Annotated in this window: 213 protein-coding genes, 7 tRNA genes, 1 other RNA gene and 1 pseudogene (2 of these 222 running past the window's edge); 142 read left to right on the forward strand and 80 right to left on the reverse strand. The window is 55.9% G+C overall.

The window, feature by feature from the left end; translation table 11 throughout:
• Positions 1-1,025, forward strand: the 3' portion of a protein-coding gene (locus tag QMG90_RS06330; protein ID WP_283283034.1) for a tRNA/rRNA methyltransferase. 46 nt of this gene lie to the left of the window's left edge; only the last 1,025 of its 1,071 coding nucleotides appear in the window; its start codon lies off the left edge, out of view; the stop codon is at positions 1,023-1,025.
• Between the two features lie 34 nt (positions 1,026-1,059).
• On the opposite strand, the gene ung is transcribed toward QMG90_RS06330, so the two are convergent.
• The gene (gene ung / locus QMG90_RS06335) at positions 1,060-1,749 is read right to left on the reverse strand and encodes a uracil-DNA glycosylase (protein ID WP_283283035.1); all 690 of its coding nucleotides are present in this window, start codon (positions 1,747-1,749) and stop codon (positions 1,060-1,062) included.
• Positions 1,750-2,066: 317 nt separating this feature from the next.
• Here ung and grcA point away from each other — a divergent pair, with 317 nt between their 5' ends.
• Positions 2,067-2,450, forward strand: coding sequence for an autonomous glycyl radical cofactor GrcA (gene grcA / locus QMG90_RS06340; protein WP_283283036.1), 384 nt, complete (start codon positions 2,067-2,069; stop codon positions 2,448-2,450).
• 53 nt (positions 2,451-2,503) lie between these two features.
• On the opposite strand, the gene srmB is transcribed toward grcA, so the two are convergent.
• The gene (gene srmB / locus QMG90_RS06345; RefSeq protein WP_283283037.1) at positions 2,504-3,838 is read right to left on the reverse strand and encodes an ATP-dependent RNA helicase SrmB; all 1,335 of its coding nucleotides are present in this window, start codon (positions 3,836-3,838) and stop codon (positions 2,504-2,506) included.
• A gap of 132 nt (positions 3,839-3,970) precedes the next feature.
• Here srmB and trmN point away from each other — a divergent pair, with 132 nt between their 5' ends.
• A complete protein-coding gene (gene trmN / locus QMG90_RS06350; protein WP_283283038.1) occupies positions 3,971-4,708 on the forward strand; it encodes a tRNA(1)(Val) (adenine(37)-N(6))-methyltransferase TrmN in 738 nt (245 codons plus the stop codon).
• Here trmN and nadB read toward each other — a convergent pair.
• Entirely contained in the window at positions 4,693-6,312 is a 1,620-nt protein-coding gene (gene nadB, locus QMG90_RS06355; protein WP_283283039.1) for an L-aspartate oxidase, read from the reverse strand. The two genes, trmN and nadB, sit on opposite strands and share 16 nt — an antisense overlap.
• A 365-nt stretch (positions 6,313-6,677) precedes the next feature.
• Between nadB and rseD the strand changes: the two genes are divergently transcribed.
• The 12 genes from rseD (at position 6,678) to acpS (ending at position 16,076) form a co-directional block, all read left to right on the forward strand.
• On the forward strand, positions 6,678-6,737 hold the full coding sequence (gene rseD / locus QMG90_RS06360) for a rpoE leader peptide RseD (RefSeq protein WP_235501711.1): 60 nt from the start codon (positions 6,678-6,680) through the stop codon (positions 6,735-6,737).
• Positions 6,734-7,309 (forward strand): RNA polymerase sigma factor RpoE, encoded by a 576-nt coding sequence (gene rpoE, locus QMG90_RS06365; RefSeq protein ID WP_283283040.1) that lies wholly within the window; start codon positions 6,734-6,736, stop codon positions 7,307-7,309. Before rseD ends, rpoE begins: the two co-directional genes overlap by 4 nt.
• A 32-nt stretch (positions 7,310-7,341) precedes the next feature.
• A complete protein-coding gene (gene rseA / locus QMG90_RS06370; protein WP_054179378.1) occupies positions 7,342-7,992 on the forward strand; it encodes an anti-sigma-E factor RseA in 651 nt (216 codons plus the stop codon).
• Positions 7,992-8,945 carry a sigma-E factor regulatory protein RseB gene (rseB, locus tag QMG90_RS06375; protein WP_283283041.1) on the forward strand — a complete coding sequence of 318 codons (954 nt, stop codon included), beginning with the start codon at positions 7,992-7,994 and terminating at the stop codon, positions 8,943-8,945. Before rseA ends, rseB begins: the two co-directional genes overlap by 1 nt.
• Positions 8,942-9,421 carry a SoxR-reducing system protein RseC gene (gene rseC, locus QMG90_RS06380; protein ID WP_283283042.1) on the forward strand — a complete coding sequence of 160 codons (480 nt, stop codon included), beginning with the start codon at positions 8,942-8,944 and terminating at the stop codon, positions 9,419-9,421. The genes rseB and rseC overlap by 4 nt, the downstream gene beginning before the upstream one ends.
• A gap of 172 nt (positions 9,422-9,593) precedes the next feature.
• On the forward strand, positions 9,594-11,393 hold the full coding sequence (gene lepA, locus QMG90_RS06385) for a translation elongation factor 4 (RefSeq protein ID WP_283283043.1): 1,800 nt from the start codon (positions 9,594-9,596) through the stop codon (positions 11,391-11,393).
• Positions 11,394-11,409: 16 nt separating this feature from the next.
• Positions 11,410-12,384, forward strand: coding sequence for a signal peptidase I (lepB, locus tag QMG90_RS06390; RefSeq protein WP_283283044.1), 975 nt, complete (start codon positions 11,410-11,412; stop codon positions 12,382-12,384).
• Positions 12,385-12,620: 236 nt separating this feature from the next.
• A complete protein-coding gene (gene rnc / locus QMG90_RS06395) occupies positions 12,621-13,301 on the forward strand; it encodes a ribonuclease III (protein WP_038157166.1) in 681 nt (226 codons plus the stop codon).
• Positions 13,298-14,203, forward strand: coding sequence for a GTPase Era (gene era / locus QMG90_RS06400; protein WP_283283045.1), 906 nt, complete (start codon positions 13,298-13,300; stop codon positions 14,201-14,203). Before rnc ends, era begins: the two co-directional genes overlap by 4 nt.
• Before the next feature lie 20 nt (positions 14,204-14,223).
• Complete coding sequence (gene recO, locus QMG90_RS06405; protein ID WP_038157248.1) at positions 14,224-14,931, forward strand: DNA repair protein RecO; 708 nt, start codon at positions 14,224-14,226, stop codon at positions 14,929-14,931.
• 33 nt (positions 14,932-14,964) lie between these two features.
• Positions 14,965-15,696: a pyridoxine 5'-phosphate synthase gene (gene pdxJ, locus QMG90_RS06410; RefSeq protein WP_283283046.1), complete on the forward strand. Its 732-nt coding sequence runs from the start codon at positions 14,965-14,967 to the stop codon at positions 15,694-15,696.
• Positions 15,696-16,076, forward strand: coding sequence for a holo-ACP synthase (gene acpS / locus QMG90_RS06415; protein ID WP_283283047.1), 381 nt, complete (start codon positions 15,696-15,698; stop codon positions 16,074-16,076). The genes pdxJ and acpS overlap by 1 nt, the downstream gene beginning before the upstream one ends.
• Positions 16,077-16,078: 2 nt before the next feature.
• On the opposite strand, the gene QMG90_RS06420 is transcribed toward acpS, so the two are convergent.
• Together QMG90_RS06420 and QMG90_RS06425 are read right to left on the reverse strand one after the other, a co-directional pair.
• Positions 16,079-16,339, reverse strand: coding sequence for a YfhL family 4Fe-4S dicluster ferredoxin (locus tag QMG90_RS06420; RefSeq protein ID WP_283283048.1), 261 nt, complete (start codon positions 16,337-16,339; stop codon positions 16,079-16,081).
• A 56-nt stretch (positions 16,340-16,395) separates the two neighbouring features.
• A complete protein-coding gene (locus tag QMG90_RS06425) occupies positions 16,396-17,244 on the reverse strand; it encodes a MurR/RpiR family transcriptional regulator (protein ID WP_283283049.1) in 849 nt (282 codons plus the stop codon).
• 232 nt (positions 17,245-17,476) lie between these two features.
• Between QMG90_RS06425 and yfhb the strand changes: the two genes are divergently transcribed.
• The gene (gene yfhb, locus QMG90_RS06430) at positions 17,477-18,112 is read left to right on the forward strand and encodes a phosphatidylglycerophosphatase C (protein ID WP_283283050.1); all 636 of its coding nucleotides are present in this window, start codon (positions 17,477-17,479) and stop codon (positions 18,110-18,112) included.
• Between the two features lie 27 nt (positions 18,113-18,139).
• Complete coding sequence (gene tadA / locus QMG90_RS06435) at positions 18,140-18,682, forward strand: tRNA adenosine(34) deaminase TadA (RefSeq protein ID WP_283283051.1); 543 nt, start codon at positions 18,140-18,142, stop codon at positions 18,680-18,682.
• Here the strand turns inward: tadA and mltF are convergent.
• A complete protein-coding gene (gene mltF, locus QMG90_RS06440; protein WP_283283052.1) occupies positions 18,679-20,229 on the reverse strand; it encodes a membrane-bound lytic murein transglycosylase MltF in 1,551 nt (516 codons plus the stop codon). The genes tadA and mltF overlap by 4 nt on opposite strands.
• A gap of 255 nt (positions 20,230-20,484) precedes the next feature.
• On the opposite strand from mltF, the gene purL reads away from it, so the two are divergent.
• The 5 genes from purL (at position 20,485) to glnB (ending at position 28,880) form a co-directional block, all read left to right on the forward strand.
• Complete coding sequence (purL, locus tag QMG90_RS06445) at positions 20,485-24,372, forward strand: phosphoribosylformylglycinamidine synthase (protein WP_283283053.1); 3,888 nt, start codon at positions 20,485-20,487, stop codon at positions 24,370-24,372.
• Between the two features lie 570 nt (positions 24,373-24,942).
• A complete protein-coding gene (gene qseE / locus QMG90_RS06450; protein WP_283283054.1) occupies positions 24,943-26,379 on the forward strand; it encodes a two component system sensor histidine kinase QseE/GlrK in 1,437 nt (478 codons plus the stop codon).
• 17 nt (positions 26,380-26,396) lie between these two features.
• On the forward strand, positions 26,397-27,128 hold the full coding sequence (qseG, locus tag QMG90_RS06455; protein WP_283283055.1) for a two-component system QseEF-associated lipoprotein QseG: 732 nt from the start codon (positions 26,397-26,399) through the stop codon (positions 27,126-27,128).
• Positions 27,125-28,462: a two-component system response regulator GlrR gene (gene glrR, locus QMG90_RS06460; RefSeq protein WP_283283056.1), complete on the forward strand. Its 1,338-nt coding sequence runs from the start codon at positions 27,125-27,127 to the stop codon at positions 28,460-28,462. The genes qseG and glrR overlap by 4 nt, the downstream gene beginning before the upstream one ends.
• A 79-nt stretch (positions 28,463-28,541) precedes the next feature.
• Positions 28,542-28,880 carry a nitrogen regulatory protein P-II gene (gene glnB, locus QMG90_RS06465; RefSeq protein ID WP_002438074.1) on the forward strand — a complete coding sequence of 113 codons (339 nt, stop codon included), beginning with the start codon at positions 28,542-28,544 and terminating at the stop codon, positions 28,878-28,880.
• Between the two features lie 48 nt (positions 28,881-28,928).
• Here the strand turns inward: glnB and hmpA are convergent, their stop codons facing one another.
• On the reverse strand, positions 28,929-30,107 hold the full coding sequence (gene hmpA, locus QMG90_RS06470) for an NO-inducible flavohemoprotein (RefSeq protein WP_283283057.1): 1,179 nt from the start codon (positions 30,105-30,107) through the stop codon (positions 28,929-28,931).
• Between the two features lie 305 nt (positions 30,108-30,412).
• Here hmpA and glyA point away from each other — a divergent pair, with 305 nt between their 5' ends.
• A complete protein-coding gene (gene glyA / locus QMG90_RS06475; RefSeq protein ID WP_283283058.1) occupies positions 30,413-31,666 on the forward strand; it encodes a serine hydroxymethyltransferase in 1,254 nt (417 codons plus the stop codon).
• Between the two features lie 44 nt (positions 31,667-31,710).
• Here the strand turns inward: glyA and QMG90_RS06480 are convergent, their stop codons facing one another.
• From QMG90_RS06480 to QMG90_RS06515, 8 genes are all read right to left on the reverse strand, one after another.
• A complete protein-coding gene (locus QMG90_RS06480; protein ID WP_283283059.1) occupies positions 31,711-32,133 on the reverse strand; it encodes a DoxX family protein in 423 nt (140 codons plus the stop codon).
• 77 nt (positions 32,134-32,210) lie between these two features.
• Complete coding sequence (locus tag QMG90_RS06485) at positions 32,211-32,810, reverse strand: KpsF/GutQ family sugar-phosphate isomerase (RefSeq protein WP_283283060.1); 600 nt, start codon at positions 32,808-32,810, stop codon at positions 32,211-32,213.
• Positions 32,807-34,444, reverse strand: a complete 1,638-nt coding sequence (locus tag QMG90_RS06490; protein ID WP_283283061.1) for an FGGY-family carbohydrate kinase — start codon at positions 34,442-34,444, stop codon at positions 32,807-32,809. Before QMG90_RS06490 ends, QMG90_RS06485 begins: the two co-directional genes overlap by 4 nt.
• Positions 34,445-34,460: 16 nt before the next feature.
• Positions 34,461-35,414, reverse strand: a complete 954-nt coding sequence (locus QMG90_RS06495; protein ID WP_283283062.1) for an ABC transporter permease — start codon at positions 35,412-35,414, stop codon at positions 34,461-34,463.
• 1 nt (position 35,415) lies between these two features.
• Positions 35,416-36,405, reverse strand: a complete 990-nt coding sequence (locus QMG90_RS06500) for an ABC transporter permease (protein WP_283283063.1) — start codon at positions 36,403-36,405, stop codon at positions 35,416-35,418.
• Positions 36,398-37,897 carry a sugar ABC transporter ATP-binding protein gene (locus QMG90_RS06505; RefSeq protein ID WP_283283064.1) on the reverse strand — a complete coding sequence of 500 codons (1,500 nt, stop codon included), beginning with the start codon at positions 37,895-37,897 and terminating at the stop codon, positions 36,398-36,400. Before QMG90_RS06505 ends, QMG90_RS06500 begins: the two co-directional genes overlap by 8 nt.
• 103 nt (positions 37,898-38,000) lie before the next feature.
• The gene (locus QMG90_RS06510; RefSeq protein ID WP_283283065.1) at positions 38,001-38,984 is read right to left on the reverse strand and encodes an autoinducer 2 ABC transporter substrate-binding protein; all 984 of its coding nucleotides are present in this window, start codon (positions 38,982-38,984) and stop codon (positions 38,001-38,003) included.
• Between the two features lie 342 nt (positions 38,985-39,326).
• Positions 39,327-40,523, reverse strand: coding sequence for an ROK family transcriptional regulator (locus tag QMG90_RS06515; protein WP_283283066.1), 1,197 nt, complete (start codon positions 40,521-40,523; stop codon positions 39,327-39,329).
• 114 nt (positions 40,524-40,637) lie between these two features.
• Between QMG90_RS06515 and QMG90_RS06520 the strand changes: the two genes are divergently transcribed.
• From QMG90_RS06520 to QMG90_RS06535, 4 genes are all read left to right on the forward strand, one after another.
• Positions 40,638-43,937 carry a DUF5107 domain-containing protein gene (locus QMG90_RS06520; RefSeq protein ID WP_283283067.1) on the forward strand — a complete coding sequence of 1,100 codons (3,300 nt, stop codon included), beginning with the start codon at positions 40,638-40,640 and terminating at the stop codon, positions 43,935-43,937.
• Positions 43,934-45,373, forward strand: a complete 1,440-nt coding sequence (locus QMG90_RS06525) for a sugar porter family MFS transporter (protein WP_283283068.1) — start codon at positions 43,934-43,936, stop codon at positions 45,371-45,373. Before QMG90_RS06520 ends, QMG90_RS06525 begins: the two co-directional genes overlap by 4 nt.
• The gene (locus tag QMG90_RS06530; protein WP_283283069.1) at positions 45,373-46,221 is read left to right on the forward strand and encodes an aldose 1-epimerase; all 849 of its coding nucleotides are present in this window, start codon (positions 45,373-45,375) and stop codon (positions 46,219-46,221) included. The genes QMG90_RS06525 and QMG90_RS06530 overlap by 1 nt, the downstream gene beginning before the upstream one ends.
• Positions 46,222-46,293: 72 nt before the next feature.
• On the forward strand, positions 46,294-47,427 hold the full coding sequence (locus tag QMG90_RS06535; protein WP_283283070.1) for a 3-phenylpropionate MFS transporter: 1,134 nt from the start codon (positions 46,294-46,296) through the stop codon (positions 47,425-47,427).
• Here QMG90_RS06535 and csiE read toward each other — a convergent pair.
• Entirely contained in the window at positions 47,424-48,701 is a 1,278-nt protein-coding gene (csiE, locus tag QMG90_RS06540; RefSeq protein WP_283283071.1) for a stationary phase inducible protein CsiE, read from the reverse strand. The two genes, QMG90_RS06535 and csiE, sit on opposite strands and share 4 nt — an antisense overlap.
• 160 nt (positions 48,702-48,861) lie before the next feature.
• Positions 48,862-49,665 (reverse strand): inositol-1-monophosphatase, encoded by an 804-nt coding sequence (gene suhB / locus QMG90_RS06545; RefSeq protein WP_283283072.1) that lies wholly within the window; start codon positions 49,663-49,665, stop codon positions 48,862-48,864.
• Between the two features lie 118 nt (positions 49,666-49,783).
• On the opposite strand from suhB, the gene trmJ reads away from it, so the two are divergent.
• From trmJ to sseB, 11 genes are all read left to right on the forward strand, one after another.
• Positions 49,784-50,518, forward strand: a complete 735-nt coding sequence (gene trmJ / locus QMG90_RS06550) for a tRNA (cytosine(32)/uridine(32)-2'-O)-methyltransferase TrmJ (RefSeq protein WP_283283073.1) — start codon at positions 49,784-49,786, stop codon at positions 50,516-50,518.
• Between the two features lie 192 nt (positions 50,519-50,710).
• Entirely contained in the window at positions 50,711-51,202 is a 492-nt protein-coding gene (iscR, locus tag QMG90_RS06555) for a Fe-S cluster assembly transcriptional regulator IscR (RefSeq protein WP_283283074.1), read from the forward strand.
• A 118-nt stretch (positions 51,203-51,320) separates the two neighbouring features.
• The gene (gene iscS, locus QMG90_RS06560; RefSeq protein WP_038157086.1) at positions 51,321-52,535 is read left to right on the forward strand and encodes a cysteine desulfurase; all 1,215 of its coding nucleotides are present in this window, start codon (positions 51,321-51,323) and stop codon (positions 52,533-52,535) included.
• A gap of 26 nt (positions 52,536-52,561) precedes the next feature.
• Entirely contained in the window at positions 52,562-52,948 is a 387-nt protein-coding gene (gene iscU, locus QMG90_RS06565) for a Fe-S cluster assembly scaffold IscU (protein WP_002913991.1), read from the forward strand.
• Positions 52,949-52,965: 17 nt separating this feature from the next.
• Entirely contained in the window at positions 52,966-53,289 is a 324-nt protein-coding gene (gene iscA, locus QMG90_RS06570; RefSeq protein ID WP_038157083.1) for an iron-sulfur cluster assembly protein IscA, read from the forward strand.
• A 72-nt stretch (positions 53,290-53,361) separates the two neighbouring features.
• Positions 53,362-53,877 carry a co-chaperone HscB gene (gene hscB, locus QMG90_RS06575; protein ID WP_283283075.1) on the forward strand — a complete coding sequence of 172 codons (516 nt, stop codon included), beginning with the start codon at positions 53,362-53,364 and terminating at the stop codon, positions 53,875-53,877.
• 14 nt (positions 53,878-53,891) lie between these two features.
• Positions 53,892-55,742, forward strand: coding sequence for a Fe-S protein assembly chaperone HscA (gene hscA, locus QMG90_RS06580; protein WP_283283076.1), 1,851 nt, complete (start codon positions 53,892-53,894; stop codon positions 55,740-55,742).
• A gap of 1 nt (position 55,743) precedes the next feature.
• On the forward strand, positions 55,744-56,079 hold the full coding sequence (gene fdx / locus QMG90_RS06585) for an ISC system 2Fe-2S type ferredoxin (protein ID WP_283283077.1): 336 nt from the start codon (positions 55,744-55,746) through the stop codon (positions 56,077-56,079).
• A 2-nt stretch (positions 56,080-56,081) separates the two neighbouring features.
• Positions 56,082-56,282 carry a Fe-S cluster assembly protein IscX gene (iscX, locus tag QMG90_RS06590; protein WP_003860650.1) on the forward strand — a complete coding sequence of 67 codons (201 nt, stop codon included), beginning with the start codon at positions 56,082-56,084 and terminating at the stop codon, positions 56,280-56,282.
• Between the two features lie 51 nt (positions 56,283-56,333).
• Positions 56,334-57,620 carry an aminopeptidase PepB gene (gene pepB / locus QMG90_RS06595; protein ID WP_283283078.1) on the forward strand — a complete coding sequence of 429 codons (1,287 nt, stop codon included), beginning with the start codon at positions 56,334-56,336 and terminating at the stop codon, positions 57,618-57,620.
• A 90-nt stretch (positions 57,621-57,710) separates the two neighbouring features.
• Positions 57,711-58,487: an enhanced serine sensitivity protein SseB gene (sseB, locus tag QMG90_RS06600; protein WP_283283079.1), complete on the forward strand. Its 777-nt coding sequence runs from the start codon at positions 57,711-57,713 to the stop codon at positions 58,485-58,487.
• 56 nt (positions 58,488-58,543) lie between these two features.
• Here sseB and sseA read toward each other — a convergent pair whose 3' ends face one another.
• Positions 58,544-59,389, reverse strand: coding sequence for a 3-mercaptopyruvate sulfurtransferase (gene sseA / locus QMG90_RS06605; RefSeq protein ID WP_283283080.1), 846 nt, complete (start codon positions 59,387-59,389; stop codon positions 58,544-58,546).
• A 215-nt stretch (positions 59,390-59,604) separates the two neighbouring features.
• Between sseA and QMG90_RS06610 the strand changes: the two genes are divergently transcribed.
• From QMG90_RS06610 to QMG90_RS06660, 11 genes are all read left to right on the forward strand, one after another.
• Complete coding sequence (locus QMG90_RS06610) at positions 59,605-64,584, forward strand: alpha-2-macroglobulin family protein (RefSeq protein WP_283283081.1); 4,980 nt, start codon at positions 59,605-59,607, stop codon at positions 64,582-64,584.
• Position 64,585: 1 nt separating this feature from the next.
• Complete coding sequence (pbpC, locus tag QMG90_RS06615) at positions 64,586-66,910, forward strand: peptidoglycan glycosyltransferase PbpC (protein WP_283283082.1); 2,325 nt, start codon at positions 64,586-64,588, stop codon at positions 66,908-66,910.
• A 161-nt stretch (positions 66,911-67,071) separates the two neighbouring features.
• Entirely contained in the window at positions 67,072-67,503 is a 432-nt protein-coding gene (ndk, locus tag QMG90_RS06620) for a nucleoside-diphosphate kinase (protein WP_038157060.1), read from the forward strand.
• Between the two features lie 136 nt (positions 67,504-67,639).
• Positions 67,640-68,806 (forward strand): dual-specificity RNA methyltransferase RlmN, encoded by a 1,167-nt coding sequence (gene rlmN / locus QMG90_RS06625; RefSeq protein WP_283283083.1) that lies wholly within the window; start codon positions 67,640-67,642, stop codon positions 68,804-68,806.
• A gap of 228 nt (positions 68,807-69,034) precedes the next feature.
• Entirely contained in the window at positions 69,035-70,042 is a 1,008-nt protein-coding gene (gene rodZ / locus QMG90_RS06630; RefSeq protein WP_283283084.1) for a cytoskeleton protein RodZ, read from the forward strand.
• Positions 70,043-70,068: 26 nt separating this feature from the next.
• Positions 70,069-71,190, forward strand: a complete 1,122-nt coding sequence (ispG, locus tag QMG90_RS06635) for a flavodoxin-dependent (E)-4-hydroxy-3-methylbut-2-enyl-diphosphate synthase (RefSeq protein ID WP_283283085.1) — start codon at positions 70,069-70,071, stop codon at positions 71,188-71,190.
• A gap of 96 nt (positions 71,191-71,286) precedes the next feature.
• A complete protein-coding gene (hisS, locus tag QMG90_RS06640; protein ID WP_283283086.1) occupies positions 71,287-72,561 on the forward strand; it encodes a histidine--tRNA ligase in 1,275 nt (424 codons plus the stop codon).
• A gap of 34 nt (positions 72,562-72,595) precedes the next feature.
• Entirely contained in the window at positions 72,596-73,219 is a 624-nt protein-coding gene (locus QMG90_RS06645) for a YfgM family protein (RefSeq protein ID WP_283283087.1), read from the forward strand.
• 10 nt (positions 73,220-73,229) lie between these two features.
• A complete protein-coding gene (gene bamB, locus QMG90_RS06650; protein WP_283283088.1) occupies positions 73,230-74,408 on the forward strand; it encodes an outer membrane protein assembly factor BamB in 1,179 nt (392 codons plus the stop codon).
• Between the two features lie 83 nt (positions 74,409-74,491).
• Positions 74,492-75,970 (forward strand): ribosome biogenesis GTPase Der, encoded by a 1,479-nt coding sequence (der, locus tag QMG90_RS06655; protein ID WP_283283089.1) that lies wholly within the window; start codon positions 74,492-74,494, stop codon positions 75,968-75,970.
• A gap of 65 nt (positions 75,971-76,035) precedes the next feature.
• The gene (locus QMG90_RS06660; RefSeq protein ID WP_283283090.1) at positions 76,036-76,257 is read left to right on the forward strand and encodes a zinc ribbon domain-containing protein; all 222 of its coding nucleotides are present in this window, start codon (positions 76,036-76,038) and stop codon (positions 76,255-76,257) included.
• Here the strand turns inward: QMG90_RS06660 and QMG90_RS06665 are convergent.
• From QMG90_RS06665 to xseA, 3 genes are all read right to left on the reverse strand, one after another.
• On the reverse strand, positions 76,254-76,604 hold the full coding sequence (locus QMG90_RS06665; protein WP_283283091.1) for a protealysin inhibitor emfourin: 351 nt from the start codon (positions 76,602-76,604) through the stop codon (positions 76,254-76,256). The two genes, QMG90_RS06660 and QMG90_RS06665, sit on opposite strands and share 4 nt — an antisense overlap.
• Entirely contained in the window at positions 76,605-77,630 is a 1,026-nt protein-coding gene (locus tag QMG90_RS06670; RefSeq protein ID WP_283283092.1) for a M4 family metallopeptidase, read from the reverse strand.
• Between the two features lie 64 nt (positions 77,631-77,694).
• On the reverse strand, positions 77,695-79,068 hold the full coding sequence (xseA, locus tag QMG90_RS06675) for an exodeoxyribonuclease VII large subunit (protein ID WP_283283093.1): 1,374 nt from the start codon (positions 79,066-79,068) through the stop codon (positions 77,695-77,697).
• Positions 79,069-79,228: 160 nt separating this feature from the next.
• Between xseA and guaB the strand changes: the two genes are divergently transcribed.
• Both guaB and guaA read left to right on the forward strand, forming a co-directional pair.
• Positions 79,229-80,695, forward strand: coding sequence for an IMP dehydrogenase (guaB, locus tag QMG90_RS06680; protein WP_054179430.1), 1,467 nt, complete (start codon positions 79,229-79,231; stop codon positions 80,693-80,695).
• A 71-nt stretch (positions 80,696-80,766) separates the two neighbouring features.
• The gene (gene guaA, locus QMG90_RS06685; RefSeq protein ID WP_283283094.1) at positions 80,767-82,344 is read left to right on the forward strand and encodes a glutamine-hydrolyzing GMP synthase; all 1,578 of its coding nucleotides are present in this window, start codon (positions 80,767-80,769) and stop codon (positions 82,342-82,344) included.
• Between the two features lie 55 nt (positions 82,345-82,399).
• On the opposite strand, the gene QMG90_RS06690 is transcribed toward guaA, so the two are convergent.
• From QMG90_RS06690 to QMG90_RS06700, 3 genes are all read right to left on the reverse strand, one after another.
• Positions 82,400-82,753, reverse strand: a complete 354-nt coding sequence (locus QMG90_RS06690; RefSeq protein WP_283283095.1) for a VOC family protein — start codon at positions 82,751-82,753, stop codon at positions 82,400-82,402.
• A gap of 418 nt (positions 82,754-83,171) precedes the next feature.
• On the reverse strand, positions 83,172-83,966 hold the full coding sequence (locus QMG90_RS06695; protein ID WP_283283096.1) for a hypothetical protein: 795 nt from the start codon (positions 83,964-83,966) through the stop codon (positions 83,172-83,174).
• 273 nt (positions 83,967-84,239) lie between these two features.
• Positions 84,240-84,419 (reverse strand): YfgG family protein, encoded by a 180-nt coding sequence (locus tag QMG90_RS06700; protein ID WP_283283097.1) that lies wholly within the window; start codon positions 84,417-84,419, stop codon positions 84,240-84,242.
• A 373-nt stretch (positions 84,420-84,792) separates the two neighbouring features.
• On the opposite strand from QMG90_RS06700, the gene QMG90_RS06705 reads away from it, so the two are divergent.
• Entirely contained in the window at positions 84,793-87,036 is a 2,244-nt protein-coding gene (locus QMG90_RS06705; protein ID WP_283283098.1) for an EAL domain-containing protein, read from the forward strand.
• Here QMG90_RS06705 and ppx read toward each other — a convergent pair.
• The 4 genes from ppx to purM all read right to left on the reverse strand — a co-directional run bounded on the left by ppx (position 87,033) and on the right by purM (position 92,526).
• On the reverse strand, positions 87,033-88,574 hold the full coding sequence (gene ppx, locus QMG90_RS06710; protein ID WP_283283099.1) for an exopolyphosphatase: 1,542 nt from the start codon (positions 88,572-88,574) through the stop codon (positions 87,033-87,035). The two genes, QMG90_RS06705 and ppx, sit on opposite strands and share 4 nt — an antisense overlap.
• A gap of 3 nt (positions 88,575-88,577) precedes the next feature.
• Positions 88,578-90,638, reverse strand: a complete 2,061-nt coding sequence (ppk1, locus tag QMG90_RS06715) for a polyphosphate kinase 1 (protein WP_283283100.1) — start codon at positions 90,636-90,638, stop codon at positions 88,578-88,580.
• Positions 90,639-90,847: 209 nt separating this feature from the next.
• The gene (purN, locus tag QMG90_RS06720; protein WP_283283101.1) at positions 90,848-91,489 is read right to left on the reverse strand and encodes a phosphoribosylglycinamide formyltransferase; all 642 of its coding nucleotides are present in this window, start codon (positions 91,487-91,489) and stop codon (positions 90,848-90,850) included.
• Positions 91,489-92,526 carry a phosphoribosylformylglycinamidine cyclo-ligase gene (purM, locus tag QMG90_RS06725; protein WP_283283102.1) on the reverse strand — a complete coding sequence of 346 codons (1,038 nt, stop codon included), beginning with the start codon at positions 92,524-92,526 and terminating at the stop codon, positions 91,489-91,491. Before purM ends, purN begins: the two co-directional genes overlap by 1 nt.
• A gap of 248 nt (positions 92,527-92,774) precedes the next feature.
• On the opposite strand from purM, the gene QMG90_RS06730 reads away from it, so the two are divergent.
• The 4 genes from QMG90_RS06730 to QMG90_RS06745 all read left to right on the forward strand — a co-directional run bounded on the left by QMG90_RS06730 (position 92,775) and on the right by QMG90_RS06745 (position 97,222).
• The gene (locus QMG90_RS06730; RefSeq protein ID WP_283283103.1) at positions 92,775-94,205 is read left to right on the forward strand and encodes a 6-phospho-beta-glucosidase; all 1,431 of its coding nucleotides are present in this window, start codon (positions 92,775-92,777) and stop codon (positions 94,203-94,205) included.
• Positions 94,206-94,417: 212 nt separating this feature from the next.
• Positions 94,418-95,044, forward strand: coding sequence for a uracil phosphoribosyltransferase (gene upp / locus QMG90_RS06735; RefSeq protein ID WP_054179438.1), 627 nt, complete (start codon positions 94,418-94,420; stop codon positions 95,042-95,044).
• Between the two features lie 90 nt (positions 95,045-95,134).
• Complete coding sequence (uraA, locus tag QMG90_RS06740; RefSeq protein ID WP_283283104.1) at positions 95,135-96,424, forward strand: uracil permease; 1,290 nt, start codon at positions 95,135-95,137, stop codon at positions 96,422-96,424.
• A gap of 96 nt (positions 96,425-96,520) precedes the next feature.
• A complete protein-coding gene (locus QMG90_RS06745) occupies positions 96,521-97,222 on the forward strand; it encodes a DnaA inactivator Hda (RefSeq protein WP_072011962.1) in 702 nt (233 codons plus the stop codon).
• Between the two features lie 68 nt (positions 97,223-97,290).
• Here the strand turns inward: QMG90_RS06745 and QMG90_RS06750 are convergent, their stop codons facing one another.
• The 3 genes from QMG90_RS06750 to QMG90_RS06760 are packed head-to-tail and all read right to left on the reverse strand — an operon-like array spanning position 97,291 to position 101,015.
• Entirely contained in the window at positions 97,291-98,736 is a 1,446-nt protein-coding gene (locus QMG90_RS06750) for a leucyl aminopeptidase family protein (protein WP_283283105.1), read from the reverse strand.
• Between the two features lie 2 nt (positions 98,737-98,738).
• A complete protein-coding gene (locus QMG90_RS06755; protein WP_283283106.1) occupies positions 98,739-99,692 on the reverse strand; it encodes a glycosylasparaginase in 954 nt (317 codons plus the stop codon).
• A 3-nt stretch (positions 99,693-99,695) separates the two neighbouring features.
• Positions 99,696-101,015, reverse strand: coding sequence for a PTS sugar transporter subunit IIC (locus QMG90_RS06760; protein WP_283283107.1), 1,320 nt, complete (start codon positions 101,013-101,015; stop codon positions 99,696-99,698).
• 154 nt (positions 101,016-101,169) lie between these two features.
• Here QMG90_RS06760 and QMG90_RS06765 point away from each other — a divergent pair, with 154 nt between their 5' ends.
• Positions 101,170-101,994 (forward strand): helix-turn-helix domain-containing protein, encoded by an 825-nt coding sequence (locus tag QMG90_RS06765; protein WP_283283108.1) that lies wholly within the window; start codon positions 101,170-101,172, stop codon positions 101,992-101,994.
• On the opposite strand, the gene arsC is transcribed toward QMG90_RS06765, so the two are convergent.
• Together arsC and bepA are read right to left on the reverse strand one after the other, a co-directional pair.
• Positions 101,991-102,350: an arsenate reductase (glutaredoxin) gene (gene arsC / locus QMG90_RS06770; protein WP_283283109.1), complete on the reverse strand. Its 360-nt coding sequence runs from the start codon at positions 102,348-102,350 to the stop codon at positions 101,991-101,993. The genes QMG90_RS06765 and arsC overlap by 4 nt on opposite strands.
• A 9-nt stretch (positions 102,351-102,359) precedes the next feature.
• On the reverse strand, positions 102,360-103,823 hold the full coding sequence (gene bepA, locus QMG90_RS06775; RefSeq protein WP_283283110.1) for a beta-barrel assembly-enhancing protease: 1,464 nt from the start codon (positions 103,821-103,823) through the stop codon (positions 102,360-102,362).
• Between the two features lie 224 nt (positions 103,824-104,047).
• On the opposite strand from bepA, the gene QMG90_RS06780 reads away from it, so the two are divergent.
• Positions 104,048-105,109, forward strand: a complete 1,062-nt coding sequence (locus QMG90_RS06780; RefSeq protein ID WP_283283111.1) for an AI-2E family transporter — start codon at positions 104,048-104,050, stop codon at positions 105,107-105,109.
• 34 nt (positions 105,110-105,143) lie between these two features.
• Here the strand turns inward: QMG90_RS06780 and bcp are convergent, their stop codons facing one another.
• The gene (gene bcp / locus QMG90_RS06785) at positions 105,144-105,614 is read right to left on the reverse strand and encodes a thioredoxin-dependent thiol peroxidase (protein WP_283283112.1); all 471 of its coding nucleotides are present in this window, start codon (positions 105,612-105,614) and stop codon (positions 105,144-105,146) included.
• Complete coding sequence (locus tag QMG90_RS06790; RefSeq protein WP_054179447.1) at positions 105,614-106,186, reverse strand: glycine cleavage system transcriptional repressor; 573 nt, start codon at positions 106,184-106,186, stop codon at positions 105,614-105,616. Before QMG90_RS06790 ends, bcp begins: the two co-directional genes overlap by 1 nt.
• A 153-nt stretch (positions 106,187-106,339) precedes the next feature.
• On the opposite strand from QMG90_RS06790, the gene dapA reads away from it, so the two are divergent.
• The 6 genes from dapA (at position 106,340) to ypfH (ending at position 112,863) form a co-directional block, all read left to right on the forward strand.
• Positions 106,340-107,218: a 4-hydroxy-tetrahydrodipicolinate synthase gene (dapA, locus tag QMG90_RS06795; protein WP_283283113.1), complete on the forward strand. Its 879-nt coding sequence runs from the start codon at positions 106,340-106,342 to the stop codon at positions 107,216-107,218.
• Between the two features lie 16 nt (positions 107,219-107,234).
• Complete coding sequence (gene bamC, locus QMG90_RS06800) at positions 107,235-108,269, forward strand: outer membrane protein assembly factor BamC (RefSeq protein WP_283283114.1); 1,035 nt, start codon at positions 107,235-107,237, stop codon at positions 108,267-108,269.
• 108 nt (positions 108,270-108,377) lie between these two features.
• The gene (gene purC, locus QMG90_RS06805; RefSeq protein ID WP_283283115.1) at positions 108,378-109,091 is read left to right on the forward strand and encodes a phosphoribosylaminoimidazolesuccinocarboxamide synthase; all 714 of its coding nucleotides are present in this window, start codon (positions 108,378-108,380) and stop codon (positions 109,089-109,091) included.
• Positions 109,092-109,218: 127 nt separating this feature from the next.
• Positions 109,219-110,082: a KPN_02809 family neutral zinc metallopeptidase gene (gene ypfJ / locus QMG90_RS06810; RefSeq protein ID WP_283283116.1), complete on the forward strand. Its 864-nt coding sequence runs from the start codon at positions 109,219-109,221 to the stop codon at positions 110,080-110,082.
• An 8-nt stretch (positions 110,083-110,090) separates the two neighbouring features.
• A complete protein-coding gene (locus QMG90_RS06815) occupies positions 110,091-112,091 on the forward strand; it encodes a tRNA(Met) cytidine acetyltransferase TmcA (RefSeq protein WP_283283117.1) in 2,001 nt (666 codons plus the stop codon).
• A gap of 73 nt (positions 112,092-112,164) precedes the next feature.
• On the forward strand, positions 112,165-112,863 hold the full coding sequence (ypfH, locus tag QMG90_RS06820) for an esterase (protein WP_283283118.1): 699 nt from the start codon (positions 112,165-112,167) through the stop codon (positions 112,861-112,863).
• 38 nt (positions 112,864-112,901) lie between these two features.
• On the opposite strand, the gene QMG90_RS06825 is transcribed toward ypfH, so the two are convergent.
• From QMG90_RS06825 to QMG90_RS06835, 3 genes are read right to left on the reverse strand one after another with little or no spacing between them, the layout of a single operon-like run.
• Positions 112,902-113,102, reverse strand: a complete 201-nt coding sequence (locus QMG90_RS06825; protein ID WP_054179453.1) for a YpfN family protein — start codon at positions 113,100-113,102, stop codon at positions 112,902-112,904.
• A 26-nt stretch (positions 113,103-113,128) separates the two neighbouring features.
• Entirely contained in the window at positions 113,129-114,256 is a 1,128-nt protein-coding gene (dapE, locus tag QMG90_RS06830; protein WP_283283119.1) for a succinyl-diaminopimelate desuccinylase, read from the reverse strand.
• Positions 114,257-114,289: 33 nt separating this feature from the next.
• Positions 114,290-114,649 (reverse strand): ArsC family reductase, encoded by a 360-nt coding sequence (locus QMG90_RS06835; RefSeq protein ID WP_283283120.1) that lies wholly within the window; start codon positions 114,647-114,649, stop codon positions 114,290-114,292.
• 349 nt (positions 114,650-114,998) lie between these two features.
• Between QMG90_RS06835 and ypfM the strand changes: the two genes are divergently transcribed.
• A complete protein-coding gene (ypfM, locus tag QMG90_RS06840; RefSeq protein ID WP_001386977.1) occupies positions 114,999-115,058 on the forward strand; it encodes a protein YpfM in 60 nt (19 codons plus the stop codon).
• A 142-nt stretch (positions 115,059-115,200) separates the two neighbouring features.
• Here the strand turns inward: ypfM and acrD are convergent, their stop codons facing one another.
• Positions 115,201-118,314, reverse strand: coding sequence for a multidrug efflux RND transporter permease AcrD (acrD, locus tag QMG90_RS06845; protein WP_283283121.1), 3,114 nt, complete (start codon positions 118,312-118,314; stop codon positions 115,201-115,203).
• Positions 118,315-118,644: 330 nt separating this feature from the next.
• On the opposite strand from acrD, the gene aegA reads away from it, so the two are divergent.
• The 3 genes from aegA to QMG90_RS06860 all read left to right on the forward strand — a co-directional run bounded on the left by aegA (position 118,645) and on the right by QMG90_RS06860 (position 122,434).
• Positions 118,645-120,627 (forward strand): formate-dependent uric acid utilization protein AegA, encoded by a 1,983-nt coding sequence (aegA, locus tag QMG90_RS06850; protein WP_283283122.1) that lies wholly within the window; start codon positions 118,645-118,647, stop codon positions 120,625-120,627.
• Positions 120,628-120,685: 58 nt separating this feature from the next.
• Positions 120,686-121,261 (forward strand): GDP-mannose pyrophosphatase NudK, encoded by a 576-nt coding sequence (nudK, locus tag QMG90_RS06855; RefSeq protein ID WP_283283123.1) that lies wholly within the window; start codon positions 120,686-120,688, stop codon positions 121,259-121,261.
• A gap of 129 nt (positions 121,262-121,390) precedes the next feature.
• Positions 121,391-122,434: a DUF1176 domain-containing protein gene (locus tag QMG90_RS06860; RefSeq protein ID WP_283283124.1), complete on the forward strand. Its 1,044-nt coding sequence runs from the start codon at positions 121,391-121,393 to the stop codon at positions 122,432-122,434.
• Here the strand turns inward: QMG90_RS06860 and tkt are convergent.
• Complete coding sequence (gene tkt, locus QMG90_RS06865; protein ID WP_283283125.1) at positions 122,424-124,418, reverse strand: transketolase; 1,995 nt, start codon at positions 124,416-124,418, stop codon at positions 122,424-122,426. The genes QMG90_RS06860 and tkt overlap by 11 nt on opposite strands.
• 247 nt (positions 124,419-124,665) lie before the next feature.
• Between tkt and maeB the strand changes: the two genes are divergently transcribed.
• Complete coding sequence (gene maeB / locus QMG90_RS06870) at positions 124,666-126,945, forward strand: NADP-dependent oxaloacetate-decarboxylating malate dehydrogenase (protein ID WP_283283126.1); 2,280 nt, start codon at positions 124,666-124,668, stop codon at positions 126,943-126,945.
• 9 nt (positions 126,946-126,954) lie between these two features.
• Here maeB and hemF read toward each other — a convergent pair whose 3' ends face one another.
• Positions 126,955-127,854, reverse strand: coding sequence for an oxygen-dependent coproporphyrinogen oxidase (gene hemF / locus QMG90_RS06875; RefSeq protein WP_283283127.1), 900 nt, complete (start codon positions 127,852-127,854; stop codon positions 126,955-126,957).
• Complete coding sequence (amiA, locus tag QMG90_RS06880; protein WP_283283128.1) at positions 127,854-128,726, reverse strand: N-acetylmuramoyl-L-alanine amidase AmiA; 873 nt, start codon at positions 128,724-128,726, stop codon at positions 127,854-127,856. Before amiA ends, hemF begins: the two co-directional genes overlap by 1 nt.
• Positions 128,727-128,940: 214 nt before the next feature.
• Here amiA and QMG90_RS06885 point away from each other — a divergent pair, with 214 nt between their 5' ends.
• The 4 genes from QMG90_RS06885 (at position 128,941) to QMG90_RS06900 (ending at position 131,422) form a co-directional block, all read left to right on the forward strand.
• Complete coding sequence (locus QMG90_RS06885) at positions 128,941-129,366, forward strand: GNAT family acetyltransferase (protein ID WP_049849540.1); 426 nt, start codon at positions 128,941-128,943, stop codon at positions 129,364-129,366.
• Positions 129,353-129,805 carry a DUF2919 domain-containing protein gene (locus tag QMG90_RS06890; protein WP_283283129.1) on the forward strand — a complete coding sequence of 151 codons (453 nt, stop codon included), beginning with the start codon at positions 129,353-129,355 and terminating at the stop codon, positions 129,803-129,805. The genes QMG90_RS06885 and QMG90_RS06890 overlap by 14 nt, the downstream gene beginning before the upstream one ends.
• Before the next feature lie 48 nt (positions 129,806-129,853).
• Entirely contained in the window at positions 129,854-130,429 is a 576-nt protein-coding gene (locus tag QMG90_RS06895) for an RpoE-regulated lipoprotein (protein ID WP_283283130.1), read from the forward strand.
• Between the two features lie 93 nt (positions 130,430-130,522).
• Positions 130,523-131,422, forward strand: coding sequence for a Dyp-type peroxidase (locus QMG90_RS06900; RefSeq protein WP_283283131.1), 900 nt, complete (start codon positions 130,523-130,525; stop codon positions 131,420-131,422).
• Between the two features lie 38 nt (positions 131,423-131,460).
• Here the strand turns inward: QMG90_RS06900 and nudI are convergent, their stop codons facing one another.
• Entirely contained in the window at positions 131,461-131,886 is a 426-nt protein-coding gene (gene nudI / locus QMG90_RS06905) for a nucleoside triphosphatase NudI (RefSeq protein ID WP_283283132.1), read from the reverse strand.
• Between the two features lie 62 nt (positions 131,887-131,948).
• Here nudI and QMG90_RS06910 point away from each other — a divergent pair, with 62 nt between their 5' ends.
• The 7 genes from QMG90_RS06910 to pdxK all read left to right on the forward strand — a co-directional run bounded on the left by QMG90_RS06910 (position 131,949) and on the right by pdxK (position 138,501).
• A complete protein-coding gene (locus tag QMG90_RS06910) occupies positions 131,949-132,695 on the forward strand; it encodes an alpha/beta fold hydrolase (RefSeq protein WP_283283133.1) in 747 nt (248 codons plus the stop codon).
• 125 nt (positions 132,696-132,820) lie between these two features.
• The gene (locus QMG90_RS06915; protein WP_283283134.1) at positions 132,821-133,840 is read left to right on the forward strand and encodes a sulfate ABC transporter substrate-binding protein; all 1,020 of its coding nucleotides are present in this window, start codon (positions 132,821-132,823) and stop codon (positions 133,838-133,840) included.
• Positions 133,840-134,673 (forward strand): sulfate/thiosulfate ABC transporter permease CysT, encoded by an 834-nt coding sequence (gene cysT / locus QMG90_RS06920; RefSeq protein ID WP_283283135.1) that lies wholly within the window; start codon positions 133,840-133,842, stop codon positions 134,671-134,673. Before QMG90_RS06915 ends, cysT begins: the two co-directional genes overlap by 1 nt.
• The gene (gene cysW, locus QMG90_RS06925) at positions 134,673-135,548 is read left to right on the forward strand and encodes a sulfate/thiosulfate ABC transporter permease CysW (protein WP_283283136.1); all 876 of its coding nucleotides are present in this window, start codon (positions 134,673-134,675) and stop codon (positions 135,546-135,548) included. The genes cysT and cysW overlap by 1 nt, the downstream gene beginning before the upstream one ends.
• A complete protein-coding gene (gene cysA / locus QMG90_RS06930) occupies positions 135,538-136,632 on the forward strand; it encodes a sulfate/thiosulfate ABC transporter ATP-binding protein CysA (protein ID WP_283283137.1) in 1,095 nt (364 codons plus the stop codon). Before cysW ends, cysA begins: the two co-directional genes overlap by 11 nt.
• A 113-nt stretch (positions 136,633-136,745) precedes the next feature.
• The gene (cysM, locus tag QMG90_RS06935; protein WP_283283138.1) at positions 136,746-137,657 is read left to right on the forward strand and encodes a cysteine synthase CysM; all 912 of its coding nucleotides are present in this window, start codon (positions 136,746-136,748) and stop codon (positions 137,655-137,657) included.
• A gap of 4 nt (positions 137,658-137,661) precedes the next feature.
• On the forward strand, positions 137,662-138,501 hold the full coding sequence (gene pdxK, locus QMG90_RS06940) for a pyridoxine/pyridoxal/pyridoxamine kinase (protein WP_283283139.1): 840 nt from the start codon (positions 137,662-137,664) through the stop codon (positions 138,499-138,501).
• 57 nt (positions 138,502-138,558) lie between these two features.
• Here the strand turns inward: pdxK and crr are convergent, their stop codons facing one another.
• The 5 genes from crr to cysZ form a co-directional block, all read right to left on the reverse strand.
• The gene (crr, locus tag QMG90_RS06945) at positions 138,559-139,068 is read right to left on the reverse strand and encodes a PTS glucose transporter subunit IIA (RefSeq protein WP_000522253.1); all 510 of its coding nucleotides are present in this window, start codon (positions 139,066-139,068) and stop codon (positions 138,559-138,561) included.
• A 40-nt stretch (positions 139,069-139,108) separates the two neighbouring features.
• Positions 139,109-140,836 (reverse strand): phosphoenolpyruvate-protein phosphotransferase PtsI, encoded by a 1,728-nt coding sequence (ptsI, locus tag QMG90_RS06950; protein ID WP_283283140.1) that lies wholly within the window; start codon positions 140,834-140,836, stop codon positions 139,109-139,111.
• 45 nt (positions 140,837-140,881) lie between these two features.
• On the reverse strand, positions 140,882-141,139 hold the full coding sequence (gene ptsH, locus QMG90_RS06955; RefSeq protein ID WP_038156906.1) for a phosphocarrier protein Hpr: 258 nt from the start codon (positions 141,137-141,139) through the stop codon (positions 140,882-140,884).
• Between the two features lie 378 nt (positions 141,140-141,517).
• A complete protein-coding gene (cysK, locus tag QMG90_RS06960) occupies positions 141,518-142,489 on the reverse strand; it encodes a cysteine synthase A (RefSeq protein WP_283283141.1) in 972 nt (323 codons plus the stop codon).
• Positions 142,490-142,642: 153 nt separating this feature from the next.
• Entirely contained in the window at positions 142,643-143,404 is a 762-nt protein-coding gene (gene cysZ / locus QMG90_RS06965) for a sulfate transporter CysZ (RefSeq protein WP_283283142.1), read from the reverse strand.
• A gap of 230 nt (positions 143,405-143,634) precedes the next feature.
• Between cysZ and zipA the strand changes: the two genes are divergently transcribed.
• From zipA to QMG90_RS06980, 3 genes are all read left to right on the forward strand, one after another.
• Positions 143,635-144,651 (forward strand): cell division protein ZipA, encoded by a 1,017-nt coding sequence (gene zipA / locus QMG90_RS06970; protein ID WP_283283143.1) that lies wholly within the window; start codon positions 143,635-143,637, stop codon positions 144,649-144,651.
• Between the two features lie 68 nt (positions 144,652-144,719).
• Positions 144,720-146,735: an NAD-dependent DNA ligase LigA gene (gene ligA, locus QMG90_RS06975; protein ID WP_283283144.1), complete on the forward strand. Its 2,016-nt coding sequence runs from the start codon at positions 144,720-144,722 to the stop codon at positions 146,733-146,735.
• Between the two features lies 1 nt (position 146,736).
• Complete coding sequence (locus QMG90_RS06980) at positions 146,737-146,955, forward strand: DUF3820 family protein (protein ID WP_054179481.1); 219 nt, start codon at positions 146,737-146,739, stop codon at positions 146,953-146,955.
• Here QMG90_RS06980 and QMG90_RS06985 read toward each other — a convergent pair.
• The 7 genes from QMG90_RS06985 to QMG90_RS07015 all read right to left on the reverse strand — a co-directional run bounded on the left by QMG90_RS06985 (position 146,952) and on the right by QMG90_RS07015 (position 149,082).
• Positions 146,952-147,938 (reverse strand): bile acid:sodium symporter family protein, encoded by a 987-nt coding sequence (locus QMG90_RS06985; protein WP_283283145.1) that lies wholly within the window; start codon positions 147,936-147,938, stop codon positions 146,952-146,954. The genes QMG90_RS06980 and QMG90_RS06985 overlap by 4 nt on opposite strands.
• Before the next feature lie 149 nt (positions 147,939-148,087).
• On the reverse strand, positions 148,088-148,423 hold the full coding sequence (locus QMG90_RS06990; protein ID WP_283283146.1) for a FlxA-like family protein: 336 nt from the start codon (positions 148,421-148,423) through the stop codon (positions 148,088-148,090).
• Between the two features lie 114 nt (positions 148,424-148,537).
• Positions 148,538-148,663: non-coding RNA, RtT sRNA (locus tag QMG90_RS06995), on the reverse strand.
• Positions 148,664-148,692: 29 nt separating this feature from the next.
• Positions 148,693-148,768, reverse strand: a tRNA-Lys gene (locus QMG90_RS07000).
• 4 nt (positions 148,769-148,772) lie between these two features.
• Positions 148,773-148,848 (reverse strand) — tRNA-Val (locus QMG90_RS07005).
• 40 nt (positions 148,849-148,888) lie between these two features.
• A tRNA-Val gene (locus tag QMG90_RS07010) sits at positions 148,889-148,964 on the reverse strand.
• A gap of 42 nt (positions 148,965-149,006) precedes the next feature.
• Positions 149,007-149,082: transfer RNA gene (locus QMG90_RS07015), tRNA-Val, on the reverse strand.
• 259 nt (positions 149,083-149,341) lie between these two features.
• Between QMG90_RS07015 and gltX the strand changes: the two genes are divergently transcribed.
• Positions 149,342-150,757: a glutamate--tRNA ligase gene (gltX, locus tag QMG90_RS07020; RefSeq protein ID WP_283283147.1), complete on the forward strand. Its 1,416-nt coding sequence runs from the start codon at positions 149,342-149,344 to the stop codon at positions 150,755-150,757.
• A 36-nt stretch (positions 150,758-150,793) separates the two neighbouring features.
• On the opposite strand, the gene QMG90_RS07025 is transcribed toward gltX, so the two are convergent.
• Positions 150,794-151,192 carry a YfeC-like transcriptional regulator gene (locus QMG90_RS07025; protein WP_283283148.1) on the reverse strand — a complete coding sequence of 133 codons (399 nt, stop codon included), beginning with the start codon at positions 151,190-151,192 and terminating at the stop codon, positions 150,794-150,796.
• A gap of 8 nt (positions 151,193-151,200) precedes the next feature.
• Positions 151,201-151,551 (reverse strand): YfeC-like transcriptional regulator, encoded by a 351-nt coding sequence (locus QMG90_RS07030; RefSeq protein ID WP_283283149.1) that lies wholly within the window; start codon positions 151,549-151,551, stop codon positions 151,201-151,203.
• A 218-nt stretch (positions 151,552-151,769) separates the two neighbouring features.
• Between QMG90_RS07030 and QMG90_RS07035 the strand changes: the two genes are divergently transcribed.
• The 3 genes from QMG90_RS07035 to QMG90_RS07045 all read left to right on the forward strand — a co-directional run bounded on the left by QMG90_RS07035 (position 151,770) and on the right by QMG90_RS07045 (position 154,343).
• Positions 151,770-151,845 (forward strand) — tRNA-Ala (locus QMG90_RS07035).
• Positions 151,846-151,884: 39 nt separating this feature from the next.
• Positions 151,885-151,960 (forward strand) — tRNA-Ala (locus QMG90_RS07040).
• Positions 151,961-152,162: 202 nt separating this feature from the next.
• Positions 152,163-154,343, forward strand: a complete 2,181-nt coding sequence (locus QMG90_RS07045; protein ID WP_283283902.1) for an EAL domain-containing protein — start codon at positions 152,163-152,165, stop codon at positions 154,341-154,343.
• A gap of 40 nt (positions 154,344-154,383) precedes the next feature.
• Here QMG90_RS07045 and QMG90_RS07050 read toward each other — a convergent pair whose 3' ends face one another.
• On the reverse strand, positions 154,384-155,571 hold the full coding sequence (locus tag QMG90_RS07050; protein ID WP_283283150.1) for a NupC/NupG family nucleoside CNT transporter: 1,188 nt from the start codon (positions 155,569-155,571) through the stop codon (positions 154,384-154,386).
• A 318-nt stretch (positions 155,572-155,889) separates the two neighbouring features.
• On the opposite strand from QMG90_RS07050, the gene QMG90_RS22525 reads away from it, so the two are divergent.
• From QMG90_RS22525 to QMG90_RS07060, 3 genes are all read left to right on the forward strand, one after another.
• Complete coding sequence (locus QMG90_RS22525) at positions 155,890-155,946, forward strand: hypothetical protein (RefSeq protein WP_430381686.1); 57 nt, start codon at positions 155,890-155,892, stop codon at positions 155,944-155,946.
• Entirely contained in the window at positions 155,927-157,165 is a 1,239-nt protein-coding gene (locus QMG90_RS07055; protein WP_283283151.1) for an Nramp family divalent metal transporter, read from the forward strand. Before QMG90_RS22525 ends, QMG90_RS07055 begins: the two co-directional genes overlap by 20 nt.
• 209 nt (positions 157,166-157,374) lie before the next feature.
• On the forward strand, positions 157,375-157,932 hold the full coding sequence (locus QMG90_RS07060) for a helix-turn-helix domain-containing protein (RefSeq protein ID WP_283283152.1): 558 nt from the start codon (positions 157,375-157,377) through the stop codon (positions 157,930-157,932).
• Positions 157,933-158,001: 69 nt separating this feature from the next.
• On the opposite strand, the gene ypeC is transcribed toward QMG90_RS07060, so the two are convergent.
• Both ypeC and mgrA read right to left on the reverse strand, forming a co-directional pair.
• Positions 158,002-158,331, reverse strand: coding sequence for a DUF2502 domain-containing protein YpeC (ypeC, locus tag QMG90_RS07065; protein ID WP_054179491.1), 330 nt, complete (start codon positions 158,329-158,331; stop codon positions 158,002-158,004).
• A 125-nt stretch (positions 158,332-158,456) separates the two neighbouring features.
• Positions 158,457-159,455, reverse strand: a complete 999-nt coding sequence (gene mgrA, locus QMG90_RS07070; protein WP_283283153.1) for an L-glyceraldehyde 3-phosphate reductase — start codon at positions 159,453-159,455, stop codon at positions 158,457-158,459.
• A 177-nt stretch (positions 159,456-159,632) separates the two neighbouring features.
• On the opposite strand from mgrA, the gene QMG90_RS07075 reads away from it, so the two are divergent.
• On the forward strand, positions 159,633-161,294 hold the full coding sequence (locus QMG90_RS07075) for an alpha-keto acid decarboxylase family protein (protein ID WP_283283154.1): 1,662 nt from the start codon (positions 159,633-159,635) through the stop codon (positions 161,292-161,294).
• On the opposite strand, the gene QMG90_RS07080 is transcribed toward QMG90_RS07075, so the two are convergent.
• A complete protein-coding gene (locus tag QMG90_RS07080) occupies positions 161,295-162,527 on the reverse strand; it encodes an ion channel protein (protein WP_283283155.1) in 1,233 nt (410 codons plus the stop codon).
• A 204-nt stretch (positions 162,528-162,731) separates the two neighbouring features.
• Here QMG90_RS07080 and glk point away from each other — a divergent pair, with 204 nt between their 5' ends.
• Positions 162,732-163,697, forward strand: a complete 966-nt coding sequence (gene glk / locus QMG90_RS07085; RefSeq protein ID WP_283283156.1) for a glucokinase — start codon at positions 162,732-162,734, stop codon at positions 163,695-163,697.
• A gap of 37 nt (positions 163,698-163,734) precedes the next feature.
• Here glk and QMG90_RS07090 read toward each other — a convergent pair whose 3' ends face one another.
• Positions 163,735-164,463: a LytR/AlgR family response regulator transcription factor gene (locus QMG90_RS07090; protein WP_283283157.1), complete on the reverse strand. Its 729-nt coding sequence runs from the start codon at positions 164,461-164,463 to the stop codon at positions 163,735-163,737.
• Positions 164,464-164,475: 12 nt separating this feature from the next.
• Positions 164,476-166,173 carry a sensor histidine kinase gene (locus QMG90_RS07095; protein ID WP_283283158.1) on the reverse strand — a complete coding sequence of 566 codons (1,698 nt, stop codon included), beginning with the start codon at positions 166,171-166,173 and terminating at the stop codon, positions 164,476-164,478.
• Positions 166,174-166,565: 392 nt separating this feature from the next.
• Here QMG90_RS07095 and alaC point away from each other — a divergent pair, with 392 nt between their 5' ends.
• The gene (gene alaC, locus QMG90_RS07100; RefSeq protein WP_283283159.1) at positions 166,566-167,804 is read left to right on the forward strand and encodes an alanine transaminase; all 1,239 of its coding nucleotides are present in this window, start codon (positions 166,566-166,568) and stop codon (positions 167,802-167,804) included.
• A 52-nt stretch (positions 167,805-167,856) separates the two neighbouring features.
• On the opposite strand, the gene ypdK is transcribed toward alaC, so the two are convergent.
• From ypdK to QMG90_RS07115, 3 genes are all read right to left on the reverse strand, one after another.
• On the reverse strand, positions 167,857-167,928 hold the full coding sequence (gene ypdK / locus QMG90_RS07105; RefSeq protein ID WP_010723117.1) for a membrane protein YpdK: 72 nt from the start codon (positions 167,926-167,928) through the stop codon (positions 167,857-167,859).
• 331 nt (positions 167,929-168,259) lie between these two features.
• Entirely contained in the window at positions 168,260-169,414 is a 1,155-nt protein-coding gene (locus QMG90_RS07110) for a cyanate transporter (protein ID WP_283283903.1), read from the reverse strand.
• 23 nt (positions 169,415-169,437) lie between these two features.
• Positions 169,438-169,896 (reverse strand): nucleoside deaminase, encoded by a 459-nt coding sequence (locus QMG90_RS07115; protein WP_283283160.1) that lies wholly within the window; start codon positions 169,894-169,896, stop codon positions 169,438-169,440.
• 131 nt (positions 169,897-170,027) lie between these two features.
• Between QMG90_RS07115 and cynR the strand changes: the two genes are divergently transcribed.
• Positions 170,028-170,930: a transcriptional regulator CynR gene (gene cynR, locus QMG90_RS07120; protein WP_283283904.1), complete on the forward strand. Its 903-nt coding sequence runs from the start codon at positions 170,028-170,030 to the stop codon at positions 170,928-170,930.
• 10 nt (positions 170,931-170,940) lie between these two features.
• Here cynR and QMG90_RS07125 read toward each other — a convergent pair whose 3' ends face one another.
• Complete coding sequence (locus tag QMG90_RS07125) at positions 170,941-171,480, reverse strand: hypothetical protein (RefSeq protein WP_283283161.1); 540 nt, start codon at positions 171,478-171,480, stop codon at positions 170,941-170,943.
• Positions 171,481-171,807: 327 nt separating this feature from the next.
• On the opposite strand from QMG90_RS07125, the gene napF reads away from it, so the two are divergent.
• The 15 genes from napF to QMG90_RS07200 are packed head-to-tail and all read left to right on the forward strand — an operon-like array spanning position 171,808 to position 183,869.
• Complete coding sequence (gene napF / locus QMG90_RS07130; RefSeq protein WP_283283162.1) at positions 171,808-172,284, forward strand: ferredoxin-type protein NapF; 477 nt, start codon at positions 171,808-171,810, stop codon at positions 172,282-172,284.
• Between the two features lie 4 nt (positions 172,285-172,288).
• Positions 172,289-172,552 carry a chaperone NapD gene (napD, locus tag QMG90_RS07135; RefSeq protein WP_038156834.1) on the forward strand — a complete coding sequence of 88 codons (264 nt, stop codon included), beginning with the start codon at positions 172,289-172,291 and terminating at the stop codon, positions 172,550-172,552.
• Positions 172,549-175,035 carry a nitrate reductase catalytic subunit NapA gene (gene napA / locus QMG90_RS07140; RefSeq protein WP_283283163.1) on the forward strand — a complete coding sequence of 829 codons (2,487 nt, stop codon included), beginning with the start codon at positions 172,549-172,551 and terminating at the stop codon, positions 175,033-175,035. The genes napD and napA overlap by 4 nt, the downstream gene beginning before the upstream one ends.
• Positions 175,036-175,041: 6 nt before the next feature.
• The gene (gene napG / locus QMG90_RS07145) at positions 175,042-175,734 is read left to right on the forward strand and encodes a ferredoxin-type protein NapG (RefSeq protein ID WP_283283164.1); all 693 of its coding nucleotides are present in this window, start codon (positions 175,042-175,044) and stop codon (positions 175,732-175,734) included.
• Positions 175,721-176,584: a quinol dehydrogenase ferredoxin subunit NapH gene (gene napH / locus QMG90_RS07150; RefSeq protein ID WP_283283165.1), complete on the forward strand. Its 864-nt coding sequence runs from the start codon at positions 175,721-175,723 to the stop codon at positions 176,582-176,584. Before napG ends, napH begins: the two co-directional genes overlap by 14 nt.
• Complete coding sequence (gene napB, locus QMG90_RS07155) at positions 176,581-177,030, forward strand: nitrate reductase cytochrome c-type subunit (protein ID WP_049849580.1); 450 nt, start codon at positions 176,581-176,583, stop codon at positions 177,028-177,030. Before napH ends, napB begins: the two co-directional genes overlap by 4 nt.
• Before the next feature lie 9 nt (positions 177,031-177,039).
• A complete protein-coding gene (napC, locus tag QMG90_RS07160; protein ID WP_038156818.1) occupies positions 177,040-177,642 on the forward strand; it encodes a cytochrome c-type protein NapC in 603 nt (200 codons plus the stop codon).
• A gap of 3 nt (positions 177,643-177,645) precedes the next feature.
• Positions 177,646-178,260 carry a cytochrome c biogenesis heme-transporting ATPase CcmA gene (gene ccmA / locus QMG90_RS07165; RefSeq protein WP_283283166.1) on the forward strand — a complete coding sequence of 205 codons (615 nt, stop codon included), beginning with the start codon at positions 177,646-177,648 and terminating at the stop codon, positions 178,258-178,260.
• Positions 178,257-178,916 carry a heme exporter protein CcmB gene (gene ccmB / locus QMG90_RS07170; protein WP_038156813.1) on the forward strand — a complete coding sequence of 220 codons (660 nt, stop codon included), beginning with the start codon at positions 178,257-178,259 and terminating at the stop codon, positions 178,914-178,916. The genes ccmA and ccmB overlap by 4 nt, the downstream gene beginning before the upstream one ends.
• 27 nt (positions 178,917-178,943) lie before the next feature.
• Entirely contained in the window at positions 178,944-179,681 is a 738-nt protein-coding gene (locus QMG90_RS07175; protein WP_283283167.1) for a heme ABC transporter permease, read from the forward strand.
• On the forward strand, positions 179,678-179,890 hold the full coding sequence (gene ccmD / locus QMG90_RS07180; RefSeq protein ID WP_152958562.1) for a heme exporter protein CcmD: 213 nt from the start codon (positions 179,678-179,680) through the stop codon (positions 179,888-179,890). Before QMG90_RS07175 ends, ccmD begins: the two co-directional genes overlap by 4 nt.
• Positions 179,887-180,366 (forward strand): cytochrome c maturation protein CcmE, encoded by a 480-nt coding sequence (gene ccmE, locus QMG90_RS07185; RefSeq protein ID WP_283283168.1) that lies wholly within the window; start codon positions 179,887-179,889, stop codon positions 180,364-180,366. The genes ccmD and ccmE overlap by 4 nt, the downstream gene beginning before the upstream one ends.
• Positions 180,363-182,285: a heme lyase CcmF/NrfE family subunit gene (locus QMG90_RS07190; protein WP_283283169.1), complete on the forward strand. Its 1,923-nt coding sequence runs from the start codon at positions 180,363-180,365 to the stop codon at positions 182,283-182,285. The genes ccmE and QMG90_RS07190 overlap by 4 nt, the downstream gene beginning before the upstream one ends.
• Entirely contained in the window at positions 182,275-182,832 is a 558-nt protein-coding gene (gene dsbE, locus QMG90_RS07195) for a thiol:disulfide interchange protein DsbE (protein WP_283283170.1), read from the forward strand. The genes QMG90_RS07190 and dsbE overlap by 11 nt, the downstream gene beginning before the upstream one ends.
• Positions 182,829-183,869, forward strand: coding sequence for a cytochrome c-type biogenesis protein CcmH (locus tag QMG90_RS07200; protein ID WP_283283171.1), 1,041 nt, complete (start codon positions 182,829-182,831; stop codon positions 183,867-183,869). Before dsbE ends, QMG90_RS07200 begins: the two co-directional genes overlap by 4 nt.
• A 17-nt stretch (positions 183,870-183,886) precedes the next feature.
• Here QMG90_RS07200 and narP read toward each other — a convergent pair whose 3' ends face one another.
• Entirely contained in the window at positions 183,887-184,534 is a 648-nt protein-coding gene (gene narP, locus QMG90_RS07205) for a nitrate/nitrite response regulator protein NarP (protein ID WP_283283172.1), read from the reverse strand.
• Positions 184,535-185,045: 511 nt separating this feature from the next.
• Between narP and nrfA the strand changes: the two genes are divergently transcribed.
• From nrfA to QMG90_RS07250, 10 genes and pseudogenes are all read left to right on the forward strand, one after another.
• Positions 185,046-186,482: an ammonia-forming nitrite reductase cytochrome c552 subunit gene (gene nrfA, locus QMG90_RS07210; RefSeq protein WP_283283173.1), complete on the forward strand. Its 1,437-nt coding sequence runs from the start codon at positions 185,046-185,048 to the stop codon at positions 186,480-186,482.
• A gap of 46 nt (positions 186,483-186,528) precedes the next feature.
• Entirely contained in the window at positions 186,529-187,095 is a 567-nt protein-coding gene (nrfB, locus tag QMG90_RS07215; protein ID WP_283283174.1) for a cytochrome c nitrite reductase pentaheme subunit, read from the forward strand.
• Positions 187,092-187,763: a cytochrome c nitrite reductase Fe-S protein gene (gene nrfC / locus QMG90_RS07220; RefSeq protein ID WP_283283175.1), complete on the forward strand. Its 672-nt coding sequence runs from the start codon at positions 187,092-187,094 to the stop codon at positions 187,761-187,763. The genes nrfB and nrfC overlap by 4 nt, the downstream gene beginning before the upstream one ends.
• The gene (gene nrfD / locus QMG90_RS07225) at positions 187,760-188,716 is read left to right on the forward strand and encodes a cytochrome c nitrite reductase subunit NrfD (protein ID WP_283283176.1); all 957 of its coding nucleotides are present in this window, start codon (positions 187,760-187,762) and stop codon (positions 188,714-188,716) included. Before nrfC ends, nrfD begins: the two co-directional genes overlap by 4 nt.
• A gap of 17 nt (positions 188,717-188,733) precedes the next feature.
• Positions 188,734-190,611, forward strand: coding sequence for a heme lyase CcmF/NrfE family subunit (locus QMG90_RS07230; RefSeq protein ID WP_283283905.1), 1,878 nt, complete (start codon positions 188,734-188,736; stop codon positions 190,609-190,611).
• A gap of 28 nt (positions 190,612-190,639) precedes the next feature.
• Positions 190,640-190,963 (forward strand): annotated as a pseudogene (nrfF, locus tag QMG90_RS22440) (heme lyase NrfEFG subunit NrfF); the annotation flags it as partial.
• Between the two features lie 69 nt (positions 190,964-191,032).
• Complete coding sequence (gene nrfG / locus QMG90_RS22445) at positions 191,033-191,653, forward strand: heme lyase NrfEFG subunit NrfG (RefSeq protein WP_346733145.1); 621 nt, start codon at positions 191,033-191,035, stop codon at positions 191,651-191,653.
• A gap of 117 nt (positions 191,654-191,770) precedes the next feature.
• Complete coding sequence (locus QMG90_RS07240; RefSeq protein ID WP_283283178.1) at positions 191,771-192,481, forward strand: ABC transporter ATP-binding protein; 711 nt, start codon at positions 191,771-191,773, stop codon at positions 192,479-192,481.
• The gene (locus QMG90_RS07245; protein WP_283283179.1) at positions 192,478-193,446 is read left to right on the forward strand and encodes an ABC transporter substrate-binding protein; all 969 of its coding nucleotides are present in this window, start codon (positions 192,478-192,480) and stop codon (positions 193,444-193,446) included. Before QMG90_RS07240 ends, QMG90_RS07245 begins: the two co-directional genes overlap by 4 nt.
• 36 nt (positions 193,447-193,482) lie before the next feature.
• A complete protein-coding gene (locus QMG90_RS07250; RefSeq protein ID WP_283283180.1) occupies positions 193,483-195,144 on the forward strand; it encodes an ABC transporter permease in 1,662 nt (553 codons plus the stop codon).
• Positions 195,145-195,637: 493 nt separating this feature from the next.
• On the opposite strand, the gene QMG90_RS07255 is transcribed toward QMG90_RS07250, so the two are convergent.
• Both QMG90_RS07255 and QMG90_RS07260 read right to left on the reverse strand, forming a co-directional pair.
• Positions 195,638-195,712: transfer RNA gene (locus tag QMG90_RS07255), tRNA-Arg, on the reverse strand.
• Between the two features lie 78 nt (positions 195,713-195,790).
• Complete coding sequence (locus tag QMG90_RS07260) at positions 195,791-196,711, reverse strand: formate/nitrite transporter family protein (RefSeq protein WP_283283181.1); 921 nt, start codon at positions 196,709-196,711, stop codon at positions 195,791-195,793.
• Positions 196,712-197,018: 307 nt separating this feature from the next.
• On the opposite strand from QMG90_RS07260, the gene mlaA reads away from it, so the two are divergent.
• Positions 197,019-197,774 (forward strand): phospholipid-binding lipoprotein MlaA, encoded by a 756-nt coding sequence (mlaA, locus tag QMG90_RS07265; RefSeq protein ID WP_283283182.1) that lies wholly within the window; start codon positions 197,019-197,021, stop codon positions 197,772-197,774.
• A 61-nt stretch (positions 197,775-197,835) separates the two neighbouring features.
• On the opposite strand, the gene fadL is transcribed toward mlaA, so the two are convergent.
• Positions 197,836-199,122 carry a long-chain fatty acid transporter FadL gene (fadL, locus tag QMG90_RS07270; protein WP_283283183.1) on the reverse strand — a complete coding sequence of 429 codons (1,287 nt, stop codon included), beginning with the start codon at positions 199,120-199,122 and terminating at the stop codon, positions 197,836-197,838.
• Positions 199,123-199,493: 371 nt separating this feature from the next.
• On the opposite strand from fadL, the gene QMG90_RS07275 reads away from it, so the two are divergent.
• The 4 genes from QMG90_RS07275 (at position 199,494) to sixA (ending at position 204,109) form a co-directional block, all read left to right on the forward strand.
• Positions 199,494-199,778 carry a YfcZ/YiiS family protein gene (locus QMG90_RS07275; RefSeq protein ID WP_054179335.1) on the forward strand — a complete coding sequence of 95 codons (285 nt, stop codon included), beginning with the start codon at positions 199,494-199,496 and terminating at the stop codon, positions 199,776-199,778.
• A gap of 172 nt (positions 199,779-199,950) precedes the next feature.
• A complete protein-coding gene (fadI, locus tag QMG90_RS07280; RefSeq protein WP_283283184.1) occupies positions 199,951-201,261 on the forward strand; it encodes an acetyl-CoA C-acyltransferase FadI in 1,311 nt (436 codons plus the stop codon).
• Positions 201,261-203,411, forward strand: coding sequence for a fatty acid oxidation complex subunit alpha FadJ (gene fadJ, locus QMG90_RS07285; RefSeq protein WP_283283185.1), 2,151 nt, complete (start codon positions 201,261-201,263; stop codon positions 203,409-203,411). Before fadI ends, fadJ begins: the two co-directional genes overlap by 1 nt.
• Positions 203,412-203,623: 212 nt before the next feature.
• Positions 203,624-204,109 (forward strand): phosphohistidine phosphatase SixA, encoded by a 486-nt coding sequence (gene sixA, locus QMG90_RS07290; RefSeq protein ID WP_283283186.1) that lies wholly within the window; start codon positions 203,624-203,626, stop codon positions 204,107-204,109.
• 59 nt (positions 204,110-204,168) lie between these two features.
• On the opposite strand, the gene smrB is transcribed toward sixA, so the two are convergent.
• Positions 204,169-204,723 carry an endonuclease SmrB gene (gene smrB / locus QMG90_RS07295; RefSeq protein WP_283283187.1) on the reverse strand — a complete coding sequence of 185 codons (555 nt, stop codon included), beginning with the start codon at positions 204,721-204,723 and terminating at the stop codon, positions 204,169-204,171.
• A 166-nt stretch (positions 204,724-204,889) separates the two neighbouring features.
• On the opposite strand from smrB, the gene prmB reads away from it, so the two are divergent.
• Genes prmB through QMG90_RS07325 form a run of 6 tightly spaced genes read left to right on the forward strand, consistent with a single transcriptional unit; the run spans position 204,890 to position 209,402 of the window.
• Complete coding sequence (gene prmB, locus QMG90_RS07300) at positions 204,890-205,822, forward strand: 50S ribosomal protein L3 N(5)-glutamine methyltransferase (RefSeq protein ID WP_283283188.1); 933 nt, start codon at positions 204,890-204,892, stop codon at positions 205,820-205,822.
• Between the two features lie 21 nt (positions 205,823-205,843).
• Entirely contained in the window at positions 205,844-206,929 is a 1,086-nt protein-coding gene (gene aroC, locus QMG90_RS07305; RefSeq protein WP_283283189.1) for a chorismate synthase, read from the forward strand.
• Positions 206,930-206,931: 2 nt separating this feature from the next.
• Positions 206,932-207,756 (forward strand): penicillin-insensitive murein endopeptidase, encoded by an 825-nt coding sequence (gene mepA, locus QMG90_RS07310; RefSeq protein WP_283283190.1) that lies wholly within the window; start codon positions 206,932-206,934, stop codon positions 207,754-207,756.
• Positions 207,757-208,566, forward strand: coding sequence for a sulfite exporter TauE/SafE family protein (locus QMG90_RS07315; protein ID WP_283283191.1), 810 nt, complete (start codon positions 207,757-207,759; stop codon positions 208,564-208,566). It abuts the gene before it with no gap.
• The gene (locus tag QMG90_RS07320) at positions 208,566-209,114 is read left to right on the forward strand and encodes an elongation factor P hydroxylase (protein WP_283283192.1); all 549 of its coding nucleotides are present in this window, start codon (positions 208,566-208,568) and stop codon (positions 209,112-209,114) included. Before QMG90_RS07315 ends, QMG90_RS07320 begins: the two co-directional genes overlap by 1 nt.
• A gap of 9 nt (positions 209,115-209,123) precedes the next feature.
• On the forward strand, positions 209,124-209,402 hold the full coding sequence (locus QMG90_RS07325; RefSeq protein WP_054179327.1) for a YfcL family protein: 279 nt from the start codon (positions 209,124-209,126) through the stop codon (positions 209,400-209,402).
• Here the strand turns inward: QMG90_RS07325 and QMG90_RS07330 are convergent.
• From QMG90_RS07330 to QMG90_RS07345, 4 genes are read right to left on the reverse strand one after another with little or no spacing between them, the layout of a single operon-like run.
• Entirely contained in the window at positions 209,395-209,958 is a 564-nt protein-coding gene (locus QMG90_RS07330; RefSeq protein WP_283283193.1) for a DJ-1 family glyoxalase III, read from the reverse strand. The genes QMG90_RS07325 and QMG90_RS07330 overlap by 8 nt on opposite strands.
• Before the next feature lie 9 nt (positions 209,959-209,967).
• A complete protein-coding gene (locus QMG90_RS07335) occupies positions 209,968-211,158 on the reverse strand; it encodes a glycoside hydrolase family 88 protein (protein WP_283283194.1) in 1,191 nt (396 codons plus the stop codon).
• Between the two features lie 13 nt (positions 211,159-211,171).
• Entirely contained in the window at positions 211,172-212,449 is a 1,278-nt protein-coding gene (locus tag QMG90_RS07340) for an oligosaccharide MFS transporter (RefSeq protein WP_283283195.1), read from the reverse strand.
• 16 nt (positions 212,450-212,465) lie between these two features.
• Entirely contained in the window at positions 212,466-214,298 is a 1,833-nt protein-coding gene (locus QMG90_RS07345; protein ID WP_283283196.1) for a DUF2264 domain-containing protein, read from the reverse strand.
• Between the two features lie 227 nt (positions 214,299-214,525).
• On the opposite strand from QMG90_RS07345, the gene QMG90_RS07350 reads away from it, so the two are divergent.
• Positions 214,526-215,371, forward strand: a complete 846-nt coding sequence (locus tag QMG90_RS07350) for an AraC family transcriptional regulator (protein ID WP_283283197.1) — start codon at positions 214,526-214,528, stop codon at positions 215,369-215,371.
• 5 nt (positions 215,372-215,376) lie between these two features.
• Here QMG90_RS07350 and mnmC read toward each other — a convergent pair whose 3' ends face one another.
• Positions 215,377-217,377, reverse strand: a complete 2,001-nt coding sequence (gene mnmC, locus QMG90_RS07355) for a bifunctional tRNA (5-methylaminomethyl-2-thiouridine)(34)-methyltransferase MnmC2/FAD-dependent 5-carboxymethylaminomethyl-2-thiouridine(34) oxidoreductase MnmC1 (RefSeq protein WP_283283198.1) — start codon at positions 217,375-217,377, stop codon at positions 215,377-215,379.
• Positions 217,378-217,535: 158 nt separating this feature from the next.
• On the opposite strand from mnmC, the gene fabB reads away from it, so the two are divergent.
• Entirely contained in the window at positions 217,536-218,753 is a 1,218-nt protein-coding gene (fabB, locus tag QMG90_RS07360; protein WP_283283199.1) for a beta-ketoacyl-ACP synthase I, read from the forward strand.
• A 47-nt stretch (positions 218,754-218,800) separates the two neighbouring features.
• Here fabB and QMG90_RS07365 read toward each other — a convergent pair whose 3' ends face one another.
• The 3 genes from QMG90_RS07365 to flk all read right to left on the reverse strand — a co-directional run bounded on the left by QMG90_RS07365 (position 218,801) and on the right by flk (position 221,048).
• Positions 218,801-219,328, reverse strand: a complete 528-nt coding sequence (locus QMG90_RS07365; RefSeq protein ID WP_283283200.1) for a DUF3828 domain-containing protein — start codon at positions 219,326-219,328, stop codon at positions 218,801-218,803.
• A complete protein-coding gene (locus tag QMG90_RS07370) occupies positions 219,328-219,696 on the reverse strand; it encodes a hypothetical protein (protein WP_283283201.1) in 369 nt (122 codons plus the stop codon). The genes QMG90_RS07365 and QMG90_RS07370 overlap by 1 nt, the downstream gene beginning before the upstream one ends.
• Before the next feature lie 347 nt (positions 219,697-220,043).
• Entirely contained in the window at positions 220,044-221,048 is a 1,005-nt protein-coding gene (gene flk / locus QMG90_RS07380; RefSeq protein ID WP_283283202.1) for a flagella biosynthesis regulator Flk, read from the reverse strand.
• Positions 221,049-221,156: 108 nt separating this feature from the next.
• On the opposite strand from flk, the gene pdxB reads away from it, so the two are divergent.
• The 10 genes from pdxB to QMG90_RS07430 all read left to right on the forward strand — a co-directional run.
• Positions 221,157-222,293: a 4-phosphoerythronate dehydrogenase PdxB gene (gene pdxB / locus QMG90_RS07385; RefSeq protein ID WP_283283203.1), complete on the forward strand. Its 1,137-nt coding sequence runs from the start codon at positions 221,157-221,159 to the stop codon at positions 222,291-222,293.
• Positions 222,294-222,357: 64 nt separating this feature from the next.
• Complete coding sequence (locus QMG90_RS07390; RefSeq protein WP_283283204.1) at positions 222,358-223,371, forward strand: aspartate-semialdehyde dehydrogenase; 1,014 nt, start codon at positions 222,358-222,360, stop codon at positions 223,369-223,371.
• Positions 223,371-224,183, forward strand: coding sequence for a tRNA pseudouridine(38-40) synthase TruA (gene truA, locus QMG90_RS07395; RefSeq protein ID WP_283283205.1), 813 nt, complete (start codon positions 223,371-223,373; stop codon positions 224,181-224,183). Before QMG90_RS07390 ends, truA begins: the two co-directional genes overlap by 1 nt.
• A gap of 34 nt (positions 224,184-224,217) precedes the next feature.
• Positions 224,218-224,886, forward strand: a complete 669-nt coding sequence (locus QMG90_RS07400; RefSeq protein ID WP_283283206.1) for a DedA family protein — start codon at positions 224,218-224,220, stop codon at positions 224,884-224,886.
• A 144-nt stretch (positions 224,887-225,030) separates the two neighbouring features.
• Positions 225,031-225,945, forward strand: a complete 915-nt coding sequence (gene accD, locus QMG90_RS07405; protein ID WP_038156687.1) for an acetyl-CoA carboxylase, carboxyltransferase subunit beta — start codon at positions 225,031-225,033, stop codon at positions 225,943-225,945.
• A 62-nt stretch (positions 225,946-226,007) separates the two neighbouring features.
• Positions 226,008-227,276 carry a bifunctional tetrahydrofolate synthase/dihydrofolate synthase gene (gene folC / locus QMG90_RS07410; RefSeq protein ID WP_283283207.1) on the forward strand — a complete coding sequence of 423 codons (1,269 nt, stop codon included), beginning with the start codon at positions 226,008-226,010 and terminating at the stop codon, positions 227,274-227,276.
• On the forward strand, positions 227,266-227,958 hold the full coding sequence (dedD, locus tag QMG90_RS07415) for a cell division protein DedD (protein WP_283283208.1): 693 nt from the start codon (positions 227,266-227,268) through the stop codon (positions 227,956-227,958). Before folC ends, dedD begins: the two co-directional genes overlap by 11 nt.
• A 153-nt stretch (positions 227,959-228,111) precedes the next feature.
• Positions 228,112-228,600 carry a colicin V production protein gene (cvpA, locus tag QMG90_RS07420; RefSeq protein WP_038156685.1) on the forward strand — a complete coding sequence of 163 codons (489 nt, stop codon included), beginning with the start codon at positions 228,112-228,114 and terminating at the stop codon, positions 228,598-228,600.
• 33 nt (positions 228,601-228,633) lie between these two features.
• Positions 228,634-230,151: an amidophosphoribosyltransferase gene (gene purF / locus QMG90_RS07425; RefSeq protein WP_054179310.1), complete on the forward strand. Its 1,518-nt coding sequence runs from the start codon at positions 228,634-228,636 to the stop codon at positions 230,149-230,151.
• Positions 230,152-230,251: 100 nt separating this feature from the next.
• Positions 230,252-230,686: the 5' portion of a UbiX family flavin prenyltransferase gene (locus tag QMG90_RS07430; protein WP_283283209.1), read on the forward strand. 135 nt of this gene lie beyond the right edge of the window; the window shows 435 of its 570 coding nt (coding positions 1-435); its start codon is at positions 230,252-230,254; its stop codon lies beyond the right edge, outside the window.

The raw sequence follows: 230,686 nt of genomic DNA on the forward strand, positions 1-230,686 counted from the left end.
ATGTCCGCAGTGATGATGACTCGGATAAACGCACCCAGAATCCGCGTACCGGAAAGGGTGGAGGGCGCTCTGGCGCTTCCCGTACTGAAGGTGGTCGTCGTCCGACGCGTGAGGGTAAATCCACGCAACCTGCGCGTGAGCGCAACCGCGATCGCAATGATCGTAGCGACCGCGATCGTGATGCCTCCCCGTGGCGTACCGTTTCCCGTGCGCCGGGGGATGACACTCCAGCGAAACCAGATCACGGCGGTATCAGCGGTAAAAGTTTTATCGATCCGGAAGTGCTGCGCCGTCAGCGGGCCGAAGAGACGCGTGTGTATGGCGAAAATGCCTGCCAGGCGCTGTTTCAGAGTCGCCCGGATTCTATCGTTCGCGCCTGGTTTATCCAGAGCGTCACGCCGCGTTTTAAAGAAGCGCTGCGCTGGATGGCGGCGAACCGCAAAGCGTATCACGTGGTGGATGATGCGGAGCTGACCAAAGCATCCGGCACTGAACACCACGGCGGCGTCTGTTTCCTGATTAAAAAACGTAACGGCACCACGGTGAAACAGTGGGTGAGCCAGGCGGCAGAAGATGATTGCGTACTGGCGCTGGAAGATGTCGGCAACCCGCACAACCTTGGCGCGATGATGCGCAGTTGTGCCCACTTCGGCGTAAAAGGCGTAGTGGTACAGGATGCGGCGCTGCTGGAATCCGGTGCGGCGATCCGTACCGCAGAAGGGGGGGCCGAGCACGTCGAGCCGATCACCGGCGACAGCTTCATCGAGACGCTGGATCAGTTCCGCAACGCGGGTTACACCATCGTCTCCACCTCCAGCCACAAAGGCACGCCGCTGTTTAACGCCACACTGCCGAAGAAAATGGTGCTGGTGTTGGGTCAGGAACGTGATGGCTTGTCTGACGCGGCACTGGACAACGCCGATCTGAACGTTTCAATTAATGGCACTGGCCATGTTGAGAGCCTGAACGTCTCCGTCGCGACTGGCGTGTTGCTTGCCGAATGGTGGCGACAGAACAAAGCCTGATGTAAAAAAGCCAGCGTCTTCGCTGGCTTTTTTATTACTCGCTTTCCGCCGGTAGTACGGGCATCCAGTCAATCGGTGTTTCGCCATGCTGTGACAGCCACTCATTGGCCAGTACAAAATGGTTGCAACCGAAGAAGCCGCGATGCGCCGACAGCGGCGACGGGTGAGGGGCTCTCAGTACGTAATGGCGCTGCTTGTCGATAATCGCCCCTTTCTTCTGCGCGTGCGATCCCCACAGCAAAAACACCACCCCTTCGCGATGCTCATTGATAAGGCTGATGACCTTATCGGTGAAGGTTTCCCACCCCAGACTGGCGTGTGAGTGCGCCTGCCCAGCGCGTACCGTTAAAACGGTATTGAGCAGCAGCACGCCCTGCCGTGCCCAGCTTTCCAGATAACCGTGATCCGGGCGGGTGAAGCCGGGAATGGATTGCTCCAGTTCTTTATACATATTGAGCAGCGAAGGCGGTGTGGCGATGCCGGGGCGCACGGAAAATGCCAGACCATGCGCCTGCCCTGGACCGTGATAGGGATCCTGACCAAGAATGACCACTTTCACATCGCCCAGTTCGGTAAAACGGAAGGCGTTAAACACATCTTTCTGTGGTGGATAAATCGTCATACCGGACTGCCGCTCGCTGGCGACGGTCTTCAGCGTATTCAAAAAATAGGGCTGTTGTTTTTCGTCAGCCAGTACGTCGTGCCAGGTTAATTCGGTTGTCATTTCGCTCTCCTGCGAATCTGTATGCAGATAGCTTAACGGCTTCTTTCTGCATAACAAAATCTGTAAATCACAAACGCCGTCGTTCCTACAAAAAAAGTTGAAAATTTACAAAAATAATTTGGCGTTGCGGGGTGTGTAACTTGATATAAAACAAGTATTTTCCGGTATACCCATCTTCACGGTGAGGTTTTTATTGATATAAATCAAAGAATCAAGGATGTGCCACTGTTATACATACACTCAAGCAACAATGGTTTTACCAATTGGCCGGAAACCGGCCGGTTAAAATGAATATGCAGAGCCTGAGGAGGCGCCAAATGATTACAGGTATTCAGATTACTAAAGCCGCAAATGACAATCTGCTGAACTCTTTCTGGTTGCTGGACAGCGAGAAGGGTGAAGCTCGTTGCCTGTGCGCCAAAGGTGATTTCAAGGAAGATCAGGTTGTTGCTGTCAGCAATCTGGGTGATATCGAATACCGCGAAATCCCGGTAGATGTAAAACCGGAAGTGCGTGTTGAAGGTGGTCAGCATCTGAACGTGAACGTGCTGCGTCGTGAAACGCTGGAAGATGCCGTTAAGCATCCGGAAAAATATCCGCAACTGACCATTCGTGTTTCGGGTTATGCCGTCCGTTTCAACTCACTGACCCCTGAACAGCAGCGCGACGTTATCGCTCGTACCTTTACCGAAAGCCTGTAATTCTTACGGGCGCGGAAATAAAAAAGCCGGGAATTTCATTTCCCGGCTTTTGTTTATTCTTCTGTTGACGGCGTTGAGTCTGCGCTGCCGCTCGGCTTACGACGCTTACCAATGTTTTTGGTATCGCGATGGCGTTTCTTGACGCGCGGTTTTTCTTTCTCTTTCTCTTTTTTCTTCTCTTCGCGTTTCGCCAGCGCTTTCTTCGACGGTTTCCCGGTCATCTTCTCGCTTGGCGCACGCGTGGTCGGGCGAAGCTCATCAATAACACGCGGTTTCAGCGGTTCTTCGATATAGCGGCCGATTTTCTGCAGCAGCAGGTGATCGTGGGCTTCAACCAGCGAGATTGCAGTACCTTTGCGGCCCGCACGACCCGTACGACCGATGCGGTGAAGGTAGGTGTCGCCACTGCGCGGCATGTCGAAGTTAATAACGTGACTCACATCAGGAATATCAATCCCGCGGGCCGCAACGTCGGTGGCAACCAGCACGTTAACGCGACCGTCGGTAAGACGTTTAATGCCTTCGTTACGCTTAATCTGCGCCATCTCGCCTTCGAGGTAGCAGTTATTGATGCCAGACGAACGCAGCATTTCTGCCAGTTCATGTACACGCTCGCGCTTACGCACAAACACGATAGAGCGGGTAGCGTCTTCCTGTTTCAGCAGGTGCTTCAACAGGGCAACTTTATGTTCGAAGTTGTCGGCACGGTAATACCACTGGTGAATTTTTTTGCGCTCACGGGTGGATGGCGTTGCGGATACTTCCACTGGATCTTCCAGCAGACGCTCAGCAAAATCTTTAATGGCGTCGCCTTCCAGGGTGGCGGAAAACAGCATGGTTTGTTTGCGCCAGCGGGTTTCACCGGAAATATGCTCGATGTCCTGGGCGAAGCCCATATCAAGCATACGATCCGCTTCGTCAAGAATTAGCGTTTCTACCGCGCGGCAATCGAAATTTTCTTCTTTAATATATTGCAGCAGACGACCTGTCGTCGCGACAACGATATCCTGGTTTTCGCTGAACACTTCCGCGTGGTTCATGTAGGCCACACCGCCGGTGATCGTTGCGATATCGAGATGCGTATGCGCCGCCAGTTCGCGGGCGTGGTCGGCAACCTGCATAGCCAGTTCACGGGTTGGTGTGAGGATCAGAATGCGCGGCGGCCCGGATTTTTTGCGCGGGAAGTCGAGCAGGTGCTGCAACGCAGGCAGCAAATATGCCGCTGTTTTACCGGTACCGGTCGGCGCGGAACCAAGGACATCACGGCCATCGAGCGCAGGCGGAATAGCGGCAGCCTGAATGGCGGTCGGGCGAGTGAAACCTTTATCCTGGAGGGCATCCAGAAGGTTTTCGTCGAGTTCGAGTTCGGAAAAAGTCGTTACAGTCATGATCTACCTCTGTGTGGGGCGCTGATTATAGACGTTACGGCTGTAATGTTCATCTGTTTGTGTGGCTATCTGTTCTCAGGTATTGTGCTTAACCTAAAACAAATCCCGCTTTTACTTGCCAGGATGCATGATATGTTTGACCCAAAATCCGTGCTGCGTCGTAATGGATTTACCTTCAAGCAGTTCTTTGTTGCGCACGATCGTTGCGCCATGAAAGTGGGGACCGATGGCATTCTGTTGGGTGCCTGGGCACCGATTGCCCGCGTCAATCGTATTCTCGATATTGGTACGGGAAGCGGTCTGCTGGCGCTGATGCTGGCGCAAAGAACCGACGACCACGTCGCCATTGATGCCGTTGAACTCGATGATGACGCTGCCACGCAGGCGCAGGAAAACGTCGCGGAATCGCCATGGTCTGCGCGCGTGCAGGTGCATCACGCGGATATTCAGCAGTGGCTTCATCAGCAAACTCGCCGTTATGACCTGATTGTCAGCAATCCGCCCTATTATGAGCAGGGCGTAGAGTGTGCGACGCCGCAGCGCGAGCAGGCCCGTTATACCACGTCGCTCGATCATACCGCACTGCTGAATTGTGCCGCAGAAGCGATCACCGAAGAAGGATTTTTCTGCCTGGTGCTGCCGGAAAGCATTGGCACGGCGTTTACCGAGAAAGCGCTTTCGCTCGGCTGGAATCTGCGTTTGCGCACGGACATCGCTGAAACCGAACTGCGTCCGCCGCATCGCGTGCTGTTAGCGTTTTCGCCAAAAGCAGGGGAGTATTTTTGCGATCGGCTGGTGATCCGTGGGCCAGAGCAGCAATACTCAGAAGGGTATACTGCGCTGACCCAGGCCTTCTATTTATTCATGTAAGCCAGCGGGGAAAGCACTGACGGACCGGATTCCGCCAGCGGTTGCGGATAATCCAGCGTGTAGTGCAGACCCCGACTTTCTTTGCGTAGCATCGCACAGCGAACGATCAGTTCAGCGACCTGAACCAGGTTGCGCAGCTCCAGTAAATTATTGGAGACGCGGAATTTCGCGTAATACTCATCCAGCTCCTGTTGCAACAGGGTGATGCGACGCAGTGCGCGTTCAAGCCGCTTTGTGGTCCGCACAATGCCAACGTAGTCCCACATAAAAAGGCGTAACTCGTGCCAGTTATGCTGGATGACCACCAGTTCGTCCGGGTTCTCAACGCGGCTTTCATCCCACGCGGGGAGCGACGATGTCGCTCGCGCATATGGCATGCGCTTTTTAATGTCTTCGGCCGCTGACCAGCCGTAGACAAGGCACTCCAGTAGCGAGTTGGACGCCATCCGGTTTGCGCCATGCAGTCCGGTGTAGCTCACCTCGCCAATCGCATACAGGCCGTCAACGTCGGTACGGCCGTAATCATCCACCATCACGCCGCCGCAGGTGTAATGCGCCGCGGGCACAATCGGCACAGGTTGCCTGGTGAGATCAATGCCCAGACCGAGCAGCTTGTCGTAAATCATTGGGAAGTGCTGGCGGATAAAGTCGTCTGGCTTATGGCTGATGTCGAGATACATGCAATCCGCGCCAAGGCGTTTCATCTCATGGTCGATGGCGCGGGCGACAATATCGCGAGGCGCCAGCTCGCCGCGCGAATCAAAATCAGGCATAAAACGTGTGCCGTCAGGGCGTTTCAGTAACGCGCCTTCACCGCGAAGCGCTTCCGTCAGCAGGAAATTTCTTGCCTGCGGATGATAAAGTGCGGTCGGGTGAAACTGATTAAACTCCAGATTCGCCACGCGGCAACCTGCGCGCCATGCCATGGCAATGCCATCGCCCGACGAAATATCCGGGTTAGTGGTGTACTGATACACTTTTGATGCACCGCCCGTCGCCAGCACCACCGATTTTGCCTGACAGGTTTCCACGCGCTCCTGATTGCGGTTCCAGATCCACGCCCCGACGACACGCCGCGTGCCAGGCAGACCGATTTTATCGGAGATGATCAGATCGACGGCGTTATGGCGTTCGAGTATCTGAATGTTGGGATGATTCAGCGCCTTGCTGACCAGCGTGGTTTCCACGGCTTTACCGGTAGCATCGGCGGAATGAAGAATGCGGCGATGGCTGTGTCCACCTTCCCGTGTCAGGTGGTAGCTCTCTTCGCCGTTGGCCTGCGTTTGCGTATCGAACAACACGCCCTGATCGATGAGCCATTGCACACAGGATTTCGCATTACTGGCAACAAACGAGACCGCATGGCGGTCGCAGATCCCTGCGCCAGCAATTAAGGTATCTTCGATGTGTGATTCGATGCTGTCCGTTTCATCAAACACAGCGGCGATACCGCCTTGCGCGTAAAAGGTGGAGCCTTCGCTGGCCGGACCTTTACTTAAAACAATCACCGAGCTGTGTTCCGCCAGGCGTAATGCCAGCGATAAACCTGCAGCACCGCTGCCGATAATAAGGACATCACAAGCGTGGTTAGGCGTCGTATTCATCTTTTTTGTTTAATGTACTAAACATGGTTTCGCGAGCATATCACTCAGATAGGCTTTTTAGCACTTTTTTTTACGATGAAGTTGTAATGACTAAACAGAAAGCCGGTGAAAGAAGGTGTCTGAAAGCGAGGAAATATTTTGCGAAGCAGATCGTTAGCTTCAGATTTTATGATGAAATAAACCCTGTGTTAAGCTACCCTGCTGGCGTGCTGAACGCTTTAATTACACACAATCGCGTTGTTAAGCATCGGTAGACTTATAATGAATGATAATGAACAGTCTCAATGATTAACAAAAAAACAATGGCGTAACGGAACTTTATGATTATCAGAAACTCTAACCGAGTGCTTGCTCATAGTGCATTGATGGAGTGGCGTTCTGATTACGCATGGGAATTAGGTTTGGGGAGACATTACCTCGGATGAGCGAGCAGTTAACGGATCAGGTCCTCGTTGAACGGGTCCAGAAGGGAGATCAGAAAGCGTTTAACCTGCTGGTAGTGCGCTATCAGCATAAGGTGGCGAGTCTGGTTGCCCGCTATGTACCATCAGGTGACGTGCCTGATGTCGTACAAGAGTCTTTTATTAAAGCCTATCGTGCGCTGGATTCTTTCCGGGGGGATAGTGCTTTTTATACCTGGTTGTATCGCATCGCGGTAAACACCGCCAAGAACTACCTGGTTGCTCAGGGGCGCCGTCCGCCATCAAGTGATGTAGACGCTATTGAAGCAGAAAACTACGAAAGTGGCGGTGCGCTGAAAGAAATTTCGAACCCTGAGAACTTAATGTTGTCAGAAGAACTGAGACAAATTGTTTTTCGTACCATTGAGTCGCTTCCGGAGGATTTACGCATGGCAATTACCCTGCGGGAGCTGGATGGCCTGAGCTATGAAGAGATAGCCGCTATCATGGATTGTCCGGTCGGTACCGTTCGTTCGCGTATCTTCCGGGCGCGAGAAGCTATTGATAATAAAGTTCAACCGCTTATCAGGCGTTGACGATAGCGGGATACTGGAAAAGGTATTTAGGCATGCAGAAAGAACAACTTTCCGCTTTAATGGATGGCGAAACGCTGGATAACGAGCTTCTCAATACGTTGAGTGGTTCTCCTGAACTGCAAAAAACCTGGGAAAGCTACCACCTCATCCGCGATTCACTCCGTGGCGATACAGGCGAGATGCTGCATTTTGATATCTCCGCCCGCGTCATGGCCGCCATTGAAAATGAGCCTGTGCGCCAGGCAACGCCGTTGATTCCTGAAGCCCAACCGGCACCGCACCAGTGGCAGAAAATGCCGTTCTGGCAGAAAGTGCGCCCGTGGGCCAGCTCACTTACACAAATGGGTGTCGCCGCCTGTGTATCGCTTGCAGTCATCGTCGGCGTGCAGCAGTATAATGGGCAATCTGAATCATCCCAGCAGCCTGAAGCACCTGTCTTCAACACCCTGCCAATGATGGGTAAAGCCAGCCCGGTTAGCCTGGGCGTACCTACTGATGCCACTGCCGGTACCGGCCAGCAACAGCAGGTGCAGGAGCAGCGCCGTCGCATCAATGCAATGTTGCAGGATTATGAGTTGCAGCGCCGTTTGCACTCCGAACAGCTTCAGTTTGAACAGGCACAAACCCAGCAAGCCGCTGTTCAGGTGCCGGGGTATCAAACTTTAGGAACGCAATCGCAGTAATGAAGCAACTTTGGTGTGCCATACCGCTTGTGGTTGGTAGCCTGTTCTTCTCTGTCAACGCCTCGGCTGATGTTTCGTCCGGGGCGTTGTTGCAGCAAATGAACCTGGCGAGCCAGTCACTCAATTACGAGCTGTCATTTGTCAGCATCAGCAAGCAAGGCGTCGAATCACTGCGTTATCGCCACGCTCGTCTTAACAATCAACCGTTATCTCAGCTTCTGCAGATGGATGGCCCGCGTCGTGAAGTCGTCCAGCGCGGCAATGAGATCAGCTATTTTGAGCCAGGGCTCGAACCCTTCACGCTCAATGGCGACTACATCGTTGATTCCTTACCTTCGCTGGTCTATACCGATTTTAAACGCCTGTCGCCTTATTACGACTTTATCTCCGTCGGGCGAACCCGTATTGCCGATCACCTCTGCGAAGTGATTCGCGTGGTGGCAAAAGACGGCACGCGTTACAGCTATATCGTCTGGCTGGATTCCGAAACCAAACTGCCGCTGCGCGTCGACCTGCTCGATCGTGACGGCGAAACGCTGGAACAGTTCCGGGTGATCGCTTTCACTGTGAACAACAGCGTGAGCGATAGCATGGAAAATCTGGCCAAAGCCAGCCTGCCGCCGCTGCTTTCGGTTCCGGCGGGAGATAAATCCAGCTTTAACTGGACGACCTCGTGGGTGCCGCAGGGCTTCAGCGAAGTCTCCAGTAGCCGCCGTACTTTGCCTACGCTTAATGTGGCGGTGGAATCGCGTCTTTACTCCGACGGCCTGTTTAGCTTCTCCGTGAACGTCAGCCGGGCAACGCCGACCAGCAGCGAACAAATGCTGCGTACGGGACGTCGCACGGTGACCACGTCGGTTCGCGACAACGCGGAAATCACTATCGTCGGCGAGCTGCCGCCGCCCACCGCGAAGCGTATCGCGGAAAGCGTTAAATTCGGGGCAGTACAATGATTAAAGATTGGGCAACCGTCGTCTCCTGGCAAAGCGGGCTGGCGAAGGTCAGTTGTGATGTCAAAGCGTCGTGCAGCAGTTGTGCATCGCGCGCGGGCTGCGGCTCTCGCATACTGAATAAGCTCGGGCCGCAAACGCAGCACACAATCGTCGTCCCGAGCGAGCAGCCGCTCGTCGCCGGGCAAAAAGTGGAACTGGGTATTGCGGAAGGCAGCCTGCTGAGTTCTGCGCTGCTGGTTTACATGTCGCCGTTGGTGGGGTTGTTTGTGGTAGGCGGCCTCTTTCAGATACTGTTCGGTGGCGATCTCGCGGCACTTTGCGGCGCGCTGCTCGGTGGCGTCGGCGGTTTTTTGCTTGCCCGCGGCCTGTCGCCAACGCTGGCGGCACGAGCCGAATGGCAGCCGGTCATCCTGAGCGTTGGCCTTCCTCCTGACATGCTGCGCGTTGACGCATCCCCCTCCGAAACAGGCCAGTGATCGCGCTGGCTTTTGTTTTACTTACATCTCGCATCAGATCTCCCGCTAAGCTTACCGGAAGAGCATTTCCTGGTTGTGGCGATGTAGTGTAGAATGCGGCGTTTTCGAACGACACAACGTCAGGCACAGAACAGCGGCCTCAAGGTATTCGTAAGGCATAATTAATTAATATATGAAGAACATACGTAACTTTTCGATCATTGCTCATATCGACCACGGTAAGTCGACGCTGTCTGACCGTATCATCCAGATTTGCGGTGGCCTTTCTGATCGTGAAATGGAAGCGCAGGTTCTCGACTCCATGGATCTGGAGCGCGAGCGCGGCATTACGATTAAAGCGCAAAGCGTGACGCTCGATTATAAAGCCTCCGATGGCGAAACTTATCAGCTGAACTTTATCGATACCCCGGGCCACGTTGACTTTTCCTATGAAGTCTCTCGTTCGCTGGCGGCGTGCGAAGGCGCGTTGCTGGTGGTTGATGCCGGGCAGGGTGTTGAAGCCCAGACGCTGGCGAACTGCTATACCGCCATTGAAATGGATCTGGAAGTGGTTCCGGTCCTGAACAAAATCGATCTGCCTGCCGCCGACCCTGAGCGCGTGGCAGAAGAGATTGAAGACATTGTCGGCATTGACGCCACCGATGCGGTGCGCTGCTCGGCGAAAACCGGCGTTGGTGTTCAGGATGTGCTGGAACGCCTGGTGCGTGATATCCCGGCGCCGGAAGGGGATGAAAACGCGCCGCTGCAGGCCCTGATTATTGACTCCTGGTTTGATAACTACCTGGGGGTCGTGTCTCTGGTGCGCGTTAAAAACGGCACTCTGCGCAAAGGCGACAAAATCAAGGTGATGAGCACTGGTCAGGTGTATAACGCTGATCGTCTTGGCATCTTTACGCCGAAACAGGTTGACAGGACCGAACTGAAGTGCGGCGAAGTGGGCTGGCTGGTCTGCGCGATTAAAGACATTCTCGGTGCGCCGGTGGGCGATACCCTAACGCAAGCGCGTAATCCTGCCGATAAAGCCTTACCGGGCTTTAAAAAAGTGAAGCCACAGGTATATGCCGGTCTGTTCCCGGTCAGCTCTGATGACTACGAAGCCTTCCGCGATGCGCTTGGCAAATTAAGCCTGAACGATGCTTCCCTGTTCTACGAGCCGGAAAGCTCCACGGCGCTGGGCTTTGGCTTCCGCTGCGGCTTCCTCGGTCTGCTGCACATGGAGATCATCCAGGAACGTCTGGAACGTGAATACGATCTGGATCTTATCACCACCGCGCCGACGGTAGTGTACGAAGTTCAGATGACCAACAAAGAGGTGGTTTACGTCGACAGCCCGTCCAAGCTGCCGCCGCTGAACAACATTGACGAGCTGCGCGAGCCTATCGCCGAGTGTCATATGCTGCTGCCGCAGGAATATCTCGGTAACGTCATCACCCTTTGCGTGGAAAAACGCGGTGTGCAGACCAATATGGTCTACCACGGCAATCAGGTCGCGCTGACCTATGAAATCCCGATGGCGGAAGTGGTGCTCGACTTCTTTGACCGCCTGAAGTCCACCTCCCGCGGCTACGCGTCGCTGGATTACAACTTCAAGCGCTTCCAGGCGTCCAACATGGTGCGCGTGGATGTGCTGATCAACGGCGAGCGCGTCGATGCGCTGGCACTGATCACCCACAACGAGAATGCGCCGTACCGTGGTCGTGAGCTGGTAGAGAAGATGAAAGATCTGATCCCGCGCCAGCAGTTTGACATCGCTATCCAGGCGGCAATCGGTAACCACATTATTGCGCGCTCGACCGTGAAACAGTTGCGTAAAAACGTACTGGCAAAATGTTACGGTGGTGACGTGAGCCGTAAGAAAAAGCTGCTGCAGAAACAGAAAGAAGGGAAGAAGCGAATGAAGCAGGTCGGTAACGTTGAGTTGCCGCAGGAAGCATTCCTCGCCATTCTGCATGTCGGTAAAGACGGTAAATAACCCTTAAGGAGTTGGCATGGCGAACAAGTTTGCCGTAATCCTGGTGCTCGCGACCCTGATAACAGGGTTGCTGTGGTGCCTGGATAAGTTCTTTTTCGCAGCAAAACGTCGTGAGCGCCAGGCTGCGGCGCAGGCGGCGACAGGCGATCAACTGGATAAAAAAACGCTGAAGAAAGTCGGCCCGAAACCGGGCTGGCTGGAAACCGGCGCATCGATTTTCCCGGTGCTGGCGATCGTGCTGGTGGTACGTTCTTTTATTTATGAACCTTTCCAGATCCCATCAGGTTCGATGATGCCAACGCTACTGATTGGTGACTTTATCCTCGTGGAGAAATTCGCTTACGGCATTAAAGATCCGATTTACCAGAACACGCTGATCGAAACCGGTCATCCAAAACGCGGTGACATTGTAGTCTTTAAATACCCGGAAGAGCCGAGTCTGGACTACATCAAACGCACCGTGGGGGTGCCGGGCGATAAAGTCACGTATGATCCAGTGGCGAAAGAGGTCACTATCCAGCCGGGCTGCAGCTCCGGGCAGGCGTGCGGCAACGCACTGCCGGTGACCTATTCCAACGTTGAACCGAGCGATTTCGTGCAGACGTTCGCCCGTCGTAACGGCGGCGAAGCGACCAGCGGCTTTTGGGAATTGCCGAAAGGCGAAAGCAAAGAAAACGGTATTCGTCTGACGGAGCGTAAAGAGACGCTGGGCGAAGTGACCCACCGCATTCTGACTGTGCCTATCGCGCAGGATCAACTGGGCATGTATTACCAACAGGCCGGCCAGCCGCTGGCGACCTGGATTGTGCCGCCCGGCCAGTACTTCATGATGGGCGATAACCGCGACAACAGCGCCGACAGCCGCTACTGGGGTTTTGTCCCTGAAGCGAACCTCGTTGGCCGTGCCGTGGGGATCTGGATGAGCTTCGAAAAACAAGAAGGTGAATGGCCGACGGGCGTGCGTCTGAGCCGTATTGGCGGTATCCACTAATTCTTTTTTCCTCCCTCCCGTTCATGTTGTCGCCAGGCGATGGCGGCAACATGAATTATTTAAGATATAAATCGGTTCTGACTAACGACTTCCTTTCACGTTGTGTATAGAATATTCCCCCGAAAGTTTTGGTTGTCTCCTGCACAGGAGCCACGGCACACGAAACCGCGTTGGTGATGCTTTTTCAGGTCGGTTTCGTGTGCTGAATTGTTGACGCATTCATTTATTGGTAACGCATGAACCCCATCGTAATTAATCGGCTTCAACGGAAGCTGGGCTACACTTTTCATCATCAGGAGCTGTTGCAACAGGCATTAACCCACCGCAGTGCCAGCAGCAAACACAATGAACGTCTGGAATTTCTGGGCGATTCAATTTTAAGTTATGTGATTGCCAACGCGCTCTATCACCGCTTCCCTCGGGTTGACGAAGGTGACATGAGCCGTATGCGCGCCACGCTGGTTCGCGGTAATACGCTGGCGGAAATCGCCCGCGAATTTGAACTGGGTGAGTGTCTGCGTCTTGGGCCTGGCGAATTGAAAAGCGGTGGTTTTCGTCGCGAATCTATTCTTGCCGATACGGTCGAAGCACTGATTGGCGGTGTCTTCCTCGACAGCGATATTCAGAATGTCGAGAAGCTGATCCTCTCCTGGTATCAGACGCGTCTGGACGAAATCAGTCCGGGCGATAAGCAAAAAGATCCGAAAACGCGCCTGCAGGAATATTTGCAGGGGCGTCATCTGCCGTTGCCTACCTATCTGGTGGTGCAGGTGCGTGGCGAAGCCCACGATCAGGAATTTACTATCCACTGCCAGGTCAGCGGCCTGAGCGAACCGGTGGTTGGCACAGGTTCCAGCCGTCGCAAGGCTGAGCAGGCCGCCGCCGAACAGGCGCTGAAGAAGCTGGAGCTGGAATGAGCGAAGAAAAAACCTACTGCGGATTTATTGCCATCGTTGGTCGTCCGAACGTTGGCAAATCCACACTGCTGAATAATCTGCTCGGGCAAAAGATCTCCATCACTTCCCGTAAAGCGCAGACCACCCGTCACCGCATCGTCGGTATTCATACGGAAGGCGCGTATCAGGCGATTTATGTTGATACCCCAGGCCTGCATATGGAAGAGAAACGTGCGATCAACCGCCTGATGAACAAAGCGGCGAGCAGCTCCATCGGTGACGTCGAACTGGTGATTTTTGTGGTTGAAGGCACCCGCTGGACGCCGGATGACGAAATGGTGCTGAACAAGCTGCGCGAAGGCAAAGCGCCGGTGATCCTCGCGGTCAACAAAGTCGACAACGTGCAGGAAAAAGCCGATCTACTGCCGCATCTGCAATTCCTCGGTAGCCAGATGAACTTCCTTGATATCGTGCCGATCTCAGCAGAAACCGGACTGAATGTGGATACCATCGCCGGTATCGTGCGTAAGCACCTGCCGGAAGCCGTCCACCATTTCCCGGAAGACTATATCACCGACCGTTCTCAGCGCTTTATGGCGTCTGAAATCATCCGTGAGAAGTTGATGCGCTTCCTCGGTGCTGAGCTGCCATATTCTGTAACCGTTGAAATTGAGCGTTTCCAGACCAACGAACGTGGCGGGTATGACATCAACGGGCTGATCCTCGTTGAGCGTGAAGGGCAAAAGAAGATGGTGATTGGCAACAAAGGCGCCAAAATCAAAACCATCGGCATCGAAGCCCGCAAAGATATGCAGGAGATGTTCGAAGCACCGGTTCACCTGGAACTGTGGGTGAAGGTGAAATCCGGCTGGGCCGACGACGAACGCGCGCTGCGTAGTCTCGGCTATGTAGACGATCTCTGAGAGTAACATACTCTATGGAAGTGGATGGGTGGCAACGCGCTTTCGTCCTCCATAGCCGTCCCTGGAGCGAAACCAGCCTGATGCTGGACGTCTTCACGGAAGAGTCTGGTCGCGTGCGCCTGGTTGCTAAAGGCGCACGGTCTAAACGTTCTAATCTAAAGGGCGCCCTGCAACCCTTTACACCTCTGCTGGTCCGTTTTGGCGGGCGCGGCGACGTCAAAACGCTGCGCAACGCGGAAGCTGTCTCGCTGGCGCTTCCCTTAAGCGGCATTGCGCTCTACAGCGGATTGTACGTCAACGAATTAATCGCCCGCGTGCTCGAACATGAGACCCGCTTCTCTGAACTGTTCTTTGATTACCTGCACTGTATCCAGTCGCTGGCGGGGGGAAGTGGTTCGCCTGAACCCACGCTTCGCCGCTTTGAACTGGCGTTGCTGGGGCACCTGGGATATGGCGTCGATTTTCTGCACTGCGCTGGCAGCGGTGAACCAGTGGACGACACCATGACCTATCGCTACCGTGAAGAGAAGGGTTTTATTGCCAGCATGGTGATTGATAACAACACCTTTACCGGGCACCATCTGAAAGCGCTCGCCAGCCGCGAATTCCCGGATGCTGACACGCTGCGCGCAGCGAAACGCTTTACCCGTATTGCGCTGAAACCCTACCTGGGGGGAAAGCCGCTCAAAAGCCGCGAGCTGTTCCGGCAGTTCATGCCGAAGCGGTGAGTGACACGAACGAAAATAATACCGAGGATTGTCATGGCTGAATTACTGTTAGGCGTCAATATTGATCACATTGCCACCCTGCGTAACGCGCGCGGAACGGCTTATCCGGATCCGGTGCAGGCGGCGTTTATTGCCGAGCAGGCCGGCGCGGATGGCATTACTGTGCATTTGCGCGAAGACCGACGCCACATTACCGATCGCGACGTTCGCCTCCTGCGTCAGACGCTGGACACGCGCATGAATCTTGAAATGGCCGTCACCGAAGAGATGGTGAAGATCGCCTGCGAGACGAAACCGCATTTCTGTTGCCTGGTGCCGGAAAAGCGTCAGGAAGTGACCACTGAAGGCGGGCTGGATGTCGCCGGACAGCGCGACAAAATGCGTGACGCCTGCCAGCGCCTTGCCGCTGCTGGCATTCAGGTTTCGCTGTTTATTGATGCCGACGTTGAACAGATCAAAGCCGCTGCGGAAGTCGGCGCGCCGTACATTGAAATTCATACCGGTTGCTACGCGGACGCGAAAGACGATGCCACCCTGGCGTGTGAACTGGAACGTATCGCTAATGCCGCGACCTTTGCCGCGAGCCTCGGACTGAAAGTTAACGCTGGTCACGGGCTGACCTATCACAACGTCAAACCGATTGCCGCCCTGCCGGAAATGCACGAGCTGAACATCGGTCACGCGATCATTGGTCGCGCTGTGATGTGCGGTCTGAAAGAGGCGGTAGCCGAAATGAAACGTCTGATGCTGGAAGCGCGCAAGTAATGGCTATTCTGGGCTTAGGGACCGACATCGTCGAAATCGCCCGTATCGAATCTGTGATCGCCCGTAGCGGCGATCGTCTGGCGCGGCGTGTGTTAAGCGATAACGAATGGGCTATCTGGGAATCGCATCAGCAGCCGGTACGTTTTCTGGCCAAACGCTTCGCTGTCAAAGAAGCAGCGGCAAAAGCGTTTGGCACCGGCATTCGCAACGGTCTGGCGTTTAATCAATTCGAAGTGTACAACGATGCGCTGGGTAAGCCCCGGCTGCGTCTGTGGGGCGAAGCCAAAACGCTGGCGGAAAGTCTTGGCGTGGCGACTATTCACGTCACGCTCGCGGACGAACGTCACTATGCCTGCGCGACGGTGATCATCGAAAGCTAAGGTCAGATTTTATCGGCGTGATGCATCTGGACGAATTTGTCCCACAATTGCTCTTCCGTTTCGATGTGTGCCGGATCTTTCAGAATGGTATTGGGAATCGGGCACACTTTCTGGCAGGTTGGCATGTCGTAGTGACCGATGCATTCGGTGCAGCGATCGCTGTTAATCTCATAAATGCTGTCACCCATCGAAATGGCCTCATTCGGACATTCCGGTTCGCACATATCGCAATTGATACATTTTTTGGTGATTAACAGCGCCATCAGGAAATTCCCGGAAACAACACAAACAGGGCGGGCATTATACCCTCATTCCCTGTTCAGACCAGTTTTTTCACTAATGCTTCGCTGTGGCGAATACGCTCCGGCGCATGCTCCAGATCCTGCTGAACCAGCGCCATAAACAGCAAATCGGCTAGCATCATTTGCGCGCTGGTGGATGAAATCGCCGCGCTGCGCGTCGCCTGTTCCTCGGCGATGGTATAAAGGCAGAGGCTGGCTTTCTGTTGCAGTGTGTTTGGCGAAAAACCGGTGATGGCGAGGACTTTTGCGCCGACGCGCAGCGCCTCTTCGGTCGCCAGATTGATTTCCCGGCGCTCGCCGGAATAAGAGATAGCGAGCAGCAGATCCTGCGGCTCCAGGGCCTGCACGGTAGCCAGCAGCGCATGCATATCCTGTTCGGCCACGGCATTGAGGCCAATTTTCATCAGCTTCCAGCTAAAGTTCCGCGCCACCAGGCCGGAGGCGCCGATCCCGGTCAGGATGATACGCCGCGCATCGCGCAGCAGCGCCACGCTCTCCAGCAGCTTATCTTCCGCATTCACATCCAGCGAGGCGTGCATCGCGGCAATGTTATCTTTGATCAGTTTCTCGCCCACCAGACGCAGCGGATCGTCGCCGCGGATCAGATTATGAACCGGCACGGATTGCGGATGCGGATGACTCGCCAGCGCTTCACTGAGCGCCAGCTTGAGCGCCGGAAACCCTTTAAACCCTAATTTTTGTGCAAACTTCACCACGCTGGACTGACTGACACCGGCTTCCTTCGCCAGTTGTTGCGAGCTGAGGTGGCGAGCCTCGTCGGGCTCGGCAAGAATAAAATCAGCCAGTTTTTTATCGCTTTGCGCCAGCCCCGGGTAACGCTGGCGGATGCGGATTAAACAATTCATTAAGCCTGCCTGTGAGAATTTTTTATTCAATTATAGGGCATCAGGACGAATAACTGTGACCTGAAAAACGCTTGATTTGTTGCGTTTTTAGGCTATTTATTATTTTAATCAACAGGATACGCTGTCTTTCCAGAGAGATAAAGCCTCATTGCGCCACGTTTTCGGAAATGTGAGGTTATCTCTGTTAGGCTATGGAACAGGATTGCCGGTTAATGATTTTCAGGAGTGAAGTGTGGTCAGTAACGAGCGCCGAGTCGTTTTTTTTGATCTGGACGGAACGCTGCATCAGCAGGATCTGTTCGGCAGTTTTGTCCGTTATCTGCTGCGTCACCAGCCGCTGAATCTGCTGCTGGTGATCCCTGTGCTGCCAGTGGTGGCTGTCGCGCTGGGGATCAAAGGCCGTGCCGCGCGCTGGCCGATGAGCCTGCTGCTGTGGGCCTGCACGTTTGGTCACAGCGAAAAAAGCCTGCGGGCGAAAGAAACCAAATTTGTCGCCTGGTTTCGTGAAAATGTGACCACGTTTCCGGTGGTGCACGAACGGCTGACGCAATATCTTACCAGCTCAGATGCTGACGTGTGGCTGATCACTGGCTCGCCGCGGTCGCTGGTGGAAAAAGTCTATTTCGACACGCTCTGGTTGCCGCGGGTGAATGTGATCGCCAGTCAGATTGAACGCCGTCACGGTGGCTGGGTATTAACCTTACGCTGCCTGGGCTATGAAAAAGTGGTGCAACTGGAGCGTAAAATTGGTTCACCGCTGCGCCTGTACAGCGGCTACAGCGACAGCCATCAGGACAACCCGTTGCTCAGCTATTGTGAGCACCGCTGGCGCGTCACGCCGCGTGGTGAGCTGCAACAGCTGGAATAGTGGGTAAATCAATAACGGCTGTGTATAATGCGCCCCGCTGTCATTTCTGGAGTGCCCGACGTGTCCGACAACGAACACAACCATGAATACTGGATGCGCCATGCGTTGACGCTGGCTAAACGCGCCTGGGATGAAGGTGAAGTGCCGGTCGGCGCGGTGCTGGTGCACAACAATCAGGTGATTGGCGAGGGCTGGAACCGCCCGATTGGCCGCCACGATCCGACCGCGCATGCTGAAATCATGGCGCTGCGACAGGGCGGGGCGGTGCTGCAAAACTACCGTCTGATCGACACCACACTGTATGTCACCCTGGAGCCGTGCGTGATGTGCGCAGGGGCGATGGTGCACAGCCGCATCGGGCGGCTGGTGTTCGGCGCGCGGGACGCTAAAACCGGTGCCGCCGGGTCGCTCATTGACGTGTTACATCATCCGGGAATGAATCATCGGGTCGATATCATCGAAGGGGTGTTGAGCGACGAATGCGCCGCCCTGTTGAGTGATTTTTTCCGCCACCGCCGGGCGGAGAAAAAAGCGCTGAAGAAAGCCGCCAGCGCGCAAAATGCCTCTTAATGACGAGGCACGTCGACCAGTAAACGGGGCGTTTTTGCCTGCAGCGGCCCGTTGTGCTCACCCGGGAAGATCGATAAAAACGGCAGCACACCTGTCCGCTTATGATTAAGCTCTTCTGGCGACACCGCCGGGTAATCCTGCGCAATCTGTACCGCCTGCGCCGCTTTCTTCTCTTTCTCCAGCAGATACCCCACCAGGCTTATCTGATACTTGCGGATATTCTCTACGTACGCGTACGCTTCATGTCCGCGCGCATAGCCGTAGGTCAGTTTGCTGTAGTACGGCTTCTGGCTGAGCAGCGGTAGCCGCTGCTTCACATCCGCCCAACTGTCAGGATTGCCTTTCTGCTTCGCTGTCAGCGCCCGGGCGTCCAGCATATGCGCGTAGCCCATGTTGTAGGCCGCCAGCGCAAACCAGATCCGCTCTTCCTGCGGCACCGTTTCCGGCACCTTGCTCATCATGTCCTGAAGATAGCGCATCCCGCCGCTGATGCTCTGCTCGGCGTCGGTTCTGTCCGTCAGACCGAGACTCTGGGCGGTGTTTTTGGTCAGCATCATCAGACCGCGAACCCCGGTCGGCGAGGTGGCCAGTGGATCCCAGTGCGATTCCTGATAAGAGATAGCGGCCAGCAGACGCCAGTCGATCTCCTGGGCATACTTTTCAAACATCGGTTGCAGGTCAGGCAAGGTGCTGTCGACCGCGCGCAGGAAAGAGCGGGTATCAACGTAATCAAAGTCTTCGCCGTGACCCAGATACTTCTCTTCCAGACGGGCCAGCGTGCCGTCTTCATTAATATTATTGAAGAAGTCGAGCATCGCCGCCGACAGAGTGTTGTCCTCGTCTTTCAGGCTGAACCAGGTCACTGGCTGTTCATCGGTGACGTCGAGCGCCACGGCAAGTTCCGGGTGCACGCGCTGGAACAGACTGATCGCCACCGAATCAGCGATGGTGTAATTGATTTTGCCTTCAATCACGTCTTCCATCAGCGCCACGGTGCCGCGTTTGTCATCCACCGTCCAGGAGAGGTTGGGGTACTTTTTTTCCTTCAGTGCTTGCAGGTCGTTGATGGCGACATGTCCCGGCGCAATGGTCAGTTGCTGCGCGTTGAGGTTTTCCAGCGAGCGCGGGCGGGGATTTCCCACTTTGTAGACCAGCTGTTGTGACACGGAATAATAGATTGGCCCCGGCTGGTAGTTTTTAACACGCTCGGTGTTGTACACCAGCCCGGCGGCCAGCATATCGGCGTCGTCGTTATCGAGATCATCAAACAGCTCGCTGATGTTCTGGCGAACGGTAATAGTCAGTTTCACGCCCAGATAATTGGCGAACTGTTGTGCCAGCTCATAATCCAGGCCGACATTTTTATTATTGATGTTGCTCCAGGTCAGCGGCGAGGCGATAGTGCTGACGCGCAGCTCACCCCGCGACTGAATCGCCGCGATGCGGTTATCGGCTTTGCCGAACCAGAGAATAGATGGCCAAAGGGCCGCTGCCAGCAGCAGAGCAACAACACCGATAAGCAGATAATTAATCTTTAATTTTTTCAATTAGTTAATTCTCTGCGCTGAGTGAATATCAGTCAGCCGTTACCATAATGATGTCAGGGAGATTGAGATATGTGAGCGGCATTTTGCTTAACAATGCGCCAGTTGGCAACTAATTAGAGAGATAAGTCACACCAATTGACAAAACAAAGCGGCGATTTTATTTCGACGCAAACGGTTACGTCGCCGCCCAGGATCCTCTATAATGACGCCCGTTTTCCCCCTTGCGTACACTGAAACCCAGAAGACGAGAGACATATGATGGAAATTCTGCGAGGTTCGCCTGCACTGTCGGCATTTCGGATCAACAAATTACTGACGCGCTTCCAGGCAGCCAACCTTCCGGTCAGCGATATCTATGCTGAATATGTTCATTTTGCCGAACTGAGCGCCGTGCTCGCCGGTGAAGAACATGCCCGGCTTGAACGTCTGCTCAAGTATGGCCCAAGCCTGAGCAGCCATGCCCCCACCGGAAAACTGCTGCTCGTCACACCTCGCCCTGGCACCATCTCCCCCTGGTCTTCCAAAGCAACCGACATCGCCCGTAACTGCGGATTATCGCAGGTGGTTCGTCTGGAGCGCGGCGTCGCCTGGTATGTCGACGCGAGCACGCTGACCCCGGAACAGTGGGACGCTGTAGCAGCAGAACTGCACGATCGTATGATGGAGAGCGTGTTTACCTCTCTGGATGAAGCGGAAAAACTGTTTGCCCATCATCAACCGGCACCGGTCACGGCGGTTGATCTGCTGGGGCAGGGGCGGCAGGCGCTGATTGACGCTAACCAGCGTCTCGGCCTGGCACTGGCGGATGACGAAATTGAATATCTGCAGGCCGCGTTTGAAAAACTCGGTCGCAACCCGAACGACATCGAACTCTATATGTTCGCGCAGGCCAACTCTGAGCACTGCCGTCATAAAATCTTTAACGCCGACTGGGTGATCGACGGCGAACAGCAGCTTAAGTCGCTGTTCAAAATGATTAAAAACACCTTCGAGAAAACGCCGGATCACGTACTGTCTGCCTATAAAGACAACGCGGCGGTGATGGAAGGCTCTGAGGTCGGGCGTTTCTTTGCCGACCACAACGCCGGGCGCTACGACTTCCACCAGGAAGCAGCGCATATCCTGATGAAGGTTGAAACGCACAACCACCCGACGGCGATTTCGCCATGGCCGGGCGCGGCAACCGGCTCCGGCGGTGAAATTCGTGATGAAGGCGCAACCGGTCGCGGCGCAAAACCGAAAGCCGGGCTGGTGGGTTTCTCGGTCTCTAACCTGCGTATTCCGGGCTTTGAACAGCCGTGGGAAGAAGATTTCGGTAAGCCGGATCGCATCGTCACCGCGCTGGATATCATGACAGAAGGCCCGCTCGGCGGCGCGGCGTTCAACAACGAATTTGGTCGCCCGGCGCTGAACGGCTATTTCCGTACCTATGAAGAAAAGGTGAACAGCCACAACGGCGAAGAGCTGCGTGGTTATCACAAGCCGATCATGCTGGCGGGCGGTATTGGCAACATTCGCGCCGACCATGTGCAGAAAGGCGAGATCCCGCCGGGTGCGAAACTGATCGTACTGGGTGGCCCGGCGATGAACATCGGTCTCGGCGGCGGCGCGGCGTCGTCCATGGCTTCCGGCCAGTCCGATGCCGATCTCGATTTTGCCTCCGTTCAGCGTGACAACGCGGAAATGGAGCGCCGCTGCCAGGAGGTGATCGACCGCTGCTGGCAGATGGGCAATGACAACCCGATTCTGTTTATCCACGACGTCGGCGCGGGCGGTTTGTCTAACGCCATGCCTGAACTGGTCAGCGACGGCGGTCGCGGCGGGCGCTTTGAACTGCGCGACATCCTGAGCGACGAACCGGGCATGAGCCCGCTGGAAATCTGGTGTAACGAATCCCAGGAGCGCTACGTGCTGGCGGTTTCCGCTGATCAGCTGTCGCTGTTTGACGCCCTGTGCCGCCGCGAGCGTGCGCCGTATGCGGTGATTGGTGAAGCCACACAAGAGCAGCATCTGACGCTGAACGACCGCCATTTCGACAACCAGCCGATTGATATGCCGCTGGATGTGCTGCTCGGCAAAACGCCGAAAATGACCCGCACCGTGACGACACTCACCGCCAAAGGCGATGCGCTGAACCGTCAGGGGATTACCGTTGCCGATGCAGTGAACCGCGTTCTGCACCTTCCGGCAGTGGCTGAAAAAACCTTCCTCGTCACCATCGGCGACCGTACCGTCACCGGTATGGTGTCGCGCGATCAGATGGTTGGCCCGTGGCAGGTGCCGGTGGCGAACTGCGCGGTGACCACCGCCAGCCTCGACAGCTACTACGGTGAAGCGATGGCATTGGGCGAACGTGCGCCGGTTGCGCTGCTCGATTTTGCCGCCTCGGCACGTCTGGCCGTCGGCGAAGCGTTGACCAACATCGCGGCGACGCAGATTGGCGACATCAAACGCATCAAACTCTCCGCTAACTGGATGGCGGCGGCAGGGCACCCGGGTGAAGACGCGGGTCTGTATGAAGCCGTTAAAGCGGTGGGCGAAGAATTGTGTCCGGCGCTGGGGCTGACCATCCCGGTGGGTAAAGACTCGATGTCGATGAAAACCCGCTGGCAGGAAGGCAGCGAGCAGCGCGAAATGACCTCGCCGCTGTCGCTGGTGATCACCGCGTTTGCCCGTGTGGAAGACGTACGTCGCACAGTGACGCCGCAGCTCTCTACCGAGGATAACGCGCTGCTGCTTATCGATCTCGGTCAGGGGCGTAACGCGCTCGGCGCGACGGCGCTGGCGCAGGTTTATCGTCAGCTTGGTGACACACCGGCTGACGTGCGTGACGTGGCACAACTGAAAGGCTTCTACGACGCCATGCAGGCGCTGGTGGCGCAGCGTCAACTGCTGGCCTATCACGACCGTTCTGACGGCGGTCTGTTGGTGACGCTGGCGGAAATGGCCTTCACCGGTCACTGTGGCGTGCAGGTGGATATCGCCGCGCTGGGCGACGATCATCTGGCGGCACTGTTTAATGAAGAGCTGGGCGCAGTGATCCAGGTTCGCGCGGCGGATCGGGAAGCCGTTGAAGCGCTGCTGACGACACATGGCCTCGGTGACTGCATTCACTACCTTGGCCAGGCGGTGACGGGTGATCAATTCATTATTGAGTCGGACGGGCAAAGCGTTTACCGCGAAAGCCGCGCGCAGCTTCGTCTATGGTGGGCAGAAACCACCTGGCAGATGCAGCGCCTGCGCGATAACCCGGAATGCGCCGATCAGGAGCACAACGCGAAAGCCAACGATAACGATCCGGGTCTGAACGTGACGCTCAGCTTCGACATCGATGACGATGTCGCGGCACCTTACATTGCCACTGGCGCGCGTCCGAAAGTGGCGGTTCTGCGTGAGCAGGGCGTTAACTCCCACGTGGAAATGGCGGCGGCATTTCACCGCGCTGGTTTCGACGCCATCGACGTACACATGAGCGATCTGCTGGCGGGGCGCATCGGGCTGGGGAATTTCCAGACGCTGGTGGCCTGCGGCGGTTTCTCTTACGGCGACGTACTGGGCGCGGGTGAAGGCTGGGCGAAATCCATCCTCTTTAACAGCCGCGTTCGCGATGAGTTCGAAACCTTCTTCCACCGTCCGCAGACGCTGGCGCTGGGTGTCTGTAACGGCTGCCAGATGATGTCTAATCTGCGCGAGTTAATTCCAGGCAGTTCGCTGTGGCCGCGTTTCGTGCGTAACCATTCTGACCGCTTTGAAGCGCGTTTCAGCCTGGTAGAAGTGACGCAAAGCCCGTCGCTGCTGTTGCAGGGCATGGTAGGTTCGCAGATGCCGATTGCTGTTTCGCATGGCGAAGGGCGTGTGGAAGTGCGTGATGACACGCATCTGGCGTCGCTGGAAAGCAAAGGGCTGGTAGCGCTGCGTTACGTGGATAACTTCGGTAACGTCACCGAAACCTATCCGGCGAACCCGAACGGCTCGCCAAATGGGATCACCGCAGTCACCAGCGAAACCGGTCGCGTCACCATCATGATGCCGCACCCGGAACGCGTTGCCCGTACAGTATCGAACTCCTGGCACCCGGAAAACTGGGGCGAGGACAGCCCGTGGATGCGTATCTTCCGCAACGCGCGTAAACAGCTGGGTTAAACGCGGATATAGCGATAGCGCCGGGCGGCACTGCGTTTGCCCGGCCTGTGGTTTTTTGTAGGCCCGGTAAGCGAAGCGCCACCGGGCTTTTTTATCTGTCGCGATAATGCGACAGCAGATGGTTTTGAGTGTCGCCAAAAAGAGACATTTAACTTATTGATTTATAACGATGTTAATAAACCGCGATGATGCTGTTGCTAATCAGAGACACTGTGGTTAAAAGATGTACCAAGCCAACACCCTACTGATTATCAATAAAATACATAGATATCATTATGTTAATAAATAGTTTTGAAAGATGGCATGCTTAGTGCATAATACTTAGCAGTGGCTCATTCACTCTCTTATGTCAGCCCCTTCGGGACGTGCTACATAAACCTCGAATGACGCACAAACAGGTGCCTGCCGTCCAACTTCTGATATCAGCGTAGCTATATCAACCTCCGGGCGAAACGTCGAGTTAGGCACCGCCTTATTTCATGATAAAGCCGGGTTTTTACCCGGCTTTGTTGTATCTGTACCTCGTCCTCAGTTAACCTTCCTGAATGCTTAAATGTTGAGACGAAATCATTGAAACGCTGGTCTCTTTTCCCTCGCTCGTTGCGTCAGCTGGTCATGCTCTCCTTTTTGCTGATCCTGCTGCCGCTGCTGGTGCTGGCCTGGCAGGCCTGGCAGAGCCTGAATACGCTGAGCGCACAGGCGGCGCAAACGAACCGTACCACGCTAATTGATGCCCGCCGCAGCGAAGCGATGACCAACGTGGCGCTGGAGATGGAGCGTAGCTATCGCCAGTACTGTGTGCTGGATGACGCGACGCTGGCGAAAGTCTATCAGAGCCAGCGGCGGCGCTACGCCGAGATGCTGGACGCGCACGCAGGTATTCTGCCGGACGACAAACTATATCAGTCGCTGCGCGAAGATCTGGACGCGCTGGAAACTATCCAGTGCAAAAACAGCGGGCCGGACGCGTCATCAGCAGCACGGCTGGAAGCGTTCGCCAGCGCCAATACTGAAATGGTGCAGGCCACCCGCACGGTGGTTTTCTCGCGCGGGCAGCAACTTCAGCATGCCATCGCCGAGCGCGGACAGTTCTTTGGCTGGCAGGCGCTGGTGCTGTTCCTGGTGAGTCTGGTGATGGTGCTGCTGTTCACCCGCATGATCATCGGCCCGGTGAAGGGCATTGAGCGTATGATCAACCGGCTGGGGGAAGGGCGGTCGTTGGGGAATACCGTGGTATTCACAGGGCCGCGTGAACTGCGTTCGGTCGGGCAGCGCATCATCTGGCTGAGCGAGCGCCTTGCCTGGCTGGAATCGCAGCGTCACCAGTTTTTGCGCCATCTTTCCCATGAACTGAAAACGCCGCTCGCCAGCATGCGTGAAGGCACTGAATTGCTGGCGGATGAGGTGGTCGGTACGCTGACGCCGGAACAAAAAGAGGTGGTCGACATTCTTGACGACAGCAGCCGCAATCTGCAAAAGCTGATTGAACAGTTGCTGGACTACAACCGCAAACTGGCCGACAGCGCGACGGAAATGGAAAATGTTGATATCGCCTCGCTGGTGGAAATGGTCGTCTCCGCCCACAGTTTACCGGCACGGGCTAAAATGATGCATACCGAGGTGATGCTCGACGCGCGCGAGTGTCATGCTGAGCCGATGCTGTTAATGAGCGTACTGGATAATCTCTACTCTAATGCGGTGCACTACGGTGCTGAATCCGGTAACATTTATATTCGCAGCCGTACCCTGGGTGAGAAGGTACGCATTGACGTTGTGAACACGGGAACGCCAATACCTGAGGCCGAGCGCGGAATGATTTTTGAACCGTTCTACCAGGGGAGCCATCAGCGTAAAGGTGCGGTAAAAGGGAGTGGGCTGGGATTAAGCATTGCCAGAGATTGCGTACGCCGTATGCATGGCGAACTCAATCTTGTGGATGACAGCACGGGCGACGTCTGTTTTCGCATCGAGCTCCCTGCCTTCGGGCCAGAACACACACACAAATAAATTTCAGTCTGGTGAATATGTCCCATTTCTTAGCCTCAATTTTTAACGCGGTGCGCTGGCGTCGCGTCATCTTCCCGGCGATGTCCAGCCTGATGCTGGCCGGATGTACATCGGGCCTGATCCACCATGCCGTTGGCGATAAAATAGACGAAAACCTGCCACAGCAACAGGTTGCGGATTTCCTGTCGACCGATTGTGCCGATATCTGGTCGCTGACTGGTGAAATCACTGACAAAAACCCGCTCTACTGGCTGCGCGGCATCGACTGCGCGGAACGCTTAACGCCGGAACAGGCGCGTACCGAAGCCCGTATGCTAGATGGTGAACGCTGGCAGGAGGCGTTCAAGCGCGGCATTTTGCTGGGTAATGCCAAAATTAACCCGGTCGAACGCCGCGAACTGCTGGCGCACATGGATGCCCAGAGCCGTCAAATCCCGACGCAGGTACGTCCGCTGTTCGAGCTATGGCGTGACGGGCAGGCGCAGCAATTGCAGCTCTCAGACGAGCGTTCACGCTATGCGAAACTGCAACAGACCAGCGACAGCGAGCTGGACATCCTGCGCCAGCAACAGCAACACCTGCGCTCGCAACTGGATCTCACCACCCGAAAACTGGAGAACCTGACGGATATTGAACGTCAGCTTTCTACCCGCAAACCCGCCGGGAATTTCAATCCGGATGCCAGTCATGCCGGGGATAAACCCCCGGCCACGAAGGATGACGCTCCGTCTGATGAGGATAAGCCATGATCACCCGCAAGCCCGCCCGTCTTTTACTGGTTGATGACGACCCCGGTCTGCTCAAGCTGCTTGGCATGCGGCTCAGCAGCGAAGGGTACAGCGTTGTCACTGCCGAGAGCGGTCAGGAAGGGTTGCGCGTGCTGGCGCGGGAAAAGATAGATCTGGTCATCAGCGATCTGCGAATGGACGAGATGGATGGTCTGCAACTGTTTGCCGAGATCCAGAAAGTGCAGCCGGGAATGCCGGTGATCATCCTCACCGCGCACGGCTCGATCCCGGAAGCGGTCAGCGCCACGCAAAAAGGGGTGTTCAGCTTTCTCACCAAACCTGTCGACCGTGATGCGCTGTACAAAGCCATCGATGAGGCGCTGGAGCACTCGGCGCCCGCGGGTGACGACCAGTGGCGGGAATCCATCGTCACCCGTAGCCCGCTGATGCTGCGTCTGCTGGAGCAGGCCAGAATGGTGGCGCAATCGGATGTCAGCGTGTTGATCGTCGGGCAGAGCGGCACCGGGAAAGAGATTTTTGCCCAGGCGATCCACAACGCCAGCTCGCGCAGCAGTAAACCATTTATCGCCATTAACTGCGGCGCCTTGCCGGAACAATTGCTGGAATCGGAGCTGTTTGGTCATGCGCGCGGTGCCTTTACCGGCGCGGTCAGCAACCGTGAAGGGCTGTTCCAGGCGGCGGAAGGCGGCACGCTGTTTCTGGACGAGATCGGCGACATGCCGATCTCATTGCAGGTCAAACTGCTGCGCGTCCTTCAGGAGCGTAAGGTGCGCCCGCTGGGCAGCAACCGGGATATCGACATCGACGTGCGCATCATCTCCGCCACACACCGCGACCTGCCCAAAGCGATGGCGCGCGGCGAGTTTCGCGAAGATCTGTTTTATCGACTGAACGTGGTGAACCTGAAGATCCCGGCGCTGGCCGAGCGTACGGAAGACATTCCGCTGCTGGCGAATCATCTGCTGCGCCAGTCGGCGGATCGTCACAAGCCGTTTGTGCGCGCGTTTTCTACCGATGCCATGAAACGCCTGATGGCCGCGAGCTGGCCCGGCAACGTGCGCCAGCTGGTGAATGTCATTGAGCAGTGCGTGGCGCTCACCTCATCGCCGGTCATCAGTGACGCGCTGGTGGAGCAGGCGCTGGAAGGCGAAAACACCGCGCTGCCGACCTTTGTCGAGGCACGGAATCAGTTTGAGCTAAACTACCTGCGCAAGCTGTTGCAGATCACCCGCGGCAATGTAACGCACGCGGCGCGTATGGCAGGTCGCAACCGCACAGAGTTCTACAAGCTTCTGTCCCGCCACGAGCTGGACGCGAATGATTTTAAAGAGTAGTACCTCATTTTTTCCGACGAATTTTTCCGACGATATGATACGGTAAGCAACCGGTTACGCGTATAAAGACAGGAACACCATGAAAAAGATTGATGCGATTATTAAACCCTTCAAACTCGACGATGTGCGTGAAGCGCTGGCAGAAGTTGGTATCACCGGGATGACGGTAACGGAAGTCAAAGGTTTTGGCCGTCAGAAGGGGCATACCGAGCTGTACCGTGGCGCGGAATACATGGTGGACTTCCTGCCGAAAGTGAAAATTGAAATCGTCGTGACCGACGACATCGTCGATACCTGCGTGGACACAATCATTCGTACCGCGCAGACCGGCAAAATTGGCGATGGTAAGATTTTCGTCTTTGATGTGGCGCGGGTGGTTCGCATCCGTACGGGCGAAGAAGACGACGCGGCAATCTGATAAAAAAACGTCCTCTCACCGCGACGGGCGAGAGGACGTCATTCCTTTTTACAGCACTTTATGTGGGCCAAAGCATTCGTAATGAATGTGCTCCTGATTCACTCCCAGCGTCACCAGCTGCTTCGCGGCAAACTGCATGAAACCGACCGGACCGCACAGATAAAACTCGGTTTGCGGATCGGTGAACTGACCTTCCAGCGCTGTTAAATCCATCATCCCTTCGCTGTCAAAACGGTCGCCTTCCTGCGGAATACGATACCAGGTGTGGGCGTTGAAGTTGAGCAGTTTGCTGCCGAGCACCGCCACTTCATCGGCAAAGGCATGGACATTGCCGTTTTCGGCGGCATGGAACCAGTTCACCTGTGCCTGATGGCCGTGGTGCGCCAGCGTATCCAGCATCGCCAGCATCGGCGTCTGACCCACGCCTGCAGAAATTAGCGTCACTGGCGTTGTCGGCTCAACGTTCATAAAGAAATCGCCTGCTGGCGCCGCCAGATGTACCACGTCGCCGACGCTGGCGCTGTTATGCAGCCAGGATGACACCTGTCCGCCATCTTCGCGTTTCACGGCGATGCGGTAACCTTTGCCGTCCGGTTTGCGGGTCAGTGAGTACTGGCGAATTTCCTGATGCGCAAACCCTTCCGGCTTCAGCCAGACGCCGAGATACTGCCCGGGTTGATAATCCGCCACCGGCTGGCCGTCTACTGGTTCGAACTCGAAACTGGTGATAAGCGCGCTGCGCGGGGTTTTGTTGACGATACGGAACGCGCGTGTGCCTTCCCAGCCGCCTTGTTTCCCTGCGTTTTGCCGGTAAATTTCCGCTTCACGGTTGATGAACACACCCGCCAGCACGCCGTAGGCTTTGCCCCACGCCTCCAGCACTTCCTGACCGGGGTTGAACATTTCGTCCAGAGTCGCCAGCAAGTGGCTGCCGACAATGTTGTACTGCTCCGGTTGGATCTGAAAACTGGTGTGTTTCTGGGCGATTTTTTCCACCGCCGGCAACAGCACCGCCAGATTGTCCAGATTGCTGGCGTAAGCGGCGATGGCATTGAACAGGGCTTCACGCTGATCGCCGTTACGCTGGTTGCTCATGTTGAAAATTTCTTTGAGCTCCGGGTTATGGGTGAACATGCGATCATAAAAATGGGCAGTGAGTTTTGGACCGGTTTCGACCAGAAGAGGGAGGGTGGATTTAACCGTAGCGATGGTTTGCGCGTCGAGCATAGCAACTTCCTTTTTTATGTTATCTTAATGATGCATTTGAAATGCATCTTATAAAAATACCCCTGCGTTGTAAATGGATCTTTGCTGCGTGAAAAATTTGCATCACAAACCTGAAAAGAAATCCTTAAGTAATGAGAAGTGCTTTATTCCTCAATTCCTTGTGGCATCACGACGTAATCGTTTGCGTAAATTACTTTGTCAAGACCTGTTATCACACAACTAATCAGTTATACTGTTGGCCGTTGTCCAAACCGGACCCCTTTTCAGGGTTGAAATTTTATTGTTAGCTGAGTCAGGAGATGCGGATGTTAAAGCGTGAAATGAACATTGCCGATTATGATGCCGAACTGTGGCAGGCTATGGAGCAGGAAAAAGTACGTCAGGAAGAGCACATCGAACTGATCGCCTCCGAAAACTACACCAGCCCGCGCGTGATGCAGGCGCAGGGGTCTCAGCTGACCAACAAATACGCGGAAGGATATCCTGGCAAGCGCTACTACGGCGGCTGCGAATATGTGGATATCGTTGAGCAACTGGCGATCGATCGTGCGAAAGCACTGTTCGGCGCTGACTACGCGAACGTGCAGCCGCACTCCGGCTCGCAGGCTAACTTCGCGGTTTACACTGCGCTGCTGCAACCGGGCGATACCGTTCTGGGTATGAACCTGGCGCAGGGCGGTCACCTGACGCACGGCTCTCCGGTTAACTTCTCTGGCAAACTGTACAACATCATTCCTTACGGTATTGATGAGACCGGTAAAATTGACTACGAAGACATGGCGAAGCAGGCGCAGACCCACAAACCGAAAATGATTATCGGTGGTTTCTCTGCTTACTCCGGTATAGTTGACTGGGCAAAAATGCGTGAAATCGCTGACAGCATCGGTGCATACCTGTTCGTCGATATGGCGCACGTCGCCGGTCTGATTGCCGCTGGCGTGTATCCGAACCCGGTTCCGCATGCGCACGTGGTGACCACCACGACCCACAAAACGCTGGCGGGTCCGCGCGGCGGCCTGATCCTGGCGAAAGGCGGTGACGAAGAGCTGTACAAGAAACTGAACTCTGCGGTGTTCCCAAGCGCACAGGGCGGCCCGTTGATGCACGTTATCGCGGCGAAAGCCGTGGCGCTGAAAGAAGCGATGGAGCCAGAGTTCAAAGTTTACCAGCAGCAGGTGGCGAAAAATGCCAAAGCGATGGTGGAAGTGTTCCTGAACCGTGGCTACAAAGTGGTGTCTGGCGGCACTGAAAACCACCTGTTCCTGCTGGATCTGGTCGATAAAAACCTGACCGGTAAAGAAGCAGACGCCGCGCTGGGTCGTGCCAATATCACCGTGAACAAAAACAGCGTACCGAACGATCCGAAGAGCCCGTTTGTGACCTCCGGTGTTCGTATCGGCTCTCCGGCTGTCACCCGCCGCGGCTTTAAAGAAGCGGAAGTGAAAGAGCTGGCTGGCTGGATGTGTGATGTGCTGGACAACATCAACGACGAAGCAAACATCGAGCGCATCAAAGGCAAAGTGCTGGATATCTGCGCCCGCTTCCCGGTTTACGCATAATCCCGCTTCCATAAAAAAGGCCGCGTTAGCGGCCTTTTCTGTTTCTAGCGTCGGTCGAGGGAAATCGCCCCCGGCCCGGTGATCGCCAGCAGGATAAACGCGCCTGCGATGCTCACGTTTTTATAGAAGTTAATCATATTCGGCACCACGGCGTCGCCGCTCATATTCCAGTAGTGGTGACCAATCAACGCCGTTCCCAGCGTATAAATAATGAAAAGCACCGCCAGCGGACGGGTGAAAAAGCCGAGCACGATAAGGATCGCCGCCGGGACTTCCATAATGATCGCGACAATCGCCGACAGCGTGGGCAACGGCGCACCGGAGCTCGCCATATACTGCACGGTACCACTGAAACCGAGCATTTTCGGATAACCGAAAATGATGAACAGCAGCACGATGGCGATGCGGGCAATCAACAGCAACAGATGACGTGACTGACCAAACTCAAAATAGCGAAGCGATTGCATGACAGTTCCCTCTTAACAGGTGTGATTTAAACGTAATACACATTTTCCTGCTCTGCCATGCCACCCGCTGGTGAAAATTACTGCTCCTGACGCAACGTCAGCCCCACATCACCTCCCGGATGGACCGCCAGCAGAGTCTCCTTCGAATAGCCGCTCTCGTTCATCAGGCAGACGCAGGCGGCGTCGAAAATCGCCAGTACCAGCACAATAGACGTCGTTGCCAGCATGTCGAGGGGATCCGCTTCGCGCCGCACGCCAGTGGAGATCACCAGCCGCGAGGCCTGCGCTATCGCCGACGCCGGGTTTTCCGTCACGCTAATCACCGGAACATTACGGCTCGCCAGCCCCGGCAGCAGGCGGGTCAGCTCGTCGGAGTTGCCGCCGCGGGAGAGCATAATCACCAGATCGTCCGCCCGCAGAAAACCGAGATCGCCATGAGCGGCATCGGTGGCGCTCAGGTAGACTGCCGGGCGCTCGACGCAGGCGAACATATGGGCAATTTTGCGCGCCGCAATGCCGGACGTGCCGACGCCGGTGACCACGATTTTGCCTTTGCAGCCGCGCAGTTCCGCCATCAGTTGCTGCCAGACCGTCTCGTTCAGATGCTGACCCAACCCGGCCAGCGCGTCACTGTAGAGTTTCCACGTATCGGTGGCCTGTTGCCATGGGCTGCTCATGCGTCCTCCTGCATCAGCTGGCGGTATTTCATGTGATCCTGATACATCTCGTGAAACACCTGATATTTACGGTCGTAATACTGTTTGATGCGGTTGGTCTGCGGCGTTACCGTTTTGCCGATGCGACTCATCGCCGACATTGCTTCCGGGAAGGTGTCGAAGACACCCGCCGCCACCGTGCCCATCATCGCGCCGCCGAGCAGCATGGCTTCGCTCTCTTCCGGCAATAACATGGCGCAGCCGGTCGCATTCGCATGCTCCTGCACAAAGATGGGGTTCTTGGTGCCGCCGCCGCTCGCCATGATGGTATCAATGGCATAACCGCTCTGATTCATGGTTTCGATGATATGCCGCGTGCCGAGGGCGATGGCCTGAATGGTCGCCAGATAATGCAGCGCCATATCCTCCGGGGTGCGCGACAGCTTAAGACCGGTCATTGCGCCTGTCAGTGTCGGGTTGGCGCGCGGTGAGCGGTTGCCGTGGAAGTAGGGCAGGATGTGAATATCGCGGGTCAGGAAGGCGATGTTCTCCGGCTCACCGGCCATCTTACGCAGCAGCGCGTTCAGTGCTTCGTAAATGGTATGTCCCTGGGTTTTAGCCTGCGCCAGCAGTGTTTCATAGCAAGGGTGTGACTGAATAATATGATCGATAAGCGCGCCGGTCGCCGACTGTCCGCCTTCGTTGAGCCAGTAATCCGGCAGCACGGCCGAATAGTAGGGACCCCAGACACCGCCAATAAACCGTGGTTGCCGGGAAATAGCCATATGCCCCGTTGAGGTGCCGCCAATCAGCGCGATGCGGCGGTCGAAATCTGCCACATCGCCCGACACGCCACTGGCCCCCAGCGTACCGAGTGTGCCGGCATGCGCATCAATAATCGACACGCTGACCGCCGTACCGGGGATGAGCCCCATCTCGCTGGCGGCACGTTGCGTCAGGCCATGTCCGAGTGGCTCGCCCATGGTCTTCACATAGCGGCCAATTTTTTCCGCATCATGCTCCAGCAAATCTTCCAGCCCAATCTCGCGGAAATAGCTGGCGTCCCATTTGTCTTCGTGGCCCATATAGGTCCACTTACAGACAGTCGAGCACAGCGACCGCGTGTCGTCGTTGGTAGCGCGCCAGGTCAGGAAATCCGGCAGGTCAAAATAGTACCCGGCATTCGCCCAGGTGTTCGGCATATGCTGTTTCAGCCACAGCAGTTTTGGCGTCTGCATTTCCGGGGAAATAATCCCGCCGACGTAATCCAGCACCCGGTGGTGCAGGGCGTTGATGCGATCAGCCTGGGAAATGGCGCGGTGATCCATCCACACAATGATATTCTGCTCGCTGCGCCCGGAAGGGCTGATGGTCAGCGGCTTGCCTTCTTTATCCAGTACCACCAGCGAACAAGTGGCATCGAAGCCTAATCCTTTGACCTGAATCGGGTTGATATCGGCCTGATTGACCGCATCGCGCACCGCGTTACAGACCGCCTGCCAGATATTGTCCGAGGATTGTTCAACGAAATCAGCCTGCGGGCGATAAATCTCAATGGCCCGGCTCGCTTGTCCTACCATTCTGCCGTTCAGGTCAAACACGCCTGCGCGGGCGCTTCCGGTACCTACATCCACACCAATGAAGTAACTCGCCATTATTCTTCTCCTGAAATCAGGCTTTACGATTCTGTAATGCGATAAAGAGGATCAGCACAGCGCCCCAGAGCGCCATCGTCAGATAACTGCTGATCCCCAGCAAATTAAAGCCACTCTCCAGCATTTGCAGCACCACCAGCGCCAGCACCAGACCAATCACCCGGCCGAAGCCGCCGTCCGGGTTAATGCCGCCCAGCACGGAAGCCAGAATGGTCACCAGCAGGTAAGATTCGCCGTAACCCGCTTTGGCGGAGTTGAACTTCGCCATCATCAGAATGGCCGCCGCCCAGCCCAGCAGTGCGGAGATGACATACACCGAAATTTGTACCCGGATGGTGTTCACGCCGCTGTAGCGGGTGGCCTGTTCGTTCGAGCCCACGAGGTACAGGCTGCGGCCAAGCGTGGTGTGCTCAAGCAATACCCACAGCAGCACCGCGACCAGAATAAACAGCAGCAGCGCAACGGGGATCCCCAGCACCATGGCGTTACCGAAAAACTGGATCACCGCCGGGAAACCGGAAATCACCGTTCCGTTGGAGAGCAAAATATTGAGCCCGGAAATCAGCGTCATGGTGCCGAGTGTGGCGAGGATCGGCGAGACACCAACCCAGGCGATGAGCGCACCGTTCAGCGTACCGATAGCCACCGCCACCAGCAGGCCCGCCAGCAGCGCCAGCACCACAAACAGCGGGTTATCCGGATGGCTGACAATCACCGCAGCCATCGCCAGTGAACAGGCGTTGGCGCTGGCGATGATCGACAGGTTAATTCCCCCGGTCAGCATGGTGATGCCCATCCCCAGCGCCAGCATGCCCAGAATCGGTAATTGCGAGCTGATGGACTGGAAATTGGCGATGCTGAAAAAGCGACCGCCGAGCAGCAGGGAAAAGACCACTGCCACCACAATAATGATCACGCACTGCAGGCGGATGATGGCATCACCGGGTAAGAGTCTTGCGAACGCTTTCATCTCAAAGCTCCCTTGCGAGTTTGCGTTTTTCATTCCAGGCCGTGGCGCTGATGCTGACCAGGATAATGGCGCCGCTAAAGACGGTGTGCCAGTAAGAGGAGACGCCGAGCAGCGTCAGACCGTTCTGCAAAAAAGCCAGCAGGATCACCCCGAGCAGTGTACCGATGAGCGTGCCGCGTCCGCCGCTCATGCTGGTGCCGCCCAGCACCACCGCCGCCAGTACCGTCAGCTCAAACCCGAGCAGCGAGTTGGGGGCAACAGACTGGGTGATTTGCGCCTGCACCACGGCGGCGATCCCGGCGAGGATCCCCATATAGCCGTAGACATAAAAATGCAGTTTCAGCAGATTCAGCCCGAGGCGCGACGCCGCGTCACGGTTGCCGCCCATCGCGTAAATCTGCCGCCCGAGACGGGTAGAGTTCATCAGCACCGCGGTAAACAGAATAACGCCCGCCAGGCACAGCAGGGGCAGCGTCAGACCGTAGTCATAGCCATCCGCGGCGGTGAAGGAAAACCAGTTGATGCCGTTCATAAACCAGTCCGGGAAGCCGTACAGCCAGGTGCCTTTAGTGGCGTAGACCAGCAGCCCGTAATAGACGTTGAGCGTGGCGATGGTAATGATGATCGCCGGCACGCGCAGCCAGTAGACCAGGAAGCCGTTGATCAACCCCAGTAACAGGCCGACGGCAACAGAAATCAGCAGCGCCAGCGCGAAGTTGCCGCCATGGGCGATCACCCAACTGGCCATCACATACTGGGCAATGGCGGTCATCGCCGGGAATGAGATATCAATACCGCCGGAAATCAGCACCACGAACAGCCCACAGGCGAGGATGCCGAGAATAGCGTAGCTGGTGGCAACGTCCGTCAGGTTGCCCAGCGACAGAAACTCATCGGTACTGATGCTCAGCCCCACGGCCAGCGCCACTACCAGCAGGCCCAGCCAGAATTCGTGGTGTCCCAACAGGTGCGAAAGACGTGCGTTATTCATTGACCACCTCAGCAATTTCTTCTTCGCGGCAACGATGAGGATTAAATTCCGCCACCAGTTCACCGCGGCGCATCACCAGCACACGGTGGCTGTTATACCTGGCTTCCTGGATCTCATCACAAATCATCAGCACCGCCATTCCCTGTTCCGCCAGGTTACGGGCTATCTGATAGATCCCCTCTTTGTTGGCGATATCCACGCCGACGGTAGGGGAGTCGAGAATAAGGATCCGCGGGTTGGTCGCCACCCATTTTGCGATGGCGATGCGTTGCGCGTTGCCACCAGAGAGGGTTTTCACCGGCAGTTGGGGATCAGAGACTTTTATATTCAGCTCGCGAATCAAATCGTTGACCAGCGTCTGCGCTTTCTGGTGGTCGAGCAGACCGCTACGGGTGTGGAGTTTGTCGAACACCGTGACAATGGTGTTGTCGTAGATCGACTGCTCCATAATAAGCCCCTGCGTCAGCCTGTCTTCCGACACGTAGCCAATGCCATGTTTTATTGCGTCCTGGTTATTGCGAAGCGTGACCGGTTTACCGTTGATGCGGATTTCGCCGCTGTCCGGGTGGGTCATGCCGAAAAGGCTCAGGCACAGTTCGGTGCGCCCGGCGCCCAGCAGGCCGACAATCGACACGATTTCGCCGCTACGCAGTGAGAGATTAATGTTGTGGTATTTGCCTTTGCGGCTGAGATTGCGCAGTTCCAGCATCGGTTCCTGCTCGACCGGCGGTTTCTCAGGCAGCGGGCTGTAATGAAAACGCTGCCCGGTCATCAGGAAAGCCAGCTCGTGGCTGTCGAGTTCCTGCGCCGGAAACGTACCGACTAACTTGCCGTCGCGCATCACGCTGATACGGTCTGCCACTTCCATCACCTCATCCAGACGATGGCTGACAAACACCACGCAAATCCCGGCGGCTTTCAGTTCGTTGACCACCCGCAGCAGGCCGTTAACTTCCTGACGGGTGAGGGAGGCGGTGGGTTCATCCATAATCACCAGCCGGGCATCGGCGGCGATAGCGCGGCAGATGGCCACCAGTTGGCGGTCGGCAATCGACAGTTTTTCGACTTTTTTATCGGGATCGAGGCGCACACCAATACGCTGCATCGCGGTCAGCGCCTGTTTTTTCATCGCACCGCGGCGGACCCAGATATCGCCGCCCGGCAGATAGCGGTTGACGGCGATATTCTCCGCCACGCTGAAATTGGGGAATAACGACAGGTCCTGATAGATGACCTGAATACCATAATGAGCGGACAGCGACGGCGTCAGCTGATGAAACAGTTTGCCGTCGAGTAATATCTGCGCTCCTTTTTCCGGGTGATACACTCCGGAGATCACTTTGATGATCGTGCTTTTACCACAGCCGTTCTGTCCTGCCAGACAGTGAACTTCGCCTTTATTCAGCGTCAGGCTCACGTTATCCAGCGCCAGCACGCCCGGGAATTGCTTGCTGATATTCTCAAGAGTGATAAATGCGGTGGTGTCTGTCATGACAATGCCCCTGCAAGCGCCCCGCAGGGCGCTAATGTAAATCCGGGTGATAATTGCCGGCCAGACGGCCGGCGTTAGGGTTCCCTGGTGCGGGCAGAATGCCTCAGAAACCGAGTGATTGTGCGTTGTCTTTGGTGACTTCGAGGATCTTGTTAAAGCGGATCACTTTCTTGTCCATGTCGACGTCGGCTTTCCCTAAGCCATCGATGGTCAGATCCTGGGTGACGGCTTTGCCCTGCAGCAACTGATCAGCCACCGTTACCAGCGCATAACCGGCATCACGCGGATCCCACAGCAGTGCTTTTTTGATATCGCCGCGCATCAGGTAAGGCGCCGCCTGACCAGGCATGGCAATACCTACCACCGCCACTTTATCTTTCGCGCGTTTTTTCTGTACCGCCTGGCCTGCACCAATCGGGCCGAGCGAACCGAAACCGATGATCCCTTTCATTTGCGGATAGGTTTTCATCAGATCAAGCGTGGTGGCGTAGGACTTATCAATGCTTTCCGCTACCGGCAGACGCGAAGTGACTTCAAACATATCCGGGTATTTTTCTTTCTGATATTTGATGGCGGAGTCCGCCCATGCGTTATGCAACGGCACGGTTAAAGAACCCACGTAAATGGCATACCCGCCTTTACCACCCATGTCTTTCGCCAGCTCATCGATGTTAGCCTGCGCGTATTTCTCGCTGTCGATGGTTTCAATATCCCACTGACCGATCTGCTGGTCAGGCGATTCATGGGTCAGCACGACAATGCCTTTATCACGGGCTTTTTTCAGCACCGGCTCCAGCACTTTGGCGTCGTTCGGCACCACGATAATCGCGTTCACATTTTTGGCGATCAGATCTTCAATCACCTTCACCTGTTGTGCAGGATCGGGCGTTGACGGGCCAGTCTGATACGCGTTGACATCCAATTTTTTAGCCGCTTCGCTAACACCTGTTTCCATGCGGTTGAACCACGGAATGCCGGTGACTTTCGCCACCACCGCGATTTCATATTTTTCCGCCGCAAAGGAAGGACCGGACAACATGCAAGCAGAAACCAGAGTTGCACTGAGTAATGCGAGTTTGAATTTCATAGTTGTACCTTTTGGGGAGACAGAGGCATGTCACGGACAGGAGGTTATCAACGAAGGGAAGAGGGAATGAATTATAGTTTTCAGGAATGTGATTAATGCCCAAAATTGTAAATATATGGATAATTTAAGGTTAAAATTTAGTTATTTTTAACATTCATCTTATGTGGTGTGGGGTTTTAAATGTTAATAAAACCTCTTAATTAAACTTAAAATTAACAAAATTGTATCATTTATGTTCAGGGGTAGGCGATTTTTCCTCCATTTCGGCAGAATTGATCGTAAAAAATGTTTCCAGTTTGTGAACTGAATCGAGACAGGAAAAACGGCAGTTGTGCGCGCTTATCAGCCGTCTTCATTCAGCTGCGATTCCACATACAGATAGCCAATCCCAAGAATTTGCTGAGCGCGACTGAGCCTGCCGAAGCTGATTTGTGTCGCTTTCGCTTGCGGGCTGTCACCGTGATCGAAAGGGTTGAACCCGGTCTGCCGGACGATGGTGTTCAGCCAGCGATCACCGAACGCGCAGCTACGGCCATACAGCCAGATCTGATTAATATTGAGAATGTTGAGGAAGTTATACAGGCTGAGACCAATGGCGCTGGCGGCGTGTTCCACCCATGCCTGAATGCGCACGTCGCCTTTGCGCCAGGCTTCAATCAACGCCGCCGTGGTGAGCGCATCCGGGTTTAGCGTGCTGTCAGGCTGGGTTTTCAGCCAGATCCGCGCCTGCTTTTTCAGCGCGCTGAGGGAGGCGATAGTTTCCAGACAACCGTAGCGGCCACAGTCGCAGGCGGCGCCATCAGGATTAACAATGGTATGGCCGATCTGACCGCTGCCGTACAGGCTGCCGCGCCAGATCTTATCGCCAATCACGAACGAGGAGCCGATGCCGTAATCGACGTTGATGACGCAGAAATCCTGTAATCCCGCCGGATTCTGCCATTTTTCCGCCAGCGCCAGCATGGCGCAGTCGTTATCCATACGCACCTGCACTCCAAGTCGCTCTTCCAGCAGATATTTCATCTCCACCGGCGTTTTCCAGTGCGCCTGCGGCATGGTCTGCGACACCCCGGTGACCGGATCGACCTGCCCGTGAACCCCCAGCGCCAGGTTGATCCGCTGATCCGGGAAGCACAGCCGGTACTGGCGCCAGTGTTCAGCAATATGGTTCAGCAGTATTTGCGGGGTTTGCGCGTCGAACGACTGATGGCCCGGCTCGCCAACCGGCAACAAACGGGCATCGGCCAGCTGACTGTCAATGCTGGTAGGTGTGATGTTCATGCACAGCGTCCACGAACCGTTGAGCGGGATTTGATAGCTACCGCTGTTCAGACCGCGGGCGCTCAGCTTTTCCGTTGAATGGCTGATTTTTCCCTCATCCAGCAGTTCCTGCAAAATGTTGCTCACCGCCGGAATCGACAGCCCGGTGAGCTGTGCCAGCCGTGACTTGCTGAGCTGTTTTTCCCGCCACAGATGCGCCAGAAAAATAGTCTTGTTAGCCTCGCGGACGCGTGCATTATTGAAACCGGATCGCAACATACACTTAACTCCCTTAACTGTAATGCGTGAGCGTTGACTGCTTTATGTACGATACCGCCCACTACACTCCCCACAATGTTTGGTTTTACTTTACTTCATTTAGTGGAGAACAGCATGTACGGTTCAGTAAAGGTGTGGCAGGAGACGCTTTCACTTCCCACATGGACGACCGGGGCGGAAGACACGAACCCGATGTTTCTTGAAAAGCGCGTCTACCAGGGATCATCGGGGGCGGTATACCCGTATGGCGTGATCGATACCCTGACCGGCCAGCGTGAAATGCGCGACTATCAGGCGGTGTGGATGGAAAACGACTTCATCCGCGTGCTGCTGTTGCCGGAACTCGGCGGGCGCATCCATCGCGCCTTCGACAAAGTCAAACAGCGCGATTTTGTCTATTACAACGAGGTGGTGAAACCGGCGCTGGTGGGGCTGCTGGGGCCGTGGATCTCTGGCGGTATCGAATTTAACTGGCCGCAGCATCACCGTCCGACTACCTTCATGCCGGTCGATTTCACTCTTCAGGCGTCAGAGGATGGCGCACAAACGGTCTGGATGGGCGAAGCGGAGCCGATGCGTGGTTTGCAGGTGATGACCGGCTTCACGCTGTATCCCGATCGGGCGCTGATTGAAATTACCGGCAAAGTCTTCAACGGCAACGCCACGCCGCGCCATTTCCTGTGGTGGGCGAATCCGGCAGTGAAGGGCGGCGACGATCACCAGAGCGTCTTTCCTCCGGATGTCACAGCGGTGTTTGACCACGGCAAGCGCGACGTCTCCGCGTTCCCGATTGCCACTGGCACCTACTACAAAGTGGATTACTCGGCGGGCGTCGATATCTCCCGCTACAAAAACGTCCCGGTGCCGACCTCTTACATGGCGGAAAAATCGGATTACGATTTTGTCGGTGCCTATCACCACGGCGAGCGCGGCGGCCTGCTGCACGTTGCCGATCACCATATTTCACCGGGCAAAAAGCAGTGGACGTGGGGCTATGACGATTTCGGCCAGGCGTGGGATCGCAATCTCACTGATCGCAACGGTCCGTACATCGAACTGATGACGGGCGTGTTCACCGACAACCAGCCCGATTTCACCTGGCTTGCGCCTTACGAAGAAAAAGTGTTTGTGCAGAACTTCCTGCCGTACAGCGAACTGGCGACGGTGCAGAACGCCAGCACCTCTCTGGCGCTGAAACTGGAAAGGGAAAACGGTCAACTGACGCTGGGGATTTACGCCGTTGCGCCGTTGCAGGATGTGGTCGTTGAACTGAGCGCTGACGGCGCGTCGTTGTGGGAAACCACACTGTCGCTACAGCCGGGCAACAGCTGGCTGGAGACGATGACCGACCGTTTTTCGCAACGCTTAACTTTGACGGTTCGTTCTGCCACAGGCCAGATGCTGCTCAGCTATCAGGAACATATCGCCGAAGAGACTCCGCTGCCGGATCCAGCCCGCGCTCCCGCACAGCCACAGGAGATTACCAACAGCGATGAACTGTACTTTATTGGTCAGCATCTGGAGCAGTACAACCACGCCAGCCGTTTTGCCGCGGATTATTACCGCCGGGCGCTGGAACTGGATCCCCAGGATTATCGTAATAACGTCGCGCTGGGCACGCTGGCGCTTAACAGCGCCGACTGGCCGCAGGCGGAACAGTGCGCCCGCGCCGCGCTGGCGAGAGCGCACCGGCTGAACAAAAACCCGCGCGACGGCGAAGCCAGTATGCTGCTCGGCAGCGCGCTGGAGCGTCAGGGCGAGGAGGCTGACGCTCGCGAGCACTATTTCAAAGCAAGCTGGAGCGGCAACTGCCGTGATGCGGCCTGGTGGTCGCTGGCGCGTCTCGCGGCGAAAACAGGCAACTGGCAGGATGCGCTGGCGCATGTCGATCTCAGCCTGCAATTCAACGGCAGCAACCTGCTGGCGATGGGGCTGAAGGCGCTGGCATTGTCGCATCAACAGGGCGATGCCGACGCGCTGGTGTACATCAGTGAATGCCTGGAACGTTACCCGCTGAACTATCCGCTTCATTATGTCCGTTGGATGATCCTGCGTGATACGGCGTCGCTGAGAACGTTGCGTCAGGTCACCGGGCAGCGCGGGGCGAACGCCTGTCTGCTGGCGGGGTGGTTAACGTCTCTGGGGCAGAACGATGCCGCCCGCGAGATGTTGCAGAGCCTTGACTGCCAGGAGGCGCTGCCGCTGTTATGGCTGGCCTCGCTGACGGCCGATCCTGCGGCCCGCCAGCGGCTTATCGCTACCGCCGAAACGCAGCATGCGCGCCATGTCCGTTTCCCCAATACCCTCGACGAAGTACAGATGCTGCAATCGCTCGGCGACGCGCCTTTCGCCAGTTATTTGCTGGGCTGTTTCTGGTACAGCAAGCGGCGTTATGCCCCGGCGGTGACCTGCTGGCAGGCAACACTGCAACAGCGACCGGATTTCGCGCCAGCGTACCGTCTGCTGGGGATCTACGCCTGGAACAAGCAACAGGATGCACAGCAGGCACTGGCCGCGCTGCAACGGGCGGTTGACCTGGAGCCGGAGAACGCCCGCTTCCTGTTTGAACTCGATTTCCTCAACAAGCAACTGGGTGAAGCGGTGGCGCAACGGCTTTCCCGACTTGAAGCACGGCAGGCGGTTGTGCTGCGCCGCGATGATCTCACCGCCGAGTTGCTGAGCCTGTGGAACAGCAGTGGTCACTACGACGCAGCGGCGCAGGTATTGCAGGAGCGCGAGTTTCACCCGTGGGAAGGGGGTGAAGGCAAAGTCACCGGCCAGTATCTGCTCAATCAGCAGCACCGGGCGCTGATGGCCATCGCGGCAGGGCAGTACAGCGAGGCGCAGGGGCTGTTAACCGCCGCGTTACGTTACCCGCACAATCTGGGCGAAGGGCGACTGCCGGGGCAGACCGACAACGACATCTGGTATCTGCTCGGTTACTGCGCGGCAAAGCTTGGCAATCATGAGCAGGCGCAGGCGCATTACCGCCAGGCATCGCGGGGGGATTCCAGCCTCAATGCCGGTCGCTATTACAACGATCAGCCCGCGGATTATCTCTTCTGGCAGGGCATGGCGATGCGGGCGCTCGGTCGCACAGCAGAAGCGGCGCGGCATTTCCAGGCCTTCGCGAAGTGGGTTGCGGCGCATCAGGACACCATCCCGGAAGCCGATTTTTTCGCCGTATCGTTGCCGGATCTGGTGGTGCTGGATACGCCGCCATCTCATCACCATCGCGAGCACTGCCTGTTCATCGCGGCGCTCGGGCAACTCGGCGAAGGTGATTTCACCGCCTGCAACGCGACGATGGCAAGTCTGTTAACACTCAACCCGGCTCATGACAAAGCGCATCTGCTGCGCCATGCGCTGATGTGCGGCATTTTTGCGTCACTCTCAACAGAGGCACTTTTATGAACAATACGCAGACACAACTGAATATGGGCTACGTCTGGACGATTTGTCTGGTCGCGGCCTGCGGTGGATTGCTGTTTGGTTATGACTGGGTGGTGATTGGCGGGGCGAAGCCATTTTACGAGGCGTGGTTCTCCATCACCGATCCGGCACAGTCGGGCTGGGCGATGAGTTCCGCGCTGGCTGGTTGCGTCTTCGGCGCACTGATTTCCGGCTGGTGTGCCGATAAACTGGGGCGTCGCCTGCCGCTGATCCTGTCGGCTATTCTGTTCAGCGCCTCGGCGCTGGGAACCGCGCTCGCCACCAGTTTCGATATGTTCGTGATTTACCGCATTGTGGGCGGTGTCGGTATCGGTCTTGCGTCCGCGCTCAGTCCGCTGTATATCGCGGAAGTGAGCCCGGCGGAAAAACGTGGACGCTTTGTCGCCGTGAACCAGTTGACCATTGTGATTGGCGTGCTGGCGGCGCAGCTTATCAACCTGATCATCGCCGATCCGGTTCCAGGTGGGGCGACGCAGCAGATGCTGGTCGACACCTGGAACGGGCAGATGGGCTGGCGCTGGATGTTTGGCGCGGAGCTGGTTCCGGCACTGGCATTCCTGGTGTTGATGTTCTTTGTCCCGGAATCGCCGCGCTGGCTGATGAAAGCCGGAAAACCAGAGCGTGCCAGAACGATGCTGGAGCGTATTGGCTCGAAAGGTTATGCGGCACAGACGTTGCAGGATATCGCCCAGACCCTGCAACAGGACAATCATAAGGTCTCGTATTCCACCCTGTTGCAGCCGCAAATCAAACCCATCGTCATTATCGGTATGGTGCTGGCGGTGTTCCAGCAGTGGTGCGGGATTAACGTCATCTTTAACTACGCGCAGGAGATTTTTGCCTCCGCCGGGTTTGATATCAACGGCACACTGAAATCCATTGTGGCGACCGGGATCATCAACCTCGTCTTTACCATTGCTGCGCTGCCGCTGGTGGATAAACTGGGCCGCCGCAAGCTGATGCTGCTCGGCGCGTCCGGCCTGACCGTCATCTACGTGCTGATTGCCGGCGCTTACGCCATGGGCGTGATGGGTTGGCCGGTGCTGGTACTGGTGCTCGCGGCGATCGCCATCTACGCGCTGACCCTGGCGCCGGTGACCTGGGTGCTGCTGTCAGAAATCTTCCCGACCCGCGTGCGCGGTCTGGCGATGTCGCTCGGCACGCTGGCGCTGTGGATTGCCTGTTTCCTGTTGACCTACACCTTCCCGCTGCTGAACGCCAGTCTCGGCGCGGCGGGCAGTTTCCTGCTCTACGGGGTTATCTGTGCGGCGGGGTATTTCTATATTCTGCGTAATGTCCCGGAAACCAAAGGTGTGACGCTGGAGGCGCTGGAAGCTCAACTGGCGCAACTGCACCAGAAACACCCGGCAGGCGCGAATCCGGAGTCAATGCGCTGATGAGCGGGGTTCTGCAACTGGAAAATGCGCATCTGCGGATGCGCATTGATCCGCAGGGCGGTGCGCTGAAACAGCTCTTTTCACTGACGTTTCAGCGCCCGGTGCTGTACGACGCCGCAAATCCCGCCGCGCTGTTTCCGATGCTGCCGCTGGCGAACCGGGTGGCGGAAAACCGGTTCTGGCTACAGGGTCGGGAGATAGCGCTGCCGCAGAGCCCGGTGGATGCCGATTTTTACCTTCACGGCGACGGCTGGCTGAAACGCTGGCAGGTGGTGACGCAGACCGATAGCGGTTGCGAACTACAACTGCGCAGCCAGCATCCCTGCGGTTTTGATTATCTGGCGCGTTTGCGTTATCAGCTTCAGGACAACGTGCTGCATGCGACATTACACCTGACCCACTGCGGCGCAACGCCGATGCTTTACGGGCTGGGGTTTCATCCCTGGTTTCATTTTAACGCCCGTAGTCGCGTGCAGTTCAGCGCCAGCGGCTACTGGCCGGAAGGGGAGCAGCATCTGCCGCAGGCATGGCAGCCACAGTTGCCGGAGGCCGCCGATTTCAGCCACCCGACGTATGGGCGCGATGAATGGCTGAACGTCTGCTATTCCGGCTGGAGCGGACGAGCGCAGATCGATAATGATGTGATGTGTGTCACGCTTTTCGCGCAAACTCCGTGGCTGATGCTGTTCAGGATGTCGGGTCAGTCATTCCTCTGTCTTGAACCCCAGAGCCACCCGATCAACGCCCACCGCCAGCCGGGTCAGCCCGGGCTGGTGTTGCTGCAGAAAGGTGACGAAACCCGCTTCGGCATGTCAATTGTGGTCACTACGTCGCCAGAATCAGGTTAACCCACCGTTAACCGGAAGCTTGCGCCCGCCGGGGTTTATCGCCAGACTATCGCCACCATTTCGGGAGGGATCATGGTCTTGCACTCCACGCGCTGGCTGGCGCTCAGCTATTTCACCTATTTTTTCAGTTACGGTATTTTTCTGCCTTTCTGGAGTGTCTGGCTCAAGGGAACGGGCCTGACGCCGGAAACCATCGGCATTTTGCTGGGGGCAGGGCTGATTGCCCGTTTTCTCGGCAGCCTGCTGATTGCGCCCCGCGTCAGCGATCCTTCACGGCTTATTACCGCGCTGCGCGTGCTGGCACTGCTCGCTCTGTTGTTTGTACTGGCGTTCTGGGCCGGGCAAAATGTGGCATGGCTGATGGTGGTGATGATTGGTTTTAACCTTTTTTTCTCGCCGCTGGTGCCGCTCACTGATGCGCTGGCGAATACCTGGCAAAAACAGATCACCATGGATTATGGCCGGGTGCGGCTGTGGGGATCGGTCGCCTTTGTCATCGGTTCGGCGCTGACTGGTAAACTGGTGAGTCTGTTTGATTACCGGGCGATTCTGGTGCTGATTAGCCTCGGTATCGCCTCGATGCTGCTCGGCATGCTGCTGCGCCCGTCAGTGCTGCCACAGGGCGAAGCCCGCCATCAGGAGGCCGCGGGCTGGCCGGCCTGGCGTACGCTGGTGGTGCAGAGCTGGCGGTTCCTCGCCTGCGTCTGTCTGTTACAGGGCGCGCACGCGGCTTATTACGGATTCAGCGCCATTTACTGGCAGGGGGCGGGCTATTCTGCGTCGGCGGTGGGGTATCTCTGGTCACTGGGTGTTGTCGCTGAGGTGATCATCTTTGCGTTGAGCAAAAAAGTGTTCCGCCGTTTCAGCGCGCGGGATCTGCTGCTGCTTTCAGCGGTGTGCGGCATCGTGCGCTGGAGCCTGATGGGCTGGACGACGGCGCTGCCGTGGTTGATCGTCGCGCAAATCCTCCACTGCGGCACTTTCACCGTCTGCCATCTGGCGGCCATGCGCTATATTGCTGCGCGGCAGGGCAGCGAAGTCATCCGTCTGCAGGCAGTGTACTCTGCGGTTGCCATGGGCGGCAGCATCGCGGTCATGACCGTTTTCGCCGGGTTCCTTTATCAGCATCTGCACCAGGGCGTATTCTGGGTGATGGCGCTGGTCGCCGTACCGGCGCTGGTTGTACGCCCGAAGGCGGTGAATTAAGTCTCCAGCATTTTGCAGATTTGCTGCCGCTGATGCTCGCTGAGCAGATCACGGGCATGGATCAGCGGCGGCGAAAACAGCGGCAGTGTCACGGCGTACGGCGTGACTACCAGCGCCACGCCCTTGGGCGCGCCCTCTTTCTGGAAATCTCTGACGGACTGGTTTTTGATGTTGATCGGCAGCAGGGTCAGCTCGCGCAACTGCCGTTCTAATTCATTTTCCAGATTCGGATTGTCATCGGTGAGCAGCAGCACCTGCTTTTCGTGCAGCTCGCTCTCCTGCATCAACCAGGCACCAAAAATCACCGCCACCAGCCCCGATTCCTCTTCGGTAAAGCGAATGCCGAAATCCTCTTCAAACTCATGCAGCGCAATCCGCGTAGTACGCATCAGACGCGGGTAAAGATAGTTAATCTCTTCCGGCAGGCTGTTATCAATGCCTATGCTAAAAATCGAGCGGTTCAGCGCCTGCGAGAGATGGATATAGAGCTGATCACGCAGCCCCTGTTCATCGCTGAATTCGCGACCGGTCATTCCCTGAAAGCGTTCGATCAACCGCGAGATCGCCAGTTGCAGGCGGCGGTCATGCAGATGCCCGTCGTGTACCGGATCAGGCGTGCGGAGCATCATAAACAGCAGCGTCAGGAAGCGGTGCTCATCTTCATGGGGAAGCTGGTGAATGCGGCGTTGCCAGTGGCGAACAATCTCTTCCGCCACCTGATGCTCAATGCGTGCCTCGGTCCAGTTCTGCTGCGCGGCGTTGAAGGAGGGCGTCAGCCCGTGGTGATGCTGCAGCAGACAGTATTGCAGATAAAGCCGCAGGAAATGCAGGTCCCGGCATTCAAACTGCCGGTGCAGACCGCGTGCGCAACGGTTGATCAGCGCCTGCAAATTGGTGTCGTCGTATAACGTCCGGGCGATGCCCGCCAGCTTCAACTGCGATTTCAGTGCAGGCGTGTAGTGATGGCTGATAAACGCCGGGCATAAACGCAGCGCACGGCGCAGCCAGTGCAGCAGACACAGGCGCTGATCGAGTGGGGTGCCTTCAATCCGGTAGCAGCCGTCATGATGTGTGACGATGGTGAGCCGATGGTAGCGCTGTAGCTCATTGTTAATGTCAGCGATATCCAGTCTGGCGGTGTCGCCATCTACATTATTCACATTGCTGATGTATTGATGGGTAATTTCCTGCCCCGGAAGAGATAACATCAGCAGCGTCTGGCAGCGGCGCTGCGGACTGGAAAGCGCAGATGGTGCATCAATCTCACTCATCATCTGTCAGATTCCAGTTAGGGTTTTTGATAAGAATAGCTAAAGGATCGACAGACGAAAGCGCAGCCGCCGGGGTTTGCGCAAGGATTGCAGACGCAGTTCACAGAATTTTGCCGTGCCAGGAGGGGAAGCCCGGCGAACAGAACGTCGCCGGGCAGAGCGATTAGCGCTTCAGCGCCTCGCTTAATTCTTCACGCATATTCGCCAGCATCGCTTTCACCACACGCGGATTGCCTGCGACGATGTTGCCGGTGGTCATGTAGTTGTGGCCGCCGGTGAAATCGCTGACGATGCCGCCCGCTTCACGCACCAGCAGTTCGCCAGCGGCGAAATCCCACGGACGCAGACCAATTTCAAAGAAACCGTCAACACGACCGGCAGCGACGTAAGCCAGATCCAGCGCAGCAGAACCGGTGCGACGGAAATCCGCACATTCAGTGAACAGTTTACCGACGATGTTGATATAAGCGGGGGCGTGCTGTTTGGCTTTGAACGGGAAGCCGGTCGCCAGAATCGTGCCATCCAGATCGCGGGCAGTGCTGCCGCGCAGGCGATAACCGTTCAGCTGTGCGCCCTGACCACGGGTGGCGGTGAACAGCTCGTTACGCATCGGATCATAAACCACCGCGACTTCAGTACGGCCTTTAATGCGTACGGCGATGGAAACTGAGAAGTGCGGCAGACGTTTGATGAAGTTGGTGGTGCCATCCAGTGGATCAATAACCCATTGCACATCCTGATCTTCGCCTGCGTGCTCACCGCTTTCTTCGGTGATAATGGTGTGTTGCGGGTAGGATTTACGGATTGTCTCGATAATCAGCGCTTCGGCAGATTTATCAACGTTGGTCACGAAATCATTGCTGCCTTTCTGGCTCGCTTCTACAGCGTCCGGGGTTTCGTAGTTCTTGGCAATTAAATTACCCGCCTTGCGCGCAGCGCGTACGGCGATGTTCAGCATCGGATGCATCGGTTACTCTCACTGGATGTTAAAGAACGGAAAAACGGCGCATATCATAGCAGCCAATTCGGAATCTGTCTCCGCTTTATGATAATATGGGCAAATAATCTTTTATCGAAGAAAACCAATGCTGCAAAATATTCGAATCGTGCTGGTTGAAACCTCTCACACCGGCAATATGGGTTCCGTCGCCCGTGCGATGAAGACGATGGGCCTCACCAATCTCTGGCTGGTCAACCCCCTTGTAAAACCCGATTCCCAGGCCATCGCCCTGGCGGCAGGCGCCAGTGATGTGATTGGCAACGCACAAATCGTCGATACGCTTGACGAGGCGCTCGCAGGTTGTAGTCTGGTCGTCGGAACCAGCGCGCGTTCACGGACGCTGCCGTGGCCGATGCTCGACCCGCGAGAATGTGGGCTGAAAAGCATCAGCGAAGCGGCGCATGCGCCGGTGGCGCTGGTGTTTGGTCGCGAACGCGTTGGCCTGACCAACGATGAGTTGCAGAAGTGCCATTATCACGTCGCTATCGCCGCGAACCCGGAATACAGCTCGCTGAATCTGGCGATGGCGGTACAGGTGATTGCCTATGAAGTCCGGATGGCCTGGCTGGCGACGCAAGAGAGCGGTGAGTCTGCGCAGTCGCACGACGAGACGCCGTATCCCCTCGTGGATGATCTCGAACGCTTTTATGGGCATCTGGAAAAAACCTTGCTGGCGACCGGGTTTATCCGTGAAAGCCATCCAGGGCAGGTCATGAACAAACTGCGCCGCTTGTTTACGCGCGCACGTCCTGAAAGCCAGGAACTGAACATCCTGCGCGGCATTCTGGCGTCGATTGAACAGCAGAATAAAAAAGAGTGACGTCTGTAGGCCCGTGCAAGCATAGCGCCGCCGGGCAAAGCGGAATACGGCACGGAACGCTAAATACTTGACTAAATTAGTCAGGTAAATAGTTGACCAATTTACTCGGGAATGTCAGACTTGGCCCTGCTATGCAATATCCCCATATTAATAAAAACCCCGGGCAGGGGCGAGTTTGAGGTTAAGTAAGACATGAGACTGACATCTAAAGGGCGTTATGCCGTGACCGCGATGCTGGACGTTGCGCTCAACTCCGAAGCGGGCCCGGTTCCGTTGGCAGATATTTCAGAACGACAGGGAATTTCACTTTCCTATCTGGAGCAACTGTTCTCCCGTTTACGTAAAAATGGCCTGGTGTCCAGCGTACGTGGACCCGGCGGCGGTTATCTGCTCGGTAAAGACGCTGGCAGCATCGCGGTAGGCGAAGTCATCAGCGCGGTTGATGAATCCGTGGACGCCACCCGTTGTCAGGGTAAAGGCGGCTGCCAGGGCGGCGATAAGTGCCTGACCCACGCGCTGTGGCGCGATCTGAGTGATCGACTGACCGGCTTCCTGAACAATATTACCCTCGGCGAACTGGTTAACAATCAGGAAATCCTGGATGTCTCCGACCGCCAGCAGACGCAAGAAACCCAACGCAGCAACCGCACGCAGGATTCAATCAACGTTAAACTGCGCGCGTAAATAAAAAGATAAGTATTTCAGAATCAGGCCGGGGCGTTAACTCGCCCCGTGTACTCGGTCGTACATCCAGCCGGTTGCCTGGTTCCTTGCATTGAGTGATGTACGGAGTTTAAGAGCAATGAAATTACCGATTTATCTCGACTACTCCGCAACCACGCCGGTGGACCCGCGTGTTGCCGAGAAAATGATGCAGTTTTTAACCCTGGACGGGACTTTTGGTAACCCCGCTTCTCGTTCTCACCGTTTTGGCTGGCAGGCTGAAGAGGCGGTAGATATCGCCCGTAATCAGATTGCTGAGCTGGTCGGCGCGGATCCGCGTGAAATTGTTTTCACCTCCGGCGCGACCGAATCCGATAACCTGGCGATCAAAGGCGCTGCCAACTTCTATCAGAAAAAAGGCAAGCACATCATCACCAGTAAAACCGAACACAAAGCCGTGCTGGACACCTGTCGCCAGCTGGAGCGCGAAGGTTTCGAGGTCACTTACCTGGCGCCGCAGCGCAACGGGATCATCGACCTGAAAGAGCTCGAAGCGGCGATGCGTGACGACACCATTCTCGTCTCCATCATGCACGTGAACAACGAAATCGGCGTAGTGCAGGATATCGCGACCATCGGCGAAATGTGCCGTGCCCGCGGCATCATCTACCACGTTGATGCAACCCAGAGCGTCGGCAAACTGCCTATCGACCTCAGCCAACTGAAAGTTGACCTGATGTCCTTCTCGGGTCACAAAATTTATGGCCCGAAAGGTATTGGCGCGCTGTACGTGCGTCGTAAACCGCGTATCCGCATCGAAGCGCAAATGCACGGCGGCGGTCACGAGCGCGGCATGCGTTCCGGTACGTTGCCAGTGCATCAAATCGTTGGCATGGGTGAAGCATACCGCATCGCCAAAGAAGAAATGGAAACCGAGATGGCGCGTCTGCGCGGTCTGCGTAACCGTCTGTGGAACGGCATCAACGATATCGAAGAAGTGTACCTGAACGGCGATCTTGAGCAGGGCGCGCCTAACATTCTCAACGTCAGCTTTAACTACGTTGAAGGCGAGTCGCTGATCATGGCGCTGAAAGATCTGGCTGTCTCTTCCGGTTCTGCGTGTACTTCCGCAAGCCTGGAACCGTCCTACGTGCTGCGCGCGCTGGGCATGAATGACGAGCTGGCGCATAGCTCTATCCGTTTCTCTTTAGGTCGTTTTACTACCGAAGAAGAGATTGACTACACCATCGAACTGGTTCGCAAATCCATCGGTCGTCTGCGCGAATTGTCTCCGCTGTGGGACATGTTTAAGCAGGGCGTGGATCTGAACACGATCGAATGGTCACATCACTAATCGGTATCTGATAAGGAGAATTCATCATGGCATACAGCGAAAAAGTCATCGATCATTACGAGAATCCACGTAACGTGGGCTCTTTCGACAACAGCGACGAGAACGTCGGCAGCGGTATGGTGGGTGCACCAGCCTGTGGCGATGTGATGAAGTTGCAGATTAAAGTCAACAATGAAGGTATCATTGAAGACGCGCGTTTCAAGACCTATGGCTGCGGTTCCGCTATCGCGTCAAGCTCCCTCGTGACCGAGTGGGTAAAAGGGAAATCCCTGGACGAAGCGCAGGCGATTAAAAACACTGATATCGCAGACGAACTGGAACTGCCGCCGGTGAAAATTCACTGCTCTATTCTGGCAGAAGACGCGATTAAAGCCGCGATTGCGGATTACAAAAGCAAACGTGAAGCCAAATAATTAGTTGAGGTCGTTGTATGTCGATTACCCTTAGCGACAGTGCTGCAGCACGAGTAAATTCCTTCCTGGCCAACCGTGGTAAAGGCTTTGGCCTGCGCTTAGGCGTGCGGACCTCCGGCTGTTCAGGCATGGCCTATGTGCTGGAGTTTGTTGACGAACCGACAGCGGAAGACACCGTGTTCGAAGACAAGGGCGTGAAGGTTGTTATCGATGGCAAAAGCCTGCAATTCCTCAACGGCACTCAACTGGACTTCGTTAAAGAAGGCCTCAACGAAGGGTTTAAATTCACCAACCCGAACGTGAAAGATGAGTGCGGTTGCGGCGAAAGCTTCAACGTTTAACAGCATGCTCCGATAACCCCACCGCGCCTGCGTGAGTGGGGTTCGCTTTACCACGTTAACCCTGAGATTGTTATGGATTATTTCACCCTCTTTGGGTTGCCAGCCCGCTACCAGCTCGACGTGCAACAGCTCTCCACCCGGTTCCAGGATTTGCAACGCCAGTTCCATCCGGACAAATTCGCCAGTCACTCCCAGTCTGAACAGCTTGCCGCCGTGCAGCAATCCGCCACCATTAATCAGGCCTGGCAGACGCTGCGCCACCCGCTGTCGCGCGCTGAATATCTGCTCTCCCTGCATGGATTTGATCTGGCGAGTGAGCAGCACACCGTACGCGACACGGCATTTCTGATGGAACAACTCGAACTGCGCGAAGAGCTTGACGAGATCGAGCAGGCGAAAGACGAACGCCGTCTTGAGGCGTTTATCAAGCGGGTGAAGGGCATGTTTGACACCCGCCACCAGTTGATGGTGGAACAACTCGATAGCGAGACGTGGGACGCGGCGGCGGATACCGTGCGCAAACTCCGCTTTCTCGATAAACTGCGAAGCAGTGCTGAACAACTCGAAGAAAAGCTGCTCGATTTTTAATTTCGGAAGCAATTATGGCCTTATTACAAATTAGTGAGCCTGGTCTGAGTGCTGCGCCACACCAGCGTCGTCTGGCGGCGGGCATCGATTTAGGCACCACCAATTCCCTGGTGGCTACCGTACGTAGCGGTCAGGCGGAAACGCTGGCCGACGACAACGGTCGCCATCTGCTGCCGTCGGTAGTCCAGTACCAGCCGGACGGGCACCGTGTTGGCTACGAAGCCCGCGCCACTGCGGCGCAGGATCCTGCCAATACCATAAGCTCCGTCAAACGTATGATGGGCCGTTCCCTTGCCGACATTCAGGCGCGTTATCCGCATCTGCCGTACCAGTTGCAGGCGAGCGAAAACGGTCTGCCGATGATCCACACCACGTCGGGCATCGTGAACCCGATTCGCGTCTCCGCCGATATCCTTAAAGCGCTGGCGGCCCGCGCGACCGCCACCCTTGATGGCGAGCTGGACGGCGTGGTCATCACCGTTCCGGCTTATTTTGACGATGCGCAGCGCCAGGGCACCAAAGATGCCGCGCGTCTGGCCGGGCTGCACGTGCTGCGTCTGCTTAACGAACCGACTGCTGCGGCGATTGCCTACGGCCTCGATTCAGGCCAGGAAGGGGTGATTGCGGTTTACGATCTCGGCGGCGGCACCTTTGATATCTCCATTCTGCGCCTGAGCCGTGGCGTGTTCGAAGTGCTGGCGACGGGCGGCGATTCCGCGCTCGGCGGCGACGATTTCGACCATCTGCTGGCGGATCACCTGCGCGAGCAGGCAGGGATCAGCGATCGCAGCGACGTCCGCGTTGAGCGCGAATTCCTCGATGCCGCAACTGCCGCGAAAATCGCCCTCAGCGATGCCGATGAAACCACTGTGACGGTGGCGGGCTGGACGGGCACTGTCACCCGCGATCAATTCAACGAACTCATTGCTTCTCTCGTCAAACGCACGTTGCTGGCTTGCCGCCGCGCGCTGAAAGATGCCGCTGTTGATGCCGACGATGTGCTGGAAGTGGTGATGGTGGGCGGCTCCACCCGCGTGCCACTGGTGCGCGAGCGCGTGGGCGAATTCTTTGGTCGCCAGCCGTTAACCGCCATCGACCCGGATAAAGTGGTCGCCATTGGCGCAGCTATTCAGGCCGACATTCTGGTGGGCAACAAGCCGGACAGCGAAATGCTGTTGCTGGATGTCATCCCGCTCTCCCTTGGTCTCGAAACCATGGGCGGTCTGGTGGAAAAAGTGATCCCGCGTAACACCACTATTCCGGTGGCGCGCGCGCAGGAGTTCACTACCTTCAAAGACGGTCAGACGGCGATGTCTATCCACGTCATGCAGGGTGAGCGCGAGCTGGTGCAGGATTGCCGTTCGCTGGCTCGTTTTGCGCTGCGTGGGATCCCGGCGTTACCGGCAGGCGGCGCGCACATTCGCGTCACCTTCCAGGTGGATGCCGACGGCCTGCTGAGCGTCTCGGCGATGGAAAAATCCACCGGCGTCGAAGCCGCTATTCAGGTGAAACCGTCCTACGGTCTGACCGATGGTGAAATCGCCTCAATGATTCAGGATTCCATGAGCTTTGCCGGGCAGGACGTGAAAGCACGCATGCTGGTTGAGCAAAAAGTGGAGGCTGCACGCGTGCTGGAAAGCCTGCATGGCGCGCTTGCTGCCGATGCCGCGCTGTTAAGCGCCGCAGAACGTCAGGTGATCGACGATGCCGCCGCGCACCTGCGCGCCGTGGCAGAGAGCGATGACACTGACGCTATCGAACAAGCCATTAAAAACGTAGACAAACAAACCCAGGAATTCGCCGCTCGCCGGATGGACAAATCTGTTCGCACCGCGCTGAAAGGCCATTCTGTGGACGAGGTTTAATATGCCAAAGATTGTTTTTCTGCCTCATCAGGACCTTTGTCCGGATGGTGCAGTTGTGGAAGCTGAGACCGGTGAATCTATTCTTGATGCGGCCCTGCGTAGCGGCATTGAGATTGAACACGCCTGCGAAAAATCCTGTGCCTGCACGACCTGCCACTGCGTTGTCCGGGAAGGTTTTGACTCCCTGGCGGAAAGCACCGAAGACGAAGACGACATGCTGGATAAAGCCTGGGGTCTGGAGCCGGAAAGCCGCTTAGGCTGTCAGGCGCGCATCGCTGATGAAGACCTGGTGGTCGAAATCCCGCGTTATACTATCAACCACGCACGCGAGCACTAAATATGGGACTGAAATGGACCGACAGCCGTGAAATCGGCGAGGCGCTGTACGATGCCAATCCGGATCTCGACCCGAAAACCGTTCGCTTCACCGATATGCATCAATGGATTTGCGACCTGGAAGATTTCGACGACGATCCTAACGCATCCAATGAAAAAATTCTGGAAGCGATTCTGTTAGTCTGGTTAGACGAAGCCGAATGATTCATATGCGGGCTGCCACTGGCAGCCCGTTTGTTAAGAAGGATAAAAACAATGACAGAAGCGATGAAGATTACGCTGTCGACCCAGCCTGCCGATGCGCGCTGGGGCGACAAAGCCAGCTACAGCATCAACAACGACGGTATTACCCTGCACCTGAACGGCAAAGATGACGTGGGGCTGATTCAGCGCGCGGCGCGCAAAATCGACGGCATGGGCATCAAACATGTCGCGTTGACCGGCGAAGGCTGGGACACCGATCGCAGCTGGGCATTCTGGGCGGGTTACAAAGGGCCGAAAGGAACCCGCCAGATCGACTGGGCTGATCTCGATGATGCGCAGCGTCAGGAGCTGGACAACCGTCTGCTGATTATCGACTGGGTACGCGACACCATTAACGCGCCTGCCGAAGAATTAGGTCCGTCGCAGCTGGCGCAGCGCGCGGTGGATCTGCTGTGCAACGTGGCCTGCGATAACATCCATTACCGCATCACCAAAGGTGAAGATCTGCGCGAGCAGAAATACATGGGGATCCACACCGTCGGTCGCGGTTCCGAACGTTCGCCGGTGCTGCTGGCGCTCGACTACAACCCGAGCGGCGACGAAAACGCCCCGGTGTTTGCCTGCCTCGTGGGCAAAGGCATCACCTTTGATTCCGGCGGTTATAGCCTCAAGCAAAGCGCGTTCATGGATTCGATGAAATCCGACATGGGCGGTGCGGCGCTGGTGACCGGCGCGCTGGCATTTGCCATCACCCGTGGCCTAAACAAACGCGTCAAACTCTACCTCTGCTGCGCGGATAACATGGTCAGCGGCAATGCCTTCAAGCTCGGCGACATCATTCGCTACCGTAACGGTAAAAACGTCGAAGTGATGAACACCGACGCCGAAGGTCGTCTGGTGCTGGCGGACGGGCTTATTGACGCCTCGGCCCAGAAACCGGAACTGCTGATCGACGCCGCGACGTTGACCGGGGCGGCGAAAACCGCATTAGGTAACGATTACCACGCGCTGTTCAGCTTCGATGACGCGTTGGCGAACCGTCTGATGGCGAGCGCTGCGCAAGAGAACGAACCGTTCTGGCGCTTGCCGCTGGCGGAGTTCCACCGCAATCAACTGCCATCCAACTTTGCTGAACTGAACAACACTGCCAGCGCGGCATTCCCGGCAGGAGCCAGTACTGCCGCCGGTTTCCTGTCGCATTTTGTGGAAAACTATCAGCAAGGCTGGCTGCACATTGACTGCTCGGCGACCTATCGTAAAGCGGCGGTAGAGCAGTGGGCCGCGGGCGCGACCGGTCTTGGCGTGCGTACTATTGCGAACTTATTGACCGCCGAATAACTTGCCCGGCGGCGCTGTGCTTGCACGGGCCTACGGGTTTTGTAGGTGGGTAAGCGTAGCGCCACCCGGCATTTTTTGAATAGCGAAACTATGTCCGAAACCAAAAACGAATTAGAAGCGCTGTTGGAACAGGCAGCTACCGAACCGGCGCATCGCCCGGCGTTTTTCCGCACCCTGCTGGAGTCCACGGTCTGGGTGCCCGGCACTGCGGCTGAAGGTGACGCGGTAGTGGAAGACAGCGCACTGGATTTACAGCACTGGGAAAAAGAGGATGGCGCGACGGTGATCCCGTTCTTCACCTCGCTCGACGCCTTACAGCAGGCGGTAGAAGAGGAACAGGCCTTTGTCGTCATGCCGGTGCGTACCCTGTTTGAAATGACCCTCGGCGAAACGCTGTTCCTGAACGCCAAACTACCGACCGGAAAAGAGTTCACGCCGCGGGAAATCAGCCTGTTAATTGGCGATGAAGGGCACCCGCTCCACACGCAGGAAGTGCGGGAGGGCGGCGCGTCGTTATTGTTGTCGGAAGTGGCGGAACCGCCAGCACAGATGATCGACTCGCTGACCACGTTGTTTAAAACCATCAAGCCGGTGAAACGCGCATTTCTGTGCTCTCTCAAAGAGAACGCGGACGAGCAGCCTGTGCTGCTGATTGGCATTGAAGCGGACGGCGACATCGAAGAGATCATTCATGCCGCAGGCAGTGTGGCAACCGATACGCTACCGGGCGATGAGCCGATTGATATCTGTCAGGTGGTGAAAGGTGAGCAGGGCATCAGCCACTTTATTACCGAGCACATCACGCCGTTCTATGAACGCCGCTGGGGCGGCTTCCTGCGCGATTTTAAAACCAATCGCATTATCTGATGTGGTTTACCGGATGGCGCTACGCTTCGTAGGCAAGCGCAGCGCCGCCGGGCGAATTATTTCGCGGGTTCGACCGGAAGATCTGCCCGCGCGCCCCATTCGCACCAGGAGCCGTCATACAGCGCGACTTCATCGGCTTCCAGCGTCGCCAGTGCCAGCGCCACAACAGCGGCAGTCACACCGGAACCACAACTGGTAATGATCGGCCGACGCAAATCCACGCCCTGACGGGCAAAAATCGCTTCCAGCTCGTCGGTTGTTTTGAGTTCGCCGTTAATCACCAGATCACCCCATGGCACGTTTTTCGCGCCAGGCACATGCCCGCGACGCAGGCCAGGACGGGGCTCATCCGCTTGCCCGTTGAAACGGGGCGCCGGTCGCGCATCAACAATTTGTGCAGAGCCTTCGTGACTTGCCAGCAAAACATCCGTCAGGCGCATCACTTCATCGCCGGTAAAGGCGACTTCAAAATCACCTTCCGGCAGCGTAACGTCGCCTTTCTCAAGCAGCAGATCGTCGCGCTGCCAGCCCGCTAAACCACCCGCCAGAATCGACACGCGCTCAACGCCAAAGGTGCGTAGCATCCACCACGCGCGCGGCGCGGAGAAAAGATTGCCTTCGTCATACACCACCAGGTGTTTGTCGTTACTGATGCCCAGCTCGCGCATGGCGACGGCGAACGCTTCCGGGCGCGGCAGCATATGGGGAAGGGGATTTGTCTGATCAGAAAGCGCTTCGATATTGAAAAAAACGGCACCCGGTAGATGACCCGCCCGGTACTCAGCGGCCATGTCACGGTGCTCCTGGCCCGGTGGCGCCAGACGGGCGTCAAGGATCTGAATATCTGAATCATTAATATGCTCGGCCAGCCAGTCGGCTGCGACAAAGTATGAAGTCGTCATGGTTGCCTCCCGCAAAATATCACCCCCGAATTGTCGATGTTTTTCTGAATATCGACAAGCTTGTGACCCGCTATTTCGCGATGAGGTCACACAGATGACTTTTCCGGACTGAAAAAGGCCGAAAATTGACAGGATTGCTGCTACTGGTAAAAGCGGGATTCACGCATAATACTGAGTTAAAACATCAAACCGGCTCAATAACCCGAGGTTAAAGGATGAAACCGTTACGTTTAGCAGCGCTCTCACTGGCGCTGATTGCCGCATTCTCTCTTTCCGGGTGTGACAACGATGATGCGCCGAAAGCGACACCTTCGTCTGCGGACACACCGGCCGCCACGCCGACACCGGCGGCGGAAAAACCCGCAGCGAAGACCCCCGCGAAACCCGACAGCGCGACGCTGGCGAAACTGACGGCGCAAAGCCAGGGGAAATCGCTCACCATGCTGGACGCCTCTGAAGTACAACTGGATGGTGCTGCGACGCTGGTATTGACCTTCTCCGTGCCGCTACAGCCGGAGCAGGATTTCTCCCGCAATGTGCATCTGATAGACAAAACCAGTGGCAAAGTGGATGGCGCGTGGGAGTTGTCGCCGAACCTGAAAGAGCTGCGTCTGCGCCATCTTGAGCCGAAACGTAAACTGTTATTGACCGTCGACCCCGGGCTGGTGGCGCTGAACAATGCCACGCTCGGCACCAGTATCGAAAAAGCCATCGACACCCGCGATGTACAACCGAGCGTGGGCTTTGCCAGCCGCGGCTCGTTGCTGCCCGGGAAAGTGGTGGACGGGTTGCCGGTCATGGCGCTCAACGTTAATAACGTTGATGTGAATTTCTTCCGTATTAAGCCGGAGCTACTCGCCTCGTTCATCAGCCAGTGGGAATACCGCAACGCGCTGACCAACTGGGAGTCGGACGAGCTTCTGAAAATGGCGGATCTGGTTTATACCGGCCGTTTTGACCTTAACCCACAGCGTAATACGCGGGAAAAACTGTTGCTGCCGCTGCGTGATATCAAGCCACTGCAACAGGCTGGCGTGTATGTCGCGGTGATGAATCAGGCCGGGCATTACAACTACAGTAATGCCGCGACGCTGTTTACGCTGAGCGATCTTGGCGTGTCGGCGCACCGCTACCATGACCGCCTCGATGTGTTTACCCAGAGCCTGGAAAACGGCGCGGCGCAGCCCGGTATTGATGTGCAGTTGCTGAACACCCGCGGTCAGACGATATCGCAGGCGACCAGTGACGCGCAGGGACACGTCACGCTGAAGGTCGACCAGGACGCCGCCTTGCTGCTGGCCCGCAAAGACGGCCAGACCACGATGCTCGATCTCAAACTTCCGGCGCTGGATCTCGCCGAGTTTTCCATCGCGGGCGCGCCGGGGTACAGCAAGCAATTCTTCATGTTTGGCCCGCGCGATCTCTACCGTCCCGGTGAAACGGTGATCCTCAACGGGCTGCTGCGCGACAGCGACGGCAAACCGCTGGCGGAACAGCCAGTCAAACTGGAGGTGGTGAAGCCGGACGGTCAGGTGATCCGCACGGTGGTCAGCAAGCCAGTTAATGGGCTTTATCAGTTTACTTATCCTCTCGACAGCGGCGCCGCCACCGGTATGTGGCAAATCCGCGCCAACACCGGCGATAACCGTTCCCGGGTGTGGGATTTCCACGTCGAAGACTTTATGCCGGAGCGAATGGCGCTCACTCTGACACCGCAGAAAACCCCACTGGCACCTGCTGACGACGTGAAATTTGAGGTCGCCGGTTACTATCTCTATGGCGCGCCCGCCAACGGCAACGCATTGCAGGGTAAACTGTTCCTGCGCCCGCTGCGTGAGGCTGTCCCTGCGCTGCCGGGCTTCCAGTTTGGCGACATCGCCGAAGAAAACCTCTCCCGTACGCTGGATGAAATCCAACTGAAGCTGGACGACACCGGGCATGGTGAAGTCAGCACCGAAAGCCAGTGGAAAGAGAGCCATTCGCCGTTGCAGGTGGTACTACAGGCGAGTCTGCTGGAGTCCGGCGGGCGTCCGGTCACGCGACGCGCAGAACAGCCCATCTGGCCGGCAACAGCGCTGCCGGGGATCCGCCCCGAATTTGCGGCAAAAGCGGTCTATGACTATCGCACCGACACCACTGTGAATCAGCCCATTGTGGATGAAGACAGCAACGCCGCGTTCGACATTGTCTATACCGATGCGCAGGGGAAAAAACTGGCGGTATCGGGCCTGCAGGTGCGTTTGATTCGTGAGCGTCGTGACTACTACTGGAACTGGTCTGACAGCGATGGCTGGCAGTCACAGTTCGATCAAAAAGATCTGGTGGAAGGCGAGCAGGCGCTGGATCTGCAAGCTGATGAAACCGGCAAAGTCTCGTTCCCGGTAGAGTGGGGTTCTTATCGCCTGGAAGTAAAAGCGCCTGATGACACCGTCAGCAGCGTGCGTTTCTGGGCCGGGTACAGCTGGCAGGATAACAGCGATGGCACCGGCGCCGCACGTCCGGATCGCGTGACTATGAAGCTCGATAAACCCGCCTATAAACCTGGCGATACCATCAGGCTGAACATTGCGGCACCGGCTGCCGGTAAGGGTTACGCGATGGTGGAATCGAGCGAAGGTCCGCTGTGGTGGAAGGAGATTGACGTTCCGCAGGGTGGAATGGAACTCGCTATTCCGGTCGATAAACGCTGGAATCGCCACGATATTTATCTCAGCACGCTGGTGATCCGCCCGGGCGACAAGTCGAAATCCGCGACGCCAAAACGTGCGGTGGGTCTGCTGCATCTGCCGCTGGGTGATGAAAACCGTCGCCTGAACATCGCGCTGGAAAGCCCGACTAAAATGCGCCCGAATCAACCGCTGACGGTGAAAGTGAAAGCCACGGCAAAAGATGGCGTCGCGCCGAAACAGGTTAACGTGTTGCTCTCCGCCGTGGACAGCGGCGTACTGAACATCACCGACTACGTCACGCCTGATCCATGGAACGCCTTCTTTGGTCAGAAACGTTATGGCGCTGATATCTATGATATCTACGGACAGGTCATCGAAGGTCAGGGGCGTCTTGCCAGCCTGCGCTTTGGGGGTGATGGCGACGAACTCAAACGTGGCGGTAAACCGCCGGTGAACCATGTGAATATCGTGGCGCAACAGGCGCAGCCGGTAATGCTTGATGACAACGGCGAAGGCACCGTGACGCTGCCGATTGGCGATTTCAACGGTGAACTGCGCGTCATGGCGCAGGCGTGGAACAACGATGATTTTGGCAGCACTGAAAGCAAAGTGGTGGTTGCCGCGCCAGTGATTGCCGACGTCAGCATGCCGCGTTTCATCGCCAGTGGCGATACGACGCGGCTGGTACTTGATATCACTAACCTCACCGATGCGCCGCAGACGCTCAACGTGCAGCTTGCCGCCTCGGGGTTGATCGACATGGAAGGCGCGCAGCCGCAGCCTGTCGAGCTGGCGCCGGGTGTACGTACCACACTGTTTGTGCCGGTACGAGCGAAAGAAGGCTTTGGCGACGGGGTACTCAGTGCGGTGATCACCGGCCTGAATCTGCCTGGCGAAACGCTGGCACCTGTCAATAAAACATGGAAGCTGGGCGTGCGTCCGGCATTCCCGGCTGAAACCGTCAGTTCGTGGGGCGCGTTGCAAGCGGGTGAAAGCTGGACCGCGCCGCCTAACCATCTCAACGGTTTTTCACCGACTACGCTCGAAGGCCAGCTGTTATTGAGCGGCAAGCCGCCGCTCAATATTGCGCGCTACATTCGTGAACTGAAGGCGTATCCCTACGGCTGTCTGGAGCAGACCACCAGCGGGCTGTTCCCGTCGTTATATACCAACGCGGCACAGCTGAAAAATCTCGGCATTGCTGGCGACAGCGACGAAAAACGCCGCGCGGCGGTGGACGTCGGCATCTCGCGTCTGCTGCAAATGCAGCGTGACGACGGCGGGTTTGCATTGTGGGACAAAGAAGGCCCGGAAGAGTACTGGCTGACGGCTTATGTGATGGATTTCCTGGTGCGCGCGGGCGAGCAGGGTTATAGCGTGCCAGCAGAGGCGCTGACGCAGGGGAATAACCGCCTGCTGCGCTATCTGCAGGAGCCGGGCCTGATGACCATTCGCTACAGCGATGATATCCCCGCAAGTCGTTTTGCCGTACAGGCCTATGCCGCGCTGGTACTGGCGCGTCAACAGAAAGCGCCGCTGGGCGCGCTGCGTGAAATCTGGGAGCGTCACGACCAGGCGCGCGCGGGCCTTCCGGTGATGCAACTCGGTCTGGCGCTAAAAGCGATGGGTGACGGACCGCGCAGCGAAGAGGCAATCGCGCAGGCGTTAACCACCACGCGGCAGGACAAACAGAACTGGATGGCCGATTACGGTAGCGCGCTGCGCGACAATGCGCTGATGCTGAATCTGCTGGAGGAAAATAAAGTACGGCCTGACGCACAGAATGCGTTGCTCGTGACGCTTTCCGAACAGGCTTTCGGCCAGCGCTGGCTTTCAACGCAGGAAATGAACGCTCTGTTCATGGCCGCGAAAGGCTTGCAGGATTTCCCGGGCCACTGGCAGGCGAAAACATCGCTGGATGCGCAGCCGCTGACCGGTGAGAAAGCGCAAATGCGCAATCTGACCAGCGATCAACTGGCGGCATTGCAGGTGGCTAACACCGGCACGCAGCCGCTGTGGGTACGCCTCGACAGTACCGGTTATCCGGAAAATTCACCGCAGCCTTACAGCAACGTTCTGCAGATTGAACGTCACTTCCTCGGCACCGACGGGCAGCCGAAAACGCTCACCTCGCTGCGTAGCGGCGATCTGGTGCTGGTGCATCTGCAGGTGACGGCAAATCAGAACGTGCCGGATGCGCTGGTGGTGGATTTACTGCCTGCCGGGCTGGAACTGGAAAACCAGAATCTGGCTAACAGTAGCGCCAGCCTGCAGGATAACGGCACCGAGGTGCAGAACCTGCTTAACCAGATGCAGCAGGCGGATATTCAGCATATCGAGTTCCGCGATGACCGTTTTGTCGCGGCAGTCGCCGTCAACGAAGGGCAGCCTGTGACGCTGGTTTACCTGGCGCGCGCCGTTACGCCGGGCACGTATCAGGTGCCGGCTCCGCAGGTGGAATCGATGTATGTTCCGCAATGGCGGGCGAACGGTCAGAGCAGCGGACCGCTGATCGTCGCACCGTAATATGCGCTTTTTGCCCGTTAGAAAAACCCGCTGGCTCTGGCTGGCGGGATTTTTGGTGCTGGTCTGGCTGCTGATCGTTGCCGCCGATCGCCTGTGGCCATTGCCGCTCAACGAGGTGGCGCCCGCCCGCGTGGTGGTGGCGGAAGACGGCACACCGTTGTGGCGTTTTGCCGATGCCGATGGGATCTGGCGTTATCCGGTCACCCTCAACGATGTCTCTCCCCGTTATCTTGACGTGCTGATCCAGTATGAAGATCGCTGGTTCTGGGATCACCCCGGCGTTAATCCCTTCTCTATTGTCCGCGCGGCCTGGCAGGATCTCACCGCCCTGCGGGTGATCTCCGGCGGCAGTACGCTGACCATGCAGGTGGCGCGGTTGCTCGACCCGCATCCCCGCACCTTCGGCGGCAAATTCCGCCAGCTGTGGCGCGCCCTGCAACTCGAATGGCACCTGTCGAAACAGCAGATCCTCACCCTGTATCTCAACCGTGCGCCGTTTGGCGGCACGTTACAGGGGATCGGCGCGGCCAGCTGGTCCTATCTGGGTAAGCCGCCATCGCAGCTCAGTTATTCTGATGCGGCGCTGCTGGCAGTTCTGCCGCAGGCGCCCAGCCGTTTACGCCCCGATCGCTGGCCGCAACGCGCGGAGGCGGCGCGTAACAAAGTGCTCGACCGCATGCTGACGCAGGGCGTATGGTCCGCCACCATCGTGAAAGAGGCGCGCGAGGAGCCAGTATGGCTCGCCCCCCGGCAGATGCCGCAACTGGCGCCGCTGTTTTCCCGCCGCGTGCTGGCAAAAAGCCCGGGGACAAAAATCATCACCACCCTGGACGCCAGTTTGCAACGCCAGCTGGAAGAGATCGCGCTGAATCAGGAAAGTCGTTTGCCGCCGCGCAGCTCGCTGGCAATTGTCGTCGTTGATCATACCAATATGAAAGTCAGGGGCTGGGTGGGATCCGTGGATATCACTGACAACAGCCGCTTTGGTCATATCGACATGGTGTCGGCGGTGCGTTCGCCGGGGTCGGTGCTGAAACCCTTTATCTACGGGCTGGCGATGGATGACGGGCTGATCCATCCGGCTTCATTGCTGCAGGATGTACCGCGCCGTTTCAGCGACTATCGCCCCGGTAATTTTGACAGTGGTTTTCATGGTCCGGTGAGCATGAGCGACGCGCTGGTGCGCTCACTGAATTTGCCTGCCGTGCAGGTGCTGGAAGCCTATGGTCCGAAACAGTTTGCCGGTCGTCTGCGCAATGCCGGCCTGCCGCTGATTCTGCCCGCCGGAGCCGAGCCGAATCTGTCGCTGATTTTAGGTGGCGCGGGCGCGCGGCTGGAGAATATTGTCGCCGCTTACAGCGCCTTTGCCCGGCACGGAAAAGCAGGAAAGCTACGTCTGCTCGCCAGCGATCCGCTGCGTGAGCGTCCGCTGCTTTCCCCCGGCTCCGCATGGATTATTCGCCGCATTCTTGCCGGGGAAGAGCAGCCAGTGCCGGACGCCTCGTTACCGAAAACGGTCCCCCTCGCCTGGAAAACCGGTACCAGTTACGGCTACCGCGATGCGTGGGCGATTGGCGTCAATGCGCGTTATGTGATTGGCATCTGGACAGGGCGACCGGACGGAACGCCGGTCGTCGGGCAGTTTGGGTTCGCCAGCGCGGTACCGCTACTGAATCAGGTCAATAACCTGCTGCTTTCCCGCGCGTCGGTCATCAAAGGCGGATTACCGGAAGATCCTCGCCCGTCAACCGTCAGCGCGGCGACGGTGTGCTGGCCTGGCGGGCAAACGCTGCCGGATGGCGACAGCAACTGTCGGCGTCGGTTATCCACCTGGCTGGTGGATAACAGCCAGCCGCCGACGCTATTGCTGCCGGGTCAGGAGGGGATACGCGGGATCCGTTTCCCGGTGTGGGTCAATGCGAAAGGCGAACGGGTGGCGGCAGACTGCCAGGACGCGACGGAAAAAACGTTACAGGTGTGGCCGTTGCCGTTAGAGCCCTGGCTTCCCGCGGGTGAACGTCGTGCGGCGCGATTACCTGCCCCATCGGCGGATTGTCCGCCGTTGCAGCAACAAAATGCCGCGCCACTGGTGCTGTCGGGCGTGCGCAATGGCGCAGTCATCAAACGCCTGCCAGGCGCAAGCCGCGTATCGCTGGTGCTGCAGACCAGCGGCGGCGAGGGGCGACGCTGGTGGTTTGTCAACGGCGAACCGCTGGAGGAGACCGGCGCCAGCACAACGTTAGGGCTTGAAAATCCCGGGGATTATCAGTTGCTGGTGATGGACGACGCAGGCCAAACCGTTACTGCCACTTTCACGCTGCAATAGACCATTTTTTGCCCTTGCGATGTGATCTGTTGCTGAAACTCATCTTATTTTAAAAAAATGTTACCTTAATCCATAGGCAAGGGCATTTTTGCTCTTTATAATTCGCGCCAGATTTATACCGCGTCATGCGTAAAACAACAGAACATCACCAGAGGTTATCAATGGCTATTGAACGTACTTTTTCCATCATCAAACCAAACGCGGTAGCAAAAAACGTAATTGGTAATATCTTCTCTCGCTTTGAAGCGGCGGGTTTTAAAATCGTCGGCACCAAAATGCTGCACCTGACCGTTGAACAGGCTCGCGGGTTCTACGCTGAGCACGACGGTAAGCCGTTCTTCGACGGTCTGGTTGAGTTCATGACCTCCGGTCCGATCGTGGTTTCCGTACTGGAAAGCGAAAACGCGGTACAGCGTCACCGTGACCTGATGGGCGCCACCAACCCGGCGAACGCGCTGGCCGGCACCCTGCGCGCTGACTACGCTGACAGCTTCACCGAAAACGGCACCCACGGATCTGATTCTGTTGAATCTGCTGCCCGTGAAATCGCCTTCTTCTTCGGTGAAGGCGAAGTGTGCCCGCGCACCCGCTAATGTTTTTCATGATAGCCGCGTGCAGACGTGGCATTCATGCGCCATAATTTGTACAATACAGCGCCCCGAATTTGCGGGGCGTTTCTTTTTAACCCTCCAGGGGCCATAACGTGTAATAACGAGGCCGGAATACATTATGTCTGAACAAATTGTCACGCCTGATACTGCCGCTCTGTCGGTGCCTTCCCAGGACGCCAAAATCAACCTGCTGGATTTAAACCGTCAGGAAATGCGCGAGTTCTTCAAAAACTTAGGCGAAAAACCTTTCCGCGCTGATCAGGTGATGAAATGGATTTACCATTATTGCTGCGATAACTTTGATGAGATGACTGACATCAACAAAGTGCTGCGCGGCAAACTGAAAGAGGTCGCGGAAATTCGCGCCCCGGATGTCGTCGAAGAACAGCGTTCATCGGATGGCACCATCAAATGGGCCATCGCGGTGGGCGATCAACGCGTTGAAACGGTTTATATTCCTGAAGACGATCGCGCCACCCTGTGCGTTTCTTCACAGGTTGGTTGTGCGCTGGAGTGTAAATTCTGCTCAACGGCACAGCAGGGCTTTAACCGTAACCTGCGCGTTTCTGAAATTATTGGTCAGGTGTGGCGTGCGGCGAAAATCATCGGCGCTGCCAAAGTGACGGGTACGCGCCCTATCACCAACGTGGTGATGATGGGCATGGGCGAACCGCTGCTTAACCTGACGAACGTCGTACCGGCAATGGAAATCATGCTCGACGATTTCGGCTTTGGCTTGTCCAAACGCCGCGTTACGCTCTCCACCTCCGGCGTGGTTCCGGCGCTGGACAAACTCGGCGATATGATTGACGTTGCGCTGGCTATCTCTCTGCATGCGCCGAACGACGAGATCCGTGATGAAATCGTCCCGATCAACAGAAAGTACAATATTGAAACGTTCCTGGCCGCCGTGCGTCGTTATCTGGAGAAATCCAACGCCAATCAGGGCCGCGTGACCATCGAGTATGTGATGCTCGACCATGTGAATGACGGCACCGAACATGCGCACCAGCTGGCGGAACTGCTGAAAGATACGCCGTGCAAGATCAACCTGATCCCGTGGAACCCGTTCCCCGGCGCACCGTATGGCCGCAGCTCCAACAGCCGCATTGACCGTTTCTCGAAAGTATTAATGGAGTATGGCTTTACCACCATCGTGCGTAAAACGCGTGGTGATGATATCGATGCCGCCTGCGGTCAGCTGGCCGGAGACGTTATCGATCGTACCAAACGTACGCTGCGAAAACGCATGCAAGGTGAACCTATTGCGGTGAAAGCCGTCTGAGATCCTGAGCCGCGTGTTTCAGGATGACACACGCGGTATTCTTTAAGGTGACGAATTAGGTAAATTGCATCAATAGCATTAATAATTACGGTGCGTTTCCGTCGGGATTGAGGCAGTATGTAGCGGTTCAACAACAGCTTAGGCTTGTTTAGTAATCGGGTAGATATTTCGCGGTGCGGGTTTACCGGCACCTGACTCTTAAATTTCACGTAGCAGCAGTTGTAGCGAATGAATACTGAAGCCACTCACGACCAACATGAAGCACAAACCACGGGTACACGTCTGCGCAGCGCCCGTGAACAACTCGGACTCAGTCAACAAGCCGTCGCGGAACGCTTGTGTCTGAAGGTTTCCACGGTTCGCGATCTTGAAGACGATAAGGCTCCTGCCGATCTGGCTTCAACATTCCTGCGTGGGTACATCCGTTCTTATGCCCGACTGGTGCATATCCCGGAAGAAGAACTGCTTCCGATCAAAGAGACGCCAGTCCGAATGACCAAAGTCGCGCCGATGCAAGGCATGACGATAGGGAAGCGCCGTAAAAGACGCGACGGCTGGCTGATGAGCTTTACCTGGCTGGTGCTGTTTGTGGTGATCGGCCTGACGGGCGCCTGGTGGTGGCAAAACCACAAAGCGCAGCAGGAAGAGATCTCCAGCATGGCTGATCAATCCTCCGCTGAGCTGAATGCCAGCGACACCAGTTCGCAGCAGAGTATTCCGCTGGATACCGGTGCGGCGCAAACGCCGGACGCTACCGCGCAGAATACGCCTGTTGAGCCGCCAGCCCCGACGACTTCCGCACCGGCAACCCCGGCGCCGACCACGACGGCCCCGGCGGATAACGCGCAGGCAAATGCTGTGGTGCCGCCATCACAGGCTAACGTTGATAACACTGCCAACAATACCGCACCGGCTGCCACGGACGCCGCGCAACTGCCGACCGATCAGGCGGGGACTGCCGCGCCGACCGTAAGCACTGACGCCATCGTAATGAATTTCAATGCCGATTGCTGGCTGGAAGTCTCTGACGCAACAGGGAAAAAACTGTTCAGTGGCCTGCAACGCAAAGATGGCACGCTTAACTTAACCGGACAGGCGCCTTATAAGCTTAAAATTGGCGCTCCGGCCGCTGTTCAGATCCAGTATCAGGGAAAACCTGTCGATCTCAGCCGCTTTATCAGAACTAACCAGGTTGCGCGTTTGACCCTCAATGCCGAACAATCACCGGCACAGTAACAGACGGGCAATGCGGGAGATTTTTCATGCATAACCAGGCTCCAATTCAACGTAGGAAGTCCACACGCATTTACGTTGGTAACGTGCCGATCGGCGATGGGGCTCCCATCGCCGTGCAGTCAATGACCAACACGCGTACGACAGATGTCGAGGCGACGGTCAATCAAATCAAAGCGCTGGAGCGCGTTGGCGCGGACATCGTCCGCGTCTCTGTTCCGACCATGGATGCCGCAGAAGCCTTCAGACTCATCAAACAGCAGGTCAGCGTTCCGCTGGTGGCTGATATCCACTTCGATTACCGCATTGCGCTGAAAGTCGCCGAGTACGGTGTCGACTGCCTGCGCATCAACCCGGGCAACATTGGTAACGAAGAGCGCATCCGCCAGGTGGTGGACTGCGCGCGTGATAAAAACATCCCGATCCGTATCGGCGTTAACGCCGGTTCGCTGGAAAAAGATCTCCAGGAAAAATACGGTGAGCCAACGCCGCAGGCACTGCTCGAATCCGCGATGCGTCACGTTGATCACCTTGATCGTCTCAACTTTGATCAGTTCAAAGTGAGCGTGAAAGCTTCTGACGTGTTCCTGGCGGTGGAATCCTATCGTCTGCTGGCGAAGCAGATCGATCAACCGCTGCACCTGGGGATCACCGAAGCAGGCGGCGCCCGTAGCGGTGCGGTGAAATCGGCGATCGGCCTCGGCTTGCTGCTCTCTGAAGGGATTGGCGATACCCTGCGCGTGTCGCTGGCGGCGGATCCGGTTGAAGAGATCAAAGTCGGTTTCGACATCCTGAAATCGTTGCGTATTCGTGCGCGCGGCATCAACTTCATCGCCTGTCCGACCTGTTCGCGTCAGGAATTTGACGTGATTGGCACCGTCAACGCGCTGGAACAGCGACTGGAAGACATCATCACGCCGATGGACGTGTCCATTATCGGCTGCGTGGTGAACGGTCCTGGCGAAGCGCTGGTGTCCACGCTCGGCGTTACTGGCGGCAACCGCAAAAGCGGTCTGTACGAGGACGGCGTGCGTAAAGATCGTCTGGACAACGACGACATGATTGCCCAGCTAGAAGCGCGGATCCGTGCGAAAGCCAGCATGCTCGACGAAGCCCAACGCATCGACGTCCAGCAGGTCGACGTAAAATAATAACGTGATGGGAAGCGACGCGCTTCCCGTGTATGATTGAACCCGCGGGCGCATCAGCGCTAAGGGTTCATTTTTGTATATAGAAAGAGAATAAACGTGGCAAAAAACATTCAAGCCATTCGCGGCATGAACGATTACCTGCCGGGCGAAACCGCCATCTGGCAGCGCATTGAAGGCACACTGAAAGAGGTGCTCGGCAGCTACGGTTACAGTGAAATCCGTTTGCCGATTGTAGAGCAGACCCCGTTATTCAAACGCGCGATTGGTGAAGTCACCGATGTCGTTGAAAAAGAGATGTATACCTTCGAAGATCGTAATGGCGACAGCCTGACGCTGCGTCCGGAAGGTACTGCGGGTTGTGTACGCGCCGGCATCGAACATGGTCTTCTGTACAATCAGGAACAACGTTTGTGGTACATCGGGCCGATGTTCCGCCATGAGCGTCCGCAGAAAGGGCGTTATCGCCAGTTCCATCAGATCGGTTGTGAAGTGTTCGGCCTGCAGGGCCCGGATATCGACGCCGAACTGATTATGCTGACCGCACGCTGGTGGCGCGCGCTGGGGATCTCCCGTGATGTCAGCCTGGAGCTGAACTCCATCGGCTCACTGGAAGCGCGTGCAAACTACCGTGATGCGCTGGTGGCGTATCTGGAGCAGCACACCGAGAAGCTTGACGAAGACAGCAAACGCCGTATGTACAGCAACCCGCTGCGCGTGCTGGATTCGAAAAATCCGGACGTCCAGGCGCTGCTGAATGACGCGCCTGCGCTGGGCGATTACCTGGACGACGAGTCTAAAGAACACTTCGCCGGGCTGTGTAAATTCCTCGACGATGCCGGTATTACTTATACCGTGAATCAGCGTCTGGTGCGCGGTCTGGATTACTACAACCGCACGGTTTTTGAGTGGGTCACCAATAGCCTGGGCTCCCAGGGCACCGTTTGCGCCGGTGGGCGTTATGATGGTCTGGTTGAGCAGTTAGGTGGTCGCGCTACGCCGGGCGTTGGTTTTGCGATGGGTCTTGAGCGATTAGTTTTACTGGTTCAGGCCGTTAACCCGGAATTTAAAGCCGATCCTGTTGTCGATATATACCTGATCGCCTCCGGAGAAAATACTCAGTCAGCCGCTATGCGTCTGGCAGAGCAGATCCGCGATGCGAGCAAAGGCGTTAAACTGATGACTAACCATGGCGGCGGTAACTTCAAGAAGCAGTTTGCCCGTGCAGACAAGTGGGGCGCTCGCGTCGCACTGGTGCTGGGTGAATCTGAGATTGCGGAACGCAACGTTGTGGTGAAAGATTTACGCTCAGGTGAGCAAACGACCGTTGCGCAGGATAGCGTGGCGGAATATTTGCGGACACTACTGGGCTAATCTCCCGGGAAATATCATTCAGGAGAAGGACTGCGTGGAAATTTACAATAACGAAAACGACCAGGTCGATGCACTTAAACGGTTCTTTGCGGAGAACGGTAAGGCACTGGCGGTTGGGGTGATACTCGGGGTAGGTGCGCTGGTCGGCTGGCGCTACTGGACTTCCCATCAAATCGACACGGCCAGAGGCGCGTCGCTGGCCTATGAGAATGCGGTCTCTTCGCTGAATTCAGGCAAGCCGGAAGCTATCGCCTCAGCGGAAAAATTTGCGGCTGAAACGAAAAATACTTACGGCGCGTTTGCTTCTCTGGAGCTGGCGCAACAGTATGTCGATGCAAACCAGCTCGATAAAGCAGAAAAACAGTTGCAGCAGGGTCTGGTGGCTGCCGCCGCTGATGATAACCTTAAATCGGTTATCAACATGCGTCTTGCTCGTCTTCAACTTCAGTTGAAACAGCCGGATGCCGCGCTGAAAACCCTTGATGGCATCAAAGGCGAAGGCTGGACGGCTATCGTCGCGGATCTGCGTGGTGAAATTCTGCTGAGCAAAGGCGATAAGCAAGGCGCGCGTACCGCGTGGGAAGCGGGCGTTAAGAGCGATGCTTCACCCGCGCTTAGCGAAATGATGCGCATGAAAATAAATAATTTGTCCATCTGAGAGGGACGCGATGCAATTGCGTAAATTACTTTTGCCAGGACTGCTTTCAGTGACTCTGCTGAGTGGTTGCTCGTTATTTAACAGCGAAGAAGACGTTGTCAAAATGTCTCCGCTGCCAACGGTTGAAAACCAGTTCACGCCGTCCACCGCATGGGACACCTCGGTCGGTAGCGGGATTGGCGATTTCTACTCCAACCTCCATCCGGCTTATGCGGACAGCGTGGTTTATGCCGCTGATCGCAAAGGCACTGTGAAAGCAGTGAATATGGATGACGGCCGTGAAGTCTGGTCAGTGAACCTGGCAGAAAAAGACGGCTGGTTCTCGCATGCGCCGGCACTGCTCTCTGGCGGTCTGACTGTTTCTGGCGGTCATGTGTATGTCGGCAGTGAAAAAGCGAAAGTGTATGCCCTGAATACCGGCGATGGCACCGTAGCATGGGAAACCGTGGTGGCGGGTGAAGCACTCTCTCGTCCGGTCGTCAGCGATGGCATGGTGCTGGTACACACCAGCAACGGCCAGTTGCAGGCGCTGAACGAAAGCGACGGTGCGGTGAAGTGGACCGTTAACCTCGATATGCCGTCTCTGTCTCTGCGTGGTGAATCTGCGCCTGCGACCGCTTATGGCGCTGCGATTGTTGGCGGTGATAACGGCCGCGTCAGCGCTGTGCTGATGCAACAGGGCCAGATCATCTGGCAGCAGCGTATTTCCCAGGCCACCGGCGCGACGGAAATTGATCGCCTGAGCGACGTCGATACCACTCCGGTTGTGGTGGAGGGCGTGGTTTATACGCTGGCCTACAATGGCAACCTGACCGCGCTGGATCTGCGTAGCGGCCAGATCATGTGGAAACGTGAACTGGGCTCGGTAAATGACTTTATCGTTGATGGCGACCGTATCTATATGGTCGATCAGAACGACCGCCTGTTGGCGCTGACCACTGACGGCGGCGTGACGCTGTGGACGCAGAGCGATCTGCTGCACCGCCTGCTGACCGCGCCGGTGCTGTATAACGGCAGCCTGGTCGTTGGCGACAGCGAAGGCTATATGCACTGGATTAACCCGCAGGATGGCCGCTTTGTGGCGCAACAGAAGGTCGACAGCTCCGGCTTCCTGACCGATCCTGTTGTGGCAGACGGCAAACTGTTAATCCAGGCAAAAGACGGCACGCTGTACGCGATTACGCGTTAAGTCAGTCGTCGTGAGTTGTAATAAACGGCTCCTGTTCAGTCAGGGGCCGTTTTACTGTTTTTAGAATTGAAGAGGCATTTAACATGGTACCTGTGGTCGCGCTTGTCGGGCGCCCTAACGTAGGAAAATCCACGCTTTTTAACCGCCTGACGCGTACCCGTGACGCGCTGGTTGCGGATTTTCCGGGTCTGACTCGTGACCGTAAATACGGTCGTGCTGAAGTGGAAGGCCGTGAGTTTATCTGTATCGATACTGGTGGTATCGACGGCAACGAAGAGGGCGTGGAAACCCGCATGGCGGAACAATCGCTGCTGGCGATTGAAGAAGCTGACGTGGTGCTGTTTATGGTCGATGCGCGCGCGGGCCTGATGCCTGCGGACGAAGCGATTGCTAAACACCTGCGCTCCCGCGAAAAACCCACCTTCCTTGTGGCGAATAAAACTGACGGTATCGACCCGGATCAGGCCGTGGCAGACTTCTGGTCGCTGGGGCTTGGCGAGATCCACCCGATTGCGGCATCGCACGGTCGTGGCGTCGCCAGCCTGCTGGAGCACGTGCTGCTGCCGTGGATGGAAGATGTCGAGCCTGCGGAAGAAATCGACGAAGACGCCGCGTACTGGGCGCAATTCGAAGCAGAACAGAACGGCGAAGCAGTTGAAGAGCCGGAAGACGATTTTAACCCGCAGGATCTGCCGATTAAGCTGGCGATTGTGGGCCGCCCGAACGTGGGTAAGTCAACGCTAACTAACCGTATTCTTGGTGAAGAACGCGTGGTGGTTTTCGACATGCCGGGCACCACCCGCGATAGCATCTATATCCCGATGGAACGCGATGAGCGCGAATATGTGCTTATCGACACTGCCGGGGTGCGCAAGCGCGGCAAAATCACCGACGCTGTCGAGAAATTCTCCGTAATCAAAACGTTACAGGCAATTGAAGACGCCAACGTGGTGATGCTGGTGATTGACGCCCGTGAAGGCATTTCCGATCAAGATCTCTCGCTGTTGGGCTTTATCCTCAATAGTGGGCGCTCACTGGTCATCGTGGTTAACAAGTGGGACGGTCTGAGCCAGGAAGTGAAAGAGCAGGTGAAAGAGACGCTTGATTTCCGTCTGGGCTTTATTGATTTCGCCCGCGTACATTTTATCTCCGCTCTGCACGGCAGCGGTGTGGGTAACCTGTTTGAGTCAGTGCGTGAAGCCTATGACAGCTCTACGCGTCGCGTCAGCACCGCCATGCTGACACGTATCATGAACATGGCTGCAGATGATCATCAGCCGCCGCTGGTGCGCGGTCGTCGCGTGAAGTTGAAATACGCACATGCGGGTGGTTACAACCCGCCGATTGTGGTGATCCACGGCAACCAGGTTAAAGACCTGCCGGATTCCTACAAGCGCTATCTGATGAACTATTTCCGCAAATCGCTGGATGTAATGGGTACGCCTATCCGTATTCAGTTCAAGGAAGGGGATAACCCGTTTGCCAATAAGCGCAATACGCTGACCCCGAACCAGATGCGTAAGCGTAAACGTCTGATCAAACACATCAAGAAAAGTAAGTAACCCCGCCCGGCTAGCCTTCTCCCGAGAGGAGAGGGCTGGCGTGATGGGAAAAGTGAGGAGGAACGATGGAACTCAACTGCCCGACCTGCCACCACCCGCTTGAGCTGGACAACGGTGCGGCGCACTGCGCGACCTGCAATAAAGACATCCCGCTCGAAGCGCGCTGCCCTGAGTGCCACAAGCCGCTGGACGTGCTGAAAGCCTGTGGCGCGGTAGATTATTTTTGCCAGAACGGTCACGGTCTCATTTCAAAAAAACGCGTTGAATTCGTGCCGCTGAGCGCTTAATCGCACACGCAATCTTCCCCTTTTTGCCAGAGGTCCACCAGCGACGGCGGGGCCTCCTGTTCCGGTACCAGAATAATAATATCGGTGTATTGCGCCTGATTGTGCTGGGTCCAGATGATCTGAATGCGGAAATAGCGCTGATCGCCACGCCCCGGTGATTCCGGCTGCCCCGGCGGCATACCACGCGGCACCGACTGCTGAAGAATATCAATCACCCGCTGGCGCTGAGCAGGTTCCAGTGAGGCGAGGGTGATCCTGCGCTGGCCGCTGAGCTTTGGAATAAACGCCACACCGCCTTCACGCGCCAGTTCAATGACCGCGTCATCGGTCAGATCCGGTATCTGCATTTACATCACCCCCACGGTTTTCCATGCCTGTTCGATAGCGGTTGCTGTCTCTTTCCCGGAGCGCTTCTCGCCGTGGGCAATAGTCAGCTTCGCGAAATCGATGAAATCGGCGTCCTGGGCGAGGGCGCGATCGCAGACGGTATCGTACCAGGCATATCCCGCTTTTTCCCACGCATAACCGCCCAGTGCGGAGGCTGCCAGATAAAATGCCCGGTTAGGAATGCCGGAATTCAGATGCACGCCGCCGTTATCGTCGCGGGTTTTAATAAAGTCTTTCATATGGGCAGGCTGCGGATCTTTGCCTAACAGCGGATCGTCATACGCCGTACCCGGTGCCGACATCGAGCGCAGCCCTTTGCCGTTGATGCCTTTCGCCAGCAGCCCTTCGCCAATGATCCAGTCAGCCTCATCGGCACGCTGTTTGAGATGGTACTGTTTCACCAGCGAACCGAACACGTCGGACAGCGATTCGTTCAGCGCACCGGATTGCTCGAAATAAATCAGTCCGGCTTCGGTCTCTGTCACGCCATGGCTGAGCTCATGCGCCACCACATCAATCGCGATGGTAAAGCGGTTGAAGATCTCGCCGTCACCATCGCCAAAGACCATCTGTTGCCCGTTCCAGAATGCGTTCTGGTATTCGCGCCCGTAATGGACGGTACCGGTCAGAATGAGCCCTTTGTTGTCGAGCGAATCTCGCTTGTAGTGTTGCCAGAAAAATTCATGGGTGATGCCGAGATAATCGTACGCCTCATCAACGGCAACATCGCCGTTAGACGGATGCCCTTCGCTGCGCACCGGTGTGCCGGGCAGATCCTGGGTGTTTTTGGCATCGTAAATATCGCGCTCGAGCTGCCCGGCTTTGCTGACGTGCGGTGCGGCGGGTTTTCCCGGCATATGCGCCATTAAGGTCTGGACGTGCGTCAGGGTCTGACGAGCGCACTGCTGTTGCGGCGCGGAGCCATGATCAATAATGCGGCGCAGAATGTAGGGGGGAATGACGCTGTAGTAATGGGTCGCTTTCATGCTGCTCTCCTTCGTTCTGGCAAAGCCGAATAAAAAAAGAAACAGTGTTCAGTGTAAGCGAGTTTTAGCCTTTCTTCCGCTGACGCGGCTTTGGTGCCGTCTCAACCGTGGTGACTTCGCTTCTCACCCAGCCGTCGGATACGCGGGTGGTCAGCAGATCACCGGTTTTGACTTGTTTCGTCTGTTTGATGGCTTTGCCATCCGGTGCGGTGGTCACGCTGTAGCCGCGCGCCAGCGTGGAGAGGGGGCTGACCGCTTCGAGATGCGTGACCGCATTACCAAAGCGTTCCCGCGTGGTGCTGAGGCGAGCGCGGATGTTTTCCGCCAGCCGGTATTCCAGTTGCCGGACGCGCGCCTGAGCGCGGAAAATACGCGGCTGTGGATCCTGCTGATTCAACCGTTGCAGCAGGCGCTGTTGTTGTTGTCCGGCGCGTTTGAGCTGGGTTTCCAGTGCGACATTCATGCGCTGGCGCATGCGATCCAGCACCGTCTGCTGGCGTGCGAGGCGCAGTTGTGGATGTTGCTGTTGCAGACGATGGTGCAGTTGCGTGAAACGACGATGACGATGCGCCAGATAGTAATCCATCGCCATTTCCAGCCGCTGCTGACCGGACTGGATCTGGCGCAGCAACTCTTGCTGATTACGGCTGACGATTTCCGCAGCGGCGGACGGCGTGGGCGCTCGCAGGTCCGCGACAAAATCCGCGATGGTGACGTCGGTTTCATGACCGACGGCGCTGACGACCGGGATCAGGCTGGCAAAAATGGCGCGCGCCACGCGTTCATCGTTGAAGCTCCACAAATCTTCCAGTGAACCGCCCCCGCGCCCGACAATCAGCACATCGCACTCCTGACGGCGATTCGCCAGTTCGATGGCGCGGACAATTTGCGCAGGCGCGTCGTCTCCCTGCACCGCGGTCGGGTAGATAATGACCGGCAGCGATGGATCACGGCGTTTGAGGACGTGCAAAATATCATGCAGCGCCGCACCGGTTTTGGAGGTGATCACCCCGACGCAATGCGCGGGTGAGGGCAGCGCTTTTTTGAACTGCTGATCGAACAGCCCTTCGGCACTGAGCGCCGCTTTCAGCTGTTCGTATTTCTGCTGAAGCAAACCTTCCCCGGCGGGCTGCATGCTTTCAACAATGATTTGATAATCGCCGCGCGGCTCGTACAACGTAATGTTCGCGCGAACCAGCACCTGCTGGCCATGCTGAGGGCGAAACGTCACCCGGCGGTTGCTGTTGCGGAACATCGCACAGCGCACCTGGGCGTTGTCATCTTTCAGTGTGAAATACCAGTGACCGGAAGCGGGCTGGGTAAAATTGGAGATTTCGCCGCTGATCCACACCTGGCCCATCTCTTTTTCCAGCAGCATTCTCACCGACTGATTCAGGCGGCTGACGGTATAAATAGAGGGGGATTGAGAGGGTAACATGTGAGCGAGATCAAATTCTAAATCAGCAGGTTATTCAGTCGATAGTAACCCGCTGGCAGGGGAGCGCAAGCTTTATTTGCAAAAAAGTGTGGATGCAATCGGTTACGCTCTGTATAATGCCACGGCAATATTTAATATCACCCAGGTAGAGATATTGCCCATGCTACGTATCGCCAAAGAAGCACTGACGTTTGACGACGTCCTCCTCGTTCCCGCTCACTCCACTGTTTTGCCGAATACTGCCGACCTCAGCACGCAGCTGACGAAAACCATTCGTCTGAACATCCCTATGCTTTCCGCCGCGATGGATACCGTTACGGAAGCGCGCCTGGCTATCGCGCTGGCGCAGGAAGGCGGCATCGGCTTTATCCACAAAAACATGTCCATCGAACGCCAGGCGGAAGAAGTTCGCCGCGTGAAGAAACATGAATCCGGCATCGTGACCGATCCGCAAACGGTTCTGCCGACCACCACATTGCGTGAAGTGAAAGAGCTGACCGAGATTAACGGCTTCGCAGGCTACCCGGTTGTCACCGAAGATAACGAACTGGTCGGCATTATCACCGGCCGTGACGTGCGTTTCGTGACTGACCTGACGCAGCCTGTCAGTGTTTACATGACGCCGAAAGAGCGTCTGGTCACGGTGCGTGAAGGCGAGACTCGCGAAGTGGTACTGGCGAAAATGCACGAGCGCCGCATCGAGAAAGCGCTGGTGGTTGATGATAATTTCCATCTGCTCGGCATGATCACCGTAAAAGATTTCCAGAAAGCAGAACGTAAACCTAACGCCTGTAAAGATGAGCATGGTCGTCTGCGCGTTGGCGCGGCGGTTGGGGCTGGCGCCGGTAACGAAGAGCGTGTTGACGCGCTGGTGGCGGCAGGGGTTGACGTGCTGCTCATCGACTCCTCACACGGCCACTCCGAAGGCGTTCTGCAACGCATCCGCGAAACCCGCGCGAAATACCCAGATCTGCAAATCATCGGCGGCAACGTTGCCACTGGCGCTGGCGCACGTGCGCTGGCGGAAGCGGGCGTGAGCGCGGTGAAAGTCGGTATCGGCCCGGGCTCCATCTGTACTACCCGTATCGTTACTGGCGTAGGTGTTCCGCAGATCACCGCCGTTTCCGACGCGGTTGAAGCGCTGGAAGGCACTGGTATTCCGGTGATCGCTGACGGCGGTATCCGTTTCTCCGGCGACATCGCCAAAGCGATTGCCGCAGGCGCTGCTGCTGTGATGGTCGGCTCCATGCTGGCGGGTACGGAAGAATCCCCGGGTGAGATCGAACTGTATCAGGGCCGCTCTTACAAATCCTATCGTGGGATGGGCTCACTCGGCGCGATGTCCAAAGGTTCTTCCGACCGTTATTTCCAGACCGACAACGCGGCTGACAAACTGGTGCCGGAAGGCATCGAAGGTCGTGTGGCCTACAAAGGTCGCCTGAAAGAGATTATCCACCAGCAGATGGGCGGCCTGCGCTCCTGTATGGGGCTGACCGGTTGTGGTACTATCGACGCGCTGCGTACCAAAGCGGAATTTGTACGCATCAGCGGTGCGGGTATTCAGGAAAGCCACGTTCACGACGTGACCATCACCAAGGAATCCCCTAACTACCGCCTCGGTTCTTAATGATTTCTGCGCCCGGTGCTTCCACCGGGCGCTTACTTTCACTCATTGCCATTTGCCCGGAACAACCGTCAATGACCGACAATATTCATAAACATCGCATTCTTATCCTCGACTTTGGCTCTCAATACACTCAACTGGTTGCCCGCCGCGTACGCGAATTAGGCGTTTACTGCGAACTGTGGGCATGGGATGTCACCGAAGCGCAAATCCGCGACTTCAACCCCAGCGGCATCATTCTTTCCGGTGGCCCGGAAAGCACCACCGAACACAACAGCCCTCGCGCACCGGAATACGTGTTCAACGCAGGCGTTCCGGTTCTCGGCGTGTGCTACGGCATGCAGACCATGGCAATGCAACTGGGCGGCCATGTTGAAGCCTCTAACGAGCGCGAATTTGGTTACGCGCAGGTTGAAGTAAAAACCGACAGCGCGTTTATCCACGGTATCGAAGATGCGCTGACTGCTGAAGGCAGACCGCTGCTGGACGTCTGGATGAGCCATGGCGATAAAGTCACTGCCATCCCGTCAGATTTCGTCACCGTTGCCAGCACCGAAACCTGTCCGTTCGCCATTATGGCTAACGAAGAAAAACGCTTCTACGGCGTACAGTTCCACCCGGAAGTGACCCACACCCGCCAGGGTCTGCGCATGCTGGAGCGTTTTGTACGTGATATCTGCCAGTGTGAAGCCCTGTGGACGCCGGCAAAAATCATCGACGATGCGGTAGCACGCATTCGTCAGCAGGTGGGCGACGATAAAGTAATCCTCGGTCTGTCCGGCGGCGTGGATTCCTCCGTGACCGCCATGCTGCTGCATCGCGCCATCGGTAAAAACCTGACCTGTGTTTTCGTTGATAACGGTCTGCTGCGTCTGAACGAAGCCGAACAGGTGATGGACATGTTCGGCGACCGTTTTGGTCTCAATATCGTTCACGTTCCGGCGGAAGAGCGTTTCCTGAGCGCGCTGGCGGGCATTGACGATCCGGAAGCAAAACGTAAAACCATCGGCCGCGTTTTCGTTGAAGTCTTCGATGAAGAAGCCTTAAAGCTGCAAGACGTGAAATGGCTGGCGCAGGGCACTATCTACCCTGACGTCATCGAATCTGCCGCATCTGCCACCGGCAAAGCGCACGTCATCAAATCTCACCACAATGTTGGTGGCCTGCCGAAAGAGATGAAGATGGGCCTCGTCGAGCCGCTGAAAGAGCTGTTCAAAGACGAAGTGCGTAAAATTGGTCTGGAACTGGGCCTGCCATACGACATGCTGTACCGCCACCCGTTCCCTGGGCCGGGCCTCGGCGTTCGCGTGCTGGGCGAAGTGAAGAAAGAGTTCTGCGACCTGCTGCGTCGTGCAGATGCCATCTTCATCGAAGAACTGCGTAAAGCGGACCTGTATGACAAAGTCAGCCAGGCGTTCACCGTCTTCCTGCCAGTTCGCTCCGTTGGCGTTATGGGCGATGGCCGTAAATACGACTGGGTCGTCTCGCTGCGTGCAGTTGAAACCATCGACTTCATGACCGCCCACTGGGCACACCTGCCGTACGATTTCCTTGGCCGCGTGTCTAACAGAATCATTAATGAAGTGAATGGGATTTCGCGGGTAGTGTATGATATCAGCGGTAAGCCACCAGCGACGATTGAGTGGGAGTAACCCCGCCGTTAGTTGCCTGAAATACAAAGCTCGCGTTATCGCGGGCTTTTTCTTTTCATGAGCGGTGCGACAGGATATTTACCACCTTGCCCAACGGATCCCGCACATAAAAACGACGCACGTTCCAGGGCTCGTTCGTAATGGGATACACAATCTCAAAGCCTTCGGCCTGCGCGCGTTCGTAGACCTCATCCACGTTATCGACTTCAACGGATATGTCAGGCACCGGCGTTCCCGATCCGCCTTCACACGCCACGCTGACCTGCGTTCTTGCTTTTGCGTCACTGGCAAACGTCAGGATCCAGCCGTGATCCATAACCATGTCCATTCCCAGCAGCCGTTCATAGAATGACCGTGCAAGCTGAGGATCCGCCGTGGCAAGATTGGCGACGATGCGTAATACTGCCATCTTTTTTCCTTTTGTCGAGGATGATGAAAACGGTGATATCAGTGATTTTAGTGCATATATTTAGATATTCGACTTAGCGATTCTTTTGCTTAAATAAATACCGAGCAGAACGGAGACATAGCCCAGGCTTCCCGACAGGAACATGAGTATGACTCTGAGGGGATTAGTACCGAACCACATTGAAAACATAGACAAAAAAGCGAAGGAAATAATGAGTAGCGACCATCGCCATTTAATAAAAGCGGAAAGGACAATGACCGGAAGTATAATGTAGCGCATATAAAACATGACGAAAACCAGCGATACACCATGACTCCGTGGACGGAAATGGTTCATGTACCACTCATGCCCAATCTCATGAACCAGAAAAACAATAAGGCAACCAGTAAAGGCAATGATGAACCGGATTAATAGTTTTTTATGTTTTCCAGATACCATATTTTTTAAAATCATCCTCGTTTATGGAAACACCTAAGGTAGCAGGATCAACGTCGTTGCTGATTTCTGTCGTCACTACCGAAGGATACGTACCGCCTGTTGCTTTTGTTACATAAGCAAATTTTTTGTTTGCATAGAGAGCCCCTCTAAGAACAAAAAAATTGTCATATTCATTGGAATAATCTGACTCACCCGTTATTGTTCCTGAGCCCCAATCTATGCCAATTTTTACTGTGTTTGTAATGCTGTGAGTATCGCGGAAGGTATCTACGGCAAAAGGGATTTGGCCTACAGCGTCAGTCCAGTAAGGGATATTTTCTATCAGGGTTAAAAGATATCCGGCACCACCATCGGGGCTCTGTTTCCAGTCACCATCAAGGTTGTTATAAAAACTGTAAGACGGTCTGTCTATTAAAGAAAACCTTGCAATGTCCGACCATGCGAAAACCTTCCATGCATCGCTAATATAATTGGCATTATTAACATATAATAGTTCACGATAATTATCTGCTAGTGGCTCAAACCACTGGTATTGAAATTTATCATAAAGTTGTTGTGCAGTCATTACACTGTATGTGTCATTTTTACCGCCTCGCAGAATAAAAAGAACGTCTGCGTTTTTTCGGGTTATGATCAGAATTTTAGGGATAACTACATTTTGTATTTTGTTTTCCTTTGCGGGTGCCGTTCTTCCTTTCACCACTAATGCTGTTTTCCCATCTTTTGTTTCAATATGGTACGTTTTTCCATCCACTTCTACATTAATTTCTTTCACCGTACAGTTTCCTGGCAAGTAATAAATAAACTGCATGAATCTATTCTACCGACAGAATATATATAAGCTATTTGTTGCGTGTTTCTTGATCTGACGGGGAAATATTTCGCGCATTCTCGTAAGAAAAAAAGATTATCTGCGTGATAGTTACATGAAGGAACAGCACTGTAAACGCCTGAAACAGACAAAAAATGCGAAGGCGGAATGAGGGAATCTACAGATGTTGGATCTGCCACCGACTGGAATAACCGCCTTATCTACGGCAAAAAGAAGTTATCGCTGTTGCTGGGCAGGGGCTTCGGAGGTCAGGCTGGTTTGCTGCGCTTCTTTTTTGTCCTGATGATGATACCAGGCGCCGATGGAGGAGTAGACGAAGCGGCCAAAAAAGAAGAGGAAACTGATAAGAAGTACGATCCGCGTCATTCGACCGTTAAATCGATGTCGTTTTCGCATACTGGTGGCCTGGCTGCTCACAAAGGGTTCCTTCAGATATACCCACAATTTGGGCGGTGAATATATTAAGGCACAGCGCGGCGCGAGGGTCAATCAAGGGAAGTGTAAAATTGCGTCAGCTCAAACATTAACCAATATTATATAAAATAAGAGTGTATCCATGGCCTCTATAGCGAAGCCGGGCTATCGCAAGAAAAAGTCTAATAAGTGATTCCCTGTCGATGATTATTTGATTTAAGTCAACCACCATGCCCGACAGCCCACTAAACTCTTCCCTCGGTCCCGCGCTGACAGTTGTTGCGCGGTAGGTATGGCCAGGTTGGATGCCTGTCTGAATATCCCTTCAGGAACCAGGGTACTCTCTCGAGCATCAATGAGCTTGTATACACGCTACAAAAAATACAGAGATAAATGGTGGGCGTTGCCACTGTTTATCCCCGTCCTGTTACTTCCAGTCATTAATATCGCTAATACATTTGCCTCGCTGGATGGTCGCGATGTCGCACTTTATTACCTGCCGCTGGCGTTAATGTTAAGCCTGATGCTATTTTTCGGCTGGGCGGCGTTGCCGGGCATGATCATCGCGCTCTGGTTGCATATCACCAGACACATGCCGCCGCTTGAGTCAGTGGGGGTGATTTTCAACTTTCTGATCCCGATAATCCTGAGCTGGGGTGGCTATCGCGCCTGCGTTCCACGGCGCTATATGGTGTCTCACGGCACGGTGCGGCTGATGGCGCAACGGGTTTTCTGGCAGATGTTTTTTCCAGCAACCCTCTTTCTGGTGCTGTTTCAGTTTTCCGTTTACCTCGGCCTGCAAACAAGCCGGCTTGAGATGGAAGGCGTCAGCCCGCTGAGTTTACGCACGATTATCAACTATCAGGCGCTGTTGGTGGGTTGTTTTACCGGTGTGCCGCTATGCTATCTCCTCATTCGGCTTATCCGCCATCCGCGTCATATACGCAGCTATGTCTCGCAGTTGCGCCGTCAAATTGATCCTAAAATCAGATGGCCGGAAGGCATTGTGTGGTGGGTGGCGCTGATAGCGTTATTGCTGATGCTGCTACGGCCAATGAGCGACAACAGCTCGATATTCAGCACCAACTATACGCTGTCGTTATTGCTGCCGGTAATGCTCTGGGGCTCAATGCGCTTTGGCTATCGCTTTATGTCGCTCATCTGGACGCCGGTGCTGATTGTCGCTATCCATTTTCACTATCGCTATTTGCCGGTCTATCCGGGCTACAGTAATCAGTTAGCGATTACGTCATCGAGTTATCTCGTCTTCTCATTCATCGTTGTTTATATGGCGATGCTCTCCACGCGCCAGCGGCTGATCCATCAGCGCGCCCGCCGGATGGCCTACCTGGATCCGGTGGTGCATATGCCGAATCTACGTGCGCTGAGCCGTGCGCTGACGACGACGCCCTGGTCTGTGCTCTGTTTTTTGCGGGTACCTGAGCTGGAGGTGCTTGGGCGTCACTATGGCGTGATGATGCGGATCCAGTACAAGCAAAAAATTGCCGAGTGGCTGAAGGACGTTCTGCTCGCTGATGAAGATGTTTATCAGCTCTCCGGTCACGATGTCGTGGTGCGTCTTAATACTGAAGGCTATCAGCGTCGTATTGACGAGCTGGACGCGCGGGTAAAACAGTTCCGTTTCAACTGGGATGGTATCCCTCTCCAGCCGCCGGTCGGTATCAGCTACTGCTACGTTCGTTCGCCGGTGACGCACCTCTCTTTGCTGCTGGGCGAGCTGAGCACAATTGCCGATCTGTCGCTCAGCACCTCGCACCCTGAAAGCCTGCAACGCCGTGGAGCGATGCATCTGCAGCAGGGGCTGAAAGATAAAGTCGCGATGATGAATCAGATCCAGCAGGCGCTGGAGCGCAATCTCTTCCGGCTGTTTGCGCAGCCGATTGTCGGCGTGCGTGGCGACAGCTACTACGAAATCCTGTTACGCATGGAAAACGCGGACGGTCAGTATATCGGTCCTGACGCCTTTCTGCCGGTGGCGCAGGAGTTTGGGTTGTCGTCGCGTATCGATTTATGGGTACTGGAGAAAGCGCTCGATTTTATAAACCGTAATCGCGTGGCGTTACCGGGGTTGCGCTTTTCACTGAATATCACGCCTTCCACTGCCTGTGGCGCTGGCTTTCCTGACGCAGTGATAAACCTGCTGGGGAAATACGCTATCGAGCCGTGGCAACTGATTTTTGAACTGACGGAGAGGCAGCCTGTTCCTCATCCCGAACAGGCGAGGCAGACGATGCGCTATCTCCAACAAATGGGCTGTCGGGTGGCGATTGATGACTTCGGCACCGGCTACGCCAGCTATACGCGATTAAAAGATGTCGATGCCGATATGCTTAAAATCGACGGGAGTTTTATTCGCAACATTGTGTCCAGCAGCCTGGATTATCAGATTGTGGCGTCGATTTGCCAGTTGGCGCGGATGAAGAAAATGCTGGTGGTGGCTGAATTTGTGGAGAACGATGAGATCCGCGATGCGGCGATATCGCTGGGGATTGATTATCTGCAGGGGTACGGCATTGGCAAACCAGATCGGCTGGAGGATCTGGTTGCCAGTGCGCAGGAACAGGCGGAGGTCGCTTAAGCCGCGATCTCCGGTGAATCTTCCTCGGTGATTTTCAGCATCCAGCCGGTAACCGCTTCCCAGTACTGTTGCTCTTTTTCGAGATCAAGCAGCACCAGCGCATTCTGGCTGAACCAGTCATGCGGGAAGCACAGCGTCCAGTGGTGGGCTTCGGTTTTCAGCGTCAGAACCGGCGGTGTGGTCGTCGCCTGACGCTGATTATTCAGCAGCACGCCAAGACGCAGCAATTGGATCATCGGCAGGAATTGTTTCTTTTTGAATAGCGTAAAGCGCGGCAGATCGTCGAGCTTAATGGCTTTGCGACAGCAGCGCACCAGCGTCGCCATTAACGTCTGCTGTTCCTGGTTAAACCCGGGCAGATCACTGTTTTGCAGGATGTAGGCCGAGTGGCGGTGCATGCCGCTGTGATTGATGTTCAGCCCCACTTCATGGAGCATTACCGCCCACTTCAGCAGCGCGGCCAGCTGCGGATTTGCAAGCTTTGGGTTTTGCGCTTCCCACTGATTGTACATGTGCATAGTGGTGTCGAGCACACGCCCGACCTGATCGCGGTCGATGTTGTACTGGTTTGCCAGACTCTGCGCCGTGCGGCTGCGGATATCCTGATGACGGAAGCGGCCTTCCATTTCATACAGCACACCCTCACGCAGAGCGCCGTCAGAAAGGCGAAGCTCTTTGATCGCCAGCGAATCGAATACGCCGCAAAGAATCGCCAGACCCGGCACAAACACCGCTTTACGTTCGTCGGAGAGACCCGGCAGGGTGAGTGCATCGAAGCTCTTATACTTCAGCAACTCATTCACCAGCATTTCCAGACGTTCCGGGGTGATGAAACCGTCTTTTTCGCCCATCTCCAGCAGCACTTCGTGTGCGGCTTTGATGGTGCCGGACGCGCCCAGTGCAACGTTCCAGCCGTGAATGCGGTACTGCCAGGAGAGCGTTTCCAGCTTCTGGATGGCAGAGAGACGCGCACGCTGGAAATTCTCTTTGCTGATAACGCCGCCAGGGAAGTACATCTGTGCGAAGCTGACGCAACCCATACGGCGGCTTTCCACCAGCCGGGGTTCAAAGTCTTCGCCAATCACCAGTTCCGTCGAGCCACCGCCGATATCAATCACCAGCTTGCGGCCTTTTTCCGGTTGTGTGTGTTCAACGCCCATAAAAATCAGGCGGGCTTCTTCGTTACCGGGGATAATTTCAATCGGGTAGGGGATGACTTTTTCCGCGCGTTTCAGGAACTCTGCCGCGTTCTGCGCCTGGCGCAGCGTATGAGTGCCGACGATACAAACGCTGGAGGCAGAAAAACCCTGCAGACGCTCAGCAAACAGCGACAGGCAATTTAGCCCGCGCTCAATCGCTTCTTCGCTCAACATGTTATTTTCATCAAGGCCATCCGCCAGATGCACGCGCTGCTTCAGACGGCCAATGATCTGCATTGCGCCGTCGACAACGCGGGCGATCACCATATGAAAACTGTTTGAGCCGAGGTCGACCGCAGCAAATTCCTGCGGTCGTGAGGTTTGATCTTGTATGGACATAGATTAATCGGGTTGCTCTAGTGATTTGAGATAATCATAGATCGCCAGTTGCGCGCGAACCTTACGACGATTGCCGCGCGGCACATAGCAATTACTCAGTTCTTTATCAATATACCGCGCCTTCACCGTATCGCTGAACAGAATATCAATAATATCGAGAATACGCTGTTTCAGTCGTGGGTCGAGAAGCGGTGCGGCAACCTCAATACGGTAATCGATGTTGCGCGTCATCCAGTCGGCGGAAGAAAGATACACGTTTTTATCGCCGCCGTTTTCAAAAATATAGATGCGATCATGTTCCAGATAGCGGTCAACGATGCTGATCACGCGAATATTGTCACTGATGCCTTCCAGTTCCGGGATCAGCGAGCACATCCCGCGAATCAGCAGATTGACCGGCACGCCTGAGCTGGAGGCCGCATAGAGTCTGTCGACCAGCCCTTTGTCCACCAGGTTGTTGAGCTTCAGCGTGATGCCCGATGGCAGACCGTTCTGCGCGTTGGCAATCTCTTTATCGATCATCTCATACAGCAGACGACGCGAGTTTTGCGGCGACACCAGCAGATAATCAAAGTTAACAGGGCGATAAGGGTTTTCGATAAAGTTGAAGACCCGGCGCACTTCGTTGGTGATACGCGCGTCGGCGGTCAGCAGCGAGTAGTCGGTATAAATCCGCGCCGTTTTCTCGTTGAAGTTACCGGTGCCGATATGCGCATAGCGCACCACTTCCTCGCCCTCTTTGCGGGAGACCAGGAACAGCTTGGCGTGAATTTTTAACCCAGGCGCGGAGAAGATAACGTGCACGCCGGCGGCGGTCAGACGCTTCGCCCAGATAATATTGGCTTCTTCGTCAAAGCGCGCCTGCAGTTCCACCACCACGGTCACTTTCTTACCATTGTGCGCAGCGTGGATCATTGCATCGATGATGCGCGAGTCTTTCGCCACGCGGTAGATGTTGATTTTGATCGCCAGCACGTTCGGGTCAAACGAGGCCTGACGCAGCAGTTCAAGCACATGTTCGAACGTATGGTACGGATAGTAGAGCAGCACGTCGCGTTCGCGGATGGCATCAAAGCCGTTGCGGAACTTGTCGAACCAGAGATGGCGCAAACGCGGCAGCGGTCTGTTGACCAGATTGGCTTTGCCGACGTTCGGGAAGCCAATAAAATCTTTAAAGTTGTGGTAGCGGCCACCCGGCACGATGGAGTCGTAGCGGGAGATGGACAGTTTTTCGCGCAGCATTTCCACCATCGCGTCCGGCATGTCACGCTGATAAACAAAACGTACCGGCTCAGCGGTCAGACGCTGTTTCAGACTCGATGACATCAGCTCCATCAGGCTGGATTCCATCTCGTGCACCAGGTCGTACTCGGCGTCACGGGTCATTTTCATCGAGTAGGCGTTCAGCGCATCGTAGTCAAAGAAGCCTTTGAAAATATCATCCAGGCAGTAGCGCAGAATGTTGTCGAGCAGGATCATCGGCTTGCGGCGGCGCGGGGTTTCCGGCGGCAGGTTAACGAAGCGCGGCACTTTATCAGACGGAATTTCCAGCAGCGCGTAGCGAATGGTTTCGCCGCGAATGATCTCCACGGCCAGATAGGTGTAGTCATCTTTCAGGAACTGCACCAGATTGGTTTCGCGGTTGATCAGAATCGGGGATATATGCTGGCGCAGATACTGCTTAAAGTAGTGACGCAACCACTCCTGCTGGTTGACTGACAACTGACGCTCGTTAATCAGGAAGATCTGATTACGCGCCATTTCCAGCAGCAGTTCGTTGTACAGGTTGTCGAATTCCTGATCATCTTTCAGTACCCGGGCCTGAATTTTACCCAACAGATGACGTGAATGGGCGGTAATACCTTGCTCTTCGCTGATGATGATGCGACGTTTGAGTTCCGCAAAACGAACTTTGTAGAATTCATCAAGGTTATTGGAATAGATACCCAGAAAGCGCATGCGCTCGATCAGCGGGTTGCTTTTATCGGCCGCCTCCTGGAGTACACGTTCGTTGAAGGATAACCAACTTAACTCTTTCTCGATATATAGCTTTTCCTGGCCCATTACTACTCACACTCCGGTTCATTCACGGGACGCGGCAAATCCGTCTCAACGCGTATATTGCTAGCTTTACTGTAGGATGTCCAATGTGCCAGATAAGTATGACAGTTTTCCGGCAGGACGTGATGGCGCGGTAAAAAAAGAGAAGGTATTCAGGAAGGTAATAAATAAAAACGCCTCTTGCCGCACCCGCACAAGAGGCAATACTGCGTTTATTCTTCTGCTGCGTAACCCTGCAGTGGCAGCTTAGCGCCATCCAGCCAGGCGGCGTTGTCATGCATCTGCAGGCGACCGTCAACAAACCAGCTCACCACCAGCGGGTAGATGGCGTGCTCCTGCGCCTGAACGCGCGCTGTTACATCCGCTTCGTCATCGCCTTCAAATACCGGTACTTTGGCCTGCAAAATAACCGGGCCGCCATCCAGTTCGTCGGTGACAAAATGTACGGAGGTACCGTGTTCTTCATCGCCGTTTTCCAGTACCTGACGATGGGTATATAACCCGGGATATTTCGGCAGAAGGGAAGGGTGAATATTGAGCAGGCGGCCCTGATAGTGGGCGACAAATTCCGGGCTGAGAATGCGCATATATCCGGCCAGCACGACAACGTCCGGCACGTAAATATCGATTTCACGGATCAGTTCGCGATCGAACGCTTCCCGGCTGGCGAACTGGCTGGCTTCCAGCGCATGGGCGGGAATGTCAGCCTCGCGGGCGCGTTCAAGGCCGAACGCATCGGCCTTATTGCTGAACACGGCGCGCAGCGTGCCATTGATATTTCCCTGCTGACAACCGTCAATGATGGCCTGCAAATTACTTCCGTTGCCGGAAATAAGTACAACGATGTTCTTCATTACTCAATGACCACACGCTGTTCAGAATCGGACTTTTTGATATAGCCGATTTTCCACGCGTTTTCACCTTTCTCGTTTAACAGCGTTACGGCGTTATCGGCCTGATCTGCCGGCAGCGCAATCACCATGCCCACGCCGCAGTTAAAGGTGCGGTACATTTCGTGACGGCTGACGTTGCCGTTCGCCTGCAGCCAGTGGAACACTGCCGGCCACTGCCATGAGGATTCGTCAATCACTGCCTGGGTGTTATCCGGCAACACGCGCGGAATGTTTTCCCAGAAACCGCCGCCAGTCAGGTGGGCGATGGCATGAACGTCGATTTTCTCGATCAGTTCCAGTACCGATTTTACGTAGATGCGGGTCGGCGCCAGCAGATGATCGGCAAGCGGTTTGCCGTCGAGCTGCATGGTCTGCGGATTGCTGCCGCTCACTTCCAGAATTTTGCGTACCAGCGAGTAGCCATTAGAGTGCGGGCCGCTGGAGGCCAGCGCCACCAGCACATCGCCATCGGCGACTTTTGAACCGTCGATGATTTCTGATTTTTCCACCACGCCAACGCAGAAACCGGCCACGTCGTAATCATCGCCATGGTACATGCCAGGCATTTCAGCGGTTTCGCCGCCGACCAGCGCACAACCTGACTGCAGACAGCCTTCGGCGATGCCGTTAATCACGCTGGCGGCGGTGTCGACGTCCAGCTTGCCAGTGGCGTAGTAGTCGAGGAAAAACAGCGGCTCTGCGCCCTGCACGACGAGATCATTCACACACATGGCGACCAGATCGATGCCGATGGTGTCGTGACGTTTCAGATCCATCGCCAGGCGCAGTTTGGTGCCCACGCCATCAGTGCCGGAAACCAGTACCGGTTCGCGGTATTTCTGCGGCAGCGCACAGAGCGCGCCAAAGCCGCCGAGCCCTCCCATGACCTCCGGGCGGCGGGTTTTCTTTACCGTGCCCTTAATTCGGTCGACCAGTGCGTTACCTGCGTCAATATCAACACCGGCATCTTTGTAGCTAAGAGAGGTTTTGTCGGTCACAGCGAAATCTCCGCGCGTTTGCTTGCGATAGAAGTAAAAAACGGCGCCATTCTATCAGTCAAAGCAAACGTTTGCGAGCCTGCTTTGCGTTCATTTTTACGCAGGCGATATTTCCGCCGTTGCGGTGGCTTAACTTGATACCGTTCACGAAAATGAAACCGGGTACATTCTTATTCTTGCATCATATTACTGGCTTGCACATCATTCACTGAAACCGGTTTCTGTGATGTAAAAATGAGGGAAAGCGAATGTCTGGATTCAAAGCAGGATTCTTATGGGGTGGCGCGGTCGCGGCGCATCAACTGGAAGGCGGCTGGCAGGAAGGCGGTAAAGGAGTCAGCGTGGCGGACGTCATGACCGCCGGCGCGCATGGGGTGCCACGCGAAATCACCGATGGCGTGTTGCCGGGCAAAAATTACCCGAACCATGAGGCGATCGACTTTTATCATCGCTACAAAGACGACATTAAACTCTTCGCGGAACTGGGCTTCAAATGCTTCCGCACCTCCATCGCCTGGACGCGTATTTTCCCCAACGGCGATGAGCAAACGCCGAATGAAGCAGGCCTGCAGTTTTATGACGATCTGTTCGATGAGTGCCTGAAATATGGCATTGAACCGGTCGTGACGCTGTCGCACTTCGAAATGCCGTATCACCTGGTGACTGAATACGGCGGCTGGCGCAACCGCAAAATGATCGACTTCTTTGTGCGTTTCGCGAAAGTGGCGTTTGAACGTTACCAGCACAAAGTGAAGTACTGGATGACGTTCAACGAGATTAACAATCAGGCCAACTTCCATGAAGATTTCGCCCCGTTCACCAATTCCGGGCTTAAGTATCAGCCGGGTGAAGATCGCGAACCGGTGATGTATCAGGCTGCGCATTACGAGCTGGTCGCCAGCGCGCTGGCGGTGAAAGCCGCACGGGAGATTAACCCGTCCTTACAGGTTGGCTGCATGATCGCCATGTGCCCGGTTTACCCGCTGACCTGCGCACCGGACGATATGATGATGGCGATGAACGCCATGCATCGTCGCTACTGGTTTACCGATGTCCACGTGCGCGGAAAATACCCGCAACATCTGCTGAACTACTTTGCCCGCCGCGGTTTTGCGCTGGATATCACCGATGCTGATCGCACGGCGCTGGCGCAGGGTTGCGTGGATTACATCGGCTTCAGCTATTACATGTCCTTCGCTACGAAAGCCACAGCCGATAACCCGCGTTTCGACTATGACGAAACCACCAGCCTGGTCTCCAACCCGTATGTGCAGAAATCCGACTGGGGCTGGCAGATTGACCCGGTGGGCCTGCGCTACTCGCTGAACTGGTTCTGGGATCACTATCAGTTGCCGCTGTTTATTGTCGAAAACGGTTTTGGCGCCATTGATGTCCAGGAAAGCGACGGCTCAGTGAATGACCAGTACCGCATTGATTATCTGGCCGCGCATATCCGCGAAATGAAAAAAGCGGTGGAAGAGGATGGTGTTGACCTGATGGGCTATACGCCATGGGGTTGCATCGACCTGGTCTCTGCGGGCACCGGTGAGATGAAAAAACGCTACGGCTTTATTTATGTTGATAAAGACAACGAAGGGAAGGGCACGCTAAAACGCAGCAAGAAAAAATCCTTCGACTGGTATCAGCAGGTGATTGCCAGCAACGGCGAAAATCTTTAATTTTGTCCTCCATGCCGGGTGGCGCTGTGCTTACCCGGCCTACAGATCCCGTCATAATTCCTCTCGGTTTTTTTCTCTTATTTTATAATCAGTAACAAACGGTTAAACCTTTTGCTTGATCGTCGTCAAGCATTGTGGGTATGGCATTAACGGCAAAAAGCGTTATAATCCCGCGATTTTTTTTGCGGCTGCCACTTCAGAGGAGAATGAGAATGAAGATTGTGGAAGTGAAACATCCACTCGTCAAACACAAGCTGGGCCTGATGCGAGAGCATGACATCAGCACTAAACGCTTTCGTGAACTGGCCTCTGAAGTCGGCAGCTTACTGACTTATGAAGCGACCTCCGATCTGGCAACCGAAAAAGTGACTATCGAAGGCTGGAACGGCCCGGTAGAAGTTGAGCAGATCAAAGGTAAGAAAATCACCGTTGTGCCTATCCTGCGTGCGGGTCTGGGCATGATGGAAGGCGTTCTGGAGCACGTTCCGAGCGCGCGCATCAGCGTGGTGGGTATCTACCGTAATGAAGAGACGCTGGAGCCGGTACCGTACTTCCAGAAACTGGTCTCCAACATCAACGAGCGCATGGCGCTGGTGGTTGACCCGATGCTGGCGACCGGCGGTTCGATGATCGCCACCATCGACCTGCTGAAAAAAGCCGGTTGCACCAGCATTAAGGTGCTGGTTCTGGTTGCGGCGCCGGAAGGTCTGGCCGCGCTGGAAAAAGCGCACCCGGATGTGGAGCTGTACACCGCATCGATTGACAAGGGATTGAACGAGCACGGATACATCATCCCGGGGCTCGGCGATGCCGGCGATAAGATTTTTGGTACGAAATGATGAGATAGCGATAAAAAAGCCGACTTTGATAGTCGGCTTTTTTTTGAATACAACAACACATGACCTATAACAACACTCGAGGAATACACTATGACGCGCCGTGCTATCGGGGTTAGTGAAAGACCACCGCTTTTGCAGACCATCCCGCTTAGTTTGCAGCACTTGTTCGCGATGTTTGGCGCAACCGTGCTGGTGCCAATCCTGTTCCACATCAACCCGGCCACCGTGCTGCTGTTTAACGGTATCGGGACGCTGCTGTATCTCTTTATCTGTAAGGGTAAAATTCCGGCCTATCTGGGCTCGAGCTTCGCCTTTATTTCACCGGTTCTGCTGCTGTTGCCGCTGGGCTATGAAGTGGCGTTGGGCGGCTTCATTATGTGCGGTGTGCTGTTCTGCATCGTCTCGTTTATCGTAAAAAAAGCCGGTACCGGCTGGCTGGATGTGATGTTCCCACCAGCAGCGATGGGGGCGATTGTCGCGGTTATCGGTCTTGAACTGGCAGGCGTTGCGGCGAACATGGCCGGGTTGCTGCCAGCAGAAGGGCAATCACCGGATTCGACCACCGTCATTATCTCACTGGTGACGCTGGCGGTAACGGTGTTTGGCTCTGTGCTGTTCCGTGGCTTCCTGGCGATTATCCCGATCCTCATCGGCGTGCTGGCGGGCTACGCGCTCTCCTTCGCGATGGGTGTGGTGGATACGACCCCGATTGCCCAGGCGCACTGGTTCGCGCTGCCGACGTTCTACACCCCGCGTTTCGAGTGGTTCGCCATTTTCACTATTCTGCCTGCGGCGCTGGTGGTGATTGCAGAACACGTTGGTCACCTGGTAGTGACGGCGAATATCGTTAAGCGCGACCTGATCCGTGATCCGGGCCTGCATCGTTCGATGTTTGCCAACGGTCTGTCGACGGTGATTTCCGGTTTCTTCGGCTCAACGCCAAACACCACGTACGGCGAAAACATCGGTGTGATGGCGATTACCCGCGTGTACAGTACCTGGGTCATTGGCGGGGCGGCGGTGATTGCGATTCTGCTTTCCTGCGTCGGCAAGCTGGCGGCGGCTATCCAGATTATCCCTGTGCCGGTGATGGGGGGCGTGTCGCTGCTGCTGTACGGGGTGATCGGCGCTTCCGGTATTCGTGTGCTGATCGAATCGAAAGTGGATTACAGCAAAGCGCAGAACCTGATCCTGACCTCCGTTATTCTGATCATCGGCGTCAGCGGTGCGAAAGTGCACATTGGCGCGGCTGAGCTGAAAGGCATGGCGCTGGCGACCATCGTGGGGATCTGTCTGAGCCTGATCTTCAAGCTTATCAGCGTACTGCGCCCGGAAGAGGTTGTTCTGGATGCCGCAGACAGCGAAGACGTGAAATCGTGATCCGGTGACCGGGCGGAAGGATCCGCCCGGTTCTCTCCGTTCCGGTTACGTGCTAAACTCGTTTCCGATTTTACGCAGTATTTTGTTGAGGTCTCTCTGAACGCACCGGCACAGCTCTCTTTGCCACTCTATCTTCCTGACGATGAAACTTTTGCGAGTTTCTGGCCGGGTGATAACCCCTCTTTTCTCGCGGCGTTGCAGAACGTTTTGCGCCAGGATCACAGCGGATATCTCTATTTCTGGTCGCGCGAAGGCGCGGGGCGCAGCCATTTGCTGCATGCCGCTTGTGCGGAGCTCTCCCAGCGCGGTGAAGCGGTTGGCTATGTGCCGCTGGATAAGCGCACCTGGTTTGTGCCGGAAGTGCTGGAGGGAATGGAGCATTTGTCGCTGGTGTGCATCGACAACATCGAGTGTGCCGCCGGGGATGAGCCCTGGGAGATGGCGATCTTTAACCTCTACAATCGCATTCTTGAATCCGGTAAAACGCGGTTGTTGATCACCGGTGATCGCCCGCCGCGCCAGTTGAATCTGGGGCTGCCGGATCTCGCCTCCCGCCTTGACTGGGGGCAAATCTATAAACTGCAGCCGTTGTCCGATGAAGACAAACTGCAGGCCTTACAGCTTCGCGCCCGCCTGCGCGGCTTTGAACTGCCGGAAGATGTTTGCCGTTTTCTGCTGAAGCGACTGGATCGTGAAATGCGCACGCTGTTTATGACGCTGGATCAGCTCGACCGCGCGTCGATCACCGCGCAGCGCAAGCTGACCATTCCGTTTGTCAAAGAGATCCTGAAGCTGTAACTTTTGTAGGCCGGATAAGCAACGCGCCATCCGGCAATATTGCCCGGCGGCGCTTCGCTTGCACGGGCCTACATCTGCAGATCATTCAGTAAATGCTGTATCAACAGCGGGATCGGCCTTCCTGACGCCACGCTTTTTCCCCCTTCACGCCACAACGCCGTGCCGCTGACATCCAGGTGCGCCCATGGAATTTCTGGCGGACAGAAGTGGTGCAACAGCCACGCTGCCGAAGCACTGATCGCCGCGTTGTTGCCCGGTGTATTGCACAGATCGGCGATGGCGCTTTCAGTCTGCGTTTTCAGCCGTGCGTCGAGCGGCAACGACCAGACTTCATCACCGGACTGTTTCCCCGCTGCCGTCAGCGCCGCACGCAGCGGTTCATCCTGTGTCATCAGACCGCTTAACGCATAGCCCAGCGCTTTAACCACCGCGCCCGTCAGTGTTGCCATATCGATGATATAGCGCGTCTGCGGATGACGCTGGCTGGCCCAGGCGATGGCGTCCGCCAGCACCAGACGGCCTTCAGCATCGGTATTGTTAATCTCAACCGTCAGACCATTACAGGCGCGTGCCACGCTGCCCGGCTGCATGGCGCCAGGTCCGATAGCGTTTTCCGCCAGCGCCAGCACGCCCATCACTCTGACCGGCAATGCCAGCGCCGCGATGCTCAGCATCAGCCCCAGCACGTTTGCCGCGCCGCACATGTCATATTTCATGGTGTACATGCCTGCGCCTTCTTTCAGCCACAGTCCGCCGGTATCGAAAGTAATACCTTTGCCGACATAGCTGCGCACCGGGCCGGTTTCCACGCCGTCATAATGGATCGCCAGCAGGCGGGGCGGGCGTTCCGAGCCTTTACCCACCGCATACAGCAGCCCCAGTCCCTGTTCAACGATGGCGCGCTCGTCGAGCACTTCACAGCGCAGAGCGGGAATGTTAGCGCACAGGCGCTGCGCCTCTTCCACCACAAACTGCGGCGTACACTGCTCAGAAGGAAGATCTGCCAGCCTACGGGCGGCGACCATGCCGTGCGCAATGGCCTGCTGCTGGCGAAGCTGTGTTTTCAGCGCGGCGGTTTGCTCCGGCTGGCACCAGACGTCGATCTGGCGCAGACGAACGGCGTCAGGCTGCGGTTTGCGCAGCCCCAGATCCATCAGAGTATGTTCAAGATTAAACAAGTAACGCAGCGCAGAGGATAACCCTGGCGCGTTTGCTGACGCATCCAGCAGCAGGCGCGGGCTGGTGGGCGCATTGAAAAGTGGACGCAGCGCCTGCGTCAGTGCATCGCGTTGTTCGTCATGCCAGATATTCAGCGGGATAAGCGTGATACGGGCAAACGGCGCGCAGCCAAAGCAGGTGTCGGCGACAGTGTTTTTCGCGCGCGCGACCATTTCACTCACCACCGGGCATGCGTCAAAAAGCGGATCAGCAAGCAGTGGGCTGCCGGGCCAGGTCACCAGATGGCAGCCCCCGGCGTGGTTATCCAGATGATTGATGATGCGGTAATCCAGCATGATTACTCCTCGATGGGGGCGCGAATGCGCGCGGCATAGGCCTGCATCCATTCGTCGTCTACCGGTTGATAATGCGTCTTTTCGCGTACGCGTTCAGCGCGAAAGACCGTCAGCGGCTGAGTGGCAGTAGCCACCACAAAAGAGAAGGTTTTGATGTTGGTGGCGGCACCGAATTCACCGTTGCGGTTCATGCACACCACCGACAGATCTCCGGCACGGCCAAAACGCGACATCAGCTTATCTTCCAGTTCGTACACCACCGAATCAGCGGCCTGCTGCGGGGTCATGCCCTGCGCCATGCGGCGGACAATTTCGTAGCTGGCGCAGCCTTTCATCAGATCTTCGCCAACGCCGGTCGCCGTCGCTGCGCCGGTCTCGCTGTCGCAGTAAAATCCGGATCCGATGATCGGCGAATCGCCAAGCCGCCCGCGCTTTTTCATAAACAGGCCGCTGGTGGAGGTGGCGACGCTCATCGAGTGATGACTGTCCAGGCCGATAATGCCGACGGTGTCGTGGCCATCATAAGGGCTTAATCCTTTATCGAGCGTTTCCCGGCATCGTTTGCGGTAATGCTGCATGGCGCGTTCGGTGAGCATCGCTTTTGCCGTAAAACCCTGGCTGAGCGCCCATTCGCGCGCCCCCTGGCCGACCAGCACGCTGTTATAACGCTGGCGGCTCAGGGCATGGGCGACTCTCACCGGGTTGGCGATATCCACCAGATTGCCCACCGCGCCAAATGCCAGCGTATCGCCATCCATAAACGCGGCATCCAGTTCCACCTCGCCGTTTTCAGTGGGTAACCCGCCGTAGCCCACCGATTTATAAAACGGAAAATCTTCCACCGCCGCAACGGCGTCAACAACGGCACCCGCGGCCGCTTTCCCTGCTGCCAGCGCAGTCGCCGAGGCGGCCACGCCTTCCAGTGCCATTCGCCAGGTGGCGATAATTCCCCACATCGTTTACTCCTGTTTTGCCAGTGCGTTGTCCGCGTCTGCGGATGCCGTGATTTCTGCGGCGCGATATTGCTTGTCGACAATACGCATGAACGGCAGATAAAGCATGGCACCGATCAGCAGATTGAGGATCTGCATCACGCTGCCGCTCAGGTGCCCGGTGACGATAAAACCACTGATCACCGGCGGCAGTGTCCAGGGAATAAACACCCCGGTGGTGACCGCCACTGCGCCAATTTTCATCGCTGCGTACTGGATGGTGACCAGCACCAGCGGCACGAGGTTAAACGGGATCAGCATGATCGGGTTCATGATCACCGGCAGACCAAACAGAATCGGCTCATTAATGTTAAAGATGGAAGCGCCCGCACCGAGCCGCGCCACTTCGCGCATGTTTTTACTGCGGGCAAAAATCAGCATGGCGATGACCAGCGACAGCGTCGCCCCGGCGCCGCCCATCCAGATCATGTCGAAAAACTGTTCTGTGATGATGTGCGGCGGGGTAACACCCGCCTGGATCGCAGCAATATTGTCGGTCTGATTTTCCATCCACAGCGGGCGGATAATCCCGTTAATCATCGAACCGGAGTTGATCCCCACCGACCACAGAATGGTAATACTGAAGACCGTCATCAGCGCGCCAAAATAAGAGGTGCCGTAATGGCGTACCGGCGTGGCGACCACGTCATAAATAAACTGGTGAATGGTGGTGTAGTGAGTGTTTTCAAACGCGATACGAATGATCAGCACCAGAATCATCACCACCAGCGCCGGAATCAGCGCCGCGAAGGATTCCTGCACCGCTGGCGGAACGCCGTCCGGCATCTTAATGACCAGTTTTTTCCGCTTCAGCCAGCAGAACAGCTCGGTCCAGATAAGCGAACCGATCATCGCCACAAACAGCCCTTTGGTGCCGATCCACTCCACCGGGATCACCGTGATCCCGCCGTTTTCCGCCACCTTGATGAACGGCGTCAGGATCAGGAAACAGACCAGCCCCAGAATGCCGCACGAGATACGGTCTTCGTTGTAATACTCCGCCAGACGAAAGGCGACCAGAAAGCCGATAAACAGCGACATCGTTGAGAACACCGCGTTAAACGGGATTTCGATAATCGCGCTCCAGCTTTCACCAAAGGCCTGAGACATAAACTGTTGATAGGTCTGGTTGGGGAACGAGGAGATAACCAGCAGGATTGAACCGACGATAATAAACGGCATGAAGGAAACATAAGCGCCGCGGATGGCACCAAGATGACGCTGTTGCGCGGTTTTTGCCGCCAGCGGCATCAGTTTTGCTTCAAGAAATCCCAGAACATTGTTCATTGTGAACTCCGTACAAGATCAAGAGACGTTGTGTGTGTTATGTAAAGGGATTATCAAAGAAAGCGGCGAGTGGAAAGGTGAAACCGCTCACAATGCCTTCGCGTGATTTATATAAATCTCATATGATTAGTTATGATTTTAGCAGGAAACGCTAATGGAAATTAAACTGCACGCCAATGCCACCACCACGCCTCGTACCCGCAAATATCTACAGGAATCAGACAAAAGCGACCGTGAACTGGCGCGTGAACTGGGCATCTCGGTCACTACCGTGCGTCGCTGGCGTAACCGCAGCCAGATTGCCGACAATCACACCACTCCGCATGTGATACACAAAGCGTTGAGACACGAACAGGAAGTGTTGATTAATGCGCTGCGGGATGTGCTGCGCGCGCCGCTGGACGAACTGCTGTTTATGGTCAACGAAGGGCTGGGTATTCCGCTTTCCAGGGCAACGCTGAACCGCTATCTGCGCCCGGCACATGAAGGCCGTAAAGAGAGCGTGTTGCAGGGGAAAAAAGCGCTGAAAGCAGGCGTGACGCCGGATACGCTGGCGTTGCATTACCGCCTGCTGGCGCTGCCGATGGACGACGGCGGCGATCATCATCTGCTATGGGCGCAGGAGCCGGTCAGCGGCTGGTGCTATGCGCGACTGTTTTCGGGGATCTCTCCGGCACTGGTGGATCACTGGCTGGATGAGGCATTAACGGCGTGTCCGGTTGAGATCCAATGTATTGAGACAGATCCCGTTAAGTGCTTCATGCTGGAAAGAAACGATGTGCTGTGTAAAACCAGTGAACACGCTGAACCGCAGGCCATCCAGACAGGCGTACCGCTGGCGGAATTGATCCCCGCGCTGGATGACCCCGATCGCACGGTGCAGCGCTTGTGTCAGTTATGGAATACGGGCAGGGCGCAGAAAAAACTGGGAGAGAAAACGCCGCAGGCTTTTCTTGAAGCACTGCGGCAGGGGGTTTAGTCGAGGATTTCTAAAACCTGCTCCGGCGGGCGGCCGATACGCGCCTTGCCGTTATGCACCACAATTGGCCGCTCGATCAGTTTAGGATGTTCTACCATCGCCAGAATCAGCGCCTCTTCCGGCAGGTCAGGATCCATCAGCGCCAGTGAGGTGTAGAGATCTTCTTTCTGGCGCAGCAATTCGCGGGCGCTGCGCATTCCGAGCATTTTCACCAGATTACGCAGCGTCGCCGCATCCGGCGGGGTTTCAAGATAGAGCACCACCTGCGGCTCCACGCCTTTCTCCTTCAGCAGGCTCAGCGTTTCACGGCTTTTGGAACAACGCGGGTTGTGATAAATCGTGACGGCGTCAGACATTATTACTCCTTACATTTTGCTGTACGGACGGAAGCGTTCCTGCAACTGGCGGAATTGATCGATACGCGCGTCGTAGCGCGCCTGTTGCAGACTTCCGAGTTTCACCTGCGAGCTGGCGCTGCTCAGCAGGGAAATGGCTTGATCAAGACGACCCACCAGCGCCATGTTTTCTGCGCGCGCGGCCAGTTCCTGATCGCGATTACCCAGCGCTGCTTCCGCCTGCGCCAGTAAATCCCAGCCGTTGGTGTCGTCTTTGTTGTTAAAAGTATAGCGGTTGAGAAGGGTTACGGCCTGGGCCGGCTGGCCGCCTTCCATATAGGCGTTGGCAAGGTTCAGTTGTAATACCGGGTTATTGCGCAGGTCGTGGGCATTTTTCAGACGGTTAATCGCTTCGCCGGTTTTTTTCTGCCCGAGATCGATATCGGTCGCCAGATCGAGATACCAGGGGTTTTGCCCGTCGGCACTCAGCAGCGGCTGCAGCAGTTTGCTCGCTTCGGCGTAATTGCTGGCGCCCATCGCCTGTAACGCCCGGCCATACTGGGCGGCGCGCTGTTCGCGCACGTTGCCTTTCGCCCAGTTGTCGAGGAGATCGCTGGTGAGCTGATTTTTACCGGAATTGTACATGCCGAGAGTTCTCGCTTTCGCCATGTAGAAATCTTCAGAGGATTGCACCACGACCGGTCGCATCTGGTTGGCGCGGTTACGCGCATCGGCGAGACGGCTTTCCGGTAACGGGTGCGTCAGCAACATTTCCGGCGGACGTGACGAATAACGAGACTGATCGAGCAGTTTTTCCATGAATGCCGGCATCGACTGGGGATCGAACCCGGAGCGTTGCAGCACCTGGATGCCGATGCGATCCGCTTCTTCTTCATTCTGACGGGTGAAGCTGATCATCCCCTGTTGGGTACCGGCCAGTGTCCCGGTCAGCGCCGCCATCCCGGCCTGCGGATTGGCCATCGCCAGTAAAATAGAGCCCAGCGCACCGACCCAGGTCAGCGGCGCGTTGCGCTTTTGATCTTCCATGGCGCGTGCCAGATGGCGCTGTGTGACGTGGGAGATTTCGTGCGCCATGACCGACGCCAGCTCGCTTTCGGTATCGGCGTAGCGGAACAGGGCGGAGTGCAGCACCACGTTGCCGCCGAAGAAGGCGAAGGCGTTCAGCTCGTCGTTATTAATCAGGAAAAAATGAAACGGGGTGCGCACGGAATAGGCGTGCGAGACCAGACGTGTACCGAGGTTATTAATGTACTGCGTTAACAGCGGGTCATTGATCAACGGCGCGCTGCCGCGCAACTGTCGCACATAATAATCTCCCATCTGCATCTCCTGACCAATGGAGAGCGTGCTTCCTGCGGAGGTGCCCATGTCCGGCAACGTATCTGCAGAGTCTGCAAAAGCGGGCAGACATTGACCCAGCGTCAGAGACGCTATCAGCGTCGCCACCAGCGTCTTTCTCAACTGCGTGAACATAACCTCAGTCCTGTAATATGGGGTGTGCCTGTTTGACCGGTGCGAAGCATGAATGTTCCACCGTGGTTCGTCATGGGAGTGTAGCTGTCTGTAAGTCGGTTGAAAATCATCTTTCTGCGACTTTTATTGTTTGTGGGAACCGTATTAAAAAGCGGAGTCTTTTTTGTGACATTTCGATACAATTCACGATCTGCAATCCCGCAACGCGTCCTAAGAAGGATTTTATGCTTGAGTTGTTAATGCAGTGGTACCGCCGCCGCTTCAGCGATCCGGAGGCGATAGCGCTGCTGGTCATTCTGCTGGCAGGGTTTGTGATCCTGTTCTTCTTCAACGGTCTTTTAGCGCCGCTGCTGGTCGCCATTGTGCTGGCGTATCTGCTGGAATGGCCAACCATCAGACTTGAGCGCATCGGTTGCTCGCGGCGCTGGGCAACGTCCATCGTGCTGGTGCTGTTTGTCGGCATTCTGCTTCTGCTGGCGCTGGTGGTGATGCCGATCGCCTGGCAGCAGGGCATTAACCTGATCCGCGATATGCCGGGCATGTTGAATCAGTTGATGAGTTATGCCGCCACGCTGCCACGCCGTTTCCCGGCGCTGATGGACGCCGGGATTGTCGACGTGGTGGCCGAGAATATGCGCAGCCGCATGCTGACGCTCGGCGATTCAGTGGTGAAATATTCACTGGCGTCGTTGGTTGGGTTGCTCACGCTCTCCGTTTACCTGGTGCTGGTGCCGCTGATGGTCTTTTTCCTCGTCAAGGATAAAGAGCAAATGCTCAATGCCGTGCGTCGCGTGTTGCCGCGTAACCGCGGGCTGGCCGGACAGGTGTGGAATGAGATGAACCAGCAGATCACCAATTACATTCGCGGCAAAGTGTTTGAGATGATTGTGGTCAGTATCGCCACCTGGATTGGCTTTGTGCTGTTCGGGCTCAATTATTCGCTGCTGCTGGCGGTACTGGTCGGTTTTTCAGTGCTCATTCCGTACATCGGTATTTTTGTCGTGACATTCCCGGTTGTGGGTGTGGCGCTGTTCCAGTTCGGTCTCAGCACCGAATTCTGGAGCGTATTTGCGGTATATCTGATTATTCAGGCGCTGGATGGCAACCTGCTGGTGCCGGTGCTGTTCTCAGAAGCCGTTAACCTGCATCCATTGGTGATTATTTTGTCAGTGGTGATTTTCGGCGGGTTGTGGGGATTCTGGGGCGTGTTCTTTGCGATTCCGCTGGCGACGCTCATCAAAGCCGTTGTCCACGCCTGGCCGGACGGCCCGGCGATTGAGGAGTAAAGTAAAAGGCCCGGTATCATTCACCGGGCCTTTATTACGCGTTCTCTTTCAGCCAGTTCAGCACCACATCGTGGTGGTTGCTGGTTTTGAAATCATCGAAAACGTGCTCAATTTTGCCGTCTGCATCAATCAGAAAACTGATGCGGTGGATGCCGTCATAGGTTTTCCCCATGAAGGACTTTTCTCCCCACACGCCAAATTGTTCGCAGACCTGATGGTCTTCATCGGAGAGCAGCGTAAAGTTCAGCAGCTCTTTTTCTGCAAAGCGGGAGAGTTTTTCAGGTTTATCGGTGCTGATGCCCAGCACTTCAACGCCCGATTTTTTTAAATCATCCATATTATCGCGCAGACCGCAGGCCTGAACTGTACAACCTGGCGTCATTGCTTTTGGGTAAAAATAGACCAGAACACGCTGTCCCTGGAAGTCGGTCAAATTTACTTGCTCACCATCCTGATCGGGCAAACTAAATTTCGGTGCGATGTCACCGGCTTTCAGTGAGTTCATTACTCAACTCCATCTTGTTCATCATGCTGTGAATAATTGACGATGCTTATACTGCCTTGTGCATTCAGTTCTGTACATAGTGCTTTAAACGCTTGCTCGATATTTGAGACTTCTTGCGAGGCCGGACTGTGTGCCGTGATTTGAATGAATAATTGCGCGGCGCTGGCGTTCTCACCGGGTTGTGTGCGGGAAACCAGTTCCGCAATGTTGGTGTTGTACGTATCGAATAATGCCGTAAACCGCTCAATGATGTGCGGCGAATCCGGCACCTCTACCTGCACCCAGACGGTGGAGGGTAACGCCTGTCGCGGACTTGCGGTGGTGCGTTTCATGACGATCAGCAGATCCAGTTCCGCGCCCTTCAATGGTAATGTTGATTCGATCAGGGTAATAGCATTCCAGCTGCCGGAAAGCAGCATGATAAAAGTGAACTCATCGCCAAGCATCGCCAGACGGCTGTCTTCAATATTACAGCCGCAGCTGCTGACATGACGGGTGATTGTATTCACGATACCAGGACGGTCAGCGCCCAGGGCGGTAATCACCAGATAGTGTTGTGATGAGGCTGTCAAACCTGTTCTTCCTGTAAAAGGTGCGGTAATCATAAGGAAAGCATAAAAAAAACCGGCATACAACATTCAGAACGGCTCTGGTCTCTTGCTTTTATTACAGGACCAAACGTACCATTGAAACTCTTGTCTGCACGTCTGCTCAGAGGATGGCCCATGTTCACGGGAAGTATAGTTGCGGTTATCACGCCGATGGATGAAAAAGGTAATGTCGATCGGCTAAGCCTGAAAAAATTGATTGATTACCATGTCGCCAATGGAACCTCGGCGATCGTTTCGGTGGGCACCACCGGAGAATCCGCCACATTAAGCCACGACGAACATGGCGATGTGGTCATGATGACGCTGGATCTGGCAGACGGGCGTATTCCCGTGATTGCCGGCACGGGAGCCAATGCAACCGCAGAGGCGATCAGCCTGACTCAGCGTTTCAATAACAGCGGCATCGTTGGCTGCCTGACGGTCACGCCGTACTATAACCGTCCGACGCAGGAAGGGTTGTTCCAGCATTTCAAAACCATCGCTGAACATACTGACCTGCCGCAAATTCTGTATAATGTGCCTTCGCGTACCGGCTGCGATATGTTGCCTGAGACCGTGGGACGCCTGGCAGAAGTAAAAAATATTGTCGGTATTAAGGAAGCCACGGGGAACTTAAGTCGTGTTCACCAGATCAAAGAGCTGGTTTCAGATGACTTTATCCTTCTGAGCGGTGATGATGCCACGGCGCTGGACTTCATGCAGCTGGGTGGTCAGGGCGTTATTTCGGTAACGGCTAACGTTGCAGCGCGCGACATGGCGGAAATGTGTAAACTGGCCGCTGAAGGTAAGTTTGCCGAAGCGCGTGTCATCAACCAGCGTCTGATGCCACTACACAATAAATTATTTGTCGAACCCAATCCGATCCCGGTGAAATGGGCCTGTAAGGAATTGGGACTTGTAGCAACCGACACGCTGCGCCTGCCGATGACGCCGATTACCGACAACGGTCGTCACATCGTCGCCAACGCGCTTAAGCACGCCGGTCTGCTGTAAAGTTTAGGGAGATTTGATGGCTTACTCAGTACAGAAGTCGCGCCTGGCGAAGGTTGCGGGTATTTCGCTTGTTCTGCTCCTCGCGGCCTGCAGCTCTGATTCGCGCTATAAGCGTCAGGTTAGCGGTGATGAATCCTATCTGGAAGCGACACCGCTTGCTGAACTTCATGCGCCTGCCGGTATGATCCTGCCGCTTCAGAACGGCGACTATAACATCCCTGTTGCCCGCAGTAATGGCGCCGTGGGTAAAGCGCTGGACATCCGTCCGCCGGCGCAGCCGTTGGCGCTGGTCAGCGGTGCCCGTACCCAATTCACTGGCGACACGGCCACGCTGTTAGTGGAAAGCGGTCGTAGCGGTTCGCTGTGGCCGCAGGTGGTGAGCATTCTTCAGGCGAAGAACTACACCATCACCAAACGTGATGATGCCTCGCAGACGTTGAGCACTGACTGGGTTGACTGGAACCGTCTTGATGAAGACGAGCAGTACCGTGGTCGCTATCAGATCTCTGTCAAACCACAGGGTTATCAGCAGGCGGTTGTCGTCAAGCTGATCAACCTCGAGCAGGGTGGCAAGCCGGTTGCTGACGCCGCCTCCATGCAGCGCTACAGCACCGAAATGCTGAACGTGATTTCTGCGGGCATCGATCAGAACGCGACTAACGCGCAGAATGCCGCGCAAGGCCGCGATGGTGCCACCTTTGACGTGCAGAGCGCCGCCGATGACACCGGCTTGCCGATGCTGGTAGTACGCGCGCCGTTCAATCAGGTGTGGGATCGCCTCCCGGCAACACTGAAGAAAGTGGGCATGGAAGTTACCGACCGCACCCGTTCTCAGGGTGACATCGCGGTGACCTACAAACCGCTCTCCGACGGCAACTGGCAGGAACTGGGTGCCCGCGATCCGGGTCTCGTCTCCGGCGACTATAAGTTGCAGGTGGGTGACCTCGATAACCGCAGCAGCCTGCAGTTCATCGACCCGAAAGGCCATACGTTAACGCAGTCTCAGAATGACGCCCTGGTCTCCGTGTTCCAGGCCGCATTTAGTAAGTAATACAACAAGGCTGGAGTATTCCAGCCTTTTTTCTGTATAGTGACGCAAACGTGTGCGTCGGCAGAAAAACGCCATTTTTATCACTTAATTTGAGTGGAGTAACAAAAGATGCAAAAGAAAGCTGAGTTGTATCGCGGCAAAGCGAAAACCGTTTACAGCACGGAAAATCCGGATCTGTTGGTGCTCGAATTCCGTAACGATACGTCAGCAGGGGATGGCGCGCGCATTGAACAGTTTGACCGCAAAGGGATGGTGAATAACAAGTTCAACCATTTCATTATGACCAAACTCGAAGCGGCAGGTATCCCGACTCAGATGGAAGCGCTGCTGTCTGATACTGAATGTCTGGTGAAAAAACTCGAGATGGTACCGGTTGAGTGCGTGGTGCGTAACCGTGCCGCAGGCTCGCTGGTCAAGCGTCTGGGCATTGAAGAGGGCATCACGCTGAACCCGCCGTTGTTCGATATGTTCCTGAAGAACGACGCCATGCATGATCCGATGGTCAACGAGTCTTACTGCGAAACCTTTGGCTGGGTGAGCAAAGAGAATCTGGCACAGATGAAAGCGCTGACTTACAAAGCCAACGATGTGCTGAAAAAACTGTTCGATGACGCGGGTCTTATCCTGGTCGACTTCAAGCTGGAGTTTGGCTTGTTTAAAGGGAAAGTGGTGCTGGGCGACGAATTCTCACCGGATGGCAGCCGTCTGTGGGACAAAGAAACGCTGGATAAAATGGACAAAGACCGTTTCCGTCAGAGCCTCGGTGGGCTGATTGAAGCCTATGAAGAGGTCGCACATCGTCTTGGTGTGAAGCTGGACTAACTGTTCCTGCCCGAAACTCAGAGGAGAATAATTCGTCCTCTGAGTTTTCTCGTTTCGTTTCCTATGGTAATCCTCCGCTGAACCGCCTACGATCTTATCTATTATCAATAAAGAGTTTGAGGTTGTTATGCGCTGGCAAGGTCGTCGCGAAAGCGACAATGTTGAAGACAGAAGAAGTGATTCCGGTCCACCGATGATGGGCGGGCGCGGGTTTCGCGTACCCACCGGCAAGGGCGGGATTATTCTGCTGGTGGTGGTGCTCGTCGCCGGTTATTACGGTGTGGATCTCACCGGTCTGCTGACCGGACAGCCGATTTCCCAGCAGTCGACGCAACCCTCTATTAGCCCGAACGATGATGAAGCGGCTAAATTTACCTCGGTGATCCTGGCAACCACGGAAGACACCTGGAGTCAGATCTTCGAGCAGTCAGGTAAACAGTATCAACAGCCGCGTCTGGTGATGTATCGCGGCGCGACCCGTACCGGCTGCGGTACCGGGCAATCGGTGATGGGGCCGTTCTACTGCCCGGCGGACAGCACCGTTTATATCGATCTCTCCTTCTACGATGACATGAAAAAGAAACTGGGCGCGGACGGTGATTTCGCACAGGGCTACGTCATCGCGCATGAAGTCGGCCACCACGTGCAGAAACTGCTCGGCATCGAACCAAAAGTACGGCAGATGCAGCAGGGGGCGTCACAGGCGCAGGTAAATCAACTGTCGGTGAAAATGGAACTGCAGGCGGACTGCTTCGCGGGCGTCTGGGGCCACACCATGCAGCAGCAGGGCGTGCTGGAAGCAGGCGATCTGGAAGAGGCGTTGAATGCGGCTGAGGCCATCGGTGATGACCGTCTGCAACAGCAAAGCCAGGGGCGCGTCGTGCCGGACAGCTTTACCCACGGCACCTCGCAACAGCGCTATACCTGGTTTAAACGCGGTTATGACGGCGGTGATCCGGCGCAATGTAATACCTTCGGCAAAGGGTTCTGAATCCGCTAATGGAGGCATTTTGCGCACTGACCGCGCGCATGAAACAGGAAGGCATTCGTCGCCTGCTGGTCATCAGCGGCGAGGCGGCGTGGAGTCTGCAGCAGGCGACGGCGCTGCAACAGCGACTGCCCGGCGACTGGCTGAAGGTCGGGCCGCAGGCGCTGCCTGAGCCGTGGTGCCCGCCAGATGCGCTGGCGAAACTGCTCGGCCGCGAGTTTCATCATGCCATTTTTGATGCCCGCCGCGGCTTTGACGTCACGGCGTTTGCCGCACTCGCCGGGACGTTGCAGGCAGGAAGCTGGCTGGTGCTACTGACGCCGCCATTTGACGACTGGCCGCAACAGCCCGATGAAGACACGCTTCGCTGGAGCGAATCCCCGCAGCCGCTTCCGGCGCCTCATTTTGTTCACCATTTCTGCCGCACCCTGGCGAACGATCCGCAGACGCTTATCTGGCGTCAGTCGCAGCCGTTCACCCTGGGGGAATATCCGGCGCGCGAGACGTGGCACCCGGCAAACGGCGAACCGGAAGCCGAACAAGCGGCGATCCTGGCGCAACTGGCCGATTGCCCGCCGGGCGTCGTGGCGGTGACGGCAGAACGCGGGCGGGGAAAATCGGCGCTGGCGGGGATGCACATTCGCCAGCTTGCGGGCACGGCAATCGTCACCGCTCCCGCGCGTGGCGCGACCGATATCATGGCCGCCTTTGCGGGTGAGCGGTTTCGCTTTATCGCGCCCGATGCGCTGCTGGCGTCACAGGAGCGCGCTGACTGGCTGATCGTCGATGAGGCGGCGGCTATCCCCTCCCCGGTACTGCAAAAGCTGGTAGCGCGCTTCCCACGCACGCTGCTGACGACCACGGTGCAGGGTTACGAAGGCACCGGGCGGGGGTTTTTGCTGAAGTTCTGCGCGCGTTTTCCTCATCTTCGCCAGTTGACACTCTCCCGTCCGATTCGCTGGGCGGCGGGCTGTCCGCTGGAAGCGGTCATTAGTGACGCGTTGCTGTTCACCGATGACAGCCTCATACATCTTCCGGCGGGTGAGCTTCGTTATGACAGCGTGGAGCCCGTTGCCTGGCAGACGCAACCCGCGTTACCCATCGGCCTGTATCAACTGCTTTCCAGCGCCCACTACCGGACCTCGCCGCTGGATTTACGCCGCATGATGGATGCCCCCGGGCAACATTTTGCCTGCGCCCGCAGCGACGCAGGGCTGGCAGGGGCATTGTGGCTGGTCGATGAAGGTGGGCTGAGCGATGGCCTCAGTCGCGCCGTCTGGGCGGGGTATCGTCGCCCGCGCGGCAATCTGGTGGCGCAGTCGCTGGCGGCGCATGGCGGAAGCCCGCTGGCCGCGACGCTTACCGGGCGACGCATCACGCGCATCGCGGTGCATCCGACGCGCCAGCGCGAAGGGATCGGTCAGGCGCTGATTGCCCGCGCCAGAGCGGCAGCGCAGGGCTGCGATTATCTCTCCGTCAGTTTTGGTTACACAACCGAGCTATGGCGGTTCTGGCAGCGCTGTGGTTTTACGCTGGTCCGCATGGGCGCGCACCGGGAAGCGAGCAGCGGTTGTTATACGGCGATGGCGCTCTTACCACTCACGGCAGCAGGCGAACAACTCACCGCGCATGAGCATCAGCGTTTATGCCGCGACGGGCAGTGGCTCGCCGCCTGGATCGACGAAAAGCTGCCGCTACCCGCGTCATCCGACACTATGCTTAGTGATGATGACTGGAATGAACTGGCGAGTTTCGCCTGGGCGCACCGGCCGTTCTTCTCTGCCGTCGGTAGCCTGAATCGCTTGCGGCTGGCGGTCGATGTCGCGCTTCCTCTGCTGCGGGGGCGGTTGCACCAGCAGAGCGAAGCACAGCTGTGTTCCGTTGCCGGGCTGAGCGGGCGTAAAGCGCTGCTGGTGCGGTTACGCCATGAGACGGCGCAGGCGCTGGTAGCGCTCGATGCACAGCGGGCCGCTCAGTTACAACATCAGGTGCAGCAACTGCAATTTTTTTAACGAACTCATTCAGTTAAATGGCATGGTCATTTCCGGGCTGAGTTCTACAATGGCAGGCACTAAGGAGACCGTTATGAAACACGAACATTTTGTCGTCCAGAGTCCTGCTAAACCCGCGCAACAACTGCTGCTGTTGTTTCATGGCGTGGGGGATAACCCGGTGGCGATGGGTGAAATTGGCAGCTGGTTTGCGCCCCTGTTCCCGGATGCGCTGATCGTCAGTATTGGTGGTACAGAGCCGGGCGCCGTTGCGCCGGGGCGTCAGTGGTTTTCGGTGCAGGGGGTAACGGAAGAGAGCCGTCAGGCACGCGTGGACGCCATCATGCCGACCTTTATCGACGTCGTGCGCTACTGGCAGACGCAGAGTGGCGTCGGGCCGCTGGCGACGGCGCTGATCGGTTTCTCGCAAGGAGCGATCATGGCGCTGGAAGGGGTAAAAGCCGAGCCGAATCTGGCCTCGCGAGTGATCGCCTTTAATGGCCGTTTCGCTACCTTGCCGACCACCGCCACCACCGCCACGACAGTGCATTTGATTCACGGCGGTGAAGACCGGGTGATTGAACTGTCACACGCGGTCGCCGCTCAGGAGGCGTTATTGAACGCCGGTGGCGACGTCACGCTGGATATTGTCGATGATCTCGGTCACGCCATTGACGATCGCAGTATGCAACTGGCGCTCGACCATCTGCGCTATACTGTACCGAAACACTATTTCGATGAAGCGCTGAGCGGCGGTAAGCCCAACGACGACGATATTATCGAACTATTGTGATCGTGTTACCCGGCGGCGTTTCGCCTGCCGGGCAACATTCACTTCTTCGGCTGGTCTTTGTCCGGCCAGTCGTCATCATCATCCCACTTATCGTTAAAATCACGATGCGGGGGAAGCTCCGGTTTGTTGGCAAGAAACTTCTTGTGGTCGACCCGGCTGAGATCTTTAATCACGTTAATGATGACCCCCACCAGAAACACCAGCACCAGTATCCACCAGTATTTTGCCAGCCATTCCATGTGCGTTACCTCTTAAGTCAAAATTATTAAGCGACGAGCTGTTCCATGATGCGCTGATACATGCGGGCAAGGATCTGAAGATCAGCGGCGTTAACGCATTCATTAATTTTGTGAATGGTCGCGTTCACCGGCCCAAGCTCAACCACCTGCGCACCCATTCGCGCAATGAAACGTCCGTCGGATGTTCCGCCCGTGGTCAGCAACTGTGGCTTAATTTCATTATAGTGCTCAATGGCATTGACCACCGCATCCACCAGTTTTCCGCGTTCGGTCAGGAACGGCTGACCGGAAAGCCACCAGTCAACGGTGTAACGCAACTGATATTTTTCCAGCAGTGCGACGACCTGTGCTTTGATCATCTCATCGGTCAATTCGGTGCTGAAACGGAAATTGAACTGCACGAACAGATCGCCTGGGATCACGTTGTTGCTGCCGGTACCGGCCTGGATGTTGGCAATCTGCATGCTGGTCGGCGGGAAAAATTCATTACCGCGATCCCACTCAATGCCCACCAGTTCCAGCAGCCACGGTGCCGCGCGGTGTACCGGGTTGTCAGCGAGATGCGGATACGCCACGTGACCCTGCACGCCATGAATCGTCAGGTTGCAGGTCAGGGAGCCACGACGACCATTTTTGACCACATCGCCCACCACCGCAGTGCTGGACGGTTCGCCCACCAGGCAGTAGTCGAGACGCTCATGGCGCTCCATCAGCGCTTCAACCACTTTCACCGTGCCGTTTTTCGCCGAGGCTTCTTCATCAGAGGTGATAAGAAACGCCAGACGACCGTTGTGGTTCGGATGCTGCGCGACGAAACGTTCGGCGGCAACCACCATTGCTGCCAGCGAACCTTTCATGTCGGCAGCACCGCGACCAAACAGCATGCCGTCGCGGATCGTCGGTTCAAACGGCGGGTTGATCCAGCGGTCGGCGTCGCCCGCCGGGACCACATCGGTATGGCCGGCAAATGCCAGCGTTTCGCCTTTTCCGCGCCAGGCCCAGAAGTTTTGGGTATCGCCGAAGTCGAGATGCTCGACGGTAAAGCCAATATTACGCAGGCGTTCAATCATTAACGCCTGACACCCCGCATCATCCGGGCTGAGAGAGGGGCGGCGAATAAGCTGTTGGGCCAGCTCGATGACCGGGCACGACATAGACTACACCTCACATAAAAAAGTCATCATTACTCAGGAATGATTCTGAAAATGGGTCTGATAACTGGAATCACTGAAACCCAGCAGCATAGGCTGACCGGGCGCGCAGAGCAATGGGCGTTTAATAATCGCCGGCATTTCGAGCATTAACGCGGCAGCAGCATCGGCGTTGTCAACCCTGGCGCGTACGGATTCGTCCAGTTTTCGCCAGGTCGTACCGCGGGTGTTCAGCAGCACTTCCCAGCCTGATTCTGCGATAAAACTGCGTAATAATGCATCATCCAGCCCGTCAACGCGGTAGTCATGGAAGCGATAATCGATCTGATGCGCCTCCAGCCAGCGGCGGGCTTTTTTTATGGTGTCGCAGTTTTTGATGCCGTACATGACGATCATGGTTAATCCTTTTGTTTTTAAGCAGGTGAATTTGTCAGATTATTCGAATAGTAAGGAGGCGAAGAATAATACACGAAAGTATTATCAGGGCATAATTTCTGATTATGCATTGCATGATAATGCAGCATTTAAAATAGGTACAAGTGTACGCTGAAAAAAACTCGGATAATCCGCCGTGGCGGTATTTCAAAATATTGCTGCAAGTCACAATAAATTTAGCCCGGTCGGTTCATATTTAACTCACGCCAGCACCTGTCCGCTGGCTTCGGTAATCACAGCGATTGGTTCAATGATCTTCACATTCACAATCAATTTACGTAGACTACTGAGAATTATAAGAGAGGTCGTTATGATTGAACGTGAACTGGGGAACTGGAAAGACTTTATTGAAGTTATGCTTCGTAAATGATTCCGGAAAGAAAAGCAATGGTACAGAATATGTAAAATATTCTGACTTAAATCGAATCAGATAAAAGGCGACCCGTTAAAGGTCGCCTTTTTCGTTATATATTCTGAACAATAAAGAAGGCGACCCGAAAGTCGCCTGATGTTTATTTCTGCCGTTCACGTAGCGGGAAACGTCGCCGTACCAGTACAAAGAACAAAGGCACGAAGAAGATTGCTAGAATGGTCGCGGAAATCATCCCGCCCATCACGCCGGTACCCACCGCATGCTGGCTGCCGGAACCGGCGCCAGTACTGGTCGCCATCGGCAGCACGCCGAAGATAAAAGCCAGCGAAGTCATCAGAATCGGTCGTAGACGCTGACGGCAGGCTTCCAGCGTCGCAGTTAACAGATCTTCGCCTTTCTCATTCCTTTCGTTGGCGAATTCCACAATCAGAATAGCGTTTTTCGCCGACAGGCCGATGACCGTCAATAGCCCCACCTGGAAATAGACATCGTTTTCCAGCCCGCGCATCCAGGTCGCCAGCAGCGCGCCGATAACCCCCAGCGGTACCACCAGCATGACGGAGAACGGTACTGACCAGCTCTCATACAGTGCCGCCAGACAGAGGAAAACCACCAGCAGCGAAACGGCATACAGCGCCGGTGCCTGCGCCCCGGATAAACGCTCCTGATAGGACATCGCCGTCCATTCGAGGCCGAAACCGCCAGGAAGCTGACGCACCAGGTTTTCCATAATGTCCATCGCGGTACCCGTACTGACACCGGTCGCTGCTTCCCCCACCACTTCGACCGCCGAATAACCGTTGTAACGCTCAAGGCGCGGTGAGCCGGTTTCCCAGTGTGAGGTGGCGAAGGAGGAGAAGGGCACCATGGTGCCGCTGGCGTTGCGTACGTACCAGCGGCCAATATCGTCAGGCAGCATGCGATATTTGGCGGCAGACTGAACGTAGACTTTCTTCACGCGACCGCGATCCATAAAGTCGTTCACGTAGCTCGACCCCCATGCGGTTTGCAGCGTGTCGTTGATATCGTCGATAGACACACCAAGCGCCTGCGCCTTGCGCTGATCGATATCGATCTGCAACTGCGGACTGTCATCCAGACCGTTGTGGCGCACGCGCGTCAGGCGATCGTCTTTGGCAGCCAGTTCCAGAAGCTGGTCTCGCGCCGCCATCAGCGCGTCATGCCCGGCACCAGCGTGGTCCTGAAGTTCCATATCAAAGCCCGCCGAACTGCCCAGCCCGCTGATCGCCGGTGGGTTGTTGGCAAAGACTCGCGCTTCGTTGATCTTCGCGAAGGCTTTCGTTGCCCGTTCGATAATGGCAAACGAGGTGCCGGTTTTGCTGTCACGCTCGTCCCAGTCTTTCAGACGGATAAACATCCGCGCGACGTTCTGTCCGTTACCGCCAGGGCCGGAACCGACGGTGGCGAAAATTGAGGTCACATTGTCTTTTTCATGACTGAAGAAATAGTCTTCCACTTTCTCCACCACTTTCAGCGTCTGCTGCTGCGTTGAGCCGCTTGGCAACTGAATTGAGGTGAGGAACATGCCGCGGTCTTCCTGCGGCAGGAAGGAGGTTGGCAGGCGCAGGAACAATACCACCATGGCGGCCAGCAACAGGACGTAAATCAGCATCCAGCGCAGGCTGCGGTGCAGAATTTTACCGACGTACGTTTCGTAGCGGCGCGCGTTGGCGTTGAAATGACGGTTAAACCAGCCGAAGAAACCGCGCTGACCGTGATGCTCGCCTTTATTAAGCGGTTTGAGCAGCGTGGCGCAGAGTGCTGGTGTCAGGATCATCGCCACCAGTACCGACAGCACCATCGCGGACACAATAGTGACCGAGAACTGACGGTAAATCGCCCCGGTAGTGCCGCCAAAGAAGGCCATCGGAATAAAGACCGCCGACAGCACCATTGCAATCCCTACCAGCGCGCCCTGGATTTGGCCCATCGATTTGCGCGTGGCATCGCGTGGCGACAGGCCTTCTTCACTCATAATACGTTCCACGTTTTCCACCACCACGATCGCATCGTCCACCAGCAGACCGATGGCGAGCACCGTGGCGAACATGGTGAGGGTGTTGATGCTGTAACCGAAAGCGTAAAGGATGGCGAACGTTCCCAGCAGAACCACCGGAACGGCAATCGTCGGGATAAGCGTGGCGCGGAAATTTTGCAGGAACAGATACATCACCAGGAAGACCAGCAAAATGGCCTCCAGCAGGGTTTTCACTACATCGGTAATCGACGCTTTGACAAACGAGGTGGTTTCATACGCGATTTTGTATTCCAGCCCGTGGGGGAAATACTCTGACAGCTCATTAAGCCGCGAGATAACGCGTTCCGCCGTCGCCATTTCGTTGGCGCCGGAGGCGAGCTTAACCCCCAGCCCGGACGCCGCGTTACGGTTATAGCGACTCAGGTAATCATATTTCTCCGCCCCCATCTCGACGGTGGCGACATCGCCCAGCGTCACGACAGAACCATCCTGATTCACGCGCAGGGTAATGTCCCGGAATTGCTGTGGCGTCTGCAACAGGGACTGTGAGTTGATCGTGGCGTTCAGCGCCTGTTTGTCCACCGACGGCGTGCCGCCTAACTGACCGACGGCGATCTGCGCGTTTTGTGAGGAGATAGCGTCGGTGACGTCCTGCGTCGTCATTTGCACGCTGTTAAGTTTGGTCGGATCGAGCCAGATACGCATGGAATACTGCGAGCCATAAGCGTCGATGTCACCGACGCCGTTAACGCGGCTCAGCGGATCCTGAATGTTACTGGCGACGTAGTCGGCGATATCCTGCTTATCCATACTGCCGTCCGTCGACACGAAGGCAATGGTCAGAATGTTGGTGTCACCGGTTTTACGCACCGTCACCCCTTGCGTCTGCACCGCCTGCGGCAGCTTACGCATCGCTGACTGCAACTGGTTTTGCACCTGCTGCACGGCTTCATCCGGATCGGTCCCTGCGGCGAAGTTCAGCGTAATGCTTGCCTGGCCTGTAGAGCTGCTTTGTGACGACATGTACATCAGGTTGTCGAGACCAGTCATGTTCTGCTCGATCACCTGCGTAACGGTATTTTCCAGTGTCTGTGCGGAAGCGCCCGGGTAGTTGGCGTTGATGCGTACGTTCGGTGGCGCAAGGTCGGGATATTGTTCCACCGGTAACGACAAAATGGCCAGCGTGCCGGTTAAGCACAACAGGATGGCCAGTACCCAGGCAAAAATGGGGCGATCAATAAAGAAATTCGCCATTGCAATCAGAACCTCATAATGCGTGTTTTATTGTTATCACGTTGGTCGTCACACTGTAGCCGCAAGGGCTGAAGCAATCGTGGAGAAAAAAAGGAGATAGTGTAAATAATCATGCGTCTTTACCGCGTGTCCATACAAAACTGATCTTCTCCACGGAAACCCCTTGTAGCATGGTGAATGAAACGTAGTTTCATTGCAGCGGAAATTTTTTGATCTGCCACAGGTAACCGGGAATTAATGCCCTTTTATGGGCAAATGAACATTGCCGGCCCTGCCATCGTCGGTTAATACAATAGCCTTATCAGGTGAAGGGTAAATGTCAGGGATACTATGAACCGATTTATTGTGGCGGACAGCCAAAAATGCATTGGATGCCGCGCATGTGAAGTAGCCTGCGTCATGGCGCATAACGGTGAAGCGCACGTCCTGGCGACGGCGCGCTTCCAGCCGCGGATCACCGTGGTAAAAAATGACACACAGCGCAGTGCGGTCACTTGCCATCATTGTGAAGACGCGCCCTGCGCGCGTAGCTGCCCGAATGGCGCCATCAGCCTGCGCAATGACAGCGTGCAGGTGAATCAGGAAAAGTGCATCGGCTGTAAATCCTGCGTGGTGGCCTGCCCGTTCGGCACGATGCAAATGGTGGTGACACCGGTCGCTGCCGGCAAAGTGAAAGCCAGCGCGCACAAGTGCGATCTCTGTATTGATCGCGAAAACGGTCCAGCCTGCGTAGAGAATTGCCCGGCGAATGCCCTACAGATCTTCAGCGATGACGCACTGACCACACTCTCACGCCAGCGTCGTTTGCGGGCGGCGCGTCAGGAAACGCAGGCCTGGCATGCCGATGCGCCCGTAACGCCCGCAGTTGCTTGCGTCACACTCGCTGAAAAAATGGCGAAAACAGCCGCCCGTTTTGAGCCGGACAAACTCGACCTGGCGTCGCGCAAAACCGGTTTTTCCGAAATCTACCTGCCGTTTCGCGCGGAACAGGCCCGGCAGGCGGCGCAGCGCTGCCTGAAATGCGGCGAGCACAGCGTCTGCGAATGGACCTGCCCGCTGCATAACCATATTCCCCAGTGGGTTGAGCGGGTGAAAGCCGGTGATATCGACGGCGCGGTGGTGCTGTCTCACCAGACCAACTGTCTGCCGGAGATTACCGGGCGTGTCTGCCCGCAGGACCGGCTCTGTGAAGGTGCCTGTACGCTGCGTGATACGTATGGCGCGGTATCGGTTGGCAACATCGAACGTTACATTTCCGATCAGGCGCTGGCGAAAGGCTGGCGGCCCGACCTTTCCCACGTCACCGCGACGGGCAAGCGGGTGGCGATTATCGGCGCGGGACCGGCGGGACTGGCCTGTGCCGATCTGCTGGTGCGTCACGGCGTCGAACCGGTGGTGTTCGATCGCCACCCGGAAATCGGCGGGCTGCTGACTTTTGGCATTCCGGCCTTCAAACTCGACAAATCCCTGCTGGCCCGCCGCCGCGAGATTTTCAGCCAGATGGGCGTGCGCTTTGAGCTGAACTGCGAAATTGGTCATGACATCCCGCTGCAGACGTTGCTGGACGACTACGACGCCGTGTTCGTCGGCGCGGGCACCTACCGCTCAATGAAAGCGGATCTGCCAAACGAAGACGCGCCCGGCGTGTATGACGCGCTGCCGTTCCTGATCGCCAACACCAAACGGGTGATGGGCCTTGAGGCGCTACCGGACGAACCGTACATCAACACCGCTGGGTTGAATGTCGTCGTGCTGGGCGGGGGCGACACGGCGATGGACTGCGTGCGTACCGCGTTGCGTCACGGCGCCAGTAAAGTGACCTGCGCCTACCGCCGCGATGAAGCCAATATGCCTGGCTCGAAAAAAGAGGTGAAAAACGCCCGCGAAGAGGGGGCGGAATTTGAATTTAACGTTCAGCCAGTGACGCTCGAACTGGACGACGACGGGCAGGTGTGCGGCGTTAAACTGCTGCGTACCCGCATGGGTGAGCCGGACGCCAAAGGGCGTCGTCGCCCGGTGCCCATCGACGGCAGCGAGTTTGTGATGCCCGCCGATGCGGTGATCATGGCGTTTGGTTTTCATCCGCACGGTATGCCGTGGCTGGAACGGCAGGGCGTGCAGGTTGATGACTGGGGCCGCATTGCGGCAAATGTTGAAAGTCGTTATCCCTATCAGACGACTAATCCGAAAATTTTCGCCGGTGGCGATGCGGTTCGCGGCGCTGATCTGGTGGTGACAGCCATGGCGGAGGGGCGTCACGCGGCGCGTGGCATCCTCGACTGGCTGGAGGTGAAATTCTCTCAGGTGCATTGACGACAAAGGGGTTCCACGGCGTAGTATTGGTAATACCTGTTATCGCTGTGGAACCCTTATGTCGCTCACCATTAATGTCATCAAAGATAAAATCCTTTCTGAAAATTATTTCATTCTGCGCAATATCACTTACGAATTAACCCCGGCGCATGGCGAAACCGTACGGCATAAACGCGAGGTGTACGATCGCGGTAATGGCGCGACCATCCTGCTCTATAACCGTGAAAAGCAAACCGTGGTACTGGTGCGCCAGTTTCGCGTTGCCACATGGGTGAATGGCAACGAAGACGGCATGCTGATTGAAACCTGCGCGGGCCTGCTGGACGATGACGAGCCGGAAGTCTGCATTCGCAAAGAGGCTGTCGAAGAGACCGGTTTTGCCGTGGGTGAGGTGCAGAAGCTGTTTGAGCTGTATATGTCGCCTGGCGGCGTGACGGAGCTGATCCATTTCTACATTGCGGAATATCACGAAGGCCTGCGGGCGAATGCCGGTGGTGGTGTTGAAGACGAAGCCATTGAAGTGCTGGAAATTCCGTTTGCCCAGGCATTGCAGATGGTGAGGAGCGGCGAAATTCGCGATGGTAAAGCGGTGATTCTGCTGCAATATTTACAAAATTCATCTCTAATGTATTGATTTTTATACTGAAAACAACCCTGTTTTTGCACGGATCTATCCGATAAATCCGATTGAGTGCTACCGCTTCGCCAGTGAAGATACTGTCTCTGTCTGTTGATGCTTTTTTCTCCTGGGGTCGTGCCGTCCATGCGTCATCACGTTTTCCTCTTTTTGTTCTTCGGTCTGCTGCCGACGTCATTGACGTGGGCGGCGCCGGCGCAGCAGGTATTTACCGACTGGCAGGTGACCTGCAATAACCAGAATTTCTGCGTGACGCGCAATATCGGATTACACCACGGGCTGGTCATGACCCTGAGCCGCAGTGCAGGGGCGCGCACTGACGCGACGCTGCGTATCGAACTGGGCGGGCTCGACGAACCGCCCGCCACGGTGTCTGCCATTGCCTCCCGACTCATGCTCGACGGTAAACCGCTCAAACCGGGCGGCGAACACTGGCAAATGACGCCCTGGCAACTCACTACCGGCGATAGCGCCGCTATTAACGCTTTTCTGCAGCATGTGCAGGACGGGCAGGCGATCACGCTGGATAAAGGCCTGCAGGCCATCTCTCTGCAGGGGCTGAAAGCCGCGCTGCTGTTTATCGACAGTCAACAAAAGCGCGTGGGCAGCGAAACCGCCTGGATCCGCAAGGGTGACGATCCGCCGCTCAGCGTACCGCCCGCGCCTGCGCTGAAGAGCGTGGCGGTGGTGAACCCCACACCGACGCCGCTCACGCGTGAAGAGAGTAATGATCTGATGGATTACGGTAGCTGGCGAATGAACAACAGCCAGTGCTCGCTTGACCCGATGCGGCGTGAAGTGTGGGTAACGGCGCTGACCGATGACAAAGCGCTGATGATGTTAAGCTGTGAATCCGGCGCTTATAACACCATTTACCGCGCGTGGTTCGTCTCCCGCCAGAAACCCTTTGCTTCGCAACCGGTCCGGTTGCGTCTGCCGTTCCAGCCCGCCAGCGAGACGCGCGACGTTGAACTGGTCAACGCCTCGTTTGATATTAAAAGCCGTGAACTGGTGACGCTGGATAAGGCACGCGGGCTGGGCGACTGCGGCGTGACGACACGCTGGCGCTATGATGGCCAGCGTTTTCGTCTGGTCCGCTATGCCGAACAGCCCGAATGTGATGAGTGGCAGGGGCCAGATGCCTGGCCCACGCTGTGGATCACCCGTTAAGCACTTTTTTCGCTTTCGCGATCACGTTTTCTACGGTAAAGCCGAAGAAGGGGAAGAGCTTGTCGGCGGGTGCCGATTCGCCATACCCCGTCATGCCGACAATCGCACCTTTCAGGCCGACATATTTATACCAGTAATCGACAATCCCCGCCTCGACCGCAACACGGGCGCTGACGTTTGACGGCAATACCGACTCACGATACGCCTCGTCCTGCGCGTCAAACACGTTGGTTGAGGGGAGCGACACCACGCGCACATTCACCCCTTCGGCACGCAGTTTTTCAGCCGCCAGCACAGTGATCTCCACTTCCGAACCCGTGGCAATCAGAATGATGTCTGGCTTGCCGCCAGCATCTTTCAGCACATAGCCGCCACGCGCAATGTCCTGCACCTGTTCCGGCGTGCGTTCCATCTGGGTAAGGTTTTGCCGCGACAGGATCAGCGCCGTGGGACCGTCGTGTCGTTCCACCGCCGCTTTCCAGGCCACCGCCGTTTCAACCTGATCACAGGGGCGCCAGGTGCTGAAATTCGGTGTCATGCGCAGGCTGGCGAGTTGTTCCACCGCCTGGTGCGTCGGGCCATCTTCGCCGAGTCCGATGGAGTCATGGGTATACACCATAATCTGCCGCGCTTTCATCAGTGCAGCCATGCGGGCGGCGTTACGGGCATATTCAACGAACATCAGGAACGTCGCGGTATACGGGACAAAACCACCGTGATGAGCGATGCCGTTGGCGATAGCCGTCATTCCGAATTCGCGTACGCCGTAGTGGATGTAGTTGCCGGCGGGATCGTCCTTCAGCGAGACGGAATTTTTCCAGATGGTCAGGTTGCTGGGCGCCAGGTCCGCCGAGCCACCAAGCAGTTCCGGTAGCAGCGGGCCGTAGGTGTTAAGGGCGTTTTGCGACGCTTTACGACTGGCGATTTTTGCCGGTTCCGATTGCATCTTCTCAATGTACGTCTGCACCGTTTGCGACCAGTTTTCCGGCAGTCCGCCACTCATGCGGCGTGTAAATTCCGCAGCCAGTTCCGGATATGCTTTTTCGTAAGCGGCCAGTTTCTCTTTCCACGCCTGCTGGGCTTTTTCGCCTTTTTCCTGTGCGTTCCAGCCCTGATAGATCTCTTTAGGAATTTCAAACGCCGGGTATTTCCAGCCCAGTTTCTGCCGCGCCAGCGCTACCTCTTCCTCACCGAGCGCCGCGCCGTGCGCCTCTTCTTTACCGGCTTTATTCGGCGCGCCAAAACCGATGACGGTCCGGCAGATAATCAGCGAAGGCTTATCTTTCACGCTCTGCGCTTCCAGAATTGCTTTTTTTACCGCCTCCGGATCGTGGCCGTCCACATCGTTGACCACATGCCAGTGATAAGCCTCAAAACGTTTTGCCGTGTCGTCGGTAAACCAGCCTTTGGTTTCGCCATCGATCGAAATGCCGTTGCTGTCGTAAAAGCCGATAAGCTTACCCAACCCCAGCGTACCGGCGAGGGAACTGACTTCATGGGAAATGCCTTCCATCAGGCAACCATCGCCCATAAAGACCCAGGTGTAGTGATCGACAATGTCATGACCCGGACGGTTAAACTGCGCCGCCAGTGTGCGTTCGGCGATAGCCAGCCCGACGGCGTTCGCCAGCCCCTGGCCGAGCGGACCGGTGGTGGTTTCCACGCCCGGTGTATAACCCAGCTCCGGGTGGCCCGGTGTTTTTGAATGCAACTGGCGGAAATTTTTCAGCTCTTCCATCGGCAGGTCATAACCGGTCAGATGCAGCAGACTGTACAACAGCATTGAGGCGTGGCCATTGGAAAGAATAAAGCGGTCACGGTCGTACCAGTGGGGATCGGTGGGATTGTGTTTGAGAAAGTCGTTCCACAGGACTTCGGCGATATCTGCCATGCCCATCGGTGCGCCCGGGTGGCCGGAATTGGCCTTCTGGACGGCATCCATACTTAAGGCGCGAATCGCGTTTGCAAGCTCTCTTCGGGACATAATTCACTCCGTCGCTTTGGTTTAAATTAGCGGTAAACCAGACAAAAAGCATAGCAGACGGGGCTGGCAATGCGGCTGAGACCCGGTAACATAGATAATCAAAATTAATAACAAGCAAACGTTTCTTTCAACAAGTATGGCGGCCATCAAAGTTTACGAATCCGGCAGGAGAGATACTCGGGCGTCAGTCGAGGAGACGAAACAGCGCATTTCCAACCAAGAAAACGATACGTGAAAGGAAAATCTAATGGATGACCAGTTGAAACAAAGTGCCCTTGATTTCCACGAGTTTCCGGTTCCGGGGAAAATTCAGGTCTCACCGACCAAACCCCTCGCCACGCAGCGCGATCTGGCGCTGGCTTATTCGCCGGGTGTGGCAGCACCGTGTCTGGAAATCGAAAAAGATCCGCTGAAGGCCTACAAATATACAGCGCGCGGCAATCTGGTTGCAGTCGTGTCCAACGGCACGGCCGTCCTGGGACTCGGTAACATCGGCGCGCTCGCGGGCAAGCCGGTCATGGAAGGAAAGGGTGTCCTGTTCAAGAAATTTGCCGGTATCGACGTCTTCGATATCGAAGTCGATGAGCTGGATCCTGACAAGTTTATTAACGTTGTTGCCGCCCTCGAACCCACCTTTGGCGGGATTAACCTCGAAGACATCAAAGCGCCAGAATGTTTTTATATCGAGCAGAAATTGCGCGAGCGCATGAATATTCCGGTTTTCCATGATGATCAGCACGGAACCGCGATCATCAGCACCGCCGCCATTCTTAACGGCCTGCGTGTGGTCGAGAAAAAACTCTCTGACGTTCGCATGGTGGTATCCGGCGCTGGCGCCGCGGCGATCGCCTGTATGAACCTGCTGGTGGCGCTGGGTATGCAGAAACACAACATTGTGGTCTGCGATTCCAAAGGCGTGATTTACAAGAACCGCGAACCGAATATGGCTGAAACCAAAGCGGCTTATGCGGTGGAAGATAACGGTAAACGTACCCTCGACGACGTTATCGAAAATGCGGACATTTTCCTCGGTTGTTCGGGTCCGCGCGTACTGACGCCGGAAATGGTCAAGAAAATGGCCCGTGCACCGCTGATCCTGGCGCTGGCAAACCCGGAGCCGGAAATCCTGCCGCATCTGGCGAAAGAAGTCCGTCCAGACGCCATTATCTGCACCGGCCGTTCTGATTACCCGAACCAGGTGAACAACGTGCTGTGCTTCCCGTTCATTTTCCGTGGTGCACTGGACGTTGGCGCCACGGCGATCAACGAAGAGATGAAGCTGGCGGCAGTTCATGCTATCGCCGATCTGGCCCATGCCGAGCAGAGTGAAGTAGTGGCGTCAGCGTATGCAGACCAGGATCTGAGCTTCGGCCCGGAATACCTGATCCCGAAACCGTTCGACCCGCGTCTGATTGTCAAAATCGCACCGGCGGTGGCGAAAGCGGCGATGGATTCCGGCGTGGCAACACGTCCGATTGCGGACTTCGATGTTTACGTCGATAAGCTCAGCGAATTTGTCTACAAAACTAACCTCTTTATGAAGCCGATTTTCTCGCTGGCGCGCAAAGATCCGAAACGCGTGGTGCTGGCGGAAGGGGAAGACAGCCGCGTACTGCATGCCACGCAGGAGCTGATCACTCTCGGTCTGGCGAAACCGATCCTCATCGGCCGCCCGAGTGTGATCGAAATGCGCATTCAGAAACTCGGTCTGCAGATCAAACCGGGTGTTGATTTTGAGATCGTCAACAACGAGTCTGACCCGCGCTTTAAAGAGTACTGGAGCGAGTATTACCAGCTCATGAAGCGCCGCGGCGTTTCGCAGGAGCAGGCGCAACGCGTGGTGATCAGCAACAGCACTGTGATTGGCGCGCTGATGGTATTACGTGGCGAAGCTGATTCGCTGATCTGCGGCACTATCGGGGATTATCACGAGCACTTCAGCGTGATCCAACAGCTGTTTGGCTATCGTGACGGGATCCACACCGCGGGGGCAATGAACGCGCTGTTGCTGCCAAGCGGCAATACCTTCATTGCCGACACCTACGTCAACGACGATCCAACGCCGGAACAACTGGCTGAAATCGCGCTGATGGCGGCGGAAACCGTGCGTCGCTTTGGTATTGAACCGCGTGTGGCGCTGTTGTCGCACTCGAACTTCGGTACCTCAGATTGCCCGGCATCGCTGAAAATGCGTAAAACGCTGGCGCTGGTGCGCGAACGGGCGCCGGATCTGATGATCGACGGCGAAATGCATGGCGATGCGGCGCTGGTCGAGAGCATCCGCAACGAGCGTATGCCGGACAGCCCGCTGAAAGGCTCCGCCAATATTCTGGTGATGCCAAACATGGAAGCGGCGCGTATCAGTTATAACCTGTTACGCGTCTCCAGTTCAGAAGGGGTGACCGTCGGGCCGGTACTGATGGGCGTGGCGAAACCGGTGCATGTGCTGACGCCGATTGCCTCGGTTCGCCGTATCGTGAATATGGTGGCGCTGGCGGTGGTGGAAGCGCAGACCCAGCCGCTGTAATTCGCGGTGTCAGATCCAGTCGCGAACTTTCAGAAACTCACTTAAGGCAGCCTCCGGGCTGCCTTTTTCGGGTTCATAGTTGTACTCCCAACGCACCAGCGGCGGCATCGACATTAAAATCGATTCCGTGCGGCCGCCGGTCTGCAAACCAAACAGCGTACCTCTGTCCCACACCAGATTAAATTCAACGTAGCGCCCACGGCGGTAGAGCTGGAACTCACGTTCACGTTCGCCAAAAGGCATCGCTTTACGACGTTCAACAATGGGCAGATACGCGTCGGTAAACCCGTTGCCAACCGCCTGCATAAACGCAAAGCAGTGGTCGAAATCCGGCGTATTGAGATCGTCAAAAAACAGTCCGCCGATACCGCGTTGTTCATCGCGATGCTTCAGCCAGAAATAGTCGTCGCACCACTTTTTGTAGCGCGGATAGACCTCGTCGCCAAACGGCAGACAGAGATCGCGGGCGGTAGTGTGCCAGTGAACGGCGTCTTCGTCGAAACCGTAAAAGGGTGTCAGATCGAAACCGCCGCCGAACCACCAGACCGGATCCGCGCCTGGTTTCTCGGCGATGAAAAAGCGCACGTTGGCATGGCTGGTGGGGACGTACGGATTATACGGATGGATAACCAGCGACACGCCCATCGCCTCAAAGCTGCGTCCGGCAAGTTCAGGACGATGCGCGGTGGCGGAAGCGGGCATCGCGTCGCCATGAACATGAGAGAAATTGACGCCAGCCTGCTCGAACACGCCGCCGTTACGCAACACGCGGCTGCGACCGCCGCCGCCCGCGGCGCGCTGCCAGAGATCTTCAGTAAACCCGCTGCCGTCTGTGGCTGAAAGCTGTTGACAGAGCGTGTCCTGCAACGTCAGCAGAACGGTTTTTACCTGTTGGGCGTCTGGTTTCATTATCGTCTCTTCACATGGGCTTTCTGGTTATCAAACCAGTGAAAATAGCTGATGATGCCTGACGCAATGGCATTAGCAATCTTCTGGCGAAACGCCGTGGTGCCCAGCAACTTTTCTTCATTCGGATTGGTGATGAATGAGGTTTCTACCAGCACCGACGGCACAGAGGGGGATTTCAGCACCACAAAGGCCGCCTGTTCCGTGTTGCGGCTGTGCAACCGGTGTACTGGCTTAATCTTCTTCAGTATATGCGAGCCGAGCGTCAGGCTGTTTTTAATCGTATCGGTTTGCACCAGATCGAACAGCACTTGCTGCAACAGGTGATCCTTATCAAGTGCTTTTTTGCCCGCCAGCTGGTCAACGGCGTTCTCACGCTCGGAAAGGTATTTCGCCATCGCGCTACTCGCGCCGCGGTTGGACAGGGCGAACACCGACGCTCCGGCCGCGCTGGGGTTGGTAAAACCGTCGGCATGGATCGACATAAACAGATCCGCACCGTGTTTATGGGCAATCTCAACGCGATCATAAAGCGGAATGAACGTGTCGCCGGTACGCGTTAAACGGGCATCAATGCCATTTTTGAGCAGGATAGAACGCACGTTTTTGGCAATCGCCAGTACGACATGCTTCTCTTTTGAGCCATTATGCCCGATAGCGCCGGTATCAATGCCGCCATGACCGGGATCAAGCACGACAACGCGCTTTGATCCGGCTTTTTTGGCGGCGGGTTTACTGTGACTGTTGCTGGTTTTCAGTGGTGCTTCTTTCGCGGCGACGGCGTTGGCGATCCCTGATAACGTTAATGCGGCCAGCCCGGCTTTCAGCACCTGGCGGCGCGAAGCGAGTGTTTTTAAAGGTTTAAAAGTGCTCATGCTGCCTGAGTTGTGAAAATAATAGTCCTGATGTTATATCGTATCGCGTATTCCGTTACGACTGTTCATAATGAGAATTGTTTTACTTTTCATTTCAATACGTGACAAACGGCCTATTATGCCATTTTTTTGCGCGGCTGGCGTTGGATATTGGCTGATTCGGCGGTTCGCGCCATAATCACAGTTTTTAGACCATAAAAGGGCAGGTAAAACCATGGAGATACGGGTTTTTCGCCAGGAAGATTTCGAAGAGGTCATCACCCTGTGGGAGCGCTGCGATCTCCTGCGTCCGTGGAACGATCCTGAAATGGATATCGAACGTAAAGTGAATCACGACGTCAGCCTGTTTCTGGTCGCCGAAGTGAATGGCGAAGTGGTGGGCAGTATTATGGGGGGGTATGACGGCCATCGTGGTTCGGCCTATTACCTCGGCGTGCACCCGGAATATCGCGGTCGTGGTATCGCCAACGCGCTGCTGAATCGCCTTGAGAAAAAACTCATTGCCCGCGGTTGCCCGAAGATTCAGATCCTGGTACGCGACGATAACGACATGGTGCTGGGAATGTATGAGCGTCTCGGGTATGAGCACGGCGACGTGGAGGTTCTGGGTAAGCGCCTGATTGAAGATGAAGAGTATTGATTTTCTGCCCTCCGATTACGACAGCCACGGTCGTCTGCGGCTGCCGGTGTTGTACTGGGGCATTCTGCTTCTCCAGGCGCGCACCTGGGTGTTGTTCGTGATGGCCGGGGCGTCGCGCCAGCAGGGCGATACGCTGCTGAACCTGTTCTACCCTGACCATGACAATTTCTGGCTGGGGCTTCTGCCCGGCATTCCTGCGGTACTCGCCTTTCTGCTCAGCGGTCGCCGCCATCAGTTTCCCCGGCTTTGGCGGGGGATCTACGGGCTGTTGATTCTTGCCCAACTGGCGCTGCTGCTCTGGCAACCGCTGCTGTGGTGGCAGGGCGACGCGTTGTCCGGTGTTGGCCTGACGCTGGTGATCCTCGATGGTTTTGCGCTGTGGTGGCTGCTTTCCAGCCGCCGTTTACGCGCCTGTTTTGCTGCTAACGGCACTTTTTAACGTATACGAACTCCAACTGACGTTGAATCGACAAGAAAGGATTTGTGAATGAAATCATTACGTTTACTGCTCTGTGTATTTCCCCTGGCGCTGACCGGCTGCTCTACGCTCGGCTCAGTGAACTGGTCGGCGGCTTACCCGTGGAACTGGTTCGGTTCTTCAACGGCGGTGACGGAGCAGGGCGTCGGTAAACTGACAGCGGCAACACCGCTGGATGAAAACGCCGTCAATGAGGCGCTCGATGGCGACTACCGCGTACGCAGCGGTATGAAAACCGCCAATGGCGGCATCGTGCGTTATTTTGAAGCGCTGAAAGATGACAAGGTGGCGCTGGTGATCAACGGCGAATCCGGCACTGTCAGCCGCATCGATGTCCAGGACAGCGGCATCGCGTCGGCAGAGGGGGTTAACGTCGGGACGCCATTCGGCGAGGTGTTTGATAAAGCCTACGGTAACTGCCAGAAAGCGACCGGTGATGACAGCGCAGGCGTCGAATGTAAAGCCAAAGGCAGCCTGCATATCAGCTATCTCTTTAGCGGTGAGTGGAGCGGCCCGGAGGATTTAATGCCGTCTGACGACACGCTGAAAAACTGGAAAGTCAGCAAAATTATCTGGCGTCGTTAAATTGATCTGATCGATCCGCCTGGACTGCAAAAACAGGTACAATAGCCGCAAACAATGCCACGCTGTCGTGGCATCTTTATTTCAGGAGGAGCGATGTCTCAGGTTCAGAGCGGCATTTTGCCGGAACATTGCCGCGCGGCGATTTGGATTGAAGCCAACGTAAAAGGGGATGTCGACGCCCTGCGCGAGAGCAGCAAACGGTTTGCAGATCAACTGGCGACCTTTCAGGCTAAATTTCCTGATGCGCATCTCGGTGCGGTTGTCGCCTTTGGTCATGATACCTGGCGTACGCTCAGCGGCGGCGTGGGTGCTGAAGAGCTGAAAGATTTCATCCCTTACGGTAAAGGGCTGGCACCGGCGACGCAATATGACGTGCTGATCCACATTCTTTCCCTGCGTCATGACGTGAATTTCTCTGTTGCGCAGGCTGCTGTCGCGGCGTTTGGCGACGCCATCGACGTGAAAGAAGAAATTCACGGCTTCCGCTGGGTTGAAGAGCGCGATCTGAGCGGCTTTATCGACGGCACGGAAAACCCGGCGGGCGAAGAGACGCGTCGTGAAGTAGCCGTCATCAACGACGGCATTGATGCGGGCGGCAGCTACGTGTTTGTTCAGCGTTGGGAGCATAATCTCAAGCAACTGAACCGCATGAGCATTCACGATCAGGAAATGATGATTGGCCGCACCAAAGAAGCCAATGAAGAGATTGATGGCGATGACCGCCCGGTGACGTCGCACCTGACTCGTGTGGATCTCAAAGAAGATGGTAAAGGACTGAAAATTGTCCGTCAGAGCCTGCCGTACGGCACCGCCAGCGGCACACATGGCCTGTACTTCTGCGCCTACTGCGCGCGGCTGTATAACATCGAACAGCAGTTGCTGAGCATGTTTGGCGATACCGATGGCAAGCGCGACGCGATGTTGCGTTTCACCAAACCGGTGACTGGCGGCTACTATTTCGCCCCGTCGTTAGACCGACTGCTGGCGCTGTAAATACGAAGGGGTTGCCGGTCTGGCAGCCCCTTTTACTGTTACAACCATCCCTTATCCTGAAACGTCTGCCGCGTGGCGACGTTAAGGTCGTAGTTAGCAAGCTCTTCCGGTTTCACCCACGCGATTGCCTGAAATTCTTCATTAAATGTCACCTCACGGTTGCGGCTGACGCAGTCAAACATCAGGTACACCATATAGATCTCTTCTTTACTGCCATCGGCGTAAGTTTTGATTCGCACGTCATCGCGGAAGGTCCACGGCGTAATGTGAGTAATCTCCAGTGCGTCGCCCAGCTCTTCGCGGATTTCGCGGCGCAGCGCCTCTTCTATCGTCTCGCCCGGTTCCGTCCCTCCGCCTGACAGCGCCCACTGACCGGGAAACACACCGCGATCGGCCGCCATCTGGCACAGCAAATACTCACCATTATTTTCAATAATCGGACAAACAATAATTCGTTGGCGCATACTTTCCCCGTATGTCATCTTGTTGAGTTATCTCTTGTTATACCACCAGGCAGGATACAAATATGGATTCTTTCTTTTCTCCGACCGCAAATTGTCGTGTTCGCTGGCAGGATCTTCCCGGCAGCGGCGTTCCGCTGGTTTTTGTGCATGGTCTGGGATGCGCCTCGTCATGCGAATACCCTCGCGTGGTGGTGGACAAGGCGTTTGGTGGCAGAAGGGCAATCCTGCTTGATTTGCCGGGCTGCGGATACAGTGAAAAACCGCAGGATTACCACTATTCCATTACTGAGCAGGCCTGCGTAGTGGCTGAACTGGTAGCGCATCTGGGGCTGGAAAGCTGTTTTCTGTATGGCCACAGCATGGGGGGAAGCATCAGCATTGAAGCGGCGGCGCTGCTCGGTGACAAAGTGGCAGGCCTGGTCGTCTCGGAACCGAATTTTCACCCTGGCGGCGGTTTCTTTAGCCGTCAGATCTGCAGCTACAGCGAAGCGGAATTTGTTGAGGTTATCTGCCAGCAACTTGTGGCGCAGGATGACAGCCCCTGGGCCGGAAGCCTGGCGGTCGATGCCCCCTGGGCCGTATGGCGCGGCGCGGCGAGCCTGGTGGCAGGCAGCGACTGGTTTACCCGGTTTGTCGATTTGCCAAAACCAAAACAGCTGATTTTCGGCGAACACTCCCTGCCGGATGACGATTTCTCTCGCCTCGACGCACTCGGCGTCTCCACGGTGGTATTGCCGGAATGCGGGCATTCGATGTCATGGGAAAACCCGACAGCGCTTGCTGCGGCGCTGACTGCGTTTTGTCGTTAAAACTTATGTCCCTTATTCTCTTTTCAACTTCTAAATCACCAAACGGTATATAAAACCGTTACAGCTTTAACCCTGGTTATAAATATGATGATCATAGTGTCGTCACATTTCGATAAGGGTGCGCAATGGTCGTTGTTAAATCACTGAAAAAAGGATATCTGGCGCTGGGCGCGTTGGTGCTGCTGGCAGCACAGGCGCAGGCGACGGAACTGCTCAACAGCTCCTATGATGTTTCACGCGAGCTGTTTGCGGCCCTCAACCCGCCGTTTGAACAGCAGTGGGCGAAAGATAATGGCGGCGACAAGCTGACTATCAAACAATCCCATGCGGGATCTTCGAAACAGGCGCTGGCGATTCTGCAGGGCTTAAAAGCAGACGTTGTAACTTATAACCAGGTGACTGACGTGCAGATCCTGCACGACAAAGGCAAGCTGATCCCGGCCGACTGGCAGACCCGTTTGCCGAACAACAGCTCACCGTTCTACTCCACCATGGCGTTCCTGGTGCGCAAAGGCAACCCGAAGAACATCCATGACTGGAACGATCTGGTACGCCCGGATGTGAAGCTGATTTTCCCGAACCCGAAAACCTCCGGTAACGCGCGTTATACGTATCTGGCCGCGTGGGGTGCGGCGAACAAAGCGGACGGCGGCGACAAAGCCAAAACTGAACAGTTTATGACCCAATTCCTGAAAAACGTGGAAGTGTTTGATACCGGCGGTCGTGGCGCGACGACGACGTTCGTTGAACGTGGGTTGGGCGATGTGCTGATCACCTTCGAATCCGAAGTGAACAACATCCGTAAGCAGTATGAAGCACAGGGTTTTGAAGTTGTGGTGCCGAAAGTAAATATCCTGGCCGAGTTCCCGGTAGCGTGGGTAGATAAAAACGTCAAAGCCAACGGCACAGAGAAAGCGGCAAAAGCCTACCTGAACTGGCTCTACAGCCCGCAGGCGCAGACCATCATTACTGATTATTACTACCGTGTGAATAACCCGGAAGTGATGAGCAAGCTGAAAGATAAATTCCCGCAGACTGAACTTTTCCGCGTGGAAGACCAGTTTGGTGCCTGGCCTGAGGTGATGAAAACCCATTTTGCCAGCGGCGGCGAGCTGGACAAATTGCTGGCGGCGGGGCGTAAGTAATGTTTGCAGTCTCATCCCGGCGTGTGCTGCCGGGCTTTACTTTAAGCCTTGGCACCAGTCTGCTGTATGTCTGCCTGATCCTGCTGTTGCCGCTGAGCGCGCTGGTGATGCAGCTGGCGCAGATGAGCTGGGCGCAGTACTGGGAAGTCATCACCAATCCGCAGGTGGTCGCGGCTTATAAGGTCACGCTGCTGTCGGCGTTTGTCGCTTCGCTGTTTAACGGTGTGTTTGGTTTGCTGATGGCGTGGATTTTAACCCGCTACCGCTTTCCGGGCCGTACACTGCTGGATGCGCTGATGGATCTGCCATTTGCATTACCAACAGCCGTGGCGGGTCTGACGCTGGCCTCGCTGTTCTCTGTTAACGGTTTTTACGGTCAATGGCTGGCGACGTTTGATATCAAAGTGACCTACACCTGGCTCGGCATCGCGGTGGCGATGGCGTTTACCAGCATTCCCTTTGTGGTACGTACCGTACAACCGGTGCTGGAAGATCTGGGGCCCGAATACGAAGAAGCTGCGGAAACGCTGGGCGCCACGCGTCTGCAGAGTTTTCGCAAAGTGGTATTGCCAGAGCTTTCACCGGCGTTGCTGGCGGGGGTGGCATTGTCGTTCACTCGCAGCCTCGGTGAGTTTGGCGCGGTGATTTTTATCGCCGGGAATATCGCATGGAAGACAGAAGTCACCTCGCTGATGATTTTTGTCCGCTTGCAGGAGTTTGACTATCCGGCGGCGAGTGCGATTGCGTCGGTGATCCTCGGCGCCTCGCTGCTGCTGCTGTTTTCCATCAACACCCTGCAAAGTCGTTTTGGTCAACGCGTGGTAGGTCACTAATGGCGGAAGTTACGCAATTGAAACGCTATGACACCCCTCGCATCAACTGGGGGAAATGGTTCCTGATTGGCACTGGCGTGTTGGTTTCGGCCCTCATTCTGCTGGTGCCGATGATTTATATCTTTGTGCAGGCATTCAGCAAAGGGCTGATGCCGGTGCTGCAGAATCTGGCCGACCCGGACATGCTGCATGCCATCTGGCTGACAGTGCTGATCGCGCTGATCACCGTACCGTTCAACCTGGTGTTTGGCACGCTGCTGGCCTGGCTGGTGACGCGCTTTAACTTTCCTGGTCGCCAGTTACTGCTGACGTTACTGGACATCCCGTTTGCCGTGTCGCCGGTGGTGGCGGGGCTGGTCTATCTGCTGTTTTACGGCTCCAACGGTCCGCTGGGCGGCTGGCTTGACGAACATAATCTGCAGATCATGTTTGCCTGGCCGGGTATGGCGCTGGCGACCATTTTTGTCACCTGTCCGTTTGTAGTGCGTGAGCTGGTGCCGGTGATGCTGAGCCAGGGCAGTAACGAAGACGAAGCCGCGGTGCTGCTGGGCGCGTCCGGCTGGCAGATGTTCCGTCGTGTGACGCTGCCGAACATCCGCTGGGCGCTGCTGTACGGCGTGGTGCTGACCAACGCGCGTGCTATCGGTGAGTTTGGCGCAGTGTCGGTGGTTTCCGGTTCGATTCGCGGTGAAACGCTGTCGCTGCCGCTGCAGATTGAATTATTAGAGCAGGATTACAACACGGTCGGCTCATTTACCGCCGCGGCCCTGCTGACGTTGATGGCTATTTTGACCCTGTTTTTGAAGAGTGTGTTGCAGTGGCGCCTGGAAAATCAGGAAAAGCGCGCGCAACAGGAGAAACATCATGAGCATTGAGATTGCCAGTATTAAAAAATCTTTTGGTCGCACCCAGGTGCTGAATGATATCTCCCTCGATATTCCGTCGGGTCAGATGGTGGCGCTGCTCGGGCCGTCCGGCTCCGGCAAGACCACGCTGCTGCGTATTATTGCCGGGCTGGAGCACCAGACCAGCGGGCAGATCCGTTTTCACGGTACCGATGTCAGCCGTCTGCATGCGCGCGACCGCAAAGTAGGATTTGTCTTCCAGCATTACGCGTTGTTCCGCCACATGACGGTATTCGACAATATCGCGTTCGGTCTGACAGTGCTGCCGCGTCGCGAGCGCCCGAATGCGGCGACGATCAAAGCCAAAGTGAGCAAATTGCTGGAGATGGTACAGCTGTCGCATCTGGCGGATCGGTATCCGGCTCAGCTTTCCGGCGGGCAAAAGCAGCGTGTGGCGCTGGCTCGTGCGCTGGCGGTGGAACCGCAAATTCTGCTGCTCGACGAGCCTTTTGGCGCGCTGGATGCACAGGTGCGTAAAGAGTTGCGTCGCTGGCTGCGTCAGTTGCACGAAGAGCTGAAATTCACCAGTGTATTCGTTACCCACGATCAGGAAGAGGCGCTGGAAGTGGCTAACCGGGTGGTGGTGATGAGTCAGGGAAATATCGAACAGGTCGATGTGCCGGATCAGGTCTGGCGCGAGCCGGCGACCCGTTTCGTGCTGGAGTTTATGGGCGAGGTCAATCGCCTGAAAGGCATCGTGCGCGGCGGGCAGTTCCACGTCGGCGCGCATCGCTGGCCGCTGGGTTACACGCCAGCACATCAGGGACCGGTGGACCTGTTCCTGCGCCCCTGGGAGATTGACATCAGCCGTCGTACGAATCTTGATTCGCCGCTGCCGGTCCATGTACTGGAAGCCAGCCCAAAAGGGCACTACATCCAACTGGTGGTACAGCCGCTCGGCTGGTATCCGGATCCGCTGACGGTGGTGATGCAGGACGATGAGGTCCCGCAGCGCGGCGATCGCCTGTTCGTCGGTCTGCAAAATGCCCGTTTGTATAACGGCAACGATCGCATCGAAAATCGCGCGGATCTTGCTCTGGCTGAATCCGCCTGATAGGTTAGGTCTACGTGGTTTTGCCGGGTGGCGCTGCGCTTACCCGGCCTACAATATGATTTCTGTAGGCCCGGTAAGCGAAGCGCCACCGGGCTTTTTATTGGATAGCGCTTTTGAATACATTAGAACACACCATCGGCAATACCCCTCTGGTCAGACTGCAGCGGATGGGGCCGGACAACGGCAGCGAAATTTGGGTCAAACTGGAAGGTAACAACCCGGCAGGGTCGGTAAAAGACCGCGCCGCGTTGTCAATGATCGTTGAGGCGGAAAAGCGTGGCGAGATTAAGCCCGGCGATGTGCTGATCGAAGCGACCAGTGGCAATACCGGCATTGCGCTGGCGATGATTGCCGCCCTGAAAGGCTATCGCATGAAATTGCTGATGCCGGACAACATGAGCCAGGAGCGTCGTGCCGCGATGCGCGCCTATGGCGCCGAGCTGATTCTGGTGTCAAAGGCGCAGGGCATGGAAGGTGCCCGTGATCTGGCGCAGGCGATGGCCGATCGCGGCGAAGGTAAGTTGCTGGATCAGTTCAACAATCCTGATAATCCTTACGCGCATTACACCACTACCGGGCCGGAAATCTGGCAACAAACCGGTGGCCGTATCAGCCATTTTGTTTCCAGCATGGGCACGACCGGCACCATCACCGGTGTTTCACGTTTTCTACGCGAGCAGGCAAAACCCGTCACCATTGTCGGCCTGCAACCGGAAGAGGGGAGCAGCATTCCGGGGATCCGCCGCTGGCCACAAGCCTATATGCCGGGCATCTTCAATGCCGCACTTGTGGACCAGGTACTGGATATTCACCAACGGGAAGCGGAAAATACCATGCGCGAGCTGGCGGTACGCGAAGGGATCTTCTGCGGCGTCAGTTCAGGCGGCGCGGTCGCCGGGGCGCTGAGAGTAGCGACAGCACATCCCGGTGCGGTGGTGGTAGCGATTATTTGCGATCGTGGCGATCGCTACCTTTCCACCGGCGTATTCGGAGAAGAAAGCTACAGCCAGGGGGCAGGTATTTAGACTCATGGAAATGATTTTATTTCGCGACAAGACCCGCGCGCAGCAGGCAGATATTGTCGCCGTGCAGTCTCAGGTGGTTTATGGCAGTGTCGGTAACAGCGTCGCCGTACCGAACATTAAGCTGCATCAGTTGAATGTGCTGGCGGTACCAACGGTGCTGTTCAGCAATACGCCGCATTACGATACCTTTTATGGCGGGGTGATCCCGGATGAGTGGTTCAGCGGCTATCTGGCGGCGCTGGACGAGCGCGATGCGCTACGTCATCTGCAGGCGGTCACGACGGGTTATATGGGCACAGCCAGCCAGATAGCGATTCTGGCAAAGTGGCTGGCCGCGCAGCGGGAGAAGCACCCGCATCTGCTGATTATGGTCGACCCGGTGATTGGCGATACCGACAGCGGGATATACGTCAAACCCGAACTGCCTGATGCTTATCGTGAGTTGCTGTTGCCGCTGGCGCAGGGCATTACGCCAAACGTGTTCGAACTGGAAGTATTAACCGGCAAGCCGTGTCGGGATCTCGATTCTGCCATTGCGGCGGCCAAAGGACTGTTGTCTGACACGCTGAAATGGGTTGCCATCACCAGCGCGCCGGTTAACGACGGCAGTGATCGCATTCATGTCGTAATGGTATCGGCCAGCGGTGTTGCGGTGAGTCATTACCCGCGCGTGGCGGCTGAGCTTAAAGGCACGGGTGATCTGTTCTGTTCGGAACTGGTGAGCAACATCGTGCAGGGAAAGACGCTGGCAGAGGCCGTACAGGCTGCGGGCGACAGGGTAGTGGATGTAATGCGCTACACCCTGGAAAAGGGCTACGACGAACTGATTTTACCGGCTCTCTGAAACGAAAATGGCGCCCGAAGGCGCCATTTTTATTGCTGTGCAGCAAGAAGCAAAAACTTATTTCTTGATGCGGATAACCGGCGTTTCGCCCACGGTTACGCTACCGGACAGTTTGATCAGCTCTTTGATCTCATCCATGTTAGAGATCACAACCGGCGTCAGGGTTGATTTGGCTTTTTCTTCCAGCAGCGGCAGATCGAATTCGATAACCGGATCGCCAACTTTCACGCGCTGACCTTCTTCAGCAATACGCTTGAAGCCTTCGCCTTTCAGTTCAACGGTATCGATACCGAAGTGGACGAACAGCTCAATGCCGCTATCAGATTCAATAGAAAACGCATGGTTGGTTTCAAAAATTTTGCCGATGGTGCCGTCTACAGGCGCAACCATCTTGTTGCCAGTTGGTTTGATAGCAATGCCATCACCAACGATTTTCTCAGCAAAAACAACATCCGGCACATCTTCGATGTTGACGATTTCGCCAGAGAGCGGTGCAACAATCTCAATGGTTCCGGTGTCTTTTTTGTCATCAGAAACCAGAGATTTCAGTTTATCGAACAAACCCATGATCTTCTCCTAAGCAGTAAATTGGGCCGCATCTCGTGGATTAGCAGATTGTTTTTTCTTCAATGAACTTGTTAACCAGCGTCATTAACTCGTCCGTTGTCGGTTGAGCAAGAGCCTGCTCTGCTAACACCTTCGCATCTTCGAAGTTCGTGTTCCGAATAATCTTCTTAATGCGCGGGATGGAAATGGCGCTCATAGAGAATTCGTCCAGACCCATACCCAGCAACAGAAGTGTAGCACGTTCGTCGCCTGCAAGCTCACCACACATGCCGGTCCATTTACCTTCTGCATGAGAAGCATCAATAACTTGCTTGATCAAGTTCAGTACGGACGGTGACATCGGCTGGTAGAGATGTGAAATCATATCATTACCACGGTCAACTGCCAGAGTGTACTGTGTTAAATCATTGGTACCAATACTAAAGAAGTCAACTTCTTTGGCCAGATGACGCGCAATGGTCGCCGCTGCGGGGGTTTCCACCATCACGCCGATCTCAATGCTTTCGTCAAAGGCTTTACTCTCGTCACGCAGTTCCTGTTTGTAAATCTCGATCTCTTTCTTCAGTGCGCGCACTTCTTCAACAGAGATGATCATCGGGAACATAATGCGCAGTTTTCCGAAAGCGGACGCGCGGAGAATAGCGCGAACCTGGTCACGCAGGATCTCTTTACGATCCATGGCGATACGCACGGCACGCCAGCCCAGGAACGGGTTTTCTTCTTTCGGGAAATTCATGTACGGCAGTTCTTTATCACCGCCGATGTCCATGGTACGGACGATAACCGCTTGCGAGCCACAGGCTTCAGCAACGGCTTTGTAGGCGGCAAACTGCTCTTCTTCGGTCGGCAGCGCGTCACGGTCCATGAACAGGAATTCAGTACGATACAGACCCACGCCTTCCGCGCCGTTGCGCTCTGCGCCTTCGACGTCACGCACGGTGCCGATATTGGCACAAACTTCAACCTGATGACCATCCAGCGTAATGGCCGGCAGATCTTTCAGTTTCGCCAGTTCGGCTTTTTCAGTCGCGACTTGCTCCTGAACGGCGCGCAGTTTGTCGATCTCTTCGTTAGTAGGGTTGACGTAAACCTTGTTGTTTACGGCATCCAGAATCAGATAATCGTTGTTTTTCACCTGAGCGGTGACGCTGCCGGTACCCACGATGGCAGGCAGTTCCAGAGAACGCGCCATGATAGAGGTATGCGAGGTACGGCCACCGGCATCAGTGATGAAACCCAGCACCTTTTTCAGGTTCAGCTGTGCGGTTTCAGACGGGGTAAGGTCAGCTGCGACCAGAATGACTTCATTCTGAATCGCGCTCAGGTCAATGATAGCCAGACCGAGAATGTTGCGCAGCAGGCGTTTACCGATGTCACGTACGTCAGCCGCACGTTCTTTCAGGTATTCGTCATCGAGTTCTTCCAGCGCAGTAGCCTGACCTTCAATAACTTCATGAGCCGCTGCATCAGCAGTCATGTGTTTATCTTTAATCAGGGCTATGATTTCCTGCTCCAGCTCCTCATCTTCGAGCAGCATGATATGCCCTTCGAAGATGGCTTCTTTTTCTTCACCGAAAGTTTCACCAGCTTTTGTCTTGATCGCTTCCAGTTGCGCAGATGCCTTAGCACGCCCGTTCAGAAAACGCTCAACTTCCTGGTCAGCCTTGTCGGCAGAAATCTTTTTCCGGTCAATGACGATTTCGTCTTCTTTCAGCAGAAGTGCTTTGCCGAAAGCAATACCCGGGGATGCTAAAATGCCTGAAATCATAACCCTACCTTTACTTGTGACTGATATTTAAAAGAACTCCAGAACTTACTCGAGTTCCGCCATCAGTTTTACCAGATGCTGTACAGCTTTTTGCTCGTCGTCACCTTCTGCGGCGATAGTAACAACAGTGCCCTGGGTCAGACCCAGAGTTTGTAGTTTGAACAGGCTTTTTGCGCTGGCGCTTTTGCCGTTGGAGGTCACAGTGATCTCAGAGGTGAAGCCTTTCGCTTCTTTAACAAACTGAGCAGCAGGGCGGGTGTGCAGACCGTTCGGAGCGGTAATAGTAACTTCTTGCTGGAACATTATATTTCCCCAACTTATAGGTTTAGTGTTGTGGAACTAAAGTCTAGCCTGGCGGCTTGACTTTAGCCTGTATTGTTAGCGCCGGCGTTTTCGATCGCGACTCTGAAAATTATACGCAATCCTGACGGGCACTTCTGGCCACTGACGTTTAGTTCGTCATTAAACATTATGCCGCGAAAGCAGGACTTGAACCAAATCATAAAATCGATTCAGCAAGCGGAAAACGTGTAATGAATAATTTCGCGCTTCAAAATAAATGTGATGGTTAAATACCAGACCCGACGAGGTGAAGCAATGGCAGGGGGGGTAAAAATTTGAAGTACGCCACAAAAAAGCACCCGACCGGGTGCTTTTTTACGCAGCATCGTCAACCTGGCATCACTGTTGCAGTTCTTTCTCAGTGAAGAGATCGGCGAACAGTGCGGTGCTCAGATAACGCTCACCCGAAGACGGTAGGATAACCACAATATTCTTATTGGTAAAGGTTTCATCTTCCTGCAGCTTCAGCGCCGCCGCAACCGCTGCCCCGGAAGAGATCCCTGCCAGAATACCTTCTTCTTCCATCAACTGACGCGCTGTGGAAATGGCTTCTTCGTTGGTGATGGCGACGACTTTGTCGATAAGCTTCAGATCCAGATTACCCGGAATGAAGCCCGCGCCGATACCCTGGATTTTGTGCGGGCCGGGTTTGATTTCTTCGCCCGCCAGCGCCTGCGCGATGACCGGTGAATCAGCCGGCTCAACCGCGACGGTAATCAGGTCGGTCTTGCCTTTCGTACCTTTGATGTAGCGGGTGACGCCCGTCAGCGTACCGCCGGTGCCTACGCCTGAGATAAACACATCGATCTGGCCATCAGTGTCTTCCCAGATTTCCGGGCCGGTGGTTTTCTCGTGAATTTCCGGGTTGGCCGGGTTGCTGAATTGCTGCAGCAGCAGATATTTTTCTGGATCGCTGGCAACAATTTCTTCTGCTTTCTGGATAGCGCCTTTCATGCCTTTCGCGCCTTCCGTCAGCACCAGATTAGCGCCGAGCGCTTTAAGCAGCTTACGGCGTTCAATACTCATCGTTTCCGGCATGGTCAGCGTCAGCTTGTAACCGCGAGCAGCGGCAACGTAGGCCAGCGCAATCCCGGTGTTACCGCTTGTCGGCTCAACCAGCTCGACGCCAGGCTTAAGTACGCCACGCTTTTCGGCATCCCAAATCATATTGGCACCGATACGGCATTTGACGCTAAAGCTTGGGTTACGGGATTCTACCTTCGCGAGAATGCGTCCGTTACCGATTCGGTTCAGTCGAACCAGCGGCGTATGACCGATTGTCAGCGAATTATCTTCAAAAATCTTGCTCATAGCCCGTCCTTAACTGTTTGAAATTGGGAACCGCCCTCAGCATACCTGCTCAGGGAATATGCGGAAGTACGGATTTCGCATATCTATATGCTGATGTGAAATAAAGATGATCGGTATGGAATAAGGGTGGCATAAGCCACCCGGTTTTTCAGATTATTTCCACATCGCGTGTTGGTCGCGGTAGCAGTCGACCCACATGGCAGTGGCGCCGCAGATGGCAACCGGCAGGATCACCAGGTTGAGCACCGGGATCATGGTGAACAGACTGGTCAGCGCGCCAAACTGCATGTTGATGGTTTTACGGGTGCGCAGCGATTCGCGCATGGTGGCGAAAGGCACTTTATGGTTGTCGAACGGATAATCGCAATACTGAATCGCCATCATCCAGGCGCTGAACAGGAACCATAGCACCGGCGCCACAGTCTGGCCGATACCCGGAATAAAATAGAGGATCAGCAGCACTACAGCGCGTGGCAGATACCATGCCAGTTTCTGCCATTCGCGTTTCAAAATGCGCGGGATATCCTTCATGATGCCGAAAACGCCGACATCGGGCGGCGTCGCGCCGGTCAGCCGCGCTTCAAGCTGTTCGGCCAGCAGGCCGCTGAACGGGGCGGCAATCCAGTTGGCAATCGTTGAAAAGAAATAACCGAACACCAGCAACACGGAAATGATGGCGACTGGCCACAGCAGATAGCTCAGCCATTGCAGCCAGTCAGGCACACGGCTCATCAGCGACGGGATCCAGTTGTCGAGCTGAGTAAACAGCCACCAGAATGCGCTTCCCATCAGCACAATGTTGACCAGCAACGGCAGGATCACGAAACGGCGGATGCCCGGTAAACGGATCAGTTTCCAGCCCTGGGAAAAGTAATAGACACCGCTACGCGGGGCAGTTGCAGAAGATGAAACCATGGTCAGGTGATGCTCCTTTTATAACAGCCTGATGAAATGCCCATCTATCTTATCGGGTTGTCCGTGAATAACCAGTTCAGAAATGTTCGAAAAAGCAGCAAAAAGCACGATTTAGTTCATCTTTATGGGGGGAAATCCACCCATGCACTTGCACTTGAGGTCAACGGCAAATACTCTTAGTGAGTAAATGTTTGCCGTGGTGGCAAGGTGTTAGAACAACAGAGAATATAATGATGCAGGATTTGCGTCTGATATTAATCATAGTTGGCGCGATCGCCATACTTGCACTGCTGGTTCACGGTTTCTGGACCAGTCGCAAAGAACGTTCTTCCATGTTCCGCGATCGCCCGCTGAAACGCATGAAGTCGCAGCGTGATGACGATGAGTCTGACGATGACGGCTTTGATGACGAAGGTGTAGGTGAAGTGCGCGTTCACCGGGTGACTCCTGCCCAGAATGCACCGCACGGGGAGAAAGACGCGTCTCGTCAGTCGCCGCAACACCAGTACCAGCCGCCCTACGAGCGTCAGGTTCAACCGGCTCGCCAGGAGCCGTCGGCGCACCAGCCACCGCAATCGCACTCTGCCCCGCGTCCTCAGTCTCAGCCTGCTCAGCAGCCTCATGCGCAGCAGCCAGTGCAACCGCATCAGCCTGCGCAGCAGCAACTGCAGTTTGAGCCTGTCGCGCCACCACCGCCACAACAACCCGCACAGCAGCAGCCAGAACCGGCTACGGTCGAACCTGCACAGCCAGCCCCCGCGCCTGAACCGCAGGTAGTGGAAGAAGCGGCACCTGCTCCGGCGCCTGAACCTGAGAAGAAAGAGCGCAAAGAAGCGGTGATCGTGATGAACGTTGCGGCGCATCATGGCTCGCAGATCAACGGCGAACTGCTCCTTAACAGCATTCAACAGGCTGGCTTTAAATTTGGCGATATGAATATCTTCCATCGCCATCTCAGCCCGGATGGCAGCGGCCCGGCACTCTTCAGCCTGGCGAACATGGTAAAACCGGGAACGTTTGATCCGGAAAGCATGGTCGACATGGCAACCCCGGGGATCACCATCTTCATGCAGGTGCCGTCTTATGGTGACGAACTGCAAAACTTTAAGCTGATGCTGCAATCCGCACAGTACATCGCGGACGAAGTCGGCGGCGTGGTGCTGGACGACCAGCGCCGGATGATGACCCCGCAAAAACTGCGCGAGTATCAGGATCGCATTCGCGAAGTCAGAGACGCCAACGCCTGATCGCTGGTGTTTCGTAATATCTCCTGAACCCCCGCCTGTCGGGGGTTTTTTATCATTGATGGTGTGATATGGACTCTATTGAACAACAACTAACAGAACTGCGAACCACGCTTCGCCATCATGAATATCTCTATCACGTGATGGATGCCCCTGAAGTCCCGGATGCGGAATATGACCGCTTGATGCGCGAACTGCGTGAGCTGGAAGCTCAACATCCTGACCTGATCACCCCGGACTCCCCCACGCAGCGAGTGGGTGCGGCGCCACTGACAGCCTTCAGCCAGATCCGCCATGAAATCCCTATGCTGTCGCTGGATAACGTCTTTGATGAAGAGAGCTTTCTCGCTTTCAACAAACGCGTGCAGGATCGCCTGAAAAGCGCTGACGCATTGACCTACTGCTGTGAGCTGAAGCTCGACGGACTGGCGGTCAGCATTCTGTATGAAAATGGCGTGCTGGTGCAGGCGGCAACGCGTGGCGATGGCACCACTGGTGAGGACATCACCACCAACGTGCGGACTATCCGCGCCATTCCGCTCAAGCTTCGCGGCGATAATATTCCTGCCCGGCTCGAAGTGCGCGGCGAAGTGTTCCTGCCGCAGGCCGGATTTGAGAAAATCAACGAAGAAGCCCGTCGCACTGGTGGCAAGGTGTTTGCTAACCCGCGTAATGCCGCGGCAGGCTCTCTGCGCCAGCTCGACCCGCGCATTACAGCGAAGCGACCGCTCACTTTCTTTTGCTACGGCATCGGCATCCTGGAAGGGGGGGAATTACCGGATACCCACCTGGGGCGTTTGCTGCAATTTAAAGAGTGGGGTCTTCCGGTCAGCGACCGGGTGACGCTGTGTGATTCCCCCGACGAGGTGCTGGCGTTTTACCATAAAGTAGAAGCGGATCGGCCCACGCTTGGGTTTGATATCGACGGCGTGGTGATCAAAGTCAACTCGCTGGCGTTGCAGGAACAACTGGGTTTCGTGGCGCGTGCGCCGCGCTGGGCGGTAGCCTTTAAGTTTCCGGCGCAGGAGCAAATGACCATCGTGCGTGACGTTGAATTCCAGGTCGGGCGCACTGGCGCTATTACGCCCGTGGCGCGTCTTGAGCCGGTGCAGGTGGCGGGTGTGCTGGTCAGCAACGCGACTTTGCATAATGCCGATGAAATCGAGCGTCTGGGGCTGCGGATTGGCGACCGTGTGGTGATCCGCCGTGCCGGTGACGTCATCCCGCAGGTGGTCAACGTTATCCTTTCTGAGCGCCCTGACGATACCCGTCCTGTCGAATTCCCAACCCACTGCCCGGTATGCGGCTCTGATGTAGAACGCGTCGAGGGTGAAGCCGTGACGCGTTGCACAGGCGGGCTTATCTGCGGTGCTCAGCGCAAAGAATCACTCAAGCATTTTGTCTCGCGCCGGGCGATGGACGTTGATGGCATGGGCGACAAAATCATCGACCAACTGGTGGAAAAAGAGTACGTCCACACGCCCGCCGATTTGTTCAAACTGACGGCGGGTGTGCTGACAGGGCTGGATCGCATGGGGCCGAAATCGGCACAAAATGTGGTGGATGCGCTGGAAAAGGCAAAAGAAACCACCTTTGCCCGTTTCCTGTATGCGCTTGGTATCCGCGAAGTGGGTGAAGCGACGGCGGCCGGGCTGGCAGCTCATTTCGGCACCATCGAGGCACTGGCAGCGGCGTCTGTTGAAGAGCTGCAAAAGGTGCAGGACGTCGGCATTGTGGTCGCCACGCATGTCTTCAACTTCTTTGCCGAAGAGAGTAACCGCGACGTTATTCAGCAACTTCGCGATCAGGGCGTGCGCTGGCCTGCGCCCGTGGTCATCAACGCTGAAGAGATTGACAGCCCGTTTGCCGGGAAAACCATCGTGCTGACCGGCAGCCTGAGCCAGCTTTCTCGTGACGAGGCGAAAACGCGACTCACTGCGCTGGGCGCAAAAGTGGCGGGCAGTGTGTCGAAGAAAACCGATCTGGTGATTGCCGGTGAAGCGGCAGGCTCTAAGCTTGCCAAAGCTCAGGAACTGGGGATTGATGTCATCGATGAAGCAGAAATGATACGGCTGCTGGGAGCGTAATATGGACAGCGAGCAGCTTATCGAAATAGCCAACACCGAAATGCCGTTCGGTAAATACAAAGGCCGCAGGCTGATTGATTTACCGGAAGAGTATCTGCTGTGGTTCGCCCGCAAGGATGAGTTTCCGGCCGGGCATTTGGGTCAACTGATGGCATTTACGCTGCTTATCAAAACCGAGGGGCTGACGCATCTGGTTCAGCCCCTGAAAAAACCACGTTAAGCGCTGGCCTGTTTCTGTTGTAGTTTTTCGGTGGCGCGTTTGTAGCGACGCGCCAGTACAGCGCAGACCATCAGCTGGATCTGATGAAAGATCATCAGCGGCAGTACCATCATCCCAATCATGGATGTCGGGAAGAGAATATTGGCCATCGGGATGCCGTTGGCCAGACTCTTTTTCGAACCGCAAAAGACAATCGTGATTTCGTCAGCTTTGCTGAAACCGAATTTGCGCGCCACCACCACGTTGATCAGAATGACCAGCGCCAGCAGTACCAGGCTGACCACCACGATAAACAGCAGCGAACCCATGCCGACTTTATGCCAGATGCCGTTCACCACAGCTTCGCTGAAGGCGGAGTAAACTACTAACAGAATTGACGTTTGATCGGTTTTGGCGATCCACTTTTTATTACGGCTGACCCATTCGCCAATCCACGGACGGGACAGATGACCGAGCACGAAGGGCAGCAGCAGTTGCAGCATGATTTTGCCGACCTGCTCCAGGCTGCCTTCCGCGCCATGAATGTTCATTACCAGCCCAACCAGCAGCGGCGACAGGAAAATCCCTAACAGGCTTGATGCCGAGGCGGAACAGACTGCTGCCGCAACGTTACCGCCCGCCAGCGACGTGAAAGCAATGGCAGACTGCACTGTCGCGGGCAGGATGCACAGATACAGAAATCCGGTATACAGCGCGGGATCGACATTCACCGGTGCCCATTTCGCAAACAACACCCCTAAGACTGGAAACAGTACAAACGTGCTGCACATCACCCACAAATGCAGCCGCCAGTGGCTTCCCCCGGCAATAATGGCTTCACGCGACAATTTTGCCCCGTGCATAAAAAACAGCAGCGCGATAGCCGCTGTCGTCAGACCTTCGAAAAAGGGAACAAAATTGCCCTGAGCGGGAAAGAACGAAGCCAGCAGTACGGTAATGACCAGCGTGAGCGTAAAGGGATCCAGAATGCGAAACAGTTTCATAAACACTCCTCAAAATCGATAACACTATTGTGCGTTGTCTGGTTTGAGAAATAAAACTGAATTCTTGCATCCTTCGCGTCGGGGAGCAGGGGAAGCAAATAGCGAGCAGGCAGAAAGGCTGTCGGCTGCTCGCGTTGAGAACGCCGGGATCAGATATAAATGTCGATCTGGTACTGACTGGCGGCACTATTATTATCTGTCGCCTTGACCTCTTGCGACTGCTGTTTTTGCTGCGCTTCCTCGGCCTGTTTACGTTGTAGCTGGGCAAGCTGCGCCTGCAGCACTTTGATTTGTGCCTGAATCAGCTCCTGCTGTTTTTTCTTCTCTTCGACACTGGCGCTGGAGTTAGGGATATCTTTCAGCTGTTGTGTCAGCTCGCTAATCTTTTTCATGATGCGCGAGATTTGCGCTGCCGTATCGTCGCCTTGCGGCGCGTTCGGTGTACTGCTTTGTATTGATGGTGTTGATGTCAGAATGGTCGTCATAGCAAACTCCTTTTCTCGCCCTAAAATGGCAATATCGGCAGTTTGTTCAGGAACTTGATGGATTTATCTCTACTGCAGACAGCAAAAAGGCGCCTTTAGGGCGCCTTTTTACATTGGTGGGTCGTGCAGGATGACTCGCTTCGCTCGCCCTTCGGGCCGTCGCCGCAAGCGGCTCCGTTGTCTCACTACGTTCGACCCGAACCTGCGGCAGGTTCGAATCGTTGAGATTGCAGATAGCAAAAAAGCGCCTTTAGGGCGCTTTTTTGCATTGGTGGGTCGTGCAGGATTCGAACCTGCGACCAATTGATTAAAAGTCAACTGCTCTACCAACTGAGCTAACGACCCGAAGTGGTGGGTGATGACGGGATCGAACCGCCGACCCCCTCCTTGTAAGGGAGGTGCTCTCCCAGCTGAGCTAATCACCCACTTCGGTACTTCAATGATAAGAATTCGCTGGCGAGAAAGTGGTGGGTGATGACGGGATCGAACCGCCGACCCCCTCCTTGTAAGGGAGGTGCTCTCCCAGCTGAGCTAATCACCCACTTCTCATTCTTATCTACACGGCGGAGACTACCTGAAGTAGTGGTGGGTGATGACGGGATCGAACCGCCGACCCCCTCCTTGTAAGGGAGGTGCTCTCCCAGCTGAGCTAATCACCCCCGCTGTGTGGAGTCGCATTATAGGGAGAGTTGAAAATGAGTCAACGCATTTTCAAAAGAAATTGTCCGTTCGTCGTAAATTTAAACAAAACTCTCAACCAACCCTCCGCATGGCCTGATTTATAAACAAAAAAGCCAAAGCGAAGCGTCCGGGCGGGAACAACATTGAGGAATCAGACCACAGTGATAGAATACCACCCTGTTTCTCTATTCCAGGATTTGCCGGTTGTCGGCATCTATACCAACGTAAGGCCTTTTCATGAAAATCAAAACTCGCTTCGCGCCAAGCCCGACAGGCTATCTTCATGTCGGCGGTGCACGAACTGCTCTCTATTCCTGGCTTTTTGCTCGTCATCACGGCGGTGAGTTTGTGCTGCGTATCGAAGACACCGATCTCGAACGCTCCACGCCGGAAGCTATTGAAGCCATTATGGATGGTATGAACTGGCTGAGCCTGGAATGGGACGAAGGTCCGTACTTCCAGACCAAACGTTTTGACCGCTACAACGCGGTGATTGATGAGATGCTGGAAGCGGGCACGGCGTATAAATGCTACTGCTCCAAAGAGCGCCTTGAAGCGCTGCGTGAACAGCAGATGGCAAACGGTGAGAAACCGCGTTACGACGGTCGTTGCCGCCATAACCACGAACATCATGCTGATGATGAGCCTTGCGTGGTGCGTTTTGCCAACCCGCTGGACGGTTCTGTGGTATTCGACGATCAGATCCGCGGGCCGATCGAATTCAGTAACCTCGAACTGGATGACCTGATCATCCGCCGTACCGATGGTTCCCCGACCTATAACTTCTGCGTGGTGGTTGATGACTGGGATATGGAGATCACTCACGTGATCCGCGGTGAAGATCATATCAACAACACTCCGCGCCAGATCAACATCCTGAAAGCGCTGAACGCGCCGGTCCCGATGTACGCCCACGTTTCTATGATCAACGGTGACGACGGCAAAAAACTCTCCAAGCGTCATGGCGCTGTGAGCGTGATGCAGTATCGCGATGATGGCTATCTGCCGGAAGCGCTGCTCAATTATCTGGTGCGTCTGGGCTGGTCCAGCGGTGACCAGGAAATCTTCACCCGTGAAGAGATGATCAAGCTGTTCAGCCTCGGCGCGGTCAGCAAATCCGCCAGTGCCTTCAACACCGAAAAACTGCAGTGGCTGAATCACCACTACATTAATACGTTGGCACCGGAGTACGTGGCGACGCACCTGCAATGGCACATCGAGCAGGAAAACATCGACACCCGCAATGGTCCACAACTGGCTGAGCTGGTGAAACTGTTGGGTGAGCGCTGCAAAACGCTGAAAGAGATGGCGGCGAGCTGTCGTTATTTCTACGAAGATTTTGCGGAATTTGACGCCGATGCGGCGAAGAAACACCTGCGCCCGGTTGCGCGTCAGCCGCTGGAAGTGGTGCGTGACAAGCTGGCTGCCATCAGCGACTGGACGGCTGAAAACGTGCATCACGCGATTCAGGCGACCGCGGATGAACTGGAAGTCGGAATGGGTAAAGTGGGTATGCCGCTGCGCGTTGCCGTGACCGGTGCGGGTCAGTCTCCGGGACTGGACGTTACCGTTCATGCGATCGGTAAAACCCGCAGCATTGAGCGTATCAATAAAGCGCTCGCCTTTATTGCGGAACGCGAATCCCAGCAATAAGCGACAGGCTAAGATAACGGCAGGGAAAACCTGCCGTTATGATAACGCGGCGTCAGCTATGCCAAGACGCGCCATAAATCCGCTAATCCCTTCACGTGACAGCAACACCACCAGCCGCTGTTTTTCCGCGTCGGTCATCACCTGTAAAATATCGGCAATCTGCCGCAGCGCAGGATCGGCTTCTTTTACAACATAATTCTGTACCGGCTCAGCAAGCTGATACTGTGTCGACCTGCGGCGCAATGCCGGTGTGTTCGCCAGATATTCCCTGACGTGATGATCGATATGAACCAGTCTTGCGCGCCCACCTTTGACACCCGGAATCGTTTCTGTTTGCCAGCCCTGTTCGCGGATCCATCTGTTGACGGTCTGTTTTGCGATGCCGAGGCACTGGGCCAGCTCTTCCGTGGTCATTTTGCTATGTAATATTTTCATAGATGTTGTTAGCTTCGAATGCCCAGACGTTGTAATAATCCCGAGATACCCTCACGCAGCAGAAGTGACGTCAGATGCTGGCGTTCCGCATCGGTCATCTCTTTGGCGAGGGTAAGAAGAAGTGAGTCAAAGCTGTTGCTGGCGGGGTGCACCGTGGCCGCACTGTTGGCTGCTCTTTGCGCGCTGCGGATAAACTCTCTCACTTTGTCATTAACATGCACCAGGCGTGCTTTGCCGCCCTGGACACCGGGGCGAGGAGAGGTTTCCCAACCTTCTTTTCTCACCCATTTGTTAATGGTTTGCCGGCTGTAACCGGTCAGATGAGCAATTTCCTCCGGCGTCATTCGTTCCTTGAGCATAGTATTTCCTGACTGGAAGTGTGGGAATTAGTGGTTCCTGTTATAGCATCATTTTAGTGGAAAATGTGACAGCTTTTCGTACCGTCTGCGAAGCTGCTCGCAATGTCATTCATTTGTCTGCTTTTTCAGCGATTGAAATGGAGGGAGAGATTTTGCCGTTGACACCTGGCAATGGAATTCATATTATGCCGCCCGTCAACACGACAGCTTTACGTGTCGGGGCTATAGCTCAGCTGGGAGAGCGCTTGCATGGCATGCAAGAGGTCAGCGGTTCGATCCCGCTTAGCTCCACCAAATCCTGCTCCCATCAGGTTTGGTACGTAAAACACCCGTGGGGCTATAGCTCAGCTGGGAGAGCGCTTGCATGGCATGCAAGAGGTCAGCGGTTCGATCCCGCTTAGCTCCACCAAATTTAGGAACCCTCGCTCAGGCGGGGGTTTTCTATTTCTGTTATTCTTATCACTCAGACGCCTTAAATTAAATTACCTGATCTTTCGGCTACCGCTAAAACCAGGATTTTTTCGCATGCGTGTAAACTTGATTCGCGCAATTAATGAACTTACTATCTGTGCCGCTAAACCAGCACGGCCCAGGAATTTTTGTTAACCATCATGCGCATCACTCTGAACGCTCCCGCCAAAAAGTTTCTTCTTGCGCTACTCCTGTGTCTGATCTTTATTCCGCTTTCGCGTTTTATTTCGCCGCGGGCAATCATCGATGGCAATAATATTTATCTGGCCTGGATGCCGCTCAGCGTGATGCTGGCCATCATGTTGTTGTTTGGCCGCCATGCGGTACTGCCGCTGATCATTGGGTTGTCGCTGAGTAACGACTGGATGCTGAATCTGCCGTACCCCCAGTCGCTGGTACTGATTTCCTGTCAACTTTCCGGTGTATTCGTGACCAGCGCGTGCATCCGCCTGCTGGCAGGGCGGCGCTGGCGGTTTGGGCTGCCGGGCAAAAACGTGGGTGTACGGATTTTCTGGTTCGGATTCATTTCGCCTGCGGTAATAAAATGTTCGATGTATTTAGCGGGGGAATACATGGACTTTCCGCTGACCGTCTCCAGCTATTTTGATTCAACGTCAGTGATCTATCTGATCGTGGATGTCCAGAGTCTGGTCTGTGCAGCGCTGATTTTCACCATGCTGTTTTATTATCCGATGCGTATGATCCTCAACCCGCGCTATGCCCGGGCTTTCTGGATGCGCAACGTACAGCCCAGTATCACTCGTCCACGCCTGTTCTTTACGCTGTACTGGGCGCTGGCGCTGGCCGTAGTATTAATCATCCTTTGCGCGCCTTACGAGTCAGACTATATTGCCGGTTACCTCGTCCCGGTTATCTTCATTCTTTATTTCCTCGCGGTGAGCCGGATGAGCTGGCCCTTTCTCAACCTGACGTGGGCGGCTTCTGTCTTCTTGCTGGTGGCCTATAACAAAAACTTCCTGCACGGCGTGGATACCGAGTATTCGCTGTCGTTTGTTCTGTCCGTTCTGATCTCTTTTACGATTTGTATTCTGTACATGTCGCAAATCTATTTCCGCAGCGACGTGCTGAAGCGCAAATGGCACAGCCAGGCGATGCAGGATCCGCTCACCGGTTTGCCCAACCTGCGCGCCCTCGAAGACTATTTAGCCGCACATCCTAAGGTCAGCGTCTGTTGTCTGCGCATGGATAATCTGGAGTTTCTCAGTCGTCACTACGGCATGATGATGCGGGTGCACTGCAAGCGCATTATTACCCGCGATCTACAACCGCTACTCGGCCCCGAAGAGAAACTGTTTCAGTTGCCGGGGAATGAGTTGTTGCTGGTGCTGAACGGACCAGAAACGATGTCGCGCCTGACGCATATCGTCGATTTTCTCAACAGCCGTCCCATCTACTGGAACAACACCCGGCTGGAGTTGCTGTTCGGCGCCGCCTGGGGTGTGGTGGACGGGCAGGGCGAAGATTTGCACCATACGCTGGGACAACTGAGCTGGTTGTCCGAAGAAGCCTGTCAGACGCAGCACGTGCTGGCGCTGGACAACAGCCAGTCGACGGTCTCTGACCAGACGACCGAACGCGTCCTGCTACTCAACCGTATTAAACGCGCGCTGGAAGGCAATGGCATCGCGCTGTATGCACAGCCAATCGTCAATGCGCAAGGGGATGGGTATCACGAGATCCTGACCCGTCTGGTTTGTGATGGAGAGACCATCACGCCTGATCTTTTCATTCCGGTGGTGGCGCAGTTCAACCTGAGCAAGCGGTTTGATATGCAGGTACTGGAGACGCTGTTTACCTCACTGCATGCGCATCCGGGGCAGCATTTCTCAGTCAATCTGCTGCCCTTCACGCTGATGCAAAAAGAGAGCGCGGCGGAAATCATTGCTCTGTTTACGCGACATGGCGTGGACGCACGGTCTATCACCATCGAAATTACCGAAGAGCAGGCGTTTTCCCATTCGGAAATCAGTGTCAAAAACATCCAGCAGTTGCATGACTTTGGCTGCAAAATCGCGATTGACGATTTTGGCACCGGCTATGCCAACTATGAACGGCTGAAAACCCTGCAGGCGGATATCATCAAAATTGATGGCTGCTTTGTGCGTGACATCATGACGGATTCGATGGACAGCATGATTGTGAAATCGATTTGCGACATGGCGAAGGTGAAGAACCTGACGACGGTCGCGGAATATGTCGAAACCGACGAGCAGAGAGCGTTGCTCCTGAAGCTTGGCGTCGATTATCTGCAGGGGTATCTGTTAGGGAAACCACGACCACTCAGCGAATTACAGGCGTAAAAAAAACCGGCACGAATGCCGGTTTTTTTATTGCTGCGGCTTACAGAACCAGCGCGGCAATAGAGGCAGACAGCACGCTCACCAGCGTAGAGCCGTAAACCAGTTTCAGACCGAAACGGGAAACGACGTTACCCTGCTCTTCGTTCAGACCTTTAATCGCACCCGCGATGATGCCGATAGAAGAGAAGTTAGCGAAGGAGACCAGGAAGATAGACAGGATGCCTTCTGCACGTGGAGACAAGGTGCCAGCCACTTTCTGCAGATCCATCATTGCCACGAATTCGTTGGAAACCAGCTTGGTTGCCATAATACTGCCGACCTGCAGCGCTTCGCTCGCCGGAACCCCCATCACCCAGGCAATCGGGTAGAAGATATAGCCGAGAATGCCCTGGAAGGAGATACCCAGCACCGCAGCGAACAGCGCGTTCAGACCAGAGATCAGCGCGATAAAGCCGATCAGCATCGCCGCAACGATAATCGCAACTTTAAAACCTGCCAGGATGTATTCACCGAGCATCTCGAAGAAGCTCTGACCCTCATGCAGATTAGACATCTGCAGGTTCTCTTCACTCTCTTCGACGCGGTACGGGTTCACCAGCGACAGAACGATAAAGGTACTAAACATGTTAAGCACCAGCGCGGCAACCACATATTTCGGTTGCAGCATGGTCATGTAAGCACCGACGATGGACATTGACACAGTAGACATCGCCGTTGCCGCCATGGTGTACATGCGGTTGCGGGACATCTTGCCGAGAATGTCTTTATAGGCAATGAAGTTTTCTGACTGACCCAGAATCAGGGAGCTGACCGCGTTGAAAGATTCCAGTTTCCCCATACCGTTGACTTTAGACAGCACGGTCCCGATGGCGCGAATGACAATCGGCAGAACACGGATATGCTGCAAAATACCAATCAGAGCAGAGATAAAGACGATCGGGCACAGGACTTTCAGGAAGAAGAAGGCCAGGCCTTCGTCGTTCATTTTGCCGAAGACGAAATTTGTCCCTTCATTGGCGAATCCGAGCAGTTTTTCAAACATTTCGGAAAAGCCTTTTACAAATCCAAGGCCGATATTTGAGTTCAGGAAGAACCAGGCCAGTAAAACTTCAATAACAAGTAATTGCACAACGTAGCGGATGCGAATTTGTTTACGGTCATGACTGACCAGCAACGCAAGAATCGCTACCACAACAAGCGCGAGGACAAAGTGCAAAACGCGGTCCATATTTGCTCCAAATATGAGGCAGGTTAAATTTCCGTGCACATTCTATGCAACAAGCTAAAAGAAAACGAGATCCATGCCGCATTATAATAACAGCCTGTGAGTAAACTATGAGAAAAGTGATCAGGCATACATTTTTGTTATGTTTGGTAAATGTATTAAAAGTTGTGTTTTTGTTCTAATCTTGATAACAAGGTAGCATGTGACAGAACACCTTGCCCGCACCTCATTTAAATTCAGCCCTGCTTATCGTTCATAGCTATCAGAGAAATCATTATCACCTTTCCAAATGAACTTGATAATCATTCTCATTTTAGTAATATGAAACATAGCAAAGGCTATATTTCAGAGGCAGAAAATGACGAACAGTCGCGTTGAGAACAGTCGTGGTCGTGCAGCGCGCCGAATGAGGCTGGCGCTGATGGGGCCAGCATTCATTGCTGCCATCGGGTATATTGACCCGGGTAACTTTGCGACCAACATTCAGGCGGGCGCCAGCTTTGGCTATCAATTGCTGTGGGTCGTGGTGTGGGCAAACCTGATGGCGATGCTAATCCAGGTACTGTCGGCAAAACTCGGTATTGCGACCGGAAAAAACCTCGCTGAACAAATTCGCGACCACTATCCGCGCCCGTTCGTCTGGTTTTACTGGGTGCAGGCGGAAATCATCGCGATGGCGACCGATCTCGCGGAGTTTATCGGTGCCGCTATCGGCTTTAAGCTCATTTTAGGTATTTCACTTTTACAGGGTGCGGTACTGACCGGGATCGCGACCTACCTGATTTTGATGCTGCAACGGCGCGGTCAGAAACCGCTGGAAAAAGTGATAGGTGGCCTGCTGCTGTTTGTTGCTGCGGCATATATCGTTGAACTGATTTTTTCTCAGCCCCGACTGGCGCAACTCGCCAAAGGGATGGTTATCCCGTCATTACCCACCAGTGAAGCCGTTTTCCTGGCCGCCGGGGTACTAGGGGCGACCATCATGCCGCACGTCATCTATTTACACTCTTCACTGACGCAATATCTTCACGGCGGTACGCGCAAGGAGCGTTACAACGCCACCCGCTGGGATGTGGCGATAGCCATGACCATTGCCGGTTTTGTTAACCTGGCGATGATGGCGACGGCCGCGGCGGCTTTCCACTTTAACGGTCATACCGGTATTGCTGATCTGGATGAAGCCTATCTGACGCTGGAGCCGTTGCTCAGCCATGCGGCGGCCACGATATTCGGTCTGAGTCTTATCGCCGCGGGTCTCTCCTCAACGGTAGTCGGTACGCTGGCAGGGCAGGTGGTGATGCAGGGGTTTATCCGCTTCCATATTCCGCTGTGGTTCCGTCGCCTCGTCACCATGCTCCCATCATTTATTGTGATTTTAATGGGGCTTGACCCGACCCGCATTCTGGTCATGAGTCAGGTTCTGCTCAGTTTTGGTATCGCACTGGCGCTGGTTCCGTTACTGATTTTCACCAGTAATAAGACGTTAATGGGTGATTTAGTCAATTCACAATTAGTGAAACGCACCGGCTGGACTATCGTCTTTCTGGTGGTCGCACTGAACGCCTGGCTGTTAATCGGTACCGCACTCGGACTGTAAGAAAGTCCTTAAATCTCTGGCTTTCCAGCCGGCCTGGCAACGTGAAACCCGCGTGCCAGGCGGTTCTTAAATCATTCACAACCATTTTGTGATCTTCTTATATAAGACCATTTCACTGCGTCCGGCGTGATCTCGCTGGCATTCTGTACTGACTAAATTTCACCCCGGTCCCGCAACAGAGACCCATAACGTTAAACAGTACAGACAATATGAAAACCATTTATATCGCAACTGAGAATGCTTTCTTACGTTCAGGCCTGATTGAACTGGCGCTGGAATCTGACATTACGCTTCAGCCCGCCAGAATCAATGAACCGGGTTTTATCGATTCGCTTGAGAAAGGCGATGCGGTCATCGTCCATATCGACAGAAACACACCGGCTGAATACTTTGATTACACTGTGCGGATCAACGAAAAGTGCCGCCTGATGCTGGTGCTCAACAACCCGAACCTGATGTACATCTGTGATGCGAGCGTGATCACCACGTCCAGAAGTTCACTGAAAGAGCTGATGCGTGCCGTGGGCGTGCTGATGAGCAACAAGAAGCTGGAAAACCAGATGCGCGTATGCCTGACGGCGAAAGAGAAAATCATCCTGCGTGAGACGATGAACGGTCAGAAAGTCGACCAGATTGCGAAAGTGCTGAATATGTCGCCGAAGACGGTTTATACGCACCGGGCGAATGTCTTTAGCAAACTGGGAGGCAGCAGTGTGAATGCCATCTACTCCCTGAAAAACAGAATCATGAAAGAAATGACAGCCTGATTTCAAGAAAGCAGTAGTAGACCGGTTGCCAGAGTCCAGTTTCCTTTGGACTCTGGCTTTTTTTGTACCTTAATGACGATGCCCATGACCGCGGCCACGACCGCGATGATCGTCACGGTCACGCCAGCCTTCGCGATAGCCGCGTTCATACGCGTTGCGCTTATCCCAGCCGCGATGGAGACCGTTGTCATGTCTCCACCAGCCTCTGTCACGCCATTCATAGTGACGATGCCAGTAATCCCGGTCGCGCCAGCGTCCGCCGTCCCAGTAGTTACCGTAATTGTCACGATCGCCAATTTGTAATTTTATCGATGGCAACAGGGTGATTTCGCCAGCGCTGGCAATCAGCGGCGCTGATGAGGCCAGCAATACTGCTGCAAGAATCATTGACCTGAACATACTCTTCTCCTTCACGATCGGGGCCATGAGCGGCCTGCTACCGCAATATTACGGGGTGGTAAAGCCCCGTATCATCGGCAACACTCTGAAACATGCAGTGAGAGCACTTTTTGCTAAAGGAAAATCTACTTTTCTCCGTTGAGGATCGTCTCAATTGTTGCGCGTTCTTGTGCGGTAAATTGCCGGTTCGCCAACATGCCCACCGCATCATCCAGTTGTGCGGTTTTACTGGCACCAATCAGCACGGAGGTGATTTTCTCATCACGCATCACCCACGCCAGCGCCATCTGCGAAAGTTTCTGCCCGCGTTGCGCGGCGAGAACGTTCAACTGACGCACTTTTTGCAATTTCTCTTCCGTAATCTGCTCGGGATTAAGAAAGCGGCTGCCGCTGGCGGCGCGGGAATCGGCGGGAATTCCGTTCAGATAGCGGTCAGTCAGTTGCCCACCCGCCAGCGGTGAGAAGGCAATACTGCCGACGCCTTTTTCCTGCAGCGTCTCCAGCAGGCCGTCTTCTACCCAGCGCTCAAACATCGAGTATTTCGGCTGGTGAATCAGACAGGGCGTCCCCAGGTCGTCGAGGATCTCAATCGCTTCCCGCGCCCGCGCCGCCGGGTAATTCGACAGCCCGACATACAGCGCTTTGCCCTGGCGGACGACATGATCCAGCGCGCGCATGGTCTCTTTTAGCGGCGTCTCCGGGTCCGGGCGGTGGTGATAAAAGATATCGACATACTCAAGACCCATACGTTTCAGGCTCTGATCGAGGCTGGCGATCAGGTATTTTCGCGAGCCCCAGTCGCCATATGGGCCGTCCCACATGGTGTATCCCGCTTTGGTGGAGATGATGAGCTCATCGCGCCAGGGGAAAAAATCTTCGCGCAAAATACGGCCGAAATGACTCTCCGCCGAGCCGGGCGGCGGGCCATAGTTGTTAGCTAAATCGAAATGAGTAATGCCGAGATCGAACGCATGGCGCAACAGCTGGCGGCTGTTCTCCACCTGCGTCACATCGCCGAAGTTATGCCATAACCCAAGGGAAATGGCCGGAAGCTTCAGTCCGCTGTGCCCGCAGCGGCGGTAGTCCATAGTCTGATACCGCGCACTATTTGCCTGGTAAATCATTCTCGTCTCCACAAATCGTCAGGGTGGGTAAGCACTTACACTAATGAATGTTCAACCCTGAGTACACTCCTGTTATTCGTAAAGCTGACGTTCCACGGGCTTTCTCCGATACATCCTGGACAGCATTAGCGCTTCTCTAATACTCAAATTTATCTTAACAGAGGAGGTAGTGACGCTATGCAACTGACTTACACCATTGGTGATTATTTACTGGATCGTCTCTCTGCGCTGGGCATCGACCACCTGTTTGGTGTCCCTGGCGATTACAATCTGCAGTTCCTCGATCATGTCATCGCGCATGATGCTGTGTGTTGGGTCGGTTGTGCCAACGAGCTGAACGCCGCCTACGCTGCCGACGGTTATGCCCGTATTCAGGGAGCTGGCGCCCTGTTAACCACTTATGGTGTTGGTGAGCTGAGCGCCATCAACGGCACCGCAGGCAGTTTTGCCGAGTATGTCCCGGTGCTGCATATCGTCGGCGCGCCGCGGACGTCGTCACAGCAGCGCGGTGAATTATTGCACCATACGCTCGGTGACGGAAACTTTAGCCATTTTTATGAAATGAGCGGGCCGGTGAGCTGCGCACAGGCGCAACTGACCGCCGATAATGCCTGCCGGGAAATCGACAGGGTATTACAGGAGATGATTGCCCACCGGCGTCCTGCCTACCTGATGCTACCTGCCGATGTCGCCAACGCGCCGACGTCGCCGCCGGGTTGTCCGCTGGCCGTTGAGTCGTCGACAGTGGATGACAATCAACTGGCCGAATTCAAAGAGCAGGCACACCGCCTGTTAAGCACCAGCCGCCGCGTTGTGTTGCTGGCCGATTTCCTCGCCCAGCGTTTTGGTCTGCAACAACAGCTCCAGGCATGGGTGGAATCACAGCCGCTGCCGCATGCCACCATGCTGATGGGCAAAGGGCTTTTTAACGAGCAACATCCGGCATTTATTGGCACTTACAGCGGTGTTGCCAGCGATAAACAAACCCGTGAAATTGTAGAAAGCGCTGAAACGCTGATCTGCGTCGGTACACGTTTCACTGATACCCTGACCGTTGGTTTTACGCATCAAATCAACACCGAAAAAACCATCGATCTGCAGCCGTTTGCAGCCCGGATTGGCAATCGCTGGTTCAGCGGTCTGCCGATGCACCAGGCGCTACCGGCGCTGATTGAGGTCACCGCCTCACTGGCGTCGCAATGGGTATCGCCGCACTATTCCAGCCGCCCGATCGCCAAAGAGAAACAGGGCGACCTGACGCAGAAAAATTTCTGGAGCACGATACAGGAACAATTACAGCCAGGAGATATCGTGCTGGCTGATCAGGGTACATCGGCGTTTGGTGTGGGCGCGCTGAAACTTCCCCGGGATGTGACGCTGATTGTCCAGCCGCTGTGGGGCTCGATTGGCTTCACGCTGCCCGCCGCTTTTGGCGCGCAGACCGCCGCGCCGGACAGGCGAGTGGTGTTGATTATCGGTGATGGTGCCGCGCAACTGACGATTCAGGAGATAGGCTCAATGATGCGCGACGACCAGCGGCTGGTGATTTTGCTGCTGAACAACGAAGGCTACACGGTTGAGCGAGCCATTCACGGGCCGGAAGAGCGCTACAACGACATTTCGCTGTGGAACTGGACGCAACTGCCACAGGCGCTCAATCTCGACAGCCAGGCGCAATGCTGGCGCGTCACGCAGGCGGTGCAACTGAAAGAAGCGTTAACCCTCAGCGAACAGCGCGACCGGTTAACGCTGGTGGAGGTGATGCTGCCCCGAATGGACATCCCGGATTTTCTCCGCGTGCTCACGCAGTCCATCGAAGCGCGCAATCAGACCGCATAATCACTCGCGCCGCTGCGCCATCATTACCGGTTTTCCTGCCAGCAGCAGCCAGGCTGGAAGCATCACGATGCACAGCAGCGGCAGGAGTGTGGTGTCCGGCACCACGACGGCGGCCATAAACAGGCTGAGCCAGCCATCGCGCGTCACTACCAGCACCAGCCCCAGAATGGCGCAGGAGACGGTAATCGCTGCCGGAACCGCATCCACATGGGCATGCAGCATCAGTCCAAGGGCGACGGCGACAAACACCGCCGGGAAAATGCGCCCACCGCGAAAACCACTGGCAGCGGCAACCACCAGCGCCGCCAGTTTTACTATCGCAATGAGCATAAAATCGGACGCGGTCAGCGTCTGGCTGAACGCCAGTTGCTGCATTTCATCCAGCCCCTTAAACAACGTGATATGCCCGCCCACCACGCCCAGCAGGCCAAGTAAAAAACCGCCCAGCGTGAGGATCAGGATCGGGTTTTTCAGGCGATGTAGCAGCGTATGCAGACGCGGCAGACACCAGACGGCGACCATCCCGACGGCGATCGCGATAATGGCGACGATGACTCCGCTGAAGATATCCACGATGCGCATCTGCCCGTAATGGGGGATCGGCAGTGAAAAATGAGGCATGAAAAAGAGACTGGTGGTCAACGCGCCAGCGGCTGCGGCGATAAGCGGCGCAAACAGGCGATCCCACAGCGGGGCATCACCGTTGCCACTCAGGGTTTGCGAAAAGACCAATGCAGCGGCGACCGGCGTGCCAAACAGCGCGCCGATGGTGCCGGCGGCGGCGAGGATCGTCCAGTCGAGGGTGTTCACGCGCGGGAATACGCGCGCGCCAATGGCCACTGCCAGCGCAATGTTCACCGACATGATTGGGTGTTCCGGTCCGAGGCTGACGCCGCCCGCCAGACCGATAATCAGCGCGAGGATCAAGCCTGGCAACGGTCCGGTGCCAGTTGGTGCGCCGATCAGCGGCTCCAGCGCCGGATCAGATCCCGCATGCCCCGGGCTGTAACGGATCACCAGACCCACCGCCAGCCCGGTCAGCGTCAGCATCACCACGATCCAGACACGGGAATCAAGACCCATGCCGAGGCTCAGCGGCAGTGATTGCCAGAGAAAGGTCTGTACCAGCGCGGCAACTTTCATCACCGCGACTAAAATCAGGCTGGATGCGATACCAATAATTAATGCCGGCAGGGAGAGCAGCAACATGGTGCGGGCTCGCGGATGGAGCATGGTGATTTCCTTTTAGTTTCAGTGTACAGCACAGTGCACCCGTTTACGGGAGGCGTCAGTGCAAATGGTGCTGAAACGATAAACGTAATCTGTGACGCAGATCGATAATCCTGGGGCGCTTGTGCGGCGGGCGTTGTCGTTCTGGCGTCATGAATTTACAGTGTTTGCAGAAAAGTATTCTGACTTTAGCGGAGCAGTAACAGAATGACAAAGTTTGCGTTAGTGGGTGATGTTGGCGGTACCAATGCGCGTCTGGCGCTGTGCGATATGATCAGCGGTGAGATTTCTCGGGCTAAAACGTATTCCGGGCTGGATTATCCCAGTCTGGAAGCGGTCGTACGTGTGTATTTAAAAGAGCATGATGTGGCGGTCGAAGATGGCTGTATCGCCATTGCGTGCCCCATCACCAGCGACTGGGTGGCGATGACCAACCATACCTGGGCTTTTTCTATCGCGGAGATGAAAAAAAATCTCGGTTTCTCACACCTTGAAATCATTAACGATTTCACGGCGGTATCGATGGCTATTCCGATGCTGAAAAAAGAGAATCTGATCCAGTTCGGTGGCGCAGAGCCGGTTGACGGCAAACCTGTCGCAGTATTTGGCGCAGGAACCGGGCTGGGCGTCGCGCATCTGGTACATGTCGATAAACGCTGGGTCAGCCTGCCGGGTGAAGGCGGTCATGTGGATTTTGCGCCGAACAGTGAAGAAGAGGGGATAATCCTTGAAGAATTGCGCGCGGAGCTTGGCCACGTTTCCGCCGAGCGCGTGCTTTCCGGACCGGGGCTGGTCAATCTCTACCGGGCGATTGTGAAATCAGACGGTCGTCTGCCGGAAAACCTGCAACCGAAAGACGTCACCGAGCGAGCGCTGGAAGACAGCTGCATCGACTGCCGTCGCGCGCTGTCGCTGTTCTGCGTCATCATGGGGCGGTTTGGCGGCAACCTGGCGCTGACGCTGGGCACCTTCGGCGGAGTGTATATCGCGGGCGGGATTGTGCCGCGCTTCCTGGAGTTTTTCAAAGCCTCCGGTTTTCGCGGCGCTTTTGAAGACAAGGGGCGCTTTAAGTCCTACGTGCAGGACATTCCGGTTTACCTGATTGTCCACGAAAACCCGGGGCTACTCGGTTCCGGCGCCCATCTGCGTCAGATCCTCGGGCAGTTCCTCTGAATTTAATGCCCGGCAGGCGCTGACCCGCCGGGTTTCCTCACAGATGCATCAACTGGCGAAACTCTTTCACTTTGCTGCGGCTGACCGGCACCTGAAAATCGAGATCCCGCAGGCGCAGAATGTAGGTGTTGTTAAACCACGGTTCGATTTCGCGGATCTTATTCAGGTTCACGCAAAAGGATCGATGGCAGCGGAAAAAGTGTGACGGTGGCAGTTTGCTGCAAAATTCGGTGATATTCATCGGCATCACGAAAGCTTCGCGCTTCGTATAAACAAACGTCATTTTCTCGTGCGCTTCTGCGTAATAAATATCGTTGATGCTGGTGACGATAATCTTCTCGTCTTTGATCAGGTTGATGGTGTCGTTTTCCCGCGTCACGCCGGGGCTACTGGCGCCCGACTGTTGCTGCCAGGCGTTTTCCAGCTTTTGCAGCATATTGATGATCCGCGACTCCTGATACGGTTTCAGAATGTAGTCAAAAGCTTCCAGTTCGAAGGCTTCCACCGCATGCTCTTTCCACGCGGTGATAAACACGATAAACGGCTTATGAGCAAACTGGCTGATGTTTTGCGCCAGCAATACGCCGTCCAGCGAGGGGATATTGATATCAAGGAAAATGGCGTCCACTTTGTTGTGCTGCAAAAACTTCAGCACGTCCAGCCCGTCGTCGAACGTGCCGATAATTTCCATCTGGCTGTGTTCTTTGATAAGCCAGGTCAGCTCCTGCTGCGCAAGGAATTCATCTTCAACAATAATGACTTTCATATGAACTCCTGATCAGGGTAACAGCGGGGCAGGTGTCGCGACAGGCGAACGCGCGTTCGGCACATAAAACGCAATCTCGGTGCCTGGCTCCAGGCGACGAATATGTAAACCTTCGCCATACAGCAGTTTCACGCGATGATGCACATTCAGCAGGCCGATTTTATTCCCCGGCATCTCGTTGGCTTCCACCCGTTCCACCACGCCCGGGTCAATGCCGTTGCCGGTGTCGCGAACGCTGATGCGCACCCGATGACCACACTCTGTCACGCTAATCGTCACCACGCCTTTGCCTTTGCAGGGCTGAATACCATGCACGATGGCGTTTTCCACCAGCGGCTGGATCAGCAGGCTCGGGATCACGCAACTGACCTCGTCATCAATGTCATAAATAACCGTCAGTTTGTCACCAAAACGCGCCTGTTCTATCGCGATATAATCCTTTATCTGGTAAAGCTCTTTCTTGATATCAATCTGTTCATCGTCTTTTAATTCAATGTTATAGCGCAGATAGCGCGATAAATTGAAAATCAGCTGCCGGGCGGTATCAGGGTTCAGGCGAATCGACGACGAGATAGCATTGAGGGCGTTAAACAGGAAATGGGGATTTATCTTGCTTTGCAACGCGCGCAGCTCTGCCTTATTTGCCATTTCGCGTAACTGTTCGGCGCGGGAGACCTCCAGTTGCGTGGAGATAATCTGCGACAGGCCGATCGCCATCTCCTGCAACGACGAGGTGATCTGGTGCGCGTGGCAGTAATAAATTTTCAGCGTGCCGGTGACAATGCCTTTCTCCCACAACGGGATCACCAGCATCGAGTGTATTTCCGGGGTGCGGTGCGCTTCATCATTGTTTTTAATAATGATTTTCCCGCTACTGATCGCCTGGCGAGTCGTCGGACTGACGATGTCGTCGCTGTTGTGGTAGTTTGTTTCCCCGACGCCAACATAGGCCAGCACGTGCTCGGTATTCGTAATGGCGACGGCATCGGCATTGATATCGCGGCGAATAATATCGCAGACCTGGCGCAGCGATTCGCTGTTCACATGGCGAAACAGCGGCAGCGTCTTGTTGGCGATATCCAGCGCCAGTTTGGCCTGGCGCGCGGCGCTGGCCTCTTTTTCGCCTTCCACGCTCTGCACCAGCAGGACGATAAACCCGATGCAGACGCTGCCGAGGATCATCGGAATCCCGATTTTTGAAACAATATCGATGCCAAGCGTGGTAGTCGGCGCCCACACCACCACCAGGATCATGGTTAATGATTCGCACAGCATGCCGCCCAGGATCCCCGCCTTCCAGTGTTGCGCTTTCGCCACACGGCGATGGATCCAGCCAGATAGCACGCCTGCAAGAATACTGGTGATAAAGCAGGGCACCGCCGTAACGCCGCCGATGTCGATAAGATAACGGTGCGTCCCGGCAATCAGGCCGGTGATCACCCCTACCCAGGGGCCGAACAGGATGCCGCCGGACATCACCGCGATAATACGCACGTTGACCAGCGACCCTTCCACTGGCACGCCGGACCAGGTGCTGAACAGGGCAAACAGCGAGAAAATGGCGGTGACAGCCAGCAGCTCTTTCGGCGTATGGGCGGATTTGTGCAGCAGTTCGCGGAACAGGCGGATGCGGATCAGGAAGAACAGACAGATCAGCATCAATGCTGCCCGATCAAAGACCGCGAGCAGCATGGTGAATATTTCGTGCATGGAGGTGCCATCGATAACGCAGGGAAGGGTTATGATAGAAAACCTGGCGCGGAATGACCAGCTATCCCGCACCGGGCGCATAAACCGGAAAAACCTTAAATTTAAAAGGGGATTGCGAGTGAGTTTCCGTCATGAAAGGAAAACGTGGCAACCGCGAAAAATCGAAGTAAAAAAGCTGATGTTATTGTGTTAATTAAAAATATCATTTTGGCGATTTGCGGAACATCATTGCTGTTTTACTGGCTGAGAAGGTTCCCCTTTTTTCAGCATATCAATTATTTTTTGTTCACCCTCTCGACAGCGGGAAATTTTTCAGCGTATTTTCTAAAGACGCCACACACGTGGCAGCGTCGCTCGGACGGTCCGGGCGCTAACGTTACTCCGAGGAATCTATGGCTGACTTCAGTCCTGAACGTCGTTTTACGCGTATCGATCGTCTCCCCCCGTATGTTTTCAATATTACTGCCGAGCTGAAAATGGCTGCGCGTCGGCGCGGCGAAGATATTATCGATTTCAGCATGGGCAACCCGGACGGCCCGACACCGCCGCATATCGTCGAAAAACTCTGCACGGTGGCGCAGCGTCCGGATACGCACGGCTACTCGACGTCCCGGGGCATTCCCCGTCTGCGTAGGGCGATTTCCCGCTGGTATCAGGATCGCTATCACGTCGATATCGATCCTGAGACCGAAGCGATTGTCACCATCGGCTCAAAAGAGGGGCTGGCGCATCTGATGCTGGCGACGCTCGACCATGGTGATACGGTGCTGGTGCCGAATCCCAGTTATCCAATCCACATTTACGGCGCGGTAATTGCTGGCGCGCAGGTGCGTTCGGTACCGCTGGTGGAAGGCGTCGACTTTTTTAACGAACTGGAGCGCGCAATCCGTGAAAGCTACCCGAAACCGAAGATGATGATCCTCGGTTTCCCGTCAAACCCGACGGCGCAGTGCGTTGAGCTCGACTTCTTTGAGAAAGTGGTTGCGCTGGCGAAACGCTACGACGTGCTGGTGGTTCACGATCTGGCTTACGCTGACATCGTTTACGATGGCTGGAAAGCGCCGTCGATCATGCAGGTGCCCGGGGCACGTGATGTCGCCGTGGAGTTCTTCACGCTGTCGAAAAGTTACAACATGGCGGGCTGGCGCATCGGTTTTATGGTCGGCAACCCGGTGCTGGTTAACGCGCTGGCGCGCATCAAGAGCTACCATGATTACGGTACCTTTACGCCGTTGCAGGTGGCAGCCATCGCCGCACTGGAAGGCGATCAACAGTGCGTTCGCGATATTGCCGCGCAGTATAAACGTCGCCGCGATGTGCTGGTGAAAGGTTTGCACGAGGCGGGCTGGATGGTCGATACGCCGAAAGCGTCGATGTACGTATGGGCGAAAATCCCGGAACCGTACGCGGAAATGGGTTCGCTGGAATTTGCCAAAAAGCTGCTGAAAGAGGCCAAAGTCTGTGTTTCGCCCGGCATCGGTTTTGGTGACTACGGCGATACGCACGTCCGCTTCGCGCTCATTGAAAACCGCGATCGTATTCGCCAGGCGGTGAGGGGCATTAAAGCGATGTTCCGCGCCGATGGTCTGTTACCGGCACCGGCGAAAACGTCAGCCGAAGAGGCGTCATAAAAACGCAAACAGGAGCCAGATGGCTCCTGTTTTTTTTCGCATTATGCTCAGTTTAGATCATCAGGGCAAAGGTACCGGCCCAAACGATGACCATAAAAGAAATGCCCATAAAGAAATATTTCACGTCTCACCACTCCGCGTCGTACTGATACGCTCAAATGACTGATTATAGAGAGCTGACACCGACTCAAAACAGATTTAGGAATACTCCCGGTTTTGCTGCGGCACCACCTCAGAATTCTGTGCGATCTCGCTCCAGACGGCGCTAATGTACGCCTAAAAATCAGGGGTATCAAGAGAGATTTTTTTATTTATTTTTAGCGACTTACAACTGTCGTGATTCGGCGACAGATTAATTTCGCAGGGTAATATATTGCATTCGAGCGACGCTTCAAAACGGCAAAAAAAGGGCCGAATTACCTCATTGATTTAGCGTGTATTTCGGCCTGCGTTTGTCAGATTTTCTCAATCCATTCCTGCGGGTAGTGCGCGGGAACAAACCGCAGCGTTAACAGCATTAACCCTGCCACGCAAACGGCGTGAAAAGTCCAGTCCATAAGGTAATTGCCGCTGATGGTGCGCAGTACGCCGGAGAGATACGGCGAAAGCCCGGCAACGATAAAACCAATGCCCTGCATAAAAGCGACCAGCCGCCCGGCAATCACCGGGTGAGGGGAGTGGTCAAGCGCCAGCACCAGGCAGAGCGGAAACGCGCCGCCGAGCCCAAAGCCGCAGATGACCGCCCAAAAAATGGACATGTGCAGCGGGACGGCGATAAATCCGCAGAAACCGATCATTTGCAGGCAGAGGGCGAACAGCAACAGCTTACGGCGATCCTGATGGCGTGCCAGCATCGGCAGGATCAGCGCTCCTGCGGTTTGCCCGGCGGTCATCAGCGCCAGCAGCGTCCCGCTGAACTGGGCGCTGGCACCAAGCTGAATATAATACGGCGGCAGCCAGGCGATCAGGCTCGCATAGCCGCCATTGATCACACCAAAATAGAGCCCCAGCGTCCACGCGCGGGGATGAATAGTGATGCGGACGCGGGTGGACGCGGCCTTTTGTTCCTCCTGCGTCAGCGATTTGCTTTGCGGCCACCAGCCGATCAGTGCAATCACGGCAGGTAACGCCCACCACGCCAGTGACCGATGCCAGACATCGCTGTGCGCGGCGATCCACGGCGTTAGCGCAGCGCCCAGACCGCCACCGCCCATCAGTGCGGCGGACCACAGCCCCATCACTTGCGGCATACGGCGCTGAAAAAGACGTTTGATGACCGTCGGCATGACGACCTGAATGATCCCGATGCCGATCCCGCCGAGCAACGCACTGCTCAGCAGCAGCACGCTTTGCGGCGCCAGCTCGCGCATTAACGCGCCCGCGACCACCATCAGCAGACTCAACGCCACGCTGTTGCGCTCGCTGATGTGGTTGTTGATCCAGCTTCCCGCCAGCGCCAGTCCGCCCATCGCCACTACCGGCAATGCGGTGAGCAGGGCGGCGACGGTAAAACTCATCCCACTGGCGGCGCGCAACTGCGGCAGCAGCGGCCCGACGGAGGTCAACAGCGGCCGCATGTTGAGACCAATCAGCACCAGAACCAGCAGCATCAGGCCAAAACGGAATGTTTTATTCATGACTGCTTTTGTGCCCACCGCGCGTACAGCGCAACACCGTTTGCCTGCGGCAGATGATGAACCGGCAGCGATTGCTGCTCAATGGGGAGTTGTAACTGTTGATAGAGGGCGGCAGTAGAGAGGCTGAAGCGCTCACCGTCGTTGTTGCTGTTGGCAAAATAGACCTCCCGCACGCCGGTGAGGTACATCGCGCTCAGACACATCGGGCAGGGTTGTCCGCTGGCATACACGATACATTCGCACAGTGCCGCGCTGCCTGAGCGGGCTGATACCGCCCGTATCCCGTTCAGCTCCGCATGACCGGTGGGATCTTCGTTAAGATGCAGTGTATTCACGGCTTCCGCCACCACTTCACCATTACGTACAATTACCGCGCCAAACGGGCGTCCTCCCTGCTCAACATTGTGTTCTGCCAGTGCCAGCGCCTGTTGCAGATAGTCATCATGAGAAGGCATCGTTCACTCCTGTCGTCGAATCAAGGAAAGGCTGTCTCGTTATACAATAACGAGCAGGCTACGCGGATCGTTACATAAGGTAAAAGACTCATTTATGATAGAGTCAATTGGAAAAACTTATAGGTGAGTCCATGCTGTTCCGCCATATTCACTACTTTCTCGCGGTCGCCGAACATCAGGGGTTTACCCGCGCGGCAGCGGCATTGCATGTTTCGCAACCGGCGCTGTCACAGCAGATCAAACAGCTGGAGGCGTTGCTCGGCGTACAGTTATTTGATCGCAGCGGACGCAACACCCGTCTGACCGATGCGGGCGAGGTGTATTTGCGCTATGCGCGAAACGCGCTGCAGGCGCTGGAAGAGGGGAAACGGGCAATTCATGATGTCGAAGATTTAAGTCGGGGTTCGCTACGGGTCGCCGTCACGCCGACCTTCACGGCCTATTTCATCGGGCCGCTGGTGGCTGCGTTTTACGCGCGTTATCCCAATGTGACGTTACAACTGCAGGAGATGTCGCAGGACAAAATTGAAGAGCTGCTGGTCAATGATGAGCTGGATGTCGGTATCGCGTTTGATGAGGTGCACTCACCGGATATCGACGCGCAGACGCTGCTCACCGAAACGCTCGCTCTGGTCGTGGCCCGTCACCATCCGCTGGCGCAACAAAAATCCGTCGAGTTGCGTGTGCTTAATGATGAACAACTGATTCTGCTGAGCGCGGAATTTGCCACGCGCGAACAGATTGACCGCTACTGCCGTCAGAGGGGGTTGCGTCCGCAGGTGGTGATGGAAGCCAATTCGATAAACGCCGTATTGGCGCTGATTCGCCGGACGCCATTATCGACGCTGTTACCGGCGGCAATTGCTATGCAGAGTGACGATCTGAGCGCGGTTTCGCTGATGCCGCCATTGCTGGAAAGAACCGCAGTACTGATGCAGCGCAAGGGGGCCTGGCAGACCGCTGCCGCGCGCGCGTTTGTGGCGATGGCGCTGGAGGAAGCGGACAGCATCGCGCTTCCTCCGAAACGCCGGTAAGGGCGTGAGATTAATACTTCAGGGTTGAGAGGGAATCTTTACCGGCCTGAGCATATTTATCTTTGATATCTTCCGTAGCGTTAAAGGTCGAGATCATCATTTTCCCGTCCATAGAAGAAATCTGCATCACGTTGAAGATTTTCGCGTCAACGCCAGGTGTCGTCATCTCCAGACGAGCCATTTTTTTACCGTCGATAGTCATCTCAGACACCACTGGCGAAAAAGTGCTCATTTGAGCTTTCAGTGCGGTCATCACCTGTGGGAGCAGCGCTTCCGTCACGCGGTTTTCGGTCACGGCGAACGCGAGCGTCACTTTGCCGCCTTCGCTTTCCACGTACCAGGCTTCCTGCGGACGCTGACCCGGGTTGGTGTATTTCTTGTCCATCAATTCTTTAGGCATCTTCACGAAGCCTTCCGGCAGCACGATAGAGGCTTTGCCGTCGAGGATTTTGGTGGCGTTATCGCTGTCAGTCGTGTCGGCGCTATCACAAGCGGAGAGAAACAGCGCAGAGCTGACCAGCAGTGCGCTAAACATGGCGTTGATTTTCATCAGTTAACTTCCTGTAGTGTGAGTAAATCCATTGTCATAACCACGAACAGTGGCGGAAAAAAGATGCTCACTTTATCAGCCATATTGCAAGAATTTATCTTAAATCGTTGCGCCAGTACGAAATCAGATCTGCGGTGATCGCACCAGCGCAGAGGCTATTGCGCGCTCTGAGTGTAACAAATCGTAACTCTTTTTGATCCCGCCACGGGTTTTACCTCCATCGGGGTATGCACCTGTCACCCTTACTCACATAACGTACGCAATAGAGGGGTACGTAATAAATATAAGGGTTTTTGCCCGTTCCCTGAGTCTTGCAAGGAAGTCGTCATGGTTGATGTCACGCGTCGCGGCATGCTAACCGGATCCTGGCGTAATGCCGTCCAGGCCATCCGTCCACCCTGGAGTGGTGAAGAAGCGCATTTTCTCTCGCGGTGTACGCGCTGTGACCGCTGTGTGGAGCACTGCGAAACCGGCGTGTTGCACCGTGGATCCGGGGGATACCCCGCCATCGATTTCCCGCGCGGAGAATGCACGTTTTGTTATGCCTGCGCGAAGGCCTGTCCCGAATCTCTTTTTTTGCCGCGCCACACCAGGGCATGGGAACTCTCGATAACCATCGGAGAACGCTGTCTGGCGCAACAGTCCATCGACTGTCGTCACTGTCAGGATAGCTGTGAAGCATCGGCGATTGTCTTTCGTCCCGGGATGAGAGGCATCTGGCAACCGCAATTAAATCAGGAAATGTGCAGTGGATGTGGCGCCTGCGTCACCCGTTGTCCGGTCAATGCAATAACGGCGGAGTAAAGCCATGGAAACGCTCTGGCAGGTTTGTAGCCTCGTGGTTCAGGCAAAGAATCAGCAGGTCCCTGAGATCAGCAACACGCTGAACGGGTTACCTGGTTGTGAAGTCGCAGTTTTTGATGTCGCAAGCGGCAATCTGGTGGTGGTAGTCGAAGCGACGGAAAGCCAGATGCTGTTAGACACTATCGAGTCGGTACGCAACACAGAGGGCGTGCTGGCGGTTTCGCTGGTATATCACCAGCAGGATGAGCAAGGTGAGGAAGCACCATGAAACTCAGTCGTCGTAGCTTTATGAAAGCTAACGCCGTTGCGGCCGCTGCGGCGGCTGCCGGTCTCAGCGTCCCCGGTGTTGCGCGCGCTGTGGTGGGCCAACAGGAAGCCATTAAATGGGACAAGGCGCCATGCCGTTTTTGTGGTACGGGGTGTGGTGTGCTGGTCGGTACGCAAAATGGCCGTATCGTCGCCTGTCAGGGTGACCCGGATGCCCCGGTTAACCGTGGGCTGAACTGCATCAAGGGCTATTTCCTGCCCAAAATCATGTACGGAAAAGACCGTCTGACGCAGCCGCTGCTGCGCATGACCGACGGTAAATTCAACAAAGAAGGCGAATTCACCCCGATCAGCTGGGAACAAGCCTTTGACATCATGGAAGAGAAGTTTAAAACCGCGCTGAAGGATAAAGGCCCTGAATCGATCGGCATGTTTGGTTCCGGTCAGTGGACCATCTGGGAAGGCTACGCCGCGGCGAAGCTGTTCAAAGCCGGTTTCCGTTCCAACAACCTCGATCCTAACGCCCGTCATTGTATGGCGTCCGCGGTGGTGGGTTTTATGCGTACCTTCGGCATGGACGAACCGATGGGCTGTTACGATGATATCGAACATGCCGACGCGTTTGTGCTCTGGGGTTCGAACATGGCGGAGATGCACCCGATCCTGTGGTCGCGCATCACCAACCGCCGTCTGTCCGATCCTGACGTCACGGTTGCCGTCCTTTCAACCTTCCAGCACCGCAGCTTTGAGCTGGCCGACAACGGCATGGTCTTCACGCCGCAAAGCGACCTCGTGATCCTCAACTACATTGCCAACTATCTGATTCAGAACAATGCGGTTAACCAGGATTTCCTCGACAAACATGTCACCCTGCGCAAAGGGACGACGGATATCGGCTATGGTCTGCGTCCGAATCATCCGCTGGAGCAGAAAGCGAAAAACCCGGGCGCCGATACCTCTGAGCCGATGACGTTTGAGGAGTACAAAGCGTTTGTGGCGGAGTACACCCTCGAGAAAACCGTGCAGATGTCCGGTGTGCCAGCCGATCAACTGGAAAAACTGGCGCAGCTCTACGCTGACCCGAATAAAAAGGTCATCTCCTACTGGACGATGGGTTTCAATCAGCATACGCGTGGCGTCTGGGCCAACAACCTCGTTTACAACCTGCACCTGCTGACCGGCAAAATCTCTCAGCCGGGTTGCGGGCCATTCTCACTGACCGGCCAGCCTTCCGCCTGCGGTACAGCGCGTGAAGTCGGGACTTTCGCCCACCGTCTGCCAGCAGACATGGTGGTAACCAATGAGAAACACCGCGATGTCACCGAGAAGCAATGGAACATTCCGGCAGGGACCATTCCGCCGAAAATCGGTCTGCACGCGGTGGCGCAGGATCGCGCGCTGAAAGACGGCAAGCTGAACGTCTACTGGACCATGTGCACCAATAACATGCAGGCCGGACCGAACATCAATCAGGAGCGTATGCCGGGCTGGCGCGATCCGCGTAACTTCGTGATCGTTTCCGATCCGTATCCGACGGTAAGTGCGCTGGCCGCGGACCTGATCCTGCCGACCGCCATGTGGGTAGAGAAAGAAGGCGCCTACGGTAACGCCGAGCGTCGTACTCAGTTCTGGCGTCAGCAGATCAAAGCGCCGGGCGAGGCAAAATCCGACCTGTGGCAGATTGTCCAGTTTGCTCGTCGTTTCAAAACCGAAGAGGTATGGAGCGAAGAGTTACTGGCGAAGAAACCTGAACTGCGTGGCAAAACGCTGTTTGATGTGCTGTTCGCTAATGCCGAAACCACCAAATTCCCGCTCTCCGAGCTGGCGGAAGGACAGCTTAACGACGAGTCCCATGACGTCGGTTTCTACCTGCAAAAAGGGCTGTTCGAAGAATACGCCGCTTTCGGCCGCGGTCATGCCCATGATCTGGCGCCGTTCGATGACTACCACAAAGCGCGCGGTCTGCGCTGGCCGGTTATCAACGGCAAAGAGACGTTGTGGCGTTACAGCGAAGGTAACGATCCTTACGTGAAAGCGGGCGAGAGCTACAAGTTCTACGGTAAGCCGGATGGCAAAGCGACGATTTTCGCCCTGCCGTATGAGCCGGCTGCAGAAGCCCCGGACAGCGAATACGATCTGTGGCTGTCCACCGGGCGCGTGCTGGAGCACTGGCATACCGGCAGTATGACTCGCCGTGTTGAGGAACTGCACCGTGCCTTCCCGGAAGGCGTCGTATTTATGCACCCACAGGATGCGAAGTCACGCAATCTGCGTCGTGGCGACAAGGTGAAAGTGATCTCCCGCCGTGGCGAGGTGGTCTCCATCGTCGAGACGCGCGGTCGTAACCGTACGCCGCAGGGTCTCGTGTATATGGCGTTCTTTGATGCCGCACAGCTGACCAACGCACTGACGCTGGATGCGACAGATCCGATTTCGAAAGAGACGGATTACAAGAAGTGCGCCGTTAAACTGGCAAAGGTGTAACGTATCATGTCCCGGGTCGTGAAGTCGCAAGGTCGTCGCCGCTTTCTGCGTGATATGGTTCGCGCAGCGGGTGGGCTGACCGTCGTTGGCGTCGCGCTGGGTTTGCAACAGCAGACCGCGCGCGCCAGTGGCGTGCGGCTGCGCCCACCAGGCGCGCTGGCGGAAAATGCCTTCGCCAGCGCCTGTATCCGTTGCGGTCAGTGCGTTCAGGCCTGCCCGTACGACACGCTGAAGCTGGCGACGCTGGCGTCAGGGTTGTCGGCGGGAACGCCGTATTTCGTCGCCCGCGATATCCCCTGTGAAATGTGCGAAGACATTCCCTGCGCGGTGGTCTGCCCGAGTGGCGCGCTGGACAGCGAAATTGCCTCGATTGACGATGCCCGGATGGGGCTGGCGGTCCTGCTTGATCAGGAAAACTGCCTGAACTATCAGGGGCTGCGCTGCGATGTCTGTTATCGCGTCTGCCCGTCTATCGATAAGGCGATTACGCTCGAACTGGATCGCAACATGCGCACCGGCAAACACGCCCGCTTTATACCGACCGTGCACAGCGATGCCTGCACCGGCTGCGGTAAATGCGAGAAAGCCTGTGTGCTGGAACAGCCAGCCATCAAAGTGCTGCCGCTGTCGCTGGCGAAAGGGGAACTGGGGCACCACTACCGTTTCGGTTGGCTGGAGGGAAGCGATGGCAAACCGTAAATGCGACGCTGGCCGTGAAGCGCTGGCGAAAAAAGGATGGTGGCGCAGTTACAAATGGCTGGTGTTGCGCCGCGTGAGTCAACTGTTAGTTCTCGGTATGTTCCTGAGCGGACCGTGGTATGGCATCTGGATCCTGCGTGGAAACTACAGCGGCAGTCTGTTGCTCGATACCGTGCCGCTGACCGATCCGCTGATGGTGCTGCAAAGCCTCGCCAGCGGTCATCTGCCAGCGGTGCTGGGGCTGACCGGCGCCATCATCGTCATCCTGTTCTATGCCATAGCAGGAAAACGGCTGTTCTGCAGCTGGGTCTGCCCGGTGAATCCGATCACTGATCTCGCCAGCTGGCTACGTCGTCGGCTCGATATCAGCCAGTCCGCCACTATTCCCCGTTATTTGCGTTATCTGCTGCTGGTGATGGTGCTGGCAGGTGCGGCGATCACCGGCACGCTCATCTGGGAGTGGATAAATCCGGTGTCGTTGACGGGGCGTAGCCTGGTGTCCGGGTTTGGCTCTGGCGCGTTTTTGCTTCTGGCGCTGTTCCTGTTTGATTTGCTGGTGGTAGAGCACGGCTGGTGCGGGCATCTGTGCCCGTTGGGGGCGCTGTATGGCGCGGTGAGCAGCAAAGGCGTGCTCACGGTGTCAGCGAAAGGGCGTGGGAAATGTTCGCGCTGTATGGATTGTTTTCACGTTTGCCCGGAGCCGCATGTACTACGTGCTCCGGTTCTGGATGAGCAAAGTCCGGTGCAGATAACGGGCCGCGATTGCATGACCTGCGGCCGCTGTGTGGATGTCTGCCCTGAGGATGTATTCACAATAACTACACGATGGAGTTCGGGAGCGAAATCATGAAAAACCATGTCCTGATAAAGGCGTTAAGTCAAGGGATGGCGGCGCTGGCCCTGGTGGTAAGCGGGATGGTTTGGGCGGCGAATGGCGTGGATTTCAGCCAGTCGCCTGAAGTGTCGGGAACGCAGGAAGGGGCGATCCACATGCCGAAAGAGCAGGATCGGATGGCGCTGAACTACGTCAACCAGCCGCCGATGATCCCGCACAGTGTGGACGGCTACCAGGTCACCACCAACACCAATCGCTGCTTACAGTGTCACGGTGTGGAGAGTTACCGCACCACCGGTTCGCCGCGCATTAGCCCGACCCATTTCATGGACAGCGACGGTAAAGTGCTGGCAGAAGTGGCGCCGCGCCGGTATTTCTGCCTGCAATGCCACGTGCCGCAGACCAATGCCGCGCCGATTGTCGAAAATACATTTACCCCGTCGAAAGGGTTCGGGAAGTAAGAGGCTGCTATGGAAACATCGAACCGTAAACCGGGAATCATTCGACGCCTCTGGCAATGGTGGCGGCGACCGAGCCGTCTGGCGCTGGGAACGCTGTTGCTGACAGGGTTTATCGCCGGGATTATTTTCTGGGGGGGATTCAACACCGGCATGGAAATGTCCAACCGTGAAGAGTTCTGCATCAGCTGCCACGAAATGCGCAATACCGTTTACCAGGAATATATGGAAACGGTGCATTACAACAACCGTAGCGGCGTGCGCGCAACCTGTCCGGATTGCCACGTTCCGCATGAATGGGCACCAAAAATGTTGCGCAAGATCCAGGCAAGTAAAGAACTTTACGGAAAAGTGATGGGCCTGATTGACACGCCACAGAAGTTTGAAGACCATCGCCTCACGATGGCGCAGAACGAATGGCGTCGAATGAAAAACAACAACTCACAAGAGTGCCGGAACTGTCACAATTTCGAATTCATGGATCTCACGATGCAGAAAGGCGTGGCGGCGAAGATGCACGATCAGGCAGTGAAGGACGGGCAAACCTGTATCGATTGCCATAAGGGTATTGCCCATAAACTGCCGGACATGCGTGAAGTAGAGAATGGATTTTAACCCATGCTTGAAGTGGTAAAGTTGTACTGCGAAAGAGACGATCGGGTGCTGTTCAGCGACCTGTCGTTTGAGGTCAACGCAGGTGAGTGGGTGCAAATCACCGGCGGTAATGGCGCGGGCAAAACCACATTGCTGCGCCTGCTGACCGGGCTATCGCGTCCCGATGACGGCGAGGTGTTCTGGCAAGGAACGCCAGTCTCCCGACAACGGGATGTGTTCCACCAACAACTTTTGTGGATTGGTCATCAGCCGGGTATCAAAACCCGGCTGACCGCGCTTGAGAATTTACGTTTTTTCCACCACGACAGCACGCTGCAGGCCTGCTTTTCCGCACTGGCGAAGGCGGGGCTGGCCGGTTTTGAAGATATTCCCGTTAATCAGCTTTCCGCAGGCCAGCAGCGCCGCGTCGCGCTGTCACGCCTGTGGCTGAGCCGTGCGCCGCTGTGGATCCTCGACGAGCCGTTTACTGCCATTGACGTCAATGGCGTAGAACACCTGACCGCGCAAATGAACACACACACGGAGCGGGGCGGCATGGTGATCCTCACGACCCATCAGCCGCTTAACGTTGGCGACGATAAGCTGCGCCGCGTCGCCCTGACGGGAGTTGCGGCATGATGTGGCAAATTTTCCGTCTTGAGCTACGGGTAGCGTTTCGTCACAGTGCGGATATCGCAAATCCGTTATGGTTCTTCTTAATCGTTATCACGCTGTTTCCGTTGGGCATTGGCCCTGAACCGCAACTGCTGGTTCGCATCACACCGGGCGTTATCTGGGTTGCTGCGCTACTCGCCTCGTTGCTGGCGCTGGAGCGTCTGTTTCGCGATGACCTGCAGGACGGCAGTCTTGAGCAACTGATGCTGTTACCGCTGCCGTTACCGGCGGTGGTGCTGGCAAAAGTGCTGGCGCATTGGGTGGTGACCGGGCTGCCGCTGATCATCCTTTCTCCACTGGCGGCGTTGCTGATGGGCATGGATGTTCACACCTGGCAGGTGATGGCGCTGACGCTGCTGCTGGGAACGCCAACGCTCGGTTTCCTCGGCGCGCCAGGCGTCGGGCTGACGGTCGGTATCAAGCGTGGTGGCGTACTGCTCAGTGTGCTGGTGTTGCCATTAACCATCCCACTGCTGATTTTTGCGACAGCGGCGATTGACGCCGCGACAATGCATCTGCCGGTTGACGGCTATCTGGCAATACTTGGTGCGCTGCTGGCAGGCAGTGCAACGTTAAGTCCCTTTGTGACTGCAGCAGCGCTACGCATCAGCATGCAGTAACTGGATGCGAAAGGAGTGGTGACAACTATGTGGAAACAACTTCATCAACTGGCGATACCGCCCCGGCTCTATCGACTCTGTAGCCAGCTTATTCCCTGGTTCGCTATCGCCAGCCTGCTGGTGCTGCTGACGGGCTGGATCTGGGGATTCGGCTTCGCGCCCTCGGATTATCAGCAGGGACAAAGTTACCGCATTATTTATCTGCACGTCCCGGCGGCTATCTGGTCGATGGGCATTTACGCCTCCATGGCGATCGCGGCGTTTATTGGTCTGGTGTGGCAAATGAAAATGGCCAACCTTGCCGTCGCGGCGATGGCGCCGGTCGGCGCCGTGTTTACCTTCATCGCGCTGGTTACCGGTTCCGCCTGGGGCAAACCGATGTGGGGCACCTGGTGGGTATGGGACGCCCGCCTGACCTCTGAACTGGTGTTACTGTTTCTCTACGTTGGCGCCATTGCGCTGTGGTACGCCTTTGAAGATCGCAAAATCGCCGGGCGTGCGGTAGGGATCCTGGTGCTGATTGGCGTCGTCAATCTGCCGATTATCCATTACTCCGTGGAGTGGTGGAACACGCTGCATCAGGGCTCGACCCGTATGCAGCAAAGTATCTCCCCGTTGATGCGCACGCCGCTGCGCTGGTCAATCGTGGGTTTCCTGCTTCTTTTCGTCACACTTACCCTGATGCGAATGCGCACCCTGATTTTGCTGCAGGAGCGCCGTCGTCCGTGGGTCAGCGAGCTTATCGCTAAGCGAGGTCGCTTGTGAACAGCGCATTTGCATCCTGGTCTGATTTTTTTGCCATGGGCGGTTACGGCTTTTACGTCTGGCTGGCCGTCTGTTTTACCGTTTTTCCCCTGCTGGCGCTCTGTTTCCATAGCTGGGCGCAACATCGTGCCATTCTGCGTGGATTGCAGAAACAGCAGGAAAGGGAGGCGCGCATGCGTGCCGCGAAGATGCAGAAGGAGCTGGCATGAATATTCGTCGTAAAAACCGTCTGTGGTTAGCGCTCGCGGTACTGGCGGGTTTAGCGTTGACGGCGACGCTGGTGCTTTACGCCCTGCGTTCGAATATCGACCTTTTCTATACGCCGGGCGAAATCGTCTACGGCAAACGCGAAACGCACCAGTTGCCGGAGGTGGGTCAGCGCCTGCGCGTGGGCGGCATGGTGATGCCGGGAAGCGTGAAGCGCGATCCGGGCTCGCTGAAAGTCACCTTTACGGTTTATGACGCGGAAGCGGAAATCAACGTCAGCTACGAAGGCATTCTGCCGGATCTGTTCCGCGAAGGGCAGGGCGTCGTAGTGCAGGGTGAACTGCAAAAAGGCGACAGCGTGGTGGCGAAAGAGGTACTGGCGAAGCATGACGAAAACTACACGCCGCCAGAAGTGGAAAAAGCGATGCAGGATAACCATCGCCGTCCGGCCAGTTTCTACAAGGAAAACGCCTCATGATGCCTGAAGTCGGCAATGCGTTGCTGTGCCTGGCGCTCGGCGTAGCGCTTTTGCTCTCCGGCTATCCACTGCTGGGCGTAGCAAGAGGGGACTCGCGCCTGATGGCGATGGCGCGTCCACTCGCCTGGTTGTTGTTTATTGTGGTCAGCGGCGCGTTTGCGATACTGATCCACGCCTTTGTGGTCAATGATTTCACCGTCCTGTATGTCGCCAGCAACTCCAACACGCAACTGCCGGTCTGGTATCGCGTCGCGGCGACCTGGGGCGCTCATGAAGGCTCACTGCTGTTATGGGTGCTGCTGATGAGCGGCTGGACGTTCGCCGTCGCCCTCTTCAGCCGTGCGATCCCGCTTGATATCGTCGCGCGGGTACTGGCAGTGATGGGCATGGTGAGCGTCGGCTTTCTGGTTTTCATTCTGTTCACCTCCAACCCGTTTACTCGCACCCTGCCGGAATTCCCGATAGAAGGGCGCGATCTCAACCCGCTGTTGCAGGATCCGGGGCTGATTTTCCATCCGCCGTTGCTGTATATGGGCTATGTCGGTTTCTCGGTGGCATTTGCCTTTGCCATCGCTTCGTTGCTGAGCGGTCGTCTCGACAGCGTGTACGCGCGCTTTTCCCGCCCCTGGACGCTGGCGGCGTGGATATTTCTGACATTGGGCATCGTGCTGGGTTCCGCCTGGGCGTATTACGAACTGGGCTGGGGTGGCTGGTGGTTCTGGGATCCGGTCGAAAATGCCTCGTTTATGCCGTGGCTGGTAGGCACCGCGCTCATGCACTCACTGGCGGTCACCGAGCAGCGCGCCAGCTTCAAAGCCTGGACGCTGTTGCTGGCGATCACCGCGTTTTCGCTGTGTCTGCTCGGCACCTTCCTGGTGCGTTCCGGGGTGCTGGTCTCCGTTCACGCGTTTGCCTCCGATCCGGCGCGCGGAATGTTCATTCTGGCCTTTATGGTGCTGGTGATCGGCGGTTCCTTACTGCTGTTCGCGGTCAGAGGGCATCGCGTGCGGTCACGGGTCAATAACGCGCTGTGGTCCCGCGAGTCATTGCTGCTCGCCAATAACGTCTTACTGGTAGCCGCGATGCTGGTGGTGTTGCTGGGTACGCTGTTGCCGCTGGTGCACAAACAGCTGGGGCTCGGCAGTATCTCTGTCGGCGAGCCATTCTTTAATTCGCTGTTCAGCGCCCTGATGGCGCCGTTTGCGCTGCTGCTGGGCATCGGACCGCTGATCCGCTGGGGTCGCGATCGCCCTGGCCGATACAAAAAACTGTTCCTGTTGGCGCTGGTGTCGACGCTGGCGCTGTCGTTGCTGTTGCCGCTGCTGTTACAGGACCATATTGTGGCGATGACCGTGGTCGGTCTGGCGATGGCGAGTTGGGTGCTGGTGCTGGTTATCGCTGAAGTCGTTTTGCGGCTGAAAAAAGGCAATAAACTCACCGCCAGCTATTGGGGCATGGTGCTCGGGCATATCGGACTGGCGGTGACCGTGGTTGGTATCGCGTTCAGCCAGAACTACAGTGTTGAGCGTGATGTGCGCATGAAAGCGGGCGACGCGGTCGATATTCACAACTACCGCTTTATTTTCCGCCAGGTGGAAGAACGGAACGGCCCGAACTGGCGCGGCGGTGCGGGGATCATCGACGTCACCCGTAACGGCAAGCCTGAAGCGACATTACATGCCGAAAAACGCTTTTATAACACCAGCAGCATGATGATGACGGAAGCCGCGATTGATGGCGGTATCACGCGTGATCTGTATGCCGCGCTGGGTGAAGAACTGGATAACGGCGCGTGGGCGGTTCGCCTCTATTACAAACCGTTCATCCGCTGGATCTGGGCGGGCGGTATTCTGATGTCGTTAGGTGGCCTGTGCTGTCTGTTCGACCCGCGTTATCGCAGGAGGCCACATGAAGCGTAATATTCTGCTGATTCCATTTTTTATTTTCCTGGTGATTGCCGCAGCGCTGTTGTGGCAACTGGCCCGCAATGCCGAGGGTGATACCCCGACCAATCTCGAATCCGCGCTGATTGGCAAACCGGTACCGGCGTTCCGTCTCGAGTCGCTGGACGAGCCAGGAAAAGTGTATGACGCGGCGGTGCTGACGCAGGGAAAACCGGTGCTGTTGAACGTCTGGGCGACCTGGTGCCCGACCTGCCGTGCGGAACACCAGTTCCTTAACCAGCTTGCCGCGCAGGGCGTGCGCGTGGTGGGCATGAACTACAAAGATGACCGGGCGAAAGCGATGACCTGGCTGAAAGAACTGGGTAATCCGTATGCGTTAAGCCTGTTTGACGGTGACGGCATGCTGGGGCTGGATCTCGGCGTCTACGGCGCACCGGAAACTTTTCTGATTGATGGCAAAGGGATTATTCGCTATCGCCACGCCGGTGATATGAATATGAACGTCTGGGAGCAGGAAGTGAAACCGCTGTGGGATCGCTACAGTCAGGAGGCGAAATCATGAGAGCGTTACTGTTCAGCCTGCTGGTGCTGTTTTCCGCTGCCGCCTTTGCCGCGACGGACGTGATGACCTTTCGCGATGAGGCGCAGGAGCAACAATTCCGGCAGTTGACCGCCGAACTGCGTTGCCCGAAATGCCAGAACAACAGCATTGCTGACTCTAATTCCATGATCTCCGTTGACATGCGTCAGAAGGTCTATGAACTGATGCAGGAAGGGAAGAGCAAGCAGGAAGTGATCGATTACATGGTGGCGCGCTACGGCAATTTCGTCACTTATGATCCGCCGCTCACCCCGCTGACGGTGCTGTTGTGGCTGATCCCGGCCGTCGCTGTGCTGACGGGGGGATGGGTGATTTTTGCCCGTACGCGGCGTCGGGAGCTGAAAGCGAAAGACGATGTCGTGCCACAACCGACGGCAGTTGCCCCGCTGAATCTGTGGTTGCTGGTGCCGGGCGTGGTGGTGGCGCTGGTTCTCAGCGGCTGGAGCTATTACCAGGTCGGCGGCTATGAAAAAGTGCGCGTCTGGCACCTGGCGACAGCGCAAACCGATGCGCTGATGGATCGCGTGCTCGACCAGAAAGCAAAAGCGCTGAATGTCGAGGAAATGTCGCGTCTGGCGCTGGGGCTGCGTACGCAATTGCAGGACCAGCCCAATAACGTTGATGGCTGGATGATGCTGGGGCGTATTGGAATGGTACTGGATAATGCCAGCACGGCGACGGATGCGTGGGGGCGCGCTTATGCGCTCGCGCCAACCAACAGCGAAGTGGCCGTGGGCTACGCCCAGGTGCTGATCCGCTCGCCAGACAGTAATGATAACCGCCGTGGCGGTGAGTTACTGCGTGAGCTGGTGAAAACCAATCATGCGGACGTGCGGGTGCTCAGCCTGTATGCCTTTAATGCCTTTGAAGAGCAGCGTTACGATGAAGCGATTTCGTCGTGGCAATTGATGCTGAAGCTGTTGCCTGGCGGCGATCAGCGCCGCGCTATCATTGAGCGCAGCATCGCACAGGCAATGCAACAGCGGGGTGGCAGCTAAACGCGTGCCAGGGTGAATTACTGAATGCCGCGCGTTTGCAGGAACAGGATCGTCGCGGCAACCCGTGAACGGACGTTGAGTTTGCGCAGCAGGTTGCGGATATGTACTTTCACTGTCTGTTCAGAGATATCCAGCACTGACGCAATCTGTTTATTCGACAGGCCGCGCGCCAGTTCATGCAACACATCCAGCTCGCGTTCGGTCAGGACGCTGAACGGATCGTTTGCTCCGCCTGCGCTCTCGCGCTCCTGCAGGTAAGCGAATACGCGTTCGCTAAACGCATCCCCCCCGTTGGCGCTGTTGCGAATAGAGTCCAGCAACTCTTCCGGCTCGCCGTCTTTCAGCAAATAGCCATCTGCACCGGCGTCAATCATGGCGTAGATGTCGCTGGCTGCGTCGGAAACGGTAAGAATAACAATGCGCGCCGTCACGCCATCGCGGCGCAGCGCTCTGAGCGTATCCAGCCCGCTCATTCTTCCCATATTGAGGTCGAGCAGGATCAGATCGAGGTCGTTCTGATTGGCAAGCTCAATGGCTGTCTGACCATCGCCCGCTTCAGCAACAACGTTAAAGACACTGTCGAGTTCCAGTAACTGACGGATCCCTCGTCTCATAAGAGGGTGGTCGTCAACAATCATCACCTGAAAGGTGGTGGTCCCAGGCATAACAGACTCCATGGTCATAAAGTACCTCAAGGGTATTATTCATTATTGTTATTACGTGTGTGATTTTCCAGATTCGCGCCAGCGCGAGAAGATCAGATATTACCTTATTTATAACAGGGTCAATAAGGGAAAAGGGCGCAATGTTAATGCTATGTCGCAAAAATAAGTATTTATAGAAATATTGTCTGTGTGAATTCAGCAGGCTAATCCATCGTTTTTCGCAGAGAAACAACATAAATCATAAATTCTATTAATAACAAGTAGTTAAGTGTAATTTATAAAAAGTACCAACAAAGGGTTTACGGGTTTATTGATTTCAGTGCCGTGATCTAACCCTAAAGGTGTATTTAACATGCATTTACATTTGATTAAAAACAACATTATTGTTGTGGTTTTTGGTTACATATAGAAATGAGCAATGTCATGACAGTTTTTTTGTGCGGTTACTGTCATGGAAGAAAAATAACAGAGCCGCCATTTTCCCCGGTGGCGCAATCTGGACGAGGCCCCTATGGCAAGGATAAAAATAAGCGCACGCCGTATTTTCAGCTTGATTCTCCCACTCTGTTTTATCTTTAGCGCCCACGCTGAACCGACGGCTGTACCCGCGAAATCTGCACCCATTGAGGCAAAGAATGAAACCTTCGCCTCGAAAAACCCTGATCAGTACCAGTCCTGGAAGGCAACCAGTGAGCAGTCAGATCGCGTTGACGCGCTGGCTGAAGATCCGCGGCTGGTCGTTCTCTGGGCGGGATACCCTTTCTCTCGCGACTATAACAAACCCCGCGGCCATGCGTACGCGGTCACCGACGTACGTGAAACGCTGCGTACCGGTGCGCCGAAAAACGCAGAAGATGGCCCGCTGCCCATGGCCTGCTGGAGCTGTAAGAGCCCGGATGTCGCGCGTCTGATCCAGAAAGATGGTGAAGACGGTTACTTCCATGGCAAATGGGCGCGCGGCGGCCCGGAAATCGTCAATAACTTAGGTTGTGCCGACTGCCACAACACCGCGTCCCCTGACTTCGCGCAGGGTAAACCGGCGTTGACCCTGTCACGCCCGTATGCCGCCCGCGCGATGGAAACTATTGGCAAGCCGTTTGAGAAGGGCAGCCGTTTCGATCAGCAATCGATGGTCTGTGCCCAGTGCCACGTTGAATATCACTTTGATGGCGCAAACAAAGCGGTGAAATTCCCGTGGGATGACGGCATGAAAGTCGAGGATATGGAGAAGTACTACGACGCCATTACCTTTGCTGACTGGGTCAACCCGCTGTCCAGAACCCCGATGCTGAAAGCGCAGCATCCGGAATATGAAACCTGGACCGTTGGCATCCACGGTAAAAACAATGTGACCTGTATCGACTGTCACATGCCGAAGGTACAGAACGCCGAAGGCAAAACCTACACCAGCCACAAGATCGGCAATCCGTTCGATAACTTCGAACAGACCTGCGCGAACTGCCATACCCAGGACAAAGCCACGCTGCAGAACATTGTTGCCGAGCGTAAAGAAGCGATTCGTGTGCTGAAACTGAAAGTGGAAGATCAGATAGTCCGTGCTCACTTTGAAGCAAAAGCGGCATGGGATGCAGGCGCGAAAGAAGCAGACATGAAGCCGATTCTGGCCGATATCCGTCATGCGCAGTGGCGCTGGGACCTGGCTATCGCGTCTCACGGTATCCACATGCACGCGCCGGAAGAGGGGCTGCGGATGCTCGGCGGCGCGCTGGATAAAGCCGCTGATGCCCGTACCAAACTGGTTCGTCTGCTGGCTACCATGGGTATCACCCATGAAATTCCGCTGCCGGATATCTCCACCAAAGAGAAAGCCCAGGCCGCAGTTGGCCTGAACATGCAGCAAATCAAAGCTGAAAAAGAGGACTTCCTGAAAACGGTGGTTCCGCAATGGGAAGAGCAGGCACGTAAAAACGGTCTGTTAAGCCAATAACCCCCATCTCCGCCCCTTGCGGGGCGGATTGATCAATGGAGTGAATATGAGCGTACTACGTTCGTTATTAACTGCCGGGGTGCTGGCGTCAGGCCTGTTATGGAGCCTTTCCGGGATGTCCGAAACGCCAGCGCCACAGGATCCCGACCAGCGCTGGACGGTGACCCAGCAGCGCAATCCGGATGCCGCATGTCTTGACTGTCACAAACCCAATTCTGAGGGGATGCACGGCAAACATGCGTCAGCGATTAACCCGGGTAATAAACTGCCCGTAACCTGTACCAACTGCCACGGTAAGCCGTCGCCGAAACACCGTGAAGGTGTGAAAGACGTCATGCGTTTCAATGATCCGATGTACACGGTAGAACAGCAGAATAGTGTCTGTATGTCCTGCCATTTACCGGAACAGTTACAGAAAGCGTTCTGGCCTCACGATGTCCATGAGACAAAAGTGGCCTGCGCCAGTTGCCACCAATTGCATCCACAGCAGGATAAGATGCGGGCGTTGGACGATAAAGGACGGATTAAATTGTGCGTAGATTGCCACAGCGATCAGCGTACCAATCCGCACTTTAATCCGGCGTCAGTGCCCCTGTTTAAGGAGCAGCCATGAGTTGCTCACGTCGCCAGCTAATCACCCGTATGGGCGCGCTGATTGCGATCAGCGGGGCGGCGGGGCAGATTGTGGCAAAAACGCTGAATATTAACGGAGTGCGTTACGGCATGATCCACGACGAGTCGTTGTGCATCGGCTGTACCGCGTGTATGGATGCCTGCCGGGAGGTGAATAACGTCCCGGAAGGCGTATCGCGGTTGACCATTATTCGCAGCGAGCCGATTGGCGAATTCCCGGACGTGAAGTATCGGTTTTTCCGCCATTCGTGCCAGCACTGCGATCTTGCGCCTTGCGTAGATGTGTGCCCGACCGGCGCCTCTTACCGTGATGCGGCCAATGGTATTGTGGATGTGAACCCGGACCTTTGCGTGGGTTGCCAGTACTGTATCGCGGCTTGTCCGTACCGCGTCCGCTTTATCCACCCGGTCAACAAGACGGCGGATAAATGCGATTTTTGCCGGAAGACCAACCTCAGACAGGGGAAACTGCCTGCCTGTGTTGAATCCTGTCCGACGAAAGCGCTCACCTTTGGCAATCTGGACGATCCCAACAGCGAGATCTCTCGTCTGTTGCAGCAAAAAGCAACCTACCGCTTCAAGCTGGCGTTGGGAACGAAGCCGAAAGTCTATCGCGTACCGTTTAAATATGGAGAGGTGAGCCAATGACCCCCGCTTCTGCTTTCCATTTTGAGTCGCTGGTCTGGGACTGGCCGATCGCGATTTACCTGTTCCTGATAGGTATTTCCGCCGGGCTGGTCACGCTGGCGGTGCTTCTGCGCCGTTTTCACCCTGCCGAGGGCACCGCAGAAAGCTCGCTGATGCGCACCACGCTGTTCATTGCGCCAGCCGCCATTATTCTTGGTCTGGTTATTCTCATTTTCCATCTGGCGCGGCCGTGGACATTCTGGAAACTGATGTTCAACTACAGCCTGACCTCGGTGATGTCGATGGGGGTGCTGCTGTTTCAGGTCTACATGGTGGTGCTGATCCTGTGGCTGGCGGAAATTTTCGACAGAGAGACGATCGCATTACAACAGAAGTATTTCCCGCGGCTGACGTTTGTTGAGAAGGTACTGAAACTGTTGACCGTCATTCAACGACCGCTGGAAACAGTGATGCTGGTGCTGGCGGTATTGCTGGGCGCTTATACCGGTTTTCTGCTGTCGGCGCTGAAGTCCTATCCGTTCCTCAATAACCCGGTGCTGCCGGTGCTGTTTCTGTTTTCAGGCATCTCCTCGGGTGCCGCGGTGGCGTTGATCGCGATGGCGTTTCGTCACCGCAATAACCCGCACAGTACGGAAGTCCACTTTCTTCACCGTGTCGAAAAACCGGTGTTCTGGCTGGAAGTCTTCCTGCTGGCCGCGTTTTTCGTCGGGCTGGCGCTCGGCGATGACGGCAAAATGCGGGCGCTGGTCGCCGCGCTGGGCGGTGGGTTCTGGACCTGGTGGTTCTGGATTGGTGTGGCGGGTATTGGTCTGGTTGTCCCGTTGCTGCTGAAACGGTGGGCGACGCGTGAATCTGCGTTTGTTGGTGCGCTCATTGTCAGCGGCGCCAGCCTGACCGGTGTTCTGCTGCTGCGCTTCTACATTCTTTATGCAGGACAGTTAACAGTGGCGTAAGCCCGGTAAGGTGATTTCTGGAACTGTTTGTACCCGAAGCGGGTTTTCTGGCATTACTGCTTAGCCTCGGGGCCAGCCTGCTGACCCCGGTGGCGACGCTCATGGGTGTTCGCCAGCGCTGGCAGGGGATCACGCGCCTGGCAGTCATCGGGGTGTGGTGGCAGTTTGCGTTCCTGTTGCTGGCGTTTGCGATACTGGTTCAGAGTTTCATCAGTGATAACTTCACGGTGGTCTATGTTGCTCAGCATAGCCACCGTTCGTTGCCTCTGGGGCTCAAAATTGCCGCTGTGTGGGGCGGCCATGAAGGCTCCCTGCTGTTGTGGCTCGTCTTCATTTCCGCCTGGAGCGCGCTGTTCGCCTGGCGCTACCGGCAACAAACCGACCCACTGTTCGCGTGGACGCTGGCGCTCCTGTCGGTGCTGACCGCGTCGCTGCTGCTGTTTGTTGTTCTCTGGTCCGATCCCTTCGTTCGCCTGTTTCCGCCTGCCGTGGAAGGGCGCGACCTCAACCCGATGCTGCAACATATCGGGCTGATCCTGCATCCGCCGCTGCTTTATCTCGGCTATGGCGGGCTGATTGTGGCCGCAGCCGTGGCGCTGGCGTCGTTGCTGCGCGGCGGGTTCAGCGCGGCGGTGGCCTGGGTCTGCTGGCGCTGGGCGCTGGCAGGCTGGTGCGCGCTGACGCTCGGCATCATTCTGGGATCGTGGTGGGCCTATTGTGAGTTGGGCTGGGGCGGCTGGTGGTTCTGGGATCCGGTTGAGAATGCCTCGTTGATGCCGTGGCTGTCGGCAAGCGCGTTGTTGCATAGCTTGCTTGCCTCGCGGCAGCGGGGGATTTACCGCCACTGGTCGCTGTTGCTGGCGATCCTCACCCTAATCCTGTCGCTGCTCGGCACGCTCATCGTCCGCTCGGGGATCCTGGTGTCGGTGCATGCGTTCGCGCTGGATAACGTACGCGCGGTACCGCTCTTTGCGCTGTTCGCGCTATTAAGCCTGGGCTCATTGTTGCTGTATGGCTGGCGGGCGCGGGTAGAGCGTCCGGCGGCGCGCTATACCGGCTGGTCGCGGGAAACATTGCTTCTGGTTTCGCTGCTGCTTTTCGCCGCCGTGCTGCTGATTGTGCTGATCGGCACGCTCTACCCGATGCTCTATAGCCTGGCCGGAGGGGGAAGGCTTTCCGTCGGCGCACCGTATTTTAACCTCGCCACTCTGCCGTTTGGCCTGCTGATGCTGATAACGCTCGGCCTGGCCGCGGGCGGTGTCCGGAAGCGATCACCTCGCAGCAACGGGCGGCGCCGGGCGGGCATTGCCGTCATTGCGCTGGCGGCAGTGGCGCTTTGTTGGTCGCTGGGAGACCAAGTCGCGCTGCCCTGCGGGCTGGTGGCTGGCGTGATGGCGTCGCTGTGGGGGCAACCGCTGAGCCTGCTTAAGCGCCAGTTACCTGCGCTGCTGGCGCATACCGGCGTGCTGCTGGTGGCGGCTGGCATTATCTTCTCCAGCGGCAGCCGCCAGGAAATCAGCGTTAACCTCGCCCTGCGGCAGAGCGTGACACTGGCCGGTTATACGTTCCGTTTCGAGCGGCTGGAGCAACTGGCGAAGGAAAACTACACCACCGAAAAAGCGTTTATCGACATTTACAAAAATGACGAACGCCTCGGCACGCTGACCCCGGAACGCCGTTACTATTCCGCGCGCCGTCAGCAAATGGTTGAGCCTGCCATTAACTGGGATTTGCTGCATGACCGGTATGTAGTGATCGGCGAAAAAACCGGAGAGAATCGTTTTGCCATGCGTTTTTATGTGCAGACGGGCATCCGCTGGATCTGGGGCGGCGGCCTGTTGATGATCGCAGGCGCGCTGCTGAGCGGCTGGCGTGGGAGACGCTGCCATGACTAGAGTTTTCCTCTTTCTGTTATCGCTGATGATGGCAAGCGTCACGCAGGCGCAGATTGTCGATACCTGGACGTTTGCCAGCGCGCAGCAACAGGAGACGTCGCTCAGCATCGCCCGTCAGCTCCGTTGCCCACAGTGTCAGAACCAGAATTTACTGGAATCCAACGCGCCGGTGGCGGTCAGCATGCGTCATCAGGTGTTTACTATGGTGGCGGAAGGGAAGAGCGAAGCGGAGATCACCCGCTGGATGACGCAGCGCTACGGCGATTTCGTTCTCTACCGCCCACCGTTAAAACCGCAGACGTGGATCTTATGGGGTCTGCCGGTGCTGTTGATCCTGTTGCTGGGCGGTATTTTCCGCAAGACTGCCCGGGCGTTACCGGCCACGGCGGGCGAAACGCTGGCTCACGAGCTGCAACAGGATCTGCGGGAACCGCAGGTTAACCAGGCGACACAGAGCCCGGTACCCATACGAACGCTGTGCGCCGCCGCAGCGCTGGTGATGCTGGCTTGCCTGACCGGCTATGGATTGTCATCACGGCCCGCTGCTGTCATGGTCGAGCAGCAGCGTCTTGCCGACCCGCTGCATGCGTTTTCCGCCGCAGGTGAGCCGGAAAAACAGCTCATCGCGTTACAGGAAAAGATTCGCGCCACGCCGCAGGATAGCGCGCTGTGGGCGACACTTGGTGAGTATTACCTTTATCGCAACGCCTATGACAACGCCCTGCTGGCCTACCAGCGGGCGCAGGCTCTGCGTGGCGAAAATGCGGAACTCTACGCGGCACTGGCGACAGTGCTCTATTATCAGGCAGGGCAAAACATCACGCCTGCTACCCGTAACATGATCGACCACGCACTGGCGCTGGACGCCAGTGAAGTCACGGCGCTGATGCTGCTCGCCTCCGACGCGTTTATGACCGCGGATTACAAACAGGCAATCGCCCTCTGGCAACAGTTGCTGGATGCCAACAGCCCGCGCGTCGACCGGGCCAAACTGATTGAAGCCATCAATCTGGCGACCCTGCTCAAAAATCAGCAGCAATAATCTCCCCACGTTTTCTTATCAAAAATCGTCTGAAATCAGGGCATAACCACGCTGTCATTGCGCGGTCATAAACGCAGCCTACAGTGGCGGTCATTAAATCCCAAAGAGGATAACAAGATGTTGACTCCCCTGATTTTCACTGCCATTGATCTCAAAGGCGTCTCCTGTGCCTTTGGTCAGCACCGCGTTCTGCATGATATCGATCTGCACATTGATGCCGGTAGCGTTGTCGCGCTGCTTGGCCCGTCAGGCTGTGGCAAAAGCACGCTGTTGCGTCTGTTGGCCGGACTGACGCCTCCCGAAGCCGGTGAAATCCATTTTGGCGAACGTCTGGTCGCGAAAGCGGGGTGGTCGTTGCCGCCCGAAGCGCGCGATATCGGCATGGTTTTCCAGGATTACGCGCTATGGCCGCACATGACTGTTGCTCAGAACGTGGCGTTTCCGCTGAAGATGCGCCATGTCCCTCGTCACGCACGAGACGCGCGGGTGGTGCAGGCGCTGACGCGGGTCGGACTGGCTGAATTCCTCGATCGTAAACCGTCACAGTTGTCCGGCGGGCAACAGCAGCGCGTGGCGCTGGCGCGCGCCATTGTCGCCGAACCCCGCGTGCTGCTCTTCGATGAACCGCTCTCTAACCTCGACAGCGAGCTTCGCGAATCGTTGTGCCTCGAGATGGCCGGATTATTGCGCCAGCTCGGCACCACGGCCGTCTATGTCACCCATGACCGCCGGGAAGCAGAAATTCTCGCTGACCGGATTGTGCATTTATCGGCTGGCAGCGTCGCTGTCGACCGCCTTGTTATTTCATCCTCAGGGGAGTTCGCATGAAAACCGTAATGTCAGTGAAAAAAGGAGTTCTGTTAGCGATGGTGCTGTCTTCCGTCATGATGTCCAGCGCCCAGGCGCTGACGGTATACACGGCGGGCCCTGGCTCGCTGGCGAAAAATCTGGCGACCGGGTTTGAGAAAAAAACCGGCGTGAAGGTCAATATTTTCCAGGCGACCACCGGCAAAGTGATGGCGCGTCTGGAAGCGGAGCAGGCTAATCCGCAGGCCGATATTCTGATTTCCGCGTCGGTGGATACGGCGGAAGATCTGCATAACCGCGGCTGGCTGCTGCCGTATCAGAGCGCCAGTGCTGACAAGGTTCCGGCGCAACTGAAATCGGCGGATTACGTCGCCCAGGGCGTGTCGGCGCTTGGCATCGTATGGAACACCAAAAGCGGGACGCCGGAGCCGAAAGAGTGGCTGGATCTGACCACCGCGGCGTTTAAAGACAAAGTTACGACGCCGGATCCGTCGCTGTCCGGCGCTTCACTGGATCTGTTGATTGGTCTGCAAAACGGCATGGGCGACAAAGCCTGGGCATTGTTTGATGCGCTGAAAAAGAACGGTATGGTAGTGAGCGGCCCGAACGCGCAGGCGGTGACACCAGTGATGCAGGGCGCGAAAGCGGCGGTCTTTGGCGCGGTGGATTATGTCTCCTACGGCAATATCAGCCAGGGTGAGTCGCTGAAGGTGATTTTCCCGGCCAGCGGTACGGTTATCGCGCCGCGCCCGATGATGATCCTCAAATCCACGCAACACAGCGATGATGCAAAAGCGTTTGTTGACTATGTCCTGTCGCCGGAAGGCCAGACCATGGTGGCTGACGCCTGGCTGATGCCTGCCCGTACCGATGTCCCGGCCAAACGCCCGCTGTTCAACGAGCTGAACGTTCTGCCGACCAAAAGCGATGGCACCAGCGAACGCGGCGACGTTCTTAAACGCTTCAGCGCGCTTTTCACCTTATAACGATCACGGGGGCAACCCCGTTTTCAGGGGCACTCCGTGAAACAGAAAATCCTTTCTGCGACAACGCTGGCGTTGCTGGTCATTCTGGTGGCGCTGCCGCTGTCGTTTATTGTGCTGCAGGCGGTGTTTCCGCAGTTCAGCGCCGGGTCGTTTGCCCGTGCGTTCAGCGGCGTTTCTGCGCTGCTGGAAGAGCCGCAACTGCCGGGCATGCTCGGCGGAACCTTACAGATTGCGCTGGGCGTGGCACTGGTCAGCGCGTTGATTGGTTTTCCGCTGGGTGTCGCGCGGGGGCTGTTTACGCTGCCATACCCGCGGCTGTGGGATCTGCTTTTTCTGATCCCGTTCCTGACGCCGCCTTACATCGCGGCGCTCTCCTGGATGCTGGTATTGCAGCGCAGAGGCTATCTCGAGCAGTTAACCGGCATCGACCTGAATGATCTGCTGTTCAGCAAAACCGGCATCGTGCTGGTGATGGCGCTGAACATTTTCCCGGTAGTGTATTTCGCGGTATCGCGCAGCCTGCTGGCCAGCGGGCAACGTCTGGCGCTGGTCGCCCGCGTCCACGGCGCCAGCTCGTGGCGAGCATTCTGGCACATCACGCTGCCAATGATTTCTCCGGCGCTGGCAGCGGGAATGCTGCTCGCCTTTACGCTGGCGATTGAAGAGTTCGGCGTTCCTGCGGCGCTGGGAACGCGATCCGGTGTCGTGATGCTGACGACCGGCATTGAGAAAAAGCTCGCCGACTGGCCCATCGATCTCTCCGGCGCGTCGCTGCTTTCCGTGGTGCTGGTTGTTATTGCGCTCTGCGCCTGGTGGCTGCAACGTGCACTAACCGGCAATAAAGACGTCACCAGCATTACCGGCAAACCCACCGAGAACAGCGGGGCGGAGCCGGGTCTGCTGGTGATCCCAATGGTCATGCTGATGATGGTCGTCGGAGGGCTGGCCGTGGTGTTGCCTGGCGCGTCGATGGCGTTATCCGGCGTGCTGTCGACGCTGTCGGGTGGTGTGACGCTGGAGAATGTAACCGGGTCGCACTATGCGGCACTGTTCAGCCAGCAGGGCGATGCGTTGTCAGCGTTAGGCACCAGTCTGTCACTGGCGCTGGGTGCCGCCTGCATCACCGGGCTGGTGGGGCTGCTCGCCTCGTGGCTGGTGGTGGTGCAGAAGATAAAAGGGCGTTCGGTGATCGACGCACTGTCGCTGATCCCGGCGGCGCTACCGGGTATTGTGGTTGGCGTGGGGCTGATCCTGCTCTGGAACCGCGCATTCTGGCCCATCTCGCCCTATAACAGTTGGGTTATTTTGCTGCTCTCTTATTGCTGCCTGCTGCTGCCGTGGCCGGTTCGCTACATCGGCAGTGCGCTGCGCCAGCTTGGCGGCAGTCTGGAGCCTGCCGCGCGGGTGCATGGCGCTTCGGCATTCCAGGCGTTGCGTTTTATCGTGCTGCCGCTGGTGTTCCCCGCCATGCTCGCCGCCATGCTGATGGTTTTTGCGATCGCCTCCCGCGAGCTGGTGACCTCGCTGTTGCTGGCACCTGCCGGTACGCAGACGGTGTCAGTTTTCATCTGGCGTCAGTTTGAACAAGGGTCGGTCGGGCAGGGAATGGCGATGGCAACACTGACACTGGTGACAGGGCTGGTTTTGATGTTGATAGCGCTTGGCATTATGCAGCGTGGGGGACGAGGGGAACGGTAAAAAATCAGGTTGCCGGGCAACGTCGTCGCCTGGCAATCCTTCACCAGTGATGTAGTGAGACCGGTTAACGTCGCGACAGCATTTCCCCCGACATATAACATCTCGGGTTCATAACCTGTGTTCAAATTATCCAGGGTTAAATTTTCAGCAGTAAGTTTACCGGAGCCATAAAGTTCAAAACCATCAATATTGTTGTGTTATCGTTAAAAATAACGACACCGTCATTAACAAGAACTTCTATTCATGAGATCTCAGCGCCGTCTGCAAAATTCAGGGTGCGATCGGCCGTTTGTATTGACTCATCAATTTTATAATAGACTGGTGCGGAAATAGCCGGGAAAGATAGCTAATGTGAGAAAGGTTTTTGGTTTTTTGTCCTGATTCTTAACGGAGTTGTGAGGTTTTTTAAATATGAAACAGAGAAAAGAGAATAAATAAGCGCGAAACAGGCCCGCCACTTGTTTGGCACCCGACAGAGACAAAAAAGCGCCACTGGCGTCCCCTGCAGGAATCGAACCTGCAATTAGCCCTTAGGAGGGGCTCGTTATATCCATTTAACTAAGGGGACGAGGCGGCACGAGTATAGCGTTTTTCAACCGGGGCGTTAAGTGCTGCGCGGCTGAATGCTCAAACTCTCGCCACCATCTTAATTTTCTTCTTCTTTCGCCTGTTGTTGCAGGCGGGCTTTCTCTTTTTGTTTCGTACTCATATCGTTACGGATCTGCGCGTGACTGAGCAGAGCGAAGATAAAGGTACCGCCGCAAATATTGCCCGCCAGGGTTGGCAGGGCAAACGGCCAGATAAAATCGTACCAGGAGAGTGTGCCATTAAAAATCAGGTAAAAAATCTCGACCGCGCCAACCACAATATGTGTGGTGTCCGCCAGCGCGATAAGCCAGGTCATAAGGATGATCACCACAATTTTTGCGGCGCCAGCGGCGGGAAACATCCATACCATGGTGGCGATGATCCAGCCGGATATTATGGCGTTGGCGAACATCTCGCCAGGGGTGTTTTCCATCACCTTCATACCGATGCTGACAAACGCGTCGCGCGTTACCTCATTGAATATGGGCATATATTCGAATGCCCATGCGGCGATGGCGGTACCGATGATATTACCGAGCAGTACCACGCTCCACAGGCGCATCAGCAAACCAACGTTGCCGGGCGTTGGGTTATGCATTACCGGCAGTACCGCCGTCACCGTGTTTTCGGTAAACAGTTGCTGTCTGGCCATGATGACGATAATAAAGCCGAAGGTGTAGCCGAGGTTCTCCAGCAGAAAACCGCCGGGCAGATCCGCCAGATGGACATGAAAAATCCCCTTCGCCAGCAGCGAGGCACCCATCGACAGCCCGGCGGCGATGGCTGACCACAGCAACGCCATCGCGTCGCGTTCCAGCTCCTTTTCCCCATCCTGACGAATATGTTCATGGATAGCCATCGCGCGCGACGGCAGTTGCTCTTCATCAAGTTCTATCTTTTTCCCCTGTAATTTCTCGTCGCTTTCCACTTCCAGATCATCAGTGTGCTTATCGATTTTGTCGTTTTTAAGTTGAGGCATATCGTCAAATACTCCGCAGGATGGACCCATTGTAAGCGTAGTGGTTTTTTCGAACGGGGCGGGAGGGTGTAATTCTTAATTTGCCTGGATGGCAAGAATAGCGATACGGTTATGTCAAAATATGTATAAAATCACCTCAGAGCCGAGATGACTCGCTCCACGCTATGCTGAACGCTGATGCCTGCTTTTTCGGATATAGACTTCATACCGTGCGCTGTTACAATTTGCGGCTAACAAAAGACGGAATTTCAATCTGTTCCGTCATGGACGGCAATCAGCAAGAGCCATACTAATCAGGGAGACCTCTATGAAATTTCGCCTGTCAGCGCTGGCGCTGGGTGCGACATTACTGGTGGGTTGCGCCAGTTCCGGTGAGCAACAGCAGGGTCGTTCAGATCCGTTTGAAGGGTTCAACCGCACCATGTACAGCTTCAACTTTAACGTTCTGGACCCGTATGTTGTGCGCCCTGTGGCGGTGGTGTGGCGCGATTACATCCCGCAGCCGGCGCGTAACGGCGTGAGCAACTTCACCAGTAACCTTGAAGAACCGGCCATCATGGTCAACTACTTCTTAAAAGGCGATCCGTATCAGGGGATGGTGCACTTTACGCGCTTTTTCCTGAACACCCTGCTGGGGATGGGCGGGCTGATGGATGTCGCGGGCATGGCTAACGAAAAACTCCAGCGCGTTGAACCGCACCGTTTCGGCAGTACTCTTGGTCATTATGGCGTGGGCTATGGCCCGTATATGCAGCTTCCGTTCTACGGCAGTTTTACGCTGCGTGATGAGGGCGGCGACATGGCGGATGGCCTGTATCCGGTGCTGTCGTGGCTGACCTGGCCGATGTCTATCGGTAAATGGGCGGTGGAAGGTATTGAAACGCGCGCGCAACTGCTTGATTCCGACGGTCTGCTGCGTCAGTCCTCTGATCCTTACATCACCGTACGTGAAGCGTATTTCCAGCGTCATGATTTTATCGCTAACGGCGGTCAGCTGAAACCGGAAGAGAACCCGAACGCGCAGGCGATTCAGGACGAACTGAAAGATATCGATTCCGAGTAACCGAATCAGAAAAGAAAAAGGGTGAGCCACTGGCTCACCCTTTTTTATCTCCGGCTTCTTATCAGAAGCGGTAGTTAAAGTTGGTACCGAACAGCCAGGCTTTACCTTCAGACCGGAAGGTGTACGGGCCTTCTTCGATGGTCACGTGCTGGCCGTGCATGTAGGACGCACCCACGTCAACAGAGGCATCTTCGTTGAACGCATAGGTTGCCCCGGCACTCAGCCACAGACGGTCCTGATCCGGAATGGAAATAGAACGGTTGTTCGCAGGAACCGGGCTGTCATCAAACGCGATACCGGTACGGAACGTCCAGTTATCGTCGTAGTAATAAGTCGTACCCAGCGCGATGCGGTAAGAGTCTTTGAAGCCTTCATCTTTATAGAACAGCGTCTGGCCCTGCGTTCCGGTCGCTTTCAGCTCCTGGAACTGGCTCCAGCTGGTGTACGCCACGCTGTAGTGAACGGCCCACTGCGGCGCCACGCGATTGTAACCAGAGATTTCCCACATTTCAGGCAGATGCAGGCTCAGAGAACCCGGAATGGTCGAGCCGGAGGTGCCCCACGGAAACGCGGTGCCAGCACCCGGAAGACCGTTTGCCAGGGAGTTGATGTTGCTCTTATAGTCGCCGTCGAAATCGATCTTCACTTCAGAGCGATAGGTCAACGCGTAGCGGTTGTTTTTGTCCAGTTCATACAGGATACCGGCGTTCCAGCCAAAGCCCCACTCGTCGCCTTTCAGCTTGGCAATCTGAGTGCCCGGTGCCGCCAGACCCGCGCCAGCAGTCTGCTCACCCGCGTAACGCTCGATTTTCGCATCCGCATAAACGGCGTTGAAACCAAGGCCGAAGCTCCAGTTATTGTTCAGACGATAAGCGCCGCTCAGGTTCAGGTTGATGGTTTCCAGATCGGTTTTACCGCCGTACTCACCCGCCGCGTAGTTGTCGTTGAACTCAGTGGACAGGCCGTAGTTAGTGGTCACTGACGCGCCCCAACCAAATTGATCGTTAATCGGTGCCACAAAGTGAATGTTCGGAACCCAGGCGGTCGGCGCGATATTGTCCGCGTTGGTGTTACCACCCGGTGTTAATGATTTACCGGTAATATTTACGTCGGGATCAATATAGATAGCACCCGCTGAGAATGTCGGGCGATCAAACATGGTAATCAGTGCCGGGTTGCGGCTGACGTTACCGGCGTCATCCGCAATGGCGCCTTCGCCTGAATAGGCGCGGCCAAGGCCAGATGTCGAGAACTCGTTTAGCTGGAAACCTGCAGACCAGGCGTGTGTTGAAACGAGTGCCACTGCGACTGCGAGAGCAGACTTGGTAAACCGGGTTTTCTGGCTCATGACCATAACCTCATTGAGTTTTTTTTATTCAATATTTGTTACATGCCGTAACAGAAGCGCGAAGTGTAGGGTCTGGAATGATTCAGAGAAATCAGACCAGTGCGCAGAGTATAGGTCTGACCAGATGGAATGTTGCAACTTTGTTTATGAAATTTTTCAATTGTGATCTCAGAAACGCGATCCCGGTGGCAAAAATCGAGGGAACTTGTTACACAAATGAGGGCGGTTTTTGTTTTGGATCATTTTTAATTGTGATTTCTCTCACAATCGCGCATTCAGCACATAATCAACTGGAGAGCACACTTTTCGGGGCGTAAAATATCAGCATTGTTTATCTGGCACCCTGGGTGCAAATACAGAGGAAATCTACAATGAGTAAATGCAGTGCTGATGAAACCCCTGTTTGCTGCTGTATGGATGTTGGCACCATTATGGACAACACCGATTGCACCGCATCGTACAGTCGTGTTTTCGCCAACCGCGCAGAAGCAGAAGAGACGCTGGCGCAACTGAGCGCGAAAGCGCGCGGCGTGGAATCTGAACCCTGTAAAATTACCCCGACCTTCACAGAAGTGAACGGTGGTGTGCAGCTGGATATTGATTTTGTGTTCTGCTGCGAAGCCGAAACGCTGATTTTCCAGCTCGGTCTGCGTTAATTCCGCCCGAACGCCTCTGCACTGCAGGGGCGTTTTCATTTTCTCCCCCCATTGCTCCCCAATGTGTTTTAGCTCCCACTTTTTCGGTTCCCTGATTGGCTAAATGTAAAAAATTAGTTAAGTATGTTATCAGGTCAGACCACTAGCGTTTTATTGGTAACAGGGGAGTGTTATGAGTCAGGCATTACCGCTAATCACCCGCCAGGGCGATCGCATTGCCATTGTCAGTGGGTTACGAACCCCTTTTGCGCGCCAGGCCACTGTTTTTCATGGTGTCCCGGCAATCGACCTTGGAAAAATGGTCGTGGGGGAGATGCTGGCTCGCAGCGAAATTCCACCGGACGTGATTGAACAACTGGTGTTCGGCCAGGTGGTTCAGATGCCGGAAGCGCCCAACATTGCCCGTGAAATTGTGCTGGGAACCGGCATGAGCGTGCACACCGATGCCTACAGCGTCAGCCGTGCCTGCGCGACCAGTTTTCAGGCAGTGGCGAATGTCGCCGAGAGCCTGATGGCGGGAACCATTCGCGCCGGGATCGCCGGTGGCGCTGATTCCTCTTCCGTGTTACCGATTGGCGTCAGCAAAAAACTGGCACGAACGCTGGTCGACGCGAATAAAGCCCGCACCCTGGGCCAGCGACTGAAACTCTTCTCACGTTTGCGTCTTCGTGATCTGCTGCCAGTGCCGCCTGCGGTAGCTGAATATTCCACGGGTCTGCGCATGGGCGACACCGCCGAGCAAATGGCAAAAACCTATGGCATCACGCGCGAGCAGCAGGATGCGCTGGCACACCGCTCGCATCAGTATGCCGCGCAGGCGTGGGCGGACGGGAAACTGACCGACGAAGTGATGACGGCCTACGCGCCGCCGTTTCGCGATCCCATCGAACGGGACAACAACATCCGTAACAATTCCTCGCTGGCGGATTACGCAAAATTACGCCCGGCATTTGACCGCAAACACGGCACGGTGACCGCAGCCAACAGCACGCCGCTGACTGATGGCGCGGCGGCAGTGATCCTGATGACGGAATCCCGCGCAAGAGAGCTGGGGCTGACGCCGCTGGGTTATCTGCGCAGTTATGCGTTTACTGCTATCGACGTGAAACAGGACATGCTGCTCGGCCCGGCATGGGCCACCCCGCTGGCGCTGGAGCGCGCCGGGATCACCTTAAACGATCTGACTCTGTTTGATATGCACGAAGCGTTCGCCGCGCAGACGCTGGCGAACCTGCAACTGCTCGGCAGCGATCGTTTTGCCCGCGAGGTGCTGGGGCGTTCACAGGCGACCGGCGAGGTTGATGACAGCAAATTTAACGTGCTGGGCGGGTCCATCGCCTACGGGCACCCGTTTGCCGCGACAGGCGCGCGCATGATCACGCAAACACTGCATGAGTTGCGTCGACGTGGCGGCGGGCTGGGGCTGGTCACCGCGTGTGCCGCGGGTGGTCTGGGTTCAGCAATGGTTCTGGAGGCTGAATAATGACAACGACGTCTGCATTTACGCTTGAAATTCGCCCGGACAACGTGGCAGTGATCACCATTGACGTGCCTGGTGAAAAGATGAACACCCTGAAGGCGGAGTTCGGCGGTCAGGTGCGCGATATTCTGCGTCAGTTGCGTGAAAACAAAGATCTGCTGGGCGTGGTGTTTATCTCTGCCAAAGAAGACAACTTTATCGCCGGAGCTGATATCAACATGATCGGCAACTGCAAAACGGCGAAAGAGGCCGAGGGGCTGTCGGCCCAGGGGCAACAGGTGATGGCCGAAATCCATGCGCTGCCGTTCCCGGTTGTGGCGGCGATCCACGGTGCCTGTCTCGGCGGCGGGCTGGAACTGGCGCTGGCCTGTCACTCACGTATTTGTACCGATGACAGTAAAACGGTGCTGGGGCTGCCGGAAGTGCAACTCGGTCTGCTGCCGGGCTCTGGCGGCACGCAGCGTTTACCTCGCCTGGTGGGCGTCAGTACTGCGCTGGAGATGATCCTCACTGGCAAACAGCTGCGTCCTCGCCAGGCGTTAAAAGCCGGGCTGGTGGATGATGTCGTTCCGCATTCCATTCTGCTCAATGCCGCTGTTGAGCGGGTGAAAAAGGGCAAGCCGGAGCACCGTCGTTTACCGGTGCGCGAGCGCGTACTGGCCGGGCCGCTGGGTCGCGCCGTGCTGTTCCGCATTGTCGGTAAGAAAACTGAACAAAAAACGCAGGGCAACTACCCGGCAGCGGAACGCATTTTACAAGTGATCGAAACCGGGTTAGCGCAGGGCAGACGCAGTGGTTATGAAGCGGAAGCGCGCGCGTTTGGCGAACTGGCGATGACCCCGCAATCCCGGGCGCTGCGCAGCATTTTCTTTGCCAGCACCGAACTGAAGAAAGATCCCGGCGCCAGCGCGGAAGCGGGGCCGCTACGCACCGTTGGCGTGCTGGGTGGTGGTCTGATGGGCGGCGGCATTGCCTTTGTCACCGCCTGTAAAGGAATGTTGCCTGTTCGCATCAAAGACATTAATGCGAAGGGAATCAATCACGCGCTGAAGTACAGCTGGGATCTGCTTGATAAAAAAGTGCGCCGCCGCCATATCAACACCAGTGAGCGCGACAGTCAGCTGGCGCTGATTACCGGTACCACAGACTACCGTGGTTTCTCGCAGCGCGATGTGGTCATTGAGGCGGTGTTTGAAGAGCTGGCGCTGAAACAGCAAATGGTGGCGGAAGTCGAACAGCAATGCGCGCCGCATACGGTGTTTGCGTCTAATACGTCATCGCTGCCGATTGGCGATATCGCCGCCAGCGCGCAGCGGCCGGAACAGGTGATTGGTCTGCATTTCTTCAGCCCGGTAGAAAAAATGCCGCTGGTGGAAGTGATCCCCCATGCCGGCACGTCGGCGCGCACCATCGCCACAACGGTACAACTGGCGAAAAAACAGGGTAAAACGCCGATTGTCGTTGCGGATAAAGCCGGTTTTTACGTCAACCGTATTCTTGCGCCGTACATTAACGAAGCGATGCGCCTGCTGACGGAAGGGCAACGCATTGAAGTCATTGATAAAGCGCTGGTGAAGTATGGCTTCCCGGTGGGCCCGATCCAACTTTTGGATGAGGTGGGAATTGATACCGGCACTAAAATTATTCCTGTGCTGGAGGCGGCCTATGGAGAACGTTTTAGCCCGCCTGCAAACATCATAAGTGCAATTTTGAATGACGATCGCAAAGGCAGAAAAAATAGTCGGGGTTTCTATCTTTACGCGGCAAAAGGGCGTAAAAGCAAAAAACAGCCTGATCCGGCTATCTATTCGATAGTTGGCGTATCGGCTCCAGAGGGCGCCATTTCACCACAGCAGGCGGCGGAACGATGCGTGATGATGATGCTGAATGAAGCGGCTCGCTGCTTCGATGAAGGCGTGGTGCGCAGCGCGCGTGATGGTGACATTGGCGCGGTGTTTGGCATTGGTTTTCCGCCCTTTTTGGGTGGCCCGTTCCGTTATATGGATTCGCTGGGGGCGGGTGAAGTGGTTGCGATCCTGCAACGGCTTGCGGCGCAGTATGGCCCGCGGTTTACCCCCTGTGAACCTCTGCTGCGTATGGCAGAGCAGGGGCAGACCTTTTGGCCCGTAAATGAAACTGACGTGCTAAGTTGAGGTCTAAAAAAGGGTAATCCGTCGTGTGTAGCGTAAACCCCTGGCGAAAATGTAAACAGAGATTGACTATACTTACGCCATTAAGGTAAAACACAACGTTTCATTCGTTGGATGGATAAGGCACAATGCCCGGCCACCGGGTTACCCTCCTGCATGACAGCGTCATGTATGGGGTTATTCCTGGTGCTTCTGTTTAACAAAAGCGGTGCAATATGCAAGTTTTCATTATGCGTCACGGCGACGCTGCTCTCGAAGCAGCCAGTGACTCGGTTCGCCCACTCACGGTATGCGGTTGTGATGAATCCCGTCTGATGGCAACCTGGCTGAAAGGCCAAAAAGTGGATGTAGAGCGTGTACTGGTCAGTCCGTTTCTGCGTGCTGAACAAACGCTGGATATTGTCAGGGAGTGCCTGAATCTCCCCAAAGAGGTGGATGTTCTACCAGAACTGACGCCGTGCGGCGATGTTGGACTGGTCAGCGCGTACTTACAAACGCTGGCTAACGAAGGCGTAGCGTCTGCGCTGGTTGTTTCCCACTTACCGTTAGTGGGCTACCTGGTGGCAGAACTGTGCCCGGGTGAAACGCCGCCGATGTTTTCGACGTCAGCCATTGCAAATGTGACCCTGGAAGCCGACGGGCACGGGGTATTTAACTGGCAGATGAGCCCTTGTAATCTGCGGATGGCGAAAGCGATCTAACAGCAATTTCTGTAAAACGACGAAAAAGCGGGTAAGCCTTGAGCTTCCCGCTTTTTGTTTTAGGGTAATTCCGGTGGTTGCCACTCTTCGACTTCAATCAGCACCAGCAGCGCGGCATCGCCGCCGTACTCTTTTGGTGCCTGATGAAAGGCCATCACGTGCGGATGCTGCGCCAGCCAGAGTGGAGTTTGCTGCTTAAGCACGTGCTTACCGTGGCCGTGCATCACGCAGGCGCAAAAGACGTGTTCCCGGCGACAGGCAGCGATCAGCGCCCCCAGCTCCTGCTTTGCCTGCAACTGCGTTAATCCGTGCAAATCAAGAAACAGTTCGGGCGAGTAATCCCCGCGCCGCAGCTTTTTCAGCTCAAAATGGCTGACGTCGTCACGCACATATTTCGCCGCGCCGCCTTCGGTATTCAGCAGCGGCTGAAACTCATCCGAAAAATAATGGCTGGCGTCCGCTTGTTCCTGAAGTAAGCGTTTCACCGGCACGTCGCTGATTTTCTTGCGCTGTGGGCGATGAACGATGGTGTCCTGTTTAATTCGGCGCGTCCCGACCATCAGTTGCCGAAACAGCGTCTTGTCCTCCACACTGAGCGAGGGTTTCTTTTTCATTCGTGACTCTCATCTTTTCTTTCAGGTAGTTTACCCGACTCGTTGCGCATCGGGCAGGAAAAACGTGTTTTTTCCTGGTTTGAGATAAGCAAGAGTGCTGATTTCTCGGCGTCTTCGTGGCAAACTAGCCGCCGAAAATAACGCGATGCGTGCCCTGGAGGAAAGCGTGGATAAAATTTTTGTTGATGAAGCAGTGAATGAGCTGCAAACCATTCAGGACATGCTGCGCTGGTCCGTCAGCCGCTTTAGCGCCGCCAACATCTGGTACGGTCACGGCACGGATAACCCGTGGGATGAGGCCGTCCAGCTGGTGCTGCCGTCGCTCTATCTGCCGCTGGATATCCCGGAAGATATGCACACCGCGCGCCTGACCTCCAGCGAGAAACACCGCATTGTTGAGCGGGTGATCCGCCGCGTTAACGAACGCATCCCGGTGGCTTATCTCACCAATAAAGCCTGGTTCTGCGGCCACGAATTTTATGTCGATGAGCGCGTGCTGGTGCCGCGTTCACCGATTGGCGAACTGATTAACAACCATTTCAGCGGCCTGATCCCGCATCAGCCGCAGCACATTCTTGATATGTGTACCGGCAGCGGCTGCATCGCGATTGCCTGCGCTTATGCCTTCCCGGAAGCAGAAGTGGACGCCGTTGATATCTCCACAGATGCGCTGCAGGTGGCTGAACAGAACATCGACGATCATGGTCTGATTCACCACGTCACGCCGATTCGCTCCGATCTCTTCCGCGACCTGCCGAAAACGCAGTACGATCTTATCGTCACCAACCCGCCGTACGTCGACGCCGAAGATATGTCAGACCTGCCGGGCGAATATCGCCATGAACCGGAACTGGGGCTGGCGTCCGGCACTGACGGGTTGAAACTGACCCGCCGGATCCTCGGCAATGCGCCGGATTATCTCACCGATGACGGCATTCTGATTTGTGAAGTCGGTAACAGCATGGTACATCTGATAGCGCAGTACCCGGACGTCCCGTTCACCTGGCTTGAGTTTGAAAACGGCGGTGACGGCGTCTTTATGCTGACCAAAGCTCAGCTGGTGGCTGCGCGCGAACACTTCAGTCTCTATAAAGATTAATAACGATAATTCGGAGCCGTAATGGCAGGAAACACAATTGGACAACTCTTCCGTGTGACCACGTTCGGTGAGTCACACGGTCTGGCGCTCGGCTGTATTGTGGATGGCGTGCCGCCAGGCATTCCGCTGACTGAGGCCGACCTGCAACATGATCTCGATCGCCGTCGCCCTGGCACGTCCCGCTACACCACGCAGCGTCGCGAGCCGGACCAGGTAAAAATTCTCTCCGGCGTGTTTGAAGGGGTCACCACCGGCACCAGCATTGGTCTGCTGATTGAAAATACCGATCAGCGCTCGCAGGATTATGGCGCTATCAAAGACGTGTTCCGCCCGGGGCACGCCGATTACACCTACGAACAGAAATATGGCCTGCGTGACTATCGCGGCGGCGGGCGTTCCTCTGCCCGTGAAACCGCCATGCGCGTGGCGGCAGGCGCCATCGCCAAAAAGTTTCTTGCTGAAAAATTCGGCATTGTGATTCGCGGCTGTCTGACGCAGATGGGCAACATCCCGCTGGCGATCAAAGACTGGTCGCAGGTTGAGCAGAATCCGTTCTTCTGCCCGGATCCGGATAAACTCGATGCCCTTGATGAACTGATGCGCGGGCTGAAAAAAGAAGGTGATTCCATCGGTGCGAAAGTGACCGTGGTTGCTGACGGCGTACCGCCAGGGCTCGGCGAACCGGTGTTCGACCGCCTGGATGCGGACATCGCCCATGCACTGATGAGCATCAACGCGGTGAAAGGCGTTGAAATCGGCGACGGGTTTGGCGTGGTGAATCTGCGCGGTAGCGAAAACCGCGACGAGATCACCAAAGCCGGATTCCAGAGCAACCATGCAGGCGGTATTCTGGGCGGTATCAGCAGCGGTCAGCAGATTGTGGCGAATATCGCGCTGAAACCCACGTCCAGCATTACTGTGCCGGGGCGGACGATAAATCGCCAGGGTGATGAAGTGGAAATGATCACCAAAGGGCGTCACGATCCCTGTGTTGGGATCCGTGCGGTGCCAATCGCCGAAGCTATGCTGGCGATTGTGTTGATGGATCATTTTATGCGTCAGCGTGCGCAAAACGCGGACGTGACGACCTCGATTCCTCGCTGGTAAACATGAAAAACATCGTCGTAGCGCTGCTGGCATTGCTGGCAACCACTACCGCCCTGGCGGCAACGCCGTGGCAGAAAATCACCCAGCCGATCGGCGGCAGTGCGCAGTCGATTGGCGCGTTCTCCAATGGCTGCATTGTCGGTGCCGAGGCACTGCCGTTGCAGTCGGACAACTACCAGGTGATGCGCACCGCACAGTTGCGCTACTTCGGTCATCCCGATCTGGTTCTCTTTATTCAGCGCCTCAGCAATCAGGTGTATAACCTGGGGCTTGGCACGGTGCTGGTCGGCGATATGGGCATGCCAGCGGGCGGGCGCTTTAACGGCGGTCACGCCAGCCACCAGAGCGGCCTCGATGTCGACATCTTCCTGCAGTTGCCAAAAACACGCTGGACCGCGTCACAGTTAATGAGACCGCAGGCGCTGGATCTGGTCGCCGCGGATGGCAGGCACGTGGTGCCGTCGCTGTGGAAACCGGAAATCAGCAGCATGATCAAGCTGGCGGCGAAAGATAACGACGTCACGCGAATTTTCGTCAATGCGGCGATTAAACAACAGCTGTGCCTCGATGCCGGTACCGATCGCGACTGGCTGCGTAAAGTTCGCCCGTGGTTCCAGCATCGCGCGCATATGCATGTGCGGTTGCGTTGCCCGGCGAACAGTCTTGAATGTGAAGATCAAACACCGCCACCGCCAGGAGATGGTTGTGGCGCAGAGCTGCAAAGCTGGTTTGAACCCCCCAAACCGGGAACAACCAAACCTGTGAAGAAGACGCCACCTCCGCTGCCGCCTTCCTGTCAGGCATTACTGGACGAACACGTACTCTAAATGGAAAATTTCGTAGAGATATTTATGGTGTCACCGCTCGTGCTGGTGACGCTTTTTTTTATTGCCCTGGTGGCAGGGTTTATTGATTCACTCGCGGGCGGCGGCGGTCTGTTGACTATCCCGGCGCTGATGGCGGCAGGGATGTCACCGGCGCAGGCGCTGGCGACCAACAAGCTGCAGGCCTGCGGCGGCTCCATCTCCGCGTCGTTCTATTTTGTTCGCCGTAAAGTGGTGAATCTTGCGGACCAGAAGCTCAATATCCTGATGACGTTCATCGGCTCAACCGCCGGTGCGCTGCTGGTGCAGCACGTACAATCAGAAATACTGCGGCAAATTCTGCCGCTGCTGGTGATTGGCATCGGTCTCTACTTTCTGCTGATGCCGAAACTTGGTGAAAACGACCGGCAGCGTCGGCTGCACGGTCTGCCGTTTGCGCTGGTGGCGGGCGGTTGCGTCGGCTTCTACGACGGTTTTTTCGGCCCCGCGGCAGGCTCTTTTTATGCCCTGGCGTTTGTGACACTGGCCGGGTTTAACCTCGCCAAATCGACCGCTCACGCCAAAGTGCTGAACGCCACGTCTAACATCGGCGGGCTGCTGCTGTTTATGCTCGGCGGTAAAGTCATCTGGGCTACCGGCTTTGTGATGATGGCCGGGCAGTTTCTTGGCGCGCGGATGGGCTCGCGGCTGGTGCTGAGTAAAGGACAATCGCTGATCCGCCCGATGATCGTGGTGGTGTCCGCTGTGATGAGCGCCAAACTTCTTTATGACAGTCACGGAGCCGAAATTCTCCAGTGGCTGGGGGTCAACTAATGGAGCAGAAACACCATTATCAACAGCTGATCGACATTTTTGACCGCTGTTTTGCCGATGATTTTAATACCCGTCTGATTAAAGGCGACGACGAACCGATCTATCTTCCTGCTGATGACGACGTGCCGTACAACCGGATCGTCTTCGCCCACGGCTTTTATGCCAGTGCGTTGCATGAGATTTCGCACTGGTGTATTGCGGGTGAAGCGCGGCGCAAACAGGTGGACTTTGGTTACTGGTATTGCCCGGACGGGCGTGATGCCACCACCCAAAGCCAGTTTGAAGATGTTGAGGTGAAGCCGCAGGCGTTTGACTGGCTGTTTTGCGTGGCGGCGGGGTTCCCGTTTAACGTCAGTTGCGACAACCTGGAAGGCGACGTTGAACCTGATCGCATCGTCTTTCAGCGGCGGGTACATGCTCAGGTGATGACTTATCTTACCGAAGGGATCCCGGCGCGTCCGGCGCGTTTCATCAGGGCTTTACAGAATTATTACCAGACGCCGGAAATGACGGCGGAACACTTCCCGTGGCCGGAAGATTTAAACTGAGGAAAGAAGATGATCGCAGAATTTGAAACCCGTATCCTGGCGCTGATTGATGACATGGTTGAACACGCCAGTGATGACGAACTGTTCGCCAGTGGCTATCTGCGTGGCCACCTGACGCTGGCGGTGGCAGAGCTGGAAGCCGGGGATGATCACTCCCCGGAAGCCGTTTATCAGAAAGTGACCCACAGCCTTGAGAACGCGATTCATGCGGGCGAGCTGTCACCGCGCGATCAGGCGCTGGTGCTCGGCATGTGGGACACCCTTTATCAGCAGGCGAAGTTTAAATAATCCACGGGTAATAAATATGCCCGGCGTGTTCACGTGCGGGCATCTCATCACCGTCCAGACGCGCCGCCAGTGTCAGCGCAAAATCAAATACCCGCCCCAGACCTCTGCCGCTCAGCAGATTGCCATCCTCCACCATGTCGGCATCGACATAGACGCCGTCGGTAACCTGCTGCCATAAATCCCCGGAACAGGTATAGCGGCGACCTTTCAGCAAGCCGTTCTTTGCCAGCACCCGCGCTGCCGCCGAGCAGATCGGGCAAATCCGCTTGCCGAGATCATCGTGACGGCGAACAAAGGCCACCACGTTGTCGCTGTTGCCTAAAAACACGCTGCCCTGCGGACCACCAGGTAGCACCACCGCATCGTAGGTCTTGTCAAAACAGGCCTGTAGCGTGTTATCCGCTATCACCGGAATGGCGTGATAGCTGACGACGTCGCGGGTGTCCCCGCAGGAGAGCGTCTCAACCTGGATATTCAGGCGACGCAGGATATCAATGGTGACGATGGCTTCGCCTTCTTCGAAGCCTGGCGCCAGCAAAACAGCAACAGTTTTCATCGTTGTTCCTTACCAGTAACGTGACCAGACCTGGCGCACGCGGATCAGCGCCTCCAGGTAGAAATAATCTCCCCAGCTACAGCATTCATCTACCCCTTTGCCGCTCGCCATGTGATACACCGAATGCTTAAGCAGCCCTTCGCACGGTTCATCGTCGCGGCTGAGATAGTGTTCGGTCAGCGAGGAGACAATGCGCAGCGCCATTTCTTCATAATGGGCGCGATGCTTATCCAGCACCGGCAGGGCATTGACCAGCTCCAGCAAACCGCAGGCGGCAATGGCCGCTGCCGAGCTGTCTCGTATGGCATCGGTGTCGAGTAGCGCCAGATCCCAGTGGCAGACGTCATCGTCCGGCAGGCGGTTAAGGAAATAGTGCGCCAGGCTGCGGGAAAGTTCGACCATTTGTTTATCGCCGGTATGCAGGTAACTCAGCAGGAAACCGTAAATGCCCCACGCCTGACCGCGTGACCAGCAGGAGGTATCGCTGTAACCCTGATGGGTATTGCCAAAGCGCGGCTCGCCGGTGGTCACGTCCATGTAGTATGTGTGCCAGGTGGAGGCGTCCGGGCGAACGATATAGTTCGCAGCCTGATTCACATGCGCCGTCGCGGCGTCGGCATAGCGTGCGTCGCCGGTCTGCTCGCTGGCCCAGTACAGCAGCGGCAGGTTCATATTGCAGTCGATGATCATCCGCCCCTGCTGTTCAGGATCGGTTAAATCTCCCCATGCCTGAATGATTCTGGCAACCGGATTGAAGCGCTCCATCAGCGTGTCGGCAGCCTGCAGCGCGGTGCGGCGGGCAGTTTCGTTACCGGTCAGTCGCCAGGCGCTGACACAAGAAAGCGAATAGAGAAAGCCGAGATCGTGCGTCGCGGTATCAATGCGTTTTGTGATGCGCTCCGCGAAGGAGGGCAGATACCGCTCCGCCGCCTGACGGTATTTCTCATTACCACTCAGCTCCCAGGCCAGCCACAACTGTCCGGGCCAGAAACTGGTGGTCCACTCGACATTCGCGGTGCGCGGCCAGATGCCATTTTCGCAGGCTTCACCCGGGAAGCGGTCACCAAAGGCCACAATGTTCTTATCAAGCTGGCGCAGAACACGTTGCAACGCGGTCTCCAGACGCGCCTGTAGCGCGAGGCGATCAACAGCGTGCAGTTCAATGGGGCGCAGCGGCTCGGTAACGACAGAACGGATCATAATCTCTCCTGAATTAGTGTTTCGACGGCTCAGCGGGAACGGCATCCAGCACAGGCGTAAACGGGGTAGCGACATCACGCGCCGAGCGGCAGCGTGACAAGGTGAAGGTGGAAATCAGGGTAAACAGCAGGGCGCAACTGCCCATCAGCAGATAGGTATGCTCGAAGCCGATGCGGTCATACAGATAACCGGCGGGTGGTGCGACGACGATCGAACCGACGTAAATCATCGCCTGGTAGCCCAGCAGATACATGGTGGCATTCACTTTTTTGTGAAAATGCTCGGCAATGTATTTGAAGACTGAGATCAGCAGCAGGGAAATTTCCACACCGTACAGCGGTTTAATGATTGAAATCACGACCGGGTCGGTCGTCAGGCCGGAGGCGATCAGTCGCGCGCCAACGACCATGCCGCAGAACAGTAAGCCTTTTTTGGCGCCGTACTGATTCACCAGCCACGGGATAAACATCATCATGATAAATTCGGTGCCCGACTGAACGGTGCTCAGGTAGCCATACCAGGCGTTGCCCTGTTCTTTGGTGGCGAAAAACGACACGAAGTAGCGAGGGAATTGCTGTTCGGCAATAAACATCATCCACGCGACGCCCGCCACATAGAGGCTGAACATCCAGAACTTGCGGTTTTGCAGCAGCAAAATGACGTCTTTAAACACAATCTTGCTGTCGGAAATCACGTTGTTGCTGTGCAACTGCGCGTCGCCGATTTTCAGGCTGATCAGCATCAGCAACATCAGCACCGAGGTGCCGCTACTGAGGAGAAAGTTTGCCATCGGCGTGAAGTTAAACAGGATGCCGGATACCGACGCCGCCATCGCCCATCCCAGCGAGCCCCACATGCGAATGCGGCCAAACTCCAGGTTGTACAAGCGGCTGAAACGATCGGCGTAGGACTCAGACGCCGCGACCCCGGCATACCAGCCAAGGCTCAGATAGAGCGCGCCGATGACGATGCCGATGGTCGTGTGGCTGAGCAACAGCGGCTGGTAGACGAAGACAAAAAACGGCGCCATCAGCGCTGATACCGCACAGACAAAATAGAGCAGCCATTTGCTCATGCCGATTTTGTCCATGATGTAGCCGTAGATGGGTTTGAGGATCACCGCGAAAACGCCGTTGATGGCGAAGACGCTGCCGATGGTGATGCTGTCGAGCCCCACTTTCTGGCTGAGCCACAGCGCATAAAGTCCGAAGCTCGAAGACCAGGTAAAGAAAAAGAGAAAGATAAAGGTGCTCATTTTGAGCTGTGCACTGCGTGTGGTGGTCGTGTTCATGCTTTCATCCTCAACATCACGGCAGTTCGTTTAATGTGACCGTCGTGTCGCCTGCAGCAGTGCAGAGCATGACAGTCCGGTCATTGATGGAGACGCGCGGTAGCGACGCGCCGCTAAAATCGGTGCTATCGCCCGCCCACACGGCGCTTACCAGCAGGTGTTTTCCCGCCGGTAACGTGCTTCGCAGCAGCGGAACAGCGGCGCGATCCGCAAACAGCAGATTGCTGTTGGGCGGCGTCAGTACCACCTCGCCCTGACGCGGTTGGGGGTTAAGGCAAAAAATAGCCGACGTGTCTGTTTCACCCGTCAACCGGCTTTGCCCGGCGACGCAGTGCTGTTCCGGCAGAGGACGACTGCGCAGGCTGAATCCGCCTTCCACGCTGTCGAGGCGGCGGGCGGTCTTAATTTGATGGAGACGAATTTGCCAGTCGCCGAACGCCACCAGCCAGCTGTCGACCGTCACGTCATGCCAGGGTAGCCAGCGGCTGTAAATCTGGTTATCGCCCACGACGACGTCCTGACACTCGCGGCGGCCGCGCCAGTAGCTGTCGTGTTCGCATAGCAGCAGCATTGAATCTGGCGACGCATGCGGTAGCCCGAACCGCCCGCGCTCAACGGTAAAACCAAAACGGGTGGAGTAGGCGAATTTGCAGTATTTCGCTTCGGTATTGACGAAATTGTTCAGCTCAAGCTGGCCGGATGTCAGCATCCATAAGTGGTTATGTTGATGCACGAGGATCTGCGCCGCGTGTGGAATAGTATGCGGCGTCCGGCGTGGCGGCAGAGGAAGTTCTTCCGCCTGCCAGAACGCGCTGTCTTCACTCAGCGCCAGTACCAGTGCGGTTTTCAGCCCCCAGTACGGCGATCCGGGCGCGTTGTAATCTTCTGCCATGATCAGATTTGGATAGCTGTAACCAACGCTGAGAACGCCATCGCGATCATACGGTTGCTGTTGCAGCCACCAGCGCAGGTGGCGCAACACGATCCCTTTGAGAATGCCAGGCGAAAAGACATCAAGCTCAGCCCAGGCTGCCGCGCTCCAGAACGCCGCCTGCGCGAAGCGGTAGGTGAGGCTGCGACCAAACGCAATGGCAGCGCCATCGTCGGCAAAGAAATGGATGAAATCACTGGCGAAAACCGTTGCCCGCTGACGCAGGGTCGCGCAGCGCTCAGGATCCACATCCGCCATCAGCGTGGCGTAAAGTAAACCGTAGAAATGAAAACCCATCGAAATGTAGTAATCACGCGGGCGGCCTGGCCCATCGCTGTACCAGCCATCACCGAGCCAGTAATGTTCCATCGCGGCAAAATGGCGCTCAATGACGTCTCTGTTGACCGGCATACCACATTGCTGAAAACCGACCTGCACCAGAATGGGGAAAAAATGCCAGTTATTATCAGGAATGGCGGCGGTTTCGCTCTGCTTCAGCCACTGCCAGAGCCGGGTTTTTTCCTGCTCGCTAAAATGGGAAAGCAGCGTGTGGTGCGCCAGCGCCAGCAGCAGCCCGTAAACCGCCATTTCCACCACCCGCTGGTCGTAATCTCCGATCTCCCCCCAGTAATCGGCATGGGCAGGGTTGGTGCCGTTTTTTATTGCCTGGATGTAAAACGAAAACTGTGCAGGCTCCTGACCGCCCGCCAGCAATGGAGTGACACCCCACAGCAAACGTGAAAAGGCTTCCATGCTGGCGACCGACTGACCGTAGTGCGTCGTAAAATTCGCCAGATCAACGCGGCTGGTATCATTTTTAAAAAAAGGCGTAGCTGCATCAAGTACTTCGTGGACCCATTTCGCCAGGTCGCTTCGCTGTAATAATGGATTCGTCAGGGTAATATTTTCAGGTTGCACGATGTCCTCCCGTCAGACACGAGATTTATTTAACGTGTTGTTATTCAATGTTTCTTATCACCCGGGGTGGCTGCGGAACAAAGCGTAGTCGTTTTTTATGGCATCGCCGAGTGAGCGGCTTCACAAAATTGAACCGCTATTTCATTCTGGCTGGATTTTTACTGAAGAGAGGGCGATAAATTACAAACCGTAGCCTAAAAATTTAATTTTATTGTCATGGTGGTCAAATGACGGAAATGCAGCAACTGGAGAGGATCACCCTGGAGCAACAGGCGATATCGTTTAACCGGATGCAGGGATCCAGCGCCCGATATTATCACTGGCATCAATGTGTCGAGTTTCTCTATATCTCCCGCGGCTACGGCATTGTGGTGGTGGATAATCAGCACTACACCGCGCGTCCGGGCAGACTTTTTCTTTTTCCCCCGTTTCGGTTGCACAAGGTGCACGTCGACGACAGCGAACGTAACCAGTATTTCCGCACTACCATGCATATCGATCAGTCGGCGGTGGAAAGTACGCTGCATCATTTCCCGCGTTTTCAGACGCAGTTTTCTCTCGCCACCGCCAGCCATGCCCCGGCGCAGGCGTGGGATCTCAGCGAATATGCCGCGTTTATGGAAAACATTCTCGCGCGTTTTGAGGCGCTGAATACGTCGCGGCAGTACCCGGCGGAAGAGGTGGCTTTCCTGGTGATGCAGATAATGGCGCTGCTGCCCGCGCAGCCGGTGTTGATGAAGCCCCAGCAGCAAACGGCGGCGGCGCGCATCATGCAATGGGTGGAAAACCATTATGGCGGGAAATTTTCGCTGGAGGCGCTGGCGCGGGATATCGGCTATTCGCGCAGCTATACCTCACGCATCTTCCGTCAACAGACCGGGGGCAGCATTCATGAATACCTGATGACCCGGCGGCTAAAGCGCAGCTGTGATTTGCTGCGCTCTACCTGCATGAGTATTGATGCGATTGCAGAAGAGGTGGGATTCTCTGAGGTGACTTACTTTATCACCTGCTTTAAAAAGATGATCCGCCAGACACCATTGCAGTACCGCAAGCGGGTGTCCGGCGGGTAATCGACTCATTTCACGGCTTTGCCTTTCAGCAGTTTACGCACCCACAGCCGGTTCGGATTGAGCGCGGCAAGCGTCTCGCCATCAAGCGGGATGGGTTCATCACTCATTTGCGCCGCCAGAATTTCGGCTGCCAGCGGTGCGGAGCAAAGCCCACGCGAGCCAAGAGCGCCAAGCATAAACAGGTTCGGATACACCGGTGCGTTAGCGGCTGCGGCTTTGTTCTCCGCCAGATCCGCGTACTGCGTCAGCGTGGCGGCATAATCCGGCACGTTACCGACCATCGGCAGGTGATCGCGGGTGGCGCAGCGAACGCCGCAACGGGCATCGTTATCGCTGACGTCCACGTCCTGCGCCCAGTCAGCCTGCGGCAAACAGTCGATAAGCCGCTGGCGGTTGTGTTGTTGATCGTCCTCGCTGAAGGCCATCTCCGCACGACCACGATGATAACTGGCGCCAATACAATGGTGCTGATTGTTGGGGTTCTGCGGCGTCAGGTAACCGTCATAGCACAACACCTGACGCAACCGTGAGAGCGGGGCGGTGGTCGGAATGTGACTCACCTGGCCGCCAACCGGGTACACTGGTAATTGCGCCGTCGGGCTGAACTGGTTGATGTTGTGACCGTTCACCAGCACGACTGCGGAGTGCGCCTGCGATTCCCCCTGCGCAAACCGGAGCTGCCAGCCGTTTTCCGTCTGCGCCAGCGTTTCCAGCGATCGGTTCCACACCGTTTTCAGTCCGCGTTCCCCGGCGAGCGAGATAACTGCGGCGGTGAGTTGTGCCGGGCACAGCCAGCCGCCGAGCGGATACTGCACGCCGCCGCATGCGAGCTCAACGCCGGTCGTTTCCGTCGCCGCCTGCGCAGACACCGCGGTGGCAATCGCATCGGGCAGGCCGAGCGCCAGCATCTGTTCAATCTTCTGCTGGCTTTTTTCATCCCAACCGAGCTGTGTGACGCCACACCAGTCGTGATCAAATGCCACCGGGAGCGCATCGTACAGCTGGCGTGCGAAGGTAAACGCCAGCGGGAAAAAACGCGCCAGCGCGGGATCATGGGCGCTGAGCAGCGGGTAGAGGGCACCCTGGCGATTACCGGAAGCGCCTTCAGCAGGGGCGCTGTCGGCGCAATACAGCGTGACCTGCCAGCCCCGGCGCAGCAGGGCGAGCGACAATAACGCGCTGGCGATGCCACCACCGATGATGGCAACCTCCTGCGTGGTCGCGCCAGGGCGGGCAAACCATGGCGTGCGCGGGGCGACATCCGGTGTTTGCGTCATTTCCCCGATCAGCATTTCGCGCTTGCGGCCAAAGCCTTTGCGCTTGTGCATGGTGAATCCCGCATCCTGCAGACCGCGCCGCACAAATCCGGCGGAGGTAAAGGTCGCCAGCGTCCCGCCGGGGCGTGACAGCCGCGCCATTGCTGAAAACAGCGCAGGCGTCCACATATCCGGGTTTTTCGCCGGGGCGAAACCATCGAGAAACCAGGCGTCAACTTTTTGATTCAGTGTATCGTCGAGGGTTTCGGTCAGCGTGTTGATATCCCCGAACCATAAATCCAGCGTGATGCGACCCTCATCAAGCAACAGGCGATGGCACCCGGCGACAGGCAGCGGCCACTGCGCCTGTAGCTGTTCCGCCCAGGGCGCAAGTTCCGGCCAGTGCTGATGCGCCAGCCGCAGATCGCTCGACTGCAACGGAAATTTCTCAAAACTGATGAAATGTAACCTTTGTAAGGTAGCGTCCGGGGAGCTGGCGTGAAAATCGTCAAACGCCTGCCAGAGTGTCAGGAAGTTGAGCCCGGTGCCGAAACCGCTTTCCGCCACGACGAATAACGAACGGGGATGTTCCGAAAAACGCGCTGTTACCCGGTTTCCGCCGAGAAAAACATACCGTGTCTCTTCAAGGCCGTTATCATTAGAGAAGTAGACATCATCAAAATCTCGGGAAACAGGTGTACCCTCATTGTTGAATTCAAGGTTGGCAGGTTGTATGGCGTTTTGTTTCACGTAAGTTACTCGTATCACGGGAAGTCTGACGATCTTAGCGATGTGTGGGTGCAGGAGCAAATTTCAGAGAAATTGGCTGATCGGACTTGTTCGGCGTACAAGTGTACGCTATCTTGCGACTCGAAACTTCAAAATAGTGCGACAAACAGAGGTATTGAATGAAACGTGCAGTGATTACTGGCCTGGGCATCGTTTCCAGCATCGGTAATAACCAGCAGGAAGTCCTGGCATCTCTGCGTGAAGGACGCTCCGGGATCACTTTCTCGCAAGAGTTTAAAGATTCTGGCATGCGTAGCCACGTATGGGGAAACGTCAAACTGGACACCACCGGTTTGATCGACCGTAAAGTGGTTCGTTTCATGAACGATGCCTCTATCTACTCCTATCTTTCCATGCAACAGGCGATTGAAGACGCTGGCCTGAAAGACGAGGTTTATCAGAACAACCCGCGCGTGGGCCTGATTGCCGGTTCTGGCGGTTCGTCTAAATCCCAGGTATTCGGTGCTGACGCGATGCGTAGCCCGCGTGGTCTGAAAGCGGTGGGGCCGTATGTCGTGACCAAAGCGATGGCATCCGCGGTCTCCGCTTGCCTCGCCACACCGTTCAAAATCCACGGCGTAAACTACTCTATCAGCTCCGCCTGCGCCACCTCTGCGCACTGCATCGGTAACGCGGTTGAGCAAATTCAGCTGGGCAAACAGGACATCGTCTTTGCTGGCGGCGGTGAAGAGCTGTGCTGGGAAATGGCCTGTGAGTTTGACGCGATGGGCGCGCTGTCCACCAAATTCAACGAGACGCCAGACAAAGCCTCCAGGACTTACGATGCGCACCGTGATGGTTTCGTTATCGCAGGCGGCGGCGGTATGGTCGTTGTGGAAGAGCTGGAACACGCGCTGGCGCGCGGTGCGCACATCTATGCGGAAATCGTCGGTTACGGCGCGACCTCTGATGGCGCAGACATGGTTGCACCGTCAGGCGAAGGCGCAGTGCGCTGCATGAAGATGGCGATGCACGACGTTGACACCCCAATCGACTACCTGAACTCACACGGGACTTCTACACCGGTGGGCGACGTGAAAGAGCTGGGCGCCATTCGTGAAGTGTTCGGTAACAACAGCCCGGCGATCTCCGCCACCAAAGCGATGACCGGTCACTCTCTGGGTGCGGCTGGCGTGCAGGAAGCGATTTACTCCCTGCTGATGCTGGAGCACGGCTTTATCGCGCCGAGCATCAACATCGAAGAGATGGACGAGCAGGCGGAAGGTCTGAACATCGTCACGCAGCCGATGGAGCGCAAACTGACTACCGTGATGTCCAACAGCTTCGGTTTCGGTGGTACTAACGCCACTCTGGTGATGCGTAAGCTGAACGCGTAATTTCCGCGTAAGACAGTGAAAGGGAGCCTGATGGCTCCCTTTTTTAATTACGGGTACCTACCTTCCCGTACTTGCTGCGTTGACCAGGCCTGAGCAGCGGCAATATCGCCGCTACTATAAATGGCGTGTTCAAAGTGATTTGTCAGATCCCTGACGCGATATATTTTCCACTGGTTATTCTCCTTGCGGGTATAAACAAGCAGTTGGGTAAAATGATGATCTGCATCGGCCAGAAAAACCTCAACCGTTTCGCCACCTAAAAATGGTGTGGTCCTGCCGGTGTGAAATTCAGATATCCATTCTGGCGCGTAGTCCTGCATATACATGAAATAATCTGAGCTGACAATTTCTTGCTCATAATAGCCATCAATTTTTTTTAATCGCTGAATAACATCGGCTGAAACATATTTATTATAAACAGGGTTCGAATAGTCGATGAGGCTCTGATTCTGGTCGCTGGTAAATAGCCTCATATATTGTTGATAAAAAAGCGTGACGATACCCCGGCTGGTTGGTTCCCCGGAACTGGCACATCCGGTTAAAAGTGTCATCAGAAGAACGAAGGTAAATCGCATCAGTTTTTCCTGTAAATGGTGTAGTCAGGTTTTGCCGCCCGGTAACCAGGACCCGCCCACATATCTCGTTGCCGGAAGTCTGAATACCATTCCTGCCCATCGAAAATGGCCATATGCCCGCTGGGATTCCCACCCTCATAAGGTTGCAGGATAATGATGTCTCCGGCTTTAGGTGATTCCTGAGGCGAGATAGCTCTGAAGCCTGCATTGATTAACAGGGGGCCATAATCTTTAGCGTGTCCGGTATTCCCTAAAATAATCCCGCCAGCACCTATCGCTTTACGTGTATATTCGGCGCAACGATGGACTGAATGTGCATGGGCATGATTTTTTGCATAACTGGTTGCGGTTCTGATATCCCAGGTCATAACACATCTCTTGTTTATTGTGTGAGAGCGTTAATACTTATCACTGTCGATACTGTTTAAATAAACGTTGTGTGCTATAGGTATGCTTTATTAAAATCATGGAGAGGAGTAACTGATTTATAATATTTGTATTATAAATAAATCAATGTACCTGTTTACTTGTACTGTATCGTTACCCTTTGCTTTGAAATATATTTTGTTTGGCTGGATGCCGGAACACTATGGCGGCATGAAAGTAGCGGTTGTCATCGCTAATGATTGAAACCATTGGTCTGGTGCTGCGGTGGCAAGCGCGCCATTTCCGCCGTGGTCGGCATCGTGATTACGCTCGCCTGTTTCCGCAAGGGCTAAATGACGATCCACACCAGCGCCATCGCGACCAGCAGCGCAATCAGCAACAGACCCGGGCGCGCCGACATCGTTTTTACTGCCTCGATGAATGGTGTGAACGGGCTATAGATGGGCTGAATATCGCGAATGTCGAGGGTATCCTGCGAACGTTCGACACGTCTGAGGAATATCTGATTTAGCAGATCCTGTACCTGGGCGATGGTCAGAGCGGATTGCGGCGTGACGTTCCAGGTCTGCTGCGCGTAATCCTGCAGCGCCTGCATTTCACGGGGTTCCAGCGGTTGTTTAAGCGCTGCCTGTATCGAGTGCAGCGTTGGCGTCGGCTGGCTGCTCAGTGTTTGTCGTGCCTGCAGCCAGGTCACCAACTGGGCGAAGTGCTTCGCCGGGATCAGCTCGCCGGTTTTCACGCCTGAGAGTTCCAGCATTGATTGCCAGATAAGCTTGCTGGACTCGCCGGTCGCGGCTGCCAGGCGGGTGACCAACTGGTTCAACGTATTATGCTCGGCAGGCGCCAGCGGACGATCTGTGGCCGGACGTTGCTGCGGTTGCGGAATAGAAAGCTGGCCGTTCTGCAACAGCAGCAACACGCTTTTAAGCTGCTCAGGCGTCAACTGGCTCAGTGCGGTTTGCCCGAACTGCTGGCGAACATAGTCGCTCACCGCCTGGCGGTTATTACCCTGACTCAACAATTCGGTTAATTGCGACAGCGTTTGACGGGTGCTGAGATTCTGCTGCGCTGTGGTCAGCCGCTGATTTAAATTCTGTTCGGCGGCGGGGAAATGGCGCGAGAGCAGGGGCGCATCGCCTTTCAGTCCCAGATCGTGCTTAATTCCCGCCCACACTTCCGCGCTCTGCTGCGACGTCAGCGCTACCAGACGTGTTATCAAACGCTCCAGCACCGTACGTTGCTGAGTTGAAAGCGGTTGTTCGCCGGGTGTGGACGTGGCCGGAACACCTTCACCGGGCGGGCGAGCGGGCATGCCTGAAATGGGTTGCGTCATGAGAAATCCTTACCGTCGTTGCTGTGTCCACCAGGTTGCAGGTATGCCTGGCGGCGAGATTATGGCACACTTCTGCGGTTAACTCTCGTTCTCAGACAGGTACAAACTGTGAAAATCCTCGTTGATGAAAATATGCCTTATGCCCGCGAATTATTCAGTCGCCTGGGCGAAGTCAGGGCCGTGGCTGGTCGTCCGCTTCCAGAGGAAGCGCTGGATGACGCTGACGCGCTGATGGTGCGCTCGGTCACGAAGGTCAATGCCGCATTACTGGCGGGCAAACCGGTGAAATTTGTCGGTACGGCCACGGCGGGAACCGATCATGTGGATGAGGCGTGGCTTGCGCAGGCGGGGATCGGTTTTTCCGCGGCGCCAGGTTGTAACGCGATTGCCGTGGTGGAATATGTATTTTCCGCGCTGCTGATGCTGGCAGAACGAGATGGTTTTGCACTGACTGACCGTACGGTGGGTATCGTCGGCGTGGGTAATGTCGGTGGGCGTCTGCAAAAACGGCTTGAGGCGCTGGGGATCAAAACGTTCCTGTGCGATCCGCCGCGTGCCGATAAGGGCGACGAAGGTGATTTTCTGCCGCTGGAAACGCTGGTGGAGCAGGCGGACGTTCTGACCTTCCATACGCCGTTATTTAAAGACGGCCCGTACAAAACGCTGCATCTGGCGGATGAGGCGCTGATGAGCCGCCTGAAGCCTGGTACTATTCTGATTAACGCCTGTCGCGGCGCGGTGGTTGACAACCGCGCGCTGCTGGCGCGTCTTAACGCCGGGCAATCGCTAAGCGTGGTACTCGACGTCTGGGAGCCGGAGCCGGATCTTAATACCGAATTGCTGGCGCGGGTGGACATTGGCACCGCGCATATCGCGGGATATACCCTGGAAGGTAAAGCGCGTGGCACTACGCAGGTATTTGAAGCCTATAGTGAATTTATCGGTCAACGCCACCAGATTTCGCTGGATACCCTGTTACCGGCGCCGGAGTTTGGCCGCATTACCTTGCACGGTCCGCTCGATCAGGCAACGCTGAAAAGGCTGGTGCATTTGGTGTATGATGTGCGCCGCGATGATGCGCCGCTGCGACAGGTAGCGGGTAAAGCGGGTGAATTTGACAAGCTGCGCAAAAATTATCAGGAACGCCGTGAATGGTCCTCGCTGTATGTGCAGTGTGATGATGCCCGGGCGGCTGAAACGCTGAAAAAACTGGGCTTCAACGCCGTTCATCACGCAACACGTTAATGTCTTCTTAATACGCTTCGCCGACGATAGCGGCGGGGCGGCTATTTTTTCTGGAGTAACCACCATGTCTGAAGGCTGGAATATTGCCGTACTGGGCGCCACGGGCGCCGTGGGTGAAGCCCTGCTCGAAACCCTTGCCGAGCGTCAGTTCCCGGTGGGTGAATTGCATGCGCTGGCGCGCAGCGAAAGCGCGGGTGAATCGCTGCGTTACGAGGGCAAAACCGTGCTGGTGCAGGACGCCGCCGATTTTGACTGGACACAGGCGCAACTGGCGTTTTTCGTTGCCGGTGTTGAGGCGAGCGCGCAGTACATAGAGGAGGCCACCAACGCCGGTTGTCTGGTCATCGATGCCAGCGGGTTGTTTGCGCTGGAGCCGGACGTGCCGCTGGTAGTGCCAGAAGTGAACCCGTTTGTGCTGGCGGATTACCGCAACCGTAACATTATCGCCGTTCCGGACAGCCTCACCAGCCAGTTGCTGGCGGCACTGAAACCGCTGATCGACGAAGGCGGATTGTCGCGCATTGCGGTCACCAGCCTGATGTCTGCTTCTGCTCACGGCAAAAAAGCGGTCGATGCGCTGGCAGGGCAGAGCGCCAAACTGCTGAACGGTATTCCGATCGATGAAGACGATTTCTTCGGTCGCCAGCTGGCGTTTAACCTGTTGCCGCTGCTGCCGGATCGCGAAGGCAGCGTGCGCGAGGAGCGCCGGATTGTCGATCAGGTGCGTAAAATCCTACAGGATGACGGCCTGATGATTTCCGCCAGTTGTGTGCAGTCGCCGGTTTTCTACGGCCATGCGCAGATGGTGAATTTTGAAGCGCTGCGTCCGCTGGCGGCGGAAGAGGCGCGTGACGCCTTTGCCCGTGGTGAAGACATTGTGCTGTCGGAAGCGAATGAATTCCCGACGCAGGTGGGCGATGCCTCCGGCAATGCGCAGCTGTCAGTGGGTTGCGTGCGCAATGATTACGGCATGCCGGAGCAAATCCAGTTCTGGTCGGTGGCGGATAACGTTCGCTTCGGCGGCGCGCTGGTGGCGGTGAAGATCGCTGAGAAGCTGGTGCAGGAGTATATGTACTAATGTCGGAAGTGGCAGAGCAGCCGGTCTACCGTATTGCCCTCGGCATCGAGTATGACGGCAGCAACTATTACGGCTGGCAGCGGCAAAACGAAGTGCGTAGCGTGCAGGAAAAGCTCGAGAAAGCGCTGTCGCAAGTCGCGAACGAGCCGGTTCACGTGTTCTGCGCCGGGCGCACCGACGCAGGCGTGCATGGCACCGGGCAGGTGGTGCATTTCGATACGCACGCGCTGCGTAAAGACGCGGCATGGACACTGGGTGTAAATGCGAATTTGCCTGGTGACATCGCGGTGCGTTGGGTGAAACATGTTGCCGATGATTTTCATGCGCGTTTCAGCGCCACGGCGCGCCGTTATCGCTACGTCATCTACAATCATCGCTTGCGCCCTGCGGTGTTAAGCCAGGGGGTGACCCATTGTCATCAACCGCTGGATGCCGAACGGATGCATCGCGCGGCGCAGTGTCTGATTGGGGAGAATGATTTTACCTCGTTTCGTGCTGTTCAGTGCCAGTCACGCACGCCATGGCGAAACGTGATGCACATTGACGTTCAACGTCATGGCCCGTATGTGGTGGTCGATATCAAAGCGAATGCTTTTGTTCATCATATGGTCAGGAATATCGTGGGCAGCCTGATGGAAGTGGGTGCCGGAAACCAGTCAGAGAACTGGATTGCAGAGCTACTGGCAGCGAAGGACAGAACGCTGGCGGCAGCAACGGCGAAGGCGGAAGGTCTGTATCTGGTGGCGGTGGATTACCCTGACCATTTTGACCTGCCGAAGACGCCGATGGGTCCGCTGTTTCTGGCGGACTAAGTGCGATAATGCAGTAACTAAAGGCTAAGCAACTATGGATCTGATTCGCTTTCTGATTGATTTCATCCTGCATATTGACGTTCATCTGGCTGAACTGGTCGCGCAGTACGGCGTCTGGGTGTATGCCATTCTGTTTCTGATACTGTTCTGTGAAACGGGTCTGGTGGTGACGCCATTCCTGCCAGGCGATTCGCTGCTGTTTGTAGCCGGCGCGCTGTCGGCGCTACCGACCAATGATCTCAACGTGCATCTGATGGTGCTGCTGATGGTTATCGCCGCTATCCTTGGCGATGCGGTGAACTATACGATTGGTCGCCTGTTTGGCGAGAAATTGTTCAGTAACCCGGATTCAAAAATCTTCCGCCGCAGCTATCTTGATAAGACCCATGCGTTCTATGAGAAACATGGCGGTAAGACCATCATTCTGGCGCGATTTGTGCCCATCGTCAGAACCTTCGCCCCCTTTGTGGCGGGAATGGGACATATGTCTTATCGTCATTTTGCGGCGTATAACGTGGTTGGCGCGCTGTTGTGGGTGCTGCTGTTTACCTACGCGGGTTATCTGTTCGGCGATCTGCCGATCGTGCAGGAGAATCTGAAGCTGCTGATCGTGGCGATCATCGTGCTCTCGGTCCTGCCGGGCGTGGTGGAAATCATCCGCCACAAGCGGGCTGCGGCGAAACAGACGAAACAGGTGAAGTAAGGGGTTCGACCACTTTTTTATCCCATGTTTCGAGCGCTTATGTTTTAATGTGCAACATTTCATGGTCTGTAAGCGGCAAAAATGGCATTATTCGCCCCTTACGGCAAAACTGGCATCGACCAGGTTCAGGCAGAAAGGTTATCAATGAGCTGGATTGAACGAATTAAAAGCAATATAACCCCCACCCGCAAGGCCAGTATTCCTGAAGGGATCTGGACCAAGTGTGATAGCTGCGGTCAGGTACTTTACCGTGCCGAGCTGGAGCGTAACCTGGAGGTTTGCCCTAAGTGCGATCATCACATGCGTATGACGGCGAGAAACCGCCTGCATAGCCTGCTGGATGAAGGATCTCTGGTTGAACTGGGGAGCGAACTTGAGCCGAAAGACGTGCTGAAGTTCCGTGATTCCAAAAAATACAAAGACCGTCTGGCAACCGCTCAGAAAGAAACCGGCGAGAAAGACGCGCTGGTAGTAATGAAAGGCACGCTGCACGGCATGCCGGTCGTCGCGGCGGCGTTTGAATTCTCCTTTATGGGCGGCTCGATGGGCTCGGTCGTCGGCGCGCGTTTCGTCCGTGCCGTTGAACAGGCGCTGGAAGACAACTGCCCGCTGATCTGCTTCTCCGCTTCCGGTGGCGCACGTATGCAGGAAGCATTGATGTCGCTGATGCAGATGGCGAAAACCTCCGCTGCGCTGGCGAAAATGCAGGAGCGCGGTCTGCCGTACATATCTGTACTGACCGACCCGACCATGGGTGGCGTTTCCGCAAGTTTCGCGATGCTCGGCGATCTGAACGTTGCTGAGCCGAAAGCGCTGATCGGCTTCGCCGGTCCTCGCGTTATCGAACAGACGGTGCGTGAAAAACTGCCGCCGGGATTCCAGCGCAGTGAGTTCCTGATTGAAAAAGGGGCGATCGACATGATTGTCCGCCGTCCGGAAATGCGCCTGAAGCTTGCCAGTATTCTGGCTAAGCTGATGAATCTCCCGTCGCCGGATCCCGATGAACCGCGCGAAAGCGTGGTGGTACCGCCGGTACCGGATCAGGAACCTGGGGCCTGATAATGCAAAGGGCAGGGCCAGACGGCGCTGCCCTTTTTGTTTCGTTAACTATCGCGGGCATCATGGAAAAACAACGTACTCCTCAGGCTACGTCGCCGCTGGCTGCGTGGCTTTCTTATCTGGAAAATCTGCATTCCAAAACCATCGATCTTGGCCTTGAGCGCGTCAGCGAGGTTGCCGTGCGGATGAAGGTGCAGAAACCGGCGCCGTTTGTCTTTACCGTGGCCGGAACCAACGGCAAAGGCACCACCTGCCGTACACTGGAAGCGGTGCTGATGGCAGCAGATTATAAGGTGGGTGTCTACAGTTCGCCGCATCTCGTACGCTATACCGAGCGCGTTCGTGTGCAGGGCGAAGAGCTGCCGGAAGCGGCGCATACCGCGTCGTTTGCTGAAATTGAAGCGGCTCGCGGCGATATTTCGCTCTCCTATTTTGAATTTGGCACCCTGTCGGCACTGTGGCTGTTTCAGCAGGCGCAACTGGACGTGGTGATCCTGGAAGTCGGTCTGGGCGGTCGTCTCGATGCCACCAATCTGGTGGATGCAGATGTCGCCGTGGTCACCAGTATCGCCCTTGATCACACTGACTGGCTGGGGCCGGATCGCGAAAGCATTGGCCGTGAAAAAGCGGGGATTTTCCGCCACGGTAAACCAGCGATTGTTGGTGAGCCGGATATGCCGTCGACCATTGCCGACGTGGCGCAGGAGAAAGGTGCGCACTTGCTGCGCCGTGACGTCGACTGGCGCTATGCGGTCAGCGACACTGGCTGGAATTTCAGTGACGCGCAGGGAGAATTGCGCGACCTGCCGTTACCGCAGGTGCCGCAGCCGAATGCGGCGACAGCGCTTGCCGCGTTGCGCGCCAGCGGGCTTAAGGTCAGCGAACAGGCGATCCGCGCCGGTATTGTGCAGGCTATTCTGCCCGGGCGTTTCCAGATTGTCAGCGAGTCGCCGCGCCTGATCCTCGACGTGGCGCATAATCCCCATGCGGCGGCGTATCTTGCCGAACGTCTGAAAATGTTACCCAGAGCCGGACGTCTGCTGGCGGTCATTGGTATGCTTCATGATAAGGATATTGCCGGTACGCTGGAGAATCTTACCGGGATGGTCGATAACTGGTATTGTGCCCCGCTGGAAGGACCACGTGGGGCGACAGCGGAACAGCTGCTGGAACATTTGCCTCGCGGCGTAGTCTATGCCAGTGTGGCAGATGCCTGGCATGCCGCAATGGCTGAGGCGAAACCAGAAGATACGGTGCTGGTGTGTGGTTCGTTCCACACAGTGGCGCATGTAATGGAAGAGATGGACGCGGGGAGAACCGGTGGCGAGTAAGTTTCAGAACCGTCTGGTCGGGACAATTGTGCTGGTAGCGCTGGGAGTGATCGTACTGCCAGGGCTGCTTGATGGTCAGAAAAAACATTATCAGGATGAGTTTGCGGCGATCCCGCTGGTGCCGAAACCATGCGACCGGGATGAGCCGGATATGCTGCCTGCCGCCACGCAGGCATTGCCTGCTCAGCCGCCGGAAGGGGCCGCTGAAGAAGTGAGGGCGGGAGATGCTGCAGCGCCATCGCTGGATCCGTCACGAATGACGGCCAACGGCAATGGCGATATCGACGAGGTACCCGCGCCGGTGACGCCGCCGAAGCCGAAACCAGTCGACAAACCGCAGCCTAAACCGACACCCGCTAAACCTGCGGCAACGCCTGTTGAAACGCCGCCGCCAGCGCCCGCTGAAAAACCGACGCCGGAGGAGAAACCTGCGCCGACCGGTAAAGCGTATGTGGTGCAGTTAGGCGCGCTGAAGAATGCTGATAAAGTCAACGAGATCGTAGGTAAACTACGCGGCGCGGGTTATCGTGTTTACACGTCGCCTTCCACGCCGGTACAGGGTAAAATCACCCGAATTCTGGTTGGCCCGGACGCCTCGAGAGATAAGCTGAAAGGTTCGCTTGGCGAGCTGAAACAGCTGTCGGGGCTGAGCGGGGTGGTGATGGGTTACTCGCCGAATTAACCCCGCTCCCCGGTGACGAACCGAATGGCGTTGAACATTTTTTCAGCGCCATTTTTATTTAAGCGCGGGAAGGAAATCCCTACGCAAACGTTTTCTTTTTCTGTTAGAATGCGCCCCGAACTGGATGACAGGGCGTGAAATCGTGGGACACATATGGTCTGGATTGATTACGCCATTATCGCGGTGATTGGTTTTTCCTGTCTGGTGAGCCTGATCCGCGGCTTTGTTCGTGAAGCGTTATCGCTGGTAACCTGGGGTTGTGCTTTCTTTGTTGCCAGCCATTACTACACTTACCTGTCAGTCTGGTTTACGGGCTTTGAAGACGAACTGGTTCGAAATGGGATTGCGATCGCGGTGCTGTTCGTCGCGACGCTGATTGTCGGCGCTATCGTGAACTATGTCATCGGAGCGCTGGTGGAAAAAACTGGCCTGTCCGGGACCGACAGGGTGCTGGGGATCTGTTTCGGTGCGTTACGTGGCGTACTGATCGTCGCCGCCATTCTGTTCTTCCTCGATACCTTTACCGGTCTGTCCAAAAGCGAAGACTGGCAGAAGTCGCAGTTGATCCCGCAATTCAGTTTCATCATCAGATGGTTCTTTGACTATCTGCAAAGCTCGTCGAGTTTCTTGCCCAGAGTATAAACTTTGGGCAGTTCTTAACGAGGAAAATGACGTATGTGCGGTATTGTCGGTATCGCCGGTGTTATGCCGGTCAACCAGTCGATTTATGACGCGTTAACGGTGCTTCAGCACCGCGGGCAGGATGCCGCAGGCATCATCACCATTGATGCGAACAACTGTTTCCGGTTGCGTAAGGCCAACGGCCTGGTGAGTGATGTGTTTGAAGCTCGCCATATGCAGCGTATGCAGGGCAATATGGGGATTGGCCATGTGCGTTACCCCACGGCCGGTAGCTCCAGCGCATCCGAGGCGCAACCTTTCTACGTCAACTCTCCTTTCGGTATTACTCTGGCGCACAACGGTAATCTGACCAACGCGCACGAACTGCGCAAAAAGCTGTTCGAAGAGAAGCGTCGTCACATTAACACCACCTCAGATTCTGAAATCCTGCTCAACATTTTTGCCAGCGAGCTGGATAACTTCCGTCACTACCCTCTGGAAGCGGACAACATTTTTGCGGCGATTGCCGCCACTAACCGGCAGATCCGCGGCGCCTACGCCTGCGTGGCGATGATTATCGGCCACGGGATGATCGCTTTCCGCGATCCGAACGGTATTCGTCCGCTGGTGCTCGGCAAGCGCGATATTGGCGACGGCCGTACCGAATATATGGTGGCCTCCGAGAGCGTGGCGCTGGATACGCTGGGCTTTGAATTCCTGCGTGATGTCGCACCTGGCGAAGCCATCTACATTACCGAGAAAGGGCAACTGTTCACCCGCCAGTGCGCGGATAACCCGGTCAGCAATCCGTGCCTGTTTGAGTACGTCTATTTCGCGCGTCCGGATTCGTTCATCGACAAGATTTCCGTCTACAGCGCCCGCGTGAATATGGGCACGAAGCTTGGCGAGAAAATTGCCCGCGAGTGGGAAGATCTCGACATCGACGTGGTGATCCCCATCCCGGAAACCTCCTGCGATATCGCGCTGGAAATCGCCCGTATTCTCGATAAACCGTACCGTCAGGGCTTCGTAAAAAACCGTTATGTCGGCCGCACCTTTATCATGCCGGGGCAGCAACTGCGTCGTAAATCCGTGCGTCGTAAGCTGAACGCCAACCGTGCCGAGTTCCGCGACAAGAACGTGCTGCTGGTGGACGACTCCATCGTGCGCGGCACGACGTCTGAGCAGATCATCGAGATGGCGCGCGAAGCCGGGGCGAAGAAAGTCTACCTGGCTTCTGCCGCGCCGGAGATTCGTTTCCCGAACGTGTACGGCATTGATATGCCGACCGCCAACGAACTGATTGCTCACGGCCGTGAAGTAGATGAAATCCGCCAGATCATCGGCGCAGATGGCCTGATTTTCCAGGATCTCAACGATCTCATCGACGCCGTACGTGCCGAAAACCCGGACATCCAGCAGTTTGAGTGCTCGGTATTTAACGGTGTGTACGTGACCAAAGACGTTAACCAGCAATACCTCGACTATCTCGATTCCTTACGTAATGACGATGCGAAAGCCCTGCTGCGTCAGAACGAAATGGAAAATTTAGAGATGCACAACGAAGGTTAAGCCTCCTCAGGCGCGTTCTGTTACCTGACAGGACGCGCTTTTCTTGCAACTCCCGTCCGTTTGCGGCATTGTCAGCCTGAAAATGTCGGGAGGACCAGTTATGAAACGACTCATTGTAGGCATCTCAGGCGCCAGCGGCGCAATTTATGGCGTGCGCCTGTTGCAGGTGCTGCGTGATGTCTCCGGGGTGGAAACGCATCTCATCATGAGTCAGGCGGCGCGTCAGACGCTGTCGCTCGAAACCGACATTACGCTGCGCGAGGTGCAGGCGCTGGCCGATGTGGTGCACGATGCCCGTGATATCGCTGCCTGTATCTCCTCAGGCTCGTTTAAAACGACCGGGATGGTGATATTGCCCTGTTCAATTAAAACGCTTTCCGGGATTGTTCACAGCTATACCGACGGGCTGCTGACCCGCGCGGCGGATGTGATCCTCAAAGAGCGGCGTCCACTGGTGTTGTGCGTGCGCGAAACGCCGCTGCATCTTGGGCATCTGCGATTAATGACCCAGGCGGCGGAAATCGGGGCGGTGATC

It is taken from the genome of Trabulsiella odontotermitis (assembly GCF_030053895.1).
Taxonomy (GTDB): domain Bacteria; phylum Pseudomonadota; class Gammaproteobacteria; order Enterobacterales; family Enterobacteriaceae; genus Trabulsiella; species Trabulsiella odontotermitis_C.

Coding starts and splice junctions, on each gene's coding strand:
- ung (WP_283283035.1), bottom strand. CDS start 1,749: ATGACAACCGAATTAACCTGGCACGACGTACTGGCTGACGAAAAACAA.
- grcA (WP_283283036.1), top strand. CDS start 2,067: ATGATTACAGGTATTCAGATTACTAAAGCCGCAAATGACAATCTGCTG.
- srmB (WP_283283037.1), bottom strand. CDS start 3,838: ATGACTGTAACGACTTTTTCCGAACTCGAACTCGACGAAAACCTTCTG.
- trmN (WP_283283038.1), top strand. CDS start 3,971: ATGTTTGACCCAAAATCCGTGCTGCGTCGTAATGGATTTACCTTCAAG.
- nadB (WP_283283039.1), bottom strand. CDS start 6,312: ATGAATACGACGCCTAACCACGCTTGTGATGTCCTTATTATCGGCAGC.
- rpoE (WP_283283040.1), top strand. CDS start 6,734: ATGAGCGAGCAGTTAACGGATCAGGTCCTCGTTGAACGGGTCCAGAAG.
- rseA (WP_054179378.1), top strand. CDS start 7,342: ATGCAGAAAGAACAACTTTCCGCTTTAATGGATGGCGAAACGCTGGAT.
- rseB (WP_283283041.1), top strand. CDS start 7,992: ATGAAGCAACTTTGGTGTGCCATACCGCTTGTGGTTGGTAGCCTGTTC.
- rseC (WP_283283042.1), top strand. CDS start 8,942: ATGATTAAAGATTGGGCAACCGTCGTCTCCTGGCAAAGCGGGCTGGCG.
- lepA (WP_283283043.1), top strand. CDS start 9,594: ATGAAGAACATACGTAACTTTTCGATCATTGCTCATATCGACCACGGT.
- lepB (WP_283283044.1), top strand. CDS start 11,410: ATGGCGAACAAGTTTGCCGTAATCCTGGTGCTCGCGACCCTGATAACA.
- rnc (WP_038157166.1), top strand. CDS start 12,621: ATGAACCCCATCGTAATTAATCGGCTTCAACGGAAGCTGGGCTACACT.
- era (WP_283283045.1), top strand. CDS start 13,298: ATGAGCGAAGAAAAAACCTACTGCGGATTTATTGCCATCGTTGGTCGT.
- pdxJ (WP_283283046.1), top strand. CDS start 14,965: ATGGCTGAATTACTGTTAGGCGTCAATATTGATCACATTGCCACCCTG.
- acpS (WP_283283047.1), top strand. CDS start 15,696: ATGGCTATTCTGGGCTTAGGGACCGACATCGTCGAAATCGCCCGTATC.
- QMG90_RS06420 (WP_283283048.1), bottom strand. CDS start 16,339: ATGGCGCTGTTAATCACCAAAAAATGTATCAATTGCGATATGTGCGAA.
- QMG90_RS06425 (WP_283283049.1), bottom strand. CDS start 17,244: ATGAATTGTTTAATCCGCATCCGCCAGCGTTACCCGGGGCTGGCGCAA.
- tadA (WP_283283051.1), top strand. CDS start 18,140: ATGCGCCCCGCTGTCATTTCTGGAGTGCCCGACGTGTCCGACAACGAA.
- purL (WP_283283053.1), top strand. CDS start 20,485: ATGATGGAAATTCTGCGAGGTTCGCCTGCACTGTCGGCATTTCGGATC.
- qseG (WP_283283055.1), top strand. CDS start 26,397: ATGTCCCATTTCTTAGCCTCAATTTTTAACGCGGTGCGCTGGCGTCGC.
- glrR (WP_283283056.1), top strand. CDS start 27,125: ATGATCACCCGCAAGCCCGCCCGTCTTTTACTGGTTGATGACGACCCC.
- glnB (WP_002438074.1), top strand. CDS start 28,542: ATGAAAAAGATTGATGCGATTATTAAACCCTTCAAACTCGACGATGTG.
- hmpA (WP_283283057.1), bottom strand. CDS start 30,107: ATGCTCGACGCGCAAACCATCGCTACGGTTAAATCCACCCTCCCTCTT.
- glyA (WP_283283058.1), top strand. CDS start 30,413: ATGTTAAAGCGTGAAATGAACATTGCCGATTATGATGCCGAACTGTGG.
- QMG90_RS06480 (WP_283283059.1), bottom strand. CDS start 32,133: ATGCAATCGCTTCGCTATTTTGAGTTTGGTCAGTCACGTCATCTGTTG.
- QMG90_RS06485 (WP_283283060.1), bottom strand. CDS start 32,810: ATGAGCAGCCCATGGCAACAGGCCACCGATACGTGGAAACTCTACAGT.
- QMG90_RS06490 (WP_283283061.1), bottom strand. CDS start 34,444: ATGGCGAGTTACTTCATTGGTGTGGATGTAGGTACCGGAAGCGCCCGC.
- QMG90_RS06495 (WP_283283062.1), bottom strand. CDS start 35,414: ATGAAAGCGTTCGCAAGACTCTTACCCGGTGATGCCATCATCCGCCTG.
- QMG90_RS06500 (WP_283283063.1), bottom strand. CDS start 36,405: ATGAATAACGCACGTCTTTCGCACCTGTTGGGACACCACGAATTCTGG.
- QMG90_RS06505 (WP_283283064.1), bottom strand. CDS start 37,897: ATGACAGACACCACCGCATTTATCACTCTTGAGAATATCAGCAAGCAA.
- QMG90_RS06510 (WP_283283065.1), bottom strand. CDS start 38,984: ATGAAATTCAAACTCGCATTACTCAGTGCAACTCTGGTTTCTGCTTGC.
- QMG90_RS06515 (WP_283283066.1), bottom strand. CDS start 40,523: ATGTTGCGATCCGGTTTCAATAATGCACGCGTCCGCGAGGCTAACAAG.
- QMG90_RS06520 (WP_283283067.1), top strand. CDS start 40,638: ATGTACGGTTCAGTAAAGGTGTGGCAGGAGACGCTTTCACTTCCCACA.
- QMG90_RS06525 (WP_283283068.1), top strand. CDS start 43,934: ATGAACAATACGCAGACACAACTGAATATGGGCTACGTCTGGACGATT.
- QMG90_RS06530 (WP_283283069.1), top strand. CDS start 45,373: ATGAGCGGGGTTCTGCAACTGGAAAATGCGCATCTGCGGATGCGCATT.
- QMG90_RS06535 (WP_283283070.1), top strand. CDS start 46,294: ATGGTCTTGCACTCCACGCGCTGGCTGGCGCTCAGCTATTTCACCTAT.
- csiE (WP_283283071.1), bottom strand. CDS start 48,701: ATGATGAGTGAGATTGATGCACCATCTGCGCTTTCCAGTCCGCAGCGC.
- suhB (WP_283283072.1), bottom strand. CDS start 49,665: ATGCATCCGATGCTGAACATCGCCGTACGCGCTGCGCGCAAGGCGGGT.
- trmJ (WP_283283073.1), top strand. CDS start 49,784: ATGCTGCAAAATATTCGAATCGTGCTGGTTGAAACCTCTCACACCGGC.
- iscR (WP_283283074.1), top strand. CDS start 50,711: ATGAGACTGACATCTAAAGGGCGTTATGCCGTGACCGCGATGCTGGAC.
- iscS (WP_038157086.1), top strand. CDS start 51,321: ATGAAATTACCGATTTATCTCGACTACTCCGCAACCACGCCGGTGGAC.
- iscU (WP_002913991.1), top strand. CDS start 52,562: ATGGCATACAGCGAAAAAGTCATCGATCATTACGAGAATCCACGTAAC.
- iscA (WP_038157083.1), top strand. CDS start 52,966: ATGTCGATTACCCTTAGCGACAGTGCTGCAGCACGAGTAAATTCCTTC.
- hscB (WP_283283075.1), top strand. CDS start 53,362: ATGGATTATTTCACCCTCTTTGGGTTGCCAGCCCGCTACCAGCTCGAC.
- hscA (WP_283283076.1), top strand. CDS start 53,892: ATGGCCTTATTACAAATTAGTGAGCCTGGTCTGAGTGCTGCGCCACAC.
- fdx (WP_283283077.1), top strand. CDS start 55,744: ATGCCAAAGATTGTTTTTCTGCCTCATCAGGACCTTTGTCCGGATGGT.
- iscX (WP_003860650.1), top strand. CDS start 56,082: ATGGGACTGAAATGGACCGACAGCCGTGAAATCGGCGAGGCGCTGTAC.
- pepB (WP_283283078.1), top strand. CDS start 56,334: ATGACAGAAGCGATGAAGATTACGCTGTCGACCCAGCCTGCCGATGCG.
- sseB (WP_283283079.1), top strand. CDS start 57,711: ATGTCCGAAACCAAAAACGAATTAGAAGCGCTGTTGGAACAGGCAGCT.
- sseA (WP_283283080.1), bottom strand. CDS start 59,389: ATGACGACTTCATACTTTGTCGCAGCCGACTGGCTGGCCGAGCATATT.
- QMG90_RS06610 (WP_283283081.1), top strand. CDS start 59,605: ATGAAACCGTTACGTTTAGCAGCGCTCTCACTGGCGCTGATTGCCGCA.
- pbpC (WP_283283082.1), top strand. CDS start 64,586: ATGCGCTTTTTGCCCGTTAGAAAAACCCGCTGGCTCTGGCTGGCGGGA.
- ndk (WP_038157060.1), top strand. CDS start 67,072: ATGGCTATTGAACGTACTTTTTCCATCATCAAACCAAACGCGGTAGCA.
- rlmN (WP_283283083.1), top strand. CDS start 67,640: ATGTCTGAACAAATTGTCACGCCTGATACTGCCGCTCTGTCGGTGCCT.
- rodZ (WP_283283084.1), top strand. CDS start 69,035: ATGAATACTGAAGCCACTCACGACCAACATGAAGCACAAACCACGGGT.
- ispG (WP_283283085.1), top strand. CDS start 70,069: ATGCATAACCAGGCTCCAATTCAACGTAGGAAGTCCACACGCATTTAC.
- bamB (WP_283283088.1), top strand. CDS start 73,230: ATGCAATTGCGTAAATTACTTTTGCCAGGACTGCTTTCAGTGACTCTG.
- der (WP_283283089.1), top strand. CDS start 74,492: ATGGTACCTGTGGTCGCGCTTGTCGGGCGCCCTAACGTAGGAAAATCC.
- QMG90_RS06660 (WP_283283090.1), top strand. CDS start 76,036: ATGGAACTCAACTGCCCGACCTGCCACCACCCGCTTGAGCTGGACAAC.
- QMG90_RS06665 (WP_283283091.1), bottom strand. CDS start 76,604: ATGCAGATACCGGATCTGACCGATGACGCGGTCATTGAACTGGCGCGT.
- QMG90_RS06670 (WP_283283092.1), bottom strand. CDS start 77,630: ATGAAAGCGACCCATTACTACAGCGTCATTCCCCCCTACATTCTGCGC.
- xseA (WP_283283093.1), bottom strand. CDS start 79,068: ATGTTACCCTCTCAATCCCCCTCTATTTATACCGTCAGCCGCCTGAAT.
- guaB (WP_054179430.1), top strand. CDS start 79,229: ATGCTACGTATCGCCAAAGAAGCACTGACGTTTGACGACGTCCTCCTC.
- guaA (WP_283283094.1), top strand. CDS start 80,767: ATGACCGACAATATTCATAAACATCGCATTCTTATCCTCGACTTTGGC.
- QMG90_RS06690 (WP_283283095.1), bottom strand. CDS start 82,753: ATGGCAGTATTACGCATCGTCGCCAATCTTGCCACGGCGGATCCTCAG.
- QMG90_RS06700 (WP_283283097.1), bottom strand. CDS start 84,419: ATGCGAAAACGACATCGATTTAACGGTCGAATGACGCGGATCGTACTT.
- QMG90_RS06705 (WP_283283098.1), top strand. CDS start 84,793: ATGAGCTTGTATACACGCTACAAAAAATACAGAGATAAATGGTGGGCG.
- ppx (WP_283283099.1), bottom strand. CDS start 88,574: ATGTCCATACAAGATCAAACCTCACGACCGCAGGAATTTGCTGCGGTC.
- ppk1 (WP_283283100.1), bottom strand. CDS start 90,638: ATGGGCCAGGAAAAGCTATATATCGAGAAAGAGTTAAGTTGGTTATCC.
- purN (WP_283283101.1), bottom strand. CDS start 91,489: ATGAAGAACATCGTTGTACTTATTTCCGGCAACGGAAGTAATTTGCAG.
- QMG90_RS06730 (WP_283283103.1), top strand. CDS start 92,775: ATGTCTGGATTCAAAGCAGGATTCTTATGGGGTGGCGCGGTCGCGGCG.
- upp (WP_054179438.1), top strand. CDS start 94,418: ATGAAGATTGTGGAAGTGAAACATCCACTCGTCAAACACAAGCTGGGC.
- uraA (WP_283283104.1), top strand. CDS start 95,135: ATGACGCGCCGTGCTATCGGGGTTAGTGAAAGACCACCGCTTTTGCAG.
- QMG90_RS06750 (WP_283283105.1), bottom strand. CDS start 98,736: ATGCTGGATTACCGCATCATCAATCATCTGGATAACCACGCCGGGGGC.
- QMG90_RS06755 (WP_283283106.1), bottom strand. CDS start 99,692: ATGTGGGGAATTATCGCCACCTGGCGAATGGCACTGGAAGGCGTGGCC.
- QMG90_RS06760 (WP_283283107.1), bottom strand. CDS start 101,015: ATGAACAATGTTCTGGGATTTCTTGAAGCAAAACTGATGCCGCTGGCG.
- QMG90_RS06765 (WP_283283108.1), top strand. CDS start 101,170: ATGGAAATTAAACTGCACGCCAATGCCACCACCACGCCTCGTACCCGC.
- arsC (WP_283283109.1), bottom strand. CDS start 102,350: ATGTCTGACGCCGTCACGATTTATCACAACCCGCGTTGTTCCAAAAGC.
- bepA (WP_283283110.1), bottom strand. CDS start 103,823: ATGTTCACGCAGTTGAGAAAGACGCTGGTGGCGACGCTGATAGCGTCT.
- QMG90_RS06780 (WP_283283111.1), top strand. CDS start 104,048: ATGCTTGAGTTGTTAATGCAGTGGTACCGCCGCCGCTTCAGCGATCCG.
- bcp (WP_283283112.1), bottom strand. CDS start 105,614: ATGAACTCACTGAAAGCCGGTGACATCGCACCGAAATTTAGTTTGCCC.
- dapA (WP_283283113.1), top strand. CDS start 106,340: ATGTTCACGGGAAGTATAGTTGCGGTTATCACGCCGATGGATGAAAAA.
- bamC (WP_283283114.1), top strand. CDS start 107,235: ATGGCTTACTCAGTACAGAAGTCGCGCCTGGCGAAGGTTGCGGGTATT.
- purC (WP_283283115.1), top strand. CDS start 108,378: ATGCAAAAGAAAGCTGAGTTGTATCGCGGCAAAGCGAAAACCGTTTAC.
- ypfJ (WP_283283116.1), top strand. CDS start 109,219: ATGCGCTGGCAAGGTCGTCGCGAAAGCGACAATGTTGAAGACAGAAGA.
- QMG90_RS06815 (WP_283283117.1), top strand. CDS start 110,091: ATGGAGGCATTTTGCGCACTGACCGCGCGCATGAAACAGGAAGGCATT.
- ypfH (WP_283283118.1), top strand. CDS start 112,165: ATGAAACACGAACATTTTGTCGTCCAGAGTCCTGCTAAACCCGCGCAA.
- QMG90_RS06825 (WP_054179453.1), bottom strand. CDS start 113,102: ATGGAATGGCTGGCAAAATACTGGTGGATACTGGTGCTGGTGTTTCTG.
- dapE (WP_283283119.1), bottom strand. CDS start 114,256: ATGTCGTGCCCGGTCATCGAGCTGGCCCAACAGCTTATTCGCCGCCCC.
- QMG90_RS06835 (WP_283283120.1), bottom strand. CDS start 114,649: ATGATCGTCATGTACGGCATCAAAAACTGCGACACCATAAAAAAAGCC.
- acrD (WP_283283121.1), bottom strand. CDS start 118,314: ATGGCGAATTTCTTTATTGATCGCCCCATTTTTGCCTGGGTACTGGCC.
- aegA (WP_283283122.1), top strand. CDS start 118,645: ATGAACCGATTTATTGTGGCGGACAGCCAAAAATGCATTGGATGCCGC.
- nudK (WP_283283123.1), top strand. CDS start 120,686: ATGTCGCTCACCATTAATGTCATCAAAGATAAAATCCTTTCTGAAAAT.
- QMG90_RS06860 (WP_283283124.1), top strand. CDS start 121,391: ATGCGTCATCACGTTTTCCTCTTTTTGTTCTTCGGTCTGCTGCCGACG.
- tkt (WP_283283125.1), bottom strand. CDS start 124,418: ATGTCCCGAAGAGAGCTTGCAAACGCGATTCGCGCCTTAAGTATGGAT.
- maeB (WP_283283126.1), top strand. CDS start 124,666: ATGGATGACCAGTTGAAACAAAGTGCCCTTGATTTCCACGAGTTTCCG.
- hemF (WP_283283127.1), bottom strand. CDS start 127,854: ATGAAACCAGACGCCCAACAGGTAAAAACCGTTCTGCTGACGTTGCAG.
- amiA (WP_283283128.1), bottom strand. CDS start 128,726: ATGAGCACTTTTAAACCTTTAAAAACACTCGCTTCGCGCCGCCAGGTG.
- QMG90_RS06885 (WP_049849540.1), top strand. CDS start 128,941: ATGGAGATACGGGTTTTTCGCCAGGAAGATTTCGAAGAGGTCATCACC.
- QMG90_RS06890 (WP_283283129.1), top strand. CDS start 129,353: ATGAAGAGTATTGATTTTCTGCCCTCCGATTACGACAGCCACGGTCGT.
- QMG90_RS06895 (WP_283283130.1), top strand. CDS start 129,854: ATGAAATCATTACGTTTACTGCTCTGTGTATTTCCCCTGGCGCTGACC.
- QMG90_RS06900 (WP_283283131.1), top strand. CDS start 130,523: ATGTCTCAGGTTCAGAGCGGCATTTTGCCGGAACATTGCCGCGCGGCG.
- nudI (WP_283283132.1), bottom strand. CDS start 131,886: ATGCGCCAACGAATTATTGTTTGTCCGATTATTGAAAATAATGGTGAG.
- QMG90_RS06910 (WP_283283133.1), top strand. CDS start 131,949: ATGGATTCTTTCTTTTCTCCGACCGCAAATTGTCGTGTTCGCTGGCAG.
- QMG90_RS06915 (WP_283283134.1), top strand. CDS start 132,821: ATGGTCGTTGTTAAATCACTGAAAAAAGGATATCTGGCGCTGGGCGCG.
- cysT (WP_283283135.1), top strand. CDS start 133,840: ATGTTTGCAGTCTCATCCCGGCGTGTGCTGCCGGGCTTTACTTTAAGC.
- cysW (WP_283283136.1), top strand. CDS start 134,673: ATGGCGGAAGTTACGCAATTGAAACGCTATGACACCCCTCGCATCAAC.
- cysA (WP_283283137.1), top strand. CDS start 135,538: ATGAGCATTGAGATTGCCAGTATTAAAAAATCTTTTGGTCGCACCCAG.
- pdxK (WP_283283139.1), top strand. CDS start 137,662: ATGGAAATGATTTTATTTCGCGACAAGACCCGCGCGCAGCAGGCAGAT.
- crr (WP_000522253.1), bottom strand. CDS start 139,068: ATGGGTTTGTTCGATAAACTGAAATCTCTGGTTTCTGATGACAAAAAA.
- ptsI (WP_283283140.1), bottom strand. CDS start 140,836: ATGATTTCAGGCATTTTAGCATCCCCGGGTATTGCTTTCGGCAAAGCA.
- ptsH (WP_038156906.1), bottom strand. CDS start 141,139: ATGTTCCAGCAAGAAGTTACTATTACCGCTCCGAACGGTCTGCACACC.
- cysK (WP_283283141.1), bottom strand. CDS start 142,489: ATGAGCAAGATTTTTGAAGATAATTCGCTGACAATCGGTCATACGCCG.
- cysZ (WP_283283142.1), bottom strand. CDS start 143,404: ATGGTTTCATCTTCTGCAACTGCCCCGCGTAGCGGTGTCTATTACTTT.
- zipA (WP_283283143.1), top strand. CDS start 143,635: ATGATGCAGGATTTGCGTCTGATATTAATCATAGTTGGCGCGATCGCC.
- ligA (WP_283283144.1), top strand. CDS start 144,720: ATGGACTCTATTGAACAACAACTAACAGAACTGCGAACCACGCTTCGC.
- QMG90_RS06980 (WP_054179481.1), top strand. CDS start 146,737: ATGGACAGCGAGCAGCTTATCGAAATAGCCAACACCGAAATGCCGTTC.
- QMG90_RS06985 (WP_283283145.1), bottom strand. CDS start 147,938: ATGAAACTGTTTCGCATTCTGGATCCCTTTACGCTCACGCTGGTCATT.
- QMG90_RS06990 (WP_283283146.1), bottom strand. CDS start 148,423: ATGACGACCATTCTGACATCAACACCATCAATACAAAGCAGTACACCG.
- gltX (WP_283283147.1), top strand. CDS start 149,342: ATGAAAATCAAAACTCGCTTCGCGCCAAGCCCGACAGGCTATCTTCAT.
- QMG90_RS07025 (WP_283283148.1), bottom strand. CDS start 151,192: ATGAAAATATTACATAGCAAAATGACCACGGAAGAGCTGGCCCAGTGC.
- QMG90_RS07030 (WP_283283149.1), bottom strand. CDS start 151,551: ATGCTCAAGGAACGAATGACGCCGGAGGAAATTGCTCATCTGACCGGT.
- QMG90_RS07045 (WP_283283902.1), top strand. CDS start 152,163: ATGCGCATCACTCTGAACGCTCCCGCCAAAAAGTTTCTTCTTGCGCTA.
- QMG90_RS07050 (WP_283283150.1), bottom strand. CDS start 155,571: ATGGACCGCGTTTTGCACTTTGTCCTCGCGCTTGTTGTGGTAGCGATT.
- QMG90_RS07055 (WP_283283151.1), top strand. CDS start 155,927: ATGACGAACAGTCGCGTTGAGAACAGTCGTGGTCGTGCAGCGCGCCGA.
- QMG90_RS07060 (WP_283283152.1), top strand. CDS start 157,375: ATGAAAACCATTTATATCGCAACTGAGAATGCTTTCTTACGTTCAGGC.
- ypeC (WP_054179491.1), bottom strand. CDS start 158,331: ATGTTCAGGTCAATGATTCTTGCAGCAGTATTGCTGGCCTCATCAGCG.
- mgrA (WP_283283153.1), bottom strand. CDS start 159,455: ATGATTTACCAGGCAAATAGTGCGCGGTATCAGACTATGGACTACCGC.
- QMG90_RS07075 (WP_283283154.1), top strand. CDS start 159,633: ATGCAACTGACTTACACCATTGGTGATTATTTACTGGATCGTCTCTCT.
- QMG90_RS07080 (WP_283283155.1), bottom strand. CDS start 162,527: ATGCTCCATCCGCGAGCCCGCACCATGTTGCTGCTCTCCCTGCCGGCA.
- glk (WP_283283156.1), top strand. CDS start 162,732: ATGACAAAGTTTGCGTTAGTGGGTGATGTTGGCGGTACCAATGCGCGT.
- QMG90_RS07090 (WP_283283157.1), bottom strand. CDS start 164,463: ATGAAAGTCATTATTGTTGAAGATGAATTCCTTGCGCAGCAGGAGCTG.
- QMG90_RS07095 (WP_283283158.1), bottom strand. CDS start 166,173: ATGCACGAAATATTCACCATGCTGCTCGCGGTCTTTGATCGGGCAGCA.
- alaC (WP_283283159.1), top strand. CDS start 166,566: ATGGCTGACTTCAGTCCTGAACGTCGTTTTACGCGTATCGATCGTCTC.
- QMG90_RS07110 (WP_283283903.1), bottom strand. CDS start 169,414: ATGCTGCTGGTTCTGGTGCTGATTGGTCTCAACATGCGGCCGCTGTTG.
- QMG90_RS07115 (WP_283283160.1), bottom strand. CDS start 169,896: ATGCCTTCTCATGATGACTATCTGCAACAGGCGCTGGCACTGGCAGAA.
- cynR (WP_283283904.1), top strand. CDS start 170,028: ATGCTGTTCCGCCATATTCACTACTTTCTCGCGGTCGCCGAACATCAG.
- QMG90_RS07125 (WP_283283161.1), bottom strand. CDS start 171,480: ATGAAAATCAACGCCATGTTTAGCGCACTGCTGGTCAGCTCTGCGCTG.
- napF (WP_283283162.1), top strand. CDS start 171,808: ATGGTTGATGTCACGCGTCGCGGCATGCTAACCGGATCCTGGCGTAAT.
- napD (WP_038156834.1), top strand. CDS start 172,289: ATGGAAACGCTCTGGCAGGTTTGTAGCCTCGTGGTTCAGGCAAAGAAT.
- napA (WP_283283163.1), top strand. CDS start 172,549: ATGAAACTCAGTCGTCGTAGCTTTATGAAAGCTAACGCCGTTGCGGCC.
- napG (WP_283283164.1), top strand. CDS start 175,042: ATGTCCCGGGTCGTGAAGTCGCAAGGTCGTCGCCGCTTTCTGCGTGAT.
- napH (WP_283283165.1), top strand. CDS start 175,721: ATGGCAAACCGTAAATGCGACGCTGGCCGTGAAGCGCTGGCGAAAAAA.
- napB (WP_049849580.1), top strand. CDS start 176,581: ATGAAAAACCATGTCCTGATAAAGGCGTTAAGTCAAGGGATGGCGGCG.
- napC (WP_038156818.1), top strand. CDS start 177,040: ATGGAAACATCGAACCGTAAACCGGGAATCATTCGACGCCTCTGGCAA.
- ccmA (WP_283283166.1), top strand. CDS start 177,646: ATGCTTGAAGTGGTAAAGTTGTACTGCGAAAGAGACGATCGGGTGCTG.
- ccmB (WP_038156813.1), top strand. CDS start 178,257: ATGATGTGGCAAATTTTCCGTCTTGAGCTACGGGTAGCGTTTCGTCAC.
- QMG90_RS07175 (WP_283283167.1), top strand. CDS start 178,944: ATGTGGAAACAACTTCATCAACTGGCGATACCGCCCCGGCTCTATCGA.
- ccmE (WP_283283168.1), top strand. CDS start 179,887: ATGAATATTCGTCGTAAAAACCGTCTGTGGTTAGCGCTCGCGGTACTG.
- QMG90_RS07190 (WP_283283169.1), top strand. CDS start 180,363: ATGATGCCTGAAGTCGGCAATGCGTTGCTGTGCCTGGCGCTCGGCGTA.
- dsbE (WP_283283170.1), top strand. CDS start 182,275: ATGAAGCGTAATATTCTGCTGATTCCATTTTTTATTTTCCTGGTGATT.
- QMG90_RS07200 (WP_283283171.1), top strand. CDS start 182,829: ATGAGAGCGTTACTGTTCAGCCTGCTGGTGCTGTTTTCCGCTGCCGCC.
- narP (WP_283283172.1), bottom strand. CDS start 184,534: ATGCCTGGGACCACCACCTTTCAGGTGATGATTGTTGACGACCACCCT.
- nrfA (WP_283283173.1), top strand. CDS start 185,046: ATGGCAAGGATAAAAATAAGCGCACGCCGTATTTTCAGCTTGATTCTC.
- nrfB (WP_283283174.1), top strand. CDS start 186,529: ATGAGCGTACTACGTTCGTTATTAACTGCCGGGGTGCTGGCGTCAGGC.
- nrfC (WP_283283175.1), top strand. CDS start 187,092: ATGAGTTGCTCACGTCGCCAGCTAATCACCCGTATGGGCGCGCTGATT.
- nrfD (WP_283283176.1), top strand. CDS start 187,760: ATGACCCCCGCTTCTGCTTTCCATTTTGAGTCGCTGGTCTGGGACTGG.
- QMG90_RS07240 (WP_283283178.1), top strand. CDS start 191,771: ATGTTGACTCCCCTGATTTTCACTGCCATTGATCTCAAAGGCGTCTCC.
- QMG90_RS07245 (WP_283283179.1), top strand. CDS start 192,478: ATGAAAACCGTAATGTCAGTGAAAAAAGGAGTTCTGTTAGCGATGGTG.
- QMG90_RS07260 (WP_283283181.1), bottom strand. CDS start 196,711: ATGCCTCAACTTAAAAACGACAAAATCGATAAGCACACTGATGATCTG.
- mlaA (WP_283283182.1), top strand. CDS start 197,019: ATGAAATTTCGCCTGTCAGCGCTGGCGCTGGGTGCGACATTACTGGTG.
- fadL (WP_283283183.1), bottom strand. CDS start 199,122: ATGAGCCAGAAAACCCGGTTTACCAAGTCTGCTCTCGCAGTCGCAGTG.
- QMG90_RS07275 (WP_054179335.1), top strand. CDS start 199,494: ATGAGTAAATGCAGTGCTGATGAAACCCCTGTTTGCTGCTGTATGGAT.
- fadI (WP_283283184.1), top strand. CDS start 199,951: ATGAGTCAGGCATTACCGCTAATCACCCGCCAGGGCGATCGCATTGCC.
- fadJ (WP_283283185.1), top strand. CDS start 201,261: ATGACAACGACGTCTGCATTTACGCTTGAAATTCGCCCGGACAACGTG.
- sixA (WP_283283186.1), top strand. CDS start 203,624: ATGCAAGTTTTCATTATGCGTCACGGCGACGCTGCTCTCGAAGCAGCC.
- smrB (WP_283283187.1), bottom strand. CDS start 204,723: ATGAAAAAGAAACCCTCGCTCAGTGTGGAGGACAAGACGCTGTTTCGG.
- aroC (WP_283283189.1), top strand. CDS start 205,844: ATGGCAGGAAACACAATTGGACAACTCTTCCGTGTGACCACGTTCGGT.
- mepA (WP_283283190.1), top strand. CDS start 206,932: ATGAAAAACATCGTCGTAGCGCTGCTGGCATTGCTGGCAACCACTACC.
- QMG90_RS07315 (WP_283283191.1), top strand. CDS start 207,757: ATGGAAAATTTCGTAGAGATATTTATGGTGTCACCGCTCGTGCTGGTG.
- QMG90_RS07320 (WP_283283192.1), top strand. CDS start 208,566: ATGGAGCAGAAACACCATTATCAACAGCTGATCGACATTTTTGACCGC.
- QMG90_RS07325 (WP_054179327.1), top strand. CDS start 209,124: ATGATCGCAGAATTTGAAACCCGTATCCTGGCGCTGATTGATGACATG.
- QMG90_RS07330 (WP_283283193.1), bottom strand. CDS start 209,958: ATGAAAACTGTTGCTGTTTTGCTGGCGCCAGGCTTCGAAGAAGGCGAA.
- QMG90_RS07335 (WP_283283194.1), bottom strand. CDS start 211,158: ATGATCCGTTCTGTCGTTACCGAGCCGCTGCGCCCCATTGAACTGCAC.
- QMG90_RS07340 (WP_283283195.1), bottom strand. CDS start 212,449: ATGAACACGACCACCACACGCAGTGCACAGCTCAAAATGAGCACCTTT.
- QMG90_RS07350 (WP_283283197.1), top strand. CDS start 214,526: ATGACGGAAATGCAGCAACTGGAGAGGATCACCCTGGAGCAACAGGCG.
- fabB (WP_283283199.1), top strand. CDS start 217,536: ATGAAACGTGCAGTGATTACTGGCCTGGGCATCGTTTCCAGCATCGGT.
- QMG90_RS07365 (WP_283283200.1), bottom strand. CDS start 219,328: ATGCGATTTACCTTCGTTCTTCTGATGACACTTTTAACCGGATGTGCC.
- QMG90_RS07370 (WP_283283201.1), bottom strand. CDS start 219,696: ATGACCTGGGATATCAGAACCGCAACCAGTTATGCAAAAAATCATGCC.
- flk (WP_283283202.1), bottom strand. CDS start 221,048: ATGACGCAACCCATTTCAGGCATGCCCGCTCGCCCGCCCGGTGAAGGT.
- QMG90_RS07390 (WP_283283204.1), top strand. CDS start 222,358: ATGTCTGAAGGCTGGAATATTGCCGTACTGGGCGCCACGGGCGCCGTG.
- truA (WP_283283205.1), top strand. CDS start 223,371: ATGTCGGAAGTGGCAGAGCAGCCGGTCTACCGTATTGCCCTCGGCATC.
- QMG90_RS07400 (WP_283283206.1), top strand. CDS start 224,218: ATGGATCTGATTCGCTTTCTGATTGATTTCATCCTGCATATTGACGTT.
- accD (WP_038156687.1), top strand. CDS start 225,031: ATGAGCTGGATTGAACGAATTAAAAGCAATATAACCCCCACCCGCAAG.
- folC (WP_283283207.1), top strand. CDS start 226,008: ATGGAAAAACAACGTACTCCTCAGGCTACGTCGCCGCTGGCTGCGTGG.
- cvpA (WP_038156685.1), top strand. CDS start 228,112: ATGGTCTGGATTGATTACGCCATTATCGCGGTGATTGGTTTTTCCTGT.
- purF (WP_054179310.1), top strand. CDS start 228,634: ATGTGCGGTATTGTCGGTATCGCCGGTGTTATGCCGGTCAACCAGTCG.